Raw genomic sequence first — 230,686 nt, 5'->3', positions numbered from 1 at the left:
TCCTCCATCTCGATGCCATGGGGCGCGTCATCCTCACGCAGGAGAGCGACGGCATGGGCGGCGAGCATCGCGTCACCACCCGCTTCAATGCGCTCGGCCACGGGGTGGAGAGCCGCGATCCGCGCGGGCTGGTGGCGGCGACGTCGCTCCAGGACATGCTGGGGCGGGTGGCGCGCAAGACCTCCGCCGATGCCGGCACGGAGATCGTGTTCCACGACGCCCTCGGCCGGGCGGTGGAGAACTGGTCGGCGGGGGGCGCCCGCCGCCGCATCCTCTACGACCGGCTCGACCGCCCCACCGGCATTCTGGTGGACGGGCTGCCGGGCCTCGACGCGCAGGTGGAGGCGATCGTCTATGGCGACGATCCGGCCATCGCCGACGCGGAGCTGCGCCAGCTGCGCGGCCGCCCGGCCATCCTGCGCGACGAGGCCGGCGAGCGGGAGATCCTGCGTTGCTCCATCGACGGCCAGATGCTGGAGGCGCGCCAGCGCATCGTCGCCGACATCAAGGCACAGGTGGACTGGCGCGCGCCGCCGGCGCTGGCGCCGGAGGTGTTCCGCACCGCCGCCAGCTACGACGCCATGGGCCGCACGCTGCGCCAGGACCTGGCGGACGGCACCGTCCTCACTTATGCCTTCCAGGCCGGCGGGGGATTGCGCGGCATCGGCGCGCAGAGCCTGGACGGCGTGCTCGCGCCGACCCCCATCGTCACGGAGGCGGAGTTCGACGCCCACGGCCAGCGCGCGCGCCTGACGCTCGGCAACGGCGTCGTCCTGCGCCATCATTTCGATCGCGAGACCCGCAAGGCGAGCCGGGTGGAGGCGGCGCGGCCCGCCGGCGCGCTGCCCGCCGCCACCTTGCAGGACCTGCGCTATGCCTATGATCCCGCGGGCAATGTGGTGTGGGTGGAGGACCAGGTCCACAAGCCCGGGCCGGGCACCATCATCGGCGGCGCCGCCGTCGCCGCTGAGCGGCTGTTCAGCTATGACGCGCTCTATCGCCTGCGCACCGCCACCGGGCGGGTCCACCGGGCGCTGCTGCCGGACGACCACCGCACCGATGCCCCCAACCCGGGCAGCTTCAAGGGCGCGCGGCGGCTGTCGCTGAACGACGGCGGCCAATTGGAGCGCTACACCCAGAGCTACAGCTACGACCTCTCCGGCAACATGACCAAGCTGGTGCATGCGGGCGGGGCGGCCAACTGGACCTCGGATTTCTGGGTCTCGGGCACCTCCAACCGCGCGCTGCCGGCGCTGGACGCCAACGGCCTGCCGGTGGCGGCGCCGGAGGCGCAGTTCGATGCCGCCGGCCAGTGCCTGCGCTTCCCGCATCTGGCGCGCACGCAGTGGACCTGGCGCGGCGCGCTGGCCCGCGCCGTGGTCATCGACCGCAGCATGGCCGGGCAGAGCGACGATGCCGAATATTACGCCTACGACGCGAACGGGCGGCGCGCGTGCAAGCGCACCGAGCGGCTGACGGCGGGCGGCGTGGAGGTGATCGAGACGCTCTATTTTGACGGCTGCGAGATCCGCCGGGTGACGCGGGCGGGGACCCCGATCCTGGAGCGGCGCACGGCGCATGTGAGCGACGGCTTCGGGCGGGTGGCGCTGCTGCACCGCTGGAGCCGCGACGATGCCGGGCGGGAGACCGACGACATCGCCAAGGCGCGCATCCGCTACCAATTGGGCGATCATCTCGGCTCGGCGCAGCTGCAGCTGGACGAGCGCGGCGGGCTCATCTCCTATGAGGAATACCTGCCGTTCGGCGGCACCGCCTTCATCGCCGGCGACGATGCGCGCGAGGCGGAGATCAAGACCTACCGCTTCTGCGCCAAGGAGCGGGACGACGCCACGGGGCTGTATTATTTCGGCGCGCGCTACTACGCGCCCTGGATGTGCCGCTGGATCAGCGCCGACCCGGCGGGGCAGGTGGACGGTCTCAACCTCTATCTCTACGCCCGCAACAATCCGATCACCTATTACGACCCGACCGGCCTCCAGACCGCGCAGCGGCGGGGCCGCGAGGTGGACGTGGCCGGCGCGGTGCCGCTCGCCGTGCAGGAGGCCTTCATGGGCCTGCCGGAGGCGCGCAAGACGGAATTGCGGGCGCTGATGCAGCAGGGCCAGTTCCGCTGGTTCCTCGATCGCGCCAGCGGGCAGGTCTATTTCGGCACGCTGGCGGAGATCCGCCCGCGGGTGGAGGCCAGCCTCGCGGGCGGCCAGGACGTGGCGGCGCTCCAGGCGCCCGGAGCCGGCGCGGGCGGCACGGCGCCCCGCTCCGGACCGGGCGCCGGGGCCGGCAGCCGGCCGAAGCGGCCCGCCCGCCCGAAGGCGCCACCCCCGCCAGCGCCACCCCCCGGTGCCGGCGCGGGCGGGACGGGCACGGGCGGGGCCAATCCGGGCAGCGGCACCGGCAGCCAGGCCACCGGCGCGGATGGCCGCGCGGGCGCCTCCACCGGCACCGGCAACGCCGCCGATCCCGGCGGGGCCAGCGCGACGCCGGGCGACGGCGGCGCGCCGGGAACGGCGCCGGGCACCGGCACAGGCTCGGGCGGAACCGGAGGCACCGGCACGGGACCTAGCGGCACCGGCGGCAATGGTCCCGGCCTCGGCGCGCAGGGCACCGGCACCGGGGGCGGCGGCTCGGCGGAGGAGTTGGCGGGGCTGGGCGCGGGCAGCGGCGCCGCCGGTCCCGGCTCCGGCTCGGGCTCCGGCGTGGGCGAGGGTGCCGGCAGCCATCCCGGCGCAGGCGAGGGCGAGGGTGACCACGCGGGCGGCGGTGCCGGAACCGGCGCTGGCGCGGGACAGGGGCAGGGCGCGCACGGCCAGGGCTCCGGCCAGGGCACGGTGCCGGGCGGCCATGGCACCCATGGCGCCGGCGGCCGGCCAGGCGGGCATGGGGCAGGGGCTGGGGCAGGTGCAGGGGCGGGGGCAGGCGGTGCCGGCCGCCCCGGCGGGCCGGCGGCCGCGCCGCAGGCCGACCCGAACGGCGATCCCAACGCCCCGCCCGGCAGCCGCCCCGGCGGCGCGCCGGGCACCGGCTCGGACCAGGGCCAGCCCGGCAACATGGCCAATCCCGGCGGCGATCCCAACGGCCGCCGCGACGGCGGCACCCAGGGGACGCCCACAGGCCAGGGTCCCGGCCGGCCGCCGGGCGCGCCCGGCGCGCCCCAGGGCACGGCGGAGCGGCCGGGCGGAGCGCCGGGCGGCGGCAGCGGCGGGCCCCCCGGCCCGCGCGAGAAGCCCACCGCCATGGACTATGTCACCACGGTGGCGGGCTGGTGGAACCTGGAGTTCAGCGGCGACCCCAAGGGGCGCTCGGGCGGCGTGCCGGGAGGCTTCGGCTCGCACAATTGGGGGGCGTGGGGCCAGGGCATCTTCGTCGCCCTGACGGTGGCCGACATCGTCGTGACCTTCCTGAGCCTGGGCGGCTATGCCGGCATCAAGGCCAGCCTCAAGGCCGGCTTCCAGGCGCTGAAGGCGGCCGGGCGCAAGGCGCTCACCCAGGGCGCACGGCTGCTGACGCGGGAGTTCTGGGAAAAGGCCCTTCAGCGCGGCGTGCGCGCGGGGATCAACTGGAACCCGCTCCGCGGCCGCTCGCTCGCCGAATTCCTGCCCTTCGGCAAGTTCGGCAAGGTGGCCACGAGCGCGCCCGTCGAGACCGGCCTGTTCAAGAAGAAGGTCGTCACCTCGACGGTGGATTTCCTTGAGCTAGAGGGCATGAACGGCACGCGCATCTTCGCCTCCACCGAGGCGGTGACGAACGGCCATGTGGACGACCTCGCCAACCAGATCCTGAAGGGGCCGCTCGGGCGCGGCAAGCCGATCGAGATCATCTCCGGCACGCACGGCAGTCCGGGCGGCTACATGTCGCGCGAGCTCACCTTCCTCATGGAGGATTACGGCATCGCGCCGGGCGCCAATGTCATCGTCCACGACGCCGCCCGCATGGGGCCGGCGCAGATGCGGGCGGTGCTGGAGAGCGGCAACGACGTGATCCTGGGCTGGTGCTTCAGCGAGAATTCGCGCCGCGTGATCACGGCGATGGGCCTGAACTTCCTGCGCGCGCCCTTCTAGGGCCGGCGCGCCCGGCACGGGCGAGCGCGGGAGGCGGCTCCATGCCGCCGGGACGACACGCGCCCCCCGCGATGGGGACGCGGCTACGACGGACGATACGGGCGGGCGAAAGCCGGGGGGCGTCATGGACAGGAAGATTCTGAAGGAACTGGCGGCGGGCCAGGAGACCAGCCTCAGCCAGCTGAAGCGCGACAAGCCGGAGGTCTTCAAGGCCGTCGCCGACAGCTTCGGCAAGGCGCGCAAGGAGATGCTGATCCGCAATCTGGGCGATGCCCCCGCCAGCCTGAAGCGGGCGCTGGGCGCCCTGAGCGAGGCGGACCTGGCGGGCGAGAAGGCCGCCGACCTCATCGCCCGCGCGGTGGACGGGGTCACCGCCACCCAGGAGGAGAAGGAGGCGCTGCTGGCGCGCCTCGACATCCTGCGCCAGGTCGATCCCGGCCACCTCGACGCCGACGTTCCCCTGGCGCTCAACCCGGCGCTGGCGGGCGCGCTGGCGCGGGCCGAGCTGTTCGCCTTCGCCGACGCCGCGAAGATCAAGACCAAGACCGCCGACGCCCTGGCGCAGACCGCGGACGACATCAACGCCATCGACGACGCGGCGCTGGCCGAGCTGGTGGCCGGCAAGGCACTGGCCGACCGGGAGGCCAAGGCCATCGGCTTCCGCCTCAGCCTCTATCATCTGGTCGATGGCGACACCGCCGCCGCCATGGCCCTCAGCCCGGCGGAGGAGGGCGCGGCGGGCGACATCAAGGACCTGCTGGCCCTGTCCCGGGAGCAGATCGCCGCGCGGCTCAAGGCGGCCCGCGTCGCGCCCCCCGAAGGCGCGACGCTGGAGCAGGTGGCGCAGGACATCACGCGCAAGCTCCAGGCGCGCTTTCCGTTTGAGGCGCTGCGCCGGGCGAGCCCGCCGCCGCAGCAGGCGCAGCTGGCGCGCAGCCTCAAGGCGCTGGAGCCGCTGGCCCGCGCCGATCCGCACTGGCTGACCCGGAGCGCCGGGGCGCTGGACCTCCCAGGCGTCACCGCGGCGAAGCGCCGGGACATGCTGGCGGCGCGCGAGACCCTGGCGCGCACCGCCGCGCGCTATCCCGGCCTCCAGCTCGACGCGGTGTTCCGGGAGACCGCCGATCCCGCCGCGGCGGCGAAGATCGCGGCGGCGCGCATCGGGCTGATCGACGCCGTGGTCCGGCAGAATCCGGACGTGGAGTTCCTGGCGCTCGACTACACGCCCGGCAGCCAGGATCTGGCGCGGCTGAAGACGAACGGCATCGCCGAGAAGGACCTGGCCCTGGTCGTCAATACCTTCAAGGCCGAGCAGCGCATCTTCGCCGTCACCGATGATCCCGAGCTCAGTGCGCGGGTGCTGGAGGCGGGCTACGCCTCCTCGCTGGCCATCGCGCGGGAGGATTTCGAGACCTTCTCCGCCACATCCGGCCTGTCCGCCGAGACGGCGCGCACCATCTACGACCGCGCCTCCGGCACGCTGTCCGGGGTGAGCGCGCTGGTCGGCTCGGTGATCGATGTAGTGAAGGGCGGCTTCGGCAGCCTCGGCGTCGGCAACCTGTTCGAGGATGTCTCCGACGGGCTGAAGGCGATGGAAGGCTATGCCGATTTGTTCGGCCCCACCGAGGTCTGCGACTGCGACCATTGCCAGTCGATCCTGAGCCCGGCAGCCTATTTCGTCGATCTGATGTATTTCATCGAGCAGCACGTCACCAGCAAGGTCTTCACGGGCACCAAGGCCGACCATGCGCTGAGCCTCAAGGTTCGTCGCGCCGACCTGTGGACCTTGCCTCTGACCTGCGCGAACACCAACACGCTGCTGCCGACGCTGGTGGTGGTGAACGAGATATTGGAAGCCTACATCACCGGCAAATTCAGCCCGGCGACCAATGTGGGCGACCGCGAGGCGGTGGAGGCGTTCGTCTATGGCACGCGCCTGCCGCAGGCGAAGGCCTCCTTCGTCACCCCCTTCGTGCTCGCCAGCGCCAAGGCCGACGCCTATCTGGAGCCGTTCGAGCGCAGCCGCGCCGACCTGGTGAAGGCGGCGGGCGCGGGCGGCGGCGCGCGGGAGGCGGCGGCGGTCCTGAAGATCGCCAAGGCCGAATACGACATGCTGGTGGCCCCCAACACCGGCTGGCCCTATCTGCGCGAGCTCTATGCCTTCGACTTCTCCGTGCCCGCGAGCGGCATCGCGGCCGCGCTGGAGGTGCAGGAGATCCTGCCCGCCACCGGGCTCGCCCGGGCGCAGTTCGGCGATCTGGTGGAAACCAAGTTCGTGCGCGCGGACGGCACCCGCAACGTGCGCATCGAGGCGCAGAAGCGCGACGCCTCCAGCGTGCAGAACGACGTGGAGCGCATCCTCGGGCTGAATGCGGCGGCGCTCGACGCCATGCACCGCTTCGTCCGGCTGTGGCGGCTCACGCCCTGGACGGTGGGCGAGCTCGACCTCCTGCTCAAGCAGCGCTCGCCCGCCGCGCCGGCGGGGCTGGACGCCGCAGCGGTGGCCGACGTGGCGCAGGTGCTGGCGCTGACGCAGCGCTTCGGCCTGCCGCTCGACGAGGCCTGCGCGCTGTGGAGCGCGATCCCGCGCGTGGAGGTGCAGGCCGGCCGCCGGTCGCTGTTCGACCGGCTCTACAACAACCGGCCCTATGCGCTGACCGAGGGCATGCTGCCCAAGCCCGCGGTGGCCTTCGTCCATCCGGCCTTCCGTCCCTCGGCGACGCCGCTGCCGGCGGACAACACCCTGCAACGCCTGCTGCTGGCGACCCGGCTCTCGGAGGAGGAGCTGGGCAACCTCATCGCGGTGCTGGCGACGCCGCTGGGCGCCAACCTCGCCCATGCCAATCCCGACAGCCGCGGCTTCGCGCTGAACGCGGCCAACCTGTCGCTGCTCTATCGCCATGCCCGGCTGATGAAGCTGCTGCGCCGCGCGGCCGGCGAGCTGAAGCAGCTTCTGGCGTTCGCCGCCATCGGCGGCGGGGCGGTGAACGATCTGGCCGAGCTGCGCGCGCTGCTGGACTTCGACGACTGGGTGCGGGCCGGCGGCCTGTCTCTGGACGACCTCGCGGTGGTGACCGGCGGCACCCCGCTGGCGGCGGAGACCTATCCCGTCGCGTCCGAGGTGGCGGCGCGCATCGTCGCGGGCGTCGCCGCCGACGGCGCCTTGCTGTTCGCCGCCACCGTCTTCGCCTTCCTGCCCGGCGTCACCGAGGAGCAGTCGAAAGCGGTGGTGGCGGCCAATGCCGGCCTGTTCGAGGCGCAGGGGCAGGGCATGCTGCGCCTCAAGGCGGCGACGGGGCTCGCCCCGGCGCTGGTCATTCCCGCCGGCATCGCCACCCCGCTCGCCGCTTTCCAGGCGGCGCTGGCGGGCTATCATGCCGGGCACATCCTGCCGGTTCGTCTGGCGGCTGAACTCGGCCTCGACGGCGGCAAGCTCGCCGCGCTCGCCGGCCTTGCCGGGATCGATCTGGCCACGCCCGCCTTCGCCACGGCCTTGCAGGGCGGGGCGCTCGCGCCGCTGGAGCAGGCCGTCGCCACGCTGGCCAAGCTCGCTCTCCTGTTCAAGCCCGCCGCCCTGACGCCGGACCGGCTCGCCTTCCTCGGCGCGCACAAGGCCCTGCTGGGCATCGCCGGCTATACCGCGCCGACGCTCGCCGCCATCCGCACGCTCAAGGTCTATGAGGGGCTGATCGCGCCGCGGCCGCCGGTGGCCGATGCGGATGCGCCCGACCCGGCGGCGGTGGAGGCGGCGCTGGCCGCCTTCACGCCGGCGCAGAAGTTCGCCGCCGTGCCCGCCGCCGTGCTGGGGGCAGCCCTCGGCGTCGCCCCGGCGGTGGCCACCGCCATCTCGGCCCTGGCCTCGCTGGCCAATGCGGCGGCCCCGGCGCTGGCCGCGCTGGCGGCGCTGGCCCGGCTGTCGCGCGACAGCGGCATCGGGGCGGAGACGATCAAGCTCCTGTCATCGGAGGCGACGGGGGATCTCGACCGGGGCGCGGAGGCGCTGGTGAGCGCGCTGCGCCAGCGCTTCCCGGACGACGCCGATTTCGACGCGCGCCTCGCCCCGCTCGACAACCGCCTGCACGGGCGCAAGCGCGACGCCTTGGCCGACCACGTGATCCGCAAGAGCAGCGAGCGCTTCACCTCGCTGGAGGATCTCTACGCTTATTTCCTGATCGACCCGCAGTTCCAGGGCTGCGCGCGCACCTCGCGCGTGGTCGCGGCGATCTCCTCCTGCCAGACCTACGTGCACCGCATCCTGCTGAACCTGGAGCAGGACCGGCGCGACGTGGCGGACCCCGACCATGTCCATGTGCTGCCGAGCCGGATTCCGGAGGACGAATGGTCCTGGCGCAAGAATTACCGCGTCTGGGAGGCTAACCGGAAGGTGTTCCTGTGGCCGGAGAACTATCTGGAGCCGGAGCTGCGCGACGACAAGACACCGCTGTTCAAGGAGCTGGAGGACAAGCTCCTGCAACAGGACATCAACGAGCAGAACGTGCTCGATGCCTATGGCGACTATCTCTCCGGCTTCGAGCAACTGGCGAACCTGCGCATCGCCGGGGCCTATCACGAGCTGAGCTGGAGCTCCGGGCAGGACGTGCTGCACGTGTTCGGCTGCACCAATGCCGATCCGCCGGTCTATTATTACTGGACCATCGACAACCTGTTCTACGGCAAGTTCGATCCCGACCGGGCGGTGTCCTATTCGGCCCGGCGCAAGATCGACGTGTCGATCCCCGCGCGCACGGTGACGCCCGTCGTGCACCTGGGCCGCCTGTTCCTGTTCTGGAACGAGATCACCACCTCGTCCAGCAACAAGGTGAAGGACGGCGAGTCCAAGTTCGTCGGCTACAAGCACAAGCTGACGGTCAAATTCACCTCGCTGCGCCTCGACGGCGCCTGGACCCCGCCGCAGGCGCTGAAGCTGGCGCAGAATTCCACCGTCGGCTCCGGACAGACGATTTCCGACCCGCTGACCTACAAGGGCAGCATCTACAATTACGGCGTGCCCTACCGGCAGCCGGACACGACGATCCATTCCGAGGCGCAGGACGGCTATACCCTGGGCGGGTTCCAGTGGGAGGGCGTCTATCCCGCGCTTTATAATGATCGCCTGATGATGAACTATGCCGGCCTGCTGAGCATCGCGGAGGCCGACCTGTTCGACCAGAAACAGATCGGCCTGTCCTCCACGCTGCAAAGCGCGCTGAGGGCGATGTGGGGCCAGACCCGGCGGATGCTGCACGTGGGCCGCGCCGGCAGCGCGCGCAAGCTCTATACACCCAACGCCCGCTTCGACTTCGGCTGGGGCCGGACGCTGACGCCGTTCGCGCTCCAGGCGGCGGTGGCCGACATCGACACGTTCGAGGACTTCGTCATCGGCTGGGGCATCTGGCCGGACTTCCTCTCCGCCTATCGCACCCTCGCCGGCGTGGAGCCGAACAAGCGCGGCGCGCCCATCGCCAGCCTGCGCAAGGGGCTGGCCACCACGCTGGCGGTCGGCGGCGGGCCGAACGGGGCGGGCCTCGTGCTCCAGGAGGGGCCCGACGCGACCTATGTGTTCCGCAGTTTCGCGGCGGAGGCCGAATATGAATCCCACCGCCTGAGCACCACCATCGCGCGGGCCATGTCGCGCATCCTGTTCACCGGCGGCGTCAATCAGCTGCTCGACATCAAGACGCAGAAGAGCCTGGCGGAGGAGGACCACATCCTCCAGCCCGGCGCCGACATCCGCAATGCCGGCCGGGTGGGGGCGATCGATTTTCGCGGCGCCATGGGGCGCTATTACAAGGAGATCTTCTTCGAGATCCCGTTCCTGATCGCCGACAATCTCAACGGGCGGCAGAAGTTCTCCGCCGCGCAGCAGTGGTTCCATTACATCTTCGACCCGACGGCGACGCTCGATCCCTCCATCAACCTCGCCGGCCTCTCCGCCGGGCAGCGCAAGAAGGTGCTGCGCGACCGCGTCTGGCACTATATCGAGTTCAAGAACCTGACCCCGCCGAAGCTGCGGGACATCCTGACCGACGAGGCCGCGATCAAGGCCTACAAGGAGGATCCGTTCAACCCGCACGCCATCGCGCGGCTGCGCATCTCGGCCTATCAGAAGGCCGTGGTGATGAAATATGTCGCCAACCTGCTGGACTGGGGCGACAGCCTGTTCACGCAGTTCACGATGGAATCCGTCAACGAGGCGATCGTGCTCTATGTGATGGCGCAGGAGATCCTCGGCCGCCGCCCGGTGAAGGCCGGCGATTGCGGCGAGGGGACTGTCACCCCCAAGACCTATGCGCACATCCGCCCGACCATCGACCGCGGCTCGGAATTCCTGCTGGAGGCGGAATCGATCCTCTGGATCGCCCCCAAGGCGCGCAAGTTCGCCCGCTTCAAGGATGCGACGCGGGCCAGGTCCTATCTGGACTATGTGCGCAAGGATGGCGCGGTGCAGGTGCGCGCGGCGGTCAGGGCCGCCTCCATCTATGCCCGCGCCGGCGACCCGCCGCCGGTGGAGGTGCGGGCCTCCGCCCGGACCATGCGGCGCGAGGAGGTGGAGGGCGGCCGGCCGATCGAGACCGAGGCGCTGTCGATCCACGCCAAGGAGCGCGACATCGCCGTGATGGCCGCGAGCGAGGCCCCCGAGGCGGTCCGCGCGGGCGTCTCCGCCGTCTATGCCGAGGTGGCGCCCACCCGCTTCGAGCGCGCGGCGCTGATCGAGAACAGGCGGACCTCGGTGGCCATCGACGACAATGCGGCCATCTCCCGCCCGGTGGACTGGAAGCGGACGCGGCCGGGCAGCTGGACCGTGGTCAATGGCCGCGCGCGGCCCATGTCGGTCAACGATTCCATCCTCATCGACGACTTCCGCCGCACCGGCCGCTTCGGCTGGTCCATCGTGCGCCAGATGGGGCCGGTGTTCTGCATTCCCGAGAACAAGGACCTGGCGGCGCTGTGGGACCGGGTGGAGGACCGGCTCTACAAGATCCGCAACTGCCTCGACATCACCGGCGCGCGGCGCGACCTGTCGCTGTTCGCGCCCGAGATCGATCCGCGCCTGCTGGTGCGGGCCAGGGCGCAGGGGCTCTCGATCGAGGACGTGCTGGGCGCCTCCAGCGGCAACCTGCCGCCCTATCGCTTCGCCTATCTGATCGAGAAGGCCAAGCAATATGCCGGCACCGTGCAGGGCTTCGGCGCCCAGCTGATGGCCGCGCTGGAGAAGCGCGACATGGAGGAATTGACGCGGCTGCGCAATACGCAGGCGCTCAACATGACCAAGCTGAACACCCGCCTGCGCGAATGGGAGCTGCGCGTCGCCGAGGAGCAGGTGGCGCAGATCGAGCGCCAGAAGCAGGCGGCGGAATACAAGCGCGACTACTATGCCGGCCTGCTCGACAGCGACCTCAACGGCTGGGAGCGGGCGCAGCAGGTCACCAAGCACACGGGCCTGGGCTTCTACACCCTCGGGGCGCTGTTCGGCGGCACGGCGGGCGTGCTCGGCCTGATCCCGCAGATCGGCTCGCCCTTCGCCATGAAGTATGGCGGGCAGGAGCTGAACAACAGCTTCAAGGGCTGGAGCATGTGCTTCAGCGACACCGCCAAGCTGCTGGACATGGTGTCCGCCTCCATGGGGCTGGAGGCGAGCTTCGAGCGCCGCCGCGAGGGCTGGGACCACCAGGTGGACCTGGCCAACCACGAGATCAAGCAGATCGACAAGCAATTGTCGGCGGCGAAGATCCGGGTCGACATCGCCCAGCGCGGCATCGAGCTGCACCAGAAGAATATCGAGGACCAGGAGGAGGTGATCGAGTTCTTCGTCACCAAGTTCAGCAACCTCGGCCTCTACAACTGGCTGTCCGCGACCCTTCAGCGGCTTTATCGGCAGAGCTTCAACTCGGCTCATGCCATGGCCCGGCTGGCCGAGCGCGCCTATCGCTTCGAACGCGACGACGAGGCGACGCCGCTGCTCGACGCCACCTATTGGGACGCCAGCCAGGCCGGGCTGCTCGCCGGCGAGCGGCTGACCAGCGACCTGCTGGAGATGGAGCGGCGCTTCATCGAGACCAACTACCGCACGCTGGAAGTGGACCAGACCTTCTCGCTGATGCAGCTCGATCCCGCCGAATTGCTCACGCTGCGGGAGACCGGAACCTGCGAGATCGTCCTTCCGGAGGTGGCCTTCGACCTGTTCTACCCCGGCCAGTACCGGCGCAAGATCAAGGCGGCGCGGATCACCATCCCTTGCGTCACCGGGCCCTACACCAATATCTCGGCCGAACTGACGCTCAAGCAGTCGTTCCTGCGCAAGAGCCCGGGCACGGCGGCGGCCGATCTTGTCGAGGTGCCGCTGCGCCACGTGGGCACCGTCGCCACCAGCACGGCGCAGAACGATGCGGGGGTGTTCGACTTCAGCTTCCGCGACGAGCGCTACATGCCGTTCGAGGGCGCCGGCGCGGCGAGCGTCTGGACCCTGACCCTGCCGAGGACTTTCCGGCCGTTCGACTATGCCACCATCACCGACGTGCTGATGCACATCAGCTATTCGGCGCTGACCGACGGCGTGCTGCGGGCCAAGGTGGAGGACAGCAATGCCGCCCTGGAAGGCTCCATCGCCAAGGCGCTGACCGACACGCCCATGGCGCGGGTGTTCAGCCTCAGGCAGGACTTCTCCTCCACCTTCCAGCGCCTGCTCAATTCGCCGCCGGGCACGCCGCTGGCGTTCGAGCTGGACGAGCGTTCGCTGCCCTTCTTCCTCAAGGGCCGCGCGCTCACCCTCTCGCGCGCCCTGCTGATGATCCGCACCGGCGGCGGGGCCACCGGGGCCGGCGCGTCGGTCACGCTCGACACCAAGCCGTTCAACGCCTTTGCCGCCACGCCGGAATTCCCCGGCTGGCGCACGGCCAACGTGCAGGCGGCGCTCGGCGCAGGGCTTCTCGGCAAGCACACGCTGGCGCTGTCCGCATCGGGCGATCTGGCCCCGGCCGGCGGCGATCCCGCCGCAGGCGACCCGATGAAGCTGCTGGACGTGGCGCTCTATGTGGAGGTCACGCTGTGAGGCGGCCCCGCCGGCGGGGCGGTCAAGAGGGGGTGGCGGCGCCGGCCGGGGCGCCGGCGGCTTCGATCGGCTGCGGCCGGCCGGTCAGATAGCCCTGCACGGCGGAGCAATGGTGGTCGCGCAGCCAGTCCATCTGCGCCTGCGTCTCCACGCCCTCGGCCACCACCTCAAGGCCGATCTCCGCGCACAATTGGATGACGCTGCGCACGATGGCCCTGGACTTGCGGCTGGTCATGAGGTTGTCGATGAAGCTCTTGTCGATCTTGAGCTTCTGGATCGGCAGCATCTGGATGTAGTTCAGCGAGGAGAACGCCGAGCCGAAGTCGTCGATGGCGACGGAGACGCCCAGGCGGTTCAGCCCGTTGACCATGTCCCGGGCGGCGCGGCTGTCCTCGATGAAGACCCGCTCGGTGATCTCGATGCACAGGCGGCGCGGGGGCAGGCCGGTCTCGCGCAAGGCGTCCTCCACCAGCGGGATCACCGTTCCCAGGATGAACCAGCCGGGCGAGAGATTGACCGAGACCCAGGTGTCGGCGGGCCAGGCGGCGGCCTGCCCGCAGGCGGCCTTGAGCACCAGGGCGTCCAGCTTCGGCCACAGGCCGATGGCTTCCGCCCGCGCCACGAAGAGGTCGGGCGGCACCGGGCCGTGGCCGGCCCGGTCCCAGCGGACCAGGGCCTCGCGCCCCAGCAGCCGCATGTCCGCCGTCGCGGCGATGGGCTGGGCCCAGATGGTCAGCGCGCCCTGGTCGATGGCCTCGGCCAGCGCCGCGTCGAAGATGCGCTGGCCGTTGCGCTCGGCCTCCATCCGGCTGGTGAAGGCGACGATGGCCGCTTCCGGGGCGCCTCCCGCCGTCTGCAAGGCGATGCCGGCCAGCTTGCGCAACTCGGCGGCATCGGTCAGGCCGGGGCGGGTGAGCACATAGCCGAAATCCGCGCTCATCGGCACCGATTGCCCGGAGATCAGGAACGGCGCGCGGAGCGCATCGGCGATGCCCGCGATCGCCGCTGCGGCGTCCGGGCCGGGATGCTCGATGAAGATGGCGAACTCGTCCCCGCCCAGCCGGGCTACCACGCTGCCCGGCGGGGCCGCGGCCGACAGCCGGCGCGCGGCTTCCACGAGGCGCTCGTCTCCCGCGCTGATGCCGAAGAGTTCGTTCACCAGATTGCTGTCGCGCAGGTCGGTCAAAGCGAGCAAAGCGGTGCCCGGCGTGGGCGCGGCCGCGCACGCGGCGATGCGCTCGGCCAGCGCCGGCCAATAGGGCAGGGCGGTCAGGAAATCATGGGACCCGGCCCATTGCGCCTTCCGGGTGGCGGCCTCGGCCGCCAGCTCGGCTTCCTTCTGCGCCGTCGCATCGAAGGCGATGCCGTCGGCGATGGTCTCCCCGGCGAGCAGGGACGCGGCCTGGTTGACCTGGGAGCGGCCCTGGATCCAGCGGATCTGGCCATCCGGCCGGACGAACCTGTATTCGCTGAAGACCGGCGGGGGCGTGCCTTGGGCGGCCTCGGTCAGGGCCCTGTGCACCCGGGCCCGGTCGTCCGGGTGGATGCGCTCCAGGAAAGTGGAGGCGTCCTGGATGATGGTCTCCGGCGGGAGGCCGAAGATGTCCGAGGACTGCTCGTTGACATATCGGAAGATCAGTTCGCCATGGGGACCCACCGCCCGGCGATAGAGAACGCCGGGGATGTTGGTGGCGATGGCGGCGATCTGTTCGTTCGCCTCCTGAAGCGAGGCCAGCAGCCGCCGCCGCGACAGAAAGGTGATCAGGATCGCCCCGATGGCGATGGTCGAAAGGGGCACCAGCAGCAGGTGCGGCAGCCAGATCTTCTCATAGCCCGGGTGGATGAGCCCTTCGCCCGCCGTCCAATGCACTTCAGGCAGGAGAACGGCGAAGGGGGAGGCGAGCGCGACCCAGAGGAGGTGAACCGGCCGGGCCGCGATCCGCGTGTGGGAGGGGCCGGAGAGCCGCCAGCCCATCATCAGCGCGATGGCGAGCCCCAGGGCGGACGCCACGAGCATCGAATAGAAGCCCTCCAGGTGCTGGGCGTTCCACAGCAGGACCTGGCCGGCGGCGGCGATGATGCTTGCGGTGCATCCCGCCACCAGCCCGAGGATCGGCGCCGCCAGAATGAGCGGCACGGTCCGCAAATCGACCAGATGCCCCGCCTCGGTCTCGATCGGGATGATCATGGCGGCGGTGGAGATCAGCCCCAGCACCGCGCCATAGGCGATCTCCCGCGCCCGCGTGCCCGGCTGGGTGAGGCGCGGCGGCAGCGCCAGTGCAAAGCTGACCAGGATGGCGACGACGACGGCGGCCCGCATGACCCCGTCGATCATCAGCCAGTACGCGGAGCCCATGGGTCAGCACCTCCGGCGGTCCTGCCCGCAGCCTAGCCGAGTTGGTGCCTATATTTGAAGCCCGCGCGGCACGCCGCGTGCGGATCGCCGCCGCCGGGGCGGGGCGGGGATGGACGAGACGAGCGAAGTTTAGATATCTACCCGCCGGCCTATTGCTCTGGTAGCATATGCCGCCATGCAGTCATTCATGAACCTGGGTTCATTGCCTCGGAGGACGTTTTGCGATGAAACGGCTCCAATCCGAAGGTCGTTCCTGCGACGCTTCGGAACCTGGGAGTGATACGCAAGTCATGCCGCTTGGTGGTACGGACGACATCATGCCGGGGCAGGCTGAGCTGGATGCTAAAGCTTGGCTGGCGGCGATCGTTGAGAATTCGGACGACGCCATCCTGAGCAAGACGCTCGAAGGCATCGTCACCAGCTGGAATTCCGGCGCGGAGCGTCTGTTCGGCTTTTCGGCCGAGGAGATGCTTGGCCGGCCCATTCTCATCCTCATCCCGGAAGACCGGCGCAGCGAGGAAAGCTTGATCCTGGAGAAGATCCGCCGGGGCGAACGGGTCGATCACTTCGAGACGGTGCGCCGGCGCAAGGACGGCAGCCTGGTGGACATCTCGCTGACCGTCTCGCCGGTGCGCAATAGGGACGGCGTGATCACCGGCGCCTCGAAGATCGCGCGCGACATCTCCGAGCGCAAGCGGCAGCACGAGCGGCAACTGCTGCTGCTGCGGGAGATGAACCACCGCATCAAGAACCTGTTCACCGTGACGTCGGCGCTGATCAGCCTCAGCGAACGCTCCGCCACCGGCGCCGCCGATCTGGCGGCCAGCCTGCGGCAGCGGCTGTCGGCCCTCGCGCGGGCGCATGATTTCACCTTGCCCGACATGGCCGGCGGCCTGGAGCGGGAGCGGACGACGACGCTGTTCTCGCTGCTCGGCGCCATTCTCACGCCGCACAATGACGCCGACGCGCCGCGCACCCACGTCCTCGGGGCGGACTTTCCCATCCGCGCGCCCGCTCTGGCCTCCCTGGCGCTGGCGCTGAACGAATTCGCCACCAATTCCGCCAAGTACGGGGCGCTGTCGGTCGCCGAGGGCCGGCTGCGGGTGGACAGCGCGGTGGACGGGGAAGACCATGTCCTGGTCTGGACCGAGACCGGCGGCCCGCCGCCGCCGTCGTCCATCGATCGGCCGGGGTTCGGGAGCCAGTTGGAGCGCCTGACCATCGCGCAGGCGCTGCGCGGGACCGCCACGCGCGATTGGCGTCCCGAAGGGCTGGTCATCACGGTGCGCACGCCGCTGCGGCATTTGTCCGGCTGAGCGCCGGCGCGGGGCGGGCACGCGTTCGGATCAGGGGCGTTCGGGGCCGCCGCCCGCCGGAGGGCTTGCCCAGGGGGGAGAGGCGGCCTGGAGCAGCGGCGTGATCGCCTCGCTCCTGAGCGGTTCGGCGAAAAGGGCGCCCTGCGCCTCCGCGCATCCCCATTCCTCCAGCAGGGCCAGTTGCGCGCGGGTTTCGACACCTTCCGCCAGGATGGCCATGCCGATGGCCTGGAGCAGCCGCATGGCCGCGTGCACGATGGTCGCGGCACGCGTGTCCGTGGCGATGTCGGCGATGAAGCGCGGGCTGAGCTTGACGCGGTCGACCGGGAGCCGCCGCAGGTAGTCCAGCGAGGAATAGCCGGTGCCGAAGTCGTCGATCGCCAGCGTCAGGCCGGTCTCGCGGAGCCGCACCAGGGCGTCGTTGTGGCCGGCCGCCATGTCCATCAGGACGAGCTCGGTCAGCTCCAGTTCGAGGGTGCGGGGCGGCACGCCGGTCTCGGCGAGGGTGGCGCCGATGTCCTCTTCCAGTTCCGCCGGGCGCTTGCTCTGCATGGTCGAGATGCCGATGCCGATCCGGCCGCAGTCGATGCCGGCCTCTCGCCAGGCCTTGGCCTGCCGGCATGCCTGCCGCATCGTCCAGCGCCCCAGGGCCAGGATCACGCCGCTGCTTTCCGCGACCGGCAGGAACACCTCGGGGCCGAGGACGCCGCGCGTGGGGTGGCGCCAGCGCACCATGGCTTCCATCCCGGCGATGCGCCCGCTCTTGAGGTCCACCTGCGGCTGATAGAGCAGGAACAGTTCGTCGTCGGCGATCGCCCGGCGCAGCTCGCCCGCCAGGTTGACGCGGGTGCGCGCGTCCGCGTCCATGGCGCCGGTGAAGAAGCGGTAGTCGCCGCGCCCTTCGGACTTCGCCTGATAGAGCGCGAGGTCGGCATGGGAGAGCAGCGTCTCGGCATCGAGGTCGCCGGCCTCGTAGACCACGATGCCGACGCTGGCGCCGCTGCGCACGTCATTGCCCTTGAGGATGAACGGCTGGGCCAGGGCGGCGATCAGGTTGGCGGCCAGGATGGCCGCGTCGGCCGGCTCGCTCACGTCCGTCGCGAGGACGGCGAATTCGTCGCCGCCGAAGCGGGCGACCACGTCCGCCTCCCGCACGTTGGCCAGCAGGCGCGCCGCGACGGTCTTCAGGAGGGCATCCCCGACGGGGTGGCCCAGCGTGTCGTTGACGTCCTTGAAATGATCGAGGTCGAGATACAGCACGGCGAAGCCCTTGCCGCCACGGCGCGCCTGCGCCATGGCGTGCTCGACCGCCTCGCGGAACACGCCCCGGTTGGCGAGGCCGGTCAGGCCGTCGTGGCGCGCGGAGTGGCGGATCTGGGCTTCCGCCCGCCGCCGGGCGGTGATGTCGCGGAAGAACCAGACCCGGCCGAGATAGCTGTTCCCCGCCGTGTGGAGACCGGCCGAATGCCGCTCGATCACCTGCCCGTCGGTGGTCTCCAGTTCGTCATGGGCCGCCTGCTCGGGGTGCTCGAACAGATACAGGACCCGGGCGATGAAGGCCTGAGGGTCCTTCATCCGCGCTGCCAAGGCCGCCAGCACGGGGCCGTTGTCGTCACCGGGCGCCACCGGCGGGATGCGCCACATCTCCCAGAACTGCCGGTTGACGGAGATGATCCGTCCCGTCTCATCGACCACGACGATGCCGTCCGGTGACGTCTCCATCTGGGTCTTGAGCAGCAGGTTGGTGAATTCGAGCGCGTCCTGCGCCCGCTTGCGCGCATCGATCTCGTCGAGCACGCCTTCGAGCGCGACCACCCGCCCGGTGCCGTCGCGCAGGCCGCGGATCTTGCCGCGCCACCATCGGTAGGTCCCGTCCGCGTCGCGCAGCCGCCGCTCCCAGGTGCTGCTGTCCTTCTCGCCGCGGCAGATGGCTTCGTTGTCGGCGATGCTGGCCTTGAGGTCGTCGGGATGGAGGAGCTGCTGCCAGAGGTCGGACGCCGCGAGCACCTGGCGCGGCGTATAGCCGAAGCGCCCGATGTTGTCGGAGACGTAGGTGAGCGGCATCGTCGGCGCCACCTGGATGCGGTAGACCACGGTCGAGCTGTTCTCGACGATCCGGTTGGCCTCGGCGAGCCGCGCGGCGAAGCGGTACTGGACGAAGATGAACGCGCCCAGCAGCATCACGAGGCTCGCCGCGCCCCCGACGATGAGGGCGCCGAACAGACGGTAGCGGGCAATCGTGCCGCGCCACATGGCGGCGTCGATGTCGATGCCGAGGATGGCGATGACCGGCCCGCCGGGCCCCGCGCTCAGCGGCGCCAGGCCTGACACCCAGTCGCCCCATCGGTCGCGTGCCGGGCCCTCGACGATGGGGACGCCGGAGACGAACACGCCGCGCAGCTCCGGCGAGGCCTCGCCATAGGTGGAGCCGGGCGCCGCATAGGCCGGCGAGCCGACCGGCTCGGCCCCGGCCATGAACACCACCATGCCGCCCCGCAGGCCCATCAGATAGGCGAAACGCGCCTGCGGCAGGGCCTCCCGCAGGCGCCGCAGGATGGCGTTGACGCGCTCAAGCGGCAGCGTGCCGGCATCCTGGTCCGAGCCCTGCAACTGGGCGACCGTCTCGACGGGAAAGGTGGCGGCGGCCGCGGCAGCGGTCCGCATCAGCGCCTGGCGTTCCAGCTCCTCGCCATAGCGGCCGAATGCGGCGACGGCGGAGAGCCCGGCGGCGGCCAGCCCGCCCGCCGTGAGCGCGAGGGCGCAGACGCCGAGGACGGCCGGAAGCCGCGGCCGGCCCCGCAGGCGGTCCATGAAGCCGATGCTGTCACTCCCGAGCCGCGGCACTGGTGCTTCCGCCCTCGTCTGCAGCGTGACGATCTGGACCGCGACGCGCCGGCGATCCGGCACAGGAGGATCGGGCTTCGGGTCCTTCCCACTCCCGGAACAGGTTGTGTCCGGGAGAGCTGACGCTACCACGGATTTGCGGGATGCGACGAACCGTCCGCCCGGGCTGCACCCGCGATGGGCGCAAACGTGAAGCGGGCTTTACAAAAAACTGGGATACTGGAATACGAGTACGCTCGGACAGGTGACACGGGGACCTTCAGATGCGGCAGACGTGGCGATGGTTCGGGCCGGCGGACGTGGTGCCGCTCAGCGCGGTGCGGCAGGCGGGCGCGCAGGGCATCGTCACGGCCCTCCATCATGTGCCCACCGGGCAAGACTGGACGCTGGCCGAGATCCGCAAGCGGCAGGACGTGGTGCGCGGCGCCGGCGGCGCCCCCACCGGCCTCACCTGGGACGTGGTGGAGAGCCTGCCGGTATCCGAGGACATCAAGCGCCAGACCGGCGACTGGCGGGCGCATGTCGCCTCCTACAAGCGCTCCATGGCAGCGCTGGCGGAGGCCGGCATCGCCACGATCTGCTACAATTTCATGCCGGTGCTGGACTGGACCCGCACCGACCTGCGCTACGAGGTGAGCCACGGCGGGCAGGCCATGCGCTTCGACCTGGTGGATTTCGCCGCCTTCGACCTGCACGTGCTCGCCCGTCCGGGCGCGGCGGAGGATTATGGCGACGCCATCAAGGCCGCCGCCGCCGAACGCCATGCGGCCATGAGCGAGGACGACCGCAAACGCCTCGCCGCCAACCTCACTGCCGGCCTGCCCGGTGCGGCGGAGGGCTGGACGCTGGACGGCCTGCGCGAGCAGCTGGCGCTCTACGACGCCATCCCCACGGAGCGCCTGCGGCGGCATCTGGTGGACTTCCTCTCGGAGGTGGTGCCGGTGGCGGAGACGCTGGGCCTGCGCCTGTGCTGCCACCCCGACGACCCGCCGTTCCCGCTGCTCGGCCTGCCGCGCATCGTCTCCACCGAGGCCGACTACCGCCTCATGCTGGACGCGGTGGACAGCCCGGCCAACGGCGTGACCCTGTGCTCCGGCTCGCTCGGCGTGCGGCCGGACAACGACCTGCCCGGCATGGCGGAGCGGCTCGGGCCGCGCATCCACTTCGTGCACCTGCGCAACATCCGCCGCCAGGCGCCGGTGGACGGGCTGCGCCGCTCCTTCTTCGAGGACGAGCATCTGGCGGGGGAGACCGACATGGTCGCCACCATCGCCGCCCTCCACGCCGAGGAGACCCGCCGCCGCGCCGAGGGCCGTGTGGATTGGGAGATCCCCATGCGCCCGGACCACGGCCAGGACATCCTGGACGACATCGGCCGTGGCGCGCAGCCGGGCTATCCGGCCATCGGCCGCCTCAAGGGCCTCGCCGAACTGCGCGGGGTGATGACCGCGCTGGCCCATCCGCTCCACGCCGGGCGCGCCTGACCCGCGGGGAAAGGCCATGCCTCGGGTGAAGCGCACCTTGCCCGGCTTCGATCTGCGCGAGGCCCTGCGGGACGTCGCCGTGGACCGCGCGCAGGCCATCGGGCCGCAGATCTACGAGGGGCTGCGACGGCTCATCATCCGCTCGCGCCTGCCGTCCGGCGCGCCGCTGCACGAGAGCGACATTGCCAGCGCCTGCAACATCTCCCGCACGCCGGTGCGGGCGGCGCTGCACCAGCTGGCGCTGGAAGGGCTCGTCACCACCTGGCCGCAGGTGGGCTCGGTGGTGGCGTCCATCGACCGGGCCGAGATCGAGGCCGGCGTCGTCATCCGCCGGGCGCTGGAGGGCGAGGTGGTGCGGCTGCTGTGCGCCGCGCCGCCCGCGGCGCCGTTCTGGCCGCGGATCGAGGCCTTGCTGGAGGCCCAGCGCGCCGCGGTGGAGCGGGGCGACGACTACGCCTTCTTTGCCGCCGACGAGCAGTTCCATGCCGCCCTGGCCGAGATGGCCGGCGTGCCCGCCGCCTGGCGGCTGGTGCATTCGGTGAAGGCACATATCGACCGGGTGCGGCTGCTGGCGACGCGCCTCCAGCCACGCCGCTACCAGGACGCCTATGAGGAGCATCTGGCCATCCTGGCGGCGGTGCGGCGCGGGCAGGCGGAAGAGGCGGCGCGGGAGATGACCCGGCATGTGGAAGCAGTGCTGAACAGCTTCGACCTGCTGGCGGCCGCGCGCGCGGCGACGCAGGCATAGCCAGGAGCGGACAGCAAAACGCCCCGCCCGAGGGGGTCGGGACGGGGCGTCTGGAGGCCACTGTGGGGGCAGTCCCACGCGGTTGTCGCAACAATATCCGAACGACGCCGGATGTCACCTCACCGTCATGTGAGAGGCTATGCGTCCAGCGCTTAGTCGCTCGCACACCGGAACATGGCAAGCCGGTCCGGCCCCTCGTCCGTCACCGGCTCGAACCGTCCGGTGGCGGGGTCGCGCACCAGCAGGCGGCCGGAGGACACGCCGAAATAGGCGCCGTGGAGGGCGAGCTTGCCGCGCTCCACCAGGATGCGCACGCAAGGGAATGTCATCAGGTGCTTGAGGCTCAGCTCCACCGAGGCGAATTCGAGCCGCCGCAGATAGGTGTCGCCGTCCTCCGGCTTGCGCGGCCCGAGGCTCTCGGCGGCGGGGGCGATCTGCGACATCCAGCGGCCGATGAAGTCGCCGGGCGAGAGCGGCTCCTGCTCGTCGGCGAAGGCGCGGATGCCGCCGCAGAGCGCGTGGCCGAGAACCACGATGTGCTTCACGCGCAGCGCCTGCACGCCGAACTCAAGGGCGGCGCTGGTGCCGTGCTGCGTCTCGCCGTGGGATTCGTAGGCGGGCACCAGATTGGCGACATTGCGGACCACCAGCAGTTCGCCCGGCGCGGCATCGAAGATCACTTCCGGCGACACGCGGCTGTCCACGCAGCCGATTACCATGATCTCCGGCCTCTGGCCGGCCTGCGCCAGCGCCTCGTAGCGCGAACGCTCCGCTGCGAACCGGCCGTCGATGAAGGAACGGTAGCCTTGGGTCAGTCTTTCCGGGAACATGGCTCGTCCTCGCCCTGCGTCCCGCGCGCGGCTCGCGCGGCTGAGCCGGGGCCATAGCAGGTTTGGCCCCGGTCTCCAATATCGGGACGGCCATGCGCTGGAGGCGGTGCTGCCGTCAGGGCAGGACGGCGGCGTCGAACACCACGCGGCCGCGCCCGGCGTTCTTGGCGGTGTAGAGGGCGCGGTCGGCCCGCTTCAGCACGGCGTCCACATGCGGGTCATCGGGCCGGGCGCAGGTGCCGCCGATGCTGATGCCCACCGGCAGGTTCAGGGCGCCCAGTTGCAGCGGCGTGGCGGTGACGGCGTCGAGCAGGCCGTCGGCCACGCGCCGGGCATCCGCGGGACCGGCGTCCGGCAGCAGGACGGCGAATTCCTCGCCGCCCATGCGGGCCAGCATGTCGCCCGCCCTCACCGCCTCCTGGCAGCGCCGGGCGACGAGGCGGATCACCTCGTCGCCGACGCCGTGGCCGTGCCGGTCGTTGACCGCCTTGAAGTGGTCGATGTCGAGCATCAGCAGCGTCAGGGCGCGCCCATTCTCCCGGCAGGTCGCGAAGGTGAGTTCGGCCTCGGCCAGGAAGCGCCGGCGGTTGAACGCCTCGGTCAGCGGGTCGACATTGGCCAGCCAGCGCAATTCCGCCTCCAGCCGGCGCTGCTCGGTGACATCGAGCAGGACCAGGATGTAGGTGTCGCCGAGGAAGCAGAAGCGGTACTGCACGATGTGCTGAAGGCCGTCGCGGCAGCGCACGTTCCACTCGCCGGTATGCGCCGTGCCGGGCTGGTCGTGGGCGAGGGCCACCATCTGCCGCCACTCGGCAATGGCCGCGGCGCGGGCAACGGGGTCGGGAAAACCCAGCTCCCACCATTCGTCATGGTGCAGGACGGGCTTTTCCACATAGAGAAACAGGTCGTCGGCGGCCTTGTTGTAGAACACCGCGTCGAAATTGCGGTCGTAGATCTCCACGCCCACGGGCAGAGCGTGCAGGATTTCGCTGAAGGTGCGGCGCGGCCGGTCCGCCTCGCCCAGTGTCGGGCGGCCGAAGACGTCGGTCGCTTCCGCGATCGGCGGCGGCTTCTCGCTCATGGCAAGGCCACCGCGAAGGCGTGCGGGTGGCCGGCTAGGGCATCACGCACGGAGGCGTGGGAGGAGCAATGAATTTGATGAACGGCCACAATCAAAGGCCCGACGGCAAAGGATACCTGAACAACTAAGAAATTTCACGCGGCGGGGCAAGCTCTTGTCTCACTTCGACGGATCTTGGGCGATACGCATCGAGATGGAATTCAAGGCCGCTTGCGCGCGGCGATGAAGTATTGCGCGCATGTCACATGAAGTGTGCGCATGCAAATTATGTTTGGAAGAAAGAGGCGGCGTGCGGCGCGGGAGCACGACGTCGGATGATGGTGTTTTCGCCCCCGTGCGCGACACGTCCGACTATCGCGGACGTCACCTGACCGGAGGCCGTGGCCGTCTCTGGCCATGTGACAAAGGGATGAATGACTTGCCGCAATCCCATTCCGGCGGCGGCGTGCTTTGGTTGATCGATACCAGGGCCGAGCGGGAGAGCGTGCCATGAAGACAGAGATCATCGAGCATCTCGGCCAGACCGACGTCCTGATCCCCGCGCTGATCGCGGGCGCCCTGCGCGCCAACGACCGGGTGAAGGCGCGCCTCAGCATCCTGCAAGCGGCGGCGCACCACGCCCAGGCGCCGGATGCGGCCCGTGCCGACCTGTCGGATGAATGTCGCGCCGCCGGGCTCGATTCCCTCGCCATGGAGCAGATGGTGGCCGGCGCCACGGCCGGCGGCGGCGACGTGGTGACCGCGCCGGGCCTTGGCGAACTCGGGCGCGGGGTCTGGGACGACGTGACCGAGATGGCGCAGGGCGTGGCCGCCGGGGACGCGGCGGCGGGCGCCGCCGGCCTGGAGCGCCTCGCGGCGCTGCGCGCCAGCCATGCGCTCGGCGGCTCGGATGCGGTGTCCGGCGCCGAGGTCACCCGGCTCACCGGCCTGTCCGGCGAGGGCAGGGACAGCCTGCACCGGCTGGTCATGGACCTGCACAAGGCGCTGAACCGCCTGTCGGCCGAGCATGCGGAAGAGAATGTGGCGGGTGCCCATGCCTTCGGCCTGCGGCCCGAGGACCACGGCCTCGTCGAGGCCTTCATGCGCGGGCTGGAGGCGACGCGGCGGCTGAAGTTCGACCATCCCGGCCTCGGCACCAATGCCGCCCGCGCCGGCGAGCGCCTGACCATCCAGAACGACATCGGCGAAACCGACGCCCATGTGGTGGTGATCGCGGTGGAGCCGGGCGCCATCACCGTCACCTATACGGACGTGCATCTGGCGCGGGCGAAATTCTTCACCGGCCTGCTGCGCGATGCGCCGCTGGCCTGGAGCGGGCTCGACCGCAAGTCGGCGGCGGGCCTCGCCGACGACGGCGTGTTCTATCTCGTCACCGGACGCTGCGAGACGGATGATCCGGCGGTGCGCGACGCGGTGCTGGAGGCGCTGGGCGCCAATCTGGTCTTCCTCATCGACTGGAACAAGGCCCGCAAGGTGCTGCGCGCCTGGATCCCCAAGGGCGAAGCGGTGCGCGTGCTGGACTGGGCGGCCACCCACCGCCTCGGCCACCGCGCCTTCCTGGAACTCGGTGGCAGCGACCTGGTGGCGGCGGCGGTGAACCATGCCGCTCCCGGCCGCATCGGCTTCGGCGAGCGGCTCGACGGGGTGCTCGGCCGCGAGGCGGCGGTGGATTTCCTAAAGGGCGTGCTGCGCATCTGCGCCGAGGCGCTGCTGGACGGCAGCTCGGTGCGCCTCGCCCGCGACCGCATCGAGGCGGAACTCGCCCGCCATCTGGAGCGGGCGGAGGCGATGCTGTTCGCCATCGTGATCCGGCAGGCGGGTCTTGCGCGCGAGGTGGCCGCCGGGCTTGCCGCCGCTCTGTTCGAGCAGCGCGCCGGCCGGCCGTTCGACCGCGACCAACTGGCGGGCGCCGCCCGCCGCCGCGAGGAGAAAGCGGACCGCATCGCCCTCGACGCGCGGCAGAAGGTGGCGCGCTTCGGCGCCGACCCGGCCATCGAACGGCTGTCCAACCAGATCGAGGACGTGGTGGACGAACTGGAGCAGGCCGCCTTCGTCGCCTCGCTTCTGCCGCCGGTGCTGCCGGCGGACCTGCTGGCGCCGCTGTCGGATCTCTGCGGCTTCGCCGTCAGCGGGGCGGAGGCTGCGGCCTCCGGCGCCGCCGCGGCCGCCGCCGTCCCCGAGGGCCACCGGGTGGATTCGGAGGATGCGCTTGCCTGCGCCGTGCGGCTCGGCGAGCTGGAGCACGCGGCAGACGCGGCCGAGCGGGCGGTGACGGCGCGGGTGCTGGGCGGCGGCGCCGACCTCACCACCTCGCTCTGCGCGCTCGATCTCGCCCGTGCGCTGGAGCGGGCCACCGACCGGCTGGCCGGCTTCGGCCATCTGCTGCGGACCCACGTGCTGGCCGATCTCGCCACCTGACGCCATTGCCGGGCCCAGGCCCGCATCTGCTCGCATGGCGGCCGGTCCGCCGTTCCCTTCCCGTCGTCATATGGAGAGCGCCCATGCAGATCGTCCGCATCGGCAATGGATCGACCGAACAGCCCACGCCCGAGACGGTGGGCGCCAAGGCGGCGAACTTGGCCCGCATGGCCGTGCTCGGCCTGCCGGTGCCGCCGGCTTTCGTGCTGCCGGTCGGACTGTGCGCCGCCATCGTGCGCGGCGAGCGCGACGCGCGGGAGCGGATGGAGACCGGGCTGGCGAAGGGCATCGCCTTCCTGGAGGAGGCCACCGGCCGCACCTTCGGCGACGGTCGCCGCCCGCTTCTGGTCTCGGTGCGCTCCGGCGCGGCGCGCTCCATGCCGGGCATGCTGGAGACGGTGCTGGACGTGGGCTGCTCGCATGCGGCGACGCAGGGGCTGATTCGCATGACCGGGCATCCCCGTTTCGCCTGGGATTGTCGCCGCCGCTTCCTGGAGAGCTACGGCAACGTGGTGCTGGGCGTGCCCGATGCGGATTTCGCCCGCGCGCGCCGCGCGGTGCTGACCGGCGAGGGCGTCGCCGACCCGCAGGATCTCGACGGCGAGGCGCTGGAGCGGCTGGCGGAAGGCTATGCGGCGCTGCTGGAGGACCGCGACGATCTGGTGCCGGACCAGCCCATGGCGCAATTGCGCGGCGCGGCGGAAGCGGTCTACGGCTCCTGGATGAGCCCGCGCGCGGCCGCCTATCGCCGGATCGAGCACCTGGAGCATCTGGAGGGTACGGCGGTGACCGTGCAGGCCATGGTGTTCGGCAATCGCGGCGCCACCTCCGGCGCCGGCGTCGCCTTCTCCCGCAATCCCTCCACCGGCGCCACCGCGCCGATGATCGACGTGCTGCTCGCCGCGCAGGGCGAGGACGTGGTGTCCGGTAGCCGCACGCCGCTCGCCGAGGATGCGCTCGCCGCCGCCGCCCCCGTGGCCGCGGCGCAGCTGCGCGAGGTGCTGGCCCGCCTGGAAGGCGCGTTCGGCGACGTGCAGGACGTGGAATTCACCGTGGAAGAGGGCAAGCTCTACATTCTCCAGACCCGCGCGGCCAAGCGCACGCCGGCGGCGGCGCTGCGCTTCGCGGTGGCGCAGGTGGAGGAGGGGCTGATCACCCCCGCCGAGGGGCTGGCGCGGCTGGCCGGCGTCGATCTCGACGCCCTCGTCACCACCCGCCTCGCGGAAGCCTGGGCGCCGGTGGCCACGGGCACCGCCGCCTCCACCGGCGTGGCCGTGGGCCGGGTGGCCTTTTCCTCGGAGCGCGCCCAGGAGTTGGCGGCGGCGGGCGAGCCGGTGATTCTGGTGCGGCCGGACACCAGCACCCTGGATGTGGTCGGCTTCTCCGTGGCCGCGGGCATCGTGACGGCGGTGGGCGGGCGCACCGCCCACGCGGCGCTGGTGGCCCGGCAGATGGGCAAGCCCTGCGTGGTGGGATGCGCGGCGGTGCACGTCGAGCCCTCCGCCGCACGGGCGCAGATCGCCGGGCATCCGGTGGCCGAAGGCGACTGGCTGTCCATCGACGGCCGCGCCGGCACCATCCATCTCGGCCGGTCCCGCATCGTCACCGAACGGCCGGATGCGGACCTCGCCCGGGTCGCGTCCTGGCGGCAGGCGGCGCGGGAGCCGGCCTGCGCCTGAGCGGCCGCATGGCGCATTGTTTCGCTATCGCGGCGCTGTGACCGCAGAATGGTTGACTATGGTATCTCTGTAACTACCATCGCGACGCCGTGGGGCGGCAGTGGTGGGGACATGCGATGACGACACTGACGCTGAACCTGGACAGCACGCTTCAGGGCGTCCTGAGTTCCGGCACGCCGGGCAGCAACGGCATCTGGGCCTACGCCTTCGTGACCAACGGCTCCAGCGTCACCTACACGACGCTGGTGGACAATGGCACGGTCCTGAGCAGCAGCGGGGAGCCCACCGGCACGTTCCTGATCAACCTGCCGCAGATCGAGGGCGGCAAGGTCTATTTCATCATCCAGAGCCAGGATGCCGCCGACACCAACGACCTGACAACGCTGATCACCTCGCAGTCGCAGATCACCTGGCAGAACGCCCAGGCCTGGGACTTCCGCTACGACAGCTTCGAATACACCCTCCAGAACGCCACCGGCGACGCGGGCAACCTCACCTCCGTGGAGGGCTTCGGCCTGCCCATGGACTTGAGCGTCACTTACGCGAACGGCACCACCAAGACGTCCGGCTATGCCACCAACGGCTGGGGCATCATCAACGACATCGTGGCCATCAACGGCGCGGCCATCTCCAATTACACCGAGGGCGTGCTGGCCAACACGCCGCGCATGGGAATCTCGCCCAGCCAGGCGGTGACGACGGGCTCGACCGTGTTCCAGCCGTCCGACTGGACCGCCTATATCAACGCGGTGAAGACACCGGCGACGCCCATCGTGATCTCCGGCATGTTCAACGGAGCGGCGGACGTCAATGGTGTCTGGCACAACGGGGGCTATTTCAGCTACCAGCTGAGCTGGGACGCCACCGCGGCCAACAGCGACGGCACCACCGGCGCCTTCTGGCTGTCACCGACCGCGAACAGCCAGATCCAGGGCTATATCAAGATCACCCAGACGGATCTGGCCAACAGCATCTATTCGACGCTGGGCAATGCGGAGGTCTACGCCACCCTCACCTCGGCGCCCTACCAGATCGCCGGCAGCACCTCGACGGAGATGAACACCGGCGCCAACAACCAGTGGGGCGAGGTGTTCACGCAGTTCCTGACCGGCTTCACGGCGGGCTATTTCGGCACCACGGGCGCGTCCACGAACAGCAGCGCGTCGCAGGCGATCAACCTCAACACCAATATCAACTGGGACCCGACCTACGCCTTCGGCCAGCACCTGTCGTCCGCGCAGCCGGTGTTCATGGACGCCTATTCGAAGATCTTCTTCGAGAATTCCAACTCCTACGGCTCGTCATATTCCGACAATCTGATGAGCCAGTACACGCAGGGTGGTCCGCAGATCATCCTGTACGACACGACCACGAATTTGAACGTGAGCAACATCAACCTCACGCTCTATGACGACAGCGTCGTGCCGGCCGGATATACGACGCCGGTCATCTACAATTACATCAACCCGTCCGTGGTGACGGTGACCAACCCCGGCGGGGCGGGATTCCAGGTTCCGGTCCAGAACAGCGCCAACGCCAATATCGTGCTCAACTTCGCCAACGGGCATACGATCCTGAACGAGGCGACCACCGCGGTCACTCTGAAGATCTATGCCGGTGAGCAAAGCGGTGCGCCGGTCTGGATCCCGGTGACCTTCCCGGTGATCGGCTACAACCAGACGCTGTGGCAAAGCTGGAGCCTGGTCTACGACAGCACCACCAACACCTATTCGGCGGTGGCGGCGGGCGGCAGCCAGCCGGTAGGGTCCATGCTCATCCAGGGCCTGCCCACGTCCAATTCCGGCGTGACCTGGTACCAGATCGTGCTTCAGGCGAGCGACGATCCGACTGCCTCGCTGCCCTCCGCCAAGACCTTCAACATCTATACGACCACGTCGGGCTACCAGTTTCTGGACCCCGACTATTCCAGCGCCCAGTCCGGCGCGATCGCGGTGGACGGTCTCGCGGTGCTGCAGATCCCACAGTACCCAACCACGCCGCAGACCATCAACACCTTCTCCATCAACTTCCTGCCCGGCAGCAGCTCGACCATCGATGATTCGCTGCTCACCTGGTACCAAGGCACGCTGGCGACGCCCAGCTCGCCGGTCATCGGCGACATGTCCAGCGGCGCCTTCGCATCGGTGACCGGCCAGTCGCTGCTGAACGGCTCGGCCGTCTCGACGGGCTCGGGCGAACTGGGCTTCGGCTGGACCGGCTTCAATCCGGTGGCCTGGAGCTCGGCCTGGGTCGGCGCCTATTCGAACAAGACCGCCGCCCTGGACGTGGCCTATCTGCGGTTCGGCGGCACCTCGATCGCCCCGACCAGCGCCGTCGGCGACATCGACGGCCAGTGGGCGAGCGGCATGGTGCAGTTCGGCAATGGCACCTATACGGTCAATGTCCAGGAGTACCGGCCGGGCGGCATCACCAGCGCCAATGCGGTCACCGTCCAGTCGGCGAACGCCACCTTCACCGTGGACGTGGCGACCCTCGCGCTGAAGGCCGGGGCGAACGGCCAGGCGCTGCTGGTGGACACCAGCAGCCATCCCGAGGTGAGCGGAAACTGGATCCGCTTCGAGGCGCAGACCCCGTCTCCGGGCCTGCCGCGGGACGCGACACTGGTTCTCTATGTCACGGACGCGGCGGGCAATCTGCTCGCGCGCGACGGCCGCACGGGTAGCGTCACGCTCGCCGAGGCCACCCTCGCCAAGATCGGCGCGGTCTATGACGATGCGGGCGTGGCCCTGCTGCAAGGCGGGCAGCAGCTTTATCTCGGCGCCGGCGAGCAGCTTCATTTCGCGGTGCTGAGCGGCAGCGGCGCCGTCGACATGGCGCCTGCGGTTCACGTCAGCACGGCGGCGGACGGCTCCGCGACGGTGGCGGTGGGCGGCTTCACCCTCGCGGCGGTGACCAACAACGTGCTGAGCGATGCGGCGGAACTCGCGTCCACCCAGCGCATGAACGACCAGCCGCTGGTCTATCTCACCCATGGCGCCGCTCTGGACGTGCAGGTCACCGGCAGCAGCAGCAACACCAATGCGCTGGGTTTCGTGCATATCGACGTGGACCCGACGAGCGGTGCCTGGAGCGTGGACGGTGTGGCCTATGGCGATACCGCCGCCTTCAAGGCCGCGGTCGCGAGCCATCTGGATGCCGGCCTCAACGTGAGCCGCGGCGGGCAGACCGCCATGGACGTCACCTGGACAGTGGCGGGGACCGAGGGCTATTACGCGCCGGTCCTGCTGACCCAGAACGGTGATATCTTCGTCGTGGGCCAGGCCAATGCCGGCGGCCACGAATATATCCGCATGTATGGCGAGAACACCTTCGGTTTCGAGGATCTCACCGCCGCCCAGGGATCCGACTTCGACTATAACGACATGGTCATGAAGATCACGCCGCTGCACGATATCTTCTGACCGCCGCATCGCCCTGCGCCCTGGACGCTGTGCCGCGCCCAGGCGGAGGCGTCGCGTCTCCCGCGCCGGTGCGGCAGTCTTCCCGGCCATGCCGGAGGGAGGAAGAAGTGCCGCACGGTTCCCACCCCGGGGCGCATCGCCCGCCGCTCGCCCTGCACGGGGTGCCGCTCGACATCGGCGCCGGGCGCCGGGGGGCGAGCCTCGGCCCCGCGGCCTTGCGCCTCGCGGGCCTTGCCGGGCATCTGACGGAACTGGGCCACCGGGTGGCCGACATGGGCGACGCGCGCATCGACGACGGCACGGCGTTGCTCATTCCCGCCCCGGCGCTGGCCGATGCCGCCGCGCGGCACGAGACGGTGATGGCCTACGCGCGGTGCATCAGCGACCGGGCCCAGGGCAGCCTCGCGGGCGGGGCCCTGCCGGTTTTCCTCGGCGGCGACCACAGCCTGTCCATGGGCTCGGTGGCCGGTGTCGCCCGCCATTGCGCGGCCACGGGGCGACCGCTGTTCGTGCTGTGGTTCGATGCCCATGCGGACTTCAACACGCCGGACATCTCGCCCTCGGGCAACCCGCACGGCATGTCCCTGGCCTTGCTGTGTGGGGAGCCGCAGTTCTCCGGCGTGATCTCCCCCTCCTGGCATGCGCCGGTGGAAGCCGGACACGTGACCATCCTCGGCGCCCGCTCCATCGACCGCGATGAGCGGCGACTGCTGGCCGAGCGGGGCGTGGAGGTGGCGGACATGCGGATGATCGACGAGACGGGCATCGCCGGTCCGCTGCGGCGCGTGCTGGAGCGGGTGGGGGAGGCCCATGGCCATCTGCACGTGAGCTTCGACCTCGACGTGATGGACCCGTCCCTGGCGCCCGGCGTCGGCACACCGGTGCCCGGCGGCCTGACCTATCGCGAGGCGCACCTCGCCATGGAGATGCTGCACGACAGCGGCCTCGTCGGCTCGCTGGACCTGGTGGAGCTCAACCCCATGCTCGACCTCGCCGGGCGCAGCGCGGACCTTTTGGTGGACCTGACGGGCAGCCTGTTCGGCCGCCGCATCGTGGACCGGCCGGCCCGTCCCTGAGCCGCAGGCCGGGCGATGGCGCGCCGGTGCGGCGGTGGCCGCCGCCAAGGTCCCGGTGTGAGTCAAATCCATACAAAACTTGCATTGATCGATGCCGAGACGGGGCTATTTCCGCATAGCGCATCCATTACCGTTGCGGAATAAGCGGCGCCAAGTCCGCTCTTCCGCACGTCCCGCGCCGGCTCATGGCGGGGGCGTCCGCACATCGATCTGGGAGACAACGCCAATGCGCTTTCGTGCCTTGAAGGGCCTTGCCGGGCCCGTGGCCGCCCTGCTGCTGTCCGTCACCGCCACCTTGCCCACTGCCGCGCAGGAGTTCACCCGGCCGGTGCGCATGGTGGTGCCGTTCGCGCCCGGCGGCACGTCGGACATCCTCGCCCGGCTGATCGCGCCGAAGCTCTCCGAGGCCATCGGCGTCGCCGTGGTGGTGGAGAACAAGCCAGGCGCCGCCGGCAATGTGGGCGCCGATGCCGTGGCCAAGGCCCAGCCGGACGGCCACACCCTGCTGCTCATGGACGTGGGCTCGCTGGCCACCGCGCCGAGCCTGTTCCCGAACCTCTCCTACAATGTGGAGAAGGACCTCGCCCCGGTCAGCATGGTCATGTTCGGCCCCTATGTGCTGGCGGTGAACGCCAGCGTGCCGGCCACCACCGTGCCGGAGTTCATCGCCTATGCCAAAGCCAATCCGGGCAAGCTGGCGGTGGCCAATTCCGGCGTCGGCGCGCTCAACCACATCACGGCGGTGATCATCGCCAAGCAGCTGGGCATCAGCTGGAAGAACGTGCCCTACAAGGGCGGCGCGGCGGCCTCGCGCGCCGTGGTGTCCGGCGAGAGCACGGTCATCATCAATGGCTCCACCGCGACGCTGCCCTTCGTCAGCAGCAAGCAACTGGTCGGCCTCGCGGTGACCGGCGACGAGCGCATCGCGGCGGCGCCCGGCCTGCCCACCTTCAAGGAGGCCGGCCTGCCGGCGGCGGATGCCGGCACCTGGCAGGGCCTGCTCACCACCGGCGGTACGCCGCCCGCCGTGGTCGCCCGGCTCAACACCGAGGTCCGCAAGATCCTGGCCGATCCGGACATCGCCAAGAAGATCGCCGACCAGGGCGGCGTGGTGCGCGCCGGTTCGCCGGACGACTTCAAGGGGTGGCTGGCCACCAACATCAAGACCTGGGGCGCGGCCATCGCCGAAGCCGGCATCAAGGGCGAGTGAGGTCCATGACGCGGCGACGCTTCGACCTGCCGGACCTTCTGTTCGGCGGCTTCCTGGTGCTGGTGGCGGGCGCTGCGCTCGCCACCACCTGGCACCTCTCCGTGGGCACGGCGGCGGACATGGGGCCGGGCTATTTCCCGCGCGTCGTGGCGTTCGCGCTGCTGGCCTTCGGCCTGTTCTTCCTGGGGCGCGGGGCGGGGCGCCGCTTCCACGGCATCGAAACCATCCACCTGCGGCCGCTGCTGGCCATCCCGGCCTCGGTGGCGGTGTTCGCCGTGCTGGCGGCGAGCGCGGGCCTGGCGCTCGCCTCGCTCGCCACCATCGTGGTGGCGGGCCTCGCCAGCCGCGAGACGCGGGCGCTGGAGAACCTCGTCTTCGGCGTCGCCATCAGCGCGGGGGCGGTGCTGCTGTTCGCCAAGCTGCTGTCGCTGCCCGTTCCGGTCTGGCCGTGGTGAGGCGGTGATGGAATTCTTCGATCATATCCTGCTCGGCTTCTCCACCGCCCTGCAGTTCAAGAACCTGCTGTTCTGCCTGATCGGCGCGGTGATCGGCACCGCCATCGGCGTGCTGCCGGGCATCGGGCCCATTCCCACCGTGGCGCTGCTGCTGCCTCTGACCTTCGGGCTCGATCCGGCCACCTCGCTCATCATGCTGGCCGGCATCTTCTACGGCGCGCAGTATGGCGGCTCCACCACCGCCATCCTGGTGAACGTGCCGGGCGAGACCTCCTCCGTCGTCACCTGCATCGACGGCCACGAGATGGCCAAGCAGGGCAGGGCGGGGCCGGCGCTCGCCACCGCCGCCATCGCCTCCTTCTTTGCCGGCACGGTGGCGACCGTGGTCATCGCCGTGCTGAGCCTGCCGCTGGCGGCGCTGGCGCTGAAGTTCACCGCGGTGGAATATTTCAGCCTGCTGGTGCTCGGCCTGTTCGCGGCGGTCATCCTCGCCCACGGCTCGGTGATGAAGTCGCTGGCCATGGTGCTGCTCGGCCTGCTGCTGGGGCTGATCGGCATCGACGTGTCGTCCGGCATCGCCCGCATGAGCTTCAACATTCCCGAACTGGCGGACGGCATCGATTTCGTGCCCGTCGCCATGGGCCTGTTCGGGCTCGGCGAGATCATCGCCAATCTGGAGCGCCCCAGCCAGCGCACGGTGGTCAGCCAGTCGATCCGCGACCTCATCCCGACCCGGGCGGATTTCCGCGCCGCCTTCCCCGCCATGGTGCGCGGCACCGCCATCGGCTCCATCCTCGGCGTGCTGCCGGGCGGCGGGGCGGCGCTGCCGCCGTTCTCGGCCTATGCGCTGGAGAAGAAGATCGCCCGCGACCCGTCCCGCTTCGGCAAGGGCGCCATCGAGGGCGTGGCGGCGCCGGAAGCCGCCAACAATGCCGGCGCGCAGACCAGCTTCATCCCCATGCTGACGCTGGGCATCCCCTCCAACGCACTGATGGCGCTGATGATCGGCGCACTGATGATGCAGGGCATCCAGCCCGGCCCGCAGATCATGACCGAGCAGCCAGCGCTGGTCTGGGGCGTCATCGCCTCCATGTGGACCGGCAATCTGATGCTGCTGGTCATCAACCTGCCGCTGGTGGGGGTGTGGGTCTCCATGCTGAAGATCCCTTACCGGCTGCTGTTTCCCGCCATCGTGCTGTTTTGTTGCATCGGCACCTACGGCATCGCCAATTCGCTGTTCAACGTCTGGCTGATGCTGGGCTGCGGGGTGATCGGCTATTTCTTCATCAAGGTCGGGGTGGAGCCCGCCCCGCTGCTGCTCGGCCTCGTGCTCGGTCCGCAGCTGGAGGAGAATTTCCGCCGCGCCATGCTGCTGTCGGGCGGGGATTTCTCGGTCTTCCTCCAGCGCCCCATCAGCGCCATCCTGCTGGGCGTGGTGGCCGTGCTGCTGCTGGCGCTGCTCTCCCCGGCGGTGCTGCGCAAGCGTAAGGAAGCGCTGGCGGAATGAGCGGGCCTTGACGGGGCGGGCGCGCCGTGACCATGGAGCGCCCGAGCCCATCGCCGTCCCGCGCCCGGCACCGGAGCGCGGGACGTGTGCGTTTCGCGGAATGCGGCATGATGTTCGATCTCAACCAGCTGCGCTGCTTCGTCGCCGTCGCCGAGGAGCTGCATTTCGGCCGCGCCGCCGAGCGGCTGAACATGACGCAGCCCCCGCTCAGCCGGCAGGTGCAGATCCTGGAGCGCATCCTCGACGTGGTGCTGTTCGAGCGCACCAGCCGCTCGGTGCGCCTGACGCCGGCCGCCGCCAGCTTCCTGCCCGAGGCGCGGCGCATCCTCAAGCTCGCCGACAGCGCGGCGCTGATGACCAAAAGGGTGGCAGCGGGCAAGGCCGGCTCCATCCGCATCGGCTTCACCGCCGCCTCGGCCTATTCCCACCTGCCGGACCTGGTGGCGGCGTGCCTCAAGCACTTGCCGGAGGTGGACCTGACGTTGAAGGAGATGGTCAGCGGCGCCCAGGTGGAGGCCATGGGGGCGGGCGAGATCGACGGCGGCCTGCTGCGCCCGCCGCTGCCGCGCGGCATGGAGCGGGTGCGGGTGGCCGCCGAGCAGCTCATGGCGGCGATCCCCGAGGACGACCCGCTGGCCGCCTCGGACCATATCGCCCTGGCGGATTTCGCCGAGCGGCCCTTCATCATGTATGCGCCCTATGAGGCGCGCTATTTCCACGATCTCGTGGCCGAGCTGTTCGCCCGCGCCGGCTTCCAGCCACGCTATGTCCAGCATTTGACGCAGATCCACACCATCCTGGCGCTGGTGCGCTCGGGTCTGGGCATCGCATTGGTGCCGGAGGCCGCGGTCAATTTGCATGCGAAAGGCGTGGTGCTGCGGCCGTTGGATTTGCGCCTGCCGCGCCCGGCCGAACTGTTCTTCGTCTGGCGCTCGGACAATGACAATCCGCTGCTGCCGATCATCGCCGACATCGCCCGAAACCTGAACGCGTAGGGCCGCGTGCGGCAGGCCGGCTCAGACTTCGTCGAGCAGGTCGCCGATGCCCTCGATGCCGCGCAGGCGCTTGCGGCCGGCGGCCCCGGCGCGCTCGATGGCGCGGGTGACGATGAGGTGGCACAGCGCCAGCACAGCCGTGTGGTTGAACAGGGGACCTGGGGCCAGCGTCTGGCAGCGGAAGTGCCAGGTGACGCTCGACCGAGCGGGGGCGCCTTCGTCCGTGATGTAGAGCACCTTGGCGCCGCTCCTCTCGATGGTGGCGAGCAGGCGATCCATCTGCGCGATCCGCCGCCGCAGGCCGAACGCCACCACCACGTCCTGCGCGGTGAGGCTGACGAGGTGCTCGCCCAGCGTCTGCCCGGCGCCGGGCAAAGCGATGATATTCTCCACCACCTGCGTCATCTGCCATTGCAGATAGGCGGCGAAAGGGTGGTTGCTGCGGAAGCCGAGCACCCAGGTCTTGCGCGCGGCGAGGATCGCCTCCACCACGCCGGTGATCTGGCTGTCGGTGATGGCGAGGAAGGTGGCCTCGATATTGGCGATGCCCTGCGCCACATGGGCCGCCACCGACTGCTCGGCCGCGCTGTCGGTGGCGCGGGTCAGGAACAGGCGGGAGCCGGTCTGCGTCTCCGCCCGGGCGTGGCGGCGGGCGGCCTCGTAATTCTCATAGCCCAGGCGTTTGACGAAGCGCGAGACGGTTGCGTTGGAGACCTGCGCGAGGGTGGCCAGCTCGGAGGCGGAATAGCTGGCGAGCTCGCCGGGGAAATCGCACACGAAGTCCCCCAGGCGCCGCTCGGCCGGATGGAGGGTGTCCAGAACGTCACGCACACGGGTCAGGAACGACCGGCTTTCCGGACTCATCTCATCCTCACGAAAACGAATTTTCACGCGAACCTGCGCCGATTGCGCCGACCCCGCAACCTGCCAAGCTGCAATCTGCCGCCAAAATGTGCGCCCGCGCCGAAAATTTGACCTGTCACATCTGTTTTCACTCGATACTTTATGAAAATATAATTTCATATAAGAACCAGGGGTGACATCATGGCAGCAGAAGGCATGGGGGCGTCCGGCCCCGGTTCACCGGCAATCCGCCAGCTGGAAGGGGCGCTCGGCCGCATCGGCATCACCGGCGCCCACAAGCAGATCATCGCGCTGATCCTGATCGGCTGCCTGTTCGACAGCTTCGAGCAGAACACCATCGGCATCGCCGGTCCGGCGCTGCGGGCCCAGTGGGGGCTGAGCGGCGCGGACATCGGCTTCCTCAACACCATCACCTTCGGCAGCGCGGCGCTCGGCCGGCTGCTGTCCGGCATCATCGGCGACCGCTACGGCCGCCGCGTCATGCTGATGAGCAACCTGCTGCTGTTCACCATCGGCTCGCTGGGCTGCGCCCTGGCGCCCAGCTTCGCGCTGCTGTGCCTCGCGCGCGCCGTGGTCGGCTTCGGCGTGGGCGGGGAAATCTCCACCGCCGTCACCATGCTGGCCGAATTCTGCTCGCCCAAGTTCCGCGGCACGGCGGCGGGGCTGGTCAACGTGGCGGCGGGTGGCCTGGGCAATTTCCTCGCCCCGGCGTTCGGGCTGCTGATCTTCTCGCTGTTCCCGGGCGAGAATGCCTGGCGCTGGCTGTTCGCGGCACTCGCCGTGCCGGCGCTGCTCGCCACCTTCTACCGCAAGTTCGTGCCGGAGACGCCGCGCTTCCTGGTGTCGCAGAACCGTGTGAAGGAGGCGAACCAGGTGCTCTCGGTGCTGGCGTCCGGTTCGCTCGCCACGCGCAACGTCCGCGCCCAGACCTTCCTTACCGAGGACGCCACGCCGGCGGCCCGCCCGAAGAGCGCGTGGCGGGACCTGTTCCGCGCGCCGTTCCTCGGCCGGACGGTGGCGGTGGCCATCGCCATCCTCATGAGCTACGGCGCCCAGCTCTCGGTGCTGACGCTGATGCCGAGCATCTTCGTCTCCATGGGCTACACCTATTCCGGCAGCCTGCTCTATTCCATGACCATCCAGTCCGGCAGCGTGCTGGGCGCCATCGTGGCCTCGCTGTTTGGTTATTACTTTCCGCGCAAGCGGGTGCTCACCATCGGCGCGGTGCTGGCCTGCCTTGCGGCCGTCGCTATCGTCGCGCTGGGCGTGAACCTCTATCTGGTGCTGCTGTTCGGGGCGGTGTTCCAGTTCTTCGTCCTGCTGCTGAACACCTCTATCTGGATCTATGCGCCGGAGCTCTATCCGACCCGCATCCGCGCCTTTGGCGTGGCGCTGATCCTGGCCACGGGCTCGGCGGCGGGCTCCTTCGTGCCGACCATCTCCGGCTTCCTGTTCGACCGCTACGGCATGCCGGGCGTGTTCGGGCTGGCGGCGGCGATGTATGCGGTGTTCGCGGTCTGCATCCAGTTCGGGCCGGAGACCTACGGCATGTCCATGGAAGATGTCACGCAGCGGGCGGAGCCGGAAACGTCCGACCTCGGCACGCCGGCCACCGCCAAGGCGAGTTCCTGAATGACCGGCACGACCTCTCCAGTCCTGTTGATCAACCCCAACAGCTCCTGCGCCACCACCGACATGATGCTCGCCATCGCGCGGCGGGCGGCGGGCGGGCGGACCGCCGTGGTGTCCGCCACGGCGACGCGCGGCCCGGCCATGATCGTGACGCCCGGCGAGCTGGATGCGGCGGCCGACGAGGTGGTCGAGATCGGCCTTCGCCACGCGGCCGGATGCGCCGGCATCATCGTCGGCGCTTTCGGCGATCCGGGGGCCGAAACGCTCCAGGCGCGGGCGCCGGTGCCGGTGGTCGGCCTCTGTGAGGCCTCCATGCTGGCGGCGGCGCGGGGCGGGCGCCGCTTTGGTGTGGCCACGGTCACGCCGGAGCTCGCAGACGCGATTGCCGGGCATGCCCGGCGGCTCGGCCTTGCCGGCCTCTACACGGGCATCCGCTGTTCCGTCGGCGACCCGCGCAGCCTGGCGCAGGACCCCGCCCGCCTCCACGCGGCTTTGGCCGAGCAGGTGACGGCCTGCATCGACGCGGACGGGGCGGAAGCGGTGATCATCGGCGGCGGGCCGCTGGGGCAGGCGGCCGAGACCCTCCAGCCGCTTTTCACCACGCCGGTGCTGGCGCCGATCCCCTGCGCGATGGAGCGCCTCCTCGGCCTGATCGCGGCGCGGGCGTGAATGCTCGGATCTGTCCGGAAAGCCGCTGGCGCGCCCTAGGGGAGTCGAACCCCTCTCTCCACCGTGAAAGAGACCGGCTTTTGCGATTTTGGCGTTTGCCGACGTTCGCCAAAATTCAGAAATATCAATCTGTTAGTCCAATGCGATCCTTCGTTATCCGCCCCCGTACAGAGGCATATATTCGAAAAATATTAGACGGTTTTGGAGCGTGCCGATGGGCCGTACGATTGCTGAAGCTCCGCTCACCACGCGCAGCGCGCGATCTCGCCTGCAGCATGGCATGCACTGGCGAACCCTGTCCGCCGAAGTGCACCTTGGCTATCGAAAAGGGATCCGCAGCGGAAAGTGGGTAGCGCGGTGGCGCACACCTGACGGCGGCTATTCTCAAGAGACGGTCGGCAATGCCGATGATGAGCTTGACGCTGATGGCGAGGTAACTCTGAACTTCGCGCAAGCCGAACGCCAGGCCAGAGACCTTGTGGAGTTGCGGCGCGCGGACGAGAAGGCCGAACGGGATGGACCGGCGCCCACTGTTCGCACGGCGGCTGAGGCCTATGTGGAAGCCTACGAGGCTCGCCATCGGGCGATGAATGGCGGCAGCCTTGGCCGCAAGGCTGCCCGAGGGCAGCTCACGCGCCATGTGCTCACCGATGTGATCGCCGAGGCAAAGCTGCACGAGCTGCGTCGCGATGAACTCCGCGCATGGCGGAAGCGCTTGGCTGACCGAGGCCTTGCTGTCGCCACCGTCCGGCGGATCTGTAACGACTTCCGCGCGGCGCTCAACGCCGCGGCCGAAGCACACCACAGCCGCTTGCCAGCCGCTTTCCCGCTTGAGGTGAAGGCGGGCCTCGCGTCCTCAGAGCAATCTTATTCTCCCGTAGCACGGGAAGCACAGGTTCTCCCTGATGCCGACGTCCGCCGAATCATTGCCGCTGCATGGGAGGTTGACGGGGAGTTCCGGTGGGAAGGCGATCTAGCCCGCTTGGTGATCGTGCTGGCGGCGACGGGCGCACGCTTCTCCCAGGTCACCCGCTTGACCGTGGGCGACGTGCAGGCGGCTCAGTGCCGGCTCATGGTGCCGGCCTCACGGAAGGGGAAGGGGAAGAAGGTCGGCCGCACAGGAGTGCCGGTCGGCGAGGATGTCATTGATGCCCTTCGGCCAGCGATTGCAGGGCGGGTGGGAAGCGCCACGCTGCTGGAGCGATGGCGGCACAAGCAAACGTCTCCGACCGTGTGGGAGCGCGTCGGGCGCGGCCCATGGGGCTATTCTGCCGAGTTCAGCGGACCTTGGAAGGAGATCACCGTGCGCGCTGGGATGCCAGCCGGCGTGGTGCCTTACGCGCTGCGCCACAGCGCCATCGTGCGCGGATTGCGGCATGGCCTTCCCATTCGCCTCGTGGCCGCCCTTCACGACACCAGCAGCGCGATGATCGAGCAGCACTATTCCGCCTTCATCGTTTCCGCCTTGGACGAAATCGCAGCCAGGGCGGTGGTCCCGCTCACGGCCATGCCGGCGAGCGTGCAGCCGCTGCGGGCGGTGCGGACATGAGCGGCGGCCGAACTTCTCCCGCGCGGGCCGCGCTGCCGGCGACGTCCTCAGTTCGCAATGCCCTTGAGCTGGAGGTGCCCCCGGGGCGCCATGAGATTGACCGGCATTCGGCTCGCTTGTTCGCCGGGGCCGAGGATCCGGCCAGGGTGGGACGTTGCATCGTCAACCGCGCTGCCCTGCGCGCGTTCCACCAGGCCAAGGGAGCTCTGGAAGCGCCGGCCGCCCACGACGAGGGCAGGATAATCGAGGAAAAGCTCTTGGCCCTGCGCGACGCCTGCGGAGTGATTGAGCGCGCACGTTACGAGGGATGGGGAGCGTTCGTTCCCCTTATCGACGAGGAAGATCCCTACGCGGCCGACCTGAAGGCCATCGGGTATTCTCACCGGGTGGCCAACACGGCCAATGCGCTCCATCGGCAGATCGATAAGTTTCTCAACGAGCTCACCCTTCCCACCAAGCCGTCGCTTCGGAACAGCCGGCCACTGGAGGCGGCGTTCGTGCGTGCCATCCGAGAGGGATTCGAAGAACAGACCGGGCGGCGCGCACCAAGGTCGCGCTCGGGTCCGCTCGTGGAATTCGTCAGGGCGGCGTGGCGCGACGTCGGCTTCGAACAGCCCGACGGAATTGACGAGGTGTTGGCATCAATGATGGAGCGCGTAGCGTGATTACCGACACTCGCCCCAAATTTTCGCCGGCGTGATTGGGTTTTTCGTCGCCTGCTATTCGCTCAATCATCTCCTTGTTCGTAATCATCCACAAGGAGATCAGACCTATGAGCCTCACTGAGGCGCCGGCTATCGCGCCGCTCCTTCATTCCATTCCCACCGCCGCCAAGATGCTCGGTGTCGGGCGCTCGACGGTCTATGAGCTGATGAGCGAAAACAAGCTGCGCTCGGTCCACCTCGGCCGGCGGCGCATGATCCCCGACTCGGCGCTCCGGTTGTTCGTCCAAAACCTCGCCGCCGAAGCCGGTGCCTAAAGCAGGTGAGGGGGCTTATGCCCCCTTCCCGCACCCCGCGTTGTAGTGTTCGTGCAGCTTCCGCACCAGGTCGCCCAGGTGCAACAGCGCATAGTCCACTCCGCTCGACTGCTCCTCGGACAGCAGGAAGATCCTGTAGCCGTCCATCTCCCCATTCTTGAACCGCTCGCGGACCACTTTCTCGATCCCGCCTTCGAGCCGCATCGTCGTGTCTCTGGCGGCGAGCTCCATCAGGTATGTCGCGTTGCGCACCGCCAGGACGATATCCTCCAGTTCATAGAAGGCGTCGGCCGCCCGGCGCTCGTCTGTGGTAGTTTCCTTCGCAGCCATTCGGCGCTCCTATTCAGCGGTGATGGTCAGGCCGGGCGCGGGAGATTCCACCTTCCCGTCCGGCCACCTCGGCGATGTGATTTATATCGCGTGAGTTAACCTTAATCTTCATCAAGTGATTGCGTCAAGCTGTATGTGATCGTAATGTGATCGCATGATAACAGCTATTCAGAGCAAGATGGCCCGCGTCGCATTGGGCTGGAACACCGGCGAGCTTGCCAAGCGCGCCAATGTCGGCGTTGCCACGGTCAACCGCTTTGAGACCGGACAAGCGACCACTATTCCCGCGACACTCGCCGCTATCGAGCGAGCGCTTGAAGCCGCCGGCATCATCTTCCTCGCCGACGGCGAGATCGCGCCTGGCGGCCCTGGCGTGCGGCTGAAGGCAGCCGATAGCGGCGACGAAATGCCCTTCGATTATGAAGACTGACCGGGCGCCAGGAGGGATGGCATCGGAAAGCGTGACGCCCATCGGCGCAGCGTGACACATCGGGCGGATTCTGTGACACTCGCCGGCGATCCTGTGACAGGAAGGCCGGTTTTCGTGACAGGTTCCTCGGATTCCGTGACGAGACATTCTTGGGGTTGTAGGCGCATGTCGGATACAATCCGATAGGCGGTCACCTTTCCCGCGCGCGCGAGTATAACTACGCGAGCGCGCGTCGCGCGTTTCTCGATATTAAAGTATTAGAGTATTGCTTTAACCGTAACGCGCCCTAAGGCGCGCGTTCCACGGCTTCATTGATGGAGGTCGCTTGGCTTCATCAGCGTTACGCCAGACATCAGAGGCATGCATGGGTGGGCGCTAGGCGCCCCCATCACCGAAGTACGTCTGAACCCGGGATGGACAGGACCCACCAAGCGGAACCGACCTGATCAGGTTGAAGCTTTAACTGCGGCGTTCCAAACGCGACGAAGCTCAACCTTCCACGTCGGCTTATGCTTCGCAGCACCCCGACAGCGAGCGGTGCCCAAGAATATATCGCCAGAAATGGGCCGCCATCGGCCGAGCGCGATCCTGGATGACGGCGGATGGCTTCCAGCAGTAAACGGCCGCCTGCGGACTTCTCTGGCGACTATAGGCTATGCCAAGGAGGGGCGGGGGCAGTTTTTGAGCGGATCGCGCCGGGGAGCCGGACCGCCCTGGGGGGCAATTCTCGCGGTCGCATATTAAAAAAAATCCCGTGAGAAGGGGCTAAAGGGGTTCGGCACCGACCCATCGGCTGGTCGATCGTTTTTGATGGTTTCCCAAATGAAATCTGGAATTTTGTAGGGGCAATCGAGCACCGAATACCTGCCGGGGACAAGATGGAGGAAGCCTTTCGCAACCAGGGGCGTGATGCGTCGATCCCCCAGCGGCGCCAGAATAACCTGAGACCTTTGCTGCACCGCCCAGGCCAATACATGCGTTTCCTCTGGCGGAAGCTCGTATAGCTCGGCCAGCTTCTTCCTTCGATAGCGCCAACGAGAAATCGCCCGAAAGGGCCACAGCAGCGCTCTGATTGCTGCCCTAGTAATGCCGACGGTTAGAACCGCGAGCGCAAAGGCGCCGACGAAAAACACAGTCCCGAGGGCCCAACTCGGCAACCCTTGCAGATAACGAATCTCGTAGTGGTCGCCGGCCAATATCCCGAGGGCGCCGAGGACGATGGCCAAGGCAACCGGCCACGATGCGCCCATCGCCTCAATGAAGTCCTTCAGGCTGGGCACGCCGCAGTCCCCTCTCGATTCCCTCGCGTCGAACAGGAGAAGGCCGCACAATTTCCATGTCCAGCAACATTTGCAGATCTTCGGCTCTCCCCCGAGGCGGAGAAGGGCCGGCGGTGGTGGAGGGCCCCGCTCTTGCCGCTGTGCGACGCAGGTAGCCAGGAGGCGCCAATGGAGTTCCGGGCCGTCAAGAACGACGGCTCGCCACCTGCCCCCGCTGGATGGCTATTTATTTTCCAAGAACCATCAATATTTTCATTTTATCAAAATACGCGTTCATATCTTTCGCACTGTTTTCTGGATTTGTAGCATCGTTGTAGAAATATATACGCGATCCCTCGCCAATACAGTTCACATCCAGCGATAAAAGCCGCCTTTCAGTCAGTCCCTTGAGATTTATTTTGTGATCTGGATTGTTCCACTCCCGCCACTCCCGCCACTCCGTCGAAACGACTCCGACAGGCTTGTAATTCCGGTTAAAAAGCGTCCAAGTGTCGTCATCATTCTTTTCCATCCCGTACGGGAACATTGTTTTTCTGACCTCTGGCATCTTTTCTTCCCCAACAAATTCGAGTTGTTCCGGAAGTAGCGGCGGCCGCTGGCCTTCGGCGATGAGCGGCAGACGCCAGTTTAGTTCGATGCAGCCGGCGGACAAGGCTATGGCCCGCGACGTCGCGGCAGGGAATGGGCGGCGGCGCCCCAGCGCCGGGCGCTGCATCACCGAAGCCGCGGCCAAGCCGGGATGGGCAGCGCGCGACTGCGCCGCACCGGAGCCCGCGGCGGTCGGCCCTCACCTTTACCGAAGCTCAACTGCTGAAAATACCAACCTGATTTGGTTTCGCTCCCGCCTCCGAATGTGGAGACATTTCCATGGATTTGGTCTCGCGCTGCATTGCGCGACCTCCAACGAGGGGCTCTCCATGAAAATTCACGAACTGCGCGAGCAGCGCGCCGCCAAAGTGGTCGAAATGCGCGGGCTCGTCACTGCCGCCGAGACCGCCGGGCGCGACCTCGCCGACAACGAGCGGACGCGCTTCGATGGGCTGAAGGCCGAGGTCACCGGCCTGGATCGCCGCATCGGCGAGGGGGAGGTGCTCGCCGAGCTGGAGCGCCGCGCCGAAGCCGAGCCGATCACGGCGCATGGCGAAATGGCGACCATCGAGGCGCGTTACAGCCTCGCCAAGGCTTTGGCCGAGCACAACGAGACCGGCCGGCTCTCAGGCTTGGAGGCGGAATGGGCGGCTGAACACCGCAGCGGGCGCCGGGGCGCCTTCGCGGTCCCGGTCTCTGCCATCCTCGGCAGCGAACGCCGCTCGCTCACCACCGGCAGCACCGGTGGCAATCTCGTCGCCACGTTCCAGCAGCCGACGGCGGACCGCATCCGCCCGCTGCTGGCGGTGGAGCAGCTCGGGGCGACCGTCTTGAGCGGCCTGGCTGGAAATCTCGATCTGCCGAAGCTCAGCGCCTCCGGTTCAGCCTCCTGGGTCTCGGAAAACGGGAATGCCACGCGCACCGATCCGACCTTCGCCAAGGTGGAGATGGGGCCAAAGACCGCGACGGCTGAATATCAGATCAGCCGGCGGATGCTGTTGCAAAGCCAGCCGGCTCTGGAAACCCTCCTGCGCAACGATCTGAGCTTCATCCTTCGCGAGACGCTCGACCACGCCGCCGTTGTCGGCGGTGGCGCGAACCAGCCCACGGGCCTCCTTGCCGCCGGCACCGGCATCAGCATCATCTCCGCCGGCACGAACGGCGCGGCATTCGGCCTCGACCTCGCCGCCGACCTGATCAGCGCCATTCCCGATGGTGTGGCAGGCCAGCGCGGGTTCCTGACGAATGCGAAGGTTCGCGGGGCCGCGATGAAGTTGAAGGACGGCCAGAACCGGCCCTATGGCCTGCCCGCCGTGTTCCAGGGCGAGGCCGTGAAGTACTCGGACAGCGTGCCGGGCAACCTCACCAAGGGCACCGGCGCGAATCTATCAGCCGTGATCTACGGCGCCTGGTCCGATCTGATTGTCGGATACTGGAGCGCGGTGGACATCCTGCCGAACCCGTACCACGCGGACGTCGCCAGCAACGGCGGGCTCCTGCTGCATGCCTTCCTCGATTGTGACGTCGCCGTCCGTCATCCGGAGAGCTTCGCCGCCCTCAAGGATGTGGTGACGCAGTGACCGAGCGCCGATCCGCCTCCCTTGAGGTTCGTGCGAAGGGCCGCCGGCTCCAAGGCTATGCGGCCGTCTTCGGCCGGGAAGCGCGGATCGGCGGCACCTTCAGCGAGGTCATCCGGCCGGGCGCCTTCACCGCCGCCCTGGCGGACGGCACCGACAAGCTGGCACTGGTGGACCACGATCCGGCCCGCCTGCTGGCGCGCACCGCCTCCGGCACCTTGCGCCTCGCCGAAGACAGCCAGGGCCTCGCCTTTGATTTGGACGTGCCGGACACGGCCGCCGGCCGGGATGTCCTGGCGCTGGCGGAACGCGGCGACTTGGGCGGAATGTCCTTTGGCTTCAGCGTGGCCGCAGGTGGCGAGCATTGGTCCGGCGAGCGCCGGGAGCTGACGGCCGTTCGACTCTTCGAAATATCCGTGGTGGCGGCCTGGCCCGCCTATCCGGACACGACGGTTGAGGCCCGCGCCCGCGCTCCACACACGCGCCTGCGGCTTGCGCAGGCCTATCTGGAAACCCTCGGAGGCTCTCATGCAGGTTGACGTGATCGAGGCCACCGGCCTGGTGCTGGTCGAGTTCCGCCGGCCACGCGGAACCTACCGAGTTGGAGACACCGGCGGCGTGCCGCCGGCTGACATTGCTGCTGGCGTCGGAGAAGGGGTGTTTGTCCTCGCACCCGTCCCCGATGGGATCGCGACAACCCGTCAAGATCTGGGCGTTCGGCCGCCCACCGGCAGCAGCGTCGTTCCCCCCGCCGTCTCCGCGAGAGCGGCGGGGGGAGTAATTCCAGAGAAGCCTGATGTGGAGATCCCTGCCGATTGGCAGAAGCTCCACCACCTGCGCCGTTTCCAGCTCGCACGGGCCATCACCGGCGAGTTGCCCCATACGGCGGCCGAGGCCGACGCCACGATTACCGCCTATCTGGCGAAGTGAGGCCCCCATGCGCTTCCCCTGGTCCCGGCGCGGCGAGACGCGCAGCGCAACCGTCCCGCTCTCCGATCCATCGCTCGCTGCCTTCCTCGGCGCCCGCGGCGTATCGGGTCCGCTCGCCTCGCCCGACACGGCGATTTCCGCCATCGCCACGGCGGCGCGCTGCGTGAATTTGATCAGCGAGGGCTTGGCGGCCCTGCCGCTCCAGATCTTCGCTCGCCAGGCGAACGGCGACCGTGTGCCGACCGAGGCGCATCCGCTGCACCGCATCCTGAACGACGCCGCCAACGATCAGATGTCCGGCTTCGAGCTGCGCGACCTTCTTGCCCGCGATGTCCTTACCAGCGGCAACGGCTTCGCCCGCATCGTGCGCAACGCCCGCGGCGCGGTCACCGCGCTCCATTACATGCCGGCGACCGGCGTCGGCGTGGAACGCCTCCCCAACGGCCGCCTGCGGTATCGGTTCGCCGATCAGGCGCACGGGACGATGGTGCTGCTCGCCGAGGAGACCGCGCACGTCAGGTACAAATCCCGCGATGGCCAACTCGGCATCAGCCCGCTCGGCTGGAGCCCTGAGGCGATTTCGCTGGTGGTGGAACAGGCGAACCTTGCCACCTCGCAGGCGCGCCGTGGTCTTGTGCCGGACCTGGCGTTTTCCATGGACGGGGCCTTCGACGAGAAGACCGGCGAGACCGCTTTTCAGCGCCTGAAAGATCAGCTCGCCGCCCGTGTCGGGCGGATGCGCGACAACGTTGCGCCACTGCTGCTGGAGGGTGGACTGAAGGCGCAACAGCTTGCGCCGGCGGGCCGGGAGGCCCAATTCGTTGAGGCACGCCAGCTTGGCCTTGAGGACGTCGCCCGCCTCTATGGCGTGCCTCTGAGTGTCATCGGCCTCGGACGGAACGCCAGCTATGGTTCCCTCTCCGAGGAAAGCCGGGCGTTGGTGCAGAACTGCTTCCGCCCGTGGTCCCGCCGGTTCGATGCCCAGCTCGGCCTGGCGCTCCTCTCCACCTCCCAGCGTGAGCGCTTCAGTCTGGCGCACGATCTCTCCGACCTGCTGGCGGGCGATCCTGAGACGCGGGTGAAGACCTACGCCGCCGGCATCGCGAGCGGGATCTATTCCCCGAACGAGGCCCGTCGCTGGGATGGCCTGCCCGCGCGCGAGGGCGGAGACGTCTTCCTGGCGCCGGCCAACACCGTTCAGCAGGGGTGAGCGTTATGGGAATTTCCCACATCGGGGACGCCAGCGCCCCGTCTCCGGCCGGCGGTTGTGAGCAGCCCCCGCGAGGCCCTGTCCGCAAACGCGAGACACGCCGCAAGAGCGTCGCCTATTCGGTGCCGATCAAGGTCCGCGCGGCCTATCTGGCCGGCGCCGGCCGGTCGGCAGGCCAAATCTGCGCGGAACTCGGCGTGTCGGAGCAGCACAAGCTGCGCGCGATGCTGCGGACGATTGGCGTCAGCCTGCGCAGCGAGTGCAGCCTCGCCGTGCCCCTCCCGCGGGAGGTGATCGCAACCCTCGGCACCGAGGCCGACCGGGCTGGGATGCCGCCGGAAGAATTCGCCGCCCGCATCCTTGCCCTGATGGTGATCGAGGAGCCGACCATGCTGCGCAACCTTCTCGACGCCTGAGGACAAACCACCATGAAGGACAATCCGGCGCAGCCGGCCGCTGGTGCCCTATCCCCAGCGCGCGGCGCCTGGACCCTCTCCGGCCATGTCCGCCGGCTGCTGCGTGAGCGGCCGCGCACGACGCGCACAGAGCTGCGGGCGATCCTCCGGGAGCGGATGCTGCTGACATGGGGCACGCTCGGCTGCCAGCGCTTCCGGGCCGTGCTCGCGCAGATGGCAGAGGCCGGCGAGATCGCCCTCGATGGCGACGACGTGATTGCCGTGAACCTGCGGCAGCGCGTGCCGCGAAAGCGGAAGCCGGACCCAGAGACGGCCGGCGCCAAGCGCCGCCGCATGCGCGAGAAACGCGATGCGCGGGCGACGGCCCGGCAGGAAGCCGCCAGGGCAAAGAACGGCGCCTAACGCCCCGCTTCTTTCGGATATTTGTCCCCGAGCACCGCCAGGATCTGCCGTGCATGCGCTACGGCGTCCTCCGACTTCTTTGCCGCCTCCAGCTCGTGCTCGAGCCGCTCGACGATGGGCGCGAACTGCGGCCCATAGCGAACCACCACGTATGCGGCATAGACCAGCGCTCGTTCGATGCGCTCAATCGTTATCGGCTCCGGTAGCTTGGCAGGACCGCAGAAGGGAGAGCCCTGCGCTCCACCGGCGCACCTGCGATGGCTGGATCTGCGGACCATGGGTTTCCCCTCGACCAGTCCGAGAATCTTCGCGGAAATCCGGCGAAGTCCGAGCATGTTTATTTGACGGATATTCGACGGATCTGGCTTGGAACCAGCTAAGTCCTTGAAATTGCTGGCGCGCCCTAGGGGAGTCGAACCCCTCTCTCCACCGTGAAAGGGTGGCGTCCTAACCGATAGACGAAGGGCGCTGCGGCGGCGTCCTTATAGGGGCGTGATCCGGATGCCGCAAGGGGCTCCGGGAGGCGGCTACGGAAAGCCTGTGGGCAGCGCCGCCGGAAATCGCGCGAAACCCTGAGCCATAACGGCAGGCGGGCCGTCGTGCGGGACCGCGATGGGGCATGGGCAACCGGCGGCGGGTCTCGCGGGCGAGGCGAGGGCGGGGCGTCGGTCCGGCGGGGGCGGACCGACGCGGGCGCGCTGCCGCGGTCGGGGGCCGTGGCGGCGGCGCGTCACCATTTGCCGGTGTTCGGCAGCGAGGACCAGGGCTCCTGCGGCGGCTTGGGGCCGCCCTTCTGCAACAGTTCCACCGAGATGTTGTCGGGCGAGCGCACGAAGGCCATGTAGCCGTCGCGGGGCGGGCGGTTGATGGTCACGCCGCCGGCCATGAGGCGCTCGCAGGTGGCGTAGATGTCGTCCACCTCGAAGGCCAGATGGCCGAAGTTACGGCCCTCGTCATAGGGCTCGGGGTCCCAATTGTGGGTCAGCTCGATTTCCGCCACGCCCTCCTGGCCGGGCGGGGCGAGGAAGATCAGGGTATAGCGGCCCGCCGGCACGTCCTTGCGCCGGACCTCCTTCAACCCCAGCTTGTTGCAATAGAAGTCCAGCGAACGATCGACGTCGGTCACGCGGACCATGGTGTGGAGATAGCGCATGGCTGATCCTTGGCGGGGGAGGGCAGTGCCGGTGGCCGGCGGAGGAAAGGTATGAGTTTCGAGGCCGATCTCAAGACCGCGCGGCGGGAACTTGACGGGTTTCTCGGCGCGGCCCGCCATGCGGTGGCCTTCACCGGGGCCGGGCTTTCCACCGAGTGCGGCATTCCCGATTTCCATTCACCGGGCGGCCTGTGGAGCCGCAACAAGCCCATTCCGTTCGAGCACTTCCTGGCCCACCGCGAGGCCAGGACCGAGGCGTGGCGGCGCAAGTTCGCCATGGATGCCGCGTTTGCCGGCGCGGTGCCGGGGCGCGGACACCGGGCGCTGGCGCGCCTCGTGGCGCAGGGCCGGCTCGCCGGCATCATCACCCAGAACATCGATGGCCTGCATCAGGCCTCCGGCGTGCCGGACGACCTGCTGGTGGAACTGCACGGCAATACCGCCTATGCGATCTGCCTGGACTGCGGCACCCGGCATGAACTGTCCTGGGTGCGCGGGGCGTTCGAGGCGGCGGGCGGCGTGGCGCCGGACTGCCCGCAGTGCGGCGGCCCGGTGAAGACCGCCACCATCTCCTTCGGCCAGGCCATGCCGGCGCGGGAGATGGGCCGCGCGGCGGCGCTCACCGAGGCGTGCGACCTGTTCATCGTGCTCGGCTCCTCGCTGGTGGTCTATCCGGCCGCCGGCTTTCCGCTCATGGCCCGCCGCAACGGTGCCCGGCTGGTGATCGTCAACCGCGAGGCCACCGAATTCGACGATCTCGCCGATCTGGTGGTGCGGGCGGACATCGGCGATGTGCTTGAACCCTTTGCCGAAGCCGCCCAGTGAAGCAAAATGTCTCATCGCACTGCAACGAAAGGGTGTGCGCGGCGCGCGTAACTTGCTATCCTTTGCGTTCCTCTACGGGTTCCCGCACGCGCGTAGGTCGGGGTTGTCATGGGGTCTGACGCACTGAGTCTCGGGCCGCGACTGACCAATCCTTCGGATGAACCGGCGGAACGGCCGGTCGATCTGGTGGAAGTGGCAGGAGCCATCAAGTGGTTCGATGCCGCCAAGGGCTACGGCTTCATCGTGCCGGACGATGGAGGGCCCGACGTGCTGGTCCATGTCACCTGCCTGCGGCGGGACGGCTTCACCTCGGCCATGGAAGGCGCCCGCATCGTCTGCGAGGCGGTGCGCCGAAGCAAGGGGCTGCAAGCCTTCCGGGTGCTTTCGCTGGATCTCTCGACGGCCATCCAGCCGACCGCGCCACCCACCCGCGCCCGGGCGGCGGTGACCCCCACGGGCGGCTTCGAGGCGGCCACGGTGAAGTGGTTCAACCGCATGCGCGGCTTCGGCTTCCTCACCCAAGGCGAAGGCACGCCGGACATCTTCGTCCATATGGAAACGCTGCGGCAGCAGGGCCTGACCGAGCTGCGTCCCGGCCAGACGGTGCTGGTGCGCTTCGGCGACGGCCCCAAGGGCCTGATGGCGACCGAGGTGAAAGCCGAAGGCGTGGCGGTGGCGGGCAAGCACTGACCCCCGTGACGTGCCGCCTGCGCCCGACCCACCGGCATCCTTCTCGCCAACATCCTTCTTGCCAACTCCCGTCCGTGCCTTAAACGAGCCGGACATATCGGTTTTGTCAGAGATCTCCATGACCGGCTCGACGTTCCGCCCCTTCCGCTTTGCCTTTCCCCTGCCACGCCTCCACCGCGCCGCCCGCCTGCTGGCGGGTCTGGCACTCGCCCTAGCGCTCGCCGGGGGGCTGGCGCCCGCCGCCGGCGCGGCCGCGCTGGAGCCGGTGGAGATCGTCACCAAGAAGGGCGTGGTCGTGATCGAGGTGGAAGTGGCCCGCACCGCCGAGCAGCGCGCCACCGGGCTGATGAACCGCAAGAGCCTGGCGGAGCGCCAGGGCATGCTGTTCGACTTCGCGGTCGACCAGCCGGTCTATATGTGGATGAAGAACACCTATATTCCGCTCGACATGCTGTTCATCCGCGCCGACGGCAGCATCGCGCGCATCGAGGAGAACACCACGCCCTTCTCCGAACGGACCATCTCCTCCGGCGAGCCGGTGCGGGCGGTGATCGAGATCGGCGGCGGCCAGGCCCGCAAGCTCGGCGTCGCGGCGGGCGATGTGGTGGGCAACCAGCTGTTCCGGAGCCATTGAGGGCTTGGCTGAACGGCAGACGTGATCCGCGCCGGTGCTCGGCGGCCGCATCTTCCCAGCCTTCCACGGCGGGCGTTCCCCGGAAGGGGGGCGGGAGCGCCGGAAGCGCCACCGGCGCGCGCGCAAATGGGCGATCGGGGCGGTCTGGATTTCCGTCGCCATCATCCTCGGCCTTGAGGGCTATCTGCTCTGGCAGGTGCGCTCGGCCGCCTGGGAAATGGCCATCCGCTCCGCCAAGAACGTCTCGGCGACGCTGTCGACCGGCATCGACCGCAATCTCAAGATCGTCGAACTCTCCCTGACCGGGCTTCAGGAGACGATGGAAGGCTTCGATCTGGCGGTCATGGAGCCGCAGTTGCGCAACAGCGCGCTGTTCGACCGCGCCGCCAGCGCGGAATATCTCGGGGCGATGCTGGTGCTGTCGCGTGATGGCGACGTGCTGTTCGACAATGCCGGCTGGCCGCCGCGCCGGGGCAATTTCGCCGACCGGGACTATTTCCGCGCCCATCTGGACGGCAGGCGCGGCACCTATCTGAGCCCGCCCTATTTCAGCCGCCTGCGCGGCGGCGATCCGAGCATCGCCCTCAGCCGGCGCTGGTCGGATGCGGAGGGCCGGTTCAAGGGCGTGCTGGTCGGTTCCGTCCGCCTTGCCTATTTTTCCTCGATGTTCAGCGACGTCAACCTCGGCCCCCTGGCTGCGGTCAGCATCATGCGGGCCGACGGAACGCTGTTGATGCGGGTGCCGTCTTCGGACGGGACCGGCAATGTGGGCCTGGATCTGCGCGGCAGCCCGGTGTTCCAGCATATCCAGTCCGGTGCCGGTGGCAGCTTTACGGCCCGCTCCACGGTGGACGGGGTGGAGCGCTCGTTCGTGTTCGACAAGATCGGCGACTTCCCGCTGTACCTGATCGTCGGCTTCTCCAATGGCGACGTGCTGGAGAGCTGGATCCCGGAAGCGGTGACCATCCTCGGCCTGGGGCTTGTGGCCTGCACCATCATCATCGCGCTGTTCATCTCGTTGCAGCGGGTGCTCGACCGGCAGTTGCAGGTGGAATCCGACCTCGCCCGCCTCGCCACCACCGACGTCCTCACCGGGCTGTCCAATCGGCGCTATTTCGACGACTTGCTGGCCCGGGAGTGGGAGCGTGCCCGGCGCAACCGGGCCTCACTATCGCTGCTGATCATCGACGTCGACCATTTCAAGGCGGTCAATGACGGCCTTGGCCATGCGGCGGGCGACGGGGTGCTGCGCGCCATCGGCGAGGCCATCGGCAAGGCCTTGTTGCGGCCGGGAGACCTCGCGGCGCGCTATGGCGGCGACGAGTTCGCGGTTCTGCTGTCCGATACGGATACGAAGGGCGCCCTGACCGTCGCCACCCGCATCCGGAGGCGGATCGGCGATCTCAGCCTGGGTGCGCGGCACGGCCTGGCGGTGGCAGGCACCGTCAGCATCGGCATCGCCACGATCCGAGTAGCGCCGGATACGACCGCTTCCGTCGATTCCCTGTTCCGGGCCAGTGATCGCGCGCTCTACATCGCCAAGCGCGCCGGCCGCGATCGTGTCGAGACGCTGGAGGGCGCAGGAGGCGAGGGGGCGGCACCGGACGGCGGCCCGGCGCCCACGCGGGTCTGACGTAAGGGCATCGTCGCGCCCTGTGTGTGCGGCGCGACACATCCCCCGCAAAGACCGCAAGGCACGGTTCAATGGGCTTCCCTGTGTACCGGCCATGAGGTATTTGAATATTGGGTTAACATGACCGGGCGATGGTAGGCTGGCACGGGCTAAGGCCGAGCCAGCTTCCGCCCCGCCGCAGCGATGGGCGGGGATGGCATTGTGTGAGGGGCGCATGTTTGACGTTGGTGTGTTCGACACGGCAGGACATCACGGCAGACGCATTGCCGCGTCTTGCGGTTCCTCTCCGTGTCAGGTTGCCGCCGGCTTAGCCGGCGTCGGTTTCAGGAGCGTTCTCACTGCGGCCCGTTGCATGAGCCGGGCGCAGATTGCCGGCCCCATGCCGGTCTCCTCCGAGATTTTCCGCGCCTTGTAATATGTCGCCGTGCCGGAGCGGGCTGGCCGCACGCGTAGCCGTGTGACGCCGCCCGCCTCCGGCCGCCCGGCCATGTTTCAGCCATCGCGTCTTTGCCAAAACATCAATTGCTAAAGTGTGATCTTGCCATGAAATCCACTGTCCGCCCGTATTTTAAGGTTGTCCTCACCCTCGTGGGTCTCGGCGTCTGTCATCCTGCCGCAGCCGATGTCGACACGGTCCTCGAGGCCTTCGGTTGGACTGTCAGAGGAACGATCACCGCCAACGGAACATCCTACGGCGCCTTTACCCACGCAAATCTGTTCATGGCTGTTGCTGGGGAGCAATTCCAAGTCGCCGCCACCGACTCAATGACCGGGCCCAGCAGCCTGTTCAACCCCTTGCTGGTGGGAACCCGGACCGTATCGGGCGACACCACGACCCCATCCCCGGTCGTCTATACGCTTCTCGTTCCGACGGCCTCGGCCACGGGAGTCGTTTCGACCACGACCTATACATTTGATCGCATCGGCAGCGTCACGGTTACGGCTGACGGAACGAACTCGCGCATCACGTATGCGCTCTACGGCACATCGGCCGACGGCACCGCTGCCACCGCCACCGTCGCTGGCCTCCTCACCTTCGCGACCAGCACCGCGCCGGGCGTGATCACCACGAGCGTCGTCATCCGGGCAGGCACGCAGACTGTGGTTGCGAAAGAGACCGGGCTCGTTCTACAGAGCGTGCAGCCGATCGGCGCGGGATTTACTTTCGATTACGCTTTTACCGACTTGAACTCGGGGCTTGCGGGTTCCTTGGTGGTGCCGTCCCTGTTGACGGATTCCACCACCCCCGGCAGCGTGATCATTCGCAACTCGTCCGCCGCAGGCAACGGTAACGGCACGGTCGTCTTCGTCCAGGACCAGCAATATACCGGCGGCACGACCATCAACAGCGGCGCCACGCTGCAACTCGGCAATGGCGGCACGAGCGGATCGGTGCTTGGCGATATCGCCGACAACGGCGCGCTGGTCTTCGACCGCTCCGACGCGCTCACCTATGGCGGGGTCGTCTCCGGCACCGGCTCGCTGACGCAGGCCGGCACCGGCACCCTCATCCTGACCGGCGCCAACACCTATACCGGCGGCACCACCATCTCCGCCGGCACATTGCAGATCGGCGATGGCGGCACCACGGGGGCCATCGTCGGCAACATCACCGACAATGCGAGCCTGGTCTTCAACCGCTCCGACGCAGTGACCTATGCGGACGTCATCTCCGGCACCGGCGCGCTGACCCAGGCCGGAACCGGCACCCTGACGCTGACCGGCGCCAACAGCTACACCGGCGGCACTGTCATTTCGGCCGGCACGCTACAGATCGGCAATGGCGGCACCACGGGGGCGATCGTCGGCAACATCACCGACAATGCCGCTTTGGTCTTCAATCGCTCGGACGCCGTCACCTTTGCCGGCAGCATCTCCGGCACCGGCTCCCTGACCAAGGTCGGGTCCGGCACGCTGACGCTCACCGGCGCCAACAGCTACAGCGGCGGCACCACGGTCGCCTCCGGCACGCTGGTGGGCAGCACGACGAGCCTGACCGGCAACATCGTCACCAATGCCGCCCTCGTCTTCAACCAGGCGGTGACGGGCACCTATTCGGGCGTGATCTCCGGCACCGGCTCGCTCACCAAGACCGGGACCGGCACGCTGATCCTCACCGGCGAGAACACCTACAGCGGCGGCACGCTGATCTCGCAGGGCACGCTCCAGATCGGCAATGGCGGCACCACCGGCTCCATCCAGGGCAATGTGGTCAACGAAGCCACGCTGGTGTTCAACCGCTCAGGCACCTACAATTTCCCCGGCACCATCACCGGCTCGGGCGCGGTCATCATCGTCGGCGGCTCCACGGTGAACTTCACCGGCGCCAATGGCTACACCGGCGCCGTGACCATCGCCGATTCCAGCTTCGTGCTGGCCAGCGGCGCGGTGTCCAACTCCAGCTACACCGTCGGCAGCGGCGGCACGATCTCCGGTACCGGCACCGTCTCCGGCCTCACCGTGGCGTCGGGCGGCACGGCCGCGCCGGGCTATTCGCCCGGCACCCTCACGGTGGCGGGCAATGTCACCTTCAATGCCGGTTCCACCTACAATGTGGACGTGACGCCCACGGGCGCCCACGACCTCATCACCGCCACCGGCACCGCGACGATCCTCGGCGGCACGGTGGCGGTGAACGCGACGGCGGGCGGCTACAGCCCCATCACCACGCTCACCATCCTGCAAGCGGCGGGCGGCGTCACCGGCACCTTCGCCAGCGTCACCTCCAACCTCGCCTTCCTGACGCCATTGCTCAGCTATGACGCTAACGACGTCTATCTGACGCTGCGGCGCAACGACATCAGCTTCGCCAGCCAGGCCCTCACCGCCAATGAGCGGGCGGTGGCGGCGGCGGCGGACGGGCTCGGCTGGAGCAATCCGGTCTATTACGCCCTCGCCAACCTCACGGTGGGCGCGGCGCCCGCCGCCTTCGACAGCCTGTCGGGCGAGGCCTATGCCTCCGCCGGCACGGTCATGCTGCAACAGTCGCTCTATCTGCGCGAGGCGGTGGGCGCGCGGCTCGGCCAGGCCCTTTCGCCGGCCACGGCGGCGGCCGGGCCGGCCACGGCGGCGCTGGCGCCGGGCCTCACCCCGACGCTGTGGATGCAGGGCTTCGGCGCCTGGGGCAATGCCTGGGGCGACGGCAACGCCGCCACCGTCTCCAGCGACATCGCCGGCGTGTTCGCCGGCGCCGACGTGGCGCTGGGCGACAATTGGCGCGTCGGCCTCATGGGCGGCTACAGCCGCACCACGCTGGATGTGGATGCGCGCGCCTTCTCCGGCACCATCGACAATTACGACATCGGCCTTTATGCCGGCGCCCGCTACGGCGACATCGGCCTCAAAGCCGGCCTGAGCTACACATGGCATGACGCCGCCATGAGCCGCACGGTGGCCTTCACCGGCTACAGCGGCATCAATACCTCCGGATACGACGCCGGGACGACGCAGGTGTTCGGCGAGGCGGGCTATACGGTCCGCCTCAACGGCGCCACGCTGGAGCCGTTCGCGGGCCTGGCCTATGTCCATCTCTCCACCGACGGCCTGACCGAAACCGGGTCCAGCTCGGCCCTGGCGGTCAGCATGGGCGACATGGACACGGTGTTCTCCAGTCTCGGCCTGCGGGTCGGCACCAATGTCACGCTGGCGCCGGGCGTGACGGTCACGCCCAGCCTCAGCCTCGCCTGGCTGCATGCCTTCGGCGACGTTGCCCCCGCCGCGACCATGGCCTTCGCCAGCGGCTCGCAGCCCTTCGCCGTGACCGGCGTGCCGCTGGCGCGCGACAGCGCGCTGATCGGCGCGGCGCTCGACTATCGCCTCACCGCCAATGCGGTGCTGTCCGCCAGCTACAGCGGCCAGATCGCCTCCGGCATCCAGGACAACGCCTTCAAGGGCGCGCTCACGGTCAGCTTCTGAGCCCTTCCGGCCCACCTTCGCCGCCGCGGGCTCCGGCCTGCGGCGGCGTGGACACACGGTCAGGCGGCTTGGCAGGCGGAGGCGGTGGCGGTGTGTGGACGGCGAGACCGGCCCGCGACCACGCTGCGGGACTTTCCTGGGACTTTTCGTGCCGAAGTGTCCCGGATGGTGCCGTTTCGTTCCACATTTCCCCGCCGCACCCTTGCGCGTGGCGGTCAAAGAACGTAAGCAGCACAAGCCTTCCCGGCACGTCGGAGCATAGCGCAGCCCGGTAGCGCATCTGCTTTGGGAGCAGAGGGTCGCAGGTTCAAATCCTGCTGCTCCGACCATTCCGCGCCGCGCCGGCGGTACCGTTTTCCATCACAGCCGCATCCTCCGCTTCGATCATGCGCGGCAGTTCCATGCGCTGGAGCAGCCCGCCGCCCGGCCGGTTGGCGAGCGACAGGCGGCCGCCGTGGCGGGTCACGATCTCATAGGCGATGGCAAGCCCCAGCCCCGCGCCGGGAATGACCGCCTGCCGGGCGGGATCGACCCGGAAGAACGGCTCGAAGACGCGCGCCATGAGCGCGTCGGGAATGCCCGGGCCGTCGTCCTCGATCACCAGCACGCCCTTGTCGGCCTCCGCCGAGACGCCGATGCGGGCGGCGCGGCCGTGGGTGGCGGCATTGACCATCAGGTTGCGCACCGCGCGCTTCAGCGCGATGGGCCGCCCCGGCACGGTCACCGGATCACAGCGCAGCAGATCCACCTTCAGCCCCGTCTGCTGCAATTCCAGCGTGAGGTCCTTGACCAGCCGGTCGAGGGCCACCGCCTCGTCGCCGGCGCCTTCCACCTCCTCGCGCACGAGGCGGATGGCGCTGTCGGCGATCCGGTCGAGCTCGCTCAGGTCGGCCAGCCACTGCTCGCGCTCGTCCTCCAGGAATTCGGCCCGCAGGCGCATGCGGGTGAGGGGGGTGCGCAGGTCGTGCGCCGCCGCCGCCACGATGCGCATGCGGCCTTCGATCGCGCTGCGCAGCCGCAGGGAGAGGCGGTTGATGGCGATGGCGGCGGCGCGCACCTCCGTGGTGCCGGTCTCCTCCAGCTTGGGCAGTTCGCCGTCGGGGCCGATCTCGGCCACCGCCCGCTCGATGATCTCCAGCGGCTGGGTCATGCGGTGGACGGCCACGATCACCACGCCGGTCGTGCCGATGGCGATGAGGAACAGCCAGCCGAACAAGACCAGAGGCAGGCCGTTTGGCGGCGGCGGCATCATGCCGATGGGCAGAACCAGAAAGCGCCCGTCGGCCAGCCGGACGACGGCGGAGGCGCCCTCGCCGAACTCGTGGCGATAGACGGTCACGGTTTCCGGCGTGCCGCTGGCCTCCATGGCCCGCGTCAGCTGGCGCGAGGCTTCCGGGTCGAACCAGCCGTCCGGCGGCGCGCTGCGGATGCCGGCGAGATCGTTGCCCGTGGCCGCGGGATCCTTGATGAGGTCCAGCAGGAGCTTGATCTGCGCGATCTCGTGGTGGGGGCCGGTGCGTTCGGGGCGCGGGCCCAGCACATAGAGGAAGAAGAAGGTGGAGCCGGCGACCACCACCATGATGGCGGCCACCAGCAGCACGGTGAGCTTGGTGCGCAGGGAGTTCATTGCGGCGCCTTCACGGTATCCACCCGCACGGAGAGCTGGTAGCCGCCATTGCGTTGCGTCTTGAGGATCTGGAAGCTGCCGGCATCGCCGAGCTTGCGGCGGACGCGGCTGACCAGCACGTCGATGGAACGGTCGAACGGCCCGGCCTCGCGCCCCTGCGTGATGTCCAGCAGCTGGTCGCGGGAGAGGATGCGGCCCGGCCGTTCCAGGAAGGCCATCAGCAGGTCGAATTCGGCCGAGGTGAGGGGCACTTCCTCGCCATTCTCCGCGATCACCTGCCGCGTGCCCTGGTCGGCGGTGAAGCCGGAGAAGCGGTAGGTGATGCCCGGGGCCGCCGGCTCCTCGCGCTCCGCAGACCGCCGCAGCACCGCGCGGATGCGGGCCACGAGTTCGCGCGGATTGAACGGCTTGCCCAGATAGTCGTCGGCGCCGATCTCGAGGCCGATGATGCGGTCCACGTCTTCCTTGAGCGCCGTCAGGAGGATGATGGGAACGCGCGAGCGCGCGCGCAGGGCGCGGCACAGGTCGAGCCCGGAGGCATCCGGCAGCATCAGGTCGAGCACCACGAGGTCGAACCTGTTGGAGACGAGGCATTCCTCCATCTCGCGCCCGGTGGCCGCCACGGTGGTCCGGAATCCCTGACTGACCAGATAGCGCGCCAGCAGTTTCCGGATTTCATGGTCGTCGTCGACCACGAGCACATGCGGCGCGTAATCCACTTCTGTGATTCCTTCTTGCGTCCGCGCGGCCGGTTCCCGGCCCCGCGGACGAACATTGCGATGCTTTGATTACGGTAGGGCGGCCGTTGCGTCGGCGCCAGCGTGCAACGCAGCATTGCCCAAGGCCGCGCAGCAACATTCATTTACAAAAACCCCCTGCGGTGCAACGCGGAGCAACGTGCCGACCTTCGGCAGCAAACCTGTCCCTCCAGGATCATCCCATCAACGGGACAGGACATCACCTCTGATGATTAACCGGAAAGTTTGCGCAGCGACCGTCCTGGTCGGCCTCGGTGTCGCAGGATACTGCGCTGCCGCTGCGCACGCTGATCCCAGCAAGACGTCGGACCGCCTCGCGGTTTCCACGGGCGTTCCCGCCTACATGGTGGAACGTGTCGCCGACGCTGGTGGACCGGGTGGGTTCAATCCGCAGCCGGGCGGCATGCCGCCCCGGCCCATGATGGCCCCGATGATGGGGCATCCGGGCGGTCCCGAGGACCGCCTGCGCATGCCGCCTCCGCCCCCGCCGCCCGGCGCGGGTCTCGCGATCATGCTGAGTGCCGCGGAGACCGCGATCGGCATCCGCGCCGACCAGCTGGATGTCTGGCGGGACTATACCGACGCGCTGCTGGCGCTGGCTCCTGCGCCTCCGCCGGCGGCAGGCGAGGCGCGCGGCGAACCGTTCGCCCGGCCGCTGGCCCTGGCCGAGAAGCTCAAGGAAGACGGCAAGAAGGCTGAGGTCCTGCTGGGCGCCATCGATCGGCTGAAGGCCAAGCTGACGCCCGCGCAGCTCGAACGGGCCGCGCATATCGAGGACCTGCTGCCGCCGCCTCCGCCTCTGCCCCCGGGGCCGGGCGGGCGCATGCCTCCCAGGCCGCCCGGCATTCCGGGCTGAGATTTCCGGAAAGAAGAAGGCCATCCCCCACCACTGGTCTTCTTCCTGCGGCGGATTTGCTGCGGGGCAGTCCGCCGCCCCCTTTGCCCCCGGCGACGCCGGGGCCTGAATGGAGAAGGACCTTTCCCCACCACGGGTCCTTTTCCCGCAGCGGGCGTGCTTCGGCACGCTCGCTGCTCTCCTGGGGTTCGAACGGAAAAGAGCCTTTCCCCACCATTGGTTCTTTTCCCGCAGCGGGCGTGTTTCGGCACGCCCGCTGCCCTCCCCACCGGGACGGGCGGTGCGTGCCCGGTCCCCATTCGTGTCCGTCGTCCACTGGCGCAGGAAAGGGATATGCCATGACGCTCCGTTCTCTTGCCGAAGCCGAACCCATCGCCGAACTGGTCGCCAAGGTGCTGTACGAGCGCCAATACGGCCGGGTCTGGGAGGACGCCACCCAATGGGCCCGCCGCGACAGCCTGTCGTGCGCCCGGACCGTGATCGACACGTTGCGCAACTCCGACATGATCCCGCTGCCCGAATTGGCTCAGGGGCGCCGCAACATCGTGTCCTGAGGGCCCGCGCGTCGTCGGGTCGCGTGTTTTTTCCGGCAGGCCGCCCTGAGGGCGGGTCCTGCCCGCGGCTGTTGGCGATGAGGCCGGTGGCCGCCTCTGTGAGCCCCGGCGCCGTGACCTTCCGCCGCCCGCCCGCGCATTCGGCCCGCCTTGTAACTTTCCTCCCGCCTGCTAGCGTGTATGCAAAATACACAATGGGAGGGCGCCGAGGTTTCGGGTTTGGGTCGCAGGCGAAGCCGGCTCCGCTGGCGCACGTGGTGATCCGTCCGGGCAGCGGCGGTTCAACGATGACTGAAACCGCAGACCCCGTATCACCGACCGCCCCGTCGGGCCATGTGCCGTCCCCGGGTGCCGGCTGGCGGCCCTTCGTCGTCGCCGAGCGGCGGGACGAAAGCCCTCAGGTCACCTCGTTCCTGCTCCGGCCCGTGGATGGTGCGCCGCTGCCGCCCCACCGCGCCGGCCAGCACCTCACGCTGCGCCTGGAGCGTCCGGGCTCGGCGCCGCTGGTGCGCGATTACACCATCTCCTGCGCGCCGAACGGCGACCACTGGCGCATCTCGGTGAAGCGCGAGCCGAAGGGCGCGGCTTCGAACTGGCTGCATGACCATCTGCCGGTGGGCCAGCACCTGGAGGTGCGCGCGCCCAGCGGGGATTTCGTGCTCCCGGACGAGGCTACCCGCCCGGTGGTCATGGTCAGCGCCGGGGTCGGCATCACCCCGATGATCGCCATGCTGGAGGCCGCGGTGGCGGCGGGCGACGCCCGGCCCATCCACTTCGTCCACGGCACGCGGGACCGTGCCACCCACGCCTTCGCCGACCATGTGGCGGCGCTGGCGGGCCGGCACGCCGGCGCCATCCGGCTCGACGTCTTCTATTCGCGCCCGCGTCCGGAGGACGGGGCCGGGCCGGACGGCACGCACGCGGGGCGGATCGGGCTCGACTGGCTGCGGGCCGAGACGCCGCTGCGCGAGGCCTCCTATCTGCTGTGCGGCCCGCTGGATTTCCTGCGCGACATGGCGAACGGGCTGGCCTCGGCCGGCGTGCCGCGCAGCCGGATCCGGTTCGAGTTCTTCGGCGCCGCCGAAGACATTTTCGACGATGGCGCTGCTGCGGCGCCGCTCTCCCGGCCGGCAACGGCGCCCCTTCCTGTCGCGACGGATGAGACCATGGCCATTGAGGAACAGGTGGGCAGGGCCCTGGTCGCGAGCCCGGCGGACGGCGTGGTGGCCAGCGACCGGGACGGCACGATCACGGTCTGGAACGCCGGCGCGGAGCGCATCTTCGGCTTCTCTCCCGCCGAGGCGCTGGGCCAGTCGCTCGACATCATCATTCCCGAGCCGTTCCGCGCCCGCCACTGGGAGGGCTACCACCAGACGGTAGCCACCGGCGAGAGCCGCTATGGCGCGGGCGACCTGCTGGCGGTGCCCGGCCTGTGCAAGGACGGACGCCGCATCTCCATCGAGTTCACCATCGTCCTGATGAAGGACGGTAGCGGGCGGGTGAGCGGCATGGTGTCGTCGGTGCGCGACGTGTCGCGGCGCTTCGAGGAGACCAAGGCGCTGAAGAAGCGCGTGGCGGAACTGGAGAAGGCGACGGGCGCGGCGTAGGCCCTTCGCTGCCGCAAGGCGAGGCGGCCAGGAAACATTTCGCGCCGCGGCGCGTTCAGCTTGGCCGTCCCCTCTCGCCCAAGAGCCCGCCATGCTGCAAAAATCCCACCCCGTCCGCGAGGTGCACGCCGGTGATGCGACCGTCCTCGGCGCCACATATGACGGGGAGGGGACCAATTTCGCGCTCTTTTCCGCTTATGCCGAGCGGGTGGAACTGTGCCTGTTCGACGAAACCGGGCAGACCGAGATCGAGCGCGTCACCCTGCCGGAATATACCAACGAGGTGTGGCACGGCTACCTGCCCGGCGTCGGCCCGGGAACGCTCTACGGCTACCGCGTCCACGGGCCATTCGAGCCGGAGAACGGCCACCGCTTCAACCCCAACAAGCTGCTGCTGGACCCTTATGCCCGCGACCTCGCCGGCGAAGTGGAGTGGTCGCCTGCTCATTATGGCTATGTGCTGGATGCGCCCGACGCCGACCTGTCCTTCGATACGCAGGACAGCGCGCCGGGCATGCCCAAGTGCCGGGTGATGGACCCGAAGGGCTATGGCGGCGCAGGAACGCCCAAGCCGCGCATCCCGTGGGACCGCACGGTGTTCTACGAGGCCCATGTGCGCGGCATGACGCAGCTTCATCCGGCCATTCCGCCGGAGCTGCGGGGCACGTTCGAGGGCCTCGGCCATCTGGCGCTGGTGGACTATATCCGCAGCCTCGGCGTCACCTCGGTGGAATTGCTGCCGGTGCATGCCTTCCCCGACGACGAACACCTCATGTCCAAGGGGCTGTCCAACTACTGGGGCTACAACACCATGGCGTTCTTCGCCCTGGAGCAGCGCTATCGCGGCCCCAAGGGCATGGCCGGCTTCCGCGACATGGTGCGGGCCTTCCACGACGCCGGCCTCGAAGTGATCCTCGACGTGGTCTACAACCACACCGCCGAGGGCAACGAGCTGGGGCCGACCCTGTCGTTCAAGGGCATCGACAACTTCAGCTACTACCGCACCATGCCGGACGCGGCGCGCTACTACATCAACGATACCGGCACCGGCAACACGGTGAACACCTCGCATCCGCGCGTGCTGCAGATGGTGCTGGATTCGCTGCGTTATTGGGCGACCGAGATGGAGGTGGACGGGTTCCGCTTCGACCTCGGCACCATCCTCGGCCGCGAGCCCACGGGCTTCGACCAGCGCGGCGGCTTCTTCGACGCGGTGGGGCAGGACCCGGTGCTTACCAAGGTGAAGCTGGTGGGCGAGCCGTGGGACATCGGCCCCGGCGGCTATCAGGTGGGCGGCTTTCCACCCGGCTGGGCGGAATGGAACGACAAGTATCGCGACACGGTGCGGGACTATTGGAAGGGCACGGAGGGCCTGATGGGCGATTTCGCCGCCCGCGTCACCGGCTCGGGCGACGTCTATGACCTGCGCGGCCGCCGGCCCTGGGCGGGGGTGAATTTCGTCACCGCTCACGACGGCTTCACCCTCAACGATCTCGTCTCCTACAACGACAAGCACAATGCGGCGAACGGCGAGGACAATCGCGACGGCCATTCCGACAACCGCAGCTTCAACTACGGCGTCGAGGGACCGACCGACGATGTCGGCATCACGGCGGTGCGCGAGCGGCAGAAGCGCAACATCCTCGCCACCCTGCTGCTGTCGCACGGCACGCCGATGATCCTCGCCGGCGACGAGTTCGGCCGCACCCAGCACGGCAACAACAATGGCTATTGCCAGGACAATGAGCTGTCCTGGATGGATTGGGACGGCATTTCCGAGGACGGCAAGGCGCTGACCGCCTTCGTGCGCGATCTCCTGGCGCTGCGCGCCCGCCAGCCGCTGCTGCGCCGCGCCAGCTTCCGTGACGGCCTGATCGTCACCTGGCTCAATCCCGGCGGCGGCGAGCAGACCGCCGAGCAATGGGCGGACGCCGGCGCCAATTCCATCGCGCTCCGCCTGTCGCGTGACGACCTGGGCGGGGAGGGCGAGGAGGTCTGGTCGGACATCGTCATCGCCTTCAACGCCCATGACGGCCCGGTGTCCTTCAAGCTTCCGGCGCGGGAGGAGGCGCCGTGGCGGGCGATCGTGGACACCGCCGCGCCCGATGGGCCGGCGCGCGTCACCGCGGGCGGCGAGGACGCCATCGAACTGGAGGGGCGTTCGCTGGTCCTGTTCGCCTGAGCGGCGGAGATGGCGGCGCGGCGCGCGGCTTGCTAACCATGGGCGGCCGCGCGCCCGCCGGCCAGGAGCAGCCGAGGACCCCATGACCGCCTATTCCGCGCTTTCCGCCCATTTCGGCCGCGCTGCCGCATTGTCCAATGCGCTGGGCATCCTGCAATGGGACAGCGACACCATGATGCCTAAGGGCGCGGTGGGCACGCGCTCGGACAGCATGGCGCTGCTGCGGGTGCTGGCGCACGAGATGGTCACCGATCCGCGCATCGGCGACTGGATCAGCGATGCCGAGGCCGACACCGGCCTGGACACCTGGGCGAAGGCCAATATCCGCGAGATCCGCCGGGTGTGGACGGTGGAGACCGCCGTGCCGGCGGATCTGGTGGAAGCCTCCAGCAAGGCCATCTCCATCTGCGAGATGACTTGGCGCCAGGCCCGCGCGGATGCCGACTTCAAGGCGCTGCTGCCGACCCTCGCCGAGGTGCTGAAGCTCCAGCGCGAGATCGGCCGCGCCAAGGGCGAGAAGCTGGGCCTGAGCGCCTATGACGCGCTGTTGAACGATTACGAGCCCGGCGGCAGTTCGCAGCGGATCGATGCGCTGTTCGCGGATCTGGCGGACTTCCTGCCCGGCTTCACCGAGGAGGCCCTCGCCGTGCAGGCCCGCCGGCCGGTGGATGCGCCGCTGGAGGGGCCGTTCGCCATCGAGGCGCAGCGGGCGCTGGGCGTGAAGCTGATGGGCGTGCTCGGCTACGACTTCGAGCGCGGGCGGCTCGACGTCTCCACCCACCCGTTCTGCGGCGGCGCCGACAACGACGTGCGCATCACCACCCGCTACAATGAGAGCGATTTCGCCCAGGCGCTCATGGGCGTGATGCACGAGACCGGCCACGCGCTCTACGAGCAGGGCCGGCCGCAGAACCTGCTCGGCCAGCCGGTGTCTCAGGCGCGCAGCATGAGCGTGCACGAGAGCCAGTCGCTGCTGATGGAGATGCAGGCCTGCCGCAGCCGCGAGTTCCTGCATTTCGCCGCCCCGCTGATGCGCGCGGCCTTCGGCGGCTCAGGGCCGGCGTGGGATGCGGACGCCATGTGGCGGCGCTACACCCGCGTCGCGCGCGGCTTCATCCGCGTGGACGCGGACGAGGTCACCTATCCCGCCCACATCATCCTGCGCTATCGCCTGGAGAAGGCGTTGATCGGCGACGAGATGCCGCTCTCCGAGCTGCCGGCGGCCTGGAACGCTCAGATGAAGGACCTGCTGGGCGTGGTGCCGCCGGACGACCGGCTCGGCTGCCTCCAGGACGTGCATTGGCCGAGCGGCGGCTGGGGCTATTTCCCCACCTACACGCTGGGCGCCATGACGGCGGCGCAGCTGTTCGACGCCGCCAAGCGCACCGATACGGACATCCTGCCGGGCATCGCGCGGGGCGACTTCACGCCATTGGTGCGCTGGCTGCGCGCCAACATCCACAGCCAGGGCTCGCTCTACCAGACCGACGACCTCTTGACCCATGCCACCGGCCGGCCGCTGGATGCCGCCGTGTTCAAGGCCCACCTGCGGCATCGCTATATCGAGGAGGCGTGAGCCGCGCCTTGCGTGGTGCGGGGGTAGCCTTACGCCCGCACCACGTGGTTGTCGAAGCGCGGGCCGCCGGTGCGCCGGGCGAGCACGCCGAGGCCACCGGGCTCGGCGGCGATGAGGATGATCTCGCCATAGCCGCTGGTGGCGATGAAGCGTCCGGGCTCGGCGGTGCCGGCGAGGCCGCAGCCGTCCACCAGGGGCACGGCGCCCACATAGCGCCCATTGCGCTGCCAGACGCAGACCCGCCCGCCGCGCGGGCTGGCGCAAGCCACATAGGCGCCGGAGGCGTCCACGGCCACCGAGCCCACATAACCGCGCAACTGCATCAGCTCGTTCTCCGGGGCGTCGAACGGCGTCAGCCGGCCGTCGGTGGCGATGGAGAACAGCAGGGGACGGGCGACGCCGTCCTTCAGCAGGTCCTGCGCCGCCACCACGACACCCCCTGATCCGTCGCGGGCCAGATGGCGCAGCGACAGGCTGGCGAGGTCGCCGGACAGCACGCCCTCGCCACGCTGCGCGCCGGAGGCGGGATCGAGCAGGGTGATGGTGCTGCCGGTGATTTCCGCGTCGCGGGCTTCGGGCGTGTGGGGCTCGATGCCGCCGTTGGCCACCACCAGCATCTCGCCCACGCGCATGAGGTCGTGCGGACCGTCGCCGCCGGTGGGCCATTCGGCGATGATGGCGAACCCGCCCGCAACGCTGCGGGCGGCGACGACGCCGCGCCCCATGGTGCGGACCGGACCGTCCGCCACGCCGCGCTCGATCTCATTGGTCAGGAACAGCGCGCCGTCGGGCGAGAAGCGGCCGTGGCCGGAGAACACCCGGCCCGCGCCGGGAGCGAATTCCTGGGCGATGCCGCCGCGCAGGCGGTCGAACACCAAGGCGATGTGGCCCGGCCGCCGGCCGACCGCCACCGCGAGCGGCCCGTTCGGGCTCGCCTCGACGCCGTGCAGCCGGGCGGGCGAGGCGGCGCAGGCGGCCGCATCCATCTCGCCGCCGACCGCGATGGCGGCGAAGCCCTGGTCGATGCCGGCGGTGGTGAGCCAGCCCTCATCAAGGGCGTGGTCGCGCGCGTGCATGTCGGCGAAGGCGTGGTAGGGCATCATGAGCGCAGCTCCTGCGGAGGCAAGGAGGGACCGTCGGTTCAGGGCCATGGCCTCGCCCCGCCGCTCAGTCGCCGTCCAGGGCGTTGAAGCCGAGCGAGATGGCGAAATAGGAGGCGATGGGACGGTAGACGGTCAGCTGCGCCGCCTTGAACACCTTCACCGCCGCTTCCACCTTCGCCGCGCCGTCGGCGCTCTGGGCCGCGGCGGACAGGTCCGCCGGAAACGCCTCGGCGGCCTTGTCGGCGGCGGTGGCGGCCTTGTTGACCACGAATTGCGGGCGGCTGGGCAATTGCTTGCCCACCTCCTGGAGTAGCGCGTCCGCGCTCTGGATCATCACCGTCACCACGCGGCCCGAGCGGCCGGCGCGCCAGCCGTCCGCCAGCGTCGGCTTGGCATTGTCGGGGCCGGGGCCGAGCACGGGCAGGATCTTGGTGTCGGTCACCCGCTGATAGGCCCCGGACAGGTCGGTCAGAATCATGCCCGGCAAAGCGCCCACGTCAGGGAACAGCGCCGGGTCGCCCTTGCCGGAGACGATGGCGCCGAGCACGCCCGCCTTGCGGTCGCCCCAGGCTGTGCGCACTTCGGCGGCCATGGCGGCGAGATTTTGCGCGATGGCGCGCCCATAGGCGGCGCGCCGGGCCGCTTCCGGTCCCTGGAGCAGGGCATCGACCGCGCCCTCCTCATGGAGCAGGCGCTCCAGCGCCGGCAGGCCCTGCGCGCCGGCGCCGGACTGGGCGAAGCGCGCCGGCTCCAGCCGGGCCGGGTCCGCGTCGGCGATGACCTCGCCCATGGCGCGGGCAATGGCATTGCGGCGGTCCGGGAAGAAGTTGAAGCGATCCGGCCGCAGGTCCTGGCTGACCGGCCCGAGGGTGACGAACTCCACCGCCGTCCAGGCATCGGCGGCCTTGGCGAAGGCGGCCTTCAGGCCGGCGACGGCGCCCGCCTCCGGCTTGGCGGCGAAGGCGCTCCAGGCATCCGCCTGGGCCTTGGTGGCAGCCACGAGGGCGTCATAGCGCGGCAGCAGCCAGGCTTCGATGATGACCACGGGGTCGAGGGCCGGCGCCGGGGCGCCGGTGGCCACTCCGGGGAGCGCCGCGCCGGCGAGGGCGCCGATGACGAGGCGGCGGGACATCTGGGTCATGGCGATCGTGCTCCCAAGGCGGACGGCGTGTCGCGGGCGAGCCGGGCGGCGGGCGCCTGGCCGGTGCCCGGCTCACAGCTTCGAAACATAGGCCAACAGTGCCGCTTTCCGGCCGGCAGGCAAAGCGCGGAAGCGCCGCACCGCGGTTTCCGCCTGGCCGGCGTGCCTCAGCACGGCCTCTTCCACCGAGCGGGCGCGCCCGTCATGCAGCAGGCCGGTGTCGCGGGCCAGCGCGTCGGAGAGGCCGGCCAGCGGTGCGGTGCGCCATTCGCCGGCGGCGGCGCCGGGCTCGGGCATGGTGTCGGCGAGGCCGGGGCCGAGGTCGTGCAGCATCAGGTCGGTGAACAGCCGCGCCTGCCCGCCGCCGGCGGTGGGCAGGGCGGGGCGGTGGCAGGCGGCGCAGCCGGTGGCGGCGAACAGGCGGGCGCCGACGCCGTCCTTCGGTGTCTCCGGCACGGGCAGGGAGGTCACATAGGCCACCACGCGAGACAGCAGGGCGTCGGGGATCTCGAAGCCGTCCTCGCCGTCGCGGCCATGGGGCGCCGCGCGGCAGGCGGCCTGCGCCTCGGTGCAGTCGCCCCAGGGCTCGGGATGCATGGGGGTGGACAGGCCCATGTCCAGGAAGAAGGCTTCCGCGGACTGGCTGGCGAGCGTGGGCTGCGCCGCCTTCCAGCCATAGCGGCCGATGGCGGTGGCGCCGTCCGGCAGGGTGACGCGCCGCAGCCGGCCGTGCACGGCGTCCGGCCCCTTGCCCTGGTCCGCTTCCAGCGCCAGCAGCGCCGGCTCGGGCACCTGCTCCAGCAGACCGCGCCCGCGCAGATCCGGCGCCGTGCGCAGGGAGAGGCCGGTCGCGGGCGAGAGCGGCCCGTAGGCGAGGGCATCCGGTGCCGGGACGCGCCGGGTGAGGCCGTCCGGCAGCGCCGTGTCGGTGACGCCAAGGATGCCTTCCGGCGCGAGGCCGGGCACGGCGTCGATCTGGAGGCGCCGGCCGTAGACGGGATCGCCCTTGCCGTCCTTCTGCGCCAGCACGAGCACCATGCCACGGCCGTCCAGATGGCCCTGCGCATCCACGCTGGTCCTGGCGCGCCTGTCGGCGGGATGGCAGGAGGCGCAGGAGCGGGCATCGAACAGCGGCCCGAGCCCGTCGTCCGCCTTGGTGGATGAGGGGGCCGGCACCCAGGCGCGCTCGAACAGCGCCTTGCCGATGCGGATGTCGAGCCCGTCAAGCCCGCCCGCCGCCGCGCCCGCAGCGAGAAGACCGGCGCAGGCGGTCACGAGGCCGAGGCGCAGCAGGGATCGGGGGCGGTTCATGCCACCTTGAACCAGCCCATCAGGCCGGTGTCCATGTGTTCCAGGATGTGGCAATGGAACACCCAGTTGCCGCTCACCGCCTTGAAGGCGATGTCCACCGTCTCGTTCGGCTCCACGATCACCGTGTCCGCCAGATATTGCGGCATCTTCGGCTTCTTGGAGTGCGACAGCACGCGGAAGACGTGGCCGTGCAGGTGCATGGGGTGCATGTGCTTGGTCACGTTGGTCATGGAGACGATGTAGCTGGCGCCGTTGTCGAGACGGGCCAGGGGCGGGGGCAGGCGCAGCGCGTCGCCGGCCGCCCAGCTGTCGCGGCTGATGGCCCAATGGGTGGTCTTGCCGACGCAGAGCGAATTGACCAGCGCCTTGGACAAAGGATCGTCGGCGGGCAGGGACGGGCTGACGATGGTCGGCCCCGCCGCCATCTGAATCAGGAACTCCAGCTTCTTCGCCTTGCGCACGTCCGGCAGCGGCACGCGCGGCGGCGGCAGCGCCTTGGCCTTCAGCGGCGAGGGGTGCTTGCCCTTGTCCACCGCCACCAATGTGGTCAGCAGATAGGGCTCGCTGGAGCGGTAGTCGTAGATCTTCACCTCCTGGCCCGGGCCGGGCATGCGCACCTGCATGTCGAGCCGCATGGCGGGACCCATGCGCCAGACATCGTCCGGCAGGGCCTTGAAAGGCACGGGCGGCAGGGCCTGCCCATCCACCGCCAGCATGAAGGCGTCGTCGGTATCGCAGCCGAGGTCGATGACGCGGGTGGCGTCGGCGACGATGGTGCGCACGCGCACGTCGCCATAAGCGGGGGCCTCCACGCGCGGCGCGGTGGTCTGGCCATTGGTGGCGCGCACATTGCCGAAGGTGCCGGCATTGGCGGCGCCGTCCTCGGTGCTCATCTCCAGCCACTGGCCGTCGTCGCCGAGCCGCCAGTCCTTCACCACGATGAAGCATTCGGCATCGAAGCGGACCTTGTCCTCCGCCTCGTCGTCCACCACCAGCAAGGCGAACAGCCCGCGGCCCACCTGGCCGGTCTCGTCGCAATGGGGATGGAAGAAATAAAGGCCGGTGTCCGGCAGCGGCACGTTGTAGCTGAAGCGCCCGCCGGGCGGCACCACGTCCTGGGTCAGCGGCGCCACGCCGTCGGAGAGATAGGGCACGCGGATGCCGTGCCAGTGGACCGTCGTCGGGTCTGGCAGGCGGTTCTCGAAATCGACGATGAGGCGGGTGCCGCGCCGGCCGCGCACGATCTTGAACAGTTCGCCGTCATAGGCGCAGACGTGGCGGGTGGCGGGCTTGTCCGGCCCCAGCAGCTTGGCCTCGGTCTCCTGCGCCGTGAGGCTGAGGCGGCGGGTGGGCGCGGAAGCGGGCAGGGTGTCCACGGCCGGCACCTGGCCGATGGCGGAGGGCGCGAACGAGACGAGGCCCGCCGCCGCGCTTCCGAGCATCAAACTGCGTCGCGAAATCATCTTCAACTCCACCTGCGGTCCACCGGCCGGGGCCGCGAACCTGGACGCGCGTCGCCATGTCGGCGCGCCCGCGCGGTCCCCGGCGCCGGTGAGGGCGCCGGGGACCGTTCCGCTCACTTCTTCTTGGCGGCGCTCGGATTGTCGAGGCTCTTGGAGCCTTCCACCTTGATCTGGATCTTCAGCGCGGCGACGCCGCGCTCGATGGCATGGGCCTGCGCCACCAGCGCATCCACGCCGTCCTGGATCATCTTGTTGCCCTTGGCGTTCCCTTCCGCGAGCATCATGTCGTAGAACATGTCGCCGCTGTCGCCGCTGTCCTTGATGACCTTCAGCGCGGCCTCGGCGGCCTTCATCTTGCCGTCGATCTCGTCGGCGATTTTGGGGTTGGCGGCGCGCACCAGATCCGCCACCGAGGGGCCGGAGAACACCGTGCCGTCATTGCGGGTGGTGCGGCCGTAATAGACGTCGGCGATGCCCACCTCGTCGTAATAATGCGAGTTGTGGGTGTTGTCGGAGAAGCAATCCTGCTCTTCCTCCGGATCGTGGAGGATGAGGCCGAGCTTCATGCGCTCGCCGGCCAACTCGCCATAGGACAGCGAGCCGAGGCCGGTGAAGATCACCGCGAGGCCCGCCTTGTCCTTCTTCTTCATCAGCGCGGCGCGGGCGGCGCCCTTCGGCCCCCAGGCCTCGGACATCTCCTTCAGGTCCGCCACCAGGGTCTCGGCGGCCACCTTCAGATACTGCGCGCGGCGCTCGCAATTGCCGTTGGTACAGGCCTTGGGGTCGTAGTCGGTCCAGGGGCGCTCGCCGGCGCCGCGCTCGGTACCGTGCAGGTCCTGGCCCCACAGCAGGAACTCGATGGCGTGCCAGCCGCTGCCCACATTGGCTTCCACGCCGCCGGCGGAGTTGAGCTGGTGCAGCAGCGCCGGGGTGATGGTGGTGGTGTCGATGGTCTTCTTGCCGATGCGGATCGACTTGGAGGCGATCACATTGGCCGTATAGAGCGGGTTCTCGTCGGACTTGGTGCCGTAGCTCTTGGTGTCCACATAGTCGATCAGGCCCTCGTCGAGCGGCCAGGCGTTCACATTGCCCTCCCACTCGTCGATGATCTTGTTGCCGAAGCGGAACGCCTCGGTCTTCTGATAGGGATTGCGCGCCTTCTTCCAGGCCGCACGGGCGGCCTTCTGGGTATCCTCGCTCGGGGCGGCGATGAAGGCGTTGATCGCCGTCTGCATCTCCTGCGCGGCGGTGTAGGAATCCGTATACATGGCCTGGGCGAGATCCGCGTAATGCGTGATCACCTGCTGCGCCGTCGGCGCGGCGGGGGCCGCCGTGGGTTTGGTCGCCTGGGCATTGGCCGGACCTGCGATGCCGAAGGTCAGCGCAAGGGCGGCAGCGACAATCTGCGCGCGCATCTTTGAAGGTCTCCCGGTAATTCTCTGCGTGCGCCGATGAGCGCGGCATTCTTTCTGGAGCGAAGCGGCGTCCATGCGCCGGCGGGCAGCCTAGCGCCGAGCAAAGCCGGACCACAAGGAGCGCTCCAGACAATGGAATTATTCCATTGAAAAGAGATGCGCGTGCCGCCGCAGGGTTTGCGATGATCGGGGATCGTCTCCCGCCGTCTCTTCCATCGGAATTCATCGCGGGGAGCCAAAAAACATGATCCGGCTGCTGCGTCCCAATGAAGTGCCGGCGGCAAACGACCTGACGTAGCGTCCCGATTTATTTGCGGGCCCTTGCGGCGGGCGCCGCGGCGGGCCGTGGTGTCCGGCTGCGGCTGAGTTTTGAGATGTTCCAGAATAGAGAAGTTCTAAAGGCAGTCGGCGGGCGGTGACAGCCTGCGGGACGGGGTGTACCAGCAGATGAATGTAAGCAATTCACAGGCGCCGCCGCCGATGCGCGGCGGGTGTGCTTGGAATTGCAGGTTGCCCGTCGAGCGGCCGGGCGTCGGTGGGCCTCGCCTGGGACGAGGCCGCGCCGCGCCGGGGATCGCGGACAGCGTCAAGAGGGGCTTGCCCATGCTCGCAGCGTTCGTGATCGTCTTCCGCGAGGTTCTCGAAGCCGGACTGATCGCCGGCGTCATGCTCGCCGCCTCCGAAGGGGTGCGCGGGCGGGGCGTGGTGATCACGGCGGGCATCCTCGGCGGCGCGCTGGGCTCCTGCGTGGTGGCGCTGTTCGCCGAGCAGATCGCCAACCTGTTCGAAGGCTCCGGGCAGGAACTGCTCAATGCCGCCATCCTCTCCGTCGCCGTGGTCATGCTGGTGTGGACCGTGGTGTGGATGGCCAGCCACGGCCGCGAGATGGTCACCGAGATGCGCACCGTCGGCGGCGACGTGAAGGCCGGGCGCCGGCCGATCGCGGCGCTCGGGCTGGTGGTCGGCATGGCGGTGCTGCGCGAGGGCGTGGAGATCGTCCTGTTCATGTACGGCATCGCCATCAGCGGCGGCGAATCCCCGCTCAACGTCATTTCCGGCCTGCTGCTGGGCGTAGCGGCGGGCGCGGCGGTGTCGTTCGTGCTCTATCGCGGCCTCGTCAGCATTCCGGTCAAGCACCTGTTCAAGACCACCACTGTGCTGATCACGCTGCTGGCCGCCGGCCTGTGCGCCCAGGTCATCGGCATCCTCCAGGATTCCGGCTTCATCCAGTCGCTGGCCGACCCGGTGTGGAACAGCACCTGGCTGCTGGCGGACGACAGCGCCGTGGGCCGCGTGCTGCGCACGCTGGTGGGCTATCGCGCCCAGCCCACGGGCATGCAGGTGATCGGCTATTTCTCCACGGTCGTGCTGATCGTCGGCCTGTCGCGCCTCGTCAACGGGCGCCTGCAGCGGGCCAGGAAGCCGGCCTCGCTCTCCGCCGCCAGCGCCGCGCTCGCCACCCAGTCGGACGCCTGAGCGGCGGGGCCGCGTCAGGCCCGCTCTTCCGTCAGCCGCGCGATGATCGCCTCGCGCGCGGCGCGAGACGGGGCAAGGCGGGCCCGGGTGGCGGCCAGGATGGCGGCGGGCGCGGTGTCCGGCGTCCCGGCGTCGAACGGCGGCTGCGGCGCATATTCCAGCGACAATTGGATGGTCTGGGCGGCGTCATCACCCAGCAGCTCGGCGATCACTGTGAGGCCGAAGTCGATGCCGGAGGTGACCCCGCCGGCGGTGATGAGGTTGCCGTCCCGCACCACGCGGCCGGGCGTCGGCACGGCGCCGAAGCGGAGCAGCAGGTCCACCGCGTTCCAGTGGCTGGTGGCCTTGCGGCCGTGCAGCAGCCCCGCCGCCCCCAGCACCAGCGAGCCGGTGCAGACCGAGGTGAGATAGCGCACGTGCCGCGCCTGGGCGCGGACGAAGTCCAGCACCTGCGCATCCTCCAGCAGCGCGTTGATGCCGCCGCCGCCGGGAATGCAGAACACGTCGAGCGGCGGGCAGTCGTCGAAGGTGGCGGTGGGCGTGAGGGCGAGCCCGGTGGAGGCCGTCAGCGGCGCCCGGTCCTTCCAGATGAGGTCCACCCGCGCGCCGGGCGCGGAGGCGAACACCTCATAGGGGCCGGTCAGATCGAGCTGCTGGACGGCCGGAAAGGCCAGGATGCCGAAATGGAGGGCCATGGGGTGTCTCCTCGTGACGTTCGCTTCGCGCGACGCCGGTCCTTGTAGCAGGCAAAGCGCCCGGCGGGCACACCGATGGCCCCGGGCGTCCGGCGGAACCGGCCGGGATCACGGCGCGGCGGGAAACAGCTGGCCGGCGGCGATGGGGCCGAGCCGTGCGGCGAGCGGCACGCGCAGCGCCGCTGCGTCCGTCGGCGGCAGGAGTTCGAAGCTCGCCCGCAGCACTTGCCGCTCGAACGGCGTGTAATAGGCCCAGCCGTTCACCACGTCCTGGATCAGCAGGTCGCCGAACGCGCCCTTGAGCGTCCCGGCCTCGGGGGAGGCCGTGACCTGCGGCCAGTGGCGCAGCACCAGCAGCGCGCGGGCCAGCGTGTGGACCGGCTCGCGCGGCGCGGTCACCTGGGCCATGCGCAGCGCGGCGAAGGCGGCGGCGCCCCGGTCGGCCGCCCCCGGATCGGCCCGCGCCAGATCGGTTTGCACCAGCTCGGCCCGCGCCAACTCCGCCCACAGGAAGGCGGCGGTCGGGTTCGACGCCAGGGCGGCGCTGATCTGCGCGGCGCGGTCAGCCCATTGCGCGGATGTCTGCGGCGGATGCAGCAGGGCGCCGCGCGCCGTGTCCAGCTCGGCTCGGCCGGTTAGGCCCATGTGCCGCCAGCCGGCGGCGGCGGCGCCCCAGGCCGCCTCGGCGGCGGCGAACGCGGGCTCGGTCGCGGGCGCGCGCATCCGGCCGGGCGGGACGGCGCTCTGCGCGACGCCCTCCATGCCGAAGGCATAAAGGGCCACGGCGCCGCAATAGATCCCCGCCGCGGCAACGCCCAGCGTGAGGACGCGCCAGGCGAGGCTAGGCATTGCGGTCCCGCTGGTAATAATCGCCATAGTGGCTGTAATAGCCGCCGCTGAGCCGGTGGTAGGAGCCGTATTTGGCCGCCGCGCTCTCGTCGATCTTGGAGATGGCCGCCCCGGCGATCTTGTGCCGGTCGCGGATGGACAGCACCGCCTCCAGCGCATGCTGGCGCGGCGTGGCGTTCCATTGCACCACGAAGACGATCTTCTCCACCAGGTTGGAGAGGATCAGCGCATCCGCCAGCGGGCCGAGTGGCGGGCTGTCCACCAGCACGAAATCGTAGCCGGCGGAGAGCTGCCGCATCAGGTTCTGCATCCGCCCGGAGGCCAGCAGGTCCTGCGGCGTCTGGGTGTCGGTGCCGGCCGGGATGATCGCGAGCCCGGTCGCCTCGTCGGTGACGACGCACTGCTCCACCGGCACGGTGCCGAGCAGCAGGTCCACCAGCCCGGCCTGCTTCTCCAGGCCGAACTGGTAGGACACGCTCTTCTTGCGCAGGTCGCAGTCCACGAGGACGGCGCGCGATCCGGACAGCGCGTAGGACAGGGCGAGGCTGGCCATGATGGTGGACTTGCCTTCGCCGGGCATGGCCGAGGTGGCCATGATGATCTTGGGCGGATGGTCCACGTCGCTCATGTGGATGCCGGTGCGCAGCGTGCGGATGGCTTCGCTGTATTGCGACAGCGGCTTGCTCGCCACTTGCAGGGCGATGGAGCGGCTGTCGTCGCGCCGGAGGCGGAAGCTGCGCCGCTTCTTTTCGCCGCCGTCCTGCGGCGGGTCGGCCTCGCGCCCCCGGGCGGACGGGACCGAGGGGATGCGCGCCAGGATCGGCAGGCCGAGGGTCTCGGTCACCTGTCCTGGCCAGGTGAAGCCGGTGTTCAGCAGCTCGATGACCACGGCGGCGCCGATGCCGATGGCGAGGCCGAGCACGGCGGCGCCGAGCAAAGCGAGCAGCTTCGGCGGATAGCTCGGCGCGCCGGGCGGGACCGCCGCCGTGATGATGCGGCTGTCGGGGGCATCGAAGGTGACATATTCCCCCGCCAGCTTGGCGCGGGACAGGAAGTTCTCGTAGAGCGTGCGGTTGGCGTCGGCGACGCGCTGGAGCTCGCGCAGCCTGACGGAGACCGTCTCGTCCACGCCCGACTGGCCGGTGAGCTGCGCGATGCTCTGCTCCAGCGCCGCCTGCTGGGCCTTGGCGACCTCATAGTCGTGCTGGATGGTGTCGAGGATGCGCTTGGTCTCCGCCGCCAGCGCGGCATTGATGTCCGCCGCCTCCGCCCGCACGTTCACCACCAGCGGATGCCGCCCGCCGTAATGCGCCACGAGGTCGGCTTCCTTGCGGGTGACTTCCGCCTGCTGCCGGCGCAGGTCGGCGATGACGTTGGAGCGGATGACGTCCGGCAGCGATGAGACGTCGTTGCCGTTGCGGCGCGCGGCCTGCACCTGATTGTAGCGGGCCGCGGCCGCCGCCGTCTCGGTGCGGGCGGCGGCGAGCTTGATGTTCAGCTCGGAGAGCTGCTGCGCCGTCACGGTGCCGGTGTTGGTGGTGAGGAGATTGTGCTCCTTGCGGAAGGCGGCGACGGCGGCATCCGAATCACGCAGCTCGTTGGCGAGCGTCGCGAGGCGGTCGCTCAGCCATTCCGAGGCCCGCTGGGCATTCTCGTAGCGCGCCTCCAACTGGTCCACCGCATAGGCCTGGGCGACCGCATTGGCGAGCCGCGCCGCCTTGACCCTATCCTTGGAGGTGACGGAAATCTCGATCACATAGGTGAGCTTCAGGCGCGCCACCTTGAGCGCGGCGCGCAGGCGGCCGATCGCCGCCAGCTGCTGCGGCGTCAGCGCGGCGGACGCCTTGGCGTCGGCGGCGGCGGGCGGGTCGGCGGGATCGGGGTGAGAGAAGGGCGCGGCGAGGGTGTCGGCGATCGCCCGCACCAGCGAGCGCGCGCCGGTGCCGCCGAACTCCGGATCGCCGGCCAGATGCTCCTTGTCCACGACCCGGCTGAGCAAGGCGGTGGATGAGATGAGGCTCAACTGGCTGTCGATGGTGGCGTTGGTCAGGACGAATTCGGCGAGCACCTTGTCGGCACCCGCGCCCTTGGTGTCGCTGGGATTGAGCAGGATCTGGGTGGTCGCGGTGTAATAGGGGGTGAGCGAGAACAGCACCAGCACGGCCAGCATCACCGTCCCGGCGGCATAGGCGAGAATGAGCTTCCAGCGCCGGGACAGGAAGCCGAGCACCTGATGGACGGCGACGACGCCTTCCTTGTGCTCTTCCTCGACGGGCGCCTGGACGATTTGCTTCAGCATTGCCTTGGTGTGTCCTTGCTGTCCTCTCCGCCCACCGCGGCCCACCGCTCCGGCGTCATCCCGCCACCGATTGGGTCTGCGACCAGGATTGCGCGACGCCCATGCCGAGCACGGCCGCGAACGTCACCGCGACCGCCTGCATCTGGATGCTGAAGTCCACCAGGGCGTGGCCGCCCACCAGCACGCTCACGGCCACGGCGAGCAGGGGAAACTCCGCGTTTCTGCGCCGCTTCAGGAACCCTCGGATGCAGCGGGACACTAACAGGAGTTGCGCGCCGATCGCGATGAGAAAAACCGGCAGGCCCACGCCCTGGGCCAGTTCCGCATAGGTGTTGTGGGCCTTGTCGATGACGAAGCGCCCGGCCACGCCGGCATCGCGATAGATGCGGAACACCTCCTCGAACGTGCCGTAGCCGAAGCCGGTCCACGGCTGGTCCGAAAGGGTGGTGGCGGTGAGGCGGACGATGGCGAGCCGCAGGGGATCGACCAGCCCCGCGCCGGTCACGCGCCGGGTGAGGGCATCGTCGAAATGGGCGGCCACCACCGCCAGGACGGGCAAGGCGAGGGCGATCAGCACCGCCGCGCGCAGGCGGGCGCCGCGCTTGAGGAACTGCGCCGCGAGGAACACGCACAGGCCGATCATGGCGGCGGCGAAACCGCCGCGCGAGGCCGCCAGCATGAGCGCGGCCACGTTGGCGACGACCGCAAGCGACACCAGCAGCGGCAGCCCCGCCCCGCGCAGGAGGAAGGCGGAGAGGAGGCCGCGCCAGCCACCGGCGCCTGTTTCCCCCACCCGGGCCAGATGGGCCGACAAGGCGGCGATTCCCGTCAGGGCGCCCATGCCGGCATAGGTGGCGTAGCTGTTCCGGTTGATGAAGGTGGAGGTGGCATAGCCGACGTAATCCACCTTCTCGAACCACAGCAGGGTGTGGGGAAACCACAGCAGGGCGACGATGCCGTAGAGGGCATAGGCGCCGGAGATGAGCGCCAGCGCATTCAGCAGCCGGCGGGCGCGCGGGGCGCTGCGGCAGAGCTGGAGGGCGAGCCAGAAGGCGATCAGCGCCGGCAGCAGCCGCAGCACCGCGAGCAGCGTGCCGTCGGGATCGACCGACAGGGCCGCGGCCACCGGCCGGCCCAGGGCGTCGGCGGCGGCGGGCCAGAGCGCGGGCGCCCAGGCGGTGGGAACGGGCGCCAGGGCCTGGATGAGCGCAAACGCCACCAGCGTGCCCATGCCGGCGATGGACAGCGCGATCCGGCGCGGCGCGACCGGATAGGGCAGCCGGCGCACCGCCAGCCCGATCTCGTGGGCGGCGAGCAGCAGCGAGAAAAGGAGCGCGTTGAGCCCCCACGCCACCGGCCGGTTGCCGCCGAACCAGAACGGCACCCAGGCCAGCAGGACGACGAGCGCCGCGAACAGCGCGTCGTCCATCGCCGGTCGGCGCGCGCGCGCCGTCGGCGCCGCATGCCCGGCGGGCGATGCCTGCGCGCGGGGGGGCTGCGCGCGCGGGGGCTGGAGCGTGCCGGCCGTCCGCCTCATGGGCGGGAAACCATCATGGGCACGATCATGGGCGCGGATCACAGCGCATTGCGCGGCACCACCACTTCCCGCACCGTCCGCAGCAGGATCCACAGGTCCAGCATGAACGACCAGCTGGCGATGTATTGCAGGTCGTACTGGATGCGCGCTTCCATCTGCGACAGGTGCCGCGTGGCGCCGCGCAGGCCGTGGATCTGCGCCCAGCCGGTGATGCCGGGCTTCACGTGGTGGCGGAAGGCATAGTCGGCGACCAGCTGGGTGTAGTGGTCGTTATGGGCCACCGCATGAGGACGCGGCCCCACCAGCGACATGTCGCCGGCCAGCACGTTGATGAGCTGCGGCAGCTCATCCAGGCTCGACGTGCGCAGGACGCGCCCGAGGCGGGTGACGCGCTGGTCGCCCTGCTGGACCTGGAGGACGACGGGGCCGTCCTCCGCGCAGGTCATGGTGCGGAACTTGAGGATGTGGAACACCACCCCGTCGAAGCCGCTGCGCCGCTGGCGGAACAGCACGGGGCCGGGGCTGTCCAGCTTGATGCAGGCGGCGATGGCGACCATCAGCGGGGTCAGCAGCACGAGGATGGTCCCGGCCACCGTCACGTCCAGCGCGCGCTTGGCCAGCCGGTCGCCGAGGGTCAGCGGCTCGCGCTGCAACTCGATGGCGGGCGAGAAGCCCAGTTCCACCACCCGCCGCTCATAGAGGCCGGCCACCATGGCGTCGGGCAGCAGCTTCACCGGCAGCGGCAGCACCCGCACCGCCTCGCGCACCCGCGCCAGCCGCTCGCCCTGGCTCCAGGGCATGGCCAGGATGACCTCGTCCGCCCGCTGGCCGCGCGCGGCGGCGACGGCGCGGGCGGCGATGGTCAGGTCGTCCCCTTCCATGTCGGCGAGGATGAAGGGGCCGATGGGCTCCATGCCGTGCGCGCGCAAAAGGCTCCCGCCGGGGAGCCCGCGCAATTCCCCGGCGGTGCCGATGACGACGGCGCGGCGGAGGCGGACGATGCCGCGCGCCATCAGGACGCGGATCACCCGGGCGCGCGCCAGCGCCACCAGCGGCAGCCCCAGGCCGGCGAACAGCCCGAACAGGATGGTGGTGCCGCGGGAGAAATCGGCGCCGCGCTTGAACAGGAACAGGATGAGCGCCAGGAACAGGATGGACAGGCCCCAGCGCAGCAGGATGTCGAACACGCGCGGCCGGCGGGCGACGAGGGCGTGGAATTCGTAGCGCCCGCTCGACCACATCAGCAGGCAGAAGATGCCGGCGCCGAGGGCGCCGCTGCGCAGATAGGCGCCCGCCTCCACCGAGGGCGGATCGAGATAGGCCGCCGCCGCCAGCCGGGCGGCGAGGAAGATGACGGCGCAGTCCAGGACAACGGCGGCGGCGCAGACCGCCAGGCGGCGGACGGAAACGGCGGAACGGCCGGTCGCCGGCCCGGCATCGGCCTCGTCGTTCCGGCTGTCAGGTTCGCTGTCGCGCGCAACCTTGAGGGACATGGCGTGAGACCATCTTCACAGGTAGTCGTCCCGATCAAAAGTACCGTTCGGGAACGCGGATCAAATCACCGGGATAGATGAGCACCGTGGGGCTGAGGGGGTAGCGCTTGAAGTCCCCCCGGCCGCCGCGCTGGATGAGAACATCGCTCTGGCTTGCGCGGTAGGTCGGGCCACCGGCCACGGCCATGGCGCTCATCACATTCAAGTTGCTGGAATAATTATACTGCCCCGGCTTCTCGACCTCGCCCAGGATGAAGTAGGGCCGGAAGCTTGCCACCTCCACGGTGATCTTCGGATTGGTGAGATAGTCCCCCTTGAGCTTGCCCGCGAGGACGCGCTCGAACTCGATCTTGGTGGCCCCCGCCGCCTTCACCGTGCCGGCGAGGGGCAAGGAGACGTAGCCGTCGTCGTCGATCTGGTAGGTGCCCGACAGGGACGCCTCGTTGAACACCGTGACGCGGATGCTGTCGCCGGGGGCGAGCCGCAGTTCGGAGGCGGGGATCGTCGCCTCGTCCGGCCGCGCCGCCGCGATAGTGTCCATTCCGTTGCCCGCGCAGCCCGCCAGGACAAGGACCAGCGCCAGCGCGGCCAGCGCCCGAAGGGGCCGCCGGAGCGCGCGGTTCTCGATCATGCCCGTGACGGAGCGATCAACGTGGTTTTTCGGTCCAGCAGGCAATCTCGCTACTCAAATTCTGGCATGAAAAATCGCCGGGAACGGGACGCGTCGGGCGCTTCGCTCGCATCCAGTCGCTCGCATTCCAGGCGGCACGGGAGGGGCCGTGTCCGCTGCATCGCCGTGAGCCCGGGCCGGCCATGGCACGGCGGCCCCGCAGGCCGGTCAGCCGTTCGGGCTGACGGAGGCGCTGCCGCCGCCGGACGGGGCGGAGCCCGCCTGGAGGCCGGAACTGAGATTGCTCAGGAACGAGGCCGCCGTGGACTGGCTGCCGCTTTCCGTATTCTGGCTGAGCGCGGCCGGGGTGGAGGACAGGACGGCCACCGTGAGCGGGCTCGCGGGCTGGGCCGCCACGGCGGCGGCGATCTCGGACGCGAAGTCGGGATTGGCGATCACGAAGGCGGCGACCTGTTGCGACAGGGCTTCGGCGATGGCCGTCTTCTGGGCATCGGAGGTGCCCGGCGCATTGTAGCGGGCGGCAGCGGCGGCGAACATCGCCGACACCTGCGCCCGCGCCGCGGACGCGGTCTGGACCCGGGCCGTTGCGGCCTGCTGGGCAATGGCAGCCGCCGGCAGGGTGGCCGTGCACAGAACCCCCAAGAGCGCCAAGCAAACCTTCAGCCGCATCTCAGTTCCTCTCGTCCGCGCCCCGGTTGTCGAACTTCCGTGCCCCACCTCGCACGCACTTCGCAAATCAGCATGGACTCTCGGAATACTGGCCCGCGTGGGCGCGTTTGGCAAGCGACGGGCAGCGATCTTTGCACGCAATAGTTGAAGTGCGCGGGCGGGCATCCCGTCTTCATGTGTAGCGCGTGCGCGCCGAAGCAAGTTTCAGAACAGCTATCAACAATAATATTAAATCCGGGTTTAAATATCCGGAATGGACTAAAAAATATGTCATTCCGGAGCGCAATCATCCGGAGACGCGTGTATGTCGCCATTTTGGAGTGTAAAATACACTGCCGTCGTGGCGATCGTACCGTTTATTGCTGGATTCATCGATCTTCCGCCAGAGCAATATGATCGCGCACCTGATGTCCAGGTGAACATCACCACCATGCCGTACATGAAGATCGACCGTGTCTGCCGCTGGCCGATGCAGTCGGCGGAAGGCGAGGGGGGACGCATCGAGGGATGTGCCCGCTTCCTCGGCAAGGTCTGCTACGTGGTCGTGCCGTCCGTGGACGGCGTCCTGGTCACCAAGGCCACCCAGCAACGCCTGCTGCGCCATGAGCTGGCGCACTGCAACGGATGGCCGGCCGACCATCCCGGCGCGCGGCGCTGAACCTGTCGCATATGGCTTGAGGAAGACCCGGCCGGCCGGGCCGGCAGCGGCCCGCGCTCAGGCCTCGATCCGGCTCTCGTCCTGCTTCTGCACGATCGCGGGCGTCGCCGGCGCGGTCTCGCGGGCATGCCTCAGCAGCGCGAGGGCGAGCGCCGCCACGTTCGCGCCGACGAAGGCGCCGGCCATGAAATACGCCACATTCACCCAATCCACCGTGCCGTTCCCTTTCTCGTCCGCTCCGGGTGCCGGGACCCGCAACGTGCCGGAGGTCGCTGTTGCGAGGCTGACATCGGCACCCGCTCGCGGTGCCACCCAGACATGGCGTTATCATGATACGGCGCATCCGGCATTGTGAATTTTCATTCATATGGTCGGGGCGAGGCAGGGCGCGCGATTGCGGCTTGCGCCGATGCGGCGAAAGGGAAATATGGGGCCGCCCGTCGTGCCGCGTATGACCTCCGCCGGATGAGACGGACGCCCATTGTTCTTGATGTTCCCAGATGAAATTTTCCATCGTCACGATCTCGTTCAATCAAGCCCAGTTCCTGGAGCAGGCGATCCGGTCCGTGCTCTCCCAGGAGGGGGTGGATTTCGAATATATCGTGGTGGATCCGGGCTCGACCGACGGCAGCCGGGAGATCATCGAGAAATACCGATCCCGCCTCGCAGCGGTGATCTATGAGCGCGATTCCGGCCCGGCCGACGGATTGAACCGGGGTTTCGCGCGCGCCGGCGGCGACTGGTTCGGCTACCTCAATTCCGATGACTATTACCTGCCGGGTGGGCTCGCAGCGGCGGCGCGGGCGATCGCCCGCCATCCGCGCGCCGGCGCGGTGGTCGGCAACGGCGTGCTGGTGGACGAGGCGGGCGGGCGCCTCCGGGCCTCGCTGTCGCAGCGCCATTCGCTGGCCCGCGCGGCCTATGGCGCCGCCTTCGCGCTCCAGCAGGCGACCTTCTACCGGGCCGAGGCGTTCCGCGCCGTGGGCGGCTTCAACCTCGCCAATCGCACCTGCTGGGACGGCGAGATCCTGGTGGATCTGGCGCTGGCAGGCCACGCCGTCGCGCGCTTCGGGGCCGATGTGGGGGCCTTCCGGCTGCACGGGGCCTCCATCACCGGCTCCGGCCGCATGGCCGCGCTCTACGCGCAGAACAGCGCCCGGCTGTTCCGCAAGATCAAGGGGCGGGCACCGGGCCCGCTGGAGGAAGCGGTGCTGATGCCGCTCAGCCGCAAGCTCTGGCATCTGGCGGACCCCTGGCGCTCGCTGCGCCTGCTGAAGGACCGTTCCGAGCGCCGCCGATCGCGGCGGTGAGGGGCCGTGGCGGGCCCGGCACGGAACCCGCGCAAGCCGTGACCACCAGGGGAGCCCACATGCGTATCGCGATCCTCTGGACCGGCTGGTCGGGCTACATGGATGCCTGCGCCCGGGCGCTCCAGGCCTTCACCGGATGCGAGCTCGACATCGTGTGCTTCGCGGGCGCCGCCGACGCGCCGTTCCGGGCCGAGCGGTTCTTCCGCTATCCCTGCCGCGTGCTGGCGCTGGACGCGCTGCGCGCCGGCCTGCCGGAAACCCGCTACGATTTGGCGATCATCTGCGGCTGGCACGTGCCCGCCTATCGCGAGATCGCCGCCGCGCTGGCCGGGCGCACGCCGCGCGTCCTGTGCATGGACAACCAGTGGCGCGGCACGGCGCGGCAATATCTCGGCATCGCCGCCTTCCGGGCCCGGTGGCATCGCCTGTTCGACCATGCCTTCGTGCCCGGCCCGCGGCAGGCGGCGTTCGCCGTCCGCCTGGGGTTTCCCGTCACCCGCGTCATCGAGGGGCATCTGTCGGCCGACACCGCCGCCTTCACCCCGCAGGCCGAGGAGACCACCCGCGCGCGGACCATGCTGTTCGCCGGCCGCCTCGCGCCGGAAAAGGGGCTGGATACGCTGGCGCAGGCCTGGCGCGGCTTCTGCGGGGATCGCCGCCACGAATCCTGGCGGCTGAAGCTGTGCGGTGCCGGGGCAGAGGAGACTTTGGTGCGGGCCCTGCCGCAGGCGGAACTGTCCGGCTTCGTCCAGCCCGCCGACCTGCCGGGCGTGATGCGGACTTGCGCGGCGCTGGTGTTGCCGAGCCGGCGCGAGCCGTGGGGCATCGTCGTGCATGAAGCCGCCGCCGCCGGCCTGCCGCTGATCCTCACCGACCGTTGCGGCGCCGCCGACACCTTCCTGCGCGACGGGCTGAACGGCTACCGCGTCCCGGCGGAGGCGCCGGACGCATTGCAGGCGGCGCTGGAGCGCTTCGCCGCCCTGGAGCCGGAGGATCGGCGCGCGATGGCGGCGCGCAGCGTGGACCTGTCCCGCCAGCGTTCGCCGCTCACCTGGGCGGCGGCGGTCACCCGCGCGCTGGCCTGAGGCCAGCGGCGGCGGGCCGTCAGAACTGCCCGCGCGCGGAGATGCGGGTGACGTTCTGCGTATAGCTGTCGGTGGGGATGTTCGAATCCACGTTGGTGTAAGTATAGCTGAGGTTGATGCCCCAGTTGTTGAGCATCATGTAGGTCACGCCCACCGTCGCGCCATATTGGTCGTCCACGCGCGGCTGCCCCACATAGTCCGAATGCGTGTAGGTCAGGCCGGCGTTGGAGGACCATTGCCGGTTGATGGTGTAGGTCCCGGTCAGGCCGACGGCGGTGTTCTTGGTCACGTAGGAATCGTAGAAGCCCACATTGTCGGCGCTGAAGGCCAAAGACGGCGTGGAGACGGCGATGGTCTGGTCGGCGGTCAGCTTGAAGGTGAGGTCGCGGGTGGGGAACCAGGACACCGCGCCGCCGACGACGGGCGAATCCACCGTGCCCAGCGACGCGCTGCCGAAATCCTGCGACTGGTAGCCTGCGAAGATCTCGCCCCGGAACAGGCTGATGCGGTCGGTGCCGAGGCCGCCGACGAGCCGGTAGCCGGTGGAGTCGAACAGGCTGTTGGTATATTGCCACCAGTTCAGGCGCGGCTCCACGAACACGTAGATCACCGGCGACAGATTGTAGCCGATGCGGCCGGTGGCGGTGTAGATCAGGCCGTCCGGCGAGGTCAGGTTGTAGACTTGGCCCGAGGCGGCGGAGGGATCCGCATAGGTGGTATAGGTGACGCTGCCGCCGATGTCGGCGAACATCTGGCCGAAGTCCTTGTGCAGCCCGGTCGAGCCGAAGAACTGGTTCATGCCCTCCGGGCTGGCGACAGGGCCGGACGTGCCGGTCGTGCCCGGCGCGCCGCCGGGATAATAGACGTCGCGATAATAATCGAACTGCGCCCGCCAGGTCAGGTCGCGCTGGATCTCCCACACGTTCACCAGCCCGGCGCGGCCCGTCACGGTGTCGGCATTGGAATTCGAATCGTAGAAATCCGCGTTCAAGCCGCCGTAGAGGGTGGTCTTGAACAGGCCGGTGTTGCGCTCGGCCAGGAGCGAGGGCGCGACGCCGAAGCCCCACGATCCCACGCGATTGGTGTTGGTGCCGTAGAGATTGTCGTTATAGACCGCGCCCACGTTGGCGACGCCGTGCACCAGCCAGTCGCCGATCTGGAAGCTGTAGTCCCGCTCGTTCGGCTTTGGCGGCCCGGAGCGGGGCTTGGGCGCCTCGCCGAACGTCCCCCAGTCATTGGCGAAGACCGTGGTGCTCGGCGCATCGACGGAGACCACCTCGGCCAAGGCGGAGACGGTGGCCAGGCACGGCAATGGCAGGACCAGCGCGGCGGCCAGTCGCGCGCCGCGCCGGAAACGCCGGCGTCGCACCTCCAAAATGCCCGGCATCAAACGCCGCTCCGCCAGATGGTCGCAACCTTCGCGCGCAATTGAGGTATTGTCATACAAATCCGCTATTCTAGGCCTAATGCCCCGCGGGGATGGCAGGCAATGGCTTGCCATGCCGCACCCCCAAAAACTCCCCAACTGTGTCATATGCGTCACAGTCCATATGGCGCGTGCGCGGCCTCCGCGCCGTGGTGCCGCAGTCCGGCTAGGCGGCCCCGCGCGCGGCTTGGCTGAGGTCGTGCTGGAACCAGTGGTAGGCGTCGCGGATGCCGTCATCGAGGCCGATGCGCGGGCCCCAGCCGAGGGCGCGGATCTTGTCGGCCGCCATCAGCTTGCGGGGCGTGCCGTCCGGCTTGGACAGGTCGTTGACGATCCGGCCCTTGAAGCCGACCACGGCGCAGACCCGTTCCGTCAGTTCGAGGATGGTGACGTCCTCGCCCGAGCCCACGTTGACGTGGCCGAAGTCGGAATAGTGCTGCATCAGGTGAATGCAGGCCTCCGCGCAATCGTCCACGTGGAGGAATTCCCGGCGCGGCGTTCCCGTGCCCCAGATGACGATTTCCGCCGCGCCGGCGAGCTTGGCCTCGTGCGCCTTGCGCAGCAGCGCGGGCAGCACGTGCCCGGCGGCGAGGTCGAAATTATCGCCCCGGCCATAGAGATTGGTCGGCATGGCGGCGATGAAGTCGCAGCCATACTGGCGGCGGTAGGCCTCGGTCAGCTTCAGGCCGGCGATCTTGGCGATGGCATACCATTGATTCGTCGGCTCCAACTCTCCGGTGAGCAGGGCGGCCTCGGGAATCGGCTGCGGCGCGAACTTCGGATAGATGCAGGAGGAGCCCAGATAGAGCAGCTTCGAAACGCCGGCCTCGTAGGCGGCGTGCACCACGTTCGCGGCGATCATCATGTTGTTGTAGAGGAAATGCGCCGGGAAGCTGTCGTTGGCCAGGATGCCGCCCACGGTGGCGGCGGCCAGGATGACGGCATCGGGCCGGTTGGCGAGCACGAAGGCCCGCGTGGCGGCCTGGTCGCGCAGGTCCAGCTCGGCATGGGAGGCGGTCAGGACGGTGCAGGCCTCGCGTTCCAGCCGCCGGACCAGCGCGCTGCCCACCATTCCCCGGTGGCCCGCGACCCAGATGCGTTTATCGCGTAAAGCGAACATGGGGGGCTTCCTTATTATGTGCTCATTATGGCCATCAGCTCTCGGGGCCCCTCACCACGCCCGAGTCCGGCAATAAGCTGGAGACTATATACCGATAAATTTCCGTTTCTGATCGCGGGATTTGAAGATGAACAAGTTGTCAGGTTGCAGTTGCTGCGCTTTCGCCCGCCGGTGAAGACCGATGTTCGCCATGTGAACTGCACGCATGGAAAATGACGCGGCGCGGCCCCTGGGATGGTCGGCCGCGTGGATGGATTTGAGGGTCTGACGTGCTCGGGTCACTTTCGCGAACCTTGTCGCATATCCTGAAGCACCCCTTCAACAGGGGGCGGGAGGGGGAGGCCCTGCTGCGCTACCTGCGCTGGCAGTTCGCGAGCCGGCTCGCGACCGGCCCGATCCTAGTCGATTTCGTCGCCCCCATGAAGCTGTGCGTGACGCCCGGCATGACCGGGGCGACCCTCAACATCTACACCGGGCTGGCCGAGTTCGACGACATGGCCTTCGTCCTCCACGCCCTGCGGCCGGGCGACGCATTCCTGGACGTGGGCGCCAATGTGGGCGCCTACAGCCTGCTGGCGGCCGCCGCCGGCGCACGGGTGATCGCCGTCGAGCCGGCGCCTGCCGCGTGCCGGTGGCTGGCGCTCAACGTGCGGGTGAACGATCTCGGCGCGCGGGTGGAGATCGTCCCGGCGGCGCTCGGCCGCGCGGCCGGGAGCGTGCGCTTCACCGCCGGGCAGGACACGCTCAACCATGTGGCGGAGGCCGGCGAAACGGCGGACGCCGTCACCGTGCCGGTGGAGCGGCTGGACGATGTGGCGGCACGCGGCGGCGACGTGCCCCGCATCATCAAGATCGACGTGGAGGGCTACGAGACCGAGGTCCTGGCCGGCGCGGACCGGACGCTGGCATCGCCGGACCTGCTGGCGGTCATCCTGGAGCTGAACGGCAGCGGCGCACGCTACGGCTTCGACGATGCCGCGCTCGGCGCGCGCATGTCGGGCCTCGGCTTCCGGCCCTGCCGTTATGACGCGGCCGCCCGCGTGCTGTCGCCCCTGGACCAGCCCAATGCCGCGCAGAACACGCTGTTCGTCCGCGACAGGGCCGAGGTGGAGCGGCGGCTGGCGCGCGCGCCGCGCTTCCGCGTCCAGGGACGCGAGGTCTGAGGCGGTCGGGGGCCGGCTCTTACGGCCGCAGGCGGTGGCCGGTCAGGCGCTCCAGCGCGGCGAGGCGGCTCGCCGCGTCCGGGCAGGCGCGCAGCACGCGGTCGAATTCCTCGATCTTGGCGCCCACCAGGAAGCGGTACCAGAAGCCCTGGAGCAGGTGGTAGATCAGCCCCTCGCGGCCATCCAGAAAGCCCAGTTGCAGCACGTAGCGGAACAGGAAATAGGCCGAGGGGCCGCACCACAGCGGCAGGCGGTAATAGACCTTCTCCTTCATCCAGCGGCGGAACCGCGCCTGGCCGGAACTGGTCTGCGTCGCCACCCCGGCATCCACCGGCAGCAGGGCGTGCCGCCGGACGAGGACGTCGATGGCCTCGCGGGTGGCATAGTGGTTGTGCTTGGCGGTGAAGAAGGTGAGGTCGTTGAGGTTGCAGTCGGCAAAGCCGCCCTGGAAGGTGACGAGGCCGCCGCCCCGGACCACCACGTGCTCGTCCATCCAGCGGTTCTCCAGCCGCCCCTGGCCGTGGCGCCAGAGGCGCAGCAGCACCAGCGGGTAGCGCCCGCCGTGGCGCAGCCAGCGCCCCATGAAGATGTGCTTGCGCTTGAGGTTCACGCCCGCCACCTCGGGGCCGAGGGTGGGCAGCCTGGCGCGGATCTCCGCCGCGAGGTCCGGCGCGATGATCTCGTCCGCGTCGAGCCGCATCACCCAGGGGGTGCGGATGTCCGCATGGTCGAGCGCCCATTGGAACTGGTCGGCATAATTGACGAAGGCGTGCGCCAGCACGCGCGCGCCGTTCTGCTCGGCGAGGGCGACGGTGGCGTCGGTGGAGAGGGAATCCACCACCACGATGTCGGCGGCGATCTCCCGCGCCGCCTTAAGGCAGCGGGCGATGTGCCGCTCCTCGTTGAAGGTCAGGATGATGATCGTCAGCATCAGGAGAGCGGCTTGCGGGTCACGGCCACCATCGACTTGGCGAGGAATGGAACGCGGCCGACGCGGTGGTAGGTCACCTCGGGAAATCCGCTTTCGCGCAGCAGCGCCGCCAGCGTGCGGCGCGACCAGAACTTGATGTGGCCATGGTCCCAGAGCGCGGTGAAATGGGCGTCCATCCGGCCGCTTGCCGCCAGCGCGAGGTTCTTGAGATAGCTGTGGTAGGGCGTGCTCAGCACCGTGAGGCCGCCGGGCTTCAGCAGGTCGAAGATCACCCTGGCGTAGCGCCGCGGATCGTAGAGATGCTCGACCACTTCCAGGCTGACCACCACGTCGAACACGCCATAGGTGGCGGCGAGGTCGTCATAGGCCGAGCCCTGGTGGATGGCGAGGTGGGGATAGGCGCGGTTGGCCTGGGCGATCCCCTCTTGTGAGGGGTCGATGCCGACCACGTCATAGCCGCGCGCGGCCAGCACCTGGGTCACCGCGCCGTTGCCGCAGCCCACGTCGATCAGCCGGCGTCCGGCGTCCTGGTGTCCAGTGTCCTGGCGCTCGAACTCGTCGAGGATGCGGGCGAGGCAGGGCAGGAGATAGGCATGGGCGCCGGACGGCTCGGCCGAGGCATAGCGGTAGCCCGCAATGGACGGGATGTCCTGCATCACTCCGGCGCCTCCCCGCGTCCATCCTGCCGCATCCGCATGCGGATGTAACGGGCGGGGTTGCCGGCATAGACGTGCCAGGGCTCAAGGTCCTTCACCGTGACCGCGTTGGCGCCGAGCACCGCGCCTTCGCCCACCACCACCCCGGGGCCGACGAAGGCGCCGGCGGCAATCCAGGCCTCGGCGCCGATGGTGATGGGGCGGGCGATGAGCTGGAAGTCGGGATCGTCGATGTCGTGCGACCCCGCGCACAGGTGGGCGCCCTGCGAGACCAGAGCGTAGGGGCCGAGCGTTACCTGCGCCATGCAATAGCAGTCCACGTCCGGCGCGAGGCAGGCATGGGCCGCCATGGCGAGGTGCGGCGGGTACCAGATGCGGGCCGTGGGATAGACCTTCGCGGTGGCGTCGAGGCGGGCGCCGAACGCGCGCAGCAGCAGGCGGCGCCAGCCGTGCATCTGCGGCGGCGTCCAGCGCGCCAGCAGCGCCCAGGCGAGCGCGAAGGCGGCCCGCGCCAGGCGGCTGCGCAGCGGGAAGCTGGGGCCGCCGTCGCGGGGCCGCGTGCGTCGCGCCTCCAGCGGGCGGCCCATCAGGCGGCCTCGCGGATCAGGCGGTCGATGGTCGCGCAGGCCTGCCGGATGTCGAACCGCTCCAGGAAGCACGTCCGCGCCCGCCCGCCCATGGCGTCCCGCTCGTCGGCGGGAAGGGCGAGGAAGCGTTCCAGCAGGCGGCGGGTGCCGGGGCCGTCGTCGGTGTCCACCAGCCCCGACCGGCTCGCGTCCACCTCGCGCCAGATGTTCACCTTGTCGCTCACCAGCACCGGGCGCCCGGCCGCCATCGCCTCGGCGACGACGATGCCGAAATTCTCCTGGTGCGAGGGCAGCACGAAGGCGGCGGCGCCGCGGAACGCGCCCCATTTCGCCGCGCCCGCGAGCATGCCGGGCCAGTGGACGCGATCGCCGATGCCGAGCGCCTCGGCCTGGGCCCGCAACTGCGCGCCCCAGCCCACCTGGTCCGGCCCGGCCATGACCAGATCGAGGCCGGGATGGTCGGCCGCGATCGCGCCGAACGCCGCGATCAGCAGGTCGCAGCCCTTCTTCGGATGGATGCGGCTGAGATAGAGCAGGTACGGTCGCGCGCCGAGCGCCGGCAGGCCGGCGCGGAACGCCGCCGCCTGCCCGTCCGCCCCGCTTGGTATGTCCCCGGTGCCGTATCCGGCCACGATGCCGGGGACCGCATAGGGCCAGAAGGCGTTTTGGGCCCGGTCCATCTCGTCCTGGGTGGTGAAGCACACCGCCGTGGCGCGGTTCAGCAGCGGGCCTTCGCAGAACAGCCAGAATACCTGCTTGAGCATGGATTTCAGCGGATGGGCCTGCTTGAACCACGGGTCGAGCATGCCGTGCGTGTAGACCACGTAGCGGGCATCCCCGCCGGCCAGCGCCCGCCGGGCGCCCAGGGTGGCGTAGTTCCACAGGCCGTTGATGACGATGAGGTCGTAGTCCCGGGCGTGGCGGCGCAGCCAGGGCACGAAATCCGGCGCATAGCCGTAATGCACCCAGGGCAGGCGGCGCGCCCAGCGGCTCGCCGGGCGCCTGCGGCCGAGCGGGAACAGCCGCACCTCGGCCGACGGCGAGGGCGTGCCCGGCGGGTCGAGGCTCAGGATATGGGTGTGCACCGGCCCGGCGTCGCCCGGCGCGGCGCGTGCCAGGCTGGCGCGATGGCGGGCCTGTTGCAGCAGCCCCTCGATCGGACCGCCGCCTCTCGGGTCGATCGAGGCGATCACGTGCAAGATCTGCATGTCTGCGACTTTATGTTCCCGCAACGCCCTGGGAGATCGAGATTTAGCAATGGCGCACTCTTGGGGGCCGAGCCGGATGGGGTCAAGCGGCTTTGTGCCGCCGCTTCCGCGACGCGGCCTTTGCGGTCCCGGCCGCTCACCGGCTATGGAGGCGGGGCGGCGGCCCGGTTCCGCCGGCACCGGGGGGCGCGGCGCCCCGCCGTCGCAGATGCGGTGCTCGTGGTGATGCAGACGTTCTTCCACCGCCTTCTCGTCCGCCCCGGCCCGGCGGAGCCGCCGTCCCGCGTGCCGGACGGACAGGTGATCTATGCCATCGGCGACCTGCACGGCCGCGCCGACCTGCTCGACCGGGCGGCGGCGGCGATCGGCGCGGACGCGGCGCGCACGCCGCGTCTGGCGCCGCTCACCGTCTTCCTCGGGGATTATGTGGACCGCGGCCCGGGGTCGGCGGCGATCGTTGAGCGGCTGGCCTCGGGGGCGTTCCCGACCCCCATCGTGGCGCTCAAGGGCAACCATGAGGCGGTGCTGCTGGCGGCCCTGGAGGATGACGCCACGCTGGTGCGCTGGTGCGGCTTCGGCGGGCTGGAGACGCTGTTCTCCTATGGCTGCGACGTCCGCCCGGTGCAACTGGGCCGGGACCTCGCCGCCACCCGCGCCGCCTTCGCCGCCGCCCTGCCGGAGGCCCACCGCGCCTGGATGGCGGGCTTGCCGCTGCATTTCACGGCCGGCGACTATTTCTTCTGCCACGCGGGCATCCGGCCGGGCGTGCCGCTGCACGCTCAGGCGGAGCAGGACCTGCTGTGGATCCGCGACGACTTCCTCACCTCCCAGGCGCGGCATGAGCGGGTCATCGTGCACGGCCATACGCCGGTGATGGCGGCGGACCTCCAGCCGTACCGGATCAATATCGACACCGGCGCCTTCGGCACGGGCCGGCTCACCTGCCTGCGCCTGGAGGGGGCGGACCGGCGGGTGATGGCCCTCACCATGGGCGGGCGGGCACCGCAGGCGCGGTGAGGCGGGCGGCGGGCGCTCCCGGCCGCCACCAGATGGCGATCATCATCAGATAGAGGCTGGCGGGCGTGACGATGCGCCGTTCAAGGCCGAAGGGAGAGAAGAAGATGTCCCACGCCAGCGACGCGCCGATGAAGACGATGAAGCCGGTCAGGGGCGTGGGCGTCCGCAGGGCGGCATAGAGGCCGCGCAGCGTGATCCACAGCGCCCAGAGCCAGAACAGGGCGCCGCACACGCCGCTCTCCACCCAGGCGCCGAACAGGTGGGAGTGGGACGGGATGAGGTCGCTGGACAGGAGGTCGCCCTGGATCTCCACCCCGGCCATCTCCAGCCGCGCCTTCAGCAGTAGCACATAGGAGATGTCGCGCGCCCACGAGCCGTGGCCGAGGACGGGCGAATCCATGATCGCCTGTGTCGAGGCGAGCGATTCCTGCCGCCCGCCCAGCAGCAGGCCCAGCTCGCCGCTGTTCTGGAGCTCGTATTTCTCCCGCGCCTGGTCGCCGAGATAGCCGGCCTCGGCGGCATAGCCATAGACCGCGACGAGGCTTGGGCCGAGCACGAGGAAAGTCGCGGCGATGACGCCGATGGCGGTGCGCGACAGGCCGCGCTTCCGGCCGGCGGTCATCATCGTTGCGGTGGCGGCGACGGCGGAGATGCCGAACAGGTTGCGGGCGTTGAGCAGCAGATTGACCAGCGCGGCGACGGCGGGCAGCCCCATCCCGAACAGGCGGGTGAACGGGCTGGTGAGGAGGCCGGCGGACATCAGCAGGCAGCAGATGGTCCAGAACTGGCCGTAGCCGAATTTCCAGCTGGTGCCGAACACATCGGCGCCGAGGCCGCCGTTCTCGTCCGATATGCCCGCCGCCAGCCGGATGACGGACGCCAGGTAGAGGCAGAAGAGGAACGCCGTGGCGCGGCGGAAGTCCTTGCCCACGACGGTGGCCATGAACAGGAAGTTGATGCCGACGAAGGCGATCTTCGACCAGCCGCGCATCACGTCGTCCGTGGGCGTGCCGCGATAGAGGTCGGAGACCACGGCGCCGCCCATCCACAGCGCCAGCATGACGAAGAACTGCACCTCGGGCGGCGACAGCCGGACGCGCGGCAGCCGCCACAGGCAGTAGGGCAGGCAGGCGAGGGTGAGCAGCTCCGCCCCGGTGAGGCGTCCGACCAGCGGGATGTCGAAGATGAGCGCGAGCGCTGTGAGGCAGAGGAATGGCACGGCCGGTTCAGCTCAATGCGCGCGCGAACAGGTCCAGATGGCGGCGGGCGACCACCTCGGGACGATAGCAGGCATGATAGCGCGCCAAAGCGGCGCTCGCCATCCGCAGCCGCGCGGGGCGATCGGCCATCAGGCGCAGCAGGGCGGCCGACACCGCCCCGGCGTCGGCGCCGACGGGGCAGCCGGCGGCGCCCTCCGCCAGGATCTCGCGCTGCACCTCGCCATCGGGGCCGATCACGGCGCAGCCCTGGGCCATGGCCTCGATCAGGGTGAAGCCGAAGGATTCGAACCGGCTGGGCATCAGGAAGACGTGGCTCGCCGCCATCAGCGCCTGCACCTCGCGCGGCGTGGCGGACGGGATGTGGCGGAGCGTCAGGCCGCCGGGCGCCGCCGGCCGCTCGGGCGAGACCACGGACAGATCGATACGCCGGCGTTCGGCCACGGGCAGGGCGGCGATGGCCTCCAGCACCAGGTCGAGCCCCTTGCGGCGGGCCGCGCGGCCGACGAACGAGACCGCGAGGCGGGCGTCCTCGCCGTGCTTGGCGCGCAGCGCGTCGTCGGTGATCGGCGTGATGTGCGGCAGGAAGAACGGGCAGGGCACGAAGCGCGCGGCCAGATGCGGGAAGCGCGCCGCATGCCGCGCCGCCTCGGCCTGGGTCGGCACCTGCACGCGCGCGGCGCGGGCATAGAGCGGCTCCTGGCCGGCATATTGCGCCTCCACCTCCTGCGGGGAGACGCCCGCCGCGCCCTGCATCTGCGGATCGAGCACGGCATAGTGCCAGACCACCGGCTGCGGCAGGCCGAGCGGAAAGCGCCGGTGCGACAGCACGAGGTCGGCGCCCCTGGCCGCCGCCGCGACCGGGGCGCCGGAGCGGGCATAGTCCGCGCTATCGGCCGGGCGCGCCGGCGCGAGGCGCCGGCCGAGGTAATGGAGGGATTCCTGCGCGGCGTCGGCGAGGCTCGCCCCGTAGATCATGCGGACCGGCACATGCTCCTCCAGCCGCGCGAGGCCGTTCATGTAGCGCCAGTCGGTGTTGCGCGGGCGGATGAACCAGCGCGGCGTGTCCACGAACACGCGGATCGGCGCGCCGCCGCGCCGGGCGCTCACGGCCGGCCCCCCAGCCGGCGCTGGAACAGCGCGATGCGCACGAGATAGACCGCGCAGACGCTCAGCACCATGGCGCTCTCCGACACGTTCGCCAGCAGCAGCGCCTTGAGCGTGAACAGGACGGGGATGACCGCGAGTTGGATCGCCACCTGATAGGCGATGGCATTGCTGGCGTTGAGCGCCATGCTCTGGATCGTCGCCACCGAGGTCAGCACCGCGAACAGCCCCATGGCGGCGGCGAGCGGCGTATCGGGCGCATAGGCGAGGCCCGACCACAGGGTGATGATCGCCGCGTGATAGCGCACGAAGACCACGGCGAGGACGAGGGCGCCGAGCGCGGCCGCGCCCACCGCCAGCCGGTAGAGCCGGCGGGCGTTGGCGTTGCCGCCGCCCGCCAGCATCTCGCGCAGCGCCGGCCACAGCGGGAAGGCGCCGATGGACACCAGCGCGGCGATATAGCCGAACAGCCGCGCCATCAGGTCATAGGCATAGACCGCGTCATGGCCCCGGATGGCGCCGACCAGCAGGTTATCGACGCCGGTTTCCGCGAAGATGCCGAGCTGGAGCACGGTGAAGGCGAGCCCGCGCCGCAGGTCCGCCGGCAGCGCCCGGATCTCCAGATCGGCGCGGGCGGGCCTGAGGTCGGGCCGCTGGCGCAGGAAGACCACCGCCGTCATCAGCCAGTTGACGGCGATCGGCGCGCCGAGGAGGGCGGTGAGATAGAGGTCGAGCCCGGCATCGAAAAAGCGGCAGGCGCCGACCGCCGCCACCGCCGCCACCTTGCCGGCGGCGATCCACAGATTGGCCTCGAAGTTGCGGTTGAGGGCGAACAGGATGCGGGTGGCGAGCGCCGAGGGGATGCCCATTGCGGTGACGATGAGCGCCAGCGTCAGCGCCCGCCCGGTGGCGCCGAAGGGCAGGCCGGGCAGGCCGCCGCCCAGCAGCAGGAGCAGGCCGAGGGCGGCCAGCCCGCAGGCGATGCCGCACAGGAACACCCAGGTGCGGGTGATGGCCGCGCGGGCGCCGCCCGCGCTGGAGCCGGCGATCTGGTTCACCACCGCGAGGCCGAGGCCGAGGTCGGAATAGGCGAACACCGCCGTCGCCGACAGCGCCATGGCGAAGATGCCGTAGGCCTCGCTGCCGAGGCCGCCCACGGTCAAGGGCACCAGCACCAGCGAGGTGGCGAGGTTGACCGAGCGGGCGAAGAAACCGCCGACGATGTTCAACAACAGCCTGCGGTACATCCCCGGACCCTTGTCATGCGCGCGGCACTCATGCGCGGCGGCCCGTGGGAGCAGCCGTCACGGGCGTGACCATCATGGGCAGGTCTCACGCCTGCCGCGATCCGCTTCCGTTGGGGCTGCGGGGAAGCTCCAGGAGGGCGGCGAACGCATCGATGTTCCTATCAATGGCGAGACGGCTTGCCAATGCAAGGCGCCGGTCCCGCGCCTCGGCCCCGCGCTCGGGCGCGGCGGGGTCGCCGGCGAGGCGGACCAGGTGGGCGTCCATGTCGGCGAGGCGCTCCGGTGAGACCAGCAGCGCCGCCCCGCCGAGGAAGGCGGCCAGCTCGCTCGCCGGCTGCGCCACCGCCAGCACCGGCCTGCCGCTCGCCAGCATGCCGCCGAGCTTGGAGGGCAGCACGAAATCCTCCACCGAGGGGTCCTGCGGCAGCACGTGGCAATCGGCGAGGTTGAGGAAGGCATTGAGCCGCGCCTCGGGCTGGAGGCCGAGGAAGCGGACCTGGGGCAGGTGGCCGAAGCGCTGCGCCAGCGCCGCCTTCGCGGGGCCCTCGCCGGCGATGACGAAGTGCAGGCCGGGCACATGGGCCAGCCGTTCGGCCGCCTCCAGGATCTGGTGCAGCGCCTGCTTGGGGCCGATCTGGCCGGCATACAGCACGACGAAATCGCCGTCCGCGAAGCCGAGTTCGGCGCGGTAGGGGCTCGGGCCGGGCAGGGGATGGATGCGCGTGGTATCGACCCAGTTCCGCACCACCGCGATCCGGGCGGCGGCGACGCCCTTCCGCTCCAGGCGCTCGGCCATGCGATCGGAGATGGTCACCACCCGGTCGAACCGCGTCAGCATGGCGCGGTCGAACCAGGCGGCGAGGCGCGCCACCCGGCCGCCGGCCGGCAGATGGCCGACCGCGAAGGCCGCGTCCACTTCCAGGTCCTGCACGTGCAGCACGGTCCGCGCGCCCGCGAGCCGGGCGGCGAGGAGCGCGGCGGGCGCCGCCAGCAGGGTCGGCTCGACGCAGATCACCGTCCGCGGCCGGAACCGCAGGATGCGCCAGGCCATCACCGGGGCGGCGGAGAGGGCGAAGCTGAGCGGGGCAAGCAGCCGGCCGATGCCGGCGCCGGCATTGCGCAGCAGCAGCGGGCAGCGGGTGACGGGCAGGCCCTGGTGCCGCTCCCGCCGGTAGCGCCAGGCGGAATAGGGCGGGCGCACGTGCCAGCCGGGATAATGCGGCGGCGCCGCGATGACCTCCACCTCGTGGCCGCGCGCGGCGAGGCCCTGCGCCAGTTCCCCGGCATAGCGCCCGGCGCCGGTTGGCTCGGGGGCGAAATTCATCGCGCAGAGCATCACCCGCCCGCGCGTGCCCGTGGGCCGGGTGGTGCCTGTGGAGCCGGGAGGGTCTGCCTGCATGCGCGATGGCCGGGCCTGAGCGGGGACGAAAAGGGGAATCAGAAGGGCGGCCGGGCCAGCCCGCCGCTTCGTTCTTGGCGGATGATCGCCCGTGGCGGAAGGGGGGATGGGCGCCGTTCCGCGCCGCCACTGTCTCACGGCTCGAACAGAAAAGGTGGCGTATCGAGCGGGATCGGGGATGACCGCTCCCTGTTGCGGGCGGCAGCGGGCCTGAATGTCTATCCGGCCTATGTCGCGGCACCGGCCGTGGTCTTCATCTGCGCCCGGAACAGCTCTTGCAGCAGGGCGAGGAAGGCGCGCACGGCGGGATTGGTGCGGCGGCTCTCCGGCCAGACCGCCGTGATGTTGTGCCGCGCGACCGCATATGCGGACAGCACCGGCACCAGCTCGCCGCGCGCCACATGGGGGGCGGCGATGAAGTCCGCGCCCATGCCGATGCCCCCGCCGGCCACCAGCGCCGCGATCAGCGCCTCGCTCGCATCCACGACGATGCCGGACGGCGGCACCACCTCGATCTCGCGGTCGCCGACGCGAAACGGCCAGCGGAAGGTCTGCCCTGTGCTCTGGTAGCGCAGGCTGACGGTCTCATGCCCATCGAGCGCGTCGGGATGATCGGGAATACCGCGCGCCGCCAGATAGGCGGGCGAGGCGAAGCAGCAGAGCCGGTGCGGCGCCAGCCGGCGTGACAGCAGCCGGGAATCGGCAAGCTCGCCGATCCGCACGGCCAGGTCCGCGCCTTCCTCGATCAGGTCCACGAACTGGTCGTTCAGGCGCAGCTCGACCCGCACCTTGGGGTGAAGCCTGCGGAAGGCGGGCAGGGCGGGCGCGATGACATGGATGCCGATCGGCAGCGACGCGGCGATCCGCAGGGTGCCCGAGGGGGCCGCCCGTGCGGTCATGGCCGCCTGCTCGATCTCCTCGGCCTCGCGCAGCAGCCGCAGCGCGCGCTCGTGCAGCTCGCGGCCCTCCGGCGTGAGCGTCAGCGCGCGGGTGGTGCGCGTGAAGAGCGAAAGCCCGAGGTTCTGCTCGAGCCGCTGGACGCTCTTGCTGACCGCCGAGGGCGAGATCGCCAGTGAGCGGGCCGCCGCGGTGAAGCTCCCCAGCGATCCGGCGCGCGCGAACGCGATCAGGCCGGTCAGCCGCTCCAGCATCATTTGTTCCTTCATGGAACGACTAAAGCGAAAAGCGGCTGGATTATCAATCTGGCACCTGAGCGCCATATGGCGGCCGAGACGGGCATGACGGACGGAGCGGATGATGAGCGAGAGGATGAAGGCGGTTCGGCAGCACGCATTCGGCGGCCCCGAGGTGCTGGTCTACGAGGACGCGCCGAAGCCCCGCCCGGCGGCGGGCGAGGTGCTCGTGCGCGTCCGCGCGGTGGGGCTCAATCCCCCCGACTGGTACCTGCGCGAGGGTTACAAGGCGCTGCCCCCCGAATGGCGCCCGCAGGTGACGTTTCCCGTCATCCTGGGGACGGACATCTCCGGCGTCGTGGAGGCGGTGGCCGAGGATGTCGGGGACTTCCGCGCCGGTGACGAGGTCCATGCCATGGTGCGCTTTCCCGGCGGCCTGGCGGGAGGCAGCCGGGCCTATGCCGAATATGTCAGCGTGCCGGCCTCGGAAGTCGCGCGCAAACCCGTCGGGATCGACCATGCGCATGCGGCGGCGGCGCCGATGTCGCTGCTGACCGCCTGGCAGTTCCTGATCGATCTGGGGCATGACGCGCAAAACCCGCTTCAGCCGCACCCGCACCGGCCGGTGCCGCTGGCGGGCCGGACGGTGCTGGTGAACGGCGCGGCCGGCGGCGTGGGCCACCTGGCGGTGCAACTGGCGAAATGGCGCGGCGCCCGCGTCCTCGCCGTGGCTTCGGGCCGGCACGAGGCGATGCTGCGCGCGCTCGGCGCCGACGCGTTCATCGACTATGCCAGGGACGCGCCGGAGGACGTGGCGCGGGAGGTCGATCTGGTGGTCGATGCCGTGGGTGGCGCGGCGTCCGGGCGCTTCCTGCGGACGCTGAAGCGCGGCGGCACCCTGTTCCCCATCTTCCCGCTGGGGTTCTCCGGCGGCGAGGAGGCCGCGACACGGGGCGTCACCGTGTCGGCCACCCAGGTCCGCTCCAGCGGCGCGCAACTAGAGCAAGCGGGGCGCCTGCTGGACGACGGCACGCTCCGCGTGGTCATCGACAGCACCTATCCCCTGGCGCACGCGCGCCGGGCGCACGAACGGGCCGAAGCGGGACACATCCAGGGCAAGATCGTCCTCACCGTCGATGGATGAGGCGCGTGGGGGGGCCTCGCGATCCGGCGGGCACATCGTGCGCCACAGGTCACCTGCAACGGACTTTCCGCCCGCGTTATTGTCGCAGGCAGGACGCGCCGCTCGCGCGAGGTGGGCGTCCTGCGGCTTTTCTCACCAGCCGATTTTGCGCCTGCGCACCAAAGGGTTGGTGGGGGGCCTTGCGGGAAGCCGATGAGAGCTGTGTCTGCTCCATTGCCCGCCATGACACGCCTTGCGGATCCGTCGGCTTTTAGGCGCCGAGACGTCCAAGCGGCTATGCTGCTACCAAGGAGACCGTTCGAAGCCGGACCGCGGCGTGTGTCCGCCATCGATTCCAGCGGCGCGTCTGGAAGCGTCAATTCGCCGGATGACCGCACTGCCGGAGACCGGCCTCGTCGGTTCGCGCCAGAACGTGCGGAAGCGTAATAGGCATTGATATGACAGGTCTTTCCAGACGGACGTTTCTCTCAGCTTGCGGCGCGCTGGTGCCTGTCGTCGGCTTTGAGGCCAGGGCGGCGTTTGCGCAAGGAAACGCGAACGGATTCATGGCCGCGTCCTCCCGGCCCGAAGGACCCGGCTCGGCTCCGAAGAAACCGGGCTTGCAAGGCATCACCGCCGTTTGCGAAGTCACGGGCGGCGGAGAGAAAGTCTATGCCGTCGCCGTCGAATACGACGTGAATATCAATCCTGCCTCGCTGTCGCTGGATAGCTATAGCGTAGCCGTCACGCCGGCCGCCACGGGATATTCTCCCGGAATGCCCGAAGCCGTCGACAAGAACGATACGGCGCAACCGCCTCAGCCCCGCGCTGTTCAGGCGATCTACACCAACGACGCCCCGGCCCGCCGCATGGACCGGGCAAGCGTGCCCGGCCGCTTTGTCGTCGCCGAATTCGCGCACGATCCCGACCTCAGCATCCCGACCACCGATAGCGAAAAGGTATCGCTCACCCAGTTGCGTGATGTTCGCACCACCGACGGCAAGGTCTATGCCGCCAGCGCGACGAATTACAGCAATGTCGGACAGCGCGGCGACAGCGTTTCGATCCGCGGCCTGGAGGGTTGGGAACAAAATCACTGGTGGTGGGATGACAGTCGCGCCACCTGGCTGGAATACAGCATCTATCTGCCCAAATCCTTCCTGGCGAAAGGCGGTGACGAGAAATCGTATCCGCTTGTGCTCGCCGTGACCCATTCCGGCACGAGCTATAACGGCACCTGCAAGGAGACCCTCACGGAGACTTGCATCGCCAGCATCTGGGGCATGCCCGAGGTCCAGGAGGCGCATGAATGCGTCGTCATCACACCGCGCTATGAGCGCACGACGATGAACGATTACTGGGAACATACCTACGACGTGGAAAACACCTATCGGCTTATTCAGTCCCTCATGTCCAACACGTGGAATTACGGCAATCCCAACCTCGACGACCGCCGCGACAAGGTGCTGAAGATCGACCCGAAGCGCGTCTATTGCACCGGCTGGTCGATGGGGGCCATGACCTCGCTATGGCTGATGGCGAAGCATCCGGATACCTTCGCCGGCGGCCTGATCATCGCCGGCCAGCAGCGCCCGGCCGACGTGGCGACGCTCGCCGGCCAGAACGTGCTGATCATCACCGGGACAGCGGATGGAAAGGCGACGCCCTGGAACGAGAAATGCGTGCCTGTCTGGCGCAAGGCCGGGGCGAAGGTCACGCGTCCTGAAGAGACGCTGGACCCGGCCCTGATCTTCCCCGTGGACGACCAGAAAGTACTCACCGGGCAAGTCAACCGCTATCTCGACGAGGGAGGCAACATCACCTTTCTCACCTTCGAGGGGGTCGACCATATGGCTTCGGCGCGCAAGTTCTTCTACGTCAAGGCGGCACGCGATTGGCTGTTACGGCAGGTCAAGGCCTGAGCCGCCGGCGATGGGTTGAATCATGATCCGTGCAATGCTCCTGACCTTCGCCGTCCTGCTGATGTGCGCCTGCCCGACGCTGGCGCGGGAGGACATGCAATCCGATGCCGAGCTTTTCGCTGCGCAAAAGGCGATGGATGCGGGCGATTTCGCGCAATCGCTGAAACTGTTCAAGCAGGCTGCCGCGGACGGAAAAGCCGCGGCGCTGGAACATGTCGCCATGATCTATCTCGAAGGCGGCAACGGCGTGGAAAAGAACTATGCCGCCGCCATGGAATGGGCCCAAAAGGCGGCGGACGCCGGCAAGGGCCGCGGCAATCTCTATCTCGGCCAGATCTGGATGAACGGCTGGGGCGTTACCGCCGATCTGGAAAAGGCGCTCGCCTGTTTCAAGAAGGCGGACGCCGCGGGCGACATGAAAGCCGGGCGCTATGTGGGCCTGATCGCCGAGCAGCGAGGCGACGACGCCACGGCGGCGCAATGGTTCCGCAAGGCGGCTGAGGCCGGCGATATCACCAGCCAGTATGCCTTGGGCCGCGCCTATGAAACGGGAGGCGGTGTTCCGCAAGACGATGCCGAGGCAATGGCCTGGTACCGAAAATCAGCCTCGCGCGGCGACATCATCGCCTCGGACGGCATCGTCGGGATGGCGGGCCTCTATGAAAAAGGCGCAGGCGTACCGCGGGATCTGGACAAGGCCATCGCTCTTTACCGGCAGGCCGCCGATCTCGGAAATGCGGCTGCCTCCAAGGCATTGGCGCGATTGGGACAATGATGCGGGCCCAGCTGTATTTTCCGGGCCGCGCTGCAAAAGCCTGGCGTTAAAAATCGTGCGTTCTCAGGGAAAGCAGTTCGGGACTTTTCGGGACTTTCTGCACCCAAATGTGCGTTTCAGCGCCAAATAGATCCGATTTGTTCTCGTTCTTTGCCGGAGTTGTGGTGCTTTTAGAATCAGAAATATGAAAGTATTATCAGAATGTTATGGCGGAAGGGGTGGGAGCTGTTCCCAAAATCCGCGTAAGTCATTGATTTTTCGTATGAATCAAGCGATCTAAGCCGCGCTGTTGTCACAGCACGATGTAGCAACGGAGGGGCGTTTCTGTCAACAATTTGCCTCTTCCCAGCGGCTAGGCCTAACGCTGACGCGACCGTAGGTTGCTGACGGCACTGCTTCGCCTCAGTATGAGCGCGGTTGTTAATGGGTGTCCTTGGGGGGGGGGGGCTTTTGACTGACATCGTCTCGACGATCAGCTCTATGCGGGGCATGGGGATTCTTGCGGATTATTCCAAGTCGAGTCCAAAGTTGCCGTTCCGGCGATACAACCTGATCTACGGGTTTAACGGTTCAGGGAAGAGCACCCTCTCTCGCCTGTTCGCGAGTCTGGAAACGGGTGAGCGGCACGAAAGGCTGCCAGAAGAGTGCTCCTTTGAGATCGAAATGGACAGCGGTGCGAAGCTCAGTTGCCCGGCCGCCCTTGCGGGGCTGGAGCGTCGTGTTCTCGTCTTTAATGCCGACTACGTGGAACGGAATTTCCAGTGGGCTCAAGGGCGGGCTAATCCGGTCTTTTTCATCGGCGCGGATCAGGCAGAGGCTGCGGCAGAGCTGTCGGCAGCCGAAGCTAGAATACCAAGTATCACATCACGGAAGAGCAAGGCGGAAGGCTCTCTAACCGCCGCGGAGAAAGCCTTCACGGCATACAAGCGCACCACCGCTAAAACGGTGGCCAGCAGGTTGCATTTGGGCAACAGAAAGTATGAGGCGCCCGCTCTCGTGAAGGATCACGATGCCTGGGCGGGCCTGCGCGACACCACTCTTACCGATGAGCAGTTGGCGGTTCAGGAAGATATCTGCAAGCTCGATACTCCGCCACCGGCGATTGCCCCTTTGACGTTCGACGCGCAGACGGTCAAAAAGGCGTTCGAGTTCATTCGAAGCATGTGTGAGCAATCATTCAGCACCACCGCGCTTGCCGAAGCGCAACAGCACCCAGACATGCTGATCTGGCTAAAGGAAGGATTCGAGTTTCATAAGAACGAGTCGCTGGATGTCTGCCTTATGTGCGGGAGTCCGTTCCCGGATGAGCGGTTGAGGCTGCTCGCATCGGCATTGGACGACCGGATCGATGAGTTTATGTCGCGGCTACAAAAGGCAGGAGCGCGTCTTGAAGAGGTGCTTGGCGAACTTACCGGTCTCGACCATGCAGCCCCGCAAGACGACGATTTGGTGGCAATGCTGCGCGAGGATTATAAGGCTCGCAGAGGGAAATTCGCAGAGGCTGTTCGAACGGCACGGGCGCATCTGGAGCCCTTAAAGCCGTTGGTTGAGGAAAAGTTGAAGAAGCCTGCCTCCCCAGTGGACGTCGGAAGGCTTCCGTCCCTGGATGTGGTCGTGCAGGTTGCAGGGTCTCTGGCTTCCGAGATCGCTAACGTGAATGGCGTGATTGGCGATCATAATCAGAAAGTTGAGGCGTTTTCCGCCGTCAAATCAGGCGCGGAAGAATTAATCCGCAAGCATTTCGTTGCCAAATTAAAAGGCGACTTCGATGCTTCTGCAAACGCTGTGACAAAGGCAATCACCGCCCGAGATGCCGCGCAGAAGGAGTTGGAGGATATCGGCAAAAAGGCCGAAGAGCTCCGTCGCCGGATCCGCACTCATGGCCCGGCGGCCACTGCGATCAACAGTCTGGTAGCCTCCTATCTCGGGCACCAGGAGCTGACTATTCAACCTTTGGAAACGGGGTACGCCCTGCATCGGCACGGGCAAGAAATCAAGGGTTTCCCCAGTGAAGGAGAGAAGACCGCAATCGCGATCGCCTACTTCTTATCGTCACTCGAGGCTGACGGACGGAAGCTGAAAGATCTGATCGTCGTCGTTGACGATCCAATCTCAAGTTTGGATACAAAAGCACTCAATTATGCCTGCTCTCTGGTAAAAAGCCGACTTGAGAAGGCGTGCCAGGTTTTCATCCTGACCCATAACCAGCAATGCATGAATGAGTTCAAGAAGGCGTGGAAAAATAAGACAAGGCGCGAGGAAGGTAAGGAGGGCCACGATCCACAAGCTGCCCTATTTTTCATCGACGTTCGATTGCCCAAAAATACGTCGCGTAGAACATCTCATTTGGTGGAGATGTCAAAGTTGTTGCGTGAATACGATTCTGAATATCACTACCTGTTCAGTCACGTGATTAAATTCTCGGGCGCCCCCGATGAGCATTACGATCATGGTTACATGATGCCTAATGTATTGAGGAGGGTGCTCGATATATTTCTGGCATTCAAGGCGCCTGTGGGTGGTGGAATCGTCTCGCAAATGAACAAATTGTTCACCGGCTACCCTGACCTTGATCGTGTTCGCTTCACAGCCGTGGAGCGATTGAGGCAGGTCGAGTCCCATTCTGATAATTTGGACGACTTGCTCTCATTTTCCTCGATGACGCTTGAAGAGATAAAAGGGGCGAATGCAGCTCTGCTCGCTCTGATGGGTCAGGTGGATGCGAAACACCTGAAGGCGCTCACCAGCATCTGTCGTTGAAAACCCTGGCGGGTGGGGGTGTTGGGGACAGCGCTCCACAGCACTTATTCTCTGATCGCCATGTGCCGATGCTCCTGTGCGAGCCAATTCTGCGCATCTTTTGACTACGCGTGAATGTTCCTTCATCGCGAATTGGTGCGTTCAGCGCAGGGGTAGCAAGGAGCGGGCGCCGGTGCCACGCCTAGAAGGCCATCCCGTAAGCTTGCCCGGCAGGCGTCGTCCTTCGGCTGCCGCCTGTGCCGCCTGAATTAGACGCTGTCCCTTCTCGTGCCATTCCCGCAGGCAGCGTGCTGGGTATCGACGAACTTCAATCTCGAGGCGACGCCATCCATCGGCGAAAGCCGTTTCGAAGAATGCCTGGAGCGCCGTGTCCCCAGCGATCGTGACGTCTCGCCCCAAGGCCGGGCACCACGGCTGTCCTGGAAGCCGAATGCGCCGCCATTGATCATGACTTCTGGCTGTTCGTTCGTCGCACAGTAGCCCGCCGCCAAGGTCACCATCGTAACGGACATATTCGTGATGGGCATCACCAGTGGCCCGCCGGATGACGTATCGACGAAGACGGGATGCATCGCGATCGCGCATCGTCACATCGCCAGATTGGGGCTGCCGGGATCGTCCCCTTCCGGCTTGTCCTCCGCGGCTTGGGAAACCTGCTCGGGATCGCACTGGCGGCGTCGCATCTTGAGTTCCTCGGCACCAAGCGAGCGAAAGCGGCGAAGTTCTGGGATGAGGTCTACCGGTTCGGCTTCGGCGAGTTCCGCGCGCTGGTCATCGTCAAGGTATGAGCCCACGAATGCCCTTAGTCCTGGGTTCAGCCTTCCGAGCGCTGCGATGTCTCCTGCGGCGGCGGAGCGTAAGGTCTCCGCTTCCCGGCTGCTGGTACTAACAAGTCCGACAGTGGTCTCGTGCTGCTGAGCCTTTTGGACCTCAGCCTCCCATGCGCGACATGCCGCGTCCGAAGGCTGGCATCGGTGCAACTCAACACCAGTTCGCTGAGCCTCCAGCCATAGGGTATCCTGGTCAACTTGGCTCCAAGGACCCGAAAGCTCGGCGCCACCGTCCCAGGCTTCGAGGGCCTTGAGCACGAGGGCGCGGGCCGCTTCAGACGTCAGGCGGCCGTGGAGTTCGACATGGTCGCCAGTGTCGTGGAGATGAGCACCTCCAGCGTCGACCCATGCGCCATCGGGTGTCGGTGTCGCATCGTATCCGCGTTCGCGCCACCAAGTGATCAGACTTTCCGTCACGTGCGGTGAAACGAAGGTCGGGCGTGGCGTTGTGACACCAACCCGGCGGGCCTCGCCAGACGGTACGAGGCGCTCAATGTCCCAGCCGCCAGCGGCAGCCAGTGCTTTCGCCAACGGCTCAGCCCGACCGATTGGCCCCCAGGTTCTGACGATGCCTGACTTCCGATCGATCTCCACCCAGCCGCGATCGCACATGAGGATGCGGGTCGGCGTTGAGGGGCCGCCAGCCTTCACCAGATGCAGATCATCAACCCATGCGCTCGCGTCGAAATCGGGGACCGCTCCCTCGAGCAACCTTGTCTTGTAATCCTGCCTGCGGCCGATCGACCCGAACCCCTTGACTGCCATCGTTGAATCCTTTTGTGGCTGAGATTCAGGATGTGGGAAAATGCTGCCGGCGGTAGCCGGTACGAGAATCCGCTGGGCGTCGCCAGCCAGGGTCCCGATGTCGATCCGGGACAGGGCCAGTGCGGCGGCATGTTCGCGGACAGCACGGCGCATCGGGCGCAGCCGAATGGCCTCGGCATCACCGCGGATGCCGGTCACATTGATCCGACCCAAAGCGGCTACCGCTGCCCGATCGGATTCGGTCCAACGGGAACGCTGGCCTTGATCTCGCGCAGCATCTCTGACTGCTGACCTAAGATCATGACGATGGCTTTCAGAAGCGCCTTGATCTCGTTGAGGCTCCCGGAGGCCTCTGGCTCCTGGAGGAGGTTCAGAAGCGGCAGAAGGCTTCGGCTGACTGCGTGCGCTCCCTGCGCCTCGCGCAGGATCGCTTCGGCTGGGTGGGCCTTCTGCTGGGGCTTCGACGGGGTGGCGGCGGGTGTCTGCGAGGGCATGCTGAACCCCCTGAAGGACGGGCAGGTGAAGCCCACCGACGCGGGCCTTCACCACGGCGGCAGGGATTCGATCCCCGGCGGCGCGGGAGGCCGCTCCGAGGATCCGCACCAGGGAGTGAGCTCCGCCGGCGCGATCGACGAGTACGGGGCCTTTGTCGCCGGCGGCGAGACGCAGATCGGCGGCGGCGAGGGCGGCTTCCATGGCCGCGCCGCTGTCCGACGCCTTCCAAGCCGCCAAGGCCGCCGTCTGGACCGTCTTGGGGTCCATGGCCGTCCGATCCGCCTGATGCCGCTGCATGGGCGTTACAGCGACGGCACGAGGCCCCCGAAGGTGACCAGCTCGGATGATCGAGCGAGCGACGTCCTCGCGCCCGTCACGCACCAGGGCGGCGACGACGGCCTTCGTGTGCGCCCCCTTCACGAGGGGCATGCCGGTCTCAAACTCGGTGATCCGGCAGACCTTTTCGCGCCGTGCCATGTCATGGGACAGGCTCACGCATCGGCCGTCGTCCCGGACGAGGCTGTAGACCACATGCCAGTGCACGCGGCCCTCTTTCTCATGCTCCTGGATGAAACGTGGCAGGGCCGTCAGGCCGAATTCCTCCTCGTATCGGTGAAGGAAGGCGTCGCGGATCTTGGCGCGATCCCAGCCATGTGGGGGATCGACGTGCAGATGGTGCACCGGGCGGTCCGTCCGCCCATGCGCCGAGCCGGCGACGAGGCTGTCCAGCGCCTCGGCCGTCGTCGTCGCGCCGAGGTGGCGCACATCGATGAGCTCCGACCGCTGCCCCTTCGCCCGTGACGTCAGATGCCGGGCGAGCGCGTTGCCGCCCTTACCCCTCGTGGCGCCCGCGATCACGGCGCACCTCCTGAACGAGATCGATGAGCTCGCGCTGCGCGGCCCGCAGGCGTGCGAGCACCTGCTCGGAGGCCGCGTGGTCTGGGTGCAGCGTCTCGCGCATGGTCTTCGCGAGCTGGACCAAGGCGCCATTCATGCGGCCGACGTTCCTAGCGACGAGCCCAAGCTCCGCGACCAGCGGATCGGGCGCCGCATCGACAGGCTTCGTCGGCCGGGCTTGATCAGGCTGTCCCACGCCCTCAGCGGCGAGGTGGCGGAGCCACGCCCCGGCCGAGAGGTCGGCCGACAGGGCTGCGGCGGACACGGCAGCGGCGAGCGCCGGCGACAGGCGCACGAGCACTTGGCCGGACATCGCTCGGGTCTCGCTGCCGCGCCGTCTCATCAGGCCCTCTGAGCCTGGGCCGCGCGCTTCATTTGAGCCCAGCGTGGGCCGTATTCGCGGAACTCCGTAATGGCGCGACGCTGCACGTCGTCGAGCCAGAGAAGAGCCTCCGCGGGGGTCAAAGCCATCGTCGGATTCGTCGCATCGAGCTCGTCCAAGATGAGGCCGACGGCGATGCGCACGGTCGTCGAGCCGACCATCCTGTCTGGCGCCGCCTCGCCCGCCATAATCTCCTCAAGCCTGGCTTTGATCTGGTCACGCATGGTCGTCTCCTGCTGCGGGGGTGCACGGGGGCGGAAGCCCCCTGGCCAGGTGACCGATGGAGCGCACGGAGTGCGCGGATATCGGTCATGCCTGGCTCACCTACGGTCGATCGCCGGCGGGATAGCGACAAGCCGTTGGAGAGCGGTCCTTTTGGCCGACCATGGGATTGTCCCGGGGACACCTGCCTCTCACGGGCACCGATTTGCCGTTCGCCGGCGACTTCCCCTACTGTCACGGCCGCTGGGGGAGTCGGGCATGAGTGCGGCAGTCGATGCGTTCATCGCGCGCTGGCAGGGGCGTGAAGGCGGGCAGGAGCGGGCGAACTACGCGCTGTTCCTGCCGGAACTGTGCGCGGTGCTGGACCTGCCGCGACCGGACCCGGCCAATGCCTCCACCGAATCGAACGACTATGTGTTCGAGCGGGCGGTGAAGGAGACCGCTCGCGACGGCACCGTCTCATCCAAGCGCATCGATCTCTACAAGCGCGACTGCTTCATCCTGGAGGCCAAGCAGTCGCGCTTTTCCGGCGCCAAGAAACTGGCGGACGCCCCCACCGAGAGCGCATCCAAGACCCGTGGCCGGCGCGGCGCCGACCGGGCCTGGGACGTGCTGATGATGAATGCCCGCCGCCAGGCGGAAGACTATGTGCGCCTGCTGCCGGCCGCCCATGAGCCGCCGCCCTTCGTGCTGGTGTGCGACGTGGGCCACTGCATCGAGGTCTATGCCAACTTCCGCCGCGACGGGAAGGCCTATGACCAGTTCCCAGATCGCAACTCCTTCCGCATCTATCTGGAGGATCTGCGCGATCCGGATGTGCGCGCCCGCCTCGCGGCCATCTGGACCGCGCCCATGGCGCTCGACCCCTCCCGCCACGCGGCGCGGGTGACGCGGGAGATTGCCGAGCGTCTCGCCAAGGTCTCGAAAGCCCTGGAGGAGGCGGGCCAGCCCGCCGAGGGTGTGGCCATGTTCCTCATGCGCCTGCTGTTCACCATGTTCGCCGAGGATGTGGACCTGCTGCCGCCCAACAGCTTCAAGACCCTGCTGCGCGATTGCGAGGCCAAGCCCGCCATCTTCCCCGGCATGCTGGAGGATCTGTGGCGGGCCATGGACGAGGGCGGCTTCACCGCCGCGCTCCAGCAGAAGGTGCGCCGCTTCAATGGCGAATTCTTCAAGAACCGCCGCGCCTTGCCTTTGGACAAGGCGGCCATCGGCGAATTGCGGGCGGCGGCGGAGTTTGATTGGCGCGATGTCGAGCCGGCCATCTTCGGCACCCTGCTGGAGCAGGCGCTGGACACGGTGGAGCGCCTCGTCATCGCCACCATCCTCGATCCGCTGCGCTCCGATTGGGCGCAGGTGCTCTCCACCGCCGAGCGGCAGAAGACCGCCGGGCGGGGCAAGGATGCCGCCGCCACCGTGAAGGCGTTCCACGACAAATTGTGCGAGACGCGGGTGCTCGATCCCGCCTGCGGCACCGGCAACTTCCTCTATGTGGCGCTGGAGCTGATGAAGCGCCTGGAAGGCGAGGTGCTGGAAGCGCTGGCCGATCTCGGCGGCCAGGAGGCGCTGGTGGGCCTGGAGGGCCATTCCGTGGACCCGCACCAGTTCCTGGGCATGGAGCTGAACCCGCGCGCGGCGGCAATCGCCGAACTGGTGCTATGGATCGGCCATTTGCAATGGCATGTGCGCACCCGTGGCGGCCAGCCCAGCGAGCCGATCCTGCGCGCCTTCAAGAACATCCAGGCCCGCGATGCGGTGCTGACCTGGGACGGCTACCCGGTGCCCCAGTTCGTGGACGGCGCCGAGGCCTATCCCAATGCGCGCCTGCCGGAGTGGCCGAAGGCGGAATTCATCGTCGGCAATCCGCCGTTCATCGGCGGCAAGGATCTGCGGGCGCGGCTCGGGGATGCCCGCACCGAGGCGCTGTGGGCGGCGCATCCGCACATGAATGAGAGCGCGGATTTCGTCATGTATTGGTGGGATCGCGCCGCCGATCTGCTGCTGCGCAAGGGCACGGTGCTGCGTCGCTTCGGCTTCGTCACCACCAATTCCATCAGCCAGGTGTTCCAGCGCCGGGTGATGGAGCGCTATCTCAACGCCAAGAAGCCGCTGTCGCTGGTGATGGCCATTCCCGACCATTCCTGGACCAAGGCAGCCCGCGACAGCGCGGCGGTGCGCATCGCCATGACGGTGGCCGCGAATGGCGCCCGCGACGGCCTACTGCGGGACGTGACCAGCGAGGAGGGCATCGACACCGACGCGCCGGTGATCGGGTTTCAGGAGCGGATGGGCAAGATCCATTCGGACCTGACGGTGGGGGTGGATGTGACCACGGCGGTGCCGCTGCTGGCCAATGAAGGGCTGTCGTCGCCCGGCGTGAAACTGCACGGCTCAGGTTTCATCGTCACGCCGGAGCAGGCTGCCGAACTGGGGCTGGGGCGCCGGCCAGGACTTGAGCGGCACATTCGCGCCTATCGCAACGGCCGCGATCTGGCGGCGCGGGCGCGCGGGGTGATGGTCATCGACCTGTTCGGCCTGGAGGCCGACGAGGTGCGGGCGCGCTACCCGGAAGTCTATCAATATCTCCTGCGGACGGTGAAGCCGGAGCGGGATGCCCAATTCCAGCGCTCACCGACAAAAGATGCAGAAGCGTACTTGGCCCAATGGTGGGTTTTTGGGAAGCCACGCCAGAATTTGCGCCCAGCGCTATCAGGACTGCCCCGTTATATTGCGACAGTCGAGACGACCAAGCATCGTGTTTTCCAGTTTCTGAATGCAGATATCATTCCCGATAATATGATTGTCGCAATCGCTGAATTTCGATCCTATTTCTTGGGGGTTCTTTCAGCGCAACATCATGTCATTTGGGCTCTCGCTCAGGGTGGGACATTGGAGGACCGTCCGCGATATTCTAAGTCGGTGTGTTTCGATCCCTTCCCCTTCCCAGCCGCCACTGAGGCGCAGAAGGCGGTCATCGGCGACCTCGCCGAAGAATTGGACGCCCACCGCAAGCGGGTGCTGGCGGCCCATGAGAATCTCACCCTCACCGGCCTCTATAATGTGCTGGAGCTTCTGAAATCCGGCGTCGCGCCCGCCGATCTCGACCCCAAGGCCCGCCGCATCTTCGATGACGGGCTGGTGCTGATCCTGAAGGAACTGCACGAGAAGATCGATGCCGCGGTGGCCGAGGCCTATGGCTGGCCCGCCGATCTGCCCGATGAGGAGGTGCTCGCCCGCCTCGTCGCCCTCAACAAGGCACGGGCGGCGGAGGAAAAGCGCGGCCTGGTGCGCTGGCTGCGGCCGGACTACCAGATCCCCCGCTTCGGCTCCGAGAAGGAGAAGGCCAAGCAATTGGAAGCCGATCTCGGCGACGATGCCCCCGAGCCGGTGGCCGGCGGCCGCCCCGCCTTTCCCAAGACCGACCGAGAGCAGACCATCGCCGTCATGGGCGTGCTGATGCAGGCCACAGGCCCCCTGGACGCCGCCGCCATTGCCGCCACCTTCAAGCCTGCGCCGAAGGTACGAGCGGCCGTGGCCGACGTGCTCTTAGCCATGTTCCGAATGGGGCAGGTAGCCTCCGCGGACGGCACCTCATTTTCGCTTCGGCGTGTGGCGTGACGCCCCGGTCTGGCAGGCGTCATGGCCGGGCTTCTCGGCGGAGGGGTTCGGCACTATCCGTGTGGAGCCGGAAGTTTGGCGCCGCTCACCGAGAGTGAACTTAGGCGGTTGGCCTCGAACATGAGAACCGTCCAGATGATGATAAGCGGATCACATCCATGCTGATTGAGGGGGCCGTAGTCGGGACCTTCTTTTTTACTATACACCATATTGACCACCCCTGCTTCATTGGCACCGGGCGTGGACCGGTGAGCACCGGCAGATACGCACCCGCGACGCGGGATAGCCGAGCGTCAAGGGCTGCCAAAGGCCAGCCGCATCCCAGCTCGAATAGCAGCCGCCGCCTCGCGTTCTTCCGGAGAAAGAACGCCGTGCAATGTGGCTTTGCCTCTACGGAGCAGCGCTGGCACGTCCGCCGATTTTATAGCTTCCCACGAGCTCGAGTGCGCGATGTCACGCAGGCAGGCCGTAACGTCCGCCCACGGGCCGGGAAGGTGTTCAGCTCGATTGAGGAGCGTCACGTGGACGGATCTAGAGGCCGTGGTTGCCCGCCTTTGAGTGACCTGTTCGATAGCATCCGTGAGCCATTGCGCATGAACACGCAGCTCGCCCTCGAGCTTGCCCAGGCTGTACTTCCCGCCCGAAGCCAATTTCGCCTCGGCATCCTCGAGGATACCGAGTACGACCAGCATGCGTTCGACGACCCGTGGCACCAGTTCGTCCCGGGCATGGTCAGCCATGACCCGGAGCACCTCCCCAGCCGTGGGAGTCGCCGGCCGCCTTTGGCCATTGCTGCGGCCCTATGCTCTTCTTCCTGTACCCTCTTTCGATGCCTCTTCACGATGGCATCGACATCCGCCACGCGCAGCATCACGCCCTCTCCCATGAGGTCTAGGACGTCCTCAAGCGCCGCTTCTGGGGCGGTGGATAGGCGGACAAGGGCTGTCTGAGGAAGCGCAAGATTTTCCAGCGAGGTCCATCTGTCCCGGAAGCGCCGGTAGACGTTGATGGCATCCCGCGCCCATTGGCCTGACATGCCGGTCTCCGTCAGGACCCACGGCAGCCATGCCCCGTGCGGGAGCGCATCGCGCCACCGGTCAAGCCGCTCGCCGATGTCCATGAGCGCACCCGCGGCGTCGACCAAGCTCTTGCGGATCGCCACGGCGTCGGCCCGCAGAGCTTTTCGATGCTCGGCGGGTATCTGGCTGTAGTCAAATCCGACGATCACGCCGGATGTCGCTGGCTCGTTGCTTGGCGAGTTTCTTGTCATTCCCGGGATCCAGCGAGGCACAGTCCCCTGGATAACGGTCGAAGGTTCTCAAACTCCCAATGTTTGGGAGTTTCGACCGGTGACACCGGACGTTACCTCATCGTATGTCCGGGCCAATTCGTACGGACCGTCACGCGGGACAGGCCCGTGCGCCTGGCGATGCTCGTGACGGTGGCAACCTCTCCGGCCGCCTGCACCGCCTCGATGGCCTCTTGGACCATGTTCGCCGATCGGGATCGACGGAGGCCGTGGGCGTAATACGCCCCCACCGCCTGCCGGGCACTGACGTCCCGAATGGCTGCGACCTCGTTCGCGCAGGCCCCGCGGTCCTTCGTCTGATCCGGCTTACAGCGATCGGGATCCCAACGTACGGAGGCGTAGTCGACGACCCGGTACAGAATCGCTTGGGCTTGCCGGGGATGATCTGCGCTCTGGCTGGCTCGCGGAACCAGCGCATAGAACAGCAGCTTGGCCAGCGCGTCCCTGTCGCCGGTGCGGATCGCCTCGAGGTAGGCGGTGTCACCGGCCCGATGGAGTGCGGCCAGGATCTCGTAGGCCCACGCCTGGAACGTGGTGAAAAGCACGTTGCTCGCTTTGCGGTCGGCAGTGGCGAGTGTCGCTGCGCTCTCCCGGATCATCTTCCTTCGATCGGTCCGGGTATCCACCCAGTCCTCCCATTCTGAGAGGTTGGGAAAGGTCGTTTCGTTCCAGATCGCAATGGACCAGAAAGGGCTTAGTGGGTTCTTCGTGCGCATGGCATTGGACAGAGCGCCGGGGTCTGCCCCAAGGGGGAGTAGCGACTTTGTGATGCCGGCATGGACACCACGCCAGAAGGCCATCACATCCTTCCGGCACCGGACGTCATCTGAGAACCACACACCCTCGTTGTAGGGAAGGAGATAGATGGCATGGGGCCGCTCAATCCTCCCATTCTCGTCTTCAAAGCCGACGACGACGTGCGGCAGGCACGGAAGCCGAAGCTGCTCGAATTCATATCGTAGGGCCGCCCATGAGGGGAAGACGTGGTCCAAATCGATCCGGAAGGCGCCGCGAACCTCGCTGTTCAGCACGAGCCATGGTTCATCCAACCCAAGAATTTTGGCGTCGGTGCTGAACATGACATCTTTCGAGCGGCCGACCTGCATGGCGCTCTGGCGTGGGGTGAGCTGCACGATGCGGCGTAAGACGTGGCTGGCGTCGGATCGCAGGCCCCTCTCCGAGAATGCCTCGCGCCATCGTCCGCCAATAGTGCCGCCATGGAATGCGAAGCCCTCGGCGAGCCGCCGGTGAATTAGTTCCCGCCGCGTGACGGCTCGCTCAATGAACACTTGGTTCTCGGGCGTGACCTTGCCGCTCTTCGGTGACGGCCAATCGGACATGGCGTCGCGCAGCCAGCGCTCTTCGGCCCAGCGAGTCTCGAAGGCTCGGACGGGACCGTCCGGCGGAGGCAAAATCTGTTGACGGTTGGGATCAAAGAAGGGTGTCGATTGGCTCGGAGTGGATCCGAGCCGGGCGGTCACCCGTCAGAGCGACGGGCAGGTTTGACGCGTGCGATGCCGGTGTTCATCCTTGACCTCGTTCACACACCCCCTCGCGAGCGCCTGCCAGCGCGATGACCGAGGGGGTACTGATTTCAAGGCTGTGGTTCGGCGGCGCACGGGTCAAGCCCAGTCGGCAAGTGGATCCCTTAGGCCGATAGAGTGCATCTTGGATCGCCGGGCAGCGCGCCTGCGACCTCGAGGGAGTTCCGCGGTTACGCCGAACGTCCTTCAACGTGGGTCCGAGCCGGTTAAGCCGCAGCCCCCCCCCTGGCGCGTGAAAGATATGGCGCAATATCAACCTGTGGGAATGCGATGCGCCGGATGGCCTCGATTTCTGCGACCTCGAGGAGTGGAGAGCCGTAGTTCGCCTGCGCCCCTTGAATGACGTGTCCCATCACACGGTCAGCGGTGCGATCGGGGACGCTTGCGTTGGTGAGCGCATCCCGGAAGTTGTGACGCAGGCTGTAAAAAGAGACGCGAGCCGATTTTGCGCCGGCACGTTCGATGTCGAGGTTTAGTCGCTTGGATATGGCGGCTGAGAAGTAGCCGAACTCATCGGCCTTCAGCTTTGGGAAGAGCCGCCCTCCGCGCTCTCGGCCGGCATGCACGAAATCGAGGAACCCAGCCGACACGACGTTGTCATGAAGTGGGATTTCCCGCCTCGCCGCAGCCGACTTCAATTTGAGGCGTTCGGCCTCGGGTAAGCGGTCGATCTCGTTTCGATCATAGATCGTGAGCAGGTCGATCAACCATATGCCATCACGCTCGACGATGCGCTGTGGTTCGATCTGGCACAGTTCGTTCAGGCGGGCGCCGGTATAGAGCGCGAGCAGCGGAAGCCAATAATCCGGTGATACCCGCGACCGAGATTGGGCAGCGTAGGCCAAGTATTTCGAAAGGGCGGCAGGTGAGAAGGGCAACCGTCCTTCGTCCGGACGCTGCTGCGGATCGGTGCGGCCGGACACCACGCCGGTCCCTGGATTTCTCTCGATCTTTCGTGTCGTCTCGAGCCACGAGAAGCAATTCTTGATGTGCGACAGATAGCCGTCGTCGATGGTTTTTGGTTCCATCGCTGGATGAGGACGCAACCGCTTGGCGTTGGCGGCAACGGCCTCAGAGATGACCTTTGTTCTAAACCGCGCTTCCCAGCGGCTCGGGGTCTGGTCGAGGAGGTCACGGAAGGTCTCGATGTCGGCACGCTCGTAGTCGCGGACCGGCTTGTCGCCGACGGTCTGAATGAAGAGCTCGATGCGTGGTCCAAGGGTAGAGAGGTGCTTGGAGTTCTTGAGTGTCTTCGCCTTGGCCTCGAGATAGGCTGGAAGCAACTCCGACAGCCGGCTCTCGGACCAACGTTCCTTGTGGGCGTTGATGACCAGGGATCGCATTGACAGCATCTGTTCTGTCATCTCTCTGCGAAGTGCCGCGATCTCGTCGGATGGCGCGCGCTTCGCCTCCAATTCGCGCAACCGAACTGCTTTCTCCTTGTAGTTTCCGATGATCGGCGTCACCCGCCCGATGACCTCCCCGGTGCTCCTCGCCATTTCCCGGGAAGCGACCAGTTCTGCGGTTGCTGAGCGAAGTTCAGAAGCCTCCTGCCGTAGCCGACCGAGGGGCGCCTCGCTTTCGGCGCGTTCCATCGCTTCGCCGAGCAGGCGCAGCAGAAGGGCGCGATCCGGCTGTTCCGGATCGTCCTCAATCGCCTTACGCACGGCTTCCGCCCAATCGTCCATCGCCACCGTCATGCGCGCTGCCCGACGTCTCGCCAGCCTGTGGTCGGCGGTCCGCAGGGATCGCCGGACATGAGAGCTGCCGAACCTTGCGTGAAGGTCGCGGGGCATGCCGCGAACAAACCACCATGTCCCGCCGCGTCGAAAAATGTGGGTCGTCGCCATCGCCGCCGCCTGTGACAACAGGGTGTGACAACAGGGGCGACTTCCAGAGGCGTTAGATGCAATAAAATCAATAACTTAGATATGGCGGAAGGGGTGGGATTCGAACCCACGGTGGGCTTGCACCCACGGCGGTTTTCAAGACCGCTGCCTTAAACCACTCGGCCACCCTTCCCGCATGCGCCGTCCGCTGGCGGCGGCGCGGGGTCTTCTAGCGAGCCAGGGACCCGCCGTCGAGAGACGCCCCCTTGCCTGTCCCCCGCCTTGCTCCCCGGTCCACCCTGCCTGCCTGCCTGCCTGTCCGCCCGCCTGCCGTTGCGCGATTCGCGGCCGGCGAGGACAGGGAGGGGCAAGCTTGCCATGCCATCGTGCCGCGTCACCAGGGCCGAAGGCCCGGCGGCGGTGGGCCGGAACGGCGCAAAGCTAACGCCGCCTTGCGGAACATTACAGCTCGTTTACCTTAACCACAGGTGTGCCGCATTTCCGCCTCGTTTTCCGCACCTCTTGTGTCAAATTCCACGCAGGCATGTCACAGTCTGCTTGCCTCACGGAAGTCCGCAGACGCGCACGCGGCCCGGGTTTCGGTGATGACGACGGCAAGGACGACGGTGACGGGCACGCTGGTGGCAAGGACGCTCATGACGCGAGAACAGCAGATCGTCTCCCTCGTACGCGCCTCGCGCGGCAGCCTCGGCGTCGCCGCGCTCTGCCTGTCGCTGGCGGCGTGCGGTTCGGCGGGCAAGCTGGCCGGCCAGATCGATCCCAAATACGGCGTGTCGGCCAGCCCCAAGGTGGTGGCCGACGGCCAGCCGGTGCCCAAGGGCGGCGGCGCCTACCGCGTCGGCAAGCCCTATGTGATCGCCGGCCGCACCTATGTGCCGCAGGAAAATCCCAATTACACCGCCGAAGGCATCGCCTCCTGGTATGGCGACGACTTCCACGGCCGGCTGACGGCCAATGGCGAGGTGTTCGACCGCACCTCCATCTCGGCCGCCCATCCCACCCTGCCCATGCCGTCCTACGTGCGGGTGACCAATCTCAACAACGGCCGCTCCATCATCGTGCGCGTCAACGACCGCGGGCCGTATCACCAGAACCGGGTGATCGACGTCTCGCATCGCACCGCCGACCTGCTGGGCTTCTCGTCCAAGGGCGTCGCCAAGGTGCGCGTGGACTTCGTGAGCCGCGCCCCGCTCGACGGCTCTGACGACCGCAAGCTGGTGGCTTCGCTCCGCCAGGACGGCGGCCCGGCCGAAGTGCCGGCCAATTCCGCCGTGCAGGTGGCCTCCGCCGCCCCCTTCGTGCCCAGCCTGCCCATGGTGATGCCGCAGAGCGCGCCGGGCGAGATCCCGGTTCCGCTGCAGCGCCCGTTCGACCTCGGCCATGCCGAGGCCGGCGAGCAGGTGGCGGACGCCACGCCCGCCCCGGCGCCGATGCGCGCCGCCGCCGTCCATCCGGTGGAGGCGCCGCAGGTGGCGTCCAGGCCGGCCGCGCGGCCGGTGACGGTGGCGTCTTCGTCTCAGTCCTCGTCCGTGTCCAGCGCGCCCAACGCCACGGCGGCGATCCATGCCGCCGCGCCCGGCCCGGCCGGATGGTCGGTCGGCGCGGCGCCGGTCAGCGGCTTGAGCTTTACGGGCGTCTCGACCAGTTCGGGACGCTGATCTGCGGAACGGGGGTTCCGGGGGGGCGTCCATGGGTATGAACATGCGGGGCGCCGTGTCCAATTCGGGCCGGCCCTCTTTGCCAAGCGCGCGCCGCCGGCCCTACGGTCTGGCGGCGTTTTTGTCGGCGGGTTCGTCCGCGCGGCACGCGCTGCCGCGCCTTGCCGCCGCGCTGGCGCTCAGCCTGGCGCCGGTCGCGCTGGCGCAGGCCCAGACCGCCTTCCAGACCCCGGTGCCCAGCGCCACGCTGGTGGATTTCGCCAGCGGCACCATCCTGTTCGAGAAGAATGCGGAAAGCCGCATGGCGCCCGGCGGCATCGTCAAGATCATGACCGCCGCCGTGGTGTTCGACCAGATCCACACCGGCAAGATCACCCTCGATACCCCGTTCTATGTCAGCGAGAATGCGTGGCGGCGGGGCGGCGGGCCGTCCGGCGGCGCGGCCATGTTCGCGGCGGTCAAGAGCCAGGTGCGGGTGGGCGACCTGCTCCAGGGCGCGCTGGTGGTGTCCGGCAATGACGCCGCCATCGCGCTGGCGGAAGGCGTGAGCGGCACCGAGATCGAGTTCGCCAACCGCATGAACGCCAAGGCCGCCGAGATCGGCCTCACCGGCTCGCAGTTCCGCAACGCCACCGGCTTCGCCGATCCCGAGCAATACACCACCGCGCGCGACATGGCGCTGCTGGCGCGCTCCATCATCCGCACCGACCCGGACCTCTACAAGATCTTCGCCATCCCCGGCATCGACTGGAACAAGATCAAGCAGCGCAACCGCAACGCGCTGCTGGACGCGGGCGTCGGCGCCGACGGCCTGCACGCCTCCTGGGTGCGCGAGGTAGGCTATCACCTGGTCGGCTCCGCCGTGCAGGGCGACCAGCGCCTGGTGGCGGTGGTGATGGGCGCCAAGTCCGAGAAGGAGCGGCTGGAGGAGACCCGCAAGCTGCTGGAATGGGGCTTCCACTCCTTCCAGTATCGCCTGCTGTTCGCCGCCGACGCGGAGATCGGCCGGGCCAGCATCTGGGGCGGGGAGACCGGCTCGGTGGGCCTCAGCGCCCAGGTGCCGCTGTCGCTGCTGCTGCCGCGCAACAGCCAGGAGAAGCTGGTGGCGCGGGTGAATTACAAGACCCCCCTGCGGGCCCCCGTCGCCAAGGGCACCGAGGTCGGCCGGCTGGAGCTGACGCGCGGCCAGATGAAGGTGCTCGAAGTGCCGGTCTACACCACCGCCGACGTGGCGGTGGGCACGATCTGGCAGCGGGCCATGGACGGGGCCGGGACGCTGGCCGGCGACGCCTTCCGCGACCTGAGCGCCCAGGTGATGGCGAAGCTGAAGAAATGAGCGCGGCGCGCGGGCGCTTCATCACCCTGGAGGGCGGCGAAGGCACCGGCAAGTCCACCCAGGCGCGGCGCCTCGCGGCGGCGCTGGAGGCGCGCGGCTATGCGGTCGCCATCACCCGCGAGCCCGGCGGCTCGGTGGGGGCGGAGGCGCTCCGGCAGGTGATCCTGTCCGGCGCCGCCAAGGATTTCGGCCCCGCCGCCGAGGCGCTGCTGTTCGCCGCCGCGCGGGCCGACCATGTGGACAGCCTGATCCGCCCGGCGCTCGACGCCGGCACATGGGTGGTCTGCGACCGCTTCATCGATTCGACGCGGGTCTATCAGGGCGTGCTCGGCGGCCTCGACGCCGCGCTGCTGGACGACCTGGAGCAGGTCGCCGCCGCTGCCGCGCGCCCCGACCTGACGCTGGTGCTGGATGTTCCGCCGCAGGTGGGCCTCGCCCGCGCCGCCGCGCGGGGGGAGGAACGCGGGGAGGAGGCCGACCGTTTCGAGAGCGAGGGGCTTGCCTTCCATGGGAAGGTGCGGGATGCCTTCCTCGCCTTGGCGAAGGCCGAGCCGGAGCGCTGCGCGGTGATCGATGCCGCCGGCACGCCGGACGAGGTGGCGGCGCGGATCTGGGACGTGGTGGCGGCGCGCATGTGGCGCCCGGCCCCGAAGCGGCAGGCCGCCAAGCGGCGCGGGACGAAGCCGCGCTGAGGACCGCCGCCGGGCCGGAGACATCGCGCCGGAGCCGGAGACATCGCGCCGGTGACGCCGGCCCGGAAAACGCGACCGAACTGAGGGAATAAGCTGCTTGGCGCGATCTGCTGCTGACAAGGATGCCACCGGCGAGGGCGCGGAAGGCGATGTGCTGCCGGGTGCGCCGCACCCACGCCGCCAGGACCGGCTGTTCGGCCATGCGGAGGTGGAAGCGGACCTGATCGCCGAATGGCGGGCGGGCCGGCTGCCGCACGCGCTGCTGATCGGCGGACCCGAGGGCATCGGCAAGGCGACGCTGGCCTATCGCATCGCCCGCTTCGTGCTGGCGGGCGGGCCGGTCTCGCCGAACCAGCACGCCTTCGACGTGCCGGAGACCCATCCCATCTGGCGGCAGGTGGCGGCGCTGTCCCATCCCGATCTGCTGGTGCTGCGCCGGGTGCCGGAGGCGGGGGAGGACAAGATCCCCACCGTCATCCCCGCCGACATGGTGCGCAAGGTGCGCAGCTTCTTCGGCGCAACGGCGGGCGGCGGCGGCTGGCGGGTGTGCATCGTGGACGCGGTGGACGATCTGAACGCCTTCGGCGCCAACGCGCTGCTGAAGACGCTGGAGGAGCCGCCGGCGCGCGCGCTGTTCCTGCTGGTCTGCCATGCGCCGGGCCGGGTGCTGCCCACCATCCGCTCGCGCACCCGCATGGTGCGGCTGAAGCCGCTGGGCGGCGCTGAAGTGCTGGCGGCGCTCGACCATCTGGCGCCGGCGCTGGAGCTGGACGGGGCGGCGCTGCCGGCGGCGGCCGCGGCCAGCGGCGGCAGCGTGCGGCGGGCCATCGTGCTGGCGCGCGGGGAGGGCATGGAGGTGCGCGGGGCGACGCTGCGCGCCCTGGAGCAACTGCCCCAGCCGCGCATGGAGGAACTGCACGCGCTGGGCGCCCGCCTCCAGGGCGACCGGGGCGACGGCCTCGCGCTGTTCCTTGAGGCGGTCAGCGACTGGATCGCGGCGGAGGCCACCGGCGGGGCGGCGGGGCGGCACCGCCTTGTCCGCCTGGGCGAGGTGTGGGAGAAGGTACGCTGCAGCGGCGCCGAGGCCGACACCTACAATCTCGACCGCAAGGCGCTGGTTTTTCGCATTTTCACCGAGCTCGCGGAGGCGTCGCGCATCTGAGCCGACCGTCCGGCGTCCCCGGTTTTTGGTTCGGACCTCACATGCCTTCGAAGCCGTCCTTCTATATCACCACCGCCATTGCCTACCCCAACGGCGTGCCGCACATGGGCCACGCCTATGAGGCGATCGCCACCGACTGCATCGCGCGGTTCAAGCGGCTGGACGGCTATGACGTGCGCTTCCTCACCGGCACGGACGAGCACGGCATCAAGATGCTCCAGACCGCGCAGAAGGCGGGGCTGACGCCGCGCCAGCTGCTGGAGCGCAACGTGCCGCGCTTCCAGGCCATGGGGGAGGCCTTCAACCTCTCCAACGACGACTTCATCCGCACCACGGAGGAGCGCCACAAGAAAGCCTCGCAGGCGATCTGGGAGCGCATGGCCGCGCGCGGCGACATCTACAAGTCCACCTATTCCGGCTGGTATTCGGTGCGGGACGAGGCCTATTACGCCGAAGAAGAGACCACCGTGAACGAGCAGCATGTGCGGCTCGGCCCCCAGGGCACGCCGGTGGAATGGGTGGAGGAGGAGAGCTATTTCTTCCGCCTCTCCGCCTATCAGCAGAAGCTGCTGGACCATTACGCCGCCAACCCCGGCTTCATCATGCCGGAAGCGCGGCGCAACGAGGTGGTGAGCTTCGTGTCCGGCGGGCTCCAGGACCTGTCCATCTCCCGCACCACGTTCGACTGGGGCATCCCGGTGCCCGGCGACCCGGCGCACATCATGTATGTGTGGGTGGACGCGCTGACCAATTACATCACCGCGCTCGGCTATCCCGACACCGAGGCCGACCTGTTCAAGCGGTTCTGGCCGGCGGACGTGCATGTGATCGGCAAGGACATCATCCGCTTCCACGCGGTCTACTGGCCCGCCTTCCTGTGGTCGGCGGGGCTGGAGGTGCCCAAAAGGGTGTTCGGCCACGGCTTCCTGTTCAACCGCGGGGAGAAGATGTCCAAGTCCGTGGGCAACGTGGTCGATCCGTTCGGCCTCGTGGACACCTATGGCGTGGATGCGGTGCGCTATTTCTTCCTGCGCGAGGTGTCGTTCGGGCAGGACGGCTCCTACAGCCATGAGTCCATCGTCAACCGCATGAATGCGGACCTCGCCAACGACCTGGGCAACCTCGCCCAGCGCTCGCTGTCGATGATCGCCAAGAATCTCGACGGCGTGGTGCCGGAGCCCGGCCCGCTCTCGGCCGAGGACGAGGCCATCCTCGCCTTGGCGGACGGCATGATCGGCAAGGCGCGCGAGGCGATCGAGAGCCAGGCCATCCACCAGTATCTGGCCGCCGTCTGGGCGGTGGTGGCGGAGGCCAACCGCTATTTCGCCGCCGCCGCGCCCTGGGCGCTGCGCAAGACCGATCCCAAGCGCATGGAAACCGTGCTGTGGACCACGGCGGAAGTGATCCGGCAGGTGGCGATCCTGGCCCAGCCGGTGATGCCCGCGAGCGCCGGCAAGATGCTGGACCTCATCCTGGTGCCGGAGGCCGAGCGCGGCTTCGACCGGCTGGGTGGCGGCTTCCGCCTGCCCGGCGGCACGGTGATCCCGGCGCCCACCGGCGTGTTCCCGCGCTATGTGGAGCCTGAGGCGCCCGCAGCCGGCTGAGCTGGTGCCCGCGCCCGCCGGGGCGCACCCGACACGAAAAAGGCCCGGCGCATCGCGCCGGGCCTTCGTGTTTGGAGTGAGAGATGGGCGCGCCGCCTCACTCGTTGATGGAGGCGCCGGAGGCCTTCACCACCGGCCCCCACTTGGCGAGTTCCGCCTTCACATGCGCGGCCAGCGCGTCCGGCGTGCTGCCGACGGACACGGCGCTGAGGTCGGCCAGCTTGGCCTTCACGTCCGGGTCGGCCACCGCCTGGGCGCCGGCCTTGGCCAGCTTGTCGATGATGGCCATGGGCGTGCCCGCCGGGGCGAAGATGGCGTTCCAGCTATAGGTCTCATATCCCGGCAGGCCGGATTCGGAGACGGTGGGCAGGTCCGGGGCGGCGGGCGAGCGCTCCTTGGTGGTGACGGCTAGGCCGACCACGGAGCCCTTGCGGATATGGCCGATGGCCGAGGGCAGGTTGTCGAACATGATCTTCACCTGCCCGCCCACGAGGTCGAGCATGGCGGGGCCGGCGCCCTTGTAGGGCACGTGCACCATCTTCACGCCCGCCATGCTCTCGAACAGCGCGCCTGAGAGATGCAGCGGCGTGCCGACGCCGGAGGAGGCGTATTCATACTTGCCGGGATTGGCCTTCAGCAGGGCGATCAGCTCGGCGGTGGTCTTCACGTTGAGTGAGGGGTGGACGATGACCACGTTCGGCACGTTCACCAGCAGCGAGACCGGGGCGAAGTCCTTCACCGGGTCATAGGGCATCTTGGCGTAGAGGGCCGGGTTGATGGCGTGGGTGGCCACCGTGCCCATCAGCACCGTGTAGCCGTCGGGCGCCGCCTTGGCGACGGCCGCCGCGCCGAGGTTGCCGCCGGCGCCGCCGCGATTGTCCACGATCACCTGCTGCTTCAGGATCTCGCTCATCTTGGCGGCGATGATGCGGGCGACGATGTCGGTGGAGCCGCCGGCCGCGAACGGCACGATGAGGCGGATGGGGCGGGTGGGATAATCCTCCTGCGCCTGGGCCGGGCCGGCGACCGGGGCGAGGGCAAGGGTGAGGGCAAGGGAAAGGGAAAGGGCAAAGATCGAAATCAGGCGAGTCATCAGCATTCCTCCGCGCGGCACGTTAGAGGACATGACGCAGCGGAAGAAGGGGGCTTGGGTGCGGCGTTAGCGGCGGGGGCGCTCCGCGACCATCCGCTCGGCCAGCAGCAGCGTCGCGGTCGCCAGCAGGATCTTGACCACGGAGCCGGGCAGGAAGGGCACGAGGCCCTTCTCGACGGCCAGCGGCGTGCCGATCTTCACCGCCAGCCAGCCGACGCCGAACGCCAGCAGCACCACGTGGCCGAGCGTCATCAGCGCGGTCCACTGCGCCACCGAGCGGTGCCAATTGCGCTCCGCCAGCCAGCCGACCACCAGCGCCGCGACGAGGAAGCCGACCAGATAGCCCCCCGTCGGCCCCATCAGCACCGCAAGGCCGCTCTTGGCGCCGGAGAAGACCGGCGCGCCCAGCAAGCCGGCGACGAGATAGACGCCGACGATCTCCCCGGCGAGCCGCCAGCCGGCCAGCGCCGCCAGCGTCACCAGGGCGTAGCTCTGCAAGGTCATGGGCACCGGCACCATGGGCACGCTGGCCTGGGCGCCGGCCGCCATCACCGCCGCGCCCAGCGCCACCAGGGCGAGGCGCCAGGCCAGCGAGCGGGTGGCGAGGCGGGCGAGCGGCGGGGCGGGGGTGTGCGGCATCATCAGCGCAATCTCCGGAAGCGGCGATCTCCTATCGGGCCTTCGGTGCGGCGACGCAAGGGCACGCAGGACGGGCACGGCAAGACGGGCACGCACGACGGGGCACGGCGGGGTCGGACGACGCCGCGCCTCGACGGACGGGCCGTCAGCGCCTATGTGAGGCCGAACATCCGCTCCTGGCCGAAGGTGCCGTTCTTCCATCATGCTCGTCGACAGCCACTGCCATCTCGACTTCCCCGATTTCGCCCCCGAACTGCCGGAGGTGGTGGCCCGCGCCGCCGCCGCCGGGGTGTCTCACCTCGTCACCATCTCGACCCGGGTGAAGCGCTTTCCGGAGATCCTGGCCATCGCCGAGCGCTTCGATCTGGTGAGCTGCTCGGTCGGCACCCATCCGCACCAGGCGGCGGAGGAGCTGGACGTCACCACCGCCGATCTGGTGCGGCTGTCCGCCCATCCCAAGGTGGTGGCCATCGGCGAGGTCGGGCTCGACTATCATTACGACACCAGCCCGCGCGAGGCGCAGGCGCACGGCTTCCACACCCACATCGCCGCCGCGCGCGAGACCGGCCTGCCGCTGGTGATCCATGCCCGCGAGGCCGACGACGACGTAGCCGCCATCCTGGAGGCGGAGAGCGCCAAGGGCGCCTTCCCCTTCCTGCTGCACTGCTACACCGGCGGCGCCGACCTCGCCCACCGGGCGGTGGCGCTGGGCGGCTACGTCTCCTTCTCCGGCGTCATCACCTTCAAGAAGAGCGAGGAGCTGCGGGCGCTCGCCGCCGCCTTGCCGGTGGAGCGGCTGCTGGTGGAGACCGACGCGCCCTTCCTCGCCCCCACCCCGCATCGCGGCAAGCGCAACGAGCCCGCCTTCGTGCGCAACACGGCGACCGTGCTGGGAGAAACGTTGGGCGTGAGCCTGGAGGAGATCGCGGCGCGCACCACTGAGAATTTTTATAGGCTGTTCTCAAAGGCGGCCCGCACCTGAGCGCGGGCCTCAACCGGCAGCCAATGCCGTGAGACACGGAAACGGCAGGAGAGGCGGCGCATGAATCACGACCAGTATCCGGACGCCTATATCCGCGCCATCCTCTCCGGGGTGAAGACCGTCGCCATCGTCGGGGCGAGCGCCAATCCGGCCAGGCCCTCCTTCTTCGTGACCAAGTATCTGGCCGAGCGCGGCTACCGGGTGTTCCCAGTCAACCCCGGGCAGGCGGGCAAGCTGGTCGCCGGCCTGCCGGCCTATGCGACGCTGGCCGACGTCCCCGAGCCCATCGACATGGTGGACGTGTTCCGCGCCTCCGAGCACGTGCCGCAGGTGGTGGAGGAGGCCCTCGCCCTCACGCCGCTGCCCAAGGTGATCTGGACCCAGCTCGGGGTGCGCAACGACGCGGCGGCCGCCACGGCGGAGGCGGCGGGGGTGCAGGTGGTGATGAACCGCTGCCCGAAGATCGAATATGCCCGCCTCTCCGGTGAGATCGGCTGGACCGGGGTCAACAGCCGGACCATCTCCGCCCGCCGGCCGCAGCGGCTGGGGCAGGGGGTGCAGCGCCTGTCCATCGACCGGCCGGGCCCCACGCGGACCTGAGGGCGCCGCCGCCGGGCACGGAATGATGTCCTAAGACACGGTGTCGCAAATGGGGAAGTGCGCGGCGAAGCGCCGCGCGACGCGGTGAATGGCGCATAAACAACAAAAAAATGCTGGGTTGTCTGGAATTACACCCGGGCTCGACGCATGATGCGTGCCGAAGCGATGCCGCGGCCAAACCGACGGCGTCGCGCCCAGGACAACCTGGCCTAGGAGAGAGACACGTCCATGACCGACCGCATCCCCGGCTTTTCCACCCTGGCCATCCATGCCGGCGCCCAGCCCGACCCCACCACCGGCGCCCGGGCGACGCCGATCTACCAGACCACCTCCTTCGTCTTCGACGACGTGGACCATGCGGCGGCGCTGTTCGGTTTGCAGACCTTCGGCAACATCTACACCCGCATCGGCAACCCCACGAACGCGGTGCTGGAGGAGCGGGTGGCGGCGCTGGAGGGCGGGACGGCGGCGCTGGCGGTGGCCTCCGGCCATGCGGCGCAGCATCTGGTGTTCCACACCCTGCTGACGCCGGGCGATGAATTCGTCGCGTCCAGAAAGCTTTACGGCGGCTCGATCAACCAGTTCAACCACGCCTTCAAGAGCTATGGCTGGGAGGTGGCGTGGGCCGATCCCGACGACATCTCCAGCTTCGAGCGCGCCATTACGCCCAAGACCAAGGCGATCTTCGTCGAGAGCATCGCCAATCCTGGCGGCATCGTCACCGACCTCAAGGCCATTTCGGCGGTGGCCAAGAAGGCGGGCGTGCCGCTGATCGTCGACAACACGCTGGCGACGCCCTACCTCTGGCGCCCGATCGAGCACGGCGCCGACATCGTCATCCATTCCGCCACCAAGTTCCTGGGCGGACACGGCAATTCCATCGGCGGCGTGATCGTGGACGCCGGCACCTTCGACTGGACGGCAAGCGGGCGCTACCCCTTCCTCACCCAGCCGCGGCCGGAATACCAGGGCATCGTGCTGCACGAGACCTTCGGCAATTTTGCCTTCGCCATCGCCTGCCGCGTGCTCGGCCTGCGCGACCTCGGGCCGGCGCTGTCGCCGTTCAACGCCTTCCTGATCCTCACTGGCATCGAGACCCTGGGCCTGCGCGTGCAGCGGCACAGCGAGAACGCGCTCGCCGTCGCCCGCTTCCTCGCCCACCATCCGGCAGTGGCCGGCGTGAGCTATGCCGGCCTGCCCGGCGATCGCTACCATGCCCTGGCCGAAACCTACCTGCCGAAGGGCGCGGGGGCGGTGTTCACCTTCCGCCTGAAGGGCGGCTACGAGGCGGGCGTGAACCTGGTCTCGAACGTCGAGCTCTTCTCGCATCTGGCCAATATCGGCGACACCCGCTCGCTCATCATCCACCCGGCCTCCACCACCCACCGCCAGCTCTCCGACGAGCAGAAGACGCTGGCCGGGGCGGGGCCGGAGGTGGTGCGCCTCTCGGTGGGCATCGAGGACGTGGCGGACATCATCGCCGACCTCGATCAGGCGCTCGCCAAGGTCTGATCGCTCCGTTCGCCATGGACCTCGCGGCTCAGCGCCAGCCAGGCGCGGGCCGCGTGGGACAGGTAGCCGCCGCGCCGCCAGACCAGCGCCATGTGCCAGGCGGTGCCGGGCTCGTCCAGCAGCACCGTCGCGACGCCGGGATGGGCGCGCTGCTCGGCGATCATCCGCGGCAGGAAGGCGACGCCGAGCCCGGCCGCCACCAGCCCCACCAGGAAGTCGATCTGCCCGGAGCGGGCGGCGATGGTCGGGGTCACGCCGCGCCGCTGCCAGGCCTCGCGCAGCACCTTGTTGAGGGCGAAGCCGTCCTCGAACAGCAGGAAAGGCGATTCGGCCAAGGCCTTGAGATCGCAGGACGATGCGCCGGCCAGCGGATGGGCCGCGGGCAGCAGCGCCATCAGCGGCTCCTCATGCACCGACTGCCATTCGAAATCGTCCGAGATGGGCAGGAGCGAGCCGGCGAGGTCCATGTCGCCGGCCAGCACCATCTCCTCCAGGCGGGCGCTGCCATGCTCGCTGAGATGGATCTCGATGCCGGGATAGCGGCTGCGGTAGAGCGCGAACAGGGGCGCGAACAGCGTGTCGCTGCCGAGCGGCGGCAGGCCGAGGCGCAGGCTGCCGCGCTTGAGGCCGCGCAATTCGCCGAGCTCGGCCACCAGGTCGTCGCGCTCCGCCAGCATGGTGATGGCGCGCCGGTAGACGATCTCCCCGGCGGCGGTCAGGCGGCTGCGATGGGCGACGCGGTCGAGCAGCGGCACGCCGAGCTCGTCCTCCAGCTGGCGCACGGCCTTGCTGACGGTGCTCTGGGTGGCGAACACCGCCTTGGCGGCTTGCGAAAACCCGCCCTGGCGCACCACTTCCACGAAGGCCCGCAGCGTTCTCAATTCCATCTCTATTCCATATGCGACTTGTCTGAATTCCACCAATTCATTTTACGCATAGTGCATCGCAGCGTAGGCTGCTCGGCAAGTCGGGACCACCGACGCCTTCCAGCCTTATCAAAGCATTGCCATGAACCGCCCCCAGCTCCGTCATCTGATTATGTTGCGCCGCACACGTTTTGCCCAGGTCGTTGCCCTGGCAGGCGTCTGGTTTGTCAGCGACACGGCCACCCGCGCCGCCGGCCTGCCGGTGCCGGGCGGGGTCATCGGCATGCTGGCCCTGCTGGCGCTGTTCGGCACCGGCCTGCTCAAGGTCCACAGCGTCAGCGGCGGCGCCCGCTGGCTGCTGGCGGAAATGCTGCTGTTCTTCGTGCCCTCGGTGCTCGCCGTCCTGGACCACCAGGAGTTCATGGGCGCGGTGGGGCTGAAGATCGCCGCGGTGATCGTGGTCGGCACGGTGCTGGTGATGGGCGCCACCGCCATGACCGTGGACCTGTGCTACCGCTGGCAGGCCCGTCATGCCTGACGCCTTGCAGGGCCTCCTCACCGCGCTGTTCTGGTCCGTGGTGACCATCGGCTGCTACGTGGTGGCGCGCATGATCAACGCGCGCTGGCAGGCCTGGTGGTCCTCCCCGCTGCTCCTGGCGCCGATCTCGGTGGGCATCATCGTCGTGCTGATGCATACCGGCTATGCCTCCTACATCCGCGGCACCCACTGGATCGCCTTGATGATGGGGCCGGCCACGGTGGCCTTCGCCATCCCGCTCTACGAGCATCGCGAGACCATCAAGCGGCATTGGCCCATACTGCTGGCGGGCGTCGCCATCGGCAGCGCCACGGCCATCGGCACCGCCTTCGCCCTGGCCTCCTGGCTGGACCTGCCCACCGCGCTGCGCACCAGCCTGCTGCCGCGTTCCACCAGCACGCCCTTCGCCATGGCGGTGTCGAGCGACCTGGGCGGCATGCCGGAACTGACGGCGGTGTTCGTCATCATCACCGGCGTGACCGGCGCGGCGCTGGGCGAGTTCATGCTGCGCTTCATGCCGCTGCGCTCGTCCTTGGCGCGCGGCGCCTTCCTCGGCATGGGCGCCCACGGCGCGGGCGTCGCCAAGGCCCGCCAGATCGGCGCGGAGGAAGGTTCCATCGCCGGATTGGTGATGATCCTCGCCGGCTGCTTCAACCTGATGATGGCGCCGCTGGTGGCCCTGTTCATGGGCTGAGCCCGGGACGCCTGGGCTGAGCTGGCACCGGCCTCAGCCGGCGCGCAACAAGGCCGGCCCGGCGGCCGGCGCGCGGGAGCGGGCAAGGTCGCTGGCATGCACCGTGGCCGCAACAAGCACCAGCGTTGCGCCCAACTGATGGGCGAGCGCGAGGTCCAGCGGCACCATGTGCACCAGGGTCAGGATGCCGAGGGTCGCCTGCACGCTCACCAGTGCCAGCAGCAGCAGCGCGCCGCGTGCCGCCCGCCCGCCGGTGCGGGATGCGTCGAGGGCGTGCAGGATCGCCACGGCGAACAGCGTGTAGGCGATCATCCGGTGCACGAACTGCACCGTCATCACATTCTCGAACAGGTTGCGCCACGCCGGCTCCATGGCGCCGAGCTGGGCGGCGGCGGGAATGAGCCGCCCGTCCATCAATGGCCAGGTGTTGAACGTCAGGCCCGCGTCCAGGCCGGCGACCAGCCCGCCGGCGAAGATCTGCACCAGCACGAGGCCGACCAGCCCATAAGCGGTCGCGCGCAGGCGGCGGGGAACGGCCTGCGTGCCCCGCGCGGTGAGCCCGCGCGCCACGGCGACCACGGCGGCGAGGATGACGCACGCCAGCGTCAGGTGGATGGCGAGGCGATACTGGCTGACGGAGGTCCGCGCGGTGAGGCCGGAGGCCACCATCCACCAGCCGACCGCCCCTTGCAGGCCGCCCAGCAGGAACAAAGCGAGGCAGCGGGCGAGCAGGGCGCCGCGCAACATGCCGCGCGCCGCGAAATAGACGAAGGGCAGGAAGAAGGCGAGGCCGATCACCCGGCCCAGCAGGCGATGAGCCCATTCCCACCAGAAGATCCGCTTGAAGTCCTCCAGGCCCATGCCCTTGTTGAGGATCTCGTATTGCGGGATGGTCTTGTACTTGTCGAACTCGGCCTGCCAGTCGGCGTCCGACAGCGGGGGCAGGGCGCCGGTCACCGGCTTCCATTCGGTGATGGACAGGCCGGATTCGGTGAGGCGCGTGGCGCCGCCCACCACCACCATGGCGACGATGAGGGCCGCCACGACATAGAGCCACATGCGCACGGCGCGAGACCCTGCGGTCGCCGGGCTGGCGGCTGCATCCGCGACGGCGATGCCCTGGACCTGCGACATCACTTCCTGCTCCCGCATATGCCCGCCCGGAGCGATCCGTTATAGAGCGGGGCGAGGCGGCGCAAGGCGTCCGGTGGTCGCTGGCGGGAAGCCGGCCTTCAACAAGGGCGAGCAGGACGGTGCGCTTGAGGTGATTTATTGGATGAAAATATTCAAGTAAACAACTGATAATTAATCATAAAATAGAAAACTTAACACCTTGATTCAAGATGGGAGGCGAGCATGCGCCAGCGCGTGCGCAAGCTGATCGGCACGGTGCTGCTGCTGGTGCTTGTGGTTGTATGGGCGATTGGCGCCATGGCGCTGGCCCAGGGCCGGGTCACGGACCTGCCGGCGGGGTGGCAGACGGTGAGCTACGTGCTGCTGGGCATCCTGTGGGTGATCCCGGCCGCGCTGCTGATCCGCTGGATGGAGAAGCCGGACCGCCGGGCCTGACGGCTCAGGCCGCGAACGAGATAGGCTGCGCCACGGCCATCAGGGTCGGCACGGGCAGCGCCGGCGGCGTGTCGTCCGGCGTCTCGTGCGCGGCAGAGGCGGCGTCCTCGAACGCCAGCGGCAGCATGGCCACGTTGGTGAAGCCCTTGGCCGCCAGCGCGTCATAGGTCTCCACCGCCGCCGGGGTCGAGGCGTCGTCCTCGTGCAGGGCGATGAGCAGCGGCGCCAAGGCGGCGAGACGCTCGGCCCCCGGCGTGCCGGCAAGGCTCGGCGCGGACACGATCACCCGGCTGTAGGTCTGGCGCAGGGACTGCAAGATCAGCGTCAGCCGCTCGGCGCCGACCACGCTCGGTCCGCCCCGGCTGTCGCGCCCGGGCGGGATGAGATGGGCGCGCGAGGCGCCGTCGCGGTGGATCGCCTCGCTGAATCCGGCCACGCCGAACAACAGCTCGGCCACGCCCGGCGCGCGAGGATCCGCCAGCAGGTGGGTGAAGGCGGCGGCATCGCCGTCGAGCGCCACCAGCACCACCTGATCCTCGCTTTCCGCGAGGCGCCGGGCAAGCGCGAGGCTGCAGGCGGCGGCTTCTTCCGGCAGGTCGCTGGAGGTCAGGACCACGAGGTCGCAGCGCGCGGCTGACCCCACGGTATCGATGAGGCGATCCACGGCGGCCTCCGGCCCGAGGCTCGCGCCGCCGGCGGAGCGCAGCCAGGACACCCGGCGGTCGCTGGGGATTTCGCGCGGCAGCACGCCGTCCGCCACCACGCCCGTCGGCCGGCCGGGGCGTTGGCGCAGGTGGACGGTGAGGGTGGCGAGCAGGCCGATGGCGAGCCCGAGCAGGACCAGGACGCCGGCCGACGGCGCGTCGGGGAGACGGACGGCGGTCGCCGCCCCTGCGAGGCGCAGCGGCGGCGAGGGCTCGCGCGCCTCCTCGGCGGTGGTACGCACGCTGGCGTCGAGCGTCAGCAGGGCGCCGGCATAGGCGTCCGCCACGCGCGCCGCACGGCTGGCGTCGGGCAGCGACACGGCGATGTCCAACGCCCGCCCGCCCTGCTGGGCGCTGACCCGCAGCGCTTGCGCGAGGGTGCGGGCAGCGCGGGCCTGCACGGCTGATTCGTCCGTATCCGGCCGGCGCCAGAGGCTGGAGAGCCGGGAGCCGGCCTGGGCGGCGAGGGCGGCGGCGTCCGCCGGCCCGAGGGCGCGCACCACATCGAACGCCATCTCCCGCGACGACAGCAATTGGATCGCGCCGCGCACCACCGAGGGGGTCGGCTGGGCGGCGACATCGAAGCTGAGCTCGGCATGCGAGGTGTAGCGGAAGGGAAACAGCAGGGAGAGCACGAGAAGGGCGAACAGCGTCCAGGCCAGCGTCAGCCCACGGCGCGCCAGCGGCGAGGGGCGCGCACGGTCACCGTCCATCTCTGCTTCGTAGGCGAATGCCTGCGACATCGCTCGGCCCTTCCGCGTGCGCCTGCACCGCGCAGGACATCCCGGCGAAAGGGTGGGCCCTTATGGTTGATAGATCGTAAAGGTTGAGACGGGGGTACCTGCAAGCATTCCAGCGGTTTCCATCTCAGCGGTCCTCCCAGTGCGGGGGGCGCTTGCCGATCATGGCCGAGATGCCTTCGTCCGCGTCCCGGGCGAGCATGTTCTCGGCCATCACCTGGGAGGCATAGTCATAGGCGTCGTCGAGACCCATCTCCGCCTGGGCGTAGAAGGCGGCCTTGCCAAGCTTGACCGGAACGCGGGACTTCGCGGCGATCTGGCCGGCGAGGCCGAGGGCCGCCTCAAGGGCCTGGCCGGACGCCACCACGCGGTTGACCAGACCGAGGCGATGCGCCTCTTCGGCCGGCACCCATTCGCCCAGCAGCAGCATTTCCATGGCGTGCTTGCGCGCGACCGAGCGGGACAGAGCGACCATGGGCGTATGGCAGAACAGGCCGATATTGACCCCCGGCGTGCAGAATCGGGCGCCCGCGCCCGCCACCGCGAGGTCGCAGCTCGCCACAAGCTGGCACCCGGCGGCGGTGGCCATGCCCTCCACCGCCGCGATCAACGGCTGCGGCTGGCGGACGATGCGCAGCATCAGGCTCGCGCACCGCTTGAGCACGCCTTCGAAATAGGCGCGGCCGCGATCCGGATCGGTGCGGCGGGCCTGGATTTCCTTCAGGTCGTGGCCGGCGGAAAAGGCCGGGCCCTCGGCGGCGAGGACGATGGCGCGCACCTCCGGGTCCGTCGCGAGTCCGTCAAGGCAGTCTGTCAAGGCTGACATCATGCCTTCGGAGAGGCTGTTGCGGCTGGAGGGGCGGGTGAGGGTCAGGACGGCGACGCCGCCATGCCGATCCATGCGGGTAAAGGGTTCGGGCGCGGCTGGGTGCGCCAGATGGGCCTCGGTCACGGTTGTCCTCCCGCCTTATGCACGGACGTTGACTTCGTCTTATGCAGTTTCAAACAAGCTTGGTCATGTCATATGTACGCCACACAGGGAGAATGAGAGCGATGCTGTCGGTTCGTGGCGCCGCAATGTCGGTGAGCGATATGGAGGAATTCCTCTCGCGGGAATATCCCCAATCCTTTGGGCCTGGCCGTCCCCACCGCATCGAAGCGATCGCTCCGGGCGCCGCAACGGTGCGCCTTGAGGCGGGCAACGAACACCTGCGTCCGGGGGGAACCGTGTCCGGTCCGGCGCTGATGGCGCTGGCCGACGTCACCATGTATGTGGCGCTCCTGGCCGAACTGGGCCCGGTGACGCTGGCGGTGACCACCAACCTCAACATCAATTTCCTGCGCAAGCCCGAGCCGGGCGCGGTCATCGCCGACGCCCATCTGATCAAGGTGGGGCGGCGGCTGGCGGTGGGCGAGATCGGCCTGCGCACGTCCAAGAGCCACGAACTTGTGGCCCATTGCGTCGCCACCTATTCCATTCCCAGCCGCTGAGCGGCTGACCTCGATCAAGGCGCTTCGCATCGCGCGCTTCCACCCTGGCGCAAGACGGGGGAACGCGTGCGATGGGACAGAAGTCCATCCTCATCATTCAGGGGCATCCGGACGGAGCCGGGGGACATCTGTGCCACGGTCTTGCCGACGCCTATGCGGCGGGGGCGGAATCGGCGGGGCACCGGGTCATGCGCGTGGATGTGGGGCGGCTCGATTTCCCGCTGCTGCGGTCCCAGGCCGCCTTCGAGATGGACGCCTTGCCGGAGGGGCTCAACGGCGTGCGCGACGCGCTGATCGCCGCCGACCATGTGGTGCTGCTGTTTCCCCTGTGGCTGGGCACGCTTCCGGCGGTGCTGAAGGCCTTCCTGGAGCAGCTCATGCGCCCGGGCATCGCCTTCCTGCCGGGCGAGCATTCGTTTCCGCGCGCGCTGCTCACCGGCCGTTCGGCCCGCCTCGTCGTCACCATGGGCACGCCGGCCTTCATCTATCGCTGCTTCTTCTTCGCGCCCGGGGTGCGCAGCGTCGATGAAGGCATCCTCGGCTTTTCCGGCATGAGCCCGGTGCGCCACACCTATTTCGGCCGCGTGGACGCGGCGAGCCTCGCCGAGCGGCAGCACTGGCTGCTCAAGATGCGCCAACTGGGCGAGCGGGGCGCGTGAGGCCCCGCAAATTCCCGCAAAAACAGGCTTTATTTCATGGTGCTATAACACCATTTTTATAAGCCATTGAATTTGCTTGATATTATAGCTCGACGCGACGTTGACCGTAAAAGCCGCCTCCGCTAGAAGCCCTCTCATCGTCGAGCGGAGCCCGGATGCGTGCGCGGCTCGGCCTTCTCATTTGGAATCGAACCCCATGAAGACGTATTCGGCCAAGCCTGCCGAAATCGAAAAGAAGTGGGTGGTGATCGATGCGACCGGCCTCGTCGTTGGCCGTCTCGCGACCGTCATCGCCATGCGCCTGCGCGGCAAGCATCGCGCCATCTTCACCCCCCACGTGGACACCGGCGACAACGTCGTGGTGATCAATGCGGAGAAGGTGGTGCTGACCGGCCGCAAGCGCGACCAGAAGGTCTATTATCACCACACCGGCTTCCCGGGCGGCATCAAGGAGCGGACTGCGAAGTTCCTGCTCGAAGGCCGTTTCCCGGAGCGCGTGATCGAAAAGGCGGTGGAGCGCATGCTCGCGCGCGGTCCCCTCGGTCGCAAGATCATGGGCAACCTGCGCGTCTACAAGGGCTCGACCCATCCGCATGAGGCGCAGCAGCCGACGGTGCTCGACGTGGCGAGCCTCAACAGCAAGAACGTGAGGATCTGACCATGGCCGAGGTTCTCCAGTCCCTCGACGCGCTGTCCACCCAGGGCGAGGATGCGCCCGTTCATGTCCAGAAGCTGGACAAGTTCGGCCGTGCCTATGCCACCGGCAAGCGCAAGGACGCCGTGGCCCGCGTGTGGGTTCGCCCCGGCACCGGCAAGATCACGGTGAACGACCGCGCTGTTGAGGTGTATTTCGCCCGCCCGGTGCTGCGTCTCATCATCAACCAGCCGTTCGCTGCTGCGGCCCGCGAGGGTGCGTATGACGTGGTGTGCACGGTGTCCGGCGGCGGCCTCTCCGGCCAGGCCGGCGCGCTGCGCCACGGCATCTCCCGCGCGCTCACCTATTATGAGCCCGAGCTGCGCAGCCCCCTGAAGAAGGGTGGCTTCCTGACCCGCGACAGCCGCGTGGTCGAGCGCAAGAAGTACGGCAAGGCCAAGGCCCGCCGCAGCTTCCAGTTCTCGAAGCGCTGATCGGTCGACGAGACCTGTTGGAAGAACGGCGGGGCCATGCCCCGCCGTTTTTTTGTGCCCGTACGCCTGTTGTGGCATCAGGGTAGCGGGCGGCGACGCAGCATGCTTTGCTCTCGCCGACAGCGGAGGGCGGGATATGGGCAGGCGGCTTGGAAGCATCACGGCGGCCTTGATGGCCGCGACCCTGTCCGTGGCAGCGCTGGCGGCCGGGGTCTCGGCAGCCGCCGCCACGCCGGCGCGGCTCATCATCCTGCGCCATGGCGAGAAGGCCGACGCCTACCGGCTGTGCGAGACCGGGCGGCAGCGGGCGCGGGCGCTTGTGAAGCAGTATCTCGGCAAGGAGGCCGCAAACAGCCTGTTCGCGCCCGGGACGGCGCCCGAGGCGGTCTACACCATCTCCATCCACACCATTGAGACGGCTTCGCCGCTGGCCAATTCCTGGGACCTGCCGCTAGTCTTCTATTCGGTGATTCCTGCTGGCAAGGAGCCCCGGCTGTTCGACAGCGATCTTGCCAAGCGCACCAAGCAGGCGGCGGAGACGCTGCTCACCGATCCGCGCTTCGACGGCAAGACGGTGATCGTGGTGTGGGAGCACGACCATATCGCCGATGCCTCCCTGCCGCCGGAACGGCGGGCGTTGACGCTGCGCTACGCGCTCAATCTCGACCGGCTGCCCGGCGTGCCGGAGACCTGGCCGGACCAGACCTACGATTATTTCTGGATCGTCGATTACGCACCGGGCTCGCCCGTTCCCACGTCCTTCCGGATGGAGAAGCAGGTCTTCACCGGGCCGTTCGCCCAGTTGCCGCAGAACGACTGGGGCCAGCCCGACGGGCTTGATCCCGCCGAGACCGATTGCGCGGACTGAGCGCGCGCTGAACGAAAAAGGCCGGCCACCCCACGGGCGGCCGGCCTTTTCGTGTCTTCCTCCGCGAGCCTCAGAAGCTCGGCGTGTCGCCGGGTAGGGGGCTCCAGCCGCCACCGCTGGTGGGATCGCCGGGCGGGGAGCCACCGTCGAAACCGCCGAGATTCGGCGGGAAAACATAATCCTCGTTGCGGTCGTCGCCGATCGACACGTCCGGCTTGATGGCGGGCCCCGGCCCCGGATCCAGATAATTGCCCTGCGGGATCACGGGCAGCTGGATCACGTTCGGCTTGCGCGGATGGATCTCGATATGCGGGATCGTGCCGCTGCTCTGGGCCAGCGCGACCGGGACCGGCGCCAGGAGGATCGCGGCGCCGAGCGCCCACAGGGCCACGCCGCCCCTGGTGGCGCCACCCGTGAAAGACCAAACCATCGCCATGCGAACCCCCGGGGAACGTCCCACCGAACAGTCGCTTAGGTCACCACGTGGCGAGAAGCAAGCGAGCTTGCGGCCCTGGCTCCGTTTCCCTCGGCGGCCGCGTCGTGGATGACACGGCCGCCAAGGGGCCGGCTATTTGAAGCCGACCACGGCGTGGGGGACGTAAGGGGCTTCCAGGGCGGCGATCTCCGCCGGCTCCAGCTTGAGGGAGAGCGCCGCCACGGCATCGTCGAGATGGACTGGCTTGGTGGCGCCGACGATGGGGGCGGTGATCTCGGACTTCTGCAGCACCCAGGCCAGGGCCACCTGGGCCGCCGGCACACCGCGCGCGGCGGCGATGGCCGCGACCTGCTCCACCACCTGGCGGTCGGCGTCGGCGGTGGCGGCATAGAGCGTCTTGCCGAATTCGTCGGTCTCCGAGCGGGCGCTGCCCTCGCTCCAGGGCCGGGTGAGGCGGCCGCGCGCCAGCGGGCTCCACGGAATGACACCGATGCCGGCATCGGCGCACAGCGGCAGCATGTCCCGCTCCTCCTCGCGATAGAGCAGGTTCACGTAGTTCTGCATGCTGACGAAGCGTGCCCACCCGTGGCGCTCCTGCAACGCCAGCGCCTTGGCGAACTGCCACGCATGCATGGAGGAGGCGCCGATATAGCGGGCCTTGCCGGTGCGAACCACCGTATCGAGCGCCTCCAGCGTCTCCTCGATGGGCGTCCCATAGTCCCAGCGGTGGATCTGGTAGAGGTCCACGTAATCGGTGCCCAGCCGCCGCAGGCTGTTGTCGATCTCGTTGAGGATCGCCTTGCGCGACAGGCCGGCGCCGTTCGGGCCGGGGCGCATGCGGTTGAACACCTTGGTGGCGATGACGAGGTCGTCGCGGCGGGCGAAATCCTTGATCGCGCGGCCGAGGAATTCCTCGCTGGTGCCGTCAGAATAGACGTTCGCGGTGTCGAAGAAGGTGATGCCGCTGTCCAGTGCCTTGCGGATGAAGGGGCGGCTTTCGTCTTCGGGCAGCGACCAGGGATGCGTGCCGCGGTCGGGGGCGCCGTAGCTCATGCAACCGAGGCACAGGCGCGAGACCTCAAGGCCGGTGCGGCCGAGCTTCACGTAATCCATGGAAAATCTCCAGATTGGAAAAAGGCGGATGACAGAGCTATCACCCGCCATGTCTCGCGCCGAGAGGTGCAGGGCGCCAAATATGTGAGTCCCGCCGTCCTTTCGGGGCGACGTTGCGGAAGCTCGTCTGGTCTGTTCTTCGAAACGGAGTGGGAACCGGCCGGCTCTTTATTGGTCGCGGTCCGAATGTTCGCTTTGCCGTCATGCGAATCGTGCGTATATCCGTACCGCTCTAGGTATAAGGAAACATCGTGCGTATTTCTTCGATCCTCCTCCTCGCGGCCGCCCTCGGTGCCACGCCCTCCCTGGCCCAGGTCTCCGACCCGAACATGAGCTGCGCGGACTATCTCAAGCTCGCCGCCGCCGCAGGCCCGACGCCCAAGACCGGCGACGCCGCCACCGACAAGATGGCCGCCGACATGGACACCAAGATGAAGGCCTACTGCACCGCCAATCCCAAGGCCAAGGCCATGGAAGCGGCGGAAAAGGCCATGGGCGGCTGAGGCACCCGGGGCCGTGTATCGTCGACGGGGTCCCGCGCGGGCCCCGTTTGCGTTTTTGCCGGGCCCGCCCGTGGGCGGCGCACACCTCCGTGGCCGGGGTCCCTTGACCCTGCGCGCGCCGCAGCCTACCACGCACCTTCAGTGAGCCCGTAGCTCAGCCGGTAGAGCACGTGACTTTTAATCATGGGGTCTCGGGTTCGAATCCCGACGGGCTCACCACTTCCTAATCCCATGTCCCCGCCACCTCCCTGCCGCCGCCGTGTCGAGCGAGCGGTCGGGCCGGCCGTCTTTCCGACCGTATGGTGTGCGCCGCAGCATGGCCCTTGACCCCTCTCGGCGCCGGTTCCAACCTGTCCATGCCGACAGGAGCCGATCCATGCCCGTTCTCAACCGCATCGCCGACACCGCCGCCGAGATCGCCGCGTGGCGGCGCGATCTGCATCAGTTTCCCGAGCTCATGTTCGACCTGCCGCGCACCTCCGGCTTCGTGGCGGACAAGCTCCGCTCCTTCGGCTGCGACGAGGTGGTGACGGGCATCGGCCGCAGCGGCGTCGTGGCGGTGATCCGCGGGCGCTCGCCGGGCAAGGGGCAGGTGATCGGCCTGCGCGCCGACATGGATGCGCTGCCCATCCTGGAAGAGACCGGCCTGCCTTATGCCTCGCAGAATGCCGGCCAGATGCATGCCTGCGGCCATGACGGCCACACCGCCATGCTGCTCGGCGCCGCCCGGCACCTGGCCGAGACCCGTGCCTTCGCCGGCACCGCCATCCTGATCTTCCAGCCCGCCGAGGAAGGCGAGGGCGGTGCCCGCGCGATGATCGAGGATGGCCTCCTGGAGCGCTTCGCGCCGCAGGAGATCTACGGCATGCACAATCAGCCGGGCATTCCGCTCGGCCAGTTCGCGCTGCGGCCCGGCGCCATCATGGCCTCCACCGACCGGCTGGAGATTTTCATCGACGGGCGCGGCGCCCATGCCGCCAAGCCGCACCAGGGCGTGGACCCGGTGCTCGTCGGCTCGGCCATCGTCATGGGCCTCCAGCAGGTGGTGGCGCGCAACGTCGATCCGCTGGAATCGGCGGTGGTCTCCATCACCATGTTCCATGCCGGCGCGGTGGAGAATGTGATCCCGCAGACCGCCCAGCTCACCGGCACGGCGCGCACGCTGAAGCCCGAGGTGCGCAAGATGCTCCAGGCCCGCCTGCCGGCCATCGTGGAGGGCATCGCCGCCGCTTACGGCGCCACAGCCAAGCTGAATTGGGTGGATGGCTATCCGGTCACCGTGAACCATGCCGAGCAGGCGGCATTCGCGGCCCGCATCGCGGCGGAGGTGGCGGGCACCGACAAGGTGGACACCAACGTGCCGCCCATGATGGGCGCGGAGGATTTCTCCTTCATGCTGGAGGCCCGTCCAGGCGCCTTCATCTTCGTCGGCAATGGCCCGAGCGCGGGGCTGCACAACCCGCGCTACAATTTCAACGACGAGGCCATTCCGTTCGGCACGTCCTATTGGGTGCGCCTCGTGGAAACGGCCATGCCGCTCTGAAGGGTTACGAGAACGCCTGACCCGATGGTCAGGCGTTGGTGTTCAGGCGTTGGTCTTGCGCAGCCGGAAGGTGATGACGCCGTCTTCCAGCGTCCGGCCCTCGAACGTGTTTCCTGTCTCGGCGGCGAGGTGGGGAATGTCGATCACCGACATGGGGTCCGTGCATTCCACCACGAGGCGGGTGCCGGGCATCGCCGTGGCCAGCGCCTTGCGGGTGCGCAGGGCCGGCATGGGGCATTTGAGACCCTTGAGGTCCAAGTGCAGTTCGCCCGTGGCTGGGTCGGCTACCGGAGCCCGGCGATTCGAGGTCATGCCGGCCAAAATAGCTGCTGCCGCCTTCATCTGCGAACTCCCGTCACGCTGCCTGGTCTTTCAGGCGGGCAAGGCTTTCCGTGCGTCCGAGGACGACGAAGACGTCGAACACCGGCGGCGAGGTGGTGCGCCCGGTAAGGGCCGCGCGCAACGGCTGGGCCACGGCGCCGAGCTTGACGCCCGCCGTCTCCGCATAGCCGCGTACCACGCCCTCGGTGGCCGCCGCGCTCCAGTCCGCCGCCTCCAACTGCGGCAGCAGGGCCGCGATGTGTGTGCGCGCCTCGGCGGTGAGGATGGCCGCGGCCTTCTCTTCCAGCGGCAGCGGTCGCTCGGCGAAGATGAACTCCGCATTGTCGAGCAGTTCCGTGAGCGTCTTCGCCCGCTCCTTGAGGCCGGGCAGAGCCGTGAGCAACTGCGTCCGGCGCTCCGGCGTCAGCCGGGCCAGCCGGCGCTCGGCATCCGGCAGGTGCGGAACGAGGCCCATCAGCGCGTCGAACAGCTCCTGGTCGGGCGTGGCGCGCATGTAATGGCCGTTGATGTTCTCCAGCTTCTGGAAATCGAAGCGCGCCGCAGAGCGGCCCACATGGTCAAGATCGAAGTGCTCGACCATCTCCTGCGTGGAGAAGATCTCCTGGTCGCCATGGCTCCAGCCGAGGCGCACCAGATAGTTGCGCAGCGCTGCGGGCAGGTAGCCCATGTCGCGATAGGCATCCACCCCCAGGGCGCCGTGACGCTTGGAGAGCTTGGCGCCGTCCGGGCCGTGGATCAGCGGAATGTGCGCCATGCGCGGCACGTCCCAGCCCAGCGCATTGTAGATCTGCGTCTGCCGGGCGGCGTTGGTGAGATGGTCGTCGCCGCGGATGATGTTGGTGATGCCCATGTCGTGGTCGTCCACCACCACCGCCAGCATGTAGGTGGGCGTGCCGTCCGAGCGCAGCAGCACGAGGTCGTCCAGATCCTTGTTCGGGAAGGTCACGGTGCCCTGCACCTGATCCTCGATCACGGTCACGCCCTCCTGCGGCGCGCGCAGGCGGATCACCGGCTGCCGGTCCGTGGGACGCTCGGAGGCCGGGCGGTCGCGCCAGCGGCCGTCATAGCGCGGCGGACGGCCCTCCTTGCGGGCCAGTTCGCGCATCTCGTCCAACTCGGCCGGCGTCGCATAGCAGGGATAGGCGTTGCCGCGCGCCAGCATCTCCTCCACCGCCGCACGGTGCCGCTCGGCGCGGGCGAACTGGTAGATCACCTCCCCGTCCCAATCGATGCCGAGCCATGTCAGGCCCTCGATGATGGCGTCGATGGCTTCCTTGGTGGAGCGCTGGCGGTCGGTATCCTCGATGCGCAGCAGCATCTTCCCGCCCTTGGCCTTGGAATAGAGCCAGTTGAACAGCGCGGTGCGGGCGCCGCCAATATGCAGAAAGCCCGTGGGGGAGGGAGCAAAGCGGGTGACGATCTGCGACATCTGACAAGGCCGGGGGTGGGAGGTGGAGCGCGCGATGCGGTGGCCGTGCGCGGCCCGCAAGAGGCCGATGGACACGCCAGCGTGGCGCACGAGCGGCGCCCGTGTAGCATAGGCGGGGGGATGAAGGAACACGGCCGATGGAGCGCGGTCGGGACAGGGGCGGGCAGCGGCCGCTCGGCGCCATCGCCGGCGTGCTCGGCGGCGCCGTGGCGCGGCCGGTCTTCGTGCCCGCCCCGTTCTGGCCCGGCGCCCTGCTGGGCCGGCTGCGCGACCGCATCCTGGCCGATGCACGAGCGGAGGCGGCCTCCGGACGGCTGATCCTGTGGCTGCCGGTGCTGTTTGGCTGCGGCATCCTGATCTATTTCGGCGCGGCGCAGGAACCCTCGCTTCCCGCCGCTATGGGACTTGCCGGCGCGCTGACGCTGGCGGCGTTCGTGGCGCGGACGCGTCCCGTCACCTTCGCGCTCTTGCTCGGTGCCGCCGCGATCTCGGCGGGATTCGCCCTGGCGACGCTTCAGACGGCGCGGATCTCCCATCCGGTCCTGCCACCGCCGCCGGGGCCGGTGCGGCTGACCGGCTTCATCGAGCAGGTGGAGCGCAGGCCCAAGGCGGACCGGGTGCTGCTGCGCGTCACCGCGGCGGAGGGGCGCGGGCTTTCGGAGCGGCCGGCGCTGGTGCGCCTCTCGCTCGGCCGCGGCACCGCGCCGCCCACGGGAACGCCGGTGTCGGTCCTGGCCCGCCTTCTGCCGCCGGTGGAGGCGGTGGTGCCAGGGGGGCATGATTTCGGCCGGGCTATCTGGTTCCGGGGCATCGATGCGGTGGGCTTCGGGCTCGGCCGGCCCAGGATCATCTCCCCGCCGGGGGATCCACCGTTCAGCGTCCGGCTCGGCTCCCTGATCGAGGACGTGCGGCGGACGGTGGGGACCCGGATCCGCCAATCCTTGAGCGGCACCGCCGCCGACATTGCCGTGGCGCTGGTGGTGGGCGACCGCGCGTCAGTGGCGCCGGAGGTTGAAGAAAGCATGCGGGTGTCGGGCCTCACCCATGTCCTGTCCATCTCCGGCCTGCACATGGCGATGGTGGCGGGCACGCTGTTCTTCCTGGTGCGCGGCCTGCTCGCCGCCATTCCGCCGCTGGCGCTGGGCTTCCCCATCAAGACCGCCGCGGCGCTCGTGGCCCTCGGCGGCAGCGGCATCTATCTCCTGCTCTCGGGCAACGACTGGCCGGCGCAGCGCTCCTTCTTCATGCTCGGCATCGTCCTCATTGGGGTGATGGCGGGCCGCTCCGCCCTGACGCTGCGCACCGTGGCGGTGGCGGCCATGCTGGTGCTGGCGCTGGGGCCGCAGGCGATCCTTGAGGCGGGCACGCAGATGTCGTTCGCCGCGACCCTCGCCCTGGTGGCGGCGTACGAGCATTGGAGCGGCCTGCGCGCCCGGCCGGCGAAGGGGGCGCTCGTTTGGCAGTTGGCGGCGCGCGCCGGCCTGTTCCTCGCCGCGCTCTCGCTCACCTCGATCGTGGCCGGCGCCGCCACCGCACCCTATGCGGCGCTGCATTTCCAGCGGGTCGGCGTGTTCGGCCTCCTGGCCAATCTCTGCGCCATGCCGGCGGTGGAATTCCTGGTCATGCCTTTCGGCCTGATGGGCGTGCTGCTGATGCCTTTCGGCTGGGATTTCATCGCCTGGCCGGTCATGGGGTGGGGCCTCGACATCATGGTGCGGGTATCGGACATGGTCGCCGCGCTGCCCGGCGCCGATACCCGCACCGACTGGGTTGGGCCGGGCGCGGCGGGCGCAGCCACTATTGCCCTGCTGTGTCTCTGCCTGCTGCGCGGCTGGCTGGCGGCGCTCGCCATCCCGCCGGCCGTGGCGGCCGTCCTGCTGCTCGGGCCGGCGCTGCGCCCCGACGTGCTCATTGCGCCCAACGGGCAGACCGTAGCAGTGCGGGGCTCGGACGGGAGGCTCAGCGTGACCGGCGCCAGGAGCAGCCGGCTCGCGGTGGAGCAGTGGCTCTCGCGGGAGGCCGATCCCCGGACGTCGGAGACCAAAGATCTGGCGGCGGGCTTCAGCTGCGATGCGGACGCCTGCCGCGCGCCTCTGCCGGGTGGGGGCGTGCTAGCCGTCTCGCGCCGGCCGGAGGGGCTCGCGGCGGCGTGCCGGGAGGTGACGATCCTGGTCACGCCGGTGCCCGCGCCGAAGGATTGCGGCGCCCGCGTCTTCTCGCCCGGCGCGCTGGCCCGCACCGGCACTGTGGCCCTGTTTCGCAAGGAGGGGCTGGGCGGACGGCGGCGGCCCCGGTTGACGCGGGAACCGCCGCACCGGACGCGGCCAGCCCGTCCGGACCCGCCGGGCAGGCGCGCCGCATGGGCGCCGCTGCGGTCCCGGCCGTGTCCGGCCCGGGGCCTGGAGTGGACGCCGGGCGAGATGCGGCCCCGCTGGTGGCTCTTGCCGGCCTGCCGGAGGGCGACGAGCCTGGCCTTGCCCCTTCGAACCTAGCCGGACCCGAGGGCGCGTCCGCCGGGATCGCCGGTCCGCCACGGCCGCGCCGCATGGCGGCGGATCACCGGGCGTCCCTGCGTCGGCAGTTCCAGGCGGACCGCGCCGCGGCACGTGCCCAGGCGATCGCGCGCAACATGAACATGCCTTCGCAAGCCGGCGGGCCGGGCTCCGGTGGAGCGGATGCGGACAGGCAAGGCGGGAGGGGCGTTGGTGCGGAGGGGACGGGTATGGCCGGAGGGGCAGCGGCGGCCGGATCGAGCTTGAGTGGAGAGGGAGCCAGCCGGGCGGAGCAGGGCGAACTGCGCCTCACCATGCCGTCGGTCGCCGCTACGCGTGCCGATCCGCCGGCAACTGTCTCCGCAGGGCCCGCGTCGCCGCGCCCCCTGGGCCCGTCCGTCTCCAGCTCCGCTCCAGGTCAGAGGGAAGGACATACGTCCGGCGGGGCGAGCGGGACAGGTCCGATCGTGGGCAGGGATCTCGTGGCGCGGCCTCCGTCCAGGCCGTCCGCACCACCCCCAGGCGCTGTGCAGCTATCTTCCCAGGCCTATGCAGCCCGCTGGCGCGAGGTGCCGACGCGTGTGCCGGGCGTGCAACGGCCCTGGATGCCGGTGCTGCCCGCCCTTGCCGCGCCGGACGAGGGCCCTGATGTCCCGCGGGCGGAAGATGATGCCCGCAGTGCCCCTGATTGAGGCAAGCCCGGCGCCGACGTGAACGCCGGCCCTTACGGACAGGCCTCAATAGCGGCGGATGAGGCCGACAAGGCGTCCCTGCACGCGCACCCGATCGGGGCCGAAGATGCGGGTCTCATAGGCCGGATTGGCGGCCTCGAGCGCGATGGAGGCGCCCTTGCGGCGCAGCCGCTTCAGGGTGGCTTCCTCGTCGTCCACCAGCGCCACGATGATGTCGCCGGTCTCGGCGGATTCGGTCTTGCGGATCAGCACCGTATCGCCGTCCAGAATGCCGGCCTCGATCATGCTGTCGCCGCGCACTTCGAGCGCGAAATGCTCGCCCGCGCCCAGCATCTCGGGCGGCAGGTTCAGCGTGTGGCTGCGGCTCTGGATGGCGGAGATGGGCGATCCGGCGGCGATGCGGCCCATGACCGGGACCGCCACCATCGTCGCAGCCTCCTCGTCGTCGATTACCGGGCGCACCCGGCCGAGGCTGCCTTCGATGACGCTCGGCGAGAAGCCGCGGGCCGAGCTGCGCGCAGCGGCCAGACCGGGCGCCGCGCTGTCCGGCAGGCGCACCACTTCCAGCGCGCGCGCCCGGTTGGGCAGGCGGCGGATGAAGCCGCGCTCCTCCAGGGCGGTGATCAGCCGGTGGATGCCCGACTTGGAGCGCAGATCCAGCGCCTCCTTCATCTCGTCGAAGGAGGGCGGAACGCCCGTCTCCTTCAGCCGCTCGTGGATGAAGCGCAGAAGATCATATTGTTTGCGCGTGAGCATGCGTGGTTCCGCCCCATGCCGTCCCGGGTCCCGATCTGCCCGCCGGCTGCGAAACAAATCAAGAACATGGTGTAGCTGTTTCTTTTTTGTTCCACAAGCCTCAACATGAGGTAAACGCGCCGTCACCCGTTGAGCGGGATGATCTCGCATGGCGCGCCGGGCTCCGCCGCCGGGGCGAAAGACGGGCGAATCAGCAGGCAATCGGCCAAAGCGAGGGCCGAGAGCATGCTGCTGTCCTGGGCCGGGAGCGGTGTCGCCACAGGCAGGCCCTCGGCCAGGGACAGGCGAGCGCGCACGAAATCCATGCGGCTGTCGTTCGCCGGCATGGACGTGCCGAGCCGGGCCGGGCGGGTCGGCATGAGCGGGGCATTCTCGCCCTGCAGGCGCCGCAGGATGGGCAGCAGGAACAGGATGGCGCACACATAGGCCGAGACCGGATTGCCGGGCAGGCCGAGCGCCCGCAGCGTCCCGGTGCCGTACATCAGCGGCTTGCCGGGGCGGAGCGCGATCTTGTGCACGGAGAGCGTGACACCCTCCGCCGTGAGCGCGGGGGCCATCAGGTCATGCTCGCCCACCGATGCGCCGCCGGACGACACCAGCACGTCCACGCCCTGTCCGGCCGCGCGGCGGATGGCGGCCCGGGTCTCTTCCATGCTGTCCCGCACGAGGCCGAGGTCGATCACCTCCGCCCCCACGCCGCGGGCGAGCGCGGCGAGGCCATAGACGTTCGACACCACCACTTCGGACGGCGCACCCGTGGCGGTGCCGGGATAGACCAGTTCGTCGCCGGTCTGGATGATGCCGACGCGCGGCCGGCGGGCCACGGCCAGCGTGGGGTGGTTGGCGGCGGCGGCGAGCATCACGTCGCGCGCGGTGAGCCGCGTGCCGGCAGGCAGAAGCGCCGCCCCGGCCTGGAAATCGAAGCCGGCCTTGCGGATGTTGCGGCCGCGGGCGACCGGAATGGTGATGGTCACGCGCGCGCCGGAGCGCGCGGTGTTCTCCTGGATGACCACCGTATCCGCCCCTGGCGGCACCACCGCGCCGGTGAATATGCGCACCGTCTCGCCTGGCCCGACGGCGCCCTCGAACGGGCGGCCCGCCGCGGATTCCCCGATCAGATTCAGTTCGGCGGGGATGTCCAGCGTGGTGGGAAACGCGAAGGCATAGCCGTCCATGGCGGACATGTCGGCCGGCGGCTGGCTGCGTCGCGCTTGGACGGGTTCCGCGAGCACGCGGCCCACGGCGTCGGCCACCGGAATGCTCTCGGCGGGAAGGGTCGATAGGCCGGAGGTCACCAGATCCAGGGCATCCGCTACCGGCATCAAGGCCGGCTTGCCCGGCACGCCTGCACTCATGTCACACGGTCTCCGCCCGCCAATGGCCCGATCGGCCACCGGCCTTCTCCAGGAGGCGGACATTCTCGATCCGCATGCCCCGGTCGGCCGCCTTGGCCATGTCATAGATGGTGAGGCAGGCGAGGGAGACGGCGGTCAGCGCCTCCATCTCCACGCCCGTCTGGCCGGCGGTCTTCACCCGGGCGACAACGTGCAGGCCGGGCAGCGCCGGATCGGGCGTCACCTCCACTTCCACCTTGCTGAGCATCAGCGGGTGGCAGAGCGGGATCAATTCGTGCGTGCGCTTGGCAGCCATGATGCCGGCGATGCGGGCGACGCCGAGGACGTCGCCCTTCTTCGCATTGCCGGACAAAATGAGGTCCAGTGTCGCCTGCGCCATCACCACCTGCCCCTCCGCCAGCGCCTCGCGGGTGGTGGAGGGCTTCTCGGAGACGTCCACCATGCGGGCGGCGCCTTCGGAATCGAGGTGGGTCAGGCCGGTCATCAGCGGACCCTGGTCCAGGTCTGCGTCTGGCACAAGGGCACGAAGATGCAGCCGCGCACCTTGAGCTTGTCGTCGCCTTCGAGCGTCAGCGAGGCGTTATAGGTCTTGCCGTCCTCGGCATTGTAGATCTGCCCGCCGGTCCATTCGCTGGGCCCGCCGGAAAAGCCGCCGAGGATCTGCAGGCCCTTCAGCACCCGGTCGCGCTTGGAGGCGTCGGAGTTCTTGGTGTCCTTGAGGCCGGGATCGGCCTTGATGCCCTCGGACGTGACGATGCGCCCGCAGACCGAGGCGCCGCACTTGGTGATCTCCACCTGGCCGCCACGGGTCTGGGTGGCCCACAGGCCGGTGACGTCCGCCGCCAGGGCCGGTCCCGCCACAGCGACCAGGGAAAGCGCGGCAGAAGCCGCAAGGCGCCTGAAAAGGGTGGATCCGAAAATCATGTCTGCACCTCCCAAAAAGGCCGCATCTGCCGGCGGCCTTGCCCCAGTATGGCCCAGGTGCCCCCTCGGCTGGAAGTCAGCCGAGCAGCAGGGCGCGGGTGGCGGCGGCCACATCCTCCTGGCGCATCAGGCTTTCGCCCACCAGGATGCTGGAAATGCCGACGCGGGCGAGCTGCTGCACGTCCGAATGGGTGAAGATGCCGCTCTCGCCGATAGCGATGCGGTCCTTCGGCACACGCGGCGCCAGCCGGCCGCTGGTGGCCAGCGTGGTCTCGAAGGTGCGCAGGTTGCGGTTGTTGATGCCGATGAGACGGGACGGCAGCGCCAGGGCGCGCTCCAGCTCCGCGTCGTCATGGACTTCCAGGATGGCGTCCATGCCGTAGTCCTTGGCCGCCGCGATGAGGTCGTGGGCGCAGGCGTCGTCCACGCCGGCCAGGATCACCAGGATGCAGTCCGCGCCCCAGGCGCGGGCCTCGGCCACCTGGTAGGTGTCGTACATGAAGTCCTTGCGCAGCACCGGCAGGCTCACCTCGGCGCGGGCGGCGACGAGGAATTCCGGAGCGCCCTGGAAAGACGGCGTGTCGGTGAGGATGGACAGGCAGGTGGCCCCGCCCGCCTCATAGGCGCGGGCCAGGGCCGGCGGGTCGAAATCGGGCCGGATCAAGCCCTTGGAGGGGCTCGCCTTCTTGATCTCTGCGATCAGCGCGGTGCCGCCGGCGGCGATCTTGGCCTCCAGCGCGGCGGCGAAGGGCCGCACGGGACTGGCGGCGCGGGCGGCGACGTCCACCTCGGCCAGCGGGAGGGCGGCCTTGGCGGCGGCGATCTCCGCGCGCTTGTAGACCTCGATGCGGCTGAGAATGTCGCTCATGCGTCCACCTGCGGGGCAAGGGTTTCGGAGACGCGGGCCAGATGGTCGAGGCGGGCGAGGGCCGCGCCGGTGTCGACGCTGGCGCGCGCCATCTCGACGCCCTCCTGGAGCGAACGGGCATGCCCGGCGATGAGCAGAGCCGCGCCCGCATTCATCAAGGCGACGTCGCGATAGGCACCCGGGTGACCTTCCAGCACCGCCCGCAGGGCACGGGCATTGTGCTGGGCATCGCCGCCGCGCAGCGCTTCCGGCGCCGCGCGCGAGAGCCCGACGTCCTCGGGCGAAATCTCGAAGGTGTGGACCCGCCCATCCTCCAGGCTCGCCACGTCCGTGGTTCCGGAAATGGTGATCTCGTCGAGGCCGTCGGAGCCATGGACCACCCAGGCCCGCGCCGAGCCGAGCGCCTTGAGCACTTCCGCCAGCGGCGCGATCCAGCCCTTGGCGAACACGCCGACCATCTGCCGGCGCACGCCGGCAGGATTGGAGAGCGGGCCGATGAGGTTGAAGATCGTGCGCGTGCCCAGCTCCACGCGGGTCGGACCCACGTTCTTCATCGCCGGATGGTGCGAGGGCGCGAACATGAAGCCGATGCCGGTCTCGGCGATGCAGCGCGAGATGGCCGCCGGCTGGAGGTCGATCCGGATGCCGAGCGCGGCCAGCACGTCCGCCGCGCCGGACTTGGAGGACAGGGCGCGGTTGCCGTGCTTGGCCACCGGCACGCCCGCGCCGGCGACGATGAAGGAGGCGCAGGTGGAGATGTTGTAGGAGCCGGAAGCGTCGCCGCCGGTGCCCACCACGTCAACGGAGGCCTCCGGCGCCGTGACCGGCAGCATCTTGGCGCGCATCACCGAGACGGCACCGACGATCTCGTCCACCGTTTCCCCGCGCACCCGCAGGCCCATGAGCAGGGCGCCCATCTGCGAGGGCGTGGTCTCGCCGGACATCATCTTGTCGAAGGCATAGGCCGCCTCGTCGCGGGTCAGCACCGCGCCCGTGGCCACCTTGTTCAGCAGGGGTCGAAACCGTTCCATGGTGCCTCAATCCTTGGCGCGGCCGGCGTTGAAGGCCGTTGCGATGTCGAGGAAGTTGCGCAGCAGCGCGTGACCGTTCTCCGAGGCGATGCTCTCGGGATGGAACTGCACGCCATGCACGGGGCGGGTGCGGTGCGCGAGGCCCATGATGAGGCCGTCGGCGGTGTGGGCGGTCATTTCAAGCTCCGCCGGCAGGCTGTCCCGCGCGACGATGAGCGAATGATAGCGCGTGGCCTGGAACGAGTGGTTCAGCCCGCGGAAGACCGAGCGCCCCTCATGCAGGATCTCGGAGAGCTTTCCGTGCATAGGCACCGGCGCGCGCACCACCTCGCCGCCGAACACCTGGCCGATGGCCTGGTGACCGAGGCAGACGCCGAACATCGGCACGGTTTCGCTGGCCGCGGCGATCAGTTCGCAGCAGATGCCGGCCTCGTTGGGGGTGCAGGGGCCGGGGGAGAGGACGATGGCGTCGGGCCGCTCGCCGAGGATGGCCTCCACGTCCTTGGCATCGTTGCGATGCACGGTGACGGTGGCCCCGAGCTCGCCCAGGTAGTGCCAGAGGTTGTAGGTGAAGCTGTCGTAATTATCGATCAGCGTGACGGCGGTCATGAAGGCTCCAGCGCCCGGCGGTCCGGGCAGACGGCGCGCCGGCCACAACCAGCGGCGCCTTCGGGTTTAAAGCGTGGCGGCGATCAGAGCGTCAAGCGCCACGCCATCGCCCGTCCTGGATCGGGAGCCCCGCGCGTCTCATTGCCCGCGCCCCGCGCGGGCGGCGAAGCGCACCGCCTCCTCGCCGGCACGGAACAGGGCCTTGGCCTTGTTCACGCACTCCTGCTGCTCGCTTTCCGGCACGCTGTCATAGACTAGGCCTGCGCCGGCCTGCACATACATGCGGCCGTCCTTGACCACGGCCGTGCGCAGCACGATGCAGGTGTCCATCTCGCCATTGGCGCCGAAACAGCCGATGGCGCCGGCATAGACGCCGCGCTTGTCGCGCTCCAGCTCGTCGATGATCTGCATGGCCCGCACCTTCGGCGCGCCGGACACGGTGCCGGCCGGAAAGCCCGCGGCCAGGACATCGAGGGCGTCGAAGCGCGGATCGAGATCGCCTTCCACGTTGGAGACGATGTGCATGACCTGGCTGTAGCGCTCGATGAAGAAGCTGTCGGTCACCTTCACGCTGCCGATCTGCGACACCCGGCCAGCATCGTTGCGGCCGAGGTCGAGCAGCATCAGGTGTTCCGCGCGCTCCTTGGGATCGGCCAGCAGTTCGGCGGCGAGCGCGTCGTCCTCGGTGGGGCTGGCGCCGCGGCGCCGGGTGCCGGCGATGGGGCGGATGGTGACCTTGTTGCGCCGCAGCCGCACAAGGATCTCCGGGCTGGAGCAGACCACGGAGAAGCCGTCGAAGTTCAGATAGACTAGGAACGGCGCCGGATTGATCCGCCGCAGCGCCCGGTAGAGCGCGAACGGGGGCAGCGTGAAGGGGCTCTCGAAGCGCTGGGAGAGCACCACCTGGAAGATGTCGCCGGCGCGGATATAGTCTTTCGCCCGGTCCACCATGGCGCAGAATTCAGCGTCCGTGGTGTTGGAAGCGGCGGTGACCGAGCCGTGGAACGGGTCGGGCGCAGGGTGGGCGATGGGCTGCTCCAGCGCCGCCGTAATGCCGTCGAGGCGGGCCAGAGCCGCTTCGAACGCGGCGGTGGCGGTGATGCCGGGGCGCGGCCGCACCGGCGTCACCGCCGTGATCTCATCTTTCACCGCATCGAACACCACCATGACGGTGGGGCGGATGAGCAGGGCCTCCGGCACCCCGATGGGATCGGCCTTGGCCGGGCCGAGGCGCTCCATCTGGCGCACCATGTCATAGCCCAGATAGCCGAACACGCCCGCCGCCATGGGCGGGGCACCATCCGGCAGGTCGATGGCGGATTCGGCCAGCAGCGCCCGCAGGGCGGCCAGCGGCGGCTCGGGGCAGGGCTCGAAGCTATCCTTGTCGGTCAGGGCCCGGCGGTTGATCTCCGCCTTGGCCCCGTTGCTGCGCCAGATCACGTCGGGATCGAGCCCGATCATGGAATAACGCCCGCGCGTCTCGCCACCCTCGACGGATTCGAGCAGGAAGGCGTTGGGCCGCTCCCCGGCGATCTTCAGGAAAGCGGAAACCGGGGTTTCCAGATCGGCGACCAGGGTGGTGCTCACCACCTGGGCCTCGCCGCGGGCGTAGCGCGCGGCGAAGGCGTCGAAGGGGCTCGGTGCGCTCATTGCGGTCGCCCTCAATTCACAGCGCTGGCGCCGGTGGCCTGCTGGAACGCCCGGTCGTTGATCTTCAGCCCGATCTGCCCCTGCACGGCCGACAGATACTGCGTCAGCAGGTCGCTTTCGATCTGCTGCTGGATCTGGGCGTCGATCCGGTTGTCCGCCGGCGTCTCCGGCGTGTCGATCTTCGTCACCTGGAACACCAACTGTTCGGCCGTGGCGGTGCCGGCGACAATGCCGAAGCCGGCCTGTGGCAGCGAGAATACCTTGGCCACCGTCTCGGTGGTGAAATCGCCGTCGGCGCGTCCGCGCTTCAAGGTCGCGGTCTTGACCTCAAGGCCGTTGGCGGCGGCGACGTCGGCGATGGGCTTACCTGCTTCCAGATCGGCCAGGAGCGCCTTGGCCTTGGCCTCCACCGCCTTGACGACCTCGTCCGCAGCCCAGCTCGTCGCCACCTGCTCGCGCACTTCGTCGAACGGGCGTTCCCGGGACGGTGTCACCTCGGCGACGTCGTACCAGATGTAGCCGCCGTTCTGTGCCAGCTGCACGGGTTCGTTGTCGGTGCCCGGGCGGCTGGCGAAGGCGCCGTTCAGCACCGCAGTGCGATCCGGGATCGACGTGATCTCGGCCCCGGACGGCTCGCGGCCGGAGCGGTCGACGTCGTCGATCACCTCCAGCGAGAGGCCGAGCTTCTGGGCGGTCTCGGTCAGAGTCGCGCCGGAACTGCGCTCGTCCTCGATGGCGTCGTGCTTGTCCAGCAACTCGCGCCGGGCGCGCTCCAGGGCAAGATCGCGACGCAGGCCGGCTTCCACTTCTTCGAACGGCTTCTGCGTCGCCGGCACGATCTTGGCCACATGAATCAGGGTGTAGCCGAAGCGACCCTGCACCGGCTGGGAGGTGCCGTCGGCCGGCAAGGCGAAGGCGGCGTCGGCCACCTTCGGGTCGATGATCGCGCTCTTGGCCACGAGGCCGAGGTCGGTGTCCTTGGCGGTGAGGCCGCGGGCGGCGGCCACGTCCGCGAACGGCGCGCCGCTTTTCAGCTTGTCGAGAGCGGCGGCGGCGTCCGCCTCGTTGGGGAAGACGATCTGCTGCAACTCGCGCTGCTCCGGCGTGCCGAAGCGGGCGGCGTTGCGCTCATAGGCGGCGCGTGCGTCCGCATCGGACACCTGGACCCAGGGGGCCAGCGTGGCGGGCGTCAGGACCAGCAGGTTCAGCTTGCGGTATTCGGGGGCCCGGAACGCCACCTTGTGGCCGTCGTAATAGGCCTTGAGCTGCTCGTCCGTGGGCGCGGGGCCGGCGGTGGTCGCGCCGGACGTGACGTCCACATAGGACACGGTGCGCTGCTCGTCCTCGAAGCGGTGGACCGCGGCCTTGAGCACGGCCGGCGCCGTCACACCGCCGCCCAGCGATTCGACCAGCTGCTGGCGCAGCACGCGCTTGCGCTCGGCGGCGAGGAAGCGCTGCTCGGTGAGGTTGTTGGCCCGCAGCAGCTGCTGGAAATAAGCCGGATCGAACGCGCTGGCCCCCTGCGGCCACAGCGCCTGGTTCTCGCGCAGCGCCTTGGCGATCTCCGCGTCGGACATGGCAAGGCCATGGCTCGCGGCGGTGTCGTCCAGCGTCGCCTCGCTGATCATCTGGTTCAGGACCTGCCGGTCGAGGCCGAACGCGCGCGCCTGTTCCGGCGTGATTCCCCGCCCGGCCTGACGGCCGACGCGCTGGATCTGGTCGAGATACTGCTGGCGGAAGGCGTCAGTGGAGATCGCCGTGCCGCCCACCGTGGCGACCGATCCGGCGCCATAGGTGGTGAACACGCCCGAGATGCCCCAGAGGACGAAGCTGACCGTCAGCACGAGGAGAAAGACCTTGGCGATCAGGCCGGATGCGCCCTTGCGGAGATTCTGGAGTACCATCGTTCGGTCTGGTTCGAGGTGCATCGGAGAGCCCGACGCGGAAGGCGCGCATCATAGGGAGGGGGCACCGTCGCCGCAACGGCGCAGGCGCGGTCCTGCAAACAGGGCGAACGACCGCAGGTTTGCGGCTTTGGTTCCGCTCTGCTAACCCGAGCCGCCAAGCTTACCTGTGGAGATGCCGATGCCCGCTGAACGCCGCCCCCTCGTCGCCGGCAACTGGAAGATGAACGGGCTGAAGGCGTCCGCGGGGGAGATCGGGGCCGTCGCCCAGGGTTATGATGCCGCACTCGCCGCCAGGATCGATCTCCTTGTCTGCCCGCCCGCGACGCTCGTGTGCAAGGCGGCTGCGGATGTCGCGCAGAGCCCCCTCGTCATCGGCGGGCAGGATTGTCACGCCAAGGCCTGCGGCGCGCACACCGGCGACATTTCGGCCGAAATGCTCGCGGACGCCGGCGCCAAGGCGGTGATCCTCGGTCACTCCGAGCGTCGCGCCGACCATCACGAGAGCGACGAGATGATCTGGCAGAAGGCCGAAGCGGCCTGGCGCGCCGGCCTCACCGCGATCATCTGCGTGGGCGAGACCGAGGAACAGCGCACCGCCGGCCATCATCATGCGGTGGTGGCGCGGCAGGTGCGCGGCTCGGTGCCGGACGACGCCACGCCGGAAAATACCGTGGTGGCCTACGAGCCGATCTGGGCCATCGGCACCGGCCTCGTTCCGACCCCCGAGGATGTGGCCGAGGTGCACGGCGCTATCCGCGCCGTCCTCGCCCAGCGCTTCGGTGAGGCCGCGCAGGGCATCCGCATCCTCTATGGCGGCTCGGTGAAGCCGGACAATGCTAAGGCGCTGCTCGGCGCGGCGGACGTGGACGGCGCCCTGGTGGGCGGGGCCAGCCTGAAGGCGGACGACTTCCTCGCCATCGCGCGCTCCTACCTTTAAGCCGCCATCGGTGCCTGCGCGGCGCCGCGCGGAACAACCACCCGAAAGAGACGGATATGGCGGGCGAGGGCAACGGGGCGGTGCGGATCGCGCTCGGCACCGCTTATGCCTCGCTCTTCTTCGCCCTCGGCATCTACATGCCGTTCTTTCCGCTGTGGCTGGCGGCCCGGGGGCTGGACGCCTCGCACATCGGCACCGCGCTCGCGGTGCCTCTGGTCACGCGTCTCCTGGCGACGCCGTTGCTCGGCCTCCTGTCGGATCGCCTGGGGCGCCCCAAAGCGGTCCTGGCGATCCTTGCCGCTGGCACGCTGGTGATGATCGGCCTCCTCGCCTTCGCGCGGCAGTCCTGGATGATCTTCGGTATCCTCGGGCTGGCCGCCTTGGTCTGGAACCCGTCGTTCCAATTGCTCGATGCCTATGCCACCCGGCAGGCGCGGGCCAAGCGCGTGGACTATGGCCGCAGCCGCCTGTGGGGATCGGCGTCCTTCGTGCTGGCCAACCTCGCGGGCGGTGCGCTGATCGCCCAGGCCGGGGAGGGCATCACGGTGGAGCTGATGCTCGTCGGGCACGCCGCTTTCCTCGTCACCTGCGTGCTGCTGCCGGAATTGCCGCGCCCGGCGCGGGACGTCTCCCCTCATCTGGCGCTGCCGCGGGCGCGGGCGGCGCTGATTGTCGGCATCCTAGCCGCGGCCCTGGTGCAGGCCAGCCATGCGCCGCTCTATGCGTTCGGCTCGGTCACCTGGCAAGCGCAGGGACTGTCGCTCACCGTCATCGGCGGACTGTGGGCCACCGGCGTCATCGCCGAGATCGTGCTGTTCAATTTCGGCACCCGCGTGCTGCGGCGCCTGCCCCCGGCGGGGCTGCTGGCCGCCGGCGGTGCGGCAGCCCTGGTGCGCTTCGCGCTGCTCAGCCTGGATCCGCCCCTGCCGCTGCTGGTGCCGCTGCAATTGCTGCATGGGGCGACCTTTGGCGCGACCTATCTCGGTCTGGTGGAATTGGTGGCGCGCGCCGTGCCGGAGCATCGCGCGGCCACGGTACAGTCGCTCGCCGGCTGGACCGTGAGCTTGGCCATGGCGGCGTCGAGCGCCGTGTCGGGGCCTTTGTTCGCAGCCTACGGTGCCGGCACTTTCCTGCTGTCCGCCGGGCTTGGCCTGGCGGGTCTCGCCATGGCGCTACTGGCGGGCTGGCTTCAGCCCCATAAGGCGGGTTCGGGCGGGTAGGCGAGGGCGCCGTCATAGCGGATGCCCGGCGAGCGGTCGCGCGCCAGAAGCAGCGGGCCGTCCAAATCCACCACCTCGGCCTGCTGGGCCAGCAGCAGGGCCGGCGCCATGGCGAGGGATGAAGCCAGCATGCAGCCGACCATGATCCGGAAGCCGTGGGCCCGCGCCTCGTCCGCCAGCGCCAGCGCCTCGGTCAGCCCCCCGGTCTTGTCCAGCTTGATGTTGACCGCGTCATAGCGGTCGCGCAGGGCGGCAAGGCCGGCGCGGTCATGCACGCTCTCGTCGGCGCACACGGGCACCGGGCGCGGCAGGCGCGCGAGGCTTTCGTCCGCTCCGGCCGGCAGCGGCTGCTCGATGAGCTCGACCCCGGCACGTGCGCAATCCGCCATGCGTTCGGCCACCGTCTCCGGCGTCCAGCCTTCGTTGGCATCGACGATCAGGCGGGCTTCGGGTGCCGCCGCACGGATCGCCGCCAGCCGTTCCGCGTCGCCCTCAGCTCCGAGCTTGAGTTTCAGCAGGGGGCGGTTGGCGGCGCGGGCCGCATTGGCCATCGCCTCCGGCGAATCGAGGCTCAGGGTAAACGCCGTGACAAGCGGCCGGGGGGCGGCGAGCCCCAGGCGCTCGGCCACCCGGCACCCGGTCTGCTTGGCCTCCAGGTCCCAGAAGGCACAGTCGAGGGCATTGCGCGCCGCACCGGCGGGAAGCGCACGCTGCAGGGCGATGCGGTCGAGCCCGCCGGCGACCGCATCCGCCAGCCTTTCCAATGTGGTCACCGCATCTTCGACAGTCTCGCCATAGCGCGCATACGGCACGCATTCGCCGCGGCCCCGTGCGTCACCCTGGCTCACCTCGGCGACGACGACCACCGCCTCCGTCTTCGAGCCGCGGGCGATGGTGAAGGTGCCGGAGATGGGAAAACGTTCCACGCGTACGGACAGGAGAGGCATCATCATACTCGGAAATGGGACGCGAAAAGCTTTGGCAGGCAGCATTCCCGGCGGCGGGCGATGGCGCAAGCCTCTGTAACATCTCGACGTCGTTCCGTGGGCCGAGTATGAGCATGGGGCAGCTCGCCTTCGGGCGAGAGTCCCACCGCCGGAGACCTGTGTGGCCGACTCCTCGCTCCTCGACGTCCATGCCGACGGCGACAAGATTCGCGTCGAAGGCCACGGGGCTTGGACATCCGAATTCGCGGACGACCTGGAACAGGCGGTCAACCGGCAAGCCGCCCCGCACGACCATGTCAGCGACGTGGAGATCGACGTTTCCAACGTCCAGAAGATGGATACGTTCGGCGCGCTGCTGCTGGAACGCCTGCGCCGCATCTGGCAGGGGCAGGGCGTCGAGCCGACCATTGTGGGGCTCAATCCCTCCTATACTGTGCTGCTGGAGGAGATGACCCGCACCGGCCGCGAGCCGCCGCCGCCCGAGCGGGTGCCGGCGGGCGTGTTCGAGCGGATCGGCCGGGAGATGGTCAACATCAGCGACGACGCCATCGCGATGTTGAACTTCATCGGCGCGGTGGTCGCCGCCATGGCGCGGACGCTGGCCCGGCCGCGCTCTTTCCGCTTCACGTCGATGGTCAACCAGATCGACCGCGTGGGCTTCCGCGCGGTGCCGATCATCGTGCTGATCACCTTCCTCATCGGCTGTATCATCGCCCAGCAGGGCATCTTCAATTTTCGCCGCTTCGGTGCCGACATCTACGTGGTGGATATGGTCGGCGTGCTGGTGCTGCGCGAACTCGGCGTGCTGATCGTCTCGATCATGATCGCCGGCCGCTCCGGCAGCGCCTACACCGCCGAGCTCGGCTCCATGCGCATGCGCGAGGAAGTGGATGCCCTGCGCGTCATGGGGTTCGATCCCATCGAGGTGCTGGTGGTGCCGCGCATCATCGCGCTGGTCATCGCGCTGCCGCTGCTGACCTTCATCGGCTCCATCGCGGCGCTCGTCGGCGGCGGCCTGGTGGCCTGGTTCTATGGGGGCATCACGCCGGACGTGTTCCTCAATCGCCTGAAGGAAGCCATCACGCTGGCGCAGTTCGAGGTGGGGCTCATCAAGGCGCCGTTCATGGCCGGCATCATCGGCATCGTCGGCTGCATGGAGGGCCTGCGGGTGGGGGGCAGCGCCGAATCGCTCGGCCAGCACACCACCGCGTCCGTGGTGAAATCCATCTTCCTCGTGATCGTGGTGGACGGGTTGTTCGCCATCTTCTTCGCCTCCATCGACATGTGAGGCCCGCATGGATGTTCCGACCCTTCCCACGCCTGCTGCCACCGCCGCGCCGCGCCGGCGCCAGATCAGCCGCGAGGTCATCATCAGCGTGCGCGATCTGGTGGTGGGCTTCGGCGAGCGCATCATCCTCGACCATCTCGCGCTCGATGTGTACCGCGGCGAGATCCTCGGCTTCGTCGGCACCTCCGGTGGCGGCAAGTCGGTGCTTACCCGCACCATCCTCGGGCTTGTGCCCAAGCGTTCGGGCACGGTGGAGGTGTTCGGCCAGGATCTCGATACGCTGGGCGAGCGGGAACGCTCCGCGCTTGAGCGGCGTTGGGGGGTACTGTTCCAGCAAGGGGCGCTGTTCTCGTCGCTGACGGTGAAGCAGAACATCCAGTTTCCGCTGCGTGAGACGCTGCGCCTGTCGCAGCGCATGATGGACGAGATCGCCTTCGCCAAGATCGAGATGGTCGGACTGAAGCCGGATGTGGCGGAGAAGCTGCCGTCGGAACTGTCCGGCGGCATGATCAAGCGCGCGGCGCTGGCCCGGGCGCTGGCGCTCGACCCCGAGATCGTCTTCCTCGACGAACCCACCTCCGGCCTTGATCCCATCGGCGCCGGCGACTTCGACGAACTGATCCGGACGCTTCAGCAGACTTTGGGGCTGACCGTTTTCATGGTAACGCACGACCTGGATAGCCTGCACACTGTGTGCGATCGAATCGCGGCCTTGGCGGACGGCAAGGTCATCGCGCAGGGCACGATCGAGACGATGATGGAAGCGCAGCATCCTTGGCTGCGCGCGTATTTTCATGGCGCCCGCGCCCGGGCGGTTCAGGCGGCGCGCTAAGGCAGGACGAGGCATGGAAACCCGGGCCAACTACACCATCATCGGCATCTTCACTCTGGCGGTCATCTCGGCGGCGTTCGTGTTCGTCTACTGGTTCGCGGGTCCCCGCGACAGCGACAAGCGCAAGCTCTACGAGGTGCTGTTCCAAGGGTCGGTGAGCGGTCTGCGCGAGGGCAATGCGGTACTGTTCAACGGCATTCCCGTCGGGCAGGTGACGAAGCTCGCCCTGGTGCCCGGCGCGCCGGACGAGGTGCTGGCGCGCATCGGCGTGCGCAACGACGTGCCGATCCTCTCCGACGCAAAGGCGGGCCTTGAATCCCAGGGCATCACCGGCATCGTGGCGGTCAGCATCCGTGGCGGCTCATCCAAGGCGACGCCGCTGCCGCCCGGACCGGACGGCCTTCCGCGCATTGAGGCGGACGGCGGCACGGGCATGGCCGGGCTGGTGCAGACGGCACAGGGCGTCGCCGCGCGCATCAACACCATTCTGGACGCCGTCGATCCCAAGCAGGTGTCCGAGATCGTCAGCAATGTGGAGACGTTCAGCAAGGCGCTGTCCGACCGCTCGCAGGACATCGGCACGCTGGTCCAGAACGGCAACACGCTGATGGCGCAGCTGACCGACCTGGCGAAGAAGCTCGACGTGGTGGTCGTCAATCTCCAGCACGCCTCCGGCGACAAGGACGGTCTGGTGGCGCAGGCGACCGACGCGGCCAATTCGGTGCGCAAGCTGGCCGACAATCTCGACCAGCGCACGGCGCAACTGACCAATGAACTCAGCAAGTTCACGGGTCCGGGGCTGCGCCAATATGAAGCGCTGGCCGTGGACGGTCGCCGTACCCTCACGGAAATCGAGCGGGTATTCAAGAATCTGGAGCGCAACCCCCGCCAGTTCATTTTCGGCGGCAGTTCGATACCGGAATACAGCAGACGGTGATGGCGGATGATGCGCGACGGATGTTCTGACATGGCGTGGCGTGCCAGGATTGGCCATGGCCGGGCGGTGCTTTCTCTCATGCTGGCGATGACGCTGGCGGGGTGCGCGTCGGCTCCGACGCCGACCTTCGATCTCTCCGCGCCGACCGGCTTCACCGCGCGCGGCGGCAGCAATGGCCAGCTCGTGGTGGTGACGCCCACCGCCCTGGCGGTGCTCGATTCCGAGAAGATCGTGGTCGAGCCGGCACCCGGCCAGATCACCTACCTGACGGACGCGCAATGGAGCGACCGGCTGTCGGCCCTGCTGCAGGCCCGCACCATCCAGGCGTTCGAGAACGGCAGCAAGATGCGCCGCGTGGCCCGTCCCGGGGACGGGGTCACCGGCGACTATCAGCTGAACATGGATGTCCGCAGCTTCGGCGTTAAGGTGCTGCCGGAAGGCACGTTCGCCGTGGTGGAGATCTCCGCCAAGCTGATCGCCACCGCCAGCGGCCGCATCGTCGCGGCCCGGATCTTCTCCGCCCACACGCCGCTGTCCAGCGTCACCGGCCCCGTCGCCACGGCGGGCCTCGACCAGGCGAGCAACCAGGTGCTGATCGAACTGGTGCGCTGGGCGTCCGCCGCGCAAGGCTGAGACGGGCGGGGCGCCCTCGGCGCCCCTCGCCCTCCACCATCTGCGCCACGCGCAGCAGTCGGCCCGCCGTCCCCGTCCTGTCCCGTCAGTTGGTCCGCCGCCGTGCATGATCGCGCGGCCCCGTGGTGGTGTCCTCGCAACCCGCGTGCTGCCGGCGCCCCGGTTTTGACTGCGAGACCGACATCGCACGGCCTGCGGCAGTTCTCTCCCCGCCCCAAACGAAAACGGCGCGGCTTGCGCCGCGCCGTCATCATGTCCTCAGGGGCGCCGCCTCATTCGAAGCGGCCGGCCGCGTGGGCGAGCATGGTGTAGACCTTGCCCGTGTCGGAGGTCAGGTAGGTCTTCGTCAGCACGTTGCCGCGGTCATCGGCCGCCACCTGGTCCAGCAGGCGGTCGAACTCGGCGATATAGCGGTCCACCGTGTCGCGGAACTCGGCATCGGAGCGGTACTTCCGGCGCAGTTCCTCGAACGCCTGCTGTCCCTGCATGGTGTACAGGCGGCGGGTGAACACGTTGCGCTCACCGCGCTTGTAGCGCTCCCACAGCTCAACCGCCGCCTGATGGTCGATCATGCGGGCGATGTCCACCGACAGCGAATCCAGGGATTCGATCATGTGGTGGTGAGGGCGCGGCGGCCGGGCCGCGGTGCGGGGCGCCGGCTCGACCTTCGCCTCCTCCAGGTCGCCGGAGGCACGGGCGAGAAGGTCGGACAGCCAGCCGCTGCGGCCTTCACCCTCGCGGGCGGGGGCGGGACGGGGGGCGGCAGGCCGGGTTTCCGGCGCGCGTGCCTCGATGGCGCGCGGTTCCGTGGCCGGGCGGTCGGGCCCTTCCACGCGGCGGACCACGGGACGGCGCGGTCCTTCCGCCGCGGGCGGGGCTTCCAGGCGCGGACGCTGGGCGGGGGCCGGTTCACGGGGCGCGGGCGCAACCGGCTCGCGCGGCTTCGTCTCGCGGGCCTGAGGCTCGCGGACCTGTTCCCGGGCCGGGGCCTGCGGCAGGGCCGGGGCACGCGGCGCCGGCTCCGGCGCGCGGGCGGCGGGTTCGCGGGCGGGCAGCTCGCGCGGAGCGGCATCCCGCGGGACCGCCACCGGGGCCGGGCGGCTGACGACGCGGTTGCCCGCGCCCACCACGTCCAGCGACTGGCCCTGCCGGGCGACGATCTCGTTCAGCTCGGCCAGGGCCTTGATCTGCTCCGCCACCGCGCGGCGCATGGTGGCGGCGCTGGCTTCGGTCTCGTTCGGCAGTTCGAGGATGCCGCGCTTCATCTCCTCGCGGGCGAGCTCGACGGACTGCTGCACTTCGTTCGCGGCGCCCTTCAGCTCGCGCGCCACCTCGGTGAAGCGGCGGCCGCTTTCCTCGAACAGGCGGTTCACGTCGTGCAGGGCCGCTTCGTAATTGGCCTTCAGCATTTCCGTGAGGCGCGCCCGCTCGGTCTCGGCGGCGGTGCGCAGCGCATGGTGCTGGCCGTCGATGGCCTTGGCGGACGCCGCCGTGGTGTCGGCGACCACGCTGGCGATCTGGCGGGAACGATCCTGGGCCGAGGCCAGCGTCTCGGTGACGGTGGCCTGGAAGGATTGCAGACCGGCCTCCAGCTCCTGCACGCGCTGGGTGAGCGTGGTGCTGAGCTCCTCGATGGCCGCGCGGCGGCTGGCCAGCGTCGCGTCCACATGGTCGTGGGTCTGGCCCAGGGTCTCGGAGGCCTGGAGCACCAGGCGGCCCTGGCTCTCGAAGCGCTCGGTGAGGGCGGCGATCTCGTTGAGGGTGCCGCTCGCCACCTGCTTCAGGTTCCGCACCTGCCCGTCCAGCCGCGACACGGTCGCGTCGGCGGCGGTGCCGATGCCGTCCACGCTGCTGCGCAGGGTGCCGACCTTCTCCGCGAACCCGCCTTCGAAGTGGTTGAGGTTTTCCAGCACCCCGCCCATGGCCGACTGGAAGTCGCCATTGGTGGCGGACAGGCGGTCCAGGATGGCCTGGATGTCGCCGCGCAGCTGCTGGTTGGCGGCGGAAATCTCCGCCACCGCTCGCTGGCTGGTGGTTTCCAGCGCGCCGAGGAAAGTGCCGTTCTTGTTGTCGAACACAGCGGCGATCTCGGCCAGCCGCGCATTCAGCTTGGCCGACATATCGTCCGCATGGGAGGTCATGGTCTGGCCGACGGTCTGGGCAAGGGCGCCGAGGCGCTCCTCCACGTCGCCGGCGCCGGAGCGCAGCGAGGCCGTGGCCTGTTCCGCCTGGACGGTGATGGTGCGGCCCACGTTCTCCGCCAGGGTGCCGAGGCTGTCCCCGATGTCGCCGGCGCTGGAGCGCAGGGAGGCCGAAGCCTGTTCCGCCCGCGTGGTGATGGTGTGGCCGACGCTCTCGGCGAGGGCGCCGAGGCTCTGGCTGATGTCCCCCGCGCTGGTGCGCAGGGCGCCGGACACGCCGTCCGCCTGGACGGTCAGCGACTGGCCGACGGTCTCAGCGAGGCTGCCGAGGCTCTGCTCCACCTGGCCGGCGCTCGCCTGGAGGGTGTTGGCAACCTGTTCCGCCTGGGCGCTCAGCGAGCGGCCGACATTCTCCGACAGGCTGCCGAGGCTGAATTCCACCTGCCCGGCGCTGGTGCGCAGGGTGGCGGCAACGCCTTCCGCCTGGGAGGAGAGGGCACGGCCCACATTGTCGGCAAGGGTGGTGAGGCTCAGCTCGACGCCGCTGGCCTCCTCGCGCAGCTGCGCGGTGACGCCCTCGACACGGCCTGCCAGCGTATCGGCGACCGCAAGGCCACGCTCCTCGATGAGGGTAGTGATGCCTTCCAGGCGGCCGGTGACCAGCTGTTCGATACGCTCCACGCGGCCGTCGAGCACCGCGGCGATGTCCTGGGTCCGCGCGCCGATGGCCTCGCTGACGGTCTCGGCCCGCTCGGTGATGACCTCGCCCAGCGCCTTGCTGCGCACGGCGAAGTAGGAGTCCAGCGTCTCCATCGACTGGTCGAGCACCTGGGTGACCGAACGCGACCCTTCGGTGATGGCCCGGGCGAAGTCCACGGTGCGGTTGGCCAGGGTCTCGGTGATGCTCTGGGTGCGCTGCTCCAGCGTCTGCTCGATGCGGCCGAGGCGCTGGTCGAGCGTGATGGTGACCGCCTCGCTGGTCTGCTCGAACGCCTCGCTGGCGATGCGGGTGCTGTCCGTGACCGCGCGGGTGAACTCGCTGGAGCGGGTCTCCAGCGTCTGGGTCAGGGTTAGGGTGCGGGTTTCCAGCGTCTTCTCGATCTGGTTGAGGCGCTGGTCGATAGTGATGGCCACGGCCTCGCCGGTCTGCTCGAAGGCCTGGCTGGCGTGGCTGGTGCTCTCGGTGACGATGCGGCTGAACTCGCCAGCGCGCGCTTCCAGCGTCTCGGTCAGGCTACGGGACCGCTCGTCCAGCACCTGTTCGATCTGGCTGAGGCGCTCGCCGATGGCGGCAGCCACCGCCTGGCTGGTCTGCTCGAAGGCGGCATTGGCCTCGCGGCTGCTGTCGGCCACGGCGCGGGAGAAGGCGCCGGCGCGGCTCTCCAGGGTCTCTGTCAGGTTGTGGGCGCGCTCGTCCAGCACCTGCTCGATCTGGCCGAGGCGTTCGCCGATGGCGGCGGCCACCGCCTGGCTGGTCTGCTCGAAGGCGGCATTGGCCTCGCGGCTGCTGTCGGCCACGGCACGGGCGAATTCGTCGGCACGACCGTCCAGCGTGCCGGTGAGCCGCCGGGTGCCCTCGTCGAGAACCTGCTCGATGTGGCTGAGGCGCTGCTCGATGGTCGCGGCCACCGCCTCGCCGGTCTGCTCGAACGAGGCGTTGGCGCTGCGGGTGGAGTCGGTGACGCTGCGGGTGAAGTCCATCGCCCGCGCTTCGAGCGTCTGGGTGAGGCTGTGGGCGCGCTCGTCCAGCACCTGCTCGATGCGGCTGAGGCGCTGGTCGATGAGGCCCGCCACCGCATCGGTGGTCTGCTCGAACGCCGCCTGGGCTTCGCGCGAGCCCTCGGAAACGGCCAGGGTGAAGGCGCTGGCGCGACTGTCGAGCGCCTGGGTGAGCGCGTCGGCCCCGGTGCCGAGGGTGTGCTCGATACGGGCCAGGCGCTCGTCGATGGCGGAGGAGAGGGCTTCGGTGGTCTGGTCGAGGGCGTCCGTCGCGGTGCGGGTGCCCTCGGTCATGGCGCGGGTCAGCTCGCCGGTGCGGCCCTCGATGATCGCGGTCAGGCTCTGGCTGCGGCCGTCGAGCACCTCCTCGATGCGCGCCAGGCGGGTGTCGAGGATGCCGGCGACGCTGTCGCTGGTGCTGCCGAGGCGCTGGTCCAGTTCGCCGAGCGTGCCGCGCAACGTCTCGGTGACGTTCTCGATGCGCTCGGAAATGTGGTCGACCAGCTGCGGGCCGTTGACCCGGATGGTGGCATCGAAGCCGGCCAGGCTCTCCTGGACGGCCTTGGCCACCATGGCGCTGTCCTGGCCGATGCGGTCGGCCAGTTCCACGCCGCGCACGGAGACGGTCTCGTCCAGCGCGGCGAGGCGGGTGGCGAGCATCTGCTCCAGAGCCTCGCTGTTGGTGCCGAGCGAGGCGACCAACTGGTCGGCGGTGAGGCGGAAGCTGCCGTTGAACTTGTCGCCGTGGCTGCCGAGGGCGTTACCCACGTCGCCGGCGATGGCGTCGAAGCGCTCGCCGATCTCGGCGGTGGCCTGGGTCAGGGCCTGGGTGATCTCCTCGCCCTTGAGGCTGAGGGTGTCGGTCACGGCGCCGCTGGTGCGGTCGAGGGCGTCCACCACGCGCTCGGCGGTGTCGGAAAGCTGCTGCTGGAGGTTCTCGCCACGCAGCGTGACGTCCTCGTGGATGCGGGCGCCGGTCATCTCGATGCGGTCGGCGACGTCGCTGCCGCGCTGGGCAATGGTCTCGGCGATCCGCTCGCCGGTGTCCTGAACCTTGCGGATCAACTCGCCGCCGCGGTTGGAGAATTCGAACACCACGCTCTCGGCGGTGGAGCGGAATGCGGTGTTCACTTCGCTCGCCCGCACCGTCATCTCGTCATTGACGTGGGCGCTGCTGTCGGCGAGCGCCTGCACCAGGGACTGGCGGGTGAGGTCGGCATTGGCGCGCACTTCGTCGCTCCAGCGGGCCACGAGGTCGGTCACCTCGGTGCTGGAGGCGATCAGGTTGGCGGCGAGTTCCTCGGTGCGGGCCTTCAGGGCCTCGCTCACCGTCTCGCTGGAATGGGTGAGGTCGGCGCGGATCTCGCTGCCGGCGAGCTGCAGCCGGTCGATCAGTTCCGTGCCCTTGGCGGAGATGGCCTCGATCATGCCTTCGCCGACGCGGGTGAGCGCCTCGGTGACGTGGTCGCCCTTCTGCTGGAACTGCGTGGTGACGCGCTCCAGCGCGGCCGACACCGCGGCGTTGACCCGCTCGGCCACGTCCTGCACCTCGTTGGAGAGCAGGGTGTCGGCATCGACGATGCCTTCGCGCAGGCGCTCGGAGTGGATGAGGATGTTCTGGCGTTCCGCCTGCAACTCCTCGATGAGGTTGCGGATGCGGATCTCGTTGTCCTCATAGGCCCGTTCGAGGATCGACACCTCGTTGCGCACCACGGTTTCCAGCTCGGCGGCGCGGGCGATGGTGCGGTCGACGCCGTCGCCCATGGCGGCGACCTCGCGGCGCACGGCCTGGCCGACGGTGACCACCGCCTCGGTGCCGATCATCTCCGGCTGGGCAAGGCGCAGGGCGACCTCGGTCATGGACCGGGCGATGAGCTGCAGGTCGCGGGTCCGGCGGACCACGCTCGCCGTGCCGAAGAAGCCGATCGGCGGCAGGAGGATGCCGGCGACGATGGCGAGCAGGGCCGGTGAGTTCAGCAGGCTGTCCAGCGAAGACACCTCGGCGAAGGCGCTGCGCTGGGTGGCGAGGGCAAGGGTGACGCCGATGGCGACCCACACCGCCGAACCGATCAGCGCCCACCAATAGGGCGCCGACGACGACCGGCGCTGGAGGGCGGCGAGCAACTGGCCGATGGTCTGGCGGTCGTCATTGGCGGCGCGGCGCTCGGCCACGTCCATGCGGCGGCGGGCCGGGGCAGGGCGGTTCGTCTGCGGTTGAGCGGGCGGCGTGGCTGGCTCCTCCGGCGGCGCCGGCGGCCGGACGGGTTCAGCGGCGTCGAGCTGAAGCGTCAATGCTTCCTGGATCGCCGAGAGTGCCGCCTCGGTGGGATCCTGAATTTTCTTCGGGCTCTTCATGTCGCCGTCGCCTCTGCCGTCGGTTCGTCGAGATGCCGTCTCGCCGTCTCCGGAACTGCGCTATCCGTCGTCTGCTGCCACCAGCGTAAGGCCGGGACATAGGCGAGGGTTTACCTTAACTGATCTTAACGTGTTCCCCGCCAGGATTGAAACTGCCCTTGCCACACGGATGAAGATATCGTTAACGCGGCTTCCGGGTGCTCTGGCGTTGGCACCACGATGCCGCTATACGCGGATAAAGCCTGAGGTATCAGGCCGCCGAATTGCCGGATCCAAGGGTCCCTTCATGCCTTCGATTACCTTCGTCTCCTTCGACGGTGCCACGCGCACCGTGCAGGCCCCGGTGGGTGCCACCGCCATGGAAGTGGCGGTGCGGAATTCGGTTCCCGGCATCGATGCCGATTGCGGCGGGGCCTGTGCCTGCGCCACCTGCCACGTCTATGTGGACGAGGCATGGCGCACGGCGGTGGGCGAGCCCACGTCCATGGAGGAAGATATGCTGGATTTCGCCTCCGACGTCCGACCGACGTCCCGCCTGTCCTGCCAGATCAAGATCACCGAGAGCCTCGACGGCCTCGTGCTGCACACGCCGGAGCGCCAGGGATGAGCCAGCAGGCGCGCACCCTGTCCGACGATCGCTTCGGCGATGCGAGCGGCACCCCGCAGACGGTCGAACTGACCATCCTCATGCCATGCCTCAACGAGGCGGAGACGCTCGGCGTCTGCGTCGACAAGGCCATGGCCTATCTCGCCCGCAGCGGCATCTCGGGCGAGGTCCTCATCGCCGACAACGGGTCCACGGACGGATCCCAGGCGATCGCCACCGCGGGGGGCGCCCGCGTGGTGCCGGTCCCGGAGCGGGGATATGGCGCGGCGCTGAAGGGCGGCATCGCCGCCGCGCGCGGGCGCTACATCATCATGGGCGACGCCGACGATTCCTATGACTCCTCGCAGCTCGACGCCTTCGTCGAGCGGCTGCGCGCCGGTTCGGACGTGGTGATGGGCAACCGTTTCCAGGGCGGGATCGGGCCGGGGGCGATGCCGTTCCTGCATCGCTATCTGGGCAATCCGGTGCTGTCCTTCCTCGGCCGGCTGTTCTTCCGCATCAATGTGGGCGACTTCCACTGCGGCTTGCGCGGCTTCAACACCCAGGCGATACGTGCCCTGCGGCTGGAAACCAGCGGCATGGAGTTCGCGAGCGAGATGGTGGTGCGCGCCTCCATTGCCGGCCTCTCCATCGCCGAGGTGCCCACCACGCTGAAGAAGGACGGCCGCTCGCGTCCGCCGCACCTGAAGACCTGGCGCGACGGCTGGCGGCACCTGCGCTTCCTGCTCGTCTACAGCCCGCGCTGGCTGTTCTTCTATCCGGGCGTCGTGCTGGTTCTGCTCGGTGCGCTCGGCCTCATCGCCCTTTATCCCGGGCCGCTGACCGTGACGCCGCGGCTGCGCCTCGACATCCACACCTTCCTGGTGGCGGCCATGACCGTGCTGGTGGGGGTGCAGGCCATGTCCTTCGGCCTTGTGGCGCGCCGGTACGGAGCCTTGCTCGGTTTCCTGCCGGCTTCCGAGGACCTGGAGCGCGTGCTGCACGCCTTCAGCCTCGAGCGCGTGCTGCGGGCGGCCCTGGTGCTGGCCGTTCTCGGCATCGGCTTCCAGGCCTGGGCGTTCTTCGACTGGGCGGCCACGGGCTTCGGCGACCTGACCTTCGGCTACACCATGCGGATCCTGATCCTCGGCCTCACCGCATTGGTGGCGGCCATCCAACTGGCGTTCACCGCCTTCCTCGCGAGCGTGGTGGAGATGCCGCTGCGCCGGTAGCCGCCCTGCGGCCGGCGCCGGATCAGCCGAATGCCGCCGTGCGCAGAGCCCGTCGGCGCGCCAGGTAGAGCGCGCCGAACCGAACGGCGAAGATGAACAGCGCTGCCACCGCCACCCAGGCGATACGGGACTGGTAGCGGTCATGCGGGTTCGAGAAGATGCCGCAGACCGCGGCATTGGCCAGCAGCAGCATCGTGATGCTGCCGGCGAACAGCGTCATCTCGCGCATTCCCAGCCATGCCGCCGCCACTGCCGCCACGGCGATCAGCAGGCTCGCGGCGAGGGCCACCGGCACGTGGAGACGGCTGTAATAGTCGAAGTCGATGGGCGGTTCCTGCTGCTGGCGCGCCGCCATCATGGCGGCCGTGGCGGAGGGCGTGACCACGCGGATGACGTCGTAGCTGTCGACCAGTTCCTCGGACATCAGGTCGCCGGTCTGCAGCGCCACCAACTGGCGCAGGGTGGCGCGCACGGCAAGGCGCAGATTGTCGAGCGGATAGCTGAGCAGGCTGCCGATAATGATGCGGCGCATCTCGGTTTCCCCGCCCTCGAAACCGCCGATGGCGTTGAACACTTCGCTGTCGTCCCAGAGGAAGTCGTCGGCGAGACGGGGGATGTGCCCGCGCATGGCGCAGAGCGTCAGGCTCGGGTCGGGACAGTGGTCATCCAGGTAGCGGGCGACGATCCCGTCCTCCAGAAGGCGACCGAAGACGAAGGCCGTTCCCCCCGGCGTCGCCTTGAACTGGCCGGTGTTGAGGAGATTGGCGGTCGGCGTGAGCAGGACGCCGGCACCGATGGAGGCCAGAGGCAGCCAGAGGCGCAGCCGTCGCCGCAGGGCCGGGTCATAGGCGGCCGCCAGGCCTGCCGCCGCAACGCAGAGAATGGCGATGGCGAGAACCGAAGCATGGCTGGCGCCGCCAACGGCGATGACGCCAGCAAGGCCAAGCGCTTCGGGGCGGCGCAGGTCGGCCGTGTGCCAGAGGAGGAGATAGAGCGCAAAGCCCCCCAGCCCGGCGAAGATATCGGGCATCAGTTCGCCCGATACGAACGGCAGGGCGGTGGAGAAGGTCAGCAGCGCGCACATGCCGATGAGCAGGCCGGGCCGCCCGCCGAGGCTGTGGACGCGCAGCAGCAGGCCGAGAATCCAGACGCAGAGCGCGCATTGCAGCAGCGCCACGGGCCAGAAGCCCGGATGACTGCCGAGCTGGAGCAGCAGCCCATATACCGTGGAGCGGCCCGGCTTGATCACGTGGTTGAAGGCCGCGTCCAGATAGCCGCCGGTATCGTAGAACAGGAAGGGGAAGCCGTTCACCACCGCCGGCAGCATGAGAAGGCCGGTCGAGACGGCGCCAGCCGCTGCGATGACGGTCGCGCGCGACGTGGCGATCGCGGCCGAGGGGACAGCGGGCTGAGCATCCATCATGGGATGGTACGGTGCGCCTCCTAACGGACAGGAAACGGTCCGCCACACGCCATCGCAACTCCTCGCGGCTGCAATGAGGCATGGCGCCCCGGCCGCTCATTTTTCCTTTACCGCGCGGCGCCACAATCCTGCCGGGGCTCGCGAGGATAAGCCATGGCCGATATTACTGCTCCGGCTCAGAGATTTGCTGCCGTGCCGCCTATCCATATCCAAGCCCCGACCATCCTTGTGTTCGACAGCGGCCTCGGCGGCCTGTCCGTGTTCCGCGAAGTGGCGCGGGTGCGGCCGGACGCGCACTTCATCTACGCCGCCGACGACGCGGCCTTCCCGTATGGCGCGCTTAGCGACGCCGCCCTCGTGGCGCGGGTGCGCGAAGTGGTCGGCACGCTGATCGCCGCCACGCGGCCCGATCTGGTCGTGATCGCCTGCAACACCGCCTCGACCCTGGCGCTGCCCGCTTTGCGCGCAGCCTATGGCCTCCCCTTCGTCGGCACCGTGCCGGCGGTGAAGCCGGCGTGCGCCGCATCGGTGACCCGGCAGGTCAGCGTGCTGGCGACGCCGGGAACCGTCCGGCGCGACTATACGGCGGGACTGGTGCGCGAGTTCGCCGGCGCCTGCGCCGTGACGCTGGTGCCCAGCGAGCGCCTGGCGTCCCTCGCTGAAGCCGCCATGCATGGCGCGGCGGTGCCGGACGCGGACATCGCCGCCGAAATCGCCCCCTGCTTCGTCACCACGCCGCAGGGCCGCACGGATACGGTGGTCCTGGCCTGTACCCATTATCCGCTGCTTCTCGATCGCCTGAGGGCGGTGGCGCCCTGGCCGGTGTCCTTCATCGATCCGGCCCCGGCCATCGCACGCCGCGTCGCCTCGCTGATCGGGCCGACCGCCTTTGCCTCCAGCCCGAAGCCGGTCCGCCTGGTCTCCACCGCGCAGCCGCTGGATGCGGCGATGATCTCCCGCGTGCTGGAGCGGCAGAGCCTGCCGCCCGAGGTCATCGCCCCGCCCCTGGCGCGGGCGTCCTGAGCCGCCCTGCCGGACGTGGGGTCAGTAGGTGCTTGCGGTGTGCCGCAACGGCACTAGGCTCGGGGCCCCGACACGGAATCGATGGGCGTTTCGTCCCGCAGCAGAGAGAAGCGAGGCCAGGGTGGCGTTCCAGCTCGATCGACGCGGCCTGATCCAGGCGCTGGCCGGCGGGGTGCTCGCCGCCGGCGTTCCCGCTGCGTCCCAGGCCCAGAGCGCGGCCCAGCCCTTCGCTGTATGGGTGGAGAAGTTCCGCCCCCGGGCGCGGGCGCGCGGCATCTCGGATGCGGTCTATACCCGCGTCTTCTCCGGCCTGAAGCCGGATACCGGCGTCTATGCCCAGGACCGTGCCCAGCCGGAATTCCAGGAGGAGACCTGGCAGTATATCAACCGGCGGGTCTCCGACTGGCGCATCGCCACGGGGCGCAAGCGGGCCGCGGAATATGCCGGGCTCCTCGCCCGGATCGAGAAGGACTTCGGCGTCGAGCCGGCGGTGATGCTCGGCTATTGGGGCATGGAATCGGCGTTCGGCGACGTGGTGGACAATCCCAAGCACATGAAGCCGGTGTTCAATTCGCTCGCCGCTTTGGCCTGGGGCGAGCCGCGCCGGCGCAAATACTGGGAAGCCGAGTTGCTGAACGCGCTGGTGATCGTCGAGCGCGGCTGGAGCACGCCGCAGGAGATGATCGGCTCCTGGGCCGGGGCCATGGGCCACACCCAGTGGATGCCGGAAGTCTGGCTCAACATGGGCGTGGATTACGACGGCAACGGTCGCATCTCGCCCTTCGGTAAGCCGGATGACGCGTTGGCCGGCACCGCCAACTATCTGGTGAAACGAGGTCGCTACCGTCGGGGCGAGCCCTGGGGATTCGAGGCCCGCCTGCCGCAGGGCTTCAATGCCGGCCTCGCCGACAACAAGACCTGGAGGCCGCTGTCGGGGTGGGGCGGCATGGGCCTGACCACCATCGATGGTACGGCCCTGAGCGGGTATGACGAACCGGCGCGGCTCTGGCTGCCCGGCGGTCCCGGCGGTCCGGCCCTGCTGCTGCTCCACAATTTCTATGCTGTGCGCTCCTACAATCCGTCCTCCAATTATGCGCTGGCCGTGGTCCATCTGGGCGATCGGGTGATGGGGGAGGGGGCGTTCAAGACCCCCTGGCCGGGCGGCGAGCGCACCCTGACCCTGGCTGAACTCCAGGAAATCCAGCAGCGTCTCACCCGCATGGGGTTTGATACCGGCGGCACGGACGGGCGGGTCGGCAACGACACCATGCGGGCGGTGCGGGCCTTCCAGGACAAGGCAGGACTGACGCCGGCGGACGGCTATCCCGGCCTCGCGGTGCTCAACGCCTTGCGTTCGGCGCGTTAGAAGTCGGGTGCGCCGGGTCGCAATCAACGGATGATTCCACCCCCGTTTCACGCCCAAACCGGCTCCTGAACCGCCAAAAGGCCTGCCGCTGCTGGATTTGAGCCGGCTCCAATTGACATCGGGACGCATTGAGGCTAGAAGCCGCACTCCTCGCGGGTCGGCTTGCCGGCCCGTGTGGCGTTTCACGCACCCGTGGACCCGAAGGCAGCGCGCCGACGGGGCCTGTCGGTGGTCCAAAGCCCTCCGGGGCCGGGCCGCAGAGGAGGGGCGCGATCCAACTTAAGCAATATCGACAAGGATCAGCGTTCAATGAGCAAGCGCATTTCGGCGAAGCACAAGATCGATCGCCGCATGGGCGAGAACATCTGGGGTCGTTCCAAGAGCCCGGTGAATCGCCGCGAATACGGCCCCGGCCAGCATGGCCAGCGCCGCAAGGGCAAGCTGTCCGACTTCGGCGTGCAGCTGCGCGCCAAGCAGAAGCTGAAGGGCTATTACGGCTCCATCGGCGAGAAGCAGTTCCATGCGGTCTACGTCGAGGCCTCCCGCCTGAAGGGCGACACCGGCGCCAACCTGATCGGCCTGCTGGAGCGTCGTCTCGACGCGGTGGTGTACCGCGCCAAGTTCGTGCCCACCATCTTCGCCGCCCGCCAGTTCGTGAACCACGGCCACGTCAAGGTGAACGGCCGCCGGGTCAACATCCCGTCCTACCTCGTGAAGGTCGGTGACGTGATCGAGCTGCGCGACGCCTCCAAGCAGCTCGCGATCGTGCTCGAGGCCGCTCAGCTCGCCGAGCGCGACGTGCCGGACTACATCGAGGCGGACCACAACCGCTTCACCGCCAAGTTCGTCCGCGTGCCGGAGCTGAACGAGGTGCCGTATCCGGTGCAGATGGAACCGAACCTGGTGGTCGAGTTCTATTCGCGCTGATCGCGCGACGCATTCTGTTTGTCTCAAGGCCGCCCTTCGGGGCGGCCTTTTGATTCCGGCGCCTGGTGCGGTCCGGTCTCGCCGCCGCAGGGCAGGCGTTCAGACCTCCCATTCCACCTGTTCGACGCCTTCCCGCGCCGCAAGGCTGGCGACGAAGTCGGGCGGTGGCGCGCCCGCGTCGGCGGCATACCGCAGGTCGTAGCGCAATTCCCGGCGACCGGTGTCGGAGGCGATGCGCACGAAGGCGCGGCGGATGCGGAAGGGCGGATGGGAGAGGGTGTGCCGCACCTCTGCTTCGCTCGGGCCATCGCGGCTGAGAATCACCACGAGGCGCGCCTCCCGGTCCTTGCCGATATGGTGCTCGGCATATTTCAGCGGCCAGAGCGTCGCGAGAGCGGCCAGGAAGGCGGTCCCGCCCAGCAGGAACTGCCCGGCGCCGAAGCACAGCCCCATCACCGTGACGAACCACAGGGTGGCGGCGGTGGTCACGCCGAGCACGAAGCCGTCGTCGCGGCGCATGATCGCGCCGGCGCCGATGAAGCCCATGCCGGTGAGGATGCCGAGCGGCAGGCGCATCACGTCCATCTGCACGAACGAGCCGCTCTCCTTGCCGGCCTGTGGCAGCAGCAGGTTCGCGCTCATCATGGCGATGCAGGCGGCGAGGCAGACGAGGATGGTGGTGCGCATGCCGGCCGCGCGCTCGTGCAATTCGCGGTCGAGGCCGATGACGAGGCTCGCCGCGAAGGCGCACAGCAGCCGCAGGGCGAGATTCAAAAGCTCGGGATGTAGCGACATTTAAGCTCCCCGCCCCGGTCGCGGAGAGGAGCCAGGGGCCGCGCAGCATGCGCAAGCCCCTGGGAAGGGGTCAATACGGGGCGTGATTCCCCGGATAGCCGCAATATTGCTGACCGATGCAGGTCTGGTTGCCGCCGGGGGCGGTCCATACCGTGACGCCGCCGACCAGCGGGCCGGGCATCGGGGGCGGGCCGTAATAGCGCGGCGGCGGGGGATAGAAGAGCACGGGCGCCGGTGCGGCATAGACCAGCGGCGCGCTCTGCGGCGGCGCGATGGCGATCGTCGGGGCGACCGGCATCTGCTGCGGGACCAGCACGATGCAATTGGCGGGAACGAAGGCCTGGCCCGGCCAGGCCAGCTGGCACCAGGCGCCGGTGCAGCCGAGCACCTCGACAGGCGCGCCATTGGTGATCTGGCCGACCGCGGGGGCCTTGTTGGTCGGGCCACCGCGCACGGTGGCGTTGCGCTTCACCACGGCCGGCTGGGCGATATCGGCGGCAACCGCCGGGGTTACCGCCAGCGCCAGCGCGACCATCGCCGCGCACCACATCGTTTTCATCGCGTCGCTCCGATCCTCGCGCAGAACCCGCCCCTCGCCATGCGGGAGCCGTATCTCCCGCCAGTCAGGCATGCGAACGCTGCGCGAGGCTTGCGTCGGGGTCCCGTCAGGATTCCGTGGAGATGTCGCTCATCGCCTGAGCGAGGAACTCGGCCATGTTGCGGCGAATCTGGTGGTCCGACACTTCCGTGCCCTTGGCGTCGAAATCGCCCCGCAGCTTGCGGAACACGTCTTCCTCGCCCTGTTCCTCAAGGTCGGCGACGATCACGTCCTTGGCATAGGTCTCCGCATCGGCGCCCGACAGGCCGAGCTTTTCCGCCGCCCAGAGCCCCAGCGCCTTGTTGCGGCGCGCCAGGGCGCGAAAGCGGAGTTGCTCGTCGTGCGCAAAACGCGCCTCGAAGCCGTCCTCACGCTTGTCAAAGGTGGTCATGGCAGCCCTCATATTGACGTTTTTGTGACGTAACAGCGCGCGTCTCGGGAGCGCTTCTGGTTTCGCACCTTGAATATAGGGGTGCTTCCCCTAGATCAACGGCAGCGTAGCGGCTCTGCACTGGGTGCGCGGGGTCCATGCGTTGTAACCCGGCCAGCGATGGGCTAGTGTCCCCCAGGGTGCTTCTACACTGCAAAGCAGTCGCAGTTGCGCCCCGCCGAGGAGCGTCACCCGAACGGAGCCTTGGCAAGATTATGGACTTCCTCAACCCACGGTACACCCCCATGAGCCGTCGCCGACGCATTTACGAAGGCAAGGCGAAGGTCCTTTATGAAGGCCCTGAGCCCGGCACCCTCATCCAGCACTTCAAGGATGATGCCACCGCTTTCAACGCCAAGAAGCACGATGTCATTGACGGCAAGGGCGTGCTCAACAACCGCATCTCGGAATACATATTCCAGCGGTTGAACGAGATCGGTGTGCCGACTCACTTCATCCGTCGCCTCAACATGCGCGAGCAGTTGATCCGCGAGGTGGAGATCATTCCGCTTGAGATCGTGGTGCGCAACGTCGCCGCCGGCTCGCTGTCCACGCGCCTTGGCATCGAGGAGGGCACCGCCCTCCCGCGTTCGATCATCGAGTTCTACTACAAGAACGACGCCCTGAACGACCCGCTGGTCTCCGAGGAGCACGTGACCGCCTTCGGCTGGGCCACGACGCAGGAGATTGACGACATCATCGCCCTGGCCATCCGGGTGAATGATTTCCTCACGGGCCTGTTCCTGGGTGTCGGCATCCGGCTGGTGGACTTCAAGATGGAGTGCGGCCGGCTGTGGGAAAACGACATGATGCGGATCGTGGTCGCTGACGAGATCAGCCCCGATTCCTGCCGGCTGTGGGACATCAAGTCCAACGACAAGCTGGACAAGGACCGCTTCCGCCGCGACATGGGCGGCCTCGTGGAGGCCTATTCCGAGGTGGCCCGCCGCCTCGGCATCCTGGCCGAGAACGAACCGAATCAGAGCAAGGGCCCGGCCCTTGTGAAGTGACCCGGCTTGAGCCGGGTCGAGGCAGATGCTAGGGGGGGCGCGAGGCCCCCGCTTTCCGTTGCGCGGTGCCTGTTCGAGCCCTTTGAGCGCCTGTCCGCAGCGGCAGCGCGCGAGTATGAGTGAGCCCCTATGAAAGCGCGCGTCATCGTCACGCTGAAGTCCGCCGTCCTCGACCCGCAGGGCAAAGCCATCGAGGGCGCGCTGCGCTCGCTCGGGGTGGCCGGCGTCCAGAGTGTCCGCCAGGGCAAGGTTTTCGACGTCGAGCTGGCCGGCAACGACAAGGTGGCGGCCGAAGGCGCCCTCAAGGACGCCTGCGACAAGCTCCTGGCCAATACCGTGATCGAGACCTACAAGGTCGAGTTCGCGGACTGAGGCCGAAGTCCAGGCTCCATCGCCGCACCGAGGCGCGCATGGCACGAGCAGGCTTTCCCCCGACCGGACCGGACACCGCGCCGAGCGGGGCGCTGTCCGCCCGATGCGGCCTGGGCCATGGACACACAGTTTCCCGCTTGCAACACCGTGTCACATCACAACGCTCGCGGCAGCGCGCGGACGCCCGAACCGGACGTCCCCCCGCCCGCCGCGCGGAGACCCGCTGAGAGCCCATGAAAGCAGCCGTCCTCCTCTTCCCAGGCTCCAACCGCGAAGGCGACGCCGCGCGCGCCCTGCGTCTCGTGACCGGCAAGGAGCCCGCGGTCGTCTGGCACGCGGAAACCGAGCTGCCCCAGGGCACCGACCTCGTGGTCCTGCCCGGCGGCTTCTCCTATGGCGACTACCTGCGCTGCGGCGCCATCGCCGCCCGCGCCAACATCATGACGGCGGTGCGCGCCCATGCCGCCAAGGGCGGCATGGTGCTCGGCATCTGCAACGGCTTCCAGATCCTGTGCGAGGCCGGCCTGCTGCCCGGCGTGCTGGTGCGCAACGCCAAGCTGCGCTTCGTCTGCCGCGAGGTGTTCCTGCGCGTCGAGCGGGCCGACACCGCCTTCACCAAGGCCTATCGCAAGGGCGACCTGCTGCGCATCCCCGTCGCCCACGGCGAGGGCAACTACACCGCCGACCCCGCCACCATCCAGATGCTGGAAGCCGAGGGCCGGGTGGCGTTCCGCTATGCCCGCGTCGACGGCCAGATCGACGAGGCCGACGGCCCCAACGGGGCCATCCACGGCATCGCCGGCATCTATTCGGACAAGCTGAACGTACTCGGCATGATGCCGCACCCGGAGAACCACGTGGACCCGGTGGTGGGCCCGGTGGACGGGCGCGGCCTGTTCGAGAGCATCGCCGGCGCGCTGAAGGCAGCGTGAGGCCGCGCCGCACCCGGCGCTATCGAGACCATTGGATCGGACGGACGTGAACGTGATCCCGAACACCCCCAGCATCACCCCGGAACTGGTGGCCGAGCACGGCCTGAAGCCGGAGGAATACCAGCGCTTCGTGGAGCTGATCGGGCGCGAGCCGACGCTGACCGAGCTGGGCATCGTCTCGGCCATGTGGAACGAGCACTGCTCGTACAAATCCTCCAAGGTGTGGCTGCGCACCCTGCCCACCACCGGCCCGCGCGTCATCCAGGGCCCCGGCGAGAATGCCGGCGTGGTGGACATCGGCGACGGCCTGGCGGTGGTCTTCAAGATGGAGAGCCACAACCATCCCTCCTTCATCGAGCCCTACCAGGGCGCGGGAACCGGCGTCGGCGGCATCCTGCGCGACGTGTTCACCATGGGCGCCCGGCCGATCGCGGCGCTGAACGCGCTGCGCTTCGGCGACCCCCACCACCCGCGCACCCGCCGCCTGCTGGCCGGCGTGGTGGCCGGCATCGGCGGCTACGGCAATTCCTTCGGCGTGCCCACGGTGGGCGGCTCCATCGGCTTCCACGAGCGCTACAACGGCAACATCCTCGTCAACGCCATGGCGGTCGGCATCGCCAGGACCGACGAGATCTTCTACGCCGCCGCCACCGGGGTCGGCCGCGCCATCGTCTATCTCGGCTCCAAGACCGGCCGCGACGGCATCCACGGCGCTACCATGGCCTCGGCCGAGTTCGGCGCCGACGCCGAGGAGAAGCGCCCGACCGTGCAGGTGGGCGATCCCTTCGCCGAGAAGCTGCTGCTGGAAGCCTGCCTCGAGATCATGAAGGCGGGCTGTGTGGTGGCGATCCAGGACATGGGCGCCGCCGGCCTCACCTGCTCGGCGGTGGAGATGGGCGCCAAGGGCGACCTCGGCGTCGAGCTCGACCTCAATGCCGTGCCGTGCCGCGAAACCGGCATGACCGCCTATGAAATGATGCTGTCCGAGAGCCAGGAGCGCATGCTCATGGTCATCGCGGACGGCAAGGAAGCCGAGGCGGAAGCCATTTTCCGCAAGTGGGGCCTGGACTTTGCCATCATCGGCCACACCACCGACACGCTGCGCTTCGTGGTGAAGCACAATGGCGAGGTCATGGCCGACCTGCCGATCAAGGAGCTGGGCGACGAGGCGCCGGAATACTACCGGCCCTTCACCGACACCCCGGCCCGCCCGGTGCTCGGCCCGTCCGACGTCAACCACGCGGTCTCCGTGGCCGATGCCTTGGAGCGGCTGATCGCCTCGCCGGACCTGTGCTCCAAGCGCTGGGTCTGGGAGCAGTATGACCACCTCATCCTCGGCAACACCGTGCAGCGCCCCGGCGGCGACGCGGCGGTGGTGCGGGTGGGCGAGGGGCCCAAGGCCCTGGCGCTGACCACCGACGTCACCCCGCGCTATTGCGAGGCCGACCCGTTCGAGGGCGGCAAGCAGGCGGTGGCCGAGGCATGGCGCAACCTCACCGCCGTGGGCGCGACCCCCATCGCGGTGACCGACAACCTGAACTTCGGCAATCCCGAGAAGCCCGAGATCATGGGCCAGCTCGTGGGCTGCGTGAAGGGCATCGGCGCGGCCTGCGAGGCGCTGGACTTCCCGGTCGTCTCCGGCAACGTCAGCCTCTACAACGAGACCAACGGCCAGGGCATCCTGCCGACCCCGACCATCGGCGGCGTCGGCCTGATCGACGATCTGTCCAAGACCATGACGCTGGGCTTCAAGGCCGCCGGCGAGGCGGTGTTCGTGGTCGGCAAGACCCAGGGGTGGCTCGGCTCGTCCGCCTATCTCTCCACGGTCTGCGACCGCGAGGACGGCGCCCCACCGCCGGTGGACCTGGTGGCCGAGAAGCGCAACGGCGACTTCGTGCGCGGCCTGATCAAGGACGGCTTCGTGACCGCCGCCCATGACGTCTCCGACGGCGGCCTGCTGGTGGCCATCGCCGAGATGGCCATGGCCGGGCGCATCGGCGCCTCGGTGGACGGCGTGCCGCCGGGCCTGCCGGCGCATGCCTTCTGGTTCGGCGAGGACCAGGCCCGCTACGTGGTGACGCTGCCCGCCGGCCATGCCGCCGAGATGGTGCGCCGCGCCGAGGCGGCCGGCGTGCCGGTCACCAAGCTCGGCAAGACCGGCGGCGACAAGCTGACGCTGGCCAACGAGCGGGCGATCATCGTCGAGGCCCTGCGCGACCGCAACGACAGCTGGCTGCCCATCTACATGGGCTCCAACTGAGGTTCCAGCCGAACCCGGCGGCTCCGGCCCCCCAGCCGCTGCCGCGCGGACCCGTCCAGACACCGCGCGGGCCCGGCCATCGGCCGGTGCCCCACCAACCCAAGGATCCGCCCCATGGCCATGGATGCCGGTGAAATCGAGCGCCTCATCAAGGCGGCCTTCCCCGATGCGGAGGTCGCCATCACCGATCTCGCCGGAGACGGCGACCATTATGCCGCGACCGTGGTGTCGGAGGCGTTCCGCGGCAAGAGCCGGGTGCAGCAGCACCAGCTTGTCTATGGCGCGCTCCAGGGCAACATGGGCGGCGTGCTGCACGCTTTGGCGCTGAAGACCTCGGCGCCGGACTGAAGGCGCCCGGCTGAAGCGGCGCGGCGATCAACCTCGGTTGCGGGCATCTTGCGCTTTTGCACCCCAGGGCCGATCTTGGGGATACGGGAGCCGGCGCGGCCGGGCATCAATTCGGACGAGAACCATGAGCATTCGCGAATTCATCGACCAAGAGGTCAAGGGCAACGACGTGGTGGTGTTCATGAAGGGCACGCCGCAGTTCCCGCAGTGCGGGTTTTCGGGCCAGGTGGTGCAGATCCTGGACCATCTCGGCGTGAGCTATAAGGGCATCAACGTGCTCAGCTCCGACGAACTGCGCAACGGCATCAAGGACTATTCCAACTGGCCGACGATCCCGCAGATCTACGTGAAGGGTGAGTTCCTCGGCGGCTGCGACATCGTCCGCGAGATGTTCCAGGCGGGCGAGCTGATCCCGCTGTTCGAGGAAAAGGGCATCCCCCTGCACGACCGCGCCATCGGCTGAGCGGCAGTCGCCTCCAGAGACACGAATGCCCGGCTTCGGCCGGGCATTTTTTGTTTGGGGGCGGGGGATTGGCGGGAGGTGTTGAGGCCGTTGCCCGCATTCGGCGCAAGCTGAACCTACTCGGGAGGCCAATTCCGGCGGCCATGCAGGACACGCAGGATGGTGACGGCGCGCGTGTCCTCCGCATAAATCACGACGTAGTTGCCGCAGGTAATTTCCCGTGTACCGGGGACCCGCCCGCCTCGGTATGCTTTCGGGTGCTCCGCTAGTCTTGCGGTCTTCGTCGTCAGCTCATCCAAAAGCCGCCGCGCCGCGTCCGGGTTGTCATCCGCGATGTAGGTGATGATCTCCAGCAGATCGGCCCGTGCACGTTCCCGCCACTCAAGGCGCGGCACGGCGCTTCCTCTCGATCAGCGCGTATGCCTCGTCCATGACCTGCTCGTGGGGCACGACCGGCCCCGTGTCCTCCATGGCCTCCTTCACCTTGGCGCGAAACCAGGCGTCATAAGCTGTGGGGTCGGAGGTGAGACCCGGCGGCAATCCACCTTCGCGGACGACGCAGGTGAGCAGGATGCGGACAGCGTCGGAGACGGTCAGCCCCACCTTGGCGAGGGTGGCGGCCGCATCCTCTTTCAGGGTGTCGTCAACACGCACATGCAGCATCGAACTCTGAGCCATCGGATGCCTCCTTGATCAGCCGTCAATATGTATCTCATTTGAGATGCAGACAAGACGTGACAGGCGCATCCACGATCCCGTGAACCAAACAGGCTCGGCAGGCTCAATGCGCGCGCCCTAAACGAAAATGCCCGGCCGAAGCCGGGCATTCGCATGTCGCGGGCCTGAAGCCCCGTCTCAGGCGCGGCCGAAGACGCGGCGGAAGATCGTGTCGGCGTGCTTGAAGTGGTAGCCGAGGTCGAACTTCTCGTTGATGTCGTCCTCGGAGAGATACTTGCGCACGTCCGGGTCGGCCAGCAGGAAGGCGCGGAAGTCGCCTTCGCCACGCCACACCCGCATGGCGTTGCGCTGCACCAGGCGGTAGCTGTCCTCGCGGCTCGCGCCCTTCTGGGTCAGCGCCAGCAGCACCCGCTGGGAATGGATCAGCCCGCCGAGCTTATCCATGTTCTTCTGCATGTTGTCGGTGTGGATGACCAGCTTCTCCACCACGCCGGCCATGCGGGCGAGGGCGAAGTCCAGCGTCACCGTGGCGTCGGGGCCGATCATGCGCTCGACCGAGGAGTGGGAGATGTCCCGCTCGTGCCACAGCGCCACATTCTCCAGCGCCGGCGTCACATAGCCGCGCACCATGCGGGCGAGGCCGGTGATGTTCTCGGTCAGCACCGGGTTGCGCTTGTGCGGCATGGCCGAGGAGCCCTTCTGGGCCTCGGAGAAATATTCCTCCGCCTCCAGCACCTCGGTCCGCTGGAGATGGCGGATCTCGGTGGCGAGGCGCTCCATGGAGGAGGCGATCACGCCCAGCGTGGCGAAGAACATGGCGTGGCGGTCGCGCGGGATCACCTGGGTGGAGACGGTCTCGACCCTGAGGCCCATCTTCTCCGCCACGTATTCCTCAACCCGCGGGTCGATATGGGCGAAGGTGCCCACCGCGCCGGAAATGGCGCAGGTGGCGATCTCGGCGCGGGCGTCCACGAGGCGCGAGCGGCCGCGCTCGAACTCGGCATAGGCGATGGCGAGCTTGATGCCGAAGGTGGTCGGCTCGGCATGGATGCCGTGCGAGCGGCCGACCGTGGGGGTCAGCTTATGCTCGAACGCGCGGCGCTCCAGCATGGCCAGCAGGTGGTCGATGTCGGCGATCAGCAGGTCGGCGGCGCGGGTCAGCTGCACCGCGAGGCAGGTGTCCAGCACGTCGGACGAGGTCATGCCCTGGTGGACGAAGCGGGCCTCGGGGCCGACGATCTCCGACAGATGGGTCAGGAAGGCGATGACGTCGTGCTTCACTTCCCGCTCGATGGCGTCGATGCGCTCGACGTCGAAGGTGGCGTCGCGCCCCTTCTCCCAGATCTTGGCGGCGGCCTCCTTGGGCACGATGCCCAGTTCGGCCATGGCGCTCGCCGCATGGGCTTCGATCTCGAACCAGATGCGGAAGCGGGTTTCGGGGGACCAGATGGCGGCCATCTCGGGCCGGCTGTAGCGGGGGATCATCGCTTGGCTCGCGCGCCTCTCGTTAAAGCCAGCGCTCTAACAGATTGCCGCCCGCGCGCATAGGTGCCGCCGAACACCGAGCCCTGCGCCCCGGTCATGGGGCGGACGCCTATGCAGACGTCGTCTTCGCCCGGCGGTGGATGCGGCTGGCGATGGGCCGCAGCAGGTAGGGCAGCAGATAGATGGGGAATTGCGCCAGCCCCACATAGAGCCAGCTGCCGTCCGGGATCACCCCGCCGGCGGCGGCGATCAGCACCAGCATGTTCCGGTGCCCGGCGGAAAAGCCGATCATCAGCGCCTGGCCCGCGTCGGTGACCGAACGGAACAGCAGAGCGGTCACCGCCAGGGCGCCGAAGGACAGGCCGAAGGCGAGGGCGGCGATGGCCAGGACGAGGCCGGGCTGAGCCAGGAAATGCGCGGTAACGCCGTCCATGAAGGCGACGGCGAGGATCAGCAGCAGGATCACGTTGATGCCGTCCAGCGGCCCCTGCCAGCGGCCGATGCGCGCCGGGCCGGCCACCCGCCGCAGGGCGAAGCCCAGGCCGGCGGTGCCGGCCAGCACCAGGCCGAGCCGCAACGCCAGGGACAGGGGATCGAGCGTCAGCGCCATGCCGCTGAAGGTGGCGACCACCATGGGCGCGGTCAGCGGCGTCACCAGCATGGCGGCGACCATCAGCAGCAGGCTGACCGCCGGGTCGAACCCCATCAGAGCGGCGAAGGCCGGCGCCGACATGATCGGCGGCGCGGCCACCTGGAGCACCAGCGCCAGCAGGATGTCCGGGTCCGCCGGCGGCACTACGTAGGCGATGGCAAGGCCGAGCAGCACCGGCAGCGCCCCCATGATCCACACCAGCGCCATGAGGGCGAGGCCGACGTGCCGCCCCGCCCGCAGCCGGGCGAGGTCGGTGCGCATGAAGGAGATCACCAGCATGATGAACACGCCGGGCATCAGCAGCGGCTTGGCCAGCGCCGCCAGAGGCGGGACGGCGAGGCCGATGAACACGCTGCCGGCGATGATCAGCGTGCCCCGCCGGCCGAGGGCGGCGAGGGCGCGGCTGAGGGCCTGGAGGGGGGAGAAGGAGGGCATGCGACTCGCGGGGCGGCGGTGAGTGGGCATCCATGGCCCGCCCTGCGCCGGGCGGCAACGGCGGGCGCCGCATGGCCCCCGCGCCGCCCATGCCCGGAACGGGGGGCGCGGCGTCGCTGGCGTCCGGCGCCGTTGCGGGATAAGACGCCGCATTCGTCCGCCGCGTCGTCTTTTGTCGGGCGCGCGCCCGGATTACCCTGCACGCAGCGAACATCCCGCCGACCGGCGCCTGAGTGAGGTCCCTTTGCGTTACGTCTCCACCCGGGGCGAGGCCCCGCCGCTGTCCTTCGCCGATGCGCTCCTGGCCGGGCTGGCCCGCGACGGCGGGCTCTATGTGCCGGAAACCTGGCCGACCCTGTCGGCTGGGGAGATCGCGGGCCTCGCGGGCAAATCCTATGCGGACGTGGCGCGGGCGGTGATCACGCCGTTCGTCGGCGACGCGCTGCCGCGGGCGGCGCTCGATGTGATGATCACCGACGCCTACAAGGCCTTCCGCCACCCGGCCACCGTGCCGCTGACCCAGGTGGCGCCCAACCGCTTCCTGCTGGAGCTGTTCCACGGCCCCACCCTGGCGTTCAAGGACGTCGCCATGCAATTGCTGGCGCGGCTGATGGACCATGTGCTCGCCGCCCGCAACGCCCGCGCCACCATCGTCGGCGCCACCTCGGGCGATACCGGCAGCGCGGCGATCGAGGCGTTCCGCCACACCGACGCGGTGGACGTGTTCATCCTCTATCCGCACAACCGCGTCTCCGAGGTGCAGCGCCGCCAGATGACCACGGTGGGCGGGGCCAATGTCCACGCCATCGCGGTGGAAGGCACGTTCGACGACTGCCAGGCCCATGTGAAGGCCATGTTCAACCACGCCGCCTTCCGCGACCGGCTGGCGCTGGCGGGGGTGAATTCCATCAACTGGGCCCGCATCGTCGCCCAGGTGGTGTATTATTTCTATGCCGCCGTGGCGCTGGGCGGGCCGCACCGCGAGGTGTCCTTCGTGGTGCCCACCGGCAATTTCGGCGACATCTTCGCCGGCTGGGTGGCCAAGCGCATGGGCCTGCCGATCAAGGACCTGACCATCGCCACCAACGTCAACGACATCCTCGCCCGCACCCTGGAGACCGGGCGCTATGAGGTGAAGGGCGTGCTGCCCTCCTCTTCGCCGTCCATGGACATCCAGGTGTCGTCCAATTTCGAGCGCCTGCTGTTCGAGGCGGTGGACCGCGACGCCGCCGTCGTGCGCCAGCTCATGGCCTCGCTCGGCCAGTCCGGCGCCTTCACCTTGCCGCGCGAGGCGCTGGCCGCCATCGCCGGCGAGTTCTCCGCCGACCGGGCCGACGAGCCGGCCACCGCCGCCACCATCGCCCGGCTCTACCGCGAGGCCGGCTATGTCGCCGACCCGCACACCGCCGTCGCGCTCGCCGTGGCGGAGAAGATCGAGCATGCCCGCGCGGTGCCGCAGGTGGTGCTGTCCACCGCCCATCCGGCCAAGTTCCCCGACGCGGTGGAGGCCGCCACCGGCAAGCGCCCGGCGCTGCCGGCGCACATGGCGGACCTGTTCGGCCGCAAGGAGCGCGTCACCGTGCTGCCCAACGACCTGTCGGCCATCGAGGGCTTCATCGCCGCGCATGCCCGCATCGCCTCGGGAGCCGCCGCATGAGCACGATCGTCGGCGGCGTGAAGCTGACCACGCTGGAGAACGGCATCACCGTCATCTCCGACGCCATGCCGCATCTCGGCACGGTGTCGCTGGGCATCTGGGTGGGCGCCGGCGCCCGCGACGAGGGCGAGAGCGAGCACGGCATCTCCCATCTCCTGGAGCACATGGCCTTCAAGGGCACGCGCCGCCGCTCGGCGCGGCGCATCGCCGAGGAAATCGAGCAGGTGGGCGGCGACATCAACGCCGCCACCTCGGTGGAGCAGACCTCCTACAATGTGCGGGTGCTGGGCGAGGACCTCGGCCTGGGCATCGATATCCTGTCCGACATCCTGACCGAGCCGGCCTTCGCCCCGGACGAGCTGGCGCGCGAGAAGAACGTGATCGTGCAGGAGATCGGCGCGGTCATGGACACGCCGGACGACCTGGTGTTCGACCTGTTCCAGGAACGCGCCTTCCCCGACCAGGCCATGGGCCGCTCCATCCTCGGCACGCCGGACACGGTGCGCAGCTTCGATCCGGCGGGCCTCGGCGCCTATCTGGGGCGCACCTATCGCGGCCCGCGCATGGTGGTGTCCGCCGCCGGCGCCGTGGACCACGAGCGCCTCGTCGCCGAGGCCGCCCAGCGGCTCGGCAGCATCGGCCACGAGCCCAAGCCCGAGGCGCCCGCCGCCCGCTACGGCGGCGGCACGGTGCTGACCCCGCGCGACCTGGAGCAGGTGCATGTCGTGCTGGGGCTGGAAGGACGTTCCTTCAAGCATCCGCAGTATCACGCCCTCCAGGTGCTCTCGAACATCCTGGGCGGGGGCATGTCCTCGCGCCTGTTCCAGGAGGTGCGGGAAGAACGCGGGCTCTGCTATTCGATCTATTCCTTCCACTGGTCCTATGTGGATACCGGCCTGTTCGCCATCTATGCCGGCACCGATACCGGCGACGTGGGCGAATTGAGCAACGTGGTCATCGACCAGGTGCTGGCGGCGGGCGACACCATCACCGAGACCGAGCTTGCCCGCGCCAAGGCGCAGATGAAGGTCGGCCTGCTGGCGGCGCTGGAGAGTTCCGGCGCGCGCGCCGACCAGCTCGCCCGGCAGATCCTGGCCTTCGGCCGGGTGATCCCGGTGGAGGAGATCGTCGCCAAGGTGGAGGCGGTGACGGTGGAGGCGGTGCAGCAGGCGGCGCGCGACCTCGTGGCCGGCGGGCGCCCGACGCTCTCGGCCATCGGCCCCGGCGGCGGGCTGGACCCGGCGGCCCGCGCGGTGGAGCGCCTCGCGCGGCCGTGACGGGGCCTTGCCGGCCCTTGCCGGGTGCCTCGGTGCGCCGTTCGGCGCATCGCCGGCGCCGTGCCGCAGTGGCACGGCGTTGCGGCACGGCGTTGCGGCATTTGAGGTGCGGCCGAATCCGGCTCTAGAATAGGGACGCTCGGGCCTCACCGGAGGCAGGGGCGGGGATCGCGTCGGATCATGTGGTTGTTCAAGTCGGTATTCGCGCCGGACCAGCTCCCTGCGATCGCGGGAGAGGGCGTGTACCTGCGCGTGCCGCAGGCGGCCGATTATCAGGCCTGGCGGGATCTCAGGGCGGAAAGCCGCGCCTTCCTGACGCCCTGGGAGCCGGTGTGGCCCGCCGACGATCTGTCGCGCGCCTCCTATCGCCGCCGCATGCGCCGCTATGCCCGCGACATGATGGCGGACGAGGCCTATCCGCTGTTCCTGTTCCGCAGCTACGACCATGCCCTGGTGGGCGGGCTCACCTTGTCCAACATCCGGCGCGGCGTCTGCCAGGCGGCGAGCCTGGGCTATTGGATGGGCGAGCGCTATGCCGGGCACGGCCATATGAGCGCCGGCGTCGCCGCCATGCTGCCGCTGGCCTATGACGTGCTGCACCTGCGGCGGATCGAGGCCGCCTGCATGGTCAACAACCGGCCGTCCATCCGCCTGCTGGAGCGCCTCGGCTTCGTGCGCGAGGGCTATGCCCGGCAGTATCTGTGCATCAACGGCCTGTGGGAGGACCATCTGCTGTTCGCCCGGCTGCGCACCGACCAGGCGCGGCCGCGCCGCGCCGCCGCCGGCAGCGGCGAAGATGCCGACCCGTTCGCCGAGCCCGGCACGGCGGCGCGCTTCGCGCCTTGAGGCGAGGTCGGCCTCCGGGTCCGGGACTCAGGCCGAGAGGCGGCGCTTGTTGGTGACCACATAGCCGATGATGGCAATGTGCAGGACAATGGCGGCGGCAAGGCCGATGGCTTGAAATCCCCATCCGCCATGGCCGCTGGCGGTGACCTGCCAGAGCCCGGCGAGGCCGGCGGGCAGCATCAGCACGATGGCCGTCACCAGCCCCGGATTGTAGCGCCGGCCGGCGATGGCGGCCGCCACATGCACCACCCCATTGACCAGCATGCCGTAGATGCCGATGAGGCCGAGCCCGAGGTCCACCGTGGCGGCGAGCCAGATGGACACGAGGTTGAACAGCCACACGCCGCCGATATTGATGACGAAGACGGCGGGGACCGGCAACACGTTGCGGCCGCCGCCCATGTTTTCGTTCACGAACCGGCGGAAGCGGTCGTCGTCATGCTCCTCATACTGGTGGAGCATGTAGACCGGCAGTTGCAGCATCACCAGCAGCAGCGGCAGGCTGGCGCCCACCAGCGGCAGCAGCGCCAGCAGGACGAAGCCGGCAAGGAAGCCGCCATAGACCCAGTTCGTCATCAGTCGCGCGAGCATGCCGGCGTCCCCCTGCCTTGCGTCCGTCCGGAAAGGTACGCATGTCCGGCGTGCCGCGACAACTGGCGTGCGGCGGAAGCTTGCGTCGGGCTCGCGCGGCCCATCCGCTTGGCGCACGCAGAATCCTCTCCCGCGTGCGGGGAGGGCAGGGTGGGGGCCGAAGCGCAGCTTCGGAAGTGCCGGGCGATGTCCTGCGTGGGCGGGCATGCCGCGTCCGCCCGCCCTCGCCGCTGGCGCGGCGCCCCCACCCCAGCCCTCCCCCACGGTGTGGGAGAGGGAGTTCGCGCGCGCCTGCGGGGGAGGCGCGCGCCATCCGTCCGGCGCGCGGCAGAACCTTCATCCCGCATGGGTTTGCCGCTGTTTAGAAAGTATACAAAAATATCAGGCAATGGACATTGCGGTGCAATGAAGCCAAAGTCCGCCTGGTCAGCGTAAGAGGCTGACGCGGAACCTGTATAGTCTGGATGAATTCCAAAACATGTCTGCCGATGTCCGGAAGGGTGACAGCGGGAACGCGGAGGAGGCCTGGGACGGCCTGGGCATGCTGAGCGCCGGCGCGCCCATCTTCGAACGGGACCATACGACCTATCTCGGCGGCCGGATGATCCTGTCGTCGGGCGAAGCGGTGTTCGACCAGCCCCGGCGCGTGGACGCGCCGCTGAAGCAGGGGTTGACCGTGGCGCTGACCCTGTCCGGCGCCCTGACCTACCGCATCGACGACCGCCCGCCGGTGGTGGTGCGCACACCCAGCGTCTCGCTCATCGTCGCGGCGGCGGCGCACCGGCGCGAGCAGGTGTTCGAGGCCGCCAACCGCATCTGCTACCTCATGGTCCATCTCGATCCCTCGCTGATCGAGGAAACCTTCGGCATGGATTTCGCCGACCTGGTCGCGGCCACCGAGGCCGTCGCCGGCATGCCCAATCCCAATTTCCTCAGCCGGACGCCGGACCGCGCGGTGCGCGGGGTCGCCTCCAAGCTGATGACCAGCCCCATCGAGGGCTTCGCCCGCCCGGTCTATCGCATGGGCAAGGCGTTCGAACTGGTGGCCGCAGCGCTGGAGCAGCACATGCCGGGGGTGACGCGGCCCCGGCCCGCGCGCTCCATCGCCGAGGCCGAGCAGATCCGCGCGGCGCGGGCCATCCTGATCGAGGAATACAGTTCGCCGCCGAGCCTTGCCGCGCTCGCCGCGCGCGTGGGGCTGAACGAGCGCAAGCTGAATACCGGCTTCCGGCAATTGTTCGGCCTGACCGTCTATGCGTTCATCCTGGAGCATCGGTTGCAACGGGCGCACCAGATGCTCGCCTCCGGCGAAATCAGCGTTTCCGAAGTCGCCTATCGCGTCGGCTACGGCCCGGCGCATTTCGCCACCGTATTCCGCAAGCGCTTCGGCTTCTCGCCGCGCGAGCTACGCTGAGTTTTCTTTCGAAAAGTTATGATCTAATCCAAAAAACCAATACCGGATCGCGAAAGTCGGTTTCGTTGTAGGGAGAGATTGACTCTCTTATTGCTCGGACACTCCGGCGGACATTGGTGGAAATGCCTCCGTCGATCCCTCACGAACGGGTGTCCCGGTGCGCGCCTCAACCTGCCTTTCCAGTTCGATCATCGCCCTTGCGTTCCTCTCCCTCGGGGCTCCGGCCCGCGCGGAGACGGCGGCCAAGCCCAGCACGGAGGGCAGCATCCCGCTCGATACCGTGGACGTGAACGCCGACGGCAGCCCGGCCGACCAGGGCTTCGTGGCGCGCCAGGCGCGGGCCGGCACCAAGACCGAGGCGCCGCTGGCCCAGACGCCGCTCGCGGTCTCCGTCGTCACCCGCGAGCAGATGGACAACCAGGGCGCCCAGACGGTGCAGGAGGCGCTGCATTACGAGGTCGGCGTCGTCTCCGACGCGCGCCCCGGCAACCGCTACGACACCGTGTTCATCCGCGGCTTCGGCGGCTTCGGCGGCAATGCCAACTATATCCAGTATTGGGACGGGCTGCGCATCTTCAAGGGCCTGAACTATGCGGTGCCGGGCCTCGATCCCTATCTGCTGGAGCGCATCGACGTGGCGCGCGGGCCGGTGTCCTCGGTCTATGGCCAGGGCAGCCCGGGCGGGGCCATCGACATCATCAGCAAGTGGCCGGACATCGCCGCCAAGAACGAGGTGTTCGCCACCATCGGCAATCACGGCACGGCGGAGACCGGGGTGGACCTGAACGGCCGCCTGAACGCGGACGGCTCGCTGCTCTACCGCTTCGTCGGCGTCGGCCGGCTGGACGGCACGGACGTGGACGCGCCGGACAGCAAGCGCGTGGTGGTGGCGCCGATGATCGCCTGGCAGCCGAACGAGAGCACCAGGCTGCGGGTCCAGCTCACCTATGAGAACGACCCGTCGAGCTATTATTCCATGTGGCTGCCGGCGCTCGGCACGCTCCAGGTCAATCCCAGCGGCCAGATCCCGCGCGACTTCTACGCCAACAACCCGTCCTTCGGCGGCTTCACCCGCGAGCAGACGACGCTGGCCTACCAGTTCGAGCACAGCATCGACAACGTTTGGACGGTGCGGCAGAACTTCCGCTACATCTGGCTGGACACCGATTTCGAGGCACTCTCGGTACCGGCCAGCGGCAGCGCCTGGGCGGCGGCGTCCGCCTGCGGCGGCTATTCCTACCGCTGCCTCGCCCTCTCGGCGTCGCGCTATGTGGAGAGCGTGAGCGGCGGCGCGCTGGACAATCAGGCGATCGCCAAATTCTCCACCGGCCCGCTCGACCACAAGCTGCTGCTGGGCGCGGACCTGCAACGCTACGACGCCTCCTCGCTCTACGGCACCGGGGCGACCTCCTATGTGAACGTGCAGGCGCCGGTGTGGTCGGTGGTGGCCTCGCCCAGCCTCAACACCCAGCAGGACGCCTCGCGCATGCAGGTGGGCGGCTACGCGCAGGACCAGATCAATTACGGCGACTGGCATGCGCTGCTGGGGGTGCGCGAGGACTATGTGCACTCGGAGACCACCACCACGGCGCTCACCAGCCGGACCCAGACCAGCTTCACCAATGACGACAGCGCCTTCACCTATCGCGCCGGGCTGCTCTACCAGTTCAGGAACGGCATCGCGCCCTACGTGAGCTATGCTACCTCGTTCGATCCGGCCATGGGCACGGGCTATGGCGGCACGCCGTTCCTGCCCACCACCGGCCAGTCGTTCGAGGCCGGCGTGAAGTACCAGCCGACCCTGTTCAACGGGCTGTTCACGGTGTCCTATTTCGACATCACCCAGCAGAACGTGCTGACCACCGACACCCAGCACACCAGCACCAATACGGCGGTCACGCTGTGCAGCGCCGCCACCTGCCAGACCCAGACCGGCGAGATCAATTCGCGCGGCATCGAGGTGTCCGGCAAGGCCGAGATCCTGCCCAAGATGAACCTGACCCTGGCTTATGCCTACACCGACGCGGAAGTGACCAAGAGCAACGTCAGCGGCGTGCAGGGCAAGGTTCCGGTCGGCGTGCCGCAGAATGCCGCCTCGGCCTGGCTCGACTACACCTGGGTCAACGGCTGGGCCAAGGGCGTGACACTGGGCGGCGGCGCGCGCTATGTGGGCGAGACCTATGGCGACCAGACCAATACGGCGGCCATGGTGGTGCCCGAGCGGGTGCTGTTCGACGCGGCGGTGCATTACGACTTCGGCGGCACGCCGGGCAAGGGCGACGGCTGGCGCGCCTCGGTCACCGCCACCAACCTGACCGACAAGTATTACGTCTCCGCCTGCGCCTCCGCGAACCAGTGCTTCGTGGGCACCGGCCGCACCGTGCTCGGGACGCTCGCCTATCACTGGTGAGCGCTCCCGCCGGGTCCTCCGCCGACGCACGAAAGCCGCCGCAGCACCCTGCGGCGGCTTTGCTTCATCCCGGCGCCGCGTGGCGTCAGTTGGCCTTGGAGCCGGTGGGGACGATGGGATTGGCCGGCAGCAGCGGGCTCGGCTTGGCGATCTGCTCGATCACCGAGCGCACGGCGGCATCGCCGCCGCGGCTGCGCACCGCCTCCAGCAGCGGCTGCGCCGCGCCGGAACGGCGGATCAGGCTCTGGGCGTCGGGCATGACATAGGCATTGTCCCACGCCCCCTGGACGATGAAGGGCAGGGCGAAGGGCGCGGCCTGGGCGGCGGCGTTGGCCGGCACGAGGCTCGCCTCGCCCTTGAGGTCGAGGTCGCGGTGGACCACCGAGACCGAGCCGCCGAGGGTGAGCTTGACCTGCTTGCCTTCCACATTGGCGCCGTCGATGACGGCGATGCCGTTGTCGATGCGCGCCTTGGCCTTCAGCGTGGTGAAGGCGGTGCGCCCGCCGCGCAGGTCGCCGCCGCCGGACAGGGGGCGCTGCTCGATGTGCCGCAGCGCCTGCGCGACATCGAGCCCGACGATGGCGCCGCCGGTGCCGGTGACCGCCACGTCGCCGCTCAGCGACTGGGCGAGGCCGTAGATGCTGCTGCCCTGGCCGGCGAGGCTGGCCTGGATGGTACCGGTGCCGTCGAGCCGGCGCACGTCGGCGATGTCCGACAGCGCGCGGTCGAGGGCGACGTCGGTGCCCTCCATCTCCATGCGCATGAGGAAGCCGTCCGCCGCGTGCTCCGCCGGCATCAGGGTCAGGGAGGCGCGCAGCAGGCCGCCCCAGGCCGCCGCCTCGCCGATGGACATGTCGAGCCGGCCGCCGCGCAGCACCACGGTGCTGGCCACCCGCTCGAACACGCTTTCGTCGGCGCGGATGCTGGTGGCGGACAGGCGCAGGTCGAGGTCCGCCTTGCGCAGCGGCGAGACGTCGAGGCGCTTGTGGTCCCAGTCGTGCCCGCCGCTGGCGGTCAGCGACAGCCGGCCGTAGGGGGTGATGTTCAGCGCGTCGGCGGCGAAGGTGCCCTCCACCAGCGGGCGGGCGCCGTCGAGCTTCACCGTCAGCCCGCCCTCGCTGCGATTGCCGTCCATCTCCACATATGCGGGGGTGAGGGCGATCTCCTTGGCATGGGCGGAGAGATGGGCGCCGAAGGAGAAGCGGCCGAAGCCGCCGGTGGTGGGGGTGGGCTGGCGGACCCAGTCCATGAGGCCGCGCAGGTCCGGGGTCTCCAGCGACAGGTCGCCCTCGGCCACCGGGCTCGGCCCCGAGGCGGCGGAGCCACGGAACTTCACGAACGAGCCGCCGGAGGAGAGGTCGAGCCGGGTGTCGCTGTCCATGCCGTTGAGAAAGGCCTGGGCATCGGCGATGACGAGGCGGCCGCTGGCGGCGGTCTCCCGCCAGGTGAAATCGGCCGAGGCGCTGATCCCCTTGCCGCCGGAGGCATGGTCCAGCCGGGCATCGATGCCGCTGACCAGTTCCTGCGTCAGGCCGGTCCCGTCGCGCCAGGCGATGGTGCCGTTCTGGATGCGCAGCGCCGGCGTCCCCGGCGCGCTAATGAACGGGGCGAGCGACAGGTGCGGCACCGCCACCGGCCCGGACACGGTGAGGATCGGCCGCTCCAGCGTCACGCTCGCCACGTCGGCGCGGCCGACCAGCAGCGGCAGCAGCCGCAGCCGGGCGGTGATGCGCTCGGCGTCCAGCGCGGCGCTGCCCGGCATGGCGAGCTCGACGCGATCGAGCAGGATGCGCGGGTAGGGCAGGAGCGAGAACCGGCTGTCGCCGACGATGCGGACCTCGCGCCCGGAACTGAGGGCCAGCGCGTCCGTGGCGGCACGGCGCACCTCGCCCTGCGGCACCAGCGCCGGCGCGACCGCGAGCGCGATCAGGCACAGCCCAGCGAGGGCGCCGGCGGAGGCGGCTGCCGCGAGCGCGAGGCGCCGTGCGGTGGGGCGAAGGATCACCACGTCGGTCCGAACAATCCTGTTGGCGGGAGGGCTCGAGCGCCGCGGTCGCGGAACGCGACGCCTGCGTTGGCCCTGCCCGAGGTCGCCGCGACAATCGGCGGGGTCTGTGTCGCTTTCATGGCTGTCCAAAGCCTGACAGGAAACGGGTGAAGGGCTATGACACGGGTCGGCAACAGGGCTAGTTTCAGCGTCCGCCGGAAGGCCGCCTCGGGCGGCCGCCGGTGGAGAGACGGGTCCGCCTGGATTGACAAGGTCCGGACGGTGAATTCGTCTCTAACGGTATGATAGAGACCGCTTTACCGTCCGGCTTGCGACTCAGGCCTGAGGGGAGAGGCGCTCCACGGGAGGAAGCAATGACCGACACCGCCGTTCACCCGCTATGGCAGCCCAGCGCCGAGCGCATCGCCCGCAGCCACGTAACGCGGCTGATCGGCGAGGTGAATAGCCGATTCGGGACGACGCTCGCCAATTATGCCGATCTGCACGCCTGGTCGGTGAGCCATCTGGCCGAATTCTGGGATCTGGTCTGGGAGAGTTGCGCCGTCATCGGCGAGAAGGGCACCACCCATCTCGTGGACGGCGACAAGATGCCGGGTGCCCGCTTCTTCCCCGACGCCCGGCTGAACTTCGCCGAGAACCTGCTGCGCAAGCGCGGTCCGCAAGAGGCGCTGGTGTTCCGCGGCGAGGACAAGCTGGAGACCCGCCTGTCCTATGACGATCTCCATGCTTTGGTCTCGCGCCTCCAGCAGGCGCTGAAGGCCGAGGGCGTGGGCGTGGGCGACCGGGTGGCGGCGATGATGCCGAACATGCCCGAGACCATCGCCATCATGCTGGCGGCGACCTCGCTCGGCGCCATCTTCTCCTCCTGCTCGCCGGACTTCGGCGAGCGCGGCGTGCTGGACCGCTTCGGCCAGATCGAGCCGAAGGTGTTCTTCGCCTGCGACGGCTATTGGTACAACGGCAAGAAGGTCTCCATCGCCGACAAGCTCCGCGAGATCGCCCAGCACCTGACCACGCCCTCGAAACTGGTGGTGGTGCCGTATCTGGGCGAGGCGGACGCCGTGGCGGAAAAACTCGGCCGGGGCGTCGCGCTCCCGGCCTTCCTGGCGCCGTTCACGGCGAAGGAGGTCACGTTCGAGCGGCTGCCGTTCAACCACCCGATCTATATCCTGTTCTCCTCCGGCACCACGGGCGTGCCGAAGTGCATCGTCCATGGCGCGGGCGGCACGCTGCTCCAGCACCTGAAGGAGCATCGTTACCAGTGCGATCTCTCCGCCGGCGACAGGCTGTTCTACTTCACCACCTGCGGCTGGATGATGTGGAACTGGCTGGTGTCGGGCCTCGCCAGCGAGCTCACCCTGTTCCTGTTCGACGGCTCGCCCTTCGCGCCCAGCCCCAAGGTGCTGTTCGACTATGCCGAGAAGGAACGCTTCACGGTGTTCGGCACCTCTGCCAAATATATCGATTCCCTCCATAAGGAGGGCCTGAGGCCGGTGGACACGCACGACCTCTCGGCGCTGCGGCTGATCACCTCCACCGGCTCGCCGCTGGCGCCGGAATCGTTCGAATACGTCTATTCCTCCATCAAGCCGGACGTGCACCTCGCCTCCATCTCGGGCGGCACGGACATCGTCTCCTGCTTCGTGCTGGGCGATCCCACCGCGCCGGTGTGGAAGGGCGAGATCCAGGCGCCGGGCCTCGGCATGGCGATGGACGTGTGGTCGGAGGAGGGCAAGCCGATCCGGCTGGAGCGCGGCGAACTGGTCTGCGTCAAGCCGTTCCCGTCCATGCCGGTGATGTTCTGGAACGACCCCGAGGGCGCCAAGTACCACGCGGCCTATTTCGAGCGCTTCCCCAACGTGTGGTGCCATGGCGACTTCGCCATGTGGACCGAGCACGGCGGCCTCGTCATCCTCGGCCGCTCCGACGCCACCCTGAACCCGCAGGGCGTGCGCATCGGCACGGCGGAGATCTACGCCCAGGTGGAGCAGATCGCCGAGGTGATGGAATCGGTGGCCATCGGCCAGGACTGGGACAATGACGTGCGCGTGGTGCTGTTCGTGCGGCTGCGCGAGGGCACGACGCTGGACGAGGACCTGACCAAGCGCATCAAGGCGCAAATCCGCACCGGCGCCAGCCCGCGCCACGTGCCGGCCAAGGTGGTGCAGGTGACGGACATTCCCCGCACCCGCTCCGGCAAGATCACCGAGCTGGCGGTGCGCGACGTGGTGCACGGCCGCCCGGTGAAGAATACCGAGGCGCTCTCCAACCCGGAAGCGCTGGACCAGTATCGCGAACTGCCGGTGCTCCAGGACTGAGCCGATCGCCGGACCACGGGCCGCCGGTCGTCCGCGACCGGCGGCGCAGCCGGATCAGTCGCTGACGGCCGATCCGCCGCCGGGAGAGCCGCGGGAGCCGGCCGGGCGCGTGGCGATCCGTGACACACGGGCCAGCAGGATCACCGGCAGCAGGCCCACCAGCACGATGAGCAGCGCGGCCAGGGCCCCGTCCTCATAGGTGCTGCGCGCCGCCTCCGCATAGATGTGCGTGGACAGCGTCTCCACCCCCAGCGGCCGCAGCAGCAGGGTGGCGGGCAGTTCCTTCATGCCGTCCACGAACACGATCAGCGCGGCGGTGGCCAGCGCCGGCCGCAGCAGCGGCAGGTGGATGCGCTGCACCATGGCCGGGCGCGTGCAACCGAGATTGCGCGCCGCCATGTCCAGATGGGCCGACATCTTGGCATAGCCCGCCTCCACCCCGCCGATGGGGATGGTGAGGAAGCGGATGGCATAGGCGATCACCAGCGCGCCGCCGGAGCCTGAGATCAGCAGCCCGGTGGAGAGGCCGGCGAACTGCCGGGCGAACTGGTCCACCACATTGTCGAAGGCGGCGAGCGGGGTCAGGAGGCCAATGGCCAGCACGGTGCCGGGCACCGCATAGCCGAGGCTGGCGATCCGGGCGAAGGCGGTACCGAGCCGGCTGCGGTCGAGCCTCTGGGCCACCGCCACCGCCAGCCCGAGGCCGAGGGCGACCGCCGTTCCGGCCAGCGCGAGCGCGGCGCTGTTGCGCGCCTCGCGCAGGATGCCGAGCGAAATGCCTGAGAATTCAATGCGCTGGATGGCGGCGTTGAGAAGATGGAGCAGCGGCACGCCGAAGCCCAGCAGCACCGGGACGGCGCACAGCACGACGGCCCCCAGCGCCGCCGGGCCGGTGAGGCGGGCGGGCGCCTGCGGCCGCGCCGAGCCGGTGGCCACGTAGCGCCGGCTGCGCCGGGCGGCGCGTTCCGCCACGATGAGGACGAGCACCAGCGCCAGCATGACCAGGGCGATCTGCGCCGCGCCGGGCAGGTTCGAGCGGTTCACCCAGGTGGTGTAGATGGAAACGGTGAGGGTGCGCATGCCGAGGAATTCGGAGGCGCCGATATCGCCCAGCGTCTCCAGCAGCGCCAGCGTGACCCCGGCGACGATGGCCGGCCGGGCCAGCGGCATGGCGATGCGCACGAAGGTGCGCAGCCGACCGGCGCCGAGCGTGCGCGCCACCTCCAGCGCCGCCGCCGACTGCACCAGGAAGCTCGCCCGGGCGGAGAGGTAGACGTAAGGATAGAGCACCACGCTGAGCACGAAGATGCAGCCGCCGGTGGAGCGCAGGTCCGGCAGGTGCAGGCCGCGCGGGCTGGAGATGCCGAGCAGGAAGCGCAGCGCGCCCTGCACCGGGCCGAGCGGATGCAGCACGTCGAGATAGCAATAGGCGACGATGTAGCTCGGCACTGCCAGCGGCAGCAGCAGCGCCCATTCGAACAGGCCGCGGCCGGGAAAGCTGCAGGTGGCCACCAGCCAGGCGCAGGGCACGGCGATGAGCGTGGTGACGAGCCCGACCCCCAGCAGCAGGGCGAGGGTCTGCTGGAGGGCCACCGGCAGCACGTTCTCGATCAGGTGCGGCCACAGGTCGCCCGAGCCCTGGGCGGAGATCTCCCCCAAGGCCAGGACAGGCAGCAGCACCAGCAGCGCGACGGCGCCCGAGACGGCGAGCAGCAGCCCGCCGCGCCGGGGGAGCCAGCGGGCGCGGCGGCTGTGCGTGGGCCTCAGGGCAAAGTCTGTCACGCGCGGGCTCGGTTGTGCCGGCTCAGTTGTCGAAGCCGACCTTGTCCATCAGCTCGCTGGCCTTCTTGCGGGCCTTGGCGATGTCCACCAGCGAGACCGGATCCACCTTGAGCGGCCCCAGTTCGGCGATGATGGGATCGATCTCGGCCCCGGCGAGCACCGGATATTCCATGTTCTGCTTGGCGTAGACCGCCTGCATCTGCGGCGAGACGGCGAATTCCAGCAGCTTGACCGCATTGGCCTTGTTGGGCGCGTTGCGGGCCACGGCGGCGCCGGAGACGTTCACATGGGTGCCGCCGCCCTCGAAGGTGGGCAGCACCACGTTGATGGCCTCGCCCCACTTCTTCTGCTCGGGGCCGCCGGCGCCGGAGCGCATGAGGCCGACATAATAGGAATTGCCCACCGCCACGTCGCAGATGCCGCCGAGGATGTCGCGGGCGCCCTCGCGGTCGCCGCCGGTGGCCTTGCGGGCGAGATTGGACTTCAGGCCGCGCAGCCAGGCTTCGGTCTTGGCTTCGCCATAGTGGACAATATAGGCGGCGGTCAGGCCGATATTGTAGGGATGCTGGCCCGAGCGGATGCAGACCTTGCCCTTCCACTTGGGATCGGCCAGTTCCTCATAGGTGAAGCTGGCCGGCTTCGGCAGGTCCTTGGCCTCATAGACCAGGCGGGCGCGCATGGAGAGGGCGAACCAGTTGCCGGCGGGGTCGCGCAGGTTGGCCGGAATGGCGGCGGACAGCACCGGGCTGTCCACCGGCTGGGTGACGCCGGCATCGACCACGTCGAGCAGGTTGCCCACGTCCACGGTCATCAGCAGGTCGGCGGGGGAGGCGGCGCCTTCCGCCTTCACGCGCTCGGCCAGGCCGTCCTTCACGAACACGCTGTTGACGGCGATGCCGGTGGCCTTGGTGAAGGCCTCGAACAAAGGCGCGGCCAGGGCCGGCTCACGGGTGGTGTAGACGTTCACCACCTGCTGGGCGGACGCGCCGCCCGCCAGAAGCGTCGCGGCGCAGGCCGCCAGAAGCAGCGATCGGCTCACCCGCTGGCCCAGAGAACGCGGCATGTCCTGCCTCCCCTTCACGTTGTCCCACCTGCCGCGTGTCCGGCATGTCTGGTGCCGTAGCGAGAGCCGGCCGGAGCGTCAACGAAAGAGGCTGTGATCTCAATATGTTGGAACAAGTCCAAACAGCGCGTTCCGGGCTCTGGAACGCAAAAGGCCCGGCGGTGCCGGGCCTTCGCAGCGATTGGGAACCGCGGACGGGATCAGTGCTCGTCCAGTTCGCCGATATGGTGCTGGGCGTAGAGCTGGAGGCCGAGCTTGTCCACGAGGTCGAGCTGGGTCTCAAGGAAGTCGATATGGCCTTCCTCGTCGGTCATCAGTTCCTCGAACAGGTCGCGGCTCGGGAAGTCCTTCACCGAGTGGCAATAGGCGGCGGCTTCCTGGTAGAGCGCGCGGGCCTCCTGCTCGGCGGCGAGATCCGCTTCGAGAATTTCCTTCACGTCCTGGCCGATGCGCAGCGGGTCCAGCACCTGGAGGTTCGGGAAGCCGTCGAGGAACAGGATGCGGTCGACGAACTTGTCGGCGTGCACCATCTCCTCGATGGATTCGGCGCGCCACTTCTTGGCGAGGTCCTTGTAGCCCCAGTTGTCCAGCATGCGGTAGTGCAGCCAGTACTGGTTGATCGCGGTGAGCTCCGACCGCAGGCCGCGGTTCAGATACTCGATGACCTTCTGATCGCCCTTCATGTGGGTCTCCCTGGGGCAGCCAAACGCCGCCATGCACAAAACCTGGAAAGATAATTAGACTAGTTCCAAACTAGTCGCAACGGCTTGACGCTGAGGAAGTCCCTTGGGCGGCGGGGCGTTCCACAGGGGGGAGGGGCCGCTATTCGGCGGCGAGCATGCGGGTGGAGAGGCTGGCGGCGGGGCAGACGGTGGGGCATTCCGCGCAGGAATGCGCCTGCACCTCGTCCAGTATGGCGCGGATGGTGCGGGCGCATCGGCCGCATTGGGGCGAGCATCCGAGGCAGCGATAGACCTGGCCCGGCGACGTCACGCCCGCCGTCGATGCGCAGGCATCGCGGACCTGGGTGTCGGAGAAGACGTTGCACGAGCAGACAATCATGACACGACCCGGTGATCGCTAGATTAGATCGCTTCTAAAAAGCCGATTACTGTACATTTTTCGCAGATGCTGCCCACCGGCGTCAATGGCATGTGCTTCCCATATGGTGCCGGAACCGGCGTTTTTGCAGAAAACACCGCTCTTTTTATCTGTTCTATTGTGCTGCGCGTTTGACGTCGCTCAATACACTGGCGGCATCCGTTGAGCGGCCGTGCGGGCCGGCCCGGAGCGCGGCGTGATCAGCGGGGCAGGACGATCTGCGCCAGCATGCCCACGTCGACGCCGCGCTTCAGCGTGAACACGGCGCCCTGGGCGCGGGCGAGGGCGGCGAGGCGGGCCATGCGGAACGGCCGGCCGGCGCGGGAGAAGCGGTCGGAGACCGGCGCCGGCGCGGCGGGATCGAGCGCCTGGGCGATCTCCTCCTCGCTCAGCGCGGCGCCGCCGTCGCGGATCTGGATCATCACCGCGTCGCGCGCCGCGTCCTCGTCCAGGGTGACGATGACCTGTCCGTCCACCGGGGTCGCCGCCAGGGCGTCCTCCAGCAGCAGCCGCAGGATGCGCGCCAGCGCCGCCTCGCCGCAGCGGCCGGAGACGTCCTGCGGCAGGGCCGAGCGCAGCAGGATGCGGCGGCGGCGGGCGGCGTCGGCCGCATGGGCGAGCGCCGCCTCGATCACCGGCGTCAGCACCAGCGGAGCCGGGCTCGCCGCGGGCGGCAGCGCCAGTTCGTCGAGATCCTCCAGCGTCTCCAGCAGGGCCTTGCCGGCGGCGGCCGCGTCGGCCTGCTGGTGGTAGCGCCGGTTGCCCACCGGCCCGAAGACGTTGCGCTGCACGCTCTCCACGAAGGCCAGCAGCACCGTGAGCGGGTCGCGGATGTCGTGCGAGAGGCGGCGGGCGAGGCCGTCCTGCCGCGCCGGATCGGCGGCCGGGGCGGCGTGCCGTTCCGCCGGCTCCGCCGCCGGGCGCATGATGAGGCAGAACCGCGTCCGCGCGTCGCCGGTGGCGGCGAGCATCGCGTCCACGTGATGCCGGCCGCCGAGGCGGTGGCGCAGGGTGAGGGTGGCCTGTTGCGGGCCGTCCCCCTCCGCCGCCGCGCGGTCCAGCATGGCGACCGCCTCCACGTGGCTGTCCTGCGTCAGCAGCAGCGTGAAGGGCTCGTCCGCCATCTCCTCGGCCGAGAAGCCGGCGTAGTCGGTGGCGGCGAGATTGGCGGTCTCCACCATGCCGTTGCGGTCGAGCAGCAGGATGGGGAAGGGAATGAGGTCCAGCGTCTGCTGGCGGGCCGCCGCGCGCTCGCGCTGGCGCGCGCCGGGGTCGGCCTCGGCGGCCGGCGCCGCGCCCGGCGGGGTGAGCGGCCCGGCCGCATGGCCGTTGGCGCCGCCCTCGAACAGGCGGATCACATGCACCAGGGCCGGCCGGCCGTTCCAGGGCGAGGAGACGAGGCGGACCTCCACCGGAAGCCGGTCGCCATGCAGCGATTCAAGGTCCAGGCCGCCGGTGCGGGCATCGCGCACGAGGCGCGGGGCAAGCCCGCCGGAGGCGATGAACTCGGCGGTGTCCCGGGCTCCGAGCCAGCCCAGCAGCGTGCGGTTCGCCCGCACGGTCGCGCCGCCCTGCTGCACCACGATGCCGATCGGCAGGCGGTCGAGCAGATGCTCCTCGCCGTCGGCGCCCATCGGCCCGGCGTCGGGCGCCGTGTCGGCCGGCGGCAGGCGCGCCTCGTCGGCGGGCGCGGGCATGGGCGTGGCGCCATCCGTCTCGGCGGGGGCCGCCAGGGCGGGTTTCGGCCATTCCTCGATGGCTTCCGTCAGGGTGCGGGCGATCTCGTGGAACGCCGAGCGCTCGCGGGCGGTCAGGGCGCCGCCGCGCAGCGGCACGACATTGAACGGCTTGGCTTCCTCGGGCGCGGCTTCCAGGCCGGCGGGCGGCGGGCGCTGCGGCTTGTCCTCCGCCGCGCCCCACAGCAGGCCGAAGCCGCGCGTGCCGCGCCGCCGCCGGGCGGCATCGAGCAAGGGCACGCCGCCGAACTCCAGGCGCCGCGGCGGATGGCCGCCGGACAGCAGGTCGAGCCCGAAGAAGCTGCCGCCGCTGCGCAGCGCCGCCAGCATGGGCGCGCCGTCCGCCAGCAGCCCGGCCTCGGTCAGCTCGTCGAAATCCCGGCCCAGCCACTGGTCGGGGGCGCTTTCGAGCGCCTCGGCCAGCGGCGGCGACAGCCGGGTCAGTCGCCCGGCCTCGTCGGCGGCCCAGGTGAAACGCAGCGAGCGGCCCTCGGCGCGGGCCGCCGCCGGCTGGGTCACGACGGGCAGGCGGGTGAGGCCGGGCAGCGAGCGGGCGGGATTGGCGCCGGAGGCGAGGGCGAGCGGGTCGGCGAACAGCACCACCTGGCCGGCCGGCACGTGCACGGCGATGCAGGCGAACGCCTTGGGCATGAGGCTGAACGGCAGCCGCACCCGTTCCAGGCGCGGGGCGCGGCGCAGCGACATCCCGACGCGCTTGGCGACGATCTTGACGCCCAGCGGAGCGGAACCGCCGGCCTCGATGCCGAGGGCGGTGCACGCGGGGGTTGCGGCGACGACCGTCATGTCCCCCAATTCCACCAGGAACGACGGAAGATCCTCCCGTCGCAACGGCGCAAAAAGCGCCTCCTGGTGAGGCGGCATCCGGTGCGTGGGCGCGCTCATATCCTCATGACGGGCTGAAGCTGGCGATGGGGCGGGAATCGGGGTGTGAGACCGCAATTTCTGCACGCCCAAATTGCCGCCCAAAGATTAACATGGCGCCAATCGCATCGCTGTCGTCGAAATGTTTCATCTTGCGATCCATAGGCCAAACCGGCCTAAAATCCCAATGGGGGGCAACTTTAGCGCCCTCCCTGCCCGAGGAGTAACCAGCATGACGCCGAAATTCGGTCCCGATCTGGAGTTGCCCGCGGAGTTGAGGGCCATTGCGGAAAAGAACGTCGCCCAGGCCCGCCAGGCATTCGACACGCTGTTCGACACTGCCCGCGAGGCGGTGGGCGAATCCGAGGGGCGCCTGGAGGAGGTGCGCTCGGGCCTGCGCGGCCTGCGCCAGAAGACGCTCGGCCTGGTCGAATCCAACTTCAACGCCAGCTTCGAATTCCTCAACAAGCTGGTCCAGGCCAAGAGCCCGCAGGAAGTGCTGACGTTGCAGACCGAGTTCCTCTCCCGCCAGATGCAGGCGGTGACGGAGCAGGCCACGGCGCTCGGCAGCGACGCGCGCTCGCTGGGCGAGACCACGGTGCGCAGCCTGGACGAGCATGCCCGCGCCCTCGCCGACCGGGTGAAGGCGCTCGGCGCTTTGGCGGCGCAGCAAGCCCACTCCACCGCCGCCGACGTGAAGTCCGCCGGCGAGGCGGCCAGCCGCGACGTGCAGGCGACCACCGAGCAGGCGGCGCAGAACGTGGAGAACACGTTCGATCCCAACCGCACCTATTGAACCGCACCTGCTGATCGCCGCCTGACAAAGAATTGCGCCGCGCCTGAGGCTTTGCTTTGTGCGGCGCAAAATTTTTTTGCACTTTTCGTTGCAGTGCGTTACATTGTGGACAAGTCAGTGGTGAGGCGGCTCCGCATAAGGGAGCTGCGGTGCAGGCGGTCCGTGCGCGGCGTGGCTGAGATGCCTCGTGAAACACGAGACCTCATCAAAATTTCAACGCCAGCGCTCCGAGGAAACCCATGTCCGACCCGTTCAAAGCGTTTCAGGACCAGTTCGCCAGCGCCACCAGCGCCTTCTCGTCCGGGGAAATGCCGGCCGCCTTCCGCGAAATGGCGGAAAAGGGCGTGCAGAGCTACCGCGGCAATTTCGAGAAGCTGAAGGAAGCTGCCGAGCAGACCTCCGACCTGCTCGAAGGCACCTATGCAACCGCCACCAAGGGCGTTGCCGAGTACAATCTCAAGTCGCTGGAAATCCTGCGCACGAACGTGAACACGGCGTTCGACTTCTTCGCCACCGTGCTGTCGGCCAAAACCCCGGCCGAGGCCGTGGAACTGTCCTCGACCCACCTGCGCAGCCAGTTCGAGACCCTGTCCGAGCAGGCCAAGGAACTCTCCACCCTGGCGCAGAAGATCGCCACCGAGAGCTCCGAGCCGATCAAGAACGGCGTCGAGAAGACCTTCCGCACCGCGGCCTGAGCCGCAGCGCGCATCCAGGATCCAAGGGCGCCGGCAGCGGCGCCCTTTTTATTTGCCCCGGCCCCGGCTTGACGGCCAGGGCGCCGCTTGCGAAGACCCAGGCTCCGCGCCACCTCAAGGCGCATGGTCCCGCCGCGTCCGGGGCCGATGCTCGGATGTTCGGCCGAGCGCGCCAGCGAGTGCTCCATGCGTGCCATCGGAACCTATTCCCCCATCCTGATCGTCGGCCCGTCCTGGGTGGGCGACATGGTGATGGCGGCAAGTCTCGTGGCGAGCCTGCGGGCACGCGATCCCAACCGTCCCATCGATGTGATGGCGCCACCCGCCGCCTTGCCCGTCGCCCGCCTCATCCCCGGCGTGCGGCGCACGATTCCCCTCGGCCTCGGCCATGGCGAGCTGGGGCTGCTGTCGCGCTGGCGCGCCGGGCGGCAGTTGCGCGAGGAGGGCTACGGCAAGGCCATCATCCTGCCGCGTGCCTTCAAGGCCGCCATCCCGCCGTTCGCCGCCCGCATTCCCGAGCGTGTGGGCTATGCCGCCGAAGGCCGCAGCATCCTGCTCACCGATGCCCGCTCCGACGCGCAGCGCAAGACCGCGCGCACCATCGACCGCTTCGTCGCCTTGGGATCACCCGTTGGCGAGGCGGCGGTGTCCGGGCGTCCGGTGCTGGAACTGCCCGAGGCCGAGCGGCAGGCGATCCGCGAGAAATTCCCGCTGCCGGGGGAGGGGCCGGTGATGGCGCTGTGCCCCGGCGCCGAATACGGCCCCGCCAAGCGCTGGCCGGCGGCCAAGTTCGCGCTGCTGGCCGCCCAGGCCCATGCCGCCGGCTACCGGCTTCGCGTGCTCGGCGGCCCCAAGGACGCGCCGCTGGCGCAGGAGATCGTGGCCCGGGCCGGCGTGCCGGTGGAAGATCTGGTGGGCCGCACCTCGCTGGTGGAGGCGGCGGGCGTGCTGGCCGCCAGCGACGTGGTGATCTCCAACGATTCCGGCCTGATGCACGTGGCCGGCGCGCTCGACCGGCCGCTGGTGGTGCTCTACGGCTCCTCGTCCGAGAAGATGACGCCGCCCACCGGGCCGCATTCGGTGGCCATTTCGCACGACCTGCCCTGCCGCCCCTGCTTCAAGCGGGAATGCCCGCTCGGCACGCTCGCCTGCTTCGAGGCGATCGCACCGCAGGAGGTGCTCGCCGCCGCCATCGCGGTGCAGGGATGACGGGGCGCGCGGGCCGGGGCATCGCCCGATGAAGGTGCTGGTGGTCAAGCTGTCGTCGCTGGGCGACGTGGTGCACACCTTTCCCGCCATCACCGACGCCGCGCGCGCCGTTCCCGGCCTCGTCCTGGACTGGGCGGTGGAAGACGCCTTCGTGCCGCTGGTGAAGCTGCATCCGGCGGTGCGCCGGGCCATTCCGGTGCCGCTGCGGCGGCTGAAGAAACGGCCGCTGGCGGCGCTGCGGGGCGGCGAGGCGCAGGCGGTGCGCGCCGCGCTCCGGGCCGAGGCCTATGACGTGGTGATCGATGCCCAGGGGCTGATGAAGAGCGCCGCCGTGGGCCTGTTCGCCAAAGGCCGCCGCCACGGCTTCGACCGGGCCACGGCGCGCGAGGGGCTGGCGAGCCTGACCTATGCCACCGGCCACCATCTGCCCGAGACCGAGCACATGGCGGCGCGCATCCGCAAACTGTTCGCCGCCGCGCTGGGCTACAGCCTGGACGGCCTGCCGGAGGCGGCCGGGCTCGATCCCGGCCCGCTGGCGCCGGGCGCGGCGCCCTATTGGATCTTCCTGCACGGCACCACCTGGCCGACCAAGACCTGGACCGTCGGCCGCTGGCGCGACCTCGCCGTCCGGGCCGGCAGGGCCGGGCGCCGGGTGCTGGTGTTCGCCCAGGGCGCGGCGGAGGAGGCGCGCGCCGCCGCCATCGCCGCCGACCTGCCGCAGGTGGAGCGCATGCCGCCTTTGCCGCTCGACCGCATCGCCCCGCTGATCGCCGGCGCCGAGGCGGTGGTCAGCGTGGATACCGGGCTCGGGCATCTGGCCGCAGCCTTGGGCGTGCCCACCGTCGGCCTCTACGGGCCCACCAACCCGCGCCTCACCGGCCTGTTCGGCCCCAAGGTGGTGGAATTGAAGTCCATGCGCGGCTGCGCGCCGTGCGAGCGCGCGCGCTGCCGCATCGCGCCCGAGACGGTGGAGGGGCCGCCCTGCCTGGCCGATTTCAGCGCCCGCGACATCTGGCGCGCGGTAAGCCTGGTGCGCCTCGGCCATGCGGACGCCATGGACAAGATGTGAGCCGGGATGGATAAGGGGCGCGTTTTGGCAACGAGGCCGCACACGAGATGACCCGATCCGCACCCGGCACCCGCGACACGCTTCTGGTGACCGGAGGCGCCGGCTTCATCGGCTCCAACATGGCCCGCGCCTTCGCCGGCGAGGGCCGGCGCGTGGTGGTTGCGGACTGGCTGGAAGACGGCCCGAAATGGCGCAACATCGCCGACATCGCGCTCGATGACGTGATCCGGCCCGAGGCCGTGGCCGGCTTCGTGGAACGCGAGGGCGGGCGGCTCGGCGGCATCATCCACATGGGCGCCATCTCGGCCACCACCGAGCGCGACGGCGACAAGATCATCGCCCGCAACGTGCGCCCCACGCTGGACCTGTGGGAGCAGTGCGCGCGCAAGGGCATCCGCTACATCTACGCTTCCTCCGGCGCCACCTATGGCGACGGCACCCAGGGCTTCGACGACGACGAGGGGCAGGGCGCGCTCGCCCGCCTCGCCCCGCTCAATGCCTATGGCTGGTCGAAGCTGATGGCCGACCGCCGCTTCGTGGCCGATGTCGCCGCCGGCCGGCCGCGTCCGCCGCAATGGGCGGGCCTGCGCTTCTTCAACGTCTACGGCCCCGGCGAGGGCCACAAGGGCGACATGCGCTCGGTGATCCACAAGATCTACCCCACCGCCGCCAAGGGGGAGGCCGTCACCCTGTTCAAGTCGCACCACCCCGGCTACGCGGACGGCGGCCAATTGCGCGACTTCCTCTATGTGAAGGACTGCGTGAACGTCGCCCGCTGGCTGCTGGAGACGCCCGACGCCTCCGGCATCTTCAATGTCGGCACCGGGCAGGCGCGCAGCTTCGCCGATCTCGCCCGCGCGGTGTTCGCCGCCGCCGGGCAGGCGCCCCGGATCGACTATGTGGACATGCCGGAGACGCTGCGCGGCGCCTATCAGTATTTCACCCAGGCCAATGTCGCCAAGCTGCGCGCGGCGGGCTACGCCACGCCCTTCACCAGCCTGGAGGACGGCGTGTCGGACTATGTGACGCGCTATCTGCGCGGCAACAATGCCGCCGGCGCCTGAGCGGCAGGGAAGGGGCCAGATGCTCGCCGAGACCCAGCCCGGAACCATCGCCGTCATCGGCGACGTGATGGTGGATCGCTACATCACCGGCTCGGTGTCGCGCATCTCGCCCGAGGCGCCGGTGCCGGTGCTGGTGCATGGCGAAGAGCGCATCGTGCCCGGCGGCGCAGCCAATGTGGCCGCCAATGCCGCCGCGCTCGGCGCGCCGGTGGTGCTGGTGGGCCTCGTCGGCGCCGACGGCCCGGCCGACCTGCTGCGCGCGGCGCTGGCGGCCCATCCCGGCATTTCGCTTGGCGCGATGGTGGTGGATGCCGCCCGGCCGACCATCACCAAGACGCGGGTGATGAGCGGGCGCCAGCAGATCGTGCGCATCGACGCGGAAGTCACCCGCCCCTGCGGCATCGCGGTCGAGACCGCGCTGATCGCCGCGGCACGGGCGGCGATCGCCCAGGCCAGCGTCGTGGTGCTGTCCGATTACGCCAAGGGCGTGCTCAGCGACGGGGTCATCGCCGCGGTGATGGCGGCGGCCAAGGCCAAGGGCGTGCCGGTGATCGTCGATCCCAAGCGCCGCACCTTCGAGGCCTATCGCGGCGCCAGCCTCGTCACCCCCAACCGGCGCGAGCTGGCCGAGGCCACCGGCCTGCCGGACGACAGCGACGCCGACGCCGCCCGCGCGGCGGAAGCCGCCGGCCGCCAGTTCGGCGGCGACGTGCTGGTAACGCGGGCGGAAAAGGGCATGACCCTGTGGCGCCGCAACGGCCGCGTGCTGCATGTGCCGGCCGAGGCGCGCGAGGTGTTCGACGTCTCCGGCGCCGGCGACACCGCGCTCGCCGCGCTGGCGGTGGGGCTGGCCGGCGGCCAGTCGCTGGAGGCCAGCGTCGGCATGGCCAATGCCGCCGCCGCGCTCGCCGTGGCCAAGCTCGGCACGGCGGTGGTGACCCGCGCCGAGCTGCGCGCCGCCTTGGAACGCGACGCGGTGCGGGTGGAGCAGCCCGGCGCGCTGGTGTCGCTGGCGGACGCCTGCCGCATCGTCGCCGCCTGGAAGGCCAACGGCACCCGCGTCGTCTTCACCAACGGCTGCTTCGATCTGCTGCACCCCGGCCATGTCAGCCTGCTGGAGCAGGCGGCCAGCCATGGCGACCGGCTGGTGGTGGCGCTGAACAGCGACGCCTCGGTCAAGCGGCTGAAGGGCCCGGCTCGCCCGCTTCAGGACGAGCAGGCACGGGCGCGGGTGATGGGCGCCATGCGCTGCGTCGATCTGGTGGTGCTGTTCGACGAGGACACGCCGCTGGAGACCATCAGCGCCCTGCTGCCGGACGTGCTGGTGAAGGGCGCGGACTATGCGCCGGACGAGGTGGTGGGCGCCGACGTGGTCCAGGCCAATGGCGGGGAACTGGTGCTGGTGTCGCTGGTGGCGGGCCAGTCCACCTCCAGCCTCGTGGCCAAGGCGCGCACTTAAGATCCTGCCCTAACCCATTGAAAACGGCCCGGATGTCGCCATCCGGGCCGTTTGCGTTTCAGCTTGCTTCAAGCGCTGCTCAGGCGGCGCAATAGGCGATCACCCGGCGCATGAAGGCCTCGCAGGCCTCCAATTGGCTCGCCTCCACATATTCGTCCGGCTGGTGGGCCTGGACGATGGAGCCGGGGCCGCACACCACCGTGGGGATGTCGGCCATCTCCACGAACAGCCCGGCCTCGGTGCCATAGGCCACCTTGGCGTGGTCGTTGCGGCCAGCGAAATGCTTCGCAAGCACGGTCACCGGCGCGTCGGCCGGGGTGGCGAGGCCCGGGAAGGCGCTCTTCAGCTTGAAGGTGATGCCCGCCTTGGGCGAGCGTTCCTTCATGCGCGGCTCCAGCGTCTCCTGCGCATAGGCGATCACCTCGCCGGCGAGGGCGTCGATGTCGTCCTCGGGCAGGGCCCGCACTTCCCAGTCCAGCTGGGCGAGGTCCGGCACGATGTTGAGCGCCGTGCCGCCGTGGAACACGCCCACATGGGCGGTGCTGTGCGGGATGTCGTAGAGCCCGTCCTTGAGCCCGCTTTCCGCCAGCCGGTCGCTGAGGTCGGCCACCCTGGCGGCGATGCGCGCGCCGGCCTCCACCGCATTCACCAGCTCGGGGGCGCGGGAGGAATGGCCGCCGGCGCCGGTCACCGTGGTGGAGAAGCTGCGCTTGCCCTTGTGGCCGATCACCACCTGCATGCTGGTGGGCTCGCCGACGATGCAGGCCTCGGGCTTGTAGCCCTTCTCCACCATGTGGGCGATCAGCGGGCGCACGCCGACGCAGCCGATCTCCTCGTCATAGGAGATGGCGAAATGGATCGGCTTGGCCAAGGGCCTCGCCTTCATCTCCGCCACCATGCCGAGGCAGACGGCCAAGAACCCCTTCATGTCGCAGGTGCCGCGGCCGAACAGCTTGCCGTCGCGCTCAGTGACCGTGAACGGGTCCGAGGTCCAGTCCTGGCCGTCCACGGGCACGGTGTCCGTATGGCCGGACAGCACGATGCCCGGTACGTCGCGCGGGCCGATGGTGGTGATGAGGCTGGCCTTCTTCTCCTCGGTGTTCTCCACGCGCTCGAAGAAGATGCCCTCAGCGGTCAGGAATTCCTCCACCGCCTCGATCAGGGGCAGGTTGGAATTGCGGCTCGTGGTGTCGAAGGAGATGAGGCGCGCAAGCCAGTCTAGGGTTTGGGGGTTGGGCACGGCGCGGAAACTCCGGAAGGTTTTTGTCTGGCGGCCTCGATGCGACTCCAGCGCATCTCTGCCGCATTGCACACATATACCCCCTTGGCCGGCGGCGCAGCCATTGCCCGCCGGTGGACGGTGGATTTTGTGGGAGGAGCCCGTTGCCCGAAGGGCAGCCGTTGCCCCCCGCGAAGCGGTGCCATAAGAGCAAGTCGCGCGTTCCTGGTGAGCGCGGGACGCCCGTGCGGAGTGCGTATGGCGAAGGTCACCTTGGTGCTGGGAGGCGCGCGCTCGGGCAAGAGCCGCCATGCCGAAAGCTTGGTGGAAGCCCTTCCTGCGCCGTGGGCGTACCTGGCAACCGCCCAGGCATTCGACACGGAGATGGCCGAGCGCATCGCGCTCCATCGCGGCCGCCGGGGCGGCGGCTGGCGCACCCTCGACGCGCCGCTCGACCTCGCCGGAACGCTCGCCGGCCTGCCGGCGGAGATGCCGGCGCTGGTGGACTGCCTCACCCTCTGGCTGACCAATCATCTCCTTGCCGAGCACGATCTCGACGCGGAGGCCGCGCGCCTCGTGGACGCGGTATCGGGCCGGCGCGCGCCGGTGGTGCTGGTGGCCAACGAGGTGGGGCTCGGCATCGTGCCGGACAATGCGCTGGCGCGTCGGTTCCGCGATGCCGCCGGGCGCCTCAATCAGGATCTAGCGGCCAGGGCCGACCGGGTGGTGTTCCTGGTGGCCGGGCTTCCGATGATGGTGAAAGACCAATGATGAACGAACCCGTCGATCCGCGCGACGCCGAGCGGCACCGCGCCAAGATGGCCAAGCGCAAGGCCGTGCAGGACGCAGAAGTGGCCGCCAAGACGACGGTCGAGAAGGGGCTTCTCATCGTCCATACCGGCCCCGGCAAGGGCAAGAGCACGGCCGCCTTCGGCCTCGCCCTGCGCATGCTGGGCTATGGCCGCAGCGTCGGCGTGGTGCAGTTCATCAAGGGCGCCTGGCACACCGGCGAGAAGGATGCCTTCGCGGCCTTCGGCGAGCGGGTGAAATGGCACACCATGGGCGAGGGCTTCACCTGGGAGACGCAGGATCTCGCCCGCGACAAGGCCGCCGCCCAGCGCGCCTTCGAGAAGGCGCGCGACCTGATGGACGACCCGGCGCTGTCCCTGGTCATCCTGGACGAGCTGAACATCGCGCTGCGCTACGATTATCTCGACCTCGCCGAGGTGATCGACGCGCTCCAGGCACGCCGGCCGGACCTGCATGTGGTCGTCACCGGCCGCAACGCCAAGCCGGACATGCTGGCCGCCGCCGACCTCGTCACCGAGATGCAGTTGGTGAAGCATCATTTCGCCGCCGGGGTGAAGGCCCAGGTCGGCATCGAGTTCTGAAAACCGTCACGCAGGGAGAGGGTCGGCCCATGGCGCGCGCGCTGATGTTCCAGGGCACCGGCTCGGATGTGGGCAAGTCGCTGCTGGTGGCGGGCCTTGCCCGCGCCTTCGCGGACCGTGGCCTGAGGGTGCGGCCGTTCAAGCCGCAGAACATGTCCAACAACGCCGCCGTCACCGCCGACGGCGGCGAGATCGGCCGTGCCCAGGCGCTCCAGGCGCGCGCCGCGCGGGTGCCGCTGTCGGTGCACATGAACCCCGTGCTGCTCAAGCCGCAGAGCGAGATCGGCGCGCAGGTGGTGGTGCAGGGCCGGGTGGTCGGCGCCGCCAAGGCGAGCGCCTACCAGGGGATGAAGGCCGGCCTGATGCCCGCCGTGCTGGAGAGCTTCGCCCGGTTGAAGGACGAGGCGGACCTAGTGCTGGTGGAGGGCGCGGGCTCGGCCTCGGAGGTCAACCTGCGGGTCAATGACATCGCCAACATGGGCTTCGCGCGGGCCGCCGGCGTGCCCGTGGTGCTGATCGGCGACATCGACCGGGGCGGGGTCATCGCCAGCCTCGTCGGCACCAAGGCGGTGCTGGAGGCGGCGGACGCAGCGCTGATCCAGGGCTTCATCGTCAACAAGTTCCGCGGCGACCCGTCGCTGTTCGACGCGGGCATGGCGCTGATCGCCGGCCATACGGGCTGGGCGCCGCTCGGCCTCGTGCCGCATCATGCCGGTGCCGCCCGCCTGCCGGCGGAGGACGCGCTGGGCGTGGCCGGGCCCCAGGCGCCCAAGCCCGATGCCCGCATCCGCATCGCCGTGCCCATCCTGCCGCATGTGGCCAATTTCGACGATCTCGACCCGCTGGATGCAGAACCGGCCATCGAGGTGCGGCGCATCCGGCCGTCCGACGTGCTGCCCGCCGACACGGACCTCGTGCTGCTGATCGGCTCCAAGGCCACCATCGCCGATCTCGCCGCCCTGCGCGCGGGCGGTCTGCACCACGACATCCTGGCCTTCGCCCGGCGCGGCGGGCGCGTGCTCGGGCTGTGCGGCGGCTACCAGATGCTGGGCGAGACCCTCGCCGACCCGGACGGGGTGGAAGGCCCTCCGGGTGCAGTGGAGGGCCTCGGCCTGCTGAAGGTGCGCACCACCATGACCGGCGACAAGCGCCTCGTGGCGGTCACCGGAACGTCCTGCCTCGGTGCATCATTCGCCGGCTATGAAATGCATATCGGCGCCACCGGAGGACCGGACGCGGAGCGCCCGTTCGCGCGACTGGCCGACGCCGGACCCGAAGGCGCGGTGTCGGCCGACGGGCGGATCATGGGCAGCTATGTGCACGGCCTGTTCGCCGACGACCGCCAGCGCGCGGCGCTGATGGCGTTGTTGGGCGCTGGCCCGGCGCTGGTGTCCTACGAGGATCAGGTGGAGGCGGCGCTGGATGGGCTCGCCGCGCATCTGGCGGCGCACATCGACCTCGACCGCCTGCTCAGCTTAGCGCGATGATCAGCGCCATGAGGGTGATGAAGCCCACCATCAGCGCATCCGCCGTCACATAGAGCCGCAGCGCGGCACGGATGTCCCGCGCGCCGATGTTGCGGCGGCCATTGCCCATGTAGGCGGCATTGGCGAGCACGCCGCCATACGAGCGCGGCCCGGCGATGGAGATGCCCAGCGCCCCGGCCATGGCCGCCTCCGGCCAGCCGGCATTGGGCGAGCGGTGGTGCTTCGCGTCCCGCCGCATGGCGACCCACGCCGCCTTGGGATCGCAGCCGGGCAGCAGGGCGGCGGCGGCGACGATGAGCAGGCCGGACAGGCGCGAGGCGGGCAGGTTGACCAGATCGTCCAGCCGCGCCGCCGCCCAGCCGAAGGCCTCGTAGCGCGGGTTGCGATGACCGATCATGCTGTCGGCGGTGTTCAGCGCCTTGTATCCGGCTCCGCCGGCCAGCCCGCCCACCAGCATCCAGACCGTGGGGGCGACGATGCCGTCGGAGAAATTCTCCGCCAGGCTCTCGATGGCGCCGCGGGTGACGCCGGCCACGTCCAGGCTCTGCGGATCGCGGCCGACGATATGGGAGACCGCCTCGCGTCCCGCCTCCAGGCCGCCGGTTTCGAGCGCGGTGGCCACCGCCGCCACATAGCGGTAGAGCGCGCGCTGGGCGATGAGCGCGCTGCCCAGGATGCCGGCCAGGATGAAGCCGAGGCCGAACTGCCGCAGCACGCCTTCGATCAGCGCCGCCGGCACCATGGCGCAGGCCAGCAGGACGATCACCGTCAGCACGCCGTTGGACTTGCGGCGGGCGGCGGGGAGGGTGGGGCGGTTGAGGCGCGACTCAAGGGCGGAGATCAGCTTCCCCATCCACACCACCGGGTGGCTGACGGCCCTGAACAGCGGCGGCGGATAGCCGACGATGCCTTCCACAAGCAATGCGACGCAGGTGAGATCAAAGGCCATGGCTGCTCGGGGGATCGGCTCGGAACGGCAAAGACGGGCGGGGACGCTGCGGCACCTGTGGCGCGGCCGGGCCGGACGGTTTCCGCCCGGCGGCCGTGGGGCACCGCACATGGCTGCCATGTATCCGGCATGGGCGGAAGTGTCTTCATTTTCTCATGGCGAAGTGCGAGATAGCGCCACGATTGAACGAGGCAGGAAGCCGCCATGCGCGTCGCGATGATTGGCACGGGGTATGTGGGTCTGGTGTCGGGCGCCTGTTTCGCCGACTTCGGGCACCATGTGACCTGCGTGGACAAGGATGCGCAGAAGATCGCCATGCTGGAGCGCGGCGAGATCCCCATCTTCGAGCCCGGCCTGGACGACATCGTGGCGCGCAACCGCGCCGCCGGGCGGCTCGACTTCGCCGTGGACCTGACGGCGGCGGTGCGCGAGGCGGACGCGGTGTTCATCGCGGTCGGCACGCCTTCGCGGCGCGGCGACGGCCATGCCGACCTGTCCTATGTCTATGCCGCCGCCCGCGAGATCGCCGAGGCCGCGCAGGGCTATACGGTGGTGGTGACCAAATCCACCGTGCCGGTGGGCACCGGCGACGAGGTGGAGCGGGTGATCCGCGAGGCCCGGCCGGAGGCGGACATCTCGGTGGTCTCCAACCCGGAGTTCCTGCGCGAGGGCGCCGCGATCGAGGATTTCAAGCGCCCCGACCGCATCGTGGTAGGCACGGACGATCCGCGCGCCCGCGAGGTGATGACGCAGCTCTACCGTCCGCTGTCGCTGAACAGCCTGCCGCTGCTGTTCACCAGCCGGCGCACCTCCGAGCTGATCAAATATGCCGGCAACGCCTTCCTGGCCGTGAAGATCACCTTCATCAACGAGATCGCCGATTTGTGCGAGCAGGTGGGGGCGAATGTGCAGGAGGTGGCGCGCGGCATCGGGCTCGACAACCGTATCGGCTCGAAATTCCTGCATGCCGGCCCCGGCTACGGCGGCTCCTGCTTCCCCAAGGACACGCTGGCGCTGACCCGCACCGCCCAGGAGGCCGGCACGCCGCTGCGCATCGTCGAGACGGTGGTGGCGGTGAACGACGTGCGCAAGCTGGCCATGGCCAAGAAGGTGGTGAGCGCGCTGGGCGGCGAGGTGCGCGGCAAGACCGCCGCCGTGCTCGGCCTCACCTTCAAGCCCAACACCGACGACATGCGCGAGAGCCCGGCGCTCTCCATCATCCACGCGCTGCTGGACAAGGGCATGAAGATCCGCGCCTTCGATCCCGAGGGCATGGAGGAGGCGAAGAAGCTGCTGCCGGCCGCCGTCACCTATACCGGCGGCGCCTACGAGGCGGCCGAGGGCGCCGACTGCCTGGTCATCATCACCGAATGGGACGCCTTCCGGGCGCTCGATTTCGAGCGCCTACGCAAGCTGATGACCCAGCCGGTGCTGGTGGACCTGCGCAACATCTACCGGCCGGACGAGATGACGGCCCTGGGCTTCGCCTATGAAAGCGTCGGCCGCGGCACCACCGGCGCCGACGGCGCGGCCATCCACGGCGCATAAAGCGTTTCCGGCGTCTGTTACCATCATGCCGTCCAACTTCTGCTCTTTGGTCGGCGGCGATCGAGGGCAGGGCGGCTGGCGATCATGGACCTTGCCCGTTGCGGGGGCGGTGCCTGGCATCGTTCAGGGCTAAGGTCTTTCCTTTCCGGTCGGGTGCCCTGCCGGTTCTCAAGCGCGGTGGCACATGCGTTTTCTGGTCACGGGGACGGCCGGCTTCATCGGGTTTCATCTGGCGAAGCGGCTTTTGGGGGCAGGGCACGTGGTGGTCGGGCTGGACGGCCTGACGCCCTATTATGACGTGACGCTCAAGCGCGCGCGCCATGCCGAGCTTGAGCGCCACAACGGCTTCACCGCCGTCATCGGCATGCTGGAGGACACCGGCGCGGTGGCCGAGGCGGCCGATCTGGCCCAGCCGGACGTCATCATCCACCTCGCTGCCCAGGCGGGCGTGCGCTACAGCCTGGAAAACCCCAAGGCCTATGTGGATGCCAACCTGACCGGTTCCTGGAACATCCTGGAGCTGGCGCGGCGCATCAAGCCGGCGCATCTGCTGCTGGCCTCCACCAGCTCGGTCTATGGCGCCAATGCCAAGATCCCGTTCGCCGAGACCGACCGCGCCGACGAGCCGATGACGCTCTATGCCGCCACCAAGAAGTCCATGGAAGCGATGGCGCATTCCTATGCCCATCTCTACGGCGTGCCGACCACTGCCTTCCGCTTCTTCACCGTCTACGGTCCCTGGGGCCGGCCGGACATGGCGCTGTTCAAGTTCGTCGCCGCCATCCTGGAGGGCGCGCCCATCGACATCTATGGCGAGGGCCGGATGTCGCGCGACTTCACCTATGTGGACGATCTGGTGGAGGCGGTGGTGCGCCTGACCGACTGCGTGCCCCGGATCGGCGCGCCAGTCGGCCCGGACGGGCTCGATTCGCTCTCGCCGGTGGCACCGTTCCGGGTGGTGAACGTGGCGGCCGGCAAGCCGGTGGGCCTCATGGAGTTCGTCGAGACCATCGAAGCGGCGGTGGGCCGGCCGGCGCAGCGCCACATGCTGCCCATGCAGGCCGGCGATGTGCCGCGCACCTTCGCCGCCGCCGAACTGCTGGAAGCGCTAACTCAATACCGCCCGTCTACGCCGGTAGCGGAGGGGGTTCCGGCCTTCGTAGCCTGGTATCGGGCCTATTACGGCGTTTGAGGCGCTTCGTCGCCATTTGGTACGACCAAGCGGGTCTGTTTGCGCGTGAGAGCGATTTTTCGCTCTCGGCCCGGCGTCCGTCTGTCTGTCCGCTGGCCGGGGGCGTTCATGCCTTCGGGTCCTTCGCCTGGATTGCATTCCTGTAGCCCGCCGAGCGGTTGGCGGCTCGGCAGGCCAGGGCGGAGCGCGCTCCCGCATGCGTAAATCGTAGAAGAGATATTATGGAATATAAAAGGATGTTCAGTTCGGGTGGAGCGACCCGTCCCGGCGTCGGTTGCGAGTTGCACCTCACACCGGGCGATGACGATGGGCAAAGCGGCTCGACATCGCGATCTGCATGCACGGCCAATTGAAGCCCGGCCGCCTGTACCGCTGACTGCCGGCAGCGCCTTCCGGCGCGGCGCCATCGGCGCGGACATCATCGCCGGCCGGGCCGTGCGGAAGCCCAAGGCAAGGCCGGAAGGAGTCGGCTTGTCCGGACGACCCGACGCTCGGCGCGCGGTGCCAGGGCTGGCCTATCCGGCACCGCCGGTGATCGGGCATCGCCGGCGCATGGTCGCGCCGTCCTCGAAGTCAGCACTTTAGGAAAAAGCATAAAATGCTGCCACGACAACAGCTTGTCATGCCGCCTTCAGGTGGCGGGAAAGCGGGTTCAGCCCTCGAACGTCATCCCGTCATAGGCCGGCACGATGTGCTCCGGCAGGCGGTTTCGCAGGGTCTGGTAGTCCAGGTCCGTGTGCAGGTTGGTGAGGATGGCGCGGGCAGGGCGCATCAGCGCGATGTGGTCCAGCGCCTCCCCCAGGCTGAAATGGCTTGGGTGCGGTGTTTCACGCAACGCATCAAGAATCCAGATGTCCAGATCCTTGAGATGTATCAGGCTGTTATCTGGAAAACCGTTCACATCGCTGGAATAGGCGACGTTGCCGAATCTGAATCCGAACGCATCGATGTCGCCGTGCCGCTGGCGGAAGGGTAAGGCCGTGATCGGGCCCCCTGCCCCATGGATGGTCAGTTCGCGGCCCTCGTGGAAGCGATGCTCGGTCAGGATGGGCGGGTAGTTGCTGCCCGGCGGGGTCACGAAGCAATAGCCGAAGCGCAGGTGCAGGATGCGCGAGGTGTCTTCGTCGGTGTAGAGGTCGATGCGCTTGCGGTTGTGGATCACCAGCGGGCGGACATCGTCTATGCCGTGGGTATGGTCGGCATGCTCGTGGCTGATGAGAACGCCGTCCAGATGGGTGATGCCGGCGTCCAGCAATTGCTCGCGCAGGTCCGGCGACGTGTCCACCAGCACATTGGTGGTGCCCTGCGGGCCGGCGCGGCGCACCAGAAGGGAGCAGCGGCGGCGGCGGTTGCGCGGCTCGGCCGGGTCACAAGCCCCCCATCCCTGCCCCACGCGCGGCACGCCGCCCGAGGAACCACAGCCGAGAATGGTGAATGTGAGGGTCATGGGACGTCCCGCCAGCACCGCCGCCTGCACGGCAGTGCGACCCTTACCGCGCCCACGGGAGATTCTCCAAGCCTCTCCGCCGCCGGGCCAAGGCGGTGACAGACAGCGGCAGAAGACAGCGGTGGTGAAACAGTGCCGCCGCCGCGCAACATTCGGCGGGCGGGAGCGTTATGGCCGGTGAGCGCTGGACTTTCCGTTCAGGAGGGCCGCGCCGGGGAGCGGCGCCGATGCCGGTGCGTCGCCTGGGCCGAGGGGTGTTTGTCGTCCGATGCCGTTGCGGGAATCAGCCATCTTCAACGATCCGGGGCTCGCCCGCGTGCCGAGGCCTCCCTCCCGCGAAGGCCATGTTCTGGCGTTGATCGCCGCCATCGCCATCATTGCGGTGCTATTCCTCGGGCGCGAGGTGTTCGTGCCCGTCGCCCTCGCCATCCTGCTCAGCTTCGTCCTGTCGCCGGTCCTGCGTGTGCTGCGCCGGCTAAGAATCCCGAGCACGCTGTCCGTGGCGACGGTGGTGCTGGCCACCTTCCTGGCGCTGATGGCCATCGGCGCCGTGGTCGCGAGCCAGGTGGCCCAGCTCGCCAGCGACCTGCCGCAATATCAATGGAACCTGCATGAGAAGATCCGCTCGCTGAAGGACGCCACCGCCGGCTCGCGCTCCATGGAGCGGGTGGCGAGCATGCTCCAGGACCTGTCCACCGAGCTGAACCGGCCGCAGCAGCAGCCGGCGGGCCGGCTGGCCACGGCGCCCGCCGCGCAGCCGGGACAGGCACCGGCCGCGCAGGTCCCGGTGCCGGTGGAGATCCGCCAGCCGGAGCCGGGCACGCTGGGCATGCTGTCCTCGGTCATCGAGCCGCTGATCCACCCACTGGCGACCACCGGCATCATCTTCATCTTCCTCGTCTTCATCCTGCTGCAACGGGAGGATCTGCGGAACCGCTTCATCCGCCTCGCCGGCGCCCACGACATCCAGCGCACCACGGCGGCGCTCGACGATGCCGGGGCGCGGCTGTCCCGCTTCCTGCTGGTGCAGGTGGTGCTCAACGCCGCCTTCGGCGCGGTCATCGGCATCGGCCTCTGGCTGATCGGCGTGCCGAGCGCCGCCCTGTGGGGCCTGCTGGCGGCGGTGCTGCGCTTCGTGCCCTACGTGGGGGCGGTCATCGCCGCCGTGCTGCCGTCCGCGCTCGCGCTCGCCGTGGATCCGGGCTGGACCATGGTGGTGTCCACGGTGGCGCTGTTCGCGGTGGTGGAGCCCATCGTCGGCCACATCATCGAGCCCCTGCTCTATGGCCGCAGCACCGGCCTGTCGCCGGTGGCGGTCATCGCCTCGGCCACCTTCTGGACCTGGCTGTGGGGTCCCATCGGCCTCGTGCTGGCGACACCTCTCACCTTGTGCCTCGTGGTGCTCGGCCGCCATGTGGACCAGTTGGAATTTCTCGACGTGATGCTGGGCGACCAACCGCCGCTCAGCGCGCCGGAACTGTTCTACCAGCGCATGCTGGCGGGCGACCCCATCGAGGCCACCGCCACCGCCGAGGACTTCCTGAAGGATCGGCCGCTCACCGCCTATGTGGATGAGGTGGCGCTGCCCGCCTTGCGGCTGGCGCAGCACGATCATGCCCGCGGCGCCCTGGACGGAGAGCGCATCGAGCGCATCCGGGCCAGCGTGGCGGAGCTCATCTACAATCTGGGGCCGGGGGACGACATCCCGCCGGCGGCCGAGGCGACGCCGGGCGAGGGGGCATCCCCGCCCCTGCCCGCCCGGCTCGACCGTGCCACCCTCTCCGGCGCCTGGGCCTGCGACGTGCCGGTGGTCTGCATCGGCGTGCGCACCGGCCTCGACGAGGCGGCCGCGGCGTTGCTGGCGCTGGTGTTCACGGCCCATGGGCTGCACGCCCGGGCGGAAGGCCCGGCCGGCCTGCACCGCGCCGCCCTCTCCGGCCTCGATCCGGCGGCGGTGGCACTGGTGGTGGTGTCCTCGCTCGACGGCGGCAGCACGGCGCAACTGCGCTATTCCGTCCGCCGCCTGCGGCGCCGTCTGCCGGACGTGGCCATGCTGCTCGGCGCCTGGGGCGCCCTCGACGACCGCGCCGCGCGCTCCGCGCTGGAGGAGGCTGGCCATCCCAATGCCGTGATCGCGGCGGAGGCGCTTGCTGCCGCGATCCGCCTCGCCGGCGCTGAACAGGCCGCGCCGCGCCCGTTCCGCAAGGACGCGGCCCCTGCCCTGCCCGTGCCCGCGGCGCAGTGAGGATGATCCGCGGTGCCGGGGCCCGTGTCAGCCGGCGGTATGGCGGCCGTAGAGGGCGCTGCGATCGACCGAGCGGATGTCGCTGAGGCCGGCGAGCGCCATGCTCACGTCCAGTTCCTTGCGCAGGATTTCCAGCGTCTGGCGCACGCCCGCCTCGCCCCCGGCCGCGAGGCCGTAAAGCCAGGACCGGCCGATCAGGGTGCCCTTGGCGCCCAGCGCCACCGCCTTGAGCACGTCCTGGCCTGAGCGGATGCCGCCGTCGAACAGGATTTCGGTGCGGTGGCCGACGGCGGCGGCGATGTCCGGCAGCACGGTGATGGTGGCCGGCGCGCTGTCGAGTTGGCGCCCGCCATGGTTGGAGACGACGATGGCATCCGCCCCATGGTCGGCGGCGATGCGCGCGTCCTCCGCGTCGAGAATGCCCTTCAGCACCAGCTTGCCCGGCCACAGGCTGCGGATCCAGGCCACGTCCTTCCAACCGAGCGCCGGGTCGAACTGCTGGGCGATCCATTGCGCCATGGCGTTCATGTTCTTGCCCGCCGGCACCCAGCCGGCGAGATTGCCGAAGTCGCGCCGCTTGCCGCGCAGCACCTTGAGCGCTCATTCCGGCTTGGTGGCGATATCCAGCAGGTTGGCGAGGGTCAGGCGCGGCGGCACGCTGAGGCCGTTCTTGATGTCCCGGTGCCGCTGGCCGTGCGCCGCAAGATCCAGCGTCAGCACCAGCACCGGGCAGCCCGCCGTCCGCGCCCGTTCCACTAGCGACTGGGTGAAGGCGCGGTCCTTCATCACATAAAGCTGGAACCAGAACGGCTTCTCCACCGCGCCCGCAACGTCCTCGATGGAGCAGATGGACATGGTGGAGAGCGTGAACGGCACGCCGAAGGCCTGCGCCGCGCGGGCACCCAGGATCTCGCCGTCCGCATGGAACAGGCCGGTGAGGCCGGTGGGCGCGATGCCGACCGGCAGGGTTACCGCCGCGCCCAGCAGCGTGGTCGAGAGCGTGCGGGTGGAGACGTCGGCCATGACCCGCTGGCGCAGGCGGATGGCGGACAGCTCGGCGGAATTGGCGGCCAGCGTCAGCTCGTCATAGGAGCCACGGGCGGCATAGTCGTAGATGGCGCGGGGAATGCGGCGGCGCGCGATGGCGCGCAAGTCGTCGATATTGGTGATGGGCGCCACGGCAAGCCTCTCGCGAAACGCAAACCGCGCGCGCCGGGGGGCGCGCGCGGTTCGAGCTTCTAGTCCTGTCCGGCCGGCTGCGGAAGCGCCGGCCGTGCCGCAGGCGCCGCGATCCTCAGTAGGTGGCGCGGCCGCCGGAGACGTCGAACACGCCGCCGGTGGTGAAGGAGCATTCCTCCGACGCCAGCCAGCAGATCAGCGCCGCCACTTCCTCGATCTGGCCGAAGCGCCCCATGGGGATCTTCGACAGCATGAAGTCGATATGGGCCTGGGTCATCTGGTCGAAGATCGCCGTGCGCACCGCCGCCGGCGTCACGCAGTTTACGGTGATCTTGTTCTTCGCCAGTTCCTTGCCCAGCGACTTGGTGAGGCCGATCACGCCGGCCTTCGAGGCGCTGTAGGCCGGGGCGTTGGGATTGCCCTCCTTGCCGGCGATGGAGGCAATGTTCACGACCCGCCCGTAGTCCTTCTCCAGCATGTAGGGCACGACCGCCTTGTCGCAGTAGAAGACGCCGTTCAGATTGACGTCGACGACCTTCTTCCACTCCTCGACCGGATAGGTCCAGGTGGTGGTGTTCGGGCCGGTGATGCCGGCGCTCGCCACCAGGATGTCGATCTGGCCGAAGGTGTCCGCCACGGTCTTGGCGGCGGCTTCCACCGCCGGCCAGTCGGACACGTCCAGCGCGACGCCGATGGCGGCGGCGCCCAGTTCCGCCTTGGCGGTCTCGATGGCGGCGGGATCGCGATCCCAGATCGCCACCTTGCCGCCCTCGGCGATGATGCGGGCGGCGACGGCGAAGCCGATGCCGGCGGCGCCGCCGGTCACGACCGCGACGCGGCCGGAAAAGCGCGTGGTGTCAGCCATCATTTCTTCTCCCAGGCGACGCAGGTCTGCTTCTGGACGCCGAGCTTGTCGATGCCGAGCGCCATGGTGTCGCCGGCCTTGAGGTAGACGGGGGTGGGCTTCATGCCCATGCCGACGCCGGGCGGGGTGCCGGTGGTGATGATGTCGCCGGGCAGCAGCGTCATGAATTCCGACAGGTAGCTCACGATGGTCTTCACATCGAAGATCATGGTGGCGGTGGTGCCGGTCTGCACCCGCTTGCCGTTCACCTCCAGCCACATGCCGAGCTGCTGCACGTCGCCGACCTCGTCGGCCGTCACCAGCCAGGGGCCGATGGGGCCGAAGGTGTCGCAGCCCTTGCCCTTGTCCCAGGTGCCGCCGCGCTCGATCTGGTATTCGCGCTCGGAGACGTCGTTGATGAGGACGTAGCCGGCCACGTGGTCCAGCGCCTCGTCCTTCGTCACATAGCTGGCGCGCGTGCCGATGACGATGCCCAGTTCCACTTCCCAGTCGGTCTTGGTGGAGCCGCGCGGGATCATCACGTCGTCATTGGGCCCCTGGATGCAGGAGGTGGCCTTGGTGAACACCACCGGCTCGGAGGGGATCGGCATGCCCGATTCCTCGGCATGGTCGGTGAAGTTCAGGCCGATGGCGATGAACTTGCCCACATTGGCGACCGGCGCGCCGTGGCGCGGGGTGCCCTCGACCACCGGCAGGCCGGCGACGTCGAGCGCCTTCAGCTTGGCGAGGCCTTCGGGGCTGATGGCCGCGCCGGTGAGGTCGGGGATGACGCCCGAGAGGTCGCGGATCTTGCCGTCGTCGGCAAGGAGGCCGGGCTTTTCCTGGCCGGCCGGCCCATAACGCAGGAGTTTCATGGAACGCTTTCCCGATCAGTGGGTGTAGGGGCGCGAGAGCTTGCATTCCGGGTTCAGGCGGACGCCGAAGCCGGGGGTGTCGTCCAGCTTGAGGCGGCCGTTGACCGGCACGGGCTCGTCCAGCAGCAGCGGCGTGAACATGGGCACCACCTGGTCCGGCACCGGATGCATCATCAGGAACTCGGCGAACGGGCTGTTATGCCGGGTGATGACGAAGTGGTAGCTGTAGACGCTGGAGCCGTGCGGCACCACCAGCACGCCCGCCGCATCGGCGAGCGCGGAGATCTTGATCAGCTCGGTGATGCCGCCGCACCAGCCCACGTCCGGCTGGATGATGTCGCAGCACTCCATGTCGAGCAGCATCTTGAAGCCCCAGCGGGTGGCCTCGTGCTCGCCGGTGGTGATGAGATGGCCCTTCGGCGCGTTCTTCTTGAGCGCGGCATAGCCCCAGTAGTCGTCCGGCGGCAGGGCCTCCTCGGTCCACTTCAGGCCCATCTCGTTCCAGGCGATGGTGGAGAAGCGCGTGGCATAGTCCACGTCCAGCGCCATCCAGCAGTCCTGCATCAGCCAGAAGTCTTTGCCGACCTTGGCGCGCATGTCGTTGAGGATGTCGAGATTCTTCTTGAGCCCCTCCTCACCTTCGGCCGGGCCGTGGTGGAGCGCCATCTTGCCGCCGATGAAGCCCATCTCCTTGGCAAGGTCGGGCCGTGCGCCGGTGGCGTAGAACTGCAACTCGTCGCGCACCGCGCCGCCGAGCAGGTGATAGACCGGCTCCTTGCGCCACTTGGCGAGCAGGTCCCACAGCGCCAGGTCGACGCCGGAGATAGTGTTCACCACCAAGCCCTTGCGGCCGTAATAGAGCGTGGAGCGGTACATCTGGTCCCACATCAATTCGATGTCGGTGACCTTGGCGCCCTCGATGAAGCGGGCGAGATGCTTTTCCACGATCCAGGCGGCGGGCTCGCCGCCGGTAGTCACCGCAAAGCCCACGGTGCCGTCGGAGGCTTCCACCTCGACCACCAGCGTGCCGAGCACGTTGATGCCGAAGGTGCGCCGGCTCTGGCGGTAGGCCGGGTATTTCGACATGGGCGTAGCGATGTGGTCATCGATCCAGTGGGCGCCCTGCTGGTCGTGATAATCGCCGCCGCCGCCCCGCACCACATAGGCGCGGACTTCGCGAATGGTGGGAACGGACATCAGCGGTCTCCTCGTGCGGTCAGGGGGGCGCCGGCGCGGGTCGCCGACGTCTGGCGGGCGCTGCCGAGCGCCAGGATGGCAACGACACCGATGAAGGTCGTGCCGGCAAGGACATAGAGGCCGGCCGGGGCGCCGAAGGAGGCGTCGGCCCAGTTCTTCACGTTCGGGGCGAAGAAGCCGCCGAGCGCGCCCATGGCATTGACGAGGGCGATGCCCGCCGCCGCCGCCACGCCGCCGAGATAGCGGGTCGGGAAGGTCCAGAACATGGGCTGCACGGCGATGAAGCCGGCGGCGGCGCAGCACAGGGCCACCAGGGCCACGGCCGGGCCGGCGGCGGCGGACACCGCGATGCCGGCGCCGGAGACGGCGAGCGTCAGGGCGGCCAGGGAGCGGTGCTTGCCGGTCTGGTCGGCGAGACGCGGGATGAAGTAGGTGGCCGCCATGGCGCAGACCCACGGGATCGCGGTCACGAAGCCCACCAGCACGCCCACCTTGGTGCCGAGCAGGGCCGCCACCTGCGTCGGCAGGTAGAAGACGACGCCGTACACGCTCATCTGGATGAGGAAGTAGATCAGCACGAAGTGCAGGATCCTCGGGTTGGCGAAGGCCGCCTTGAGGCTGGCGTGGCCGTGGCTTTCCTTGACCTTGTCCTCGGCGGCGATGGCCGCGCTGAGTGCCTTGCGCTCGTCCGCCGGCAGCCACCTGGCATCGGTGGGCTTGTCGTCGAGATACCAGAAGGCCCACACGCCCACGGCGGCGGCCAGCAGGCCCTCGATCAGGAACATCCACTGCCAGCCTTCCAGGCCATGGGCGCCGTGCAGCTCCAGCAGATAACCGGACAGCGGCGCGCCGAGGATGAAGGAGAGCGGGGCGCCGAAATAGAACAGGCCGAGGATCTGGCCGCGCTTGGCCTGCGGGAACCAATAGGTGACGTAGAGGATCACGCCCGGGAAGAAGCCCGCTTCCGCCGCGCCCAGCAGAAGGCGCAGGGCATAGAAGGAGTATTCGCCGGTGGTGAACATCATGGCGGCGGACACGAGGCCCCAGGTCACCATGATGCGGCACATCCAGATGCGCGCGCCGACCCGATGCATGATCAGGTTGCTGGGAATCTCGAACGCGGCATAGCTCAGGAAGAACAGGCCGGCCCCGAGGGCATACGCGGCGGCGGAGATGCCGGCGGAGGCCTGGAAGGCGTCCTTGGCGAAGCCGATGTTCGCGCGGTCCAGGAAGGACAGCACATACATGAGCAGAAGGAAGGGGACGAGACGGCGGCGCGTGTGCGCGATCGCCCGCTCGAGGGTCGGATTGTCCACCATGGCGTTTCCTCAGGTGCTGAGCAGTTGCTGCGGGTGAGTACCATATTGTGGTACTTCATCTTATTATGTAGGATGATGATTAGGAGAGGTGCCGGAGGGTGTCAATGTCGATTGCGAGCCTTGGAAATGGTCCGGACGGGGACGGCGCCGACGGCAAGGCCACGGACACGCCTGCGGCTCCGGCGGGAAGCCAGGCGGTCATGCGGGCGCTGGACGTGATCGAGGCGGCGGCGGATGCGCCCATCGACCTGAACCATCTGGCAACCGCGGTCGGCCTTACCCGCAGCACCGCGCATCGCCTCGCCAGCGGCCTCGCCGCGCGGGGCTATCTGCGATTCGCCGCCGGCGAGGGCTATTCGCTCGGGCCGAAGCTGTTGGAACTGGGCGCGCGGGCCCGCACCCAGCGGCCGCTTGCGCGCATCGCCCGGCCCTATCTCGACCATCTGGCGGCCGAGACCGAGGACACCGTGCACCTGGGGGTTCTGGAGGGCGACTGGGCGCTCTATCTGGACAAGATTCCCGGACGGCGGCGCTTCGAGATCTCATCCCGCGTCGGCGAGCGTCATCCGGTGTGGTCCACCGGGCTCGGCAAGGCGCTCATTCTCGATGGCGACGCGGCGGAGTGGGAGCATTTCTTCGCCATCGGCTCGGCGCGCGGCCCGCGCCAGGAGCAGGAGCGCGCGGCCTGGCTCGGCCGCATGCGCGACTATGCGGCCCGGGGCTATGCCTTCGACCTGGAGGAGAACGAGCCGCGCGTACGCTGCGTGGCGGCGCCTATCCGCGACGCCGCCGGCCAGACGGTCGGCGCCATCAGCGTCTCCAGCGCCTCGCATTACATGGACGATGCCCGCATGAGCGCCCTGTCGCGGACAGTGACGGGCACCGCCGACCGGATCAGCGGCGAACTGGGCTGGCGGCCCGGCGCCGGGCGGCGATAGGCGCGCCGGCCGCGCGTCCC

188 protein-coding genes, 4 tRNA genes and 2 pseudogenes (1 of these 194 running past the window's edge) are annotated in these 230,686 nt (G+C 69.0%); 103 read left to right on the top strand and 91 right to left on the bottom strand.

Annotated features, from left to right (window positions below):
• Nucleotides 1–4,076, top strand: the 3' portion of a protein-coding gene (locus tag YU1_RS0101345; RefSeq protein WP_084539573.1) for a SpvB/TcaC N-terminal domain-containing protein. It extends 4,222 nt beyond the left edge of the window; the window shows 4,076 of its 8,298 coding nt (coding positions 4,223–8,298); its start codon lies off the left edge, out of view; its stop codon occupies nt 4,074–4,076.
• A 124-nt stretch (nt 4,077–4,200) separates the two neighbouring features.
• Nucleotides 4,201–13,125 carry a Tc toxin subunit A-related protein gene (locus YU1_RS27365; protein WP_035713165.1) on the top strand — a complete coding sequence of 2,975 codons (8,925 nt, stop codon included), beginning with the start codon at nt 4,201–4,203 and terminating at the stop codon, nt 13,123–13,125.
• Between the two features lie 22 nt (nt 13,126–13,147).
• Here the strand turns inward: YU1_RS27365 and YU1_RS31685 are convergent, their stop codons facing one another.
• Entirely contained in the window at nt 13,148–15,481 is a 2,334-nt protein-coding gene (locus tag YU1_RS31685; protein WP_051356350.1) for a putative bifunctional diguanylate cyclase/phosphodiesterase, read from the bottom strand.
• A 317-nt stretch (nt 15,482–15,798) separates the two neighbouring features.
• Between YU1_RS31685 and YU1_RS27355 the strand changes: the two genes are divergently transcribed.
• A complete protein-coding gene (locus tag YU1_RS27355) occupies nt 15,799–16,797 on the top strand; it encodes a PAS domain S-box protein (protein ID WP_035713358.1) in 999 nt (332 codons plus the stop codon).
• A 30-nt stretch (nt 16,798–16,827) separates the two neighbouring features.
• On the opposite strand, the gene YU1_RS31680 is transcribed toward YU1_RS27355, so the two are convergent.
• On the bottom strand, nt 16,828–19,608 hold the full coding sequence (locus YU1_RS31680; protein WP_156921899.1) for a putative bifunctional diguanylate cyclase/phosphodiesterase: 2,781 nt from the start codon (nt 19,606–19,608) through the stop codon (nt 16,828–16,830).
• A 296-nt stretch (nt 19,609–19,904) separates the two neighbouring features.
• Between YU1_RS31680 and uxuA the strand changes: the two genes are divergently transcribed.
• Complete coding sequence (uxuA, locus tag YU1_RS0101320) at nt 19,905–21,125, top strand: mannonate dehydratase (protein ID WP_029002538.1); 1,221 nt, start codon at nt 19,905–19,907, stop codon at nt 21,123–21,125.
• Between the two features lie 16 nt (nt 21,126–21,141).
• Complete coding sequence (locus YU1_RS27345) at nt 21,142–21,873, top strand: GntR family transcriptional regulator (protein WP_051356347.1); 732 nt, start codon at nt 21,142–21,144, stop codon at nt 21,871–21,873.
• A 152-nt stretch (nt 21,874–22,025) separates the two neighbouring features.
• On the opposite strand, the gene YU1_RS0101310 is transcribed toward YU1_RS27345, so the two are convergent.
• Both YU1_RS0101310 and YU1_RS31675 read right to left on the bottom strand, forming a co-directional pair.
• A complete protein-coding gene (locus YU1_RS0101310) occupies nt 22,026–22,703 on the bottom strand; it encodes a carbonic anhydrase (RefSeq protein ID WP_029002537.1) in 678 nt (225 codons plus the stop codon).
• A 115-nt stretch (nt 22,704–22,818) separates the two neighbouring features.
• Nucleotides 22,819–23,784: a GGDEF domain-containing protein gene (locus tag YU1_RS31675; RefSeq protein ID WP_051356346.1), complete on the bottom strand. Its 966-nt coding sequence runs from the start codon at nt 23,782–23,784 to the stop codon at nt 22,819–22,821.
• Between the two features lie 489 nt (nt 23,785–24,273).
• Between YU1_RS31675 and YU1_RS0101300 the strand changes: the two genes are divergently transcribed.
• From YU1_RS0101300 to YU1_RS0101265, 8 genes are all read left to right on the top strand, one after another.
• The gene (locus YU1_RS0101300) at nt 24,274–26,202 is read left to right on the top strand and encodes a hypothetical protein (protein WP_029002536.1); all 1,929 of its coding nucleotides are present in this window, start codon (nt 24,274–24,276) and stop codon (nt 26,200–26,202) included.
• Between the two features lie 83 nt (nt 26,203–26,285).
• Nucleotides 26,286–27,881: a PEP/pyruvate-binding domain-containing protein gene (locus tag YU1_RS0101295; protein ID WP_029002535.1), complete on the top strand. Its 1,596-nt coding sequence runs from the start codon at nt 26,286–26,288 to the stop codon at nt 27,879–27,881.
• A 116-nt stretch (nt 27,882–27,997) separates the two neighbouring features.
• The gene (locus YU1_RS0101290; protein ID WP_029002534.1) at nt 27,998–31,303 is read left to right on the top strand and encodes a DUF4114 domain-containing protein; all 3,306 of its coding nucleotides are present in this window, start codon (nt 27,998–28,000) and stop codon (nt 31,301–31,303) included.
• A gap of 107 nt (nt 31,304–31,410) precedes the next feature.
• The gene (gene rocF, locus YU1_RS0101285; protein WP_051356345.1) at nt 31,411–32,379 is read left to right on the top strand and encodes an arginase; all 969 of its coding nucleotides are present in this window, start codon (nt 31,411–31,413) and stop codon (nt 32,377–32,379) included.
• A gap of 226 nt (nt 32,380–32,605) precedes the next feature.
• Nucleotides 32,606–33,589 (top strand): Bug family tripartite tricarboxylate transporter substrate binding protein, encoded by a 984-nt coding sequence (locus YU1_RS27330; RefSeq protein WP_029002532.1) that lies wholly within the window; start codon nt 32,606–32,608, stop codon nt 33,587–33,589.
• A 5-nt stretch (nt 33,590–33,594) separates the two neighbouring features.
• Nucleotides 33,595–34,044, top strand: coding sequence for a tripartite tricarboxylate transporter TctB family protein (locus tag YU1_RS0101275; protein ID WP_035713159.1), 450 nt, complete (start codon nt 33,595–33,597; stop codon nt 34,042–34,044).
• Nucleotides 34,045–34,051: 7 nt separating this feature from the next.
• Nucleotides 34,052–35,551: a tripartite tricarboxylate transporter permease gene (locus tag YU1_RS0101270; protein WP_029002530.1), complete on the top strand. Its 1,500-nt coding sequence runs from the start codon at nt 34,052–34,054 to the stop codon at nt 35,549–35,551.
• Between the two features lie 110 nt (nt 35,552–35,661).
• The gene (locus tag YU1_RS0101265) at nt 35,662–36,546 is read left to right on the top strand and encodes a LysR family transcriptional regulator (RefSeq protein ID WP_029002529.1); all 885 of its coding nucleotides are present in this window, start codon (nt 35,662–35,664) and stop codon (nt 36,544–36,546) included.
• A gap of 21 nt (nt 36,547–36,567) precedes the next feature.
• Here YU1_RS0101265 and YU1_RS0101260 read toward each other — a convergent pair whose 3' ends face one another.
• On the bottom strand, nt 36,568–37,410 hold the full coding sequence (locus tag YU1_RS0101260) for a MurR/RpiR family transcriptional regulator (protein ID WP_029002528.1): 843 nt from the start codon (nt 37,408–37,410) through the stop codon (nt 36,568–36,570).
• 180 nt (nt 37,411–37,590) lie between these two features.
• Between YU1_RS0101260 and YU1_RS0101255 the strand changes: the two genes are divergently transcribed.
• From YU1_RS0101255 to YU1_RS0101235, 5 genes are all read left to right on the top strand, one after another.
• Nucleotides 37,591–39,042: an MFS transporter gene (locus YU1_RS0101255; RefSeq protein ID WP_029002527.1), complete on the top strand. Its 1,452-nt coding sequence runs from the start codon at nt 37,591–37,593 to the stop codon at nt 39,040–39,042.
• Nucleotides 39,043–39,711 (top strand): aspartate/glutamate racemase family protein, encoded by a 669-nt coding sequence (locus tag YU1_RS0101250; protein ID WP_029002526.1) that lies wholly within the window; start codon nt 39,043–39,045, stop codon nt 39,709–39,711.
• A 214-nt stretch (nt 39,712–39,925) separates the two neighbouring features.
• Entirely contained in the window at nt 39,926–41,260 is a 1,335-nt protein-coding gene (locus YU1_RS0101245) for a tyrosine-type recombinase/integrase (protein ID WP_029002525.1), read from the top strand.
• Entirely contained in the window at nt 41,257–41,925 is a 669-nt protein-coding gene (locus YU1_RS0101240; RefSeq protein ID WP_156921898.1) for a hypothetical protein, read from the top strand. Before YU1_RS0101245 ends, YU1_RS0101240 begins: the two co-directional genes overlap by 4 nt.
• A 107-nt stretch (nt 41,926–42,032) precedes the next feature.
• Complete coding sequence (locus YU1_RS0101235) at nt 42,033–42,239, top strand: helix-turn-helix domain-containing protein (RefSeq protein ID WP_035713157.1); 207 nt, start codon at nt 42,033–42,035, stop codon at nt 42,237–42,239.
• A 15-nt stretch (nt 42,240–42,254) separates the two neighbouring features.
• Here YU1_RS0101235 and YU1_RS0101230 read toward each other — a convergent pair whose 3' ends face one another.
• On the bottom strand, nt 42,255–42,569 hold the full coding sequence (locus YU1_RS0101230) for a hypothetical protein (RefSeq protein ID WP_029002522.1): 315 nt from the start codon (nt 42,567–42,569) through the stop codon (nt 42,255–42,257).
• A gap of 178 nt (nt 42,570–42,747) precedes the next feature.
• Here YU1_RS0101230 and YU1_RS0101225 point away from each other — a divergent pair, with 178 nt between their 5' ends.
• On the top strand, nt 42,748–42,999 hold the full coding sequence (locus YU1_RS0101225) for a helix-turn-helix domain-containing protein (RefSeq protein ID WP_245263193.1): 252 nt from the start codon (nt 42,748–42,750) through the stop codon (nt 42,997–42,999).
• A 740-nt stretch (nt 43,000–43,739) separates the two neighbouring features.
• Here YU1_RS0101225 and YU1_RS0101220 read toward each other — a convergent pair.
• On the bottom strand, nt 43,740–44,279 hold the full coding sequence (locus YU1_RS0101220; RefSeq protein WP_156921897.1) for a hypothetical protein: 540 nt from the start codon (nt 44,277–44,279) through the stop codon (nt 43,740–43,742).
• Nucleotides 44,280–44,505: 226 nt separating this feature from the next.
• Nucleotides 44,506–44,994 (bottom strand): hypothetical protein, encoded by a 489-nt coding sequence (locus tag YU1_RS33270; RefSeq protein ID WP_198018788.1) that lies wholly within the window; start codon nt 44,992–44,994, stop codon nt 44,506–44,508.
• A 202-nt stretch (nt 44,995–45,196) separates the two neighbouring features.
• Here YU1_RS33270 and YU1_RS0101215 point away from each other — a divergent pair, with 202 nt between their 5' ends.
• The 6 genes from YU1_RS0101215 to YU1_RS0101190 all read left to right on the top strand — a co-directional run bounded on the left by YU1_RS0101215 (nt 45,197) and on the right by YU1_RS0101190 (nt 49,402).
• On the top strand, nt 45,197–46,447 hold the full coding sequence (locus YU1_RS0101215; RefSeq protein ID WP_029002519.1) for a phage major capsid protein: 1,251 nt from the start codon (nt 45,197–45,199) through the stop codon (nt 46,445–46,447).
• Nucleotides 46,444–46,983, top strand: coding sequence for an HK97 family phage prohead protease (locus YU1_RS0101210; protein ID WP_029002518.1), 540 nt, complete (start codon nt 46,444–46,446; stop codon nt 46,981–46,983). Before YU1_RS0101215 ends, YU1_RS0101210 begins: the two co-directional genes overlap by 4 nt.
• Nucleotides 46,973–47,374, top strand: a complete 402-nt coding sequence (locus YU1_RS33910) for a hypothetical protein (RefSeq protein ID WP_029002517.1) — start codon at nt 46,973–46,975, stop codon at nt 47,372–47,374. Before YU1_RS0101210 ends, YU1_RS33910 begins: the two co-directional genes overlap by 11 nt.
• A gap of 7 nt (nt 47,375–47,381) precedes the next feature.
• The gene (locus YU1_RS0101200) at nt 47,382–48,584 is read left to right on the top strand and encodes a phage portal protein (protein WP_029002516.1); all 1,203 of its coding nucleotides are present in this window, start codon (nt 47,382–47,384) and stop codon (nt 48,582–48,584) included.
• Between the two features lie 122 nt (nt 48,585–48,706).
• On the top strand, nt 48,707–49,000 hold the full coding sequence (locus YU1_RS0101195; protein WP_029002515.1) for a hypothetical protein: 294 nt from the start codon (nt 48,707–48,709) through the stop codon (nt 48,998–49,000).
• Between the two features lie 12 nt (nt 49,001–49,012).
• Nucleotides 49,013–49,402, top strand: a complete 390-nt coding sequence (locus tag YU1_RS0101190) for a hypothetical protein (protein ID WP_029002514.1) — start codon at nt 49,013–49,015, stop codon at nt 49,400–49,402.
• Here YU1_RS0101190 and YU1_RS33265 read toward each other — a convergent pair.
• From YU1_RS33265 to YU1_RS0101175, 3 genes are all read right to left on the bottom strand, one after another.
• Nucleotides 49,399–49,737 carry a hypothetical protein gene (locus tag YU1_RS33265; protein ID WP_156921895.1) on the bottom strand — a complete coding sequence of 113 codons (339 nt, stop codon included), beginning with the start codon at nt 49,735–49,737 and terminating at the stop codon, nt 49,399–49,401. The genes YU1_RS0101190 and YU1_RS33265 overlap by 4 nt on opposite strands.
• 59 nt (nt 49,738–49,796) lie before the next feature.
• Nucleotides 49,797–49,871, bottom strand: a tRNA-Glu gene (locus tag YU1_RS0101180).
• A gap of 261 nt (nt 49,872–50,132) precedes the next feature.
• Nucleotides 50,133–50,555, bottom strand: coding sequence for a VOC family protein (locus YU1_RS0101175; protein WP_029002513.1), 423 nt, complete (start codon nt 50,553–50,555; stop codon nt 50,133–50,135).
• A gap of 51 nt (nt 50,556–50,606) precedes the next feature.
• Here YU1_RS0101175 and YU1_RS0101170 point away from each other — a divergent pair, with 51 nt between their 5' ends.
• From YU1_RS0101170 to YU1_RS0101145, 6 genes are all read left to right on the top strand, one after another.
• Nucleotides 50,607–51,380: an SIR2 family NAD-dependent protein deacylase gene (locus tag YU1_RS0101170; protein ID WP_029002512.1), complete on the top strand. Its 774-nt coding sequence runs from the start codon at nt 50,607–50,609 to the stop codon at nt 51,378–51,380.
• A 108-nt stretch (nt 51,381–51,488) separates the two neighbouring features.
• Nucleotides 51,489–52,070 carry a cold-shock protein gene (locus tag YU1_RS0101165; RefSeq protein WP_029002511.1) on the top strand — a complete coding sequence of 194 codons (582 nt, stop codon included), beginning with the start codon at nt 51,489–51,491 and terminating at the stop codon, nt 52,068–52,070.
• Between the two features lie 118 nt (nt 52,071–52,188).
• Nucleotides 52,189–52,704: a DUF192 domain-containing protein gene (locus tag YU1_RS0101160; RefSeq protein WP_084539570.1), complete on the top strand. Its 516-nt coding sequence runs from the start codon at nt 52,189–52,191 to the stop codon at nt 52,702–52,704.
• Nucleotides 52,705–52,738: 34 nt separating this feature from the next.
• Nucleotides 52,739–54,337 (top strand): sensor domain-containing diguanylate cyclase, encoded by a 1,599-nt coding sequence (locus tag YU1_RS27325; RefSeq protein ID WP_051356344.1) that lies wholly within the window; start codon nt 52,739–52,741, stop codon nt 54,335–54,337.
• Nucleotides 54,338–55,102: 765 nt separating this feature from the next.
• Nucleotides 55,103–58,252 (top strand): autotransporter outer membrane beta-barrel domain-containing protein, encoded by a 3,150-nt coding sequence (locus YU1_RS27320; RefSeq protein WP_051356343.1) that lies wholly within the window; start codon nt 55,103–55,105, stop codon nt 58,250–58,252.
• Between the two features lie 252 nt (nt 58,253–58,504).
• Nucleotides 58,505–58,581, top strand: a tRNA-Pro gene (locus YU1_RS0101145).
• Here the strand turns inward: YU1_RS0101145 and YU1_RS31670 are convergent.
• Together YU1_RS31670 and YU1_RS0101135 are read right to left on the bottom strand one after the other, a co-directional pair.
• Entirely contained in the window at nt 58,560–59,879 is a 1,320-nt protein-coding gene (locus YU1_RS31670; RefSeq protein ID WP_084539568.1) for an ATP-binding protein, read from the bottom strand. The two genes, YU1_RS0101145 and YU1_RS31670, sit on opposite strands and share 22 nt — an antisense overlap.
• Nucleotides 59,876–60,598 carry a response regulator gene (locus YU1_RS0101135; protein ID WP_198018780.1) on the bottom strand — a complete coding sequence of 241 codons (723 nt, stop codon included), beginning with the start codon at nt 60,596–60,598 and terminating at the stop codon, nt 59,876–59,878. Before YU1_RS0101135 ends, YU1_RS31670 begins: the two co-directional genes overlap by 4 nt.
• Before the next feature lie 247 nt (nt 60,599–60,845).
• Here YU1_RS0101135 and YU1_RS33260 point away from each other — a divergent pair, with 247 nt between their 5' ends.
• From YU1_RS33260 to YU1_RS0101110, 5 genes are all read left to right on the top strand, one after another.
• The gene (locus YU1_RS33260) at nt 60,846–61,493 is read left to right on the top strand and encodes a hypothetical protein (RefSeq protein ID WP_156921894.1); all 648 of its coding nucleotides are present in this window, start codon (nt 60,846–60,848) and stop codon (nt 61,491–61,493) included.
• A gap of 338 nt (nt 61,494–61,831) precedes the next feature.
• Complete coding sequence (locus YU1_RS33905) at nt 61,832–62,047, top strand: hypothetical protein (RefSeq protein WP_029002508.1); 216 nt, start codon at nt 61,832–61,834, stop codon at nt 62,045–62,047.
• Between the two features lie 287 nt (nt 62,048–62,334).
• Nucleotides 62,335–63,654, top strand: a complete 1,320-nt coding sequence (locus YU1_RS34810) for a PAS domain S-box protein (protein WP_198018778.1) — start codon at nt 62,335–62,337, stop codon at nt 63,652–63,654.
• 91 nt (nt 63,655–63,745) lie between these two features.
• The gene (gene glgX / locus YU1_RS0101115) at nt 63,746–65,836 is read left to right on the top strand and encodes a glycogen debranching protein GlgX (RefSeq protein ID WP_051356340.1); all 2,091 of its coding nucleotides are present in this window, start codon (nt 63,746–63,748) and stop codon (nt 65,834–65,836) included.
• Between the two features lie 82 nt (nt 65,837–65,918).
• Nucleotides 65,919–67,412 (top strand): carboxypeptidase M32, encoded by a 1,494-nt coding sequence (locus tag YU1_RS0101110; protein ID WP_029002506.1) that lies wholly within the window; start codon nt 65,919–65,921, stop codon nt 67,410–67,412.
• A 29-nt stretch (nt 67,413–67,441) separates the two neighbouring features.
• Here the strand turns inward: YU1_RS0101110 and YU1_RS0101105 are convergent, their stop codons facing one another.
• The 5 genes from YU1_RS0101105 to YU1_RS0101085 form a co-directional block, all read right to left on the bottom strand.
• Nucleotides 67,442–68,515 (bottom strand): DUF1513 domain-containing protein, encoded by a 1,074-nt coding sequence (locus YU1_RS0101105; protein WP_245263192.1) that lies wholly within the window; start codon nt 68,513–68,515, stop codon nt 67,442–67,444.
• A gap of 64 nt (nt 68,516–68,579) precedes the next feature.
• A complete protein-coding gene (locus YU1_RS0101100) occupies nt 68,580–69,656 on the bottom strand; it encodes an imelysin family protein (RefSeq protein WP_051356339.1) in 1,077 nt (358 codons plus the stop codon).
• Nucleotides 69,657–69,728: 72 nt separating this feature from the next.
• Nucleotides 69,729–70,967, bottom strand: a complete 1,239-nt coding sequence (locus YU1_RS0101095; RefSeq protein WP_245263191.1) for a di-heme oxidoredictase family protein — start codon at nt 70,965–70,967, stop codon at nt 69,729–69,731.
• On the bottom strand, nt 70,964–72,430 hold the full coding sequence (locus YU1_RS0101090; RefSeq protein WP_035713150.1) for a multicopper oxidase family protein: 1,467 nt from the start codon (nt 72,428–72,430) through the stop codon (nt 70,964–70,966). The genes YU1_RS0101095 and YU1_RS0101090 overlap by 4 nt, the downstream gene beginning before the upstream one ends.
• A 113-nt stretch (nt 72,431–72,543) precedes the next feature.
• The gene (locus tag YU1_RS0101085; RefSeq protein ID WP_029002501.1) at nt 72,544–73,845 is read right to left on the bottom strand and encodes an imelysin family protein; all 1,302 of its coding nucleotides are present in this window, start codon (nt 73,843–73,845) and stop codon (nt 72,544–72,546) included.
• Between the two features lie 603 nt (nt 73,846–74,448).
• Between YU1_RS0101085 and YU1_RS27300 the strand changes: the two genes are divergently transcribed.
• Nucleotides 74,449–75,321, top strand: coding sequence for an FTR1 family iron permease (locus tag YU1_RS27300; RefSeq protein WP_051356338.1), 873 nt, complete (start codon nt 74,449–74,451; stop codon nt 75,319–75,321).
• Nucleotides 75,322–75,335: 14 nt separating this feature from the next.
• On the opposite strand, the gene YU1_RS0101075 is transcribed toward YU1_RS27300, so the two are convergent.
• The 7 genes from YU1_RS0101075 to YU1_RS0101045 form a co-directional block, all read right to left on the bottom strand.
• Nucleotides 75,336–76,016 carry a DJ-1/PfpI family protein gene (locus tag YU1_RS0101075; protein WP_029002500.1) on the bottom strand — a complete coding sequence of 227 codons (681 nt, stop codon included), beginning with the start codon at nt 76,014–76,016 and terminating at the stop codon, nt 75,336–75,338.
• A gap of 108 nt (nt 76,017–76,124) precedes the next feature.
• On the bottom strand, nt 76,125–76,865 hold the full coding sequence (locus YU1_RS0101070) for a hypothetical protein (protein WP_029002499.1): 741 nt from the start codon (nt 76,863–76,865) through the stop codon (nt 76,125–76,127).
• Nucleotides 76,858–79,164 (bottom strand): polysaccharide biosynthesis tyrosine autokinase, encoded by a 2,307-nt coding sequence (locus tag YU1_RS27295; protein ID WP_051356337.1) that lies wholly within the window; start codon nt 79,162–79,164, stop codon nt 76,858–76,860. The genes YU1_RS0101070 and YU1_RS27295 overlap by 8 nt, the downstream gene beginning before the upstream one ends.
• 55 nt (nt 79,165–79,219) lie before the next feature.
• On the bottom strand, nt 79,220–80,593 hold the full coding sequence (locus tag YU1_RS0101060; protein ID WP_029002498.1) for an O-antigen ligase family protein: 1,374 nt from the start codon (nt 80,591–80,593) through the stop codon (nt 79,220–79,222).
• 146 nt (nt 80,594–80,739) lie between these two features.
• Entirely contained in the window at nt 80,740–82,194 is a 1,455-nt protein-coding gene (locus YU1_RS0101055) for an undecaprenyl-phosphate glucose phosphotransferase (RefSeq protein WP_029002497.1), read from the bottom strand.
• A 34-nt stretch (nt 82,195–82,228) separates the two neighbouring features.
• Complete coding sequence (locus YU1_RS0101050; protein WP_035713146.1) at nt 82,229–82,825, bottom strand: polysaccharide biosynthesis/export family protein; 597 nt, start codon at nt 82,823–82,825, stop codon at nt 82,229–82,231.
• Nucleotides 82,826–83,032: 207 nt separating this feature from the next.
• Nucleotides 83,033–83,362 carry a hypothetical protein gene (locus tag YU1_RS0101045; RefSeq protein ID WP_156921892.1) on the bottom strand — a complete coding sequence of 110 codons (330 nt, stop codon included), beginning with the start codon at nt 83,360–83,362 and terminating at the stop codon, nt 83,033–83,035.
• Between the two features lie 547 nt (nt 83,363–83,909).
• Here YU1_RS0101045 and YU1_RS0101040 point away from each other — a divergent pair.
• A complete protein-coding gene (locus tag YU1_RS0101040; RefSeq protein WP_029002494.1) occupies nt 83,910–84,152 on the top strand; it encodes a hypothetical protein in 243 nt (80 codons plus the stop codon).
• A gap of 57 nt (nt 84,153–84,209) precedes the next feature.
• Here YU1_RS0101040 and YU1_RS33255 read toward each other — a convergent pair whose 3' ends face one another.
• Nucleotides 84,210–84,365, bottom strand: coding sequence for a hypothetical protein (locus YU1_RS33255; protein ID WP_156921891.1), 156 nt, complete (start codon nt 84,363–84,365; stop codon nt 84,210–84,212).
• A gap of 287 nt (nt 84,366–84,652) precedes the next feature.
• Here YU1_RS33255 and YU1_RS27290 point away from each other — a divergent pair, with 287 nt between their 5' ends.
• Together YU1_RS27290 and YU1_RS27285 are read left to right on the top strand one after the other, a co-directional pair.
• The gene (locus tag YU1_RS27290) at nt 84,653–85,462 is read left to right on the top strand and encodes a glycosyltransferase family 2 protein (protein ID WP_029002493.1); all 810 of its coding nucleotides are present in this window, start codon (nt 84,653–84,655) and stop codon (nt 85,460–85,462) included.
• A gap of 59 nt (nt 85,463–85,521) precedes the next feature.
• The gene (locus YU1_RS27285) at nt 85,522–86,547 is read left to right on the top strand and encodes a glycosyltransferase family 4 protein (protein WP_051356336.1); all 1,026 of its coding nucleotides are present in this window, start codon (nt 85,522–85,524) and stop codon (nt 86,545–86,547) included.
• 19 nt (nt 86,548–86,566) lie between these two features.
• Here YU1_RS27285 and YU1_RS0101020 read toward each other — a convergent pair whose 3' ends face one another.
• Nucleotides 86,567–87,934 (bottom strand): outer membrane beta-barrel protein, encoded by a 1,368-nt coding sequence (locus YU1_RS0101020; RefSeq protein WP_029002492.1) that lies wholly within the window; start codon nt 87,932–87,934, stop codon nt 86,567–86,569.
• A 205-nt stretch (nt 87,935–88,139) separates the two neighbouring features.
• The gene (fcl, locus tag YU1_RS0101015) at nt 88,140–89,093 is read right to left on the bottom strand and encodes a GDP-L-fucose synthase (RefSeq protein ID WP_029002491.1); all 954 of its coding nucleotides are present in this window, start codon (nt 89,091–89,093) and stop codon (nt 88,140–88,142) included.
• Nucleotides 89,094–89,362: 269 nt separating this feature from the next.
• Between fcl and YU1_RS0101010 the strand changes: the two genes are divergently transcribed.
• The gene (locus YU1_RS0101010) at nt 89,363–90,256 is read left to right on the top strand and encodes an FkbM family methyltransferase (protein WP_029002490.1); all 894 of its coding nucleotides are present in this window, start codon (nt 89,363–89,365) and stop codon (nt 90,254–90,256) included.
• A 19-nt stretch (nt 90,257–90,275) separates the two neighbouring features.
• Here YU1_RS0101010 and YU1_RS0101005 read toward each other — a convergent pair whose 3' ends face one another.
• From YU1_RS0101005 to YU1_RS0100990, 4 genes are read right to left on the bottom strand one after another with little or no spacing between them, the layout of a single operon-like run.
• Nucleotides 90,276–91,187, bottom strand: a complete 912-nt coding sequence (locus YU1_RS0101005) for a glycosyltransferase family 2 protein (protein ID WP_035713142.1) — start codon at nt 91,185–91,187, stop codon at nt 90,276–90,278.
• Nucleotides 91,187–91,843 (bottom strand): class I SAM-dependent methyltransferase, encoded by a 657-nt coding sequence (locus tag YU1_RS0101000; protein WP_051356335.1) that lies wholly within the window; start codon nt 91,841–91,843, stop codon nt 91,187–91,189. Before YU1_RS0101000 ends, YU1_RS0101005 begins: the two co-directional genes overlap by 1 nt.
• The gene (locus YU1_RS0100995) at nt 91,843–92,430 is read right to left on the bottom strand and encodes an LbetaH domain-containing protein (RefSeq protein WP_029002487.1); all 588 of its coding nucleotides are present in this window, start codon (nt 92,428–92,430) and stop codon (nt 91,843–91,845) included. The genes YU1_RS0101000 and YU1_RS0100995 overlap by 1 nt, the downstream gene beginning before the upstream one ends.
• Entirely contained in the window at nt 92,430–93,638 is a 1,209-nt protein-coding gene (locus YU1_RS0100990) for a glycosyltransferase (RefSeq protein WP_029002486.1), read from the bottom strand. The genes YU1_RS0100995 and YU1_RS0100990 overlap by 1 nt, the downstream gene beginning before the upstream one ends.
• Nucleotides 93,639–93,863: 225 nt before the next feature.
• Here YU1_RS0100990 and YU1_RS0100985 point away from each other — a divergent pair, with 225 nt between their 5' ends.
• Nucleotides 93,864–94,655: a metallophosphoesterase gene (locus tag YU1_RS0100985; RefSeq protein WP_051356375.1), complete on the top strand. Its 792-nt coding sequence runs from the start codon at nt 93,864–93,866 to the stop codon at nt 94,653–94,655.
• Here YU1_RS0100985 and YU1_RS0100980 read toward each other — a convergent pair.
• The 5 genes from YU1_RS0100980 to YU1_RS0100960 all read right to left on the bottom strand — a co-directional run bounded on the left by YU1_RS0100980 (nt 94,621) and on the right by YU1_RS0100960 (nt 100,791).
• The gene (locus YU1_RS0100980) at nt 94,621–95,874 is read right to left on the bottom strand and encodes a hypothetical protein (RefSeq protein ID WP_029002484.1); all 1,254 of its coding nucleotides are present in this window, start codon (nt 95,872–95,874) and stop codon (nt 94,621–94,623) included. The genes YU1_RS0100985 and YU1_RS0100980 overlap by 35 nt on opposite strands.
• A gap of 7 nt (nt 95,875–95,881) precedes the next feature.
• Complete coding sequence (locus YU1_RS0100975; protein WP_029002483.1) at nt 95,882–96,982, bottom strand: glycosyltransferase family 4 protein; 1,101 nt, start codon at nt 96,980–96,982, stop codon at nt 95,882–95,884.
• Nucleotides 96,979–98,226: a lipopolysaccharide biosynthesis protein gene (locus YU1_RS0100970; RefSeq protein ID WP_029002482.1), complete on the bottom strand. Its 1,248-nt coding sequence runs from the start codon at nt 98,224–98,226 to the stop codon at nt 96,979–96,981. Before YU1_RS0100970 ends, YU1_RS0100975 begins: the two co-directional genes overlap by 4 nt.
• An 85-nt stretch (nt 98,227–98,311) precedes the next feature.
• Complete coding sequence (locus YU1_RS27280) at nt 98,312–99,625, bottom strand: WcaI family glycosyltransferase (protein ID WP_084539562.1); 1,314 nt, start codon at nt 99,623–99,625, stop codon at nt 98,312–98,314.
• A gap of 227 nt (nt 99,626–99,852) precedes the next feature.
• On the bottom strand, nt 99,853–100,791 hold the full coding sequence (locus tag YU1_RS0100960) for a LysR family transcriptional regulator (RefSeq protein ID WP_029002481.1): 939 nt from the start codon (nt 100,789–100,791) through the stop codon (nt 99,853–99,855).
• An 88-nt stretch (nt 100,792–100,879) separates the two neighbouring features.
• On the opposite strand from YU1_RS0100960, the gene YU1_RS0100955 reads away from it, so the two are divergent.
• From YU1_RS0100955 to YU1_RS0100940, 4 genes are all read left to right on the top strand, one after another.
• Nucleotides 100,880–101,902 (top strand): NADP-dependent oxidoreductase, encoded by a 1,023-nt coding sequence (locus tag YU1_RS0100955; protein ID WP_029002480.1) that lies wholly within the window; start codon nt 100,880–100,882, stop codon nt 101,900–101,902.
• 437 nt (nt 101,903–102,339) lie between these two features.
• Entirely contained in the window at nt 102,340–103,803 is a 1,464-nt protein-coding gene (locus tag YU1_RS0100950; RefSeq protein WP_029002479.1) for an alpha/beta hydrolase-fold protein, read from the top strand.
• A gap of 34 nt (nt 103,804–103,837) precedes the next feature.
• Nucleotides 103,838–104,578, top strand: a complete 741-nt coding sequence (locus tag YU1_RS27275; protein WP_051356333.1) for a tetratricopeptide repeat protein — start codon at nt 103,838–103,840, stop codon at nt 104,576–104,578.
• Between the two features lie 450 nt (nt 104,579–105,028).
• A complete protein-coding gene (locus tag YU1_RS0100940) occupies nt 105,029–107,338 on the top strand; it encodes an AAA family ATPase (protein ID WP_029002478.1) in 2,310 nt (769 codons plus the stop codon).
• 587 nt (nt 107,339–107,925) lie between these two features.
• Here YU1_RS0100940 and YU1_RS33250 read toward each other — a convergent pair.
• From YU1_RS33250 to YU1_RS0100915, 5 genes and pseudogenes are all read right to left on the bottom strand, one after another.
• Nucleotides 107,926–109,131, bottom strand: coding sequence for a hypothetical protein (locus YU1_RS33250; RefSeq protein ID WP_156921890.1), 1,206 nt, complete (start codon nt 109,129–109,131; stop codon nt 107,926–107,928).
• Nucleotides 109,132–109,151: 20 nt separating this feature from the next.
• Nucleotides 109,152–109,427: a hypothetical protein gene (locus YU1_RS0100930; RefSeq protein WP_029002476.1), complete on the bottom strand. Its 276-nt coding sequence runs from the start codon at nt 109,425–109,427 to the stop codon at nt 109,152–109,154.
• 490 nt (nt 109,428–109,917) lie between these two features.
• Nucleotides 109,918–110,193 (bottom strand): annotated as a pseudogene (locus YU1_RS34875) (relaxase/mobilization nuclease domain-containing protein); the annotation flags it as partial.
• Nucleotides 110,194–110,260: 67 nt separating this feature from the next.
• The gene (locus YU1_RS0100920) at nt 110,261–110,638 is read right to left on the bottom strand and encodes a hypothetical protein (RefSeq protein WP_029002474.1); all 378 of its coding nucleotides are present in this window, start codon (nt 110,636–110,638) and stop codon (nt 110,261–110,263) included.
• Nucleotides 110,639–110,667: 29 nt separating this feature from the next.
• Nucleotides 110,668–110,931: a hypothetical protein gene (locus YU1_RS0100915; protein WP_029002473.1), complete on the bottom strand. Its 264-nt coding sequence runs from the start codon at nt 110,929–110,931 to the stop codon at nt 110,668–110,670.
• 256 nt (nt 110,932–111,187) lie between these two features.
• Here YU1_RS0100915 and YU1_RS0100910 point away from each other — a divergent pair, with 256 nt between their 5' ends.
• Nucleotides 111,188–114,547, top strand: coding sequence for a class I SAM-dependent DNA methyltransferase (locus tag YU1_RS0100910; protein ID WP_035713134.1), 3,360 nt, complete (start codon nt 111,188–111,190; stop codon nt 114,545–114,547).
• A gap of 293 nt (nt 114,548–114,840) precedes the next feature.
• On the opposite strand, the gene YU1_RS33245 is transcribed toward YU1_RS0100910, so the two are convergent.
• The 4 genes from YU1_RS33245 to YU1_RS0100890 all read right to left on the bottom strand — a co-directional run bounded on the left by YU1_RS33245 (nt 114,841) and on the right by YU1_RS0100890 (nt 119,422).
• On the bottom strand, nt 114,841–115,287 hold the full coding sequence (locus tag YU1_RS33245) for a hypothetical protein (RefSeq protein WP_156921889.1): 447 nt from the start codon (nt 115,285–115,287) through the stop codon (nt 114,841–114,843).
• Nucleotides 115,288–115,909: 622 nt separating this feature from the next.
• Complete coding sequence (locus YU1_RS0100900) at nt 115,910–117,337, bottom strand: hypothetical protein (protein ID WP_245263190.1); 1,428 nt, start codon at nt 117,335–117,337, stop codon at nt 115,910–115,912.
• Nucleotides 117,338–117,606: 269 nt separating this feature from the next.
• A complete protein-coding gene (locus YU1_RS0100895; RefSeq protein ID WP_084539560.1) occupies nt 117,607–119,250 on the bottom strand; it encodes a DUF6538 domain-containing protein in 1,644 nt (547 codons plus the stop codon).
• 82 nt (nt 119,251–119,332) lie between these two features.
• A tRNA-Ser gene (locus YU1_RS0100890) sits at nt 119,333–119,422 on the bottom strand.
• 463 nt (nt 119,423–119,885) lie between these two features.
• Here YU1_RS0100890 and YU1_RS0100880 point away from each other — a divergent pair.
• The 5 genes from YU1_RS0100880 (at nt 119,886) to metG (ending at nt 125,702) form a co-directional block, all read left to right on the top strand.
• Nucleotides 119,886–120,908, top strand: a complete 1,023-nt coding sequence (locus YU1_RS0100880; RefSeq protein WP_029002469.1) for a septal ring lytic transglycosylase RlpA family protein — start codon at nt 119,886–119,888, stop codon at nt 120,906–120,908.
• Nucleotides 120,909–121,029: 121 nt separating this feature from the next.
• Entirely contained in the window at nt 121,030–122,244 is a 1,215-nt protein-coding gene (locus tag YU1_RS0100875; RefSeq protein ID WP_029002468.1) for a D-alanyl-D-alanine carboxypeptidase family protein, read from the top strand.
• The gene (tmk, locus tag YU1_RS0100870) at nt 122,241–122,936 is read left to right on the top strand and encodes a dTMP kinase (RefSeq protein ID WP_029002467.1); all 696 of its coding nucleotides are present in this window, start codon (nt 122,241–122,243) and stop codon (nt 122,934–122,936) included. Before YU1_RS0100875 ends, tmk begins: the two co-directional genes overlap by 4 nt.
• A gap of 97 nt (nt 122,937–123,033) precedes the next feature.
• Complete coding sequence (locus YU1_RS0100865; protein WP_051356330.1) at nt 123,034–124,098, top strand: DNA polymerase III subunit delta'; 1,065 nt, start codon at nt 123,034–123,036, stop codon at nt 124,096–124,098.
• A 41-nt stretch (nt 124,099–124,139) separates the two neighbouring features.
• The gene (metG, locus tag YU1_RS0100860) at nt 124,140–125,702 is read left to right on the top strand and encodes a methionine--tRNA ligase (RefSeq protein ID WP_029002465.1); all 1,563 of its coding nucleotides are present in this window, start codon (nt 124,140–124,142) and stop codon (nt 125,700–125,702) included.
• A 97-nt stretch (nt 125,703–125,799) separates the two neighbouring features.
• Here metG and YU1_RS0100855 read toward each other — a convergent pair whose 3' ends face one another.
• Nucleotides 125,800–126,801: a Bug family tripartite tricarboxylate transporter substrate binding protein gene (locus YU1_RS0100855; protein WP_029002464.1), complete on the bottom strand. Its 1,002-nt coding sequence runs from the start codon at nt 126,799–126,801 to the stop codon at nt 125,800–125,802.
• Nucleotides 126,802–126,861: 60 nt separating this feature from the next.
• Nucleotides 126,862–127,437, bottom strand: a complete 576-nt coding sequence (locus YU1_RS0100850) for a biotin transporter BioY (protein ID WP_051356329.1) — start codon at nt 127,435–127,437, stop codon at nt 126,862–126,864.
• Between the two features lie 199 nt (nt 127,438–127,636).
• On the opposite strand from YU1_RS0100850, the gene YU1_RS0100845 reads away from it, so the two are divergent.
• The 3 genes from YU1_RS0100845 (at nt 127,637) to YU1_RS0100835 (ending at nt 130,528) form a co-directional block, all read left to right on the top strand.
• Entirely contained in the window at nt 127,637–128,416 is a 780-nt protein-coding gene (locus tag YU1_RS0100845) for a TatD family hydrolase (protein WP_029002462.1), read from the top strand.
• A 60-nt stretch (nt 128,417–128,476) separates the two neighbouring features.
• Nucleotides 128,477–129,016 carry a CoA-binding protein gene (locus YU1_RS0100840; protein ID WP_029002461.1) on the top strand — a complete coding sequence of 180 codons (540 nt, stop codon included), beginning with the start codon at nt 128,477–128,479 and terminating at the stop codon, nt 129,014–129,016.
• Between the two features lie 228 nt (nt 129,017–129,244).
• A complete protein-coding gene (locus YU1_RS0100835; RefSeq protein ID WP_029002460.1) occupies nt 129,245–130,528 on the top strand; it encodes an O-acetylhomoserine aminocarboxypropyltransferase in 1,284 nt (427 codons plus the stop codon).
• Here YU1_RS0100835 and YU1_RS0100830 read toward each other — a convergent pair.
• Nucleotides 130,507–131,415, bottom strand: a complete 909-nt coding sequence (locus YU1_RS0100830) for a LysR family transcriptional regulator (protein WP_029002459.1) — start codon at nt 131,413–131,415, stop codon at nt 130,507–130,509. The genes YU1_RS0100835 and YU1_RS0100830 overlap by 22 nt on opposite strands.
• Nucleotides 131,416–131,536: 121 nt before the next feature.
• On the opposite strand from YU1_RS0100830, the gene YU1_RS0100825 reads away from it, so the two are divergent.
• On the top strand, nt 131,537–131,932 hold the full coding sequence (locus YU1_RS0100825; RefSeq protein ID WP_029002458.1) for a CidA/LrgA family protein: 396 nt from the start codon (nt 131,537–131,539) through the stop codon (nt 131,930–131,932).
• Nucleotides 131,925–132,626 (top strand): LrgB family protein, encoded by a 702-nt coding sequence (locus YU1_RS0100820; RefSeq protein WP_029002457.1) that lies wholly within the window; start codon nt 131,925–131,927, stop codon nt 132,624–132,626. Before YU1_RS0100825 ends, YU1_RS0100820 begins: the two co-directional genes overlap by 8 nt.
• 33 nt (nt 132,627–132,659) lie before the next feature.
• Here the strand turns inward: YU1_RS0100820 and YU1_RS27270 are convergent, their stop codons facing one another.
• A complete protein-coding gene (locus YU1_RS27270; RefSeq protein WP_051356328.1) occupies nt 132,660–133,760 on the bottom strand; it encodes a COX15/CtaA family protein in 1,101 nt (366 codons plus the stop codon).
• A 222-nt stretch (nt 133,761–133,982) separates the two neighbouring features.
• Between YU1_RS27270 and YU1_RS0100810 the strand changes: the two genes are divergently transcribed.
• Complete coding sequence (locus YU1_RS0100810) at nt 133,983–134,195, top strand: DUF2842 domain-containing protein (RefSeq protein ID WP_029002456.1); 213 nt, start codon at nt 133,983–133,985, stop codon at nt 134,193–134,195.
• A 4-nt stretch (nt 134,196–134,199) separates the two neighbouring features.
• Here YU1_RS0100810 and YU1_RS31660 read toward each other — a convergent pair whose 3' ends face one another.
• Both YU1_RS31660 and YU1_RS0100800 read right to left on the bottom strand, forming a co-directional pair.
• On the bottom strand, nt 134,200–135,642 hold the full coding sequence (locus YU1_RS31660; RefSeq protein WP_051356327.1) for a hypothetical protein: 1,443 nt from the start codon (nt 135,640–135,642) through the stop codon (nt 134,200–134,202).
• A gap of 124 nt (nt 135,643–135,766) precedes the next feature.
• Complete coding sequence (locus YU1_RS0100800; protein WP_029002455.1) at nt 135,767–136,591, bottom strand: enoyl-CoA hydratase; 825 nt, start codon at nt 136,589–136,591, stop codon at nt 135,767–135,769.
• A gap of 92 nt (nt 136,592–136,683) precedes the next feature.
• On the opposite strand from YU1_RS0100800, the gene YU1_RS0100795 reads away from it, so the two are divergent.
• The 5 genes from YU1_RS0100795 (at nt 136,684) to YU1_RS0100775 (ending at nt 139,785) form a co-directional block, all read left to right on the top strand.
• Nucleotides 136,684–137,130 (top strand): PaaI family thioesterase, encoded by a 447-nt coding sequence (locus tag YU1_RS0100795; RefSeq protein ID WP_029002454.1) that lies wholly within the window; start codon nt 136,684–136,686, stop codon nt 137,128–137,130.
• Between the two features lie 71 nt (nt 137,131–137,201).
• Nucleotides 137,202–137,789, top strand: coding sequence for an NAD(P)H-dependent oxidoreductase (locus YU1_RS0100790; protein WP_029002453.1), 588 nt, complete (start codon nt 137,202–137,204; stop codon nt 137,787–137,789).
• Nucleotides 137,790–137,985: 196 nt separating this feature from the next.
• The gene (gene rplM / locus YU1_RS0100785; protein WP_029002452.1) at nt 137,986–138,447 is read left to right on the top strand and encodes a 50S ribosomal protein L13; all 462 of its coding nucleotides are present in this window, start codon (nt 137,986–137,988) and stop codon (nt 138,445–138,447) included.
• A gap of 2 nt (nt 138,448–138,449) precedes the next feature.
• On the top strand, nt 138,450–138,917 hold the full coding sequence (gene rpsI, locus YU1_RS0100780) for a 30S ribosomal protein S9 (protein WP_035713128.1): 468 nt from the start codon (nt 138,450–138,452) through the stop codon (nt 138,915–138,917).
• Between the two features lie 172 nt (nt 138,918–139,089).
• Nucleotides 139,090–139,785 (top strand): histidine phosphatase family protein, encoded by a 696-nt coding sequence (locus tag YU1_RS0100775; protein WP_156921887.1) that lies wholly within the window; start codon nt 139,090–139,092, stop codon nt 139,783–139,785.
• Between the two features lie 70 nt (nt 139,786–139,855).
• Here YU1_RS0100775 and YU1_RS0100770 read toward each other — a convergent pair whose 3' ends face one another.
• Together YU1_RS0100770 and YU1_RS0100765 are read right to left on the bottom strand one after the other, a co-directional pair.
• A complete protein-coding gene (locus YU1_RS0100770) occupies nt 139,856–140,221 on the bottom strand; it encodes a hypothetical protein (protein WP_035713126.1) in 366 nt (121 codons plus the stop codon).
• Nucleotides 140,222–140,353: 132 nt separating this feature from the next.
• Nucleotides 140,354–141,334 carry an aldo/keto reductase gene (locus YU1_RS0100765; RefSeq protein WP_029002448.1) on the bottom strand — a complete coding sequence of 327 codons (981 nt, stop codon included), beginning with the start codon at nt 141,332–141,334 and terminating at the stop codon, nt 140,354–140,356.
• A gap of 251 nt (nt 141,335–141,585) precedes the next feature.
• On the opposite strand from YU1_RS0100765, the gene YU1_RS0100760 reads away from it, so the two are divergent.
• The 3 genes from YU1_RS0100760 to YU1_RS0100750 all read left to right on the top strand — a co-directional run bounded on the left by YU1_RS0100760 (nt 141,586) and on the right by YU1_RS0100750 (nt 143,380).
• Complete coding sequence (locus YU1_RS0100760; RefSeq protein ID WP_029002447.1) at nt 141,586–141,837, top strand: hypothetical protein; 252 nt, start codon at nt 141,586–141,588, stop codon at nt 141,835–141,837.
• 143 nt (nt 141,838–141,980) lie between these two features.
• Nucleotides 141,981–142,056 (top strand) — tRNA-Lys (locus tag YU1_RS0100755).
• 157 nt (nt 142,057–142,213) lie between these two features.
• Nucleotides 142,214–143,380, top strand: coding sequence for a M20 aminoacylase family protein (locus YU1_RS0100750; protein ID WP_029002446.1), 1,167 nt, complete (start codon nt 142,214–142,216; stop codon nt 143,378–143,380).
• Between the two features lie 42 nt (nt 143,381–143,422).
• Here the strand turns inward: YU1_RS0100750 and YU1_RS0100745 are convergent, their stop codons facing one another.
• Together YU1_RS0100745 and gltX are read right to left on the bottom strand one after the other, a co-directional pair.
• Entirely contained in the window at nt 143,423–143,722 is a 300-nt protein-coding gene (locus tag YU1_RS0100745; RefSeq protein ID WP_425339131.1) for a sulfurtransferase TusA family protein, read from the bottom strand.
• Between the two features lie 13 nt (nt 143,723–143,735).
• Nucleotides 143,736–145,151: a glutamate--tRNA ligase gene (gene gltX, locus YU1_RS0100740; protein WP_029002444.1), complete on the bottom strand. Its 1,416-nt coding sequence runs from the start codon at nt 145,149–145,151 to the stop codon at nt 143,736–143,738.
• 137 nt (nt 145,152–145,288) lie between these two features.
• Between gltX and YU1_RS27260 the strand changes: the two genes are divergently transcribed.
• Nucleotides 145,289–147,643, top strand: a complete 2,355-nt coding sequence (locus tag YU1_RS27260) for a ComEC/Rec2 family competence protein (protein ID WP_051356322.1) — start codon at nt 145,289–145,291, stop codon at nt 147,641–147,643.
• A 737-nt stretch (nt 147,644–148,380) separates the two neighbouring features.
• Here the strand turns inward: YU1_RS27260 and lexA are convergent.
• The 9 genes from lexA to YU1_RS0100690 form a co-directional block, all read right to left on the bottom strand.
• Nucleotides 148,381–149,091, bottom strand: a complete 711-nt coding sequence (lexA, locus tag YU1_RS0100730) for a transcriptional repressor LexA (protein WP_029002443.1) — start codon at nt 149,089–149,091, stop codon at nt 148,381–148,383.
• A 122-nt stretch (nt 149,092–149,213) separates the two neighbouring features.
• Nucleotides 149,214–150,446: a molybdopterin molybdotransferase MoeA gene (locus YU1_RS0100725; protein ID WP_029002442.1), complete on the bottom strand. Its 1,233-nt coding sequence runs from the start codon at nt 150,444–150,446 to the stop codon at nt 149,214–149,216.
• A 1-nt stretch (nt 150,447) separates the two neighbouring features.
• Complete coding sequence (gene moaC / locus YU1_RS0100720; RefSeq protein WP_029002441.1) at nt 150,448–150,930, bottom strand: cyclic pyranopterin monophosphate synthase MoaC; 483 nt, start codon at nt 150,928–150,930, stop codon at nt 150,448–150,450.
• On the bottom strand, nt 150,930–151,370 hold the full coding sequence (locus YU1_RS0100715) for a DUF2147 domain-containing protein (RefSeq protein ID WP_029002440.1): 441 nt from the start codon (nt 151,368–151,370) through the stop codon (nt 150,930–150,932). Before YU1_RS0100715 ends, moaC begins: the two co-directional genes overlap by 1 nt.
• Before the next feature lie 76 nt (nt 151,371–151,446).
• On the bottom strand, nt 151,447–152,238 hold the full coding sequence (gene trpC / locus YU1_RS0100710) for an indole-3-glycerol phosphate synthase TrpC (protein ID WP_029002439.1): 792 nt from the start codon (nt 152,236–152,238) through the stop codon (nt 151,447–151,449).
• Entirely contained in the window at nt 152,235–153,269 is a 1,035-nt protein-coding gene (trpD, locus tag YU1_RS0100705; RefSeq protein WP_029002438.1) for an anthranilate phosphoribosyltransferase, read from the bottom strand. The genes trpC and trpD overlap by 4 nt, the downstream gene beginning before the upstream one ends.
• A gap of 6 nt (nt 153,270–153,275) precedes the next feature.
• Nucleotides 153,276–153,878, bottom strand: a complete 603-nt coding sequence (locus tag YU1_RS0100700) for an anthranilate synthase component II (RefSeq protein ID WP_029002437.1) — start codon at nt 153,876–153,878, stop codon at nt 153,276–153,278.
• A gap of 138 nt (nt 153,879–154,016) precedes the next feature.
• Nucleotides 154,017–155,528 (bottom strand): anthranilate synthase component I, encoded by a 1,512-nt coding sequence (gene trpE / locus YU1_RS0100695; protein ID WP_029002436.1) that lies wholly within the window; start codon nt 155,526–155,528, stop codon nt 154,017–154,019.
• An 11-nt stretch (nt 155,529–155,539) separates the two neighbouring features.
• Nucleotides 155,540–157,432 (bottom strand): peptidylprolyl isomerase, encoded by a 1,893-nt coding sequence (locus YU1_RS0100690; protein ID WP_029002435.1) that lies wholly within the window; start codon nt 157,430–157,432, stop codon nt 155,540–155,542.
• 181 nt (nt 157,433–157,613) lie between these two features.
• Here YU1_RS0100690 and tpiA point away from each other — a divergent pair, with 181 nt between their 5' ends.
• Both tpiA and YU1_RS0100680 read left to right on the top strand, forming a co-directional pair.
• The gene (gene tpiA / locus YU1_RS0100685) at nt 157,614–158,372 is read left to right on the top strand and encodes a triose-phosphate isomerase (protein WP_029002434.1); all 759 of its coding nucleotides are present in this window, start codon (nt 157,614–157,616) and stop codon (nt 158,370–158,372) included.
• A gap of 56 nt (nt 158,373–158,428) precedes the next feature.
• Nucleotides 158,429–159,592 carry an MFS transporter gene (locus tag YU1_RS0100680; RefSeq protein ID WP_029002433.1) on the top strand — a complete coding sequence of 388 codons (1,164 nt, stop codon included), beginning with the start codon at nt 158,429–158,431 and terminating at the stop codon, nt 159,590–159,592.
• On the opposite strand, the gene dgcA is transcribed toward YU1_RS0100680, so the two are convergent.
• A complete protein-coding gene (gene dgcA / locus YU1_RS0100675) occupies nt 159,562–160,539 on the bottom strand; it encodes an N-acetyl-D-Glu racemase DgcA (RefSeq protein WP_029002432.1) in 978 nt (325 codons plus the stop codon). The genes YU1_RS0100680 and dgcA overlap by 31 nt on opposite strands.
• Before the next feature lie 160 nt (nt 160,540–160,699).
• On the opposite strand from dgcA, the gene YU1_RS0100670 reads away from it, so the two are divergent.
• From YU1_RS0100670 to YU1_RS0100655, 4 genes are read left to right on the top strand one after another with little or no spacing between them, the layout of a single operon-like run.
• Entirely contained in the window at nt 160,700–161,827 is a 1,128-nt protein-coding gene (locus YU1_RS0100670; RefSeq protein WP_029002431.1) for an ABC transporter permease, read from the top strand.
• 7 nt (nt 161,828–161,834) lie between these two features.
• Nucleotides 161,835–162,659, top strand: a complete 825-nt coding sequence (locus tag YU1_RS27255) for an ABC transporter ATP-binding protein (protein WP_084539558.1) — start codon at nt 161,835–161,837, stop codon at nt 162,657–162,659.
• Between the two features lie 13 nt (nt 162,660–162,672).
• Complete coding sequence (locus YU1_RS0100660) at nt 162,673–163,596, top strand: MlaD family protein (RefSeq protein ID WP_029002430.1); 924 nt, start codon at nt 162,673–162,675, stop codon at nt 163,594–163,596.
• A gap of 30 nt (nt 163,597–163,626) precedes the next feature.
• The gene (locus tag YU1_RS0100655) at nt 163,627–164,229 is read left to right on the top strand and encodes an ABC-type transport auxiliary lipoprotein family protein (protein WP_245263188.1); all 603 of its coding nucleotides are present in this window, start codon (nt 163,627–163,629) and stop codon (nt 164,227–164,229) included.
• A 272-nt stretch (nt 164,230–164,501) separates the two neighbouring features.
• Here the strand turns inward: YU1_RS0100655 and YU1_RS0100650 are convergent, their stop codons facing one another.
• The gene (locus YU1_RS0100650) at nt 164,502–170,444 is read right to left on the bottom strand and encodes an apolipoprotein A-IV repeat region-like domain-containing protein (protein WP_156921886.1); all 5,943 of its coding nucleotides are present in this window, start codon (nt 170,442–170,444) and stop codon (nt 164,502–164,504) included.
• Nucleotides 170,445–170,730: 286 nt separating this feature from the next.
• Here YU1_RS0100650 and YU1_RS0100645 point away from each other — a divergent pair, with 286 nt between their 5' ends.
• Nucleotides 170,731–171,051 (top strand): 2Fe-2S iron-sulfur cluster-binding protein, encoded by a 321-nt coding sequence (locus YU1_RS0100645; RefSeq protein ID WP_029002427.1) that lies wholly within the window; start codon nt 170,731–170,733, stop codon nt 171,049–171,051.
• Complete coding sequence (locus YU1_RS0100640; RefSeq protein ID WP_051356321.1) at nt 171,048–172,262, top strand: glycosyltransferase family 2 protein; 1,215 nt, start codon at nt 171,048–171,050, stop codon at nt 172,260–172,262. The genes YU1_RS0100645 and YU1_RS0100640 overlap by 4 nt, the downstream gene beginning before the upstream one ends.
• A gap of 22 nt (nt 172,263–172,284) precedes the next feature.
• Here the strand turns inward: YU1_RS0100640 and YU1_RS27250 are convergent, their stop codons facing one another.
• On the bottom strand, nt 172,285–173,685 hold the full coding sequence (locus tag YU1_RS27250) for a hypothetical protein (protein ID WP_051356320.1): 1,401 nt from the start codon (nt 173,683–173,685) through the stop codon (nt 172,285–172,287).
• 153 nt (nt 173,686–173,838) lie between these two features.
• Between YU1_RS27250 and murI the strand changes: the two genes are divergently transcribed.
• The 3 genes from murI (at nt 173,839) to rpsD (ending at nt 177,001) form a co-directional block, all read left to right on the top strand.
• Nucleotides 173,839–174,708, top strand: coding sequence for a glutamate racemase (gene murI, locus YU1_RS0100630; protein WP_051356319.1), 870 nt, complete (start codon nt 173,839–173,841; stop codon nt 174,706–174,708).
• Between the two features lie 121 nt (nt 174,709–174,829).
• Nucleotides 174,830–176,074, top strand: a complete 1,245-nt coding sequence (locus YU1_RS0100625) for a lytic murein transglycosylase (RefSeq protein WP_029002424.1) — start codon at nt 174,830–174,832, stop codon at nt 176,072–176,074.
• A 309-nt stretch (nt 176,075–176,383) separates the two neighbouring features.
• The gene (rpsD, locus tag YU1_RS0100620) at nt 176,384–177,001 is read left to right on the top strand and encodes a 30S ribosomal protein S4 (protein ID WP_029002423.1); all 618 of its coding nucleotides are present in this window, start codon (nt 176,384–176,386) and stop codon (nt 176,999–177,001) included.
• 99 nt (nt 177,002–177,100) lie between these two features.
• Here the strand turns inward: rpsD and YU1_RS0100615 are convergent, their stop codons facing one another.
• The 3 genes from YU1_RS0100615 to YU1_RS0100605 all read right to left on the bottom strand — a co-directional run bounded on the left by YU1_RS0100615 (nt 177,101) and on the right by YU1_RS0100605 (nt 178,785).
• Nucleotides 177,101–177,796: an MgtC/SapB family protein gene (locus YU1_RS0100615; RefSeq protein ID WP_029002422.1), complete on the bottom strand. Its 696-nt coding sequence runs from the start codon at nt 177,794–177,796 to the stop codon at nt 177,101–177,103.
• A gap of 70 nt (nt 177,797–177,866) precedes the next feature.
• Nucleotides 177,867–178,355 (bottom strand): SH3 domain-containing protein, encoded by a 489-nt coding sequence (locus YU1_RS27245; RefSeq protein WP_198018774.1) that lies wholly within the window; start codon nt 178,353–178,355, stop codon nt 177,867–177,869.
• 106 nt (nt 178,356–178,461) lie between these two features.
• Entirely contained in the window at nt 178,462–178,785 is a 324-nt protein-coding gene (locus YU1_RS0100605) for a DUF1476 domain-containing protein (protein WP_029002421.1), read from the bottom strand.
• Nucleotides 178,786–179,039: 254 nt separating this feature from the next.
• Here YU1_RS0100605 and purC point away from each other — a divergent pair, with 254 nt between their 5' ends.
• The 6 genes from purC to grxD all read left to right on the top strand — a co-directional run bounded on the left by purC (nt 179,040) and on the right by grxD (nt 184,209).
• Nucleotides 179,040–179,834, top strand: coding sequence for a phosphoribosylaminoimidazolesuccinocarboxamide synthase (gene purC, locus YU1_RS0100600; RefSeq protein ID WP_029002420.1), 795 nt, complete (start codon nt 179,040–179,042; stop codon nt 179,832–179,834).
• A 129-nt stretch (nt 179,835–179,963) separates the two neighbouring features.
• Complete coding sequence (purS, locus tag YU1_RS0100595) at nt 179,964–180,206, top strand: phosphoribosylformylglycinamidine synthase subunit PurS (protein ID WP_029002419.1); 243 nt, start codon at nt 179,964–179,966, stop codon at nt 180,204–180,206.
• A 233-nt stretch (nt 180,207–180,439) separates the two neighbouring features.
• The gene (purQ, locus tag YU1_RS0100590; protein WP_029002418.1) at nt 180,440–181,138 is read left to right on the top strand and encodes a phosphoribosylformylglycinamidine synthase subunit PurQ; all 699 of its coding nucleotides are present in this window, start codon (nt 180,440–180,442) and stop codon (nt 181,136–181,138) included.
• A gap of 52 nt (nt 181,139–181,190) precedes the next feature.
• Nucleotides 181,191–183,398: a phosphoribosylformylglycinamidine synthase subunit PurL gene (purL, locus tag YU1_RS0100585; RefSeq protein WP_029002417.1), complete on the top strand. Its 2,208-nt coding sequence runs from the start codon at nt 181,191–181,193 to the stop codon at nt 183,396–183,398.
• 114 nt (nt 183,399–183,512) lie between these two features.
• The gene (locus YU1_RS0100575; RefSeq protein WP_029002416.1) at nt 183,513–183,746 is read left to right on the top strand and encodes a BolA family protein; all 234 of its coding nucleotides are present in this window, start codon (nt 183,513–183,515) and stop codon (nt 183,744–183,746) included.
• 124 nt (nt 183,747–183,870) lie between these two features.
• Nucleotides 183,871–184,209 (top strand): Grx4 family monothiol glutaredoxin, encoded by a 339-nt coding sequence (gene grxD, locus YU1_RS0100570; protein ID WP_029002415.1) that lies wholly within the window; start codon nt 183,871–183,873, stop codon nt 184,207–184,209.
• A 116-nt stretch (nt 184,210–184,325) separates the two neighbouring features.
• Here the strand turns inward: grxD and YU1_RS0100565 are convergent, their stop codons facing one another.
• From YU1_RS0100565 to YU1_RS0100550, 4 genes are all read right to left on the bottom strand, one after another.
• Nucleotides 184,326–184,604, bottom strand: a complete 279-nt coding sequence (locus YU1_RS0100565; protein ID WP_029002414.1) for a type II toxin-antitoxin system RelE/ParE family toxin — start codon at nt 184,602–184,604, stop codon at nt 184,326–184,328.
• Nucleotides 184,591–184,887: a type II toxin-antitoxin system RelB family antitoxin gene (gene relB, locus YU1_RS0100560; protein ID WP_029002413.1), complete on the bottom strand. Its 297-nt coding sequence runs from the start codon at nt 184,885–184,887 to the stop codon at nt 184,591–184,593. Before relB ends, YU1_RS0100565 begins: the two co-directional genes overlap by 14 nt.
• A 177-nt stretch (nt 184,888–185,064) precedes the next feature.
• A complete protein-coding gene (gene purB, locus YU1_RS0100555; RefSeq protein WP_029002412.1) occupies nt 185,065–186,372 on the bottom strand; it encodes an adenylosuccinate lyase in 1,308 nt (435 codons plus the stop codon).
• Between the two features lie 109 nt (nt 186,373–186,481).
• On the bottom strand, nt 186,482–187,459 hold the full coding sequence (locus YU1_RS0100550) for a bile acid:sodium symporter family protein (protein WP_029002411.1): 978 nt from the start codon (nt 187,457–187,459) through the stop codon (nt 186,482–186,484).
• Nucleotides 187,460–187,703: 244 nt separating this feature from the next.
• Here YU1_RS0100550 and thrC point away from each other — a divergent pair, with 244 nt between their 5' ends.
• From thrC to YU1_RS27240, 3 genes are all read left to right on the top strand, one after another.
• On the top strand, nt 187,704–189,116 hold the full coding sequence (thrC, locus tag YU1_RS0100545; protein WP_029002410.1) for a threonine synthase: 1,413 nt from the start codon (nt 187,704–187,706) through the stop codon (nt 189,114–189,116).
• Entirely contained in the window at nt 189,113–190,393 is a 1,281-nt protein-coding gene (locus YU1_RS0100540; protein ID WP_029002409.1) for a M16 family metallopeptidase, read from the top strand. Before thrC ends, YU1_RS0100540 begins: the two co-directional genes overlap by 4 nt.
• Before the next feature lie 180 nt (nt 190,394–190,573).
• On the top strand, nt 190,574–191,239 hold the full coding sequence (locus YU1_RS27240; RefSeq protein ID WP_084539557.1) for a GNAT family N-acetyltransferase: 666 nt from the start codon (nt 190,574–190,576) through the stop codon (nt 191,237–191,239).
• Between the two features lie 27 nt (nt 191,240–191,266).
• Here YU1_RS27240 and YU1_RS27235 read toward each other — a convergent pair whose 3' ends face one another.
• Entirely contained in the window at nt 191,267–191,830 is a 564-nt protein-coding gene (locus YU1_RS27235; protein WP_035713116.1) for an HXXEE domain-containing protein, read from the bottom strand.
• A gap of 478 nt (nt 191,831–192,308) precedes the next feature.
• On the opposite strand from YU1_RS27235, the gene YU1_RS0100525 reads away from it, so the two are divergent.
• Together YU1_RS0100525 and YU1_RS27230 are read left to right on the top strand one after the other, a co-directional pair.
• The gene (locus YU1_RS0100525; RefSeq protein WP_029002408.1) at nt 192,309–193,244 is read left to right on the top strand and encodes a helix-turn-helix transcriptional regulator; all 936 of its coding nucleotides are present in this window, start codon (nt 192,309–192,311) and stop codon (nt 193,242–193,244) included.
• 157 nt (nt 193,245–193,401) lie between these two features.
• On the top strand, nt 193,402–195,654 hold the full coding sequence (locus tag YU1_RS27230; protein WP_051356318.1) for a TonB-dependent siderophore receptor: 2,253 nt from the start codon (nt 193,402–193,404) through the stop codon (nt 195,652–195,654).
• Nucleotides 195,655–195,739: 85 nt separating this feature from the next.
• Here YU1_RS27230 and YU1_RS0100515 read toward each other — a convergent pair whose 3' ends face one another.
• The gene (locus YU1_RS0100515) at nt 195,740–197,662 is read right to left on the bottom strand and encodes an AsmA family protein (RefSeq protein ID WP_029002407.1); all 1,923 of its coding nucleotides are present in this window, start codon (nt 197,660–197,662) and stop codon (nt 195,740–195,742) included.
• 353 nt (nt 197,663–198,015) lie between these two features.
• Between YU1_RS0100515 and YU1_RS0100510 the strand changes: the two genes are divergently transcribed.
• Nucleotides 198,016–199,980 (top strand): acetoacetate--CoA ligase, encoded by a 1,965-nt coding sequence (locus tag YU1_RS0100510; protein WP_029002406.1) that lies wholly within the window; start codon nt 198,016–198,018, stop codon nt 199,978–199,980.
• Between the two features lie 54 nt (nt 199,981–200,034).
• Here the strand turns inward: YU1_RS0100510 and YU1_RS27225 are convergent, their stop codons facing one another.
• From YU1_RS27225 to YU1_RS34670, 6 genes are all read right to left on the bottom strand, one after another.
• Nucleotides 200,035–201,762, bottom strand: a complete 1,728-nt coding sequence (locus tag YU1_RS27225) for an ABC transporter permease (RefSeq protein WP_035713111.1) — start codon at nt 201,760–201,762, stop codon at nt 200,035–200,037.
• A 22-nt stretch (nt 201,763–201,784) separates the two neighbouring features.
• Nucleotides 201,785–202,825 carry an extracellular solute-binding protein gene (locus YU1_RS0100500; protein WP_035713108.1) on the bottom strand — a complete coding sequence of 347 codons (1,041 nt, stop codon included), beginning with the start codon at nt 202,823–202,825 and terminating at the stop codon, nt 201,785–201,787.
• Nucleotides 202,826–203,025: 200 nt separating this feature from the next.
• The gene (gene bfr / locus YU1_RS0100495) at nt 203,026–203,508 is read right to left on the bottom strand and encodes a bacterioferritin (RefSeq protein WP_029002404.1); all 483 of its coding nucleotides are present in this window, start codon (nt 203,506–203,508) and stop codon (nt 203,026–203,028) included.
• A 139-nt stretch (nt 203,509–203,647) separates the two neighbouring features.
• Nucleotides 203,648–203,887 (bottom strand): (2Fe-2S)-binding protein, encoded by a 240-nt coding sequence (locus tag YU1_RS0100490; RefSeq protein WP_029002403.1) that lies wholly within the window; start codon nt 203,885–203,887, stop codon nt 203,648–203,650.
• Between the two features lie 239 nt (nt 203,888–204,126).
• Complete coding sequence (locus YU1_RS0100485; protein ID WP_029002402.1) at nt 204,127–206,466, bottom strand: PAS domain-containing protein; 2,340 nt, start codon at nt 206,464–206,466, stop codon at nt 204,127–204,129.
• A gap of 103 nt (nt 206,467–206,569) precedes the next feature.
• Nucleotides 206,570–206,695: a hypothetical protein gene (locus YU1_RS34670; protein WP_280790679.1), complete on the bottom strand. Its 126-nt coding sequence runs from the start codon at nt 206,693–206,695 to the stop codon at nt 206,570–206,572.
• Between the two features lie 81 nt (nt 206,696–206,776).
• Between YU1_RS34670 and YU1_RS27220 the strand changes: the two genes are divergently transcribed.
• The 6 genes from YU1_RS27220 (at nt 206,777) to rfaE1 (ending at nt 212,836) form a co-directional block, all read left to right on the top strand.
• On the top strand, nt 206,777–207,340 hold the full coding sequence (locus tag YU1_RS27220) for a phasin family protein (RefSeq protein ID WP_051356317.1): 564 nt from the start codon (nt 206,777–206,779) through the stop codon (nt 207,338–207,340).
• A gap of 239 nt (nt 207,341–207,579) precedes the next feature.
• Entirely contained in the window at nt 207,580–208,035 is a 456-nt protein-coding gene (locus YU1_RS27215; RefSeq protein WP_035713106.1) for a phasin, read from the top strand.
• Between the two features lie 186 nt (nt 208,036–208,221).
• Nucleotides 208,222–209,244 carry a lipopolysaccharide heptosyltransferase II gene (gene waaF, locus YU1_RS0100470; RefSeq protein ID WP_029002401.1) on the top strand — a complete coding sequence of 341 codons (1,023 nt, stop codon included), beginning with the start codon at nt 208,222–208,224 and terminating at the stop codon, nt 209,242–209,244.
• A gap of 28 nt (nt 209,245–209,272) precedes the next feature.
• Nucleotides 209,273–210,313, top strand: coding sequence for a lipopolysaccharide heptosyltransferase I (gene waaC / locus YU1_RS0100465; RefSeq protein WP_029002400.1), 1,041 nt, complete (start codon nt 209,273–209,275; stop codon nt 210,311–210,313).
• A 47-nt stretch (nt 210,314–210,360) separates the two neighbouring features.
• Entirely contained in the window at nt 210,361–211,377 is a 1,017-nt protein-coding gene (rfaD, locus tag YU1_RS0100460; protein ID WP_029002399.1) for an ADP-glyceromanno-heptose 6-epimerase, read from the top strand.
• A 19-nt stretch (nt 211,378–211,396) separates the two neighbouring features.
• Nucleotides 211,397–212,836: a D-glycero-beta-D-manno-heptose-7-phosphate kinase gene (gene rfaE1 / locus YU1_RS0100455; RefSeq protein ID WP_029002398.1), complete on the top strand. Its 1,440-nt coding sequence runs from the start codon at nt 211,397–211,399 to the stop codon at nt 212,834–212,836.
• Nucleotides 212,837–212,915: 79 nt separating this feature from the next.
• On the opposite strand, the gene argE is transcribed toward rfaE1, so the two are convergent.
• Nucleotides 212,916–214,076, bottom strand: a complete 1,161-nt coding sequence (gene argE, locus YU1_RS0100450) for an acetylornithine deacetylase (protein ID WP_029002397.1) — start codon at nt 214,074–214,076, stop codon at nt 212,916–212,918.
• A gap of 237 nt (nt 214,077–214,313) precedes the next feature.
• On the opposite strand from argE, the gene cobU reads away from it, so the two are divergent.
• From cobU to YU1_RS0100435, 3 genes are read left to right on the top strand one after another with little or no spacing between them, the layout of a single operon-like run.
• Nucleotides 214,314–214,826, top strand: a complete 513-nt coding sequence (cobU, locus tag YU1_RS0100445) for a bifunctional adenosylcobinamide kinase/adenosylcobinamide-phosphate guanylyltransferase (RefSeq protein ID WP_029002396.1) — start codon at nt 214,314–214,316, stop codon at nt 214,824–214,826.
• A complete protein-coding gene (gene cobO, locus YU1_RS0100440; protein WP_029002395.1) occupies nt 214,826–215,446 on the top strand; it encodes a cob(I)yrinic acid a,c-diamide adenosyltransferase in 621 nt (206 codons plus the stop codon). The genes cobU and cobO overlap by 1 nt, the downstream gene beginning before the upstream one ends.
• Nucleotides 215,447–215,475: 29 nt before the next feature.
• Nucleotides 215,476–216,933: a cobyric acid synthase gene (locus YU1_RS0100435; protein ID WP_029002394.1), complete on the top strand. Its 1,458-nt coding sequence runs from the start codon at nt 215,476–215,478 to the stop codon at nt 216,931–216,933.
• Here the strand turns inward: YU1_RS0100435 and cbiB are convergent.
• Complete coding sequence (cbiB, locus tag YU1_RS0100430; RefSeq protein ID WP_029002393.1) at nt 216,917–217,882, bottom strand: adenosylcobinamide-phosphate synthase CbiB; 966 nt, start codon at nt 217,880–217,882, stop codon at nt 216,917–216,919. The two genes, YU1_RS0100435 and cbiB, sit on opposite strands and share 17 nt — an antisense overlap.
• 204 nt (nt 217,883–218,086) lie before the next feature.
• Here cbiB and YU1_RS27210 point away from each other — a divergent pair, with 204 nt between their 5' ends.
• Both YU1_RS27210 and YU1_RS0100420 read left to right on the top strand, forming a co-directional pair.
• Nucleotides 218,087–219,430 carry a UDP-glucose dehydrogenase family protein gene (locus YU1_RS27210; RefSeq protein WP_035713103.1) on the top strand — a complete coding sequence of 448 codons (1,344 nt, stop codon included), beginning with the start codon at nt 218,087–218,089 and terminating at the stop codon, nt 219,428–219,430.
• Between the two features lie 184 nt (nt 219,431–219,614).
• Complete coding sequence (locus YU1_RS0100420) at nt 219,615–220,622, top strand: NAD-dependent epimerase/dehydratase family protein (protein ID WP_029002392.1); 1,008 nt, start codon at nt 219,615–219,617, stop codon at nt 220,620–220,622.
• A 652-nt stretch (nt 220,623–221,274) separates the two neighbouring features.
• On the opposite strand, the gene YU1_RS0100415 is transcribed toward YU1_RS0100420, so the two are convergent.
• Nucleotides 221,275–222,069: an MBL fold metallo-hydrolase gene (locus YU1_RS0100415; protein WP_029002391.1), complete on the bottom strand. Its 795-nt coding sequence runs from the start codon at nt 222,067–222,069 to the stop codon at nt 221,275–221,277.
• Nucleotides 222,070–222,337: 268 nt separating this feature from the next.
• On the opposite strand from YU1_RS0100415, the gene YU1_RS27205 reads away from it, so the two are divergent.
• A complete protein-coding gene (locus YU1_RS27205; RefSeq protein WP_084539555.1) occupies nt 222,338–224,314 on the top strand; it encodes an AI-2E family transporter in 1,977 nt (658 codons plus the stop codon).
• A 27-nt stretch (nt 224,315–224,341) separates the two neighbouring features.
• Here YU1_RS27205 and YU1_RS27200 read toward each other — a convergent pair.
• The 5 genes and pseudogenes from YU1_RS27200 to YU1_RS27195 form a co-directional block, all read right to left on the bottom strand.
• A pseudogene (locus YU1_RS27200) lies at nt 224,342–225,493 on the bottom strand (alpha-hydroxy acid oxidase).
• A gap of 115 nt (nt 225,494–225,608) precedes the next feature.
• On the bottom strand, nt 225,609–226,358 hold the full coding sequence (locus tag YU1_RS0100400) for an SDR family NAD(P)-dependent oxidoreductase (protein WP_035713100.1): 750 nt from the start codon (nt 226,356–226,358) through the stop codon (nt 225,609–225,611).
• Complete coding sequence (locus YU1_RS0100395; RefSeq protein WP_029002389.1) at nt 226,358–227,212, bottom strand: fumarylacetoacetate hydrolase family protein; 855 nt, start codon at nt 227,210–227,212, stop codon at nt 226,358–226,360. The genes YU1_RS0100400 and YU1_RS0100395 overlap by 1 nt, the downstream gene beginning before the upstream one ends.
• Nucleotides 227,213–227,227: 15 nt before the next feature.
• Nucleotides 227,228–228,409, bottom strand: coding sequence for an L-rhamnonate dehydratase (rhmD, locus tag YU1_RS0100390; protein ID WP_029002388.1), 1,182 nt, complete (start codon nt 228,407–228,409; stop codon nt 227,228–227,230).
• Nucleotides 228,409–229,728: an MFS transporter gene (locus YU1_RS27195; RefSeq protein WP_051356316.1), complete on the bottom strand. Its 1,320-nt coding sequence runs from the start codon at nt 229,726–229,728 to the stop codon at nt 228,409–228,411. Before YU1_RS27195 ends, rhmD begins: the two co-directional genes overlap by 1 nt.
• A 104-nt stretch (nt 229,729–229,832) precedes the next feature.
• Between YU1_RS27195 and YU1_RS0100380 the strand changes: the two genes are divergently transcribed.
• Entirely contained in the window at nt 229,833–230,666 is an 834-nt protein-coding gene (locus tag YU1_RS0100380) for an IclR family transcriptional regulator (protein ID WP_029002387.1), read from the top strand.
• Nucleotides 230,667–230,686: the final 20 nt, after the last annotated feature.

Source organism: Azorhizobium doebereinerae UFLA1-100 (assembly GCF_000473085.1).
Classification (GTDB): domain Bacteria; phylum Pseudomonadota; class Alphaproteobacteria; order Rhizobiales; family Xanthobacteraceae; genus Azorhizobium; species Azorhizobium doebereinerae.
This window is presented reverse-complemented; position numbering and strand designations above follow the sequence as displayed.

Coding starts and splice junctions, on each gene's coding strand:
- YU1_RS27365 (WP_035713165.1), top strand. CDS start 4,201: ATGGACAGGAAGATTCTGAAGGAACTGGCGGCGGGCCAGGAGACCAGC.
- YU1_RS31685 (WP_051356350.1), bottom strand. CDS start 15,481: ATGGGCTCCGCGTACTGGCTGATGATCGACGGGGTCATGCGGGCCGCC.
- YU1_RS27355 (WP_035713358.1), top strand. CDS start 15,799: ATGCCGGGGCAGGCTGAGCTGGATGCTAAAGCTTGGCTGGCGGCGATC.
- YU1_RS31680 (WP_156921899.1), bottom strand. CDS start 19,608: ATGGACCGCCTGCGGGGCCGGCCGCGGCTTCCGGCCGTCCTCGGCGTC.
- uxuA (WP_029002538.1), top strand. CDS start 19,905: ATGCGGCAGACGTGGCGATGGTTCGGGCCGGCGGACGTGGTGCCGCTC.
- YU1_RS27345 (WP_051356347.1), top strand. CDS start 21,142: ATGCCTCGGGTGAAGCGCACCTTGCCCGGCTTCGATCTGCGCGAGGCC.
- YU1_RS0101310 (WP_029002537.1), bottom strand. CDS start 22,703: ATGTTCCCGGAAAGACTGACCCAAGGCTACCGTTCCTTCATCGACGGC.
- YU1_RS31675 (WP_051356346.1), bottom strand. CDS start 23,784: ATGAGCGAGAAGCCGCCGCCGATCGCGGAAGCGACCGACGTCTTCGGC.
- YU1_RS0101300 (WP_029002536.1), top strand. CDS start 24,274: ATGAAGACAGAGATCATCGAGCATCTCGGCCAGACCGACGTCCTGATC.
- YU1_RS0101295 (WP_029002535.1), top strand. CDS start 26,286: ATGCAGATCGTCCGCATCGGCAATGGATCGACCGAACAGCCCACGCCC.
- YU1_RS0101290 (WP_029002534.1), top strand. CDS start 27,998: ATGACGACACTGACGCTGAACCTGGACAGCACGCTTCAGGGCGTCCTG.
- YU1_RS27330 (WP_029002532.1), top strand. CDS start 32,606: ATGCGCTTTCGTGCCTTGAAGGGCCTTGCCGGGCCCGTGGCCGCCCTG.
- YU1_RS0101275 (WP_035713159.1), top strand. CDS start 33,595: ATGACGCGGCGACGCTTCGACCTGCCGGACCTTCTGTTCGGCGGCTTC.
- YU1_RS0101270 (WP_029002530.1), top strand. CDS start 34,052: ATGGAATTCTTCGATCATATCCTGCTCGGCTTCTCCACCGCCCTGCAG.
- YU1_RS0101265 (WP_029002529.1), top strand. CDS start 35,662: ATGTTCGATCTCAACCAGCTGCGCTGCTTCGTCGCCGTCGCCGAGGAG.
- YU1_RS0101260 (WP_029002528.1), bottom strand. CDS start 37,410: ATGAGTCCGGAAAGCCGGTCGTTCCTGACCCGTGTGCGTGACGTTCTG.
- YU1_RS0101255 (WP_029002527.1), top strand. CDS start 37,591: ATGGCAGCAGAAGGCATGGGGGCGTCCGGCCCCGGTTCACCGGCAATC.
- YU1_RS0101250 (WP_029002526.1), top strand. CDS start 39,043: ATGACCGGCACGACCTCTCCAGTCCTGTTGATCAACCCCAACAGCTCC.
- YU1_RS0101245 (WP_029002525.1), top strand. CDS start 39,926: ATGGGCCGTACGATTGCTGAAGCTCCGCTCACCACGCGCAGCGCGCGA.
- YU1_RS0101240 (WP_156921898.1), top strand. CDS start 41,257: ATGAGCGGCGGCCGAACTTCTCCCGCGCGGGCCGCGCTGCCGGCGACG.
- YU1_RS0101235 (WP_035713157.1), top strand. CDS start 42,033: ATGAGCCTCACTGAGGCGCCGGCTATCGCGCCGCTCCTTCATTCCATT.
- YU1_RS0101230 (WP_029002522.1), bottom strand. CDS start 42,569: ATGGCTGCGAAGGAAACTACCACAGACGAGCGCCGGGCGGCCGACGCC.
- YU1_RS0101225 (WP_245263193.1), top strand. CDS start 42,748: ATGGCCCGCGTCGCATTGGGCTGGAACACCGGCGAGCTTGCCAAGCGC.
- YU1_RS33270 (WP_198018788.1), bottom strand. CDS start 44,994: ATGCAGCGCCCGGCGCTGGGGCGCCGCCGCCCATTCCCTGCCGCGACG.
- YU1_RS0101215 (WP_029002519.1), top strand. CDS start 45,197: ATGAAAATTCACGAACTGCGCGAGCAGCGCGCCGCCAAAGTGGTCGAA.
- YU1_RS33910 (WP_029002517.1), top strand. CDS start 46,973: ATGCAGGTTGACGTGATCGAGGCCACCGGCCTGGTGCTGGTCGAGTTC.
- YU1_RS0101200 (WP_029002516.1), top strand. CDS start 47,382: ATGCGCTTCCCCTGGTCCCGGCGCGGCGAGACGCGCAGCGCAACCGTC.
- YU1_RS0101190 (WP_029002514.1), top strand. CDS start 49,013: ATGAAGGACAATCCGGCGCAGCCGGCCGCTGGTGCCCTATCCCCAGCG.
- YU1_RS33265 (WP_156921895.1), bottom strand. CDS start 49,737: ATGCTCGGACTTCGCCGGATTTCCGCGAAGATTCTCGGACTGGTCGAG.
- YU1_RS0101175 (WP_029002513.1), bottom strand. CDS start 50,555: ATGCGCTATCTCCACACCATGGTCCGCGTGACCGACGTCGATCGTTCG.
- YU1_RS0101170 (WP_029002512.1), top strand. CDS start 50,607: ATGAGTTTCGAGGCCGATCTCAAGACCGCGCGGCGGGAACTTGACGGG.
- YU1_RS0101165 (WP_029002511.1), top strand. CDS start 51,489: ATGGGGTCTGACGCACTGAGTCTCGGGCCGCGACTGACCAATCCTTCG.
- YU1_RS0101160 (WP_084539570.1), top strand. CDS start 52,189: ATGACCGGCTCGACGTTCCGCCCCTTCCGCTTTGCCTTTCCCCTGCCA.
- YU1_RS27320 (WP_051356343.1), top strand. CDS start 55,103: ATGACCGGGCCCAGCAGCCTGTTCAACCCCTTGCTGGTGGGAACCCGG.
- YU1_RS31670 (WP_084539568.1), bottom strand. CDS start 59,879: ATGAACTCCCTGCGCACCAAGCTCACCGTGCTGCTGGTGGCCGCCATC.
- YU1_RS33260 (WP_156921894.1), top strand. CDS start 60,846: ATGATTAACCGGAAAGTTTGCGCAGCGACCGTCCTGGTCGGCCTCGGT.
- YU1_RS33905 (WP_029002508.1), top strand. CDS start 61,832: ATGACGCTCCGTTCTCTTGCCGAAGCCGAACCCATCGCCGAACTGGTC.
- YU1_RS34810 (WP_198018778.1), top strand. CDS start 62,335: ATGACTGAAACCGCAGACCCCGTATCACCGACCGCCCCGTCGGGCCAT.
- glgX (WP_051356340.1), top strand. CDS start 63,746: ATGCTGCAAAAATCCCACCCCGTCCGCGAGGTGCACGCCGGTGATGCG.
- YU1_RS0101110 (WP_029002506.1), top strand. CDS start 65,919: ATGACCGCCTATTCCGCGCTTTCCGCCCATTTCGGCCGCGCTGCCGCA.
- YU1_RS0101105 (WP_245263192.1), bottom strand. CDS start 68,515: ATGATGCCCTACCACGCCTTCGCCGACATGCACGCGCGCGACCACGCC.
- YU1_RS0101100 (WP_051356339.1), bottom strand. CDS start 69,656: ATGACCCAGATGTCCCGCCGCCTCGTCATCGGCGCCCTCGCCGGCGCG.
- YU1_RS0101095 (WP_245263191.1), bottom strand. CDS start 70,967: ATGAACCGCCCCCGATCCCTGCTGCGCCTCGGCCTCGTGACCGCCTGC.
- YU1_RS0101090 (WP_035713150.1), bottom strand. CDS start 72,430: ATGATTTCGCGACGCAGTTTGATGCTCGGAAGCGCGGCGGCGGGCCTC.
- YU1_RS0101085 (WP_029002501.1), bottom strand. CDS start 73,845: ATGCGCGCGCAGATTGTCGCTGCCGCCCTTGCGCTGACCTTCGGCATC.
- YU1_RS27300 (WP_051356338.1), top strand. CDS start 74,449: ATGCTCGCAGCGTTCGTGATCGTCTTCCGCGAGGTTCTCGAAGCCGGA.
- YU1_RS0101075 (WP_029002500.1), bottom strand. CDS start 76,016: ATGGCCCTCCATTTCGGCATCCTGGCCTTTCCGGCCGTCCAGCAGCTC.
- YU1_RS0101070 (WP_029002499.1), bottom strand. CDS start 76,865: ATGCCTAGCCTCGCCTGGCGCGTCCTCACGCTGGGCGTTGCCGCGGCG.
- YU1_RS27295 (WP_051356337.1), bottom strand. CDS start 79,164: ATGCTGAAGCAAATCGTCCAGGCGCCCGTCGAGGAAGAGCACAAGGAA.
- YU1_RS0101060 (WP_029002498.1), bottom strand. CDS start 80,593: ATGGACGACGCGCTGTTCGCGGCGCTCGTCGTCCTGCTGGCCTGGGTG.
- YU1_RS0101055 (WP_029002497.1), bottom strand. CDS start 82,194: ATGTCCCTCAAGGTTGCGCGCGACAGCGAACCTGACAGCCGGAACGAC.
- YU1_RS0101050 (WP_035713146.1), bottom strand. CDS start 82,825: ATGATCGAGAACCGCGCGCTCCGGCGGCCCCTTCGGGCGCTGGCCGCG.
- YU1_RS0101045 (WP_156921892.1), bottom strand. CDS start 83,362: ATGTTCGCCGCCGCTGCCGCCCGCTACAATGCGCCGGGCACCTCCGAT.
- YU1_RS27290 (WP_029002493.1), top strand. CDS start 84,653: ATGAAATTTTCCATCGTCACGATCTCGTTCAATCAAGCCCAGTTCCTG.
- YU1_RS27285 (WP_051356336.1), top strand. CDS start 85,522: ATGCGTATCGCGATCCTCTGGACCGGCTGGTCGGGCTACATGGATGCC.
- YU1_RS0101020 (WP_029002492.1), bottom strand. CDS start 87,934: ATGCCGGGCATTTTGGAGGTGCGACGCCGGCGTTTCCGGCGCGGCGCG.
- fcl (WP_029002491.1), bottom strand. CDS start 89,093: ATGTTCGCTTTACGCGATAAACGCATCTGGGTCGCGGGCCACCGGGGA.
- YU1_RS0101005 (WP_035713142.1), bottom strand. CDS start 91,187: ATGCTGACGATCATCATCCTGACCTTCAACGAGGAGCGGCACATCGCC.
- YU1_RS0101000 (WP_051356335.1), bottom strand. CDS start 91,843: ATGCAGGACATCCCGTCCATTGCGGGCTACCGCTATGCCTCGGCCGAG.
- YU1_RS0100995 (WP_029002487.1), bottom strand. CDS start 92,430: ATGGGCCGCCCGCTGGAGGCGCGACGCACGCGGCCCCGCGACGGCGGC.
- YU1_RS0100990 (WP_029002486.1), bottom strand. CDS start 93,638: ATGCAGATCTTGCACGTGATCGCCTCGATCGACCCGAGAGGCGGCGGT.
- YU1_RS0100985 (WP_051356375.1), top strand. CDS start 93,864: ATGCAGACGTTCTTCCACCGCCTTCTCGTCCGCCCCGGCCCGGCGGAG.
- YU1_RS0100970 (WP_029002482.1), bottom strand. CDS start 98,226: ATGTACCGCAGGCTGTTGTTGAACATCGTCGGCGGTTTCTTCGCCCGC.
- YU1_RS27280 (WP_084539562.1), bottom strand. CDS start 99,625: ATGCAGGCAGACCCTCCCGGCTCCACAGGCACCACCCGGCCCACGGGC.
- YU1_RS0100960 (WP_029002481.1), bottom strand. CDS start 100,791: ATGAAGGAACAAATGATGCTGGAGCGGCTGACCGGCCTGATCGCGTTC.
- YU1_RS0100955 (WP_029002480.1), top strand. CDS start 100,880: ATGATGAGCGAGAGGATGAAGGCGGTTCGGCAGCACGCATTCGGCGGC.
- YU1_RS0100950 (WP_029002479.1), top strand. CDS start 102,340: ATGACAGGTCTTTCCAGACGGACGTTTCTCTCAGCTTGCGGCGCGCTG.
- YU1_RS27275 (WP_051356333.1), top strand. CDS start 103,838: ATGCTCCTGACCTTCGCCGTCCTGCTGATGTGCGCCTGCCCGACGCTG.
- YU1_RS0100930 (WP_029002476.1), bottom strand. CDS start 109,427: ATGCCCTCGCAGACACCCGCCGCCACCCCGTCGAAGCCCCAGCAGAAG.
- YU1_RS0100920 (WP_029002474.1), bottom strand. CDS start 110,638: ATGTCCGGCCAAGTGCTCGTGCGCCTGTCGCCGGCGCTCGCCGCTGCC.
- YU1_RS0100915 (WP_029002473.1), bottom strand. CDS start 110,931: ATGCGTGACCAGATCAAAGCCAGGCTTGAGGAGATTATGGCGGGCGAG.
- YU1_RS0100910 (WP_035713134.1), top strand. CDS start 111,188: ATGAGTGCGGCAGTCGATGCGTTCATCGCGCGCTGGCAGGGGCGTGAA.
- YU1_RS33245 (WP_156921889.1), bottom strand. CDS start 115,287: ATGGCTGACCATGCCCGGGACGAACTGGTGCCACGGGTCGTCGAACGC.
- YU1_RS0100895 (WP_084539560.1), bottom strand. CDS start 119,250: ATGGCGACGACCCACATTTTTCGACGCGGCGGGACATGGTGGTTTGTT.
- YU1_RS0100880 (WP_029002469.1), top strand. CDS start 119,886: ATGACGCGAGAACAGCAGATCGTCTCCCTCGTACGCGCCTCGCGCGGC.
- tmk (WP_029002467.1), top strand. CDS start 122,241: ATGAGCGCGGCGCGCGGGCGCTTCATCACCCTGGAGGGCGGCGAAGGC.
- metG (WP_029002465.1), top strand. CDS start 124,140: ATGCCTTCGAAGCCGTCCTTCTATATCACCACCGCCATTGCCTACCCC.
- YU1_RS0100855 (WP_029002464.1), bottom strand. CDS start 126,801: ATGCTGATGACTCGCCTGATTTCGATCTTTGCCCTTTCCCTTTCCCTT.
- YU1_RS0100850 (WP_051356329.1), bottom strand. CDS start 127,437: ATGATGCCGCACACCCCCGCCCCGCCGCTCGCCCGCCTCGCCACCCGC.
- YU1_RS0100845 (WP_029002462.1), top strand. CDS start 127,637: ATGCTCGTCGACAGCCACTGCCATCTCGACTTCCCCGATTTCGCCCCC.
- YU1_RS0100840 (WP_029002461.1), top strand. CDS start 128,477: ATGAATCACGACCAGTATCCGGACGCCTATATCCGCGCCATCCTCTCC.
- YU1_RS0100835 (WP_029002460.1), top strand. CDS start 129,245: ATGACCGACCGCATCCCCGGCTTTTCCACCCTGGCCATCCATGCCGGC.
- YU1_RS0100830 (WP_029002459.1), bottom strand. CDS start 131,415: ATGGAATTGAGAACGCTGCGGGCCTTCGTGGAAGTGGTGCGCCAGGGC.
- YU1_RS0100825 (WP_029002458.1), top strand. CDS start 131,537: ATGAACCGCCCCCAGCTCCGTCATCTGATTATGTTGCGCCGCACACGT.
- YU1_RS0100820 (WP_029002457.1), top strand. CDS start 131,925: ATGCCTGACGCCTTGCAGGGCCTCCTCACCGCGCTGTTCTGGTCCGTG.
- YU1_RS27270 (WP_051356328.1), bottom strand. CDS start 133,760: ATGTCGCAGGTCCAGGGCATCGCCGTCGCGGATGCAGCCGCCAGCCCG.
- YU1_RS0100810 (WP_029002456.1), top strand. CDS start 133,983: ATGCGCCAGCGCGTGCGCAAGCTGATCGGCACGGTGCTGCTGCTGGTG.
- YU1_RS31660 (WP_051356327.1), bottom strand. CDS start 135,642: ATGTCGCAGGCATTCGCCTACGAAGCAGAGATGGACGGTGACCGTGCG.
- YU1_RS0100795 (WP_029002454.1), top strand. CDS start 136,684: ATGAGAGCGATGCTGTCGGTTCGTGGCGCCGCAATGTCGGTGAGCGAT.
- YU1_RS0100790 (WP_029002453.1), top strand. CDS start 137,202: ATGGGACAGAAGTCCATCCTCATCATTCAGGGGCATCCGGACGGAGCC.
- rplM (WP_029002452.1), top strand. CDS start 137,986: ATGAAGACGTATTCGGCCAAGCCTGCCGAAATCGAAAAGAAGTGGGTG.
- rpsI (WP_035713128.1), top strand. CDS start 138,450: ATGGCCGAGGTTCTCCAGTCCCTCGACGCGCTGTCCACCCAGGGCGAG.
- YU1_RS0100775 (WP_156921887.1), top strand. CDS start 139,090: ATGGCCGCGACCCTGTCCGTGGCAGCGCTGGCGGCCGGGGTCTCGGCA.
- YU1_RS0100770 (WP_035713126.1), bottom strand. CDS start 140,221: ATGGCGATGGTTTGGTCTTTCACGGGTGGCGCCACCAGGGGCGGCGTG.
- YU1_RS0100765 (WP_029002448.1), bottom strand. CDS start 141,334: ATGGATTACGTGAAGCTCGGCCGCACCGGCCTTGAGGTCTCGCGCCTG.
- YU1_RS0100750 (WP_029002446.1), top strand. CDS start 142,214: ATGCCCGTTCTCAACCGCATCGCCGACACCGCCGCCGAGATCGCCGCG.
- YU1_RS0100745 (WP_425339131.1), bottom strand. CDS start 143,722: ATGAAGGCGGCAGCAGCTATTTTGGCCGGCATGACCTCGAATCGCCGG.
- gltX (WP_029002444.1), bottom strand. CDS start 145,151: ATGTCGCAGATCGTCACCCGCTTTGCTCCCTCCCCCACGGGCTTTCTG.
- YU1_RS27260 (WP_051356322.1), top strand. CDS start 145,289: ATGGAGCGCGGTCGGGACAGGGGCGGGCAGCGGCCGCTCGGCGCCATC.
- lexA (WP_029002443.1), bottom strand. CDS start 149,091: ATGCTCACGCGCAAACAATATGATCTTCTGCGCTTCATCCACGAGCGG.
- YU1_RS0100725 (WP_029002442.1), bottom strand. CDS start 150,446: ATGAGTGCAGGCGTGCCGGGCAAGCCGGCCTTGATGCCGGTAGCGGAT.
- moaC (WP_029002441.1), bottom strand. CDS start 150,930: ATGACCGGCCTGACCCACCTCGATTCCGAAGGCGCCGCCCGCATGGTG.
- YU1_RS0100715 (WP_029002440.1), bottom strand. CDS start 151,370: ATGATTTTCGGATCCACCCTTTTCAGGCGCCTTGCGGCTTCTGCCGCG.
- trpC (WP_029002439.1), bottom strand. CDS start 152,238: ATGAGCGACATTCTCAGCCGCATCGAGGTCTACAAGCGCGCGGAGATC.
- trpD (WP_029002438.1), bottom strand. CDS start 153,269: ATGGAACGGTTTCGACCCCTGCTGAACAAGGTGGCCACGGGCGCGGTG.
- YU1_RS0100700 (WP_029002437.1), bottom strand. CDS start 153,878: ATGACCGCCGTCACGCTGATCGATAATTACGACAGCTTCACCTACAAC.
- trpE (WP_029002436.1), bottom strand. CDS start 155,528: ATGAGCGCACCGAGCCCCTTCGACGCCTTCGCCGCGCGCTACGCCCGC.
- YU1_RS0100690 (WP_029002435.1), bottom strand. CDS start 157,432: ATGGTACTCCAGAATCTCCGCAAGGGCGCATCCGGCCTGATCGCCAAG.
- tpiA (WP_029002434.1), top strand. CDS start 157,614: ATGCCCGCTGAACGCCGCCCCCTCGTCGCCGGCAACTGGAAGATGAAC.
- YU1_RS0100680 (WP_029002433.1), top strand. CDS start 158,429: ATGGCGGGCGAGGGCAACGGGGCGGTGCGGATCGCGCTCGGCACCGCT.
- dgcA (WP_029002432.1), bottom strand. CDS start 160,539: ATGCCTCTCCTGTCCGTACGCGTGGAACGTTTTCCCATCTCCGGCACC.
- YU1_RS27255 (WP_084539558.1), top strand. CDS start 161,835: ATGGATGTTCCGACCCTTCCCACGCCTGCTGCCACCGCCGCGCCGCGC.
- YU1_RS0100660 (WP_029002430.1), top strand. CDS start 162,673: ATGGAAACCCGGGCCAACTACACCATCATCGGCATCTTCACTCTGGCG.
- YU1_RS0100655 (WP_245263188.1), top strand. CDS start 163,627: ATGGCGTGGCGTGCCAGGATTGGCCATGGCCGGGCGGTGCTTTCTCTC.
- YU1_RS0100650 (WP_156921886.1), bottom strand. CDS start 170,444: ATGAAGAGCCCGAAGAAAATTCAGGATCCCACCGAGGCGGCACTCTCG.
- YU1_RS0100645 (WP_029002427.1), top strand. CDS start 170,731: ATGCCTTCGATTACCTTCGTCTCCTTCGACGGTGCCACGCGCACCGTG.
- YU1_RS0100640 (WP_051356321.1), top strand. CDS start 171,048: ATGAGCCAGCAGGCGCGCACCCTGTCCGACGATCGCTTCGGCGATGCG.
- YU1_RS27250 (WP_051356320.1), bottom strand. CDS start 173,685: ATGATGGATGCTCAGCCCGCTGTCCCCTCGGCCGCGATCGCCACGTCG.
- murI (WP_051356319.1), top strand. CDS start 173,839: ATGGCCGATATTACTGCTCCGGCTCAGAGATTTGCTGCCGTGCCGCCT.
- rpsD (WP_029002423.1), top strand. CDS start 176,384: ATGAGCAAGCGCATTTCGGCGAAGCACAAGATCGATCGCCGCATGGGC.
- YU1_RS0100615 (WP_029002422.1), bottom strand. CDS start 177,796: ATGTCGCTACATCCCGAGCTTTTGAATCTCGCCCTGCGGCTGCTGTGC.
- YU1_RS27245 (WP_198018774.1), bottom strand. CDS start 178,355: ATGAAAACGATGTGGTGCGCGGCGATGGTCGCGCTGGCGCTGGCGGTA.
- YU1_RS0100605 (WP_029002421.1), bottom strand. CDS start 178,785: ATGACCACCTTTGACAAGCGTGAGGACGGCTTCGAGGCGCGTTTTGCG.
- purC (WP_029002420.1), top strand. CDS start 179,040: ATGGACTTCCTCAACCCACGGTACACCCCCATGAGCCGTCGCCGACGC.
- purS (WP_029002419.1), top strand. CDS start 179,964: ATGAAAGCGCGCGTCATCGTCACGCTGAAGTCCGCCGTCCTCGACCCG.
- purQ (WP_029002418.1), top strand. CDS start 180,440: ATGAAAGCAGCCGTCCTCCTCTTCCCAGGCTCCAACCGCGAAGGCGAC.
- YU1_RS0100575 (WP_029002416.1), top strand. CDS start 183,513: ATGGCCATGGATGCCGGTGAAATCGAGCGCCTCATCAAGGCGGCCTTC.
- grxD (WP_029002415.1), top strand. CDS start 183,871: ATGAGCATTCGCGAATTCATCGACCAAGAGGTCAAGGGCAACGACGTG.
- relB (WP_029002413.1), bottom strand. CDS start 184,887: ATGGCTCAGAGTTCGATGCTGCATGTGCGTGTTGACGACACCCTGAAA.
- purB (WP_029002412.1), bottom strand. CDS start 186,372: ATGATCCCCCGCTACAGCCGGCCCGAGATGGCCGCCATCTGGTCCCCC.
- YU1_RS0100550 (WP_029002411.1), bottom strand. CDS start 187,459: ATGCCCTCCTTCTCCCCCCTCCAGGCCCTCAGCCGCGCCCTCGCCGCC.
- YU1_RS0100540 (WP_029002409.1), top strand. CDS start 189,113: ATGAGCACGATCGTCGGCGGCGTGAAGCTGACCACGCTGGAGAACGGC.
- YU1_RS27240 (WP_084539557.1), top strand. CDS start 190,574: ATGTGGTTGTTCAAGTCGGTATTCGCGCCGGACCAGCTCCCTGCGATC.
- YU1_RS27235 (WP_035713116.1), bottom strand. CDS start 191,830: ATGCTCGCGCGACTGATGACGAACTGGGTCTATGGCGGCTTCCTTGCC.
- YU1_RS0100525 (WP_029002408.1), top strand. CDS start 192,309: ATGTCTGCCGATGTCCGGAAGGGTGACAGCGGGAACGCGGAGGAGGCC.
- YU1_RS0100510 (WP_029002406.1), top strand. CDS start 198,016: ATGACCGACACCGCCGTTCACCCGCTATGGCAGCCCAGCGCCGAGCGC.
- YU1_RS0100500 (WP_035713108.1), bottom strand. CDS start 202,825: ATGCCGCGTTCTCTGGGCCAGCGGGTGAGCCGATCGCTGCTTCTGGCG.
- bfr (WP_029002404.1), bottom strand. CDS start 203,508: ATGAAGGGCGATCAGAAGGTCATCGAGTATCTGAACCGCGGCCTGCGG.
- YU1_RS0100490 (WP_029002403.1), bottom strand. CDS start 203,887: ATGATTGTCTGCTCGTGCAACGTCTTCTCCGACACCCAGGTCCGCGAT.
- YU1_RS0100485 (WP_029002402.1), bottom strand. CDS start 206,466: ATGACGGTCGTCGCCGCAACCCCCGCGTGCACCGCCCTCGGCATCGAG.
- YU1_RS34670 (WP_280790679.1), bottom strand. CDS start 206,695: ATGAAACATTTCGACGACAGCGATGCGATTGGCGCCATGTTAATCTTT.
- YU1_RS27220 (WP_051356317.1), top strand. CDS start 206,777: ATGACGCCGAAATTCGGTCCCGATCTGGAGTTGCCCGCGGAGTTGAGG.
- YU1_RS27215 (WP_035713106.1), top strand. CDS start 207,580: ATGTCCGACCCGTTCAAAGCGTTTCAGGACCAGTTCGCCAGCGCCACC.
- waaF (WP_029002401.1), top strand. CDS start 208,222: ATGCGTGCCATCGGAACCTATTCCCCCATCCTGATCGTCGGCCCGTCC.
- waaC (WP_029002400.1), top strand. CDS start 209,273: ATGAAGGTGCTGGTGGTCAAGCTGTCGTCGCTGGGCGACGTGGTGCAC.
- rfaD (WP_029002399.1), top strand. CDS start 210,361: ATGACCCGATCCGCACCCGGCACCCGCGACACGCTTCTGGTGACCGGA.
- rfaE1 (WP_029002398.1), top strand. CDS start 211,397: ATGCTCGCCGAGACCCAGCCCGGAACCATCGCCGTCATCGGCGACGTG.
- cobU (WP_029002396.1), top strand. CDS start 214,314: ATGGCGAAGGTCACCTTGGTGCTGGGAGGCGCGCGCTCGGGCAAGAGC.
- cobO (WP_029002395.1), top strand. CDS start 214,826: ATGAACGAACCCGTCGATCCGCGCGACGCCGAGCGGCACCGCGCCAAG.
- YU1_RS0100435 (WP_029002394.1), top strand. CDS start 215,476: ATGGCGCGCGCGCTGATGTTCCAGGGCACCGGCTCGGATGTGGGCAAG.
- cbiB (WP_029002393.1), bottom strand. CDS start 217,882: ATGGCCTTTGATCTCACCTGCGTCGCATTGCTTGTGGAAGGCATCGTC.
- YU1_RS27210 (WP_035713103.1), top strand. CDS start 218,087: ATGCGCGTCGCGATGATTGGCACGGGGTATGTGGGTCTGGTGTCGGGC.
- YU1_RS0100420 (WP_029002392.1), top strand. CDS start 219,615: ATGCGTTTTCTGGTCACGGGGACGGCCGGCTTCATCGGGTTTCATCTG.
- YU1_RS0100415 (WP_029002391.1), bottom strand. CDS start 222,069: ATGACCCTCACATTCACCATTCTCGGCTGTGGTTCCTCGGGCGGCGTG.
- YU1_RS27205 (WP_084539555.1), top strand. CDS start 222,338: ATGCCGTTGCGGGAATCAGCCATCTTCAACGATCCGGGGCTCGCCCGC.
- YU1_RS0100400 (WP_035713100.1), bottom strand. CDS start 226,358: ATGGCTGACACCACGCGCTTTTCCGGCCGCGTCGCGGTCGTGACCGGC.
- YU1_RS0100395 (WP_029002389.1), bottom strand. CDS start 227,212: ATGAAACTCCTGCGTTATGGGCCGGCCGGCCAGGAAAAGCCCGGCCTC.
- rhmD (WP_029002388.1), bottom strand. CDS start 228,409: ATGTCCGTTCCCACCATTCGCGAAGTCCGCGCCTATGTGGTGCGGGGC.
- YU1_RS27195 (WP_051356316.1), bottom strand. CDS start 229,728: ATGGTGGACAATCCGACCCTCGAGCGGGCGATCGCGCACACGCGCCGC.
- YU1_RS0100380 (WP_029002387.1), top strand. CDS start 229,833: ATGTCGATTGCGAGCCTTGGAAATGGTCCGGACGGGGACGGCGCCGAC.